This window comes from Bacillus sp. FSL K6-0972 (assembly GCF_037976035.1).
Lineage (GTDB): Bacteria > Bacillota > Bacilli > Bacillales > Bacillaceae > Bacillus > Bacillus haynesii.
Window position 1 is genome coordinate 822,031 of record NZ_CP150260.1, and the last position, 230,686, is coordinate 1,052,716.

The 230,686-nt window shown below is 46.8% G+C and carries 215 protein-coding genes, 17 tRNA genes, 3 rRNA genes, 8 pseudogenes and 2 riboswitches (2 of these 245 running past the window's edge); of the genes and pseudogenes, 180 read left to right on the forward strand and 63 right to left on the reverse strand.

Translation table 11 applies throughout. The features are described 5' to 3' along the window. Positions 1–780: the 5' portion of an ABC-F family ATP-binding cassette domain-containing protein gene (locus tag MKX80_RS04095; protein WP_020450520.1), read on the reverse strand. The gene continues 777 nt to the left of window position 1, outside the view; 780 of the gene's 1,557 nt are visible here — the first part of the coding sequence; it begins with the start codon at positions 778–780; its stop codon lies beyond the left edge, outside the window. A 135-nt stretch (positions 781–915) separates the two neighbouring features. On the opposite strand from MKX80_RS04095, the gene MKX80_RS04100 reads away from it, so the two are divergent. Further along, positions 916–2,046 carry a DEAD/DEAH box helicase gene (locus tag MKX80_RS04100; protein WP_268310971.1) on the forward strand — a complete coding sequence of 377 codons (1,131 nt, stop codon included), beginning with the start codon at positions 916–918 and terminating at the stop codon, positions 2,044–2,046. 43 nt (positions 2,047–2,089) lie between these two features. On the opposite strand, the gene MKX80_RS04105 is transcribed toward MKX80_RS04100, so the two are convergent. Next, positions 2,090–3,118, reverse strand: coding sequence for an NADP-dependent oxidoreductase (locus MKX80_RS04105; protein WP_268293248.1), 1,029 nt, complete (start codon positions 3,116–3,118; stop codon positions 2,090–2,092). 50 nt (positions 3,119–3,168) lie between these two features. Beyond that, the gene (locus MKX80_RS04110) at positions 3,169–3,552 is read right to left on the reverse strand and encodes a DUF3212 family protein (RefSeq protein ID WP_154994184.1); all 384 of its coding nucleotides are present in this window, start codon (positions 3,550–3,552) and stop codon (positions 3,169–3,171) included. Positions 3,553–3,748: 196 nt separating this feature from the next. Here MKX80_RS04110 and MKX80_RS04115 point away from each other — a divergent pair, with 196 nt between their 5' ends. From MKX80_RS04115 to MKX80_RS04140, 6 genes are all read left to right on the forward strand, one after another. After that, entirely contained in the window at positions 3,749–4,096 is a 348-nt protein-coding gene (locus MKX80_RS04115; RefSeq protein ID WP_003179714.1) for a general stress protein, read from the forward strand. A gap of 111 nt (positions 4,097–4,207) precedes the next feature. Further along, positions 4,208–5,644, forward strand: coding sequence for an anion permease (locus MKX80_RS04120; RefSeq protein WP_268310970.1), 1,437 nt, complete (start codon positions 4,208–4,210; stop codon positions 5,642–5,644). Between the two features lie 292 nt (positions 5,645–5,936). Beyond that, complete coding sequence (locus MKX80_RS04125) at positions 5,937–6,356, forward strand: hypothetical protein (protein ID WP_154994188.1); 420 nt, start codon at positions 5,937–5,939, stop codon at positions 6,354–6,356. Positions 6,357–6,363: 7 nt separating this feature from the next. Then, the gene (locus MKX80_RS04130) at positions 6,364–7,047 is read left to right on the forward strand and encodes an ABC transporter ATP-binding protein (RefSeq protein WP_216931129.1); all 684 of its coding nucleotides are present in this window, start codon (positions 6,364–6,366) and stop codon (positions 7,045–7,047) included. Positions 7,048–7,059: 12 nt separating this feature from the next. Next, the gene (locus MKX80_RS04135) at positions 7,060–9,618 is read left to right on the forward strand and encodes an ABC transporter permease (protein ID WP_182069033.1); all 2,559 of its coding nucleotides are present in this window, start codon (positions 7,060–7,062) and stop codon (positions 9,616–9,618) included. 83 nt (positions 9,619–9,701) lie between these two features. Continuing rightward, the gene (locus MKX80_RS04140; protein WP_154994192.1) at positions 9,702–10,280 is read left to right on the forward strand and encodes a VanZ family protein; all 579 of its coding nucleotides are present in this window, start codon (positions 9,702–9,704) and stop codon (positions 10,278–10,280) included. 46 nt (positions 10,281–10,326) lie between these two features. Here the strand turns inward: MKX80_RS04140 and MKX80_RS04145 are convergent, their stop codons facing one another. Continuing rightward, on the reverse strand, positions 10,327–11,109 hold the full coding sequence (locus MKX80_RS04145) for an MBL fold metallo-hydrolase (protein WP_268299646.1): 783 nt from the start codon (positions 11,107–11,109) through the stop codon (positions 10,327–10,329). Between the two features lie 104 nt (positions 11,110–11,213). Between MKX80_RS04145 and MKX80_RS04150 the strand changes: the two genes are divergently transcribed. The 4 genes and pseudogenes from MKX80_RS04150 to MKX80_RS04165 all read left to right on the forward strand — a co-directional run. After that, positions 11,214–12,008: an MBL fold metallo-hydrolase gene (locus tag MKX80_RS04150; protein ID WP_182069027.1), complete on the forward strand. Its 795-nt coding sequence runs from the start codon at positions 11,214–11,216 to the stop codon at positions 12,006–12,008. Positions 12,009–12,215: 207 nt separating this feature from the next. Next, positions 12,216–13,859, forward strand: a complete 1,644-nt coding sequence (locus tag MKX80_RS04155; protein WP_268343377.1) for a M14 family metallocarboxypeptidase — start codon at positions 12,216–12,218, stop codon at positions 13,857–13,859. Between the two features lie 128 nt (positions 13,860–13,987). Beyond that, complete coding sequence (locus tag MKX80_RS04160; protein ID WP_234112729.1) at positions 13,988–15,085, forward strand: nitric oxide synthase oxygenase; 1,098 nt, start codon at positions 13,988–13,990, stop codon at positions 15,083–15,085. Between the two features lie 9 nt (positions 15,086–15,094). After that, a pseudogene (locus tag MKX80_RS04165) lies at positions 15,095–15,496 on the forward strand (glycosyl hydrolase family 18 protein); the annotation flags it as partial. Positions 15,497–15,539: 43 nt separating this feature from the next. On the opposite strand, the gene MKX80_RS04170 reads toward MKX80_RS04165, so the two are convergent. From MKX80_RS04170 to MKX80_RS04180, 3 genes are all read right to left on the reverse strand, one after another. After that, entirely contained in the window at positions 15,540–16,178 is a 639-nt protein-coding gene (locus tag MKX80_RS04170) for an SdpI family protein (RefSeq protein WP_154994200.1), read from the reverse strand. Continuing rightward, a complete protein-coding gene (locus MKX80_RS04175) occupies positions 16,175–16,459 on the reverse strand; it encodes an autorepressor SdpR family transcription factor (protein ID WP_009329070.1) in 285 nt (94 codons plus the stop codon). Before MKX80_RS04175 ends, MKX80_RS04170 begins: the two co-directional genes overlap by 4 nt. A 107-nt stretch (positions 16,460–16,566) precedes the next feature. Beyond that, positions 16,567–16,839, reverse strand: a complete 273-nt coding sequence (locus MKX80_RS04180; protein ID WP_154994202.1) for an acylphosphatase — start codon at positions 16,837–16,839, stop codon at positions 16,567–16,569. A gap of 111 nt (positions 16,840–16,950) precedes the next feature. Here MKX80_RS04180 and MKX80_RS04185 point away from each other — a divergent pair, with 111 nt between their 5' ends. Then, the gene (locus MKX80_RS04185; RefSeq protein WP_268328251.1) at positions 16,951–17,601 is read left to right on the forward strand and encodes an MOSC domain-containing protein; all 651 of its coding nucleotides are present in this window, start codon (positions 16,951–16,953) and stop codon (positions 17,599–17,601) included. Between the two features lie 40 nt (positions 17,602–17,641). Here the strand turns inward: MKX80_RS04185 and MKX80_RS04190 are convergent, their stop codons facing one another. From MKX80_RS04190 to MKX80_RS04205, 4 genes are all read right to left on the reverse strand, one after another. Next, positions 17,642–17,773, reverse strand: coding sequence for a DUF2639 domain-containing protein (locus tag MKX80_RS04190; protein ID WP_003179731.1), 132 nt, complete (start codon positions 17,771–17,773; stop codon positions 17,642–17,644). Between the two features lie 130 nt (positions 17,774–17,903). Then, entirely contained in the window at positions 17,904–18,059 is a 156-nt protein-coding gene (locus tag MKX80_RS04195; RefSeq protein ID WP_003179733.1) for a hypothetical protein, read from the reverse strand. An 83-nt stretch (positions 18,060–18,142) separates the two neighbouring features. After that, complete coding sequence (map, locus tag MKX80_RS04200) at positions 18,143–18,895, reverse strand: type I methionyl aminopeptidase (RefSeq protein ID WP_268315875.1); 753 nt, start codon at positions 18,893–18,895, stop codon at positions 18,143–18,145. 124 nt (positions 18,896–19,019) lie between these two features. Then, positions 19,020–20,981, reverse strand: a complete 1,962-nt coding sequence (locus MKX80_RS04205; protein WP_234112732.1) for an LTA synthase family protein — start codon at positions 20,979–20,981, stop codon at positions 19,020–19,022. 262 nt (positions 20,982–21,243) lie between these two features. Here MKX80_RS04205 and MKX80_RS04210 point away from each other — a divergent pair, with 262 nt between their 5' ends. The 14 genes and pseudogenes from MKX80_RS04210 (at position 21,244) to MKX80_RS04275 (ending at position 40,739) form a co-directional block, all read left to right on the forward strand. After that, positions 21,244–21,621: a DUF1992 domain-containing protein gene (locus tag MKX80_RS04210; RefSeq protein WP_154998112.1), complete on the forward strand. Its 378-nt coding sequence runs from the start codon at positions 21,244–21,246 to the stop codon at positions 21,619–21,621. Between the two features lie 71 nt (positions 21,622–21,692). Then, positions 21,693–23,105 carry a sodium:alanine symporter family protein gene (locus tag MKX80_RS04215; RefSeq protein ID WP_182069017.1) on the forward strand — a complete coding sequence of 471 codons (1,413 nt, stop codon included), beginning with the start codon at positions 21,693–21,695 and terminating at the stop codon, positions 23,103–23,105. 188 nt (positions 23,106–23,293) lie between these two features. After that, entirely contained in the window at positions 23,294–24,706 is a 1,413-nt protein-coding gene (gene treP, locus MKX80_RS04220; protein WP_154998116.1) for a PTS system trehalose-specific EIIBC component, read from the forward strand. Positions 24,707–24,780: 74 nt separating this feature from the next. Beyond that, the gene (gene treC / locus MKX80_RS04225) at positions 24,781–26,469 is read left to right on the forward strand and encodes an alpha,alpha-phosphotrehalase (RefSeq protein WP_182069013.1); all 1,689 of its coding nucleotides are present in this window, start codon (positions 24,781–24,783) and stop codon (positions 26,467–26,469) included. Positions 26,470–26,490: 21 nt separating this feature from the next. Further along, complete coding sequence (treR, locus tag MKX80_RS04230; protein ID WP_154998121.1) at positions 26,491–27,207, forward strand: trehalose operon repressor; 717 nt, start codon at positions 26,491–26,493, stop codon at positions 27,205–27,207. Positions 27,208–27,313: 106 nt separating this feature from the next. Next, positions 27,314–28,006 carry an N-acetyltransferase gene (locus tag MKX80_RS04235; RefSeq protein WP_234112733.1) on the forward strand — a complete coding sequence of 231 codons (693 nt, stop codon included), beginning with the start codon at positions 27,314–27,316 and terminating at the stop codon, positions 28,004–28,006. A 126-nt stretch (positions 28,007–28,132) separates the two neighbouring features. Then, the gene (locus MKX80_RS04240) at positions 28,133–30,439 is read left to right on the forward strand and encodes an NTTRR-F1 domain (protein ID WP_339228006.1); all 2,307 of its coding nucleotides are present in this window, start codon (positions 28,133–28,135) and stop codon (positions 30,437–30,439) included. A gap of 251 nt (positions 30,440–30,690) precedes the next feature. Further along, positions 30,691–34,617: an NTTRR-F1 domain gene (locus MKX80_RS04245; protein ID WP_339228008.1), complete on the forward strand. Its 3,927-nt coding sequence runs from the start codon at positions 30,691–30,693 to the stop codon at positions 34,615–34,617. A 110-nt stretch (positions 34,618–34,727) separates the two neighbouring features. Beyond that, a pseudogene (locus MKX80_RS04250) lies at positions 34,728–35,072 on the forward strand (hypothetical protein); the annotation flags it as partial. A gap of 218 nt (positions 35,073–35,290) precedes the next feature. Continuing rightward, positions 35,291–35,625, forward strand: a pseudogene (locus MKX80_RS04255) (collagen-like protein); the annotation flags it as partial. A gap of 193 nt (positions 35,626–35,818) precedes the next feature. Further along, positions 35,819–36,134 (forward strand): annotated as a pseudogene (locus tag MKX80_RS04260) (hypothetical protein); the annotation flags it as partial. A 670-nt stretch (positions 36,135–36,804) separates the two neighbouring features. Continuing rightward, positions 36,805–37,525, forward strand: a pseudogene (locus MKX80_RS04265) (collagen-like protein); the annotation flags it as partial. 156 nt (positions 37,526–37,681) lie between these two features. Continuing rightward, positions 37,682–37,951 (forward strand): hypothetical protein, encoded by a 270-nt coding sequence (locus tag MKX80_RS04270; protein ID WP_268315143.1) that lies wholly within the window; start codon positions 37,682–37,684, stop codon positions 37,949–37,951. A 232-nt stretch (positions 37,952–38,183) separates the two neighbouring features. Then, positions 38,184–40,739 (forward strand): NTTRR-F1 domain, encoded by a 2,556-nt coding sequence (locus tag MKX80_RS04275; protein ID WP_339228011.1) that lies wholly within the window; start codon positions 38,184–38,186, stop codon positions 40,737–40,739. A 185-nt stretch (positions 40,740–40,924) separates the two neighbouring features. Here MKX80_RS04275 and MKX80_RS04280 read toward each other — a convergent pair whose 3' ends face one another. From MKX80_RS04280 to MKX80_RS04300, 5 genes are all read right to left on the reverse strand, one after another. Then, positions 40,925–42,016, reverse strand: a complete 1,092-nt coding sequence (locus MKX80_RS04280; protein ID WP_154998599.1) for a DegT/DnrJ/EryC1/StrS family aminotransferase — start codon at positions 42,014–42,016, stop codon at positions 40,925–40,927. Beyond that, a complete protein-coding gene (locus MKX80_RS04285; protein WP_154998601.1) occupies positions 42,013–42,555 on the reverse strand; it encodes a DapH/DapD/GlmU-related protein in 543 nt (180 codons plus the stop codon). The genes MKX80_RS04280 and MKX80_RS04285 overlap by 4 nt, the downstream gene beginning before the upstream one ends. A 17-nt stretch (positions 42,556–42,572) precedes the next feature. Continuing rightward, positions 42,573–43,547, reverse strand: a complete 975-nt coding sequence (locus MKX80_RS04290; protein WP_268333136.1) for an NAD-dependent epimerase/dehydratase family protein — start codon at positions 43,545–43,547, stop codon at positions 42,573–42,575. A gap of 67 nt (positions 43,548–43,614) precedes the next feature. Beyond that, positions 43,615–44,988, reverse strand: a complete 1,374-nt coding sequence (locus tag MKX80_RS04295; protein WP_154998605.1) for a glycosyltransferase — start codon at positions 44,986–44,988, stop codon at positions 43,615–43,617. A 140-nt stretch (positions 44,989–45,128) separates the two neighbouring features. After that, positions 45,129–47,372 carry a glycosyltransferase gene (locus MKX80_RS04300; RefSeq protein WP_234112735.1) on the reverse strand — a complete coding sequence of 748 codons (2,244 nt, stop codon included), beginning with the start codon at positions 47,370–47,372 and terminating at the stop codon, positions 45,129–45,131. Positions 47,373–47,575: 203 nt separating this feature from the next. On the opposite strand from MKX80_RS04300, the gene MKX80_RS04305 reads away from it, so the two are divergent. The 5 genes from MKX80_RS04305 to MKX80_RS04325 all read left to right on the forward strand — a co-directional run bounded on the left by MKX80_RS04305 (position 47,576) and on the right by MKX80_RS04325 (position 53,323). Further along, entirely contained in the window at positions 47,576–48,658 is a 1,083-nt protein-coding gene (locus tag MKX80_RS04305; RefSeq protein WP_154998609.1) for a glycosyltransferase, read from the forward strand. 120 nt (positions 48,659–48,778) lie between these two features. Then, a complete protein-coding gene (locus MKX80_RS04310; RefSeq protein WP_154998611.1) occupies positions 48,779–49,888 on the forward strand; it encodes a DegT/DnrJ/EryC1/StrS family aminotransferase in 1,110 nt (369 codons plus the stop codon). Continuing rightward, positions 49,885–50,949, forward strand: coding sequence for a Gfo/Idh/MocA family oxidoreductase (locus MKX80_RS04315; protein WP_234112737.1), 1,065 nt, complete (start codon positions 49,885–49,887; stop codon positions 50,947–50,949). The genes MKX80_RS04310 and MKX80_RS04315 overlap by 4 nt, the downstream gene beginning before the upstream one ends. Before the next feature lie 85 nt (positions 50,950–51,034). Then, on the forward strand, positions 51,035–52,330 hold the full coding sequence (locus MKX80_RS04320) for a nucleotide sugar dehydrogenase (RefSeq protein ID WP_268333135.1): 1,296 nt from the start codon (positions 51,035–51,037) through the stop codon (positions 52,328–52,330). A gap of 81 nt (positions 52,331–52,411) precedes the next feature. Next, positions 52,412–53,323 (forward strand): alpha/beta hydrolase, encoded by a 912-nt coding sequence (locus MKX80_RS04325; protein ID WP_154998616.1) that lies wholly within the window; start codon positions 52,412–52,414, stop codon positions 53,321–53,323. On the opposite strand, the gene MKX80_RS04330 is transcribed toward MKX80_RS04325, so the two are convergent. Continuing rightward, a complete protein-coding gene (locus MKX80_RS04330; protein WP_268336498.1) occupies positions 53,320–53,712 on the reverse strand; it encodes a helix-turn-helix domain-containing protein in 393 nt (130 codons plus the stop codon). The genes MKX80_RS04325 and MKX80_RS04330 overlap by 4 nt on opposite strands. A 130-nt stretch (positions 53,713–53,842) precedes the next feature. On the opposite strand from MKX80_RS04330, the gene MKX80_RS04335 reads away from it, so the two are divergent. Then, on the forward strand, positions 53,843–54,526 hold the full coding sequence (locus MKX80_RS04335) for an NAD(P)H-dependent oxidoreductase (protein WP_216930966.1): 684 nt from the start codon (positions 53,843–53,845) through the stop codon (positions 54,524–54,526). 43 nt (positions 54,527–54,569) lie between these two features. On the opposite strand, the gene MKX80_RS04340 is transcribed toward MKX80_RS04335, so the two are convergent. After that, positions 54,570–58,904 carry a multifunctional 2',3'-cyclic-nucleotide 2'-phosphodiesterase/3'-nucleotidase/5'-nucleotidase gene (locus MKX80_RS04340; protein ID WP_268334496.1) on the reverse strand — a complete coding sequence of 1,445 codons (4,335 nt, stop codon included), beginning with the start codon at positions 58,902–58,904 and terminating at the stop codon, positions 54,570–54,572. 229 nt (positions 58,905–59,133) lie between these two features. Here MKX80_RS04340 and MKX80_RS04345 point away from each other — a divergent pair, with 229 nt between their 5' ends. Beyond that, on the forward strand, positions 59,134–59,649 hold the full coding sequence (locus MKX80_RS04345) for a type 1 glutamine amidotransferase domain-containing protein (protein WP_268336496.1): 516 nt from the start codon (positions 59,134–59,136) through the stop codon (positions 59,647–59,649). 307 nt (positions 59,650–59,956) lie between these two features. On the opposite strand, the gene MKX80_RS04350 is transcribed toward MKX80_RS04345, so the two are convergent. Both MKX80_RS04350 and MKX80_RS04355 read right to left on the reverse strand, forming a co-directional pair. Beyond that, the gene (locus tag MKX80_RS04350; protein WP_043925906.1) at positions 59,957–60,172 is read right to left on the reverse strand and encodes a DUF1128 domain-containing protein; all 216 of its coding nucleotides are present in this window, start codon (positions 60,170–60,172) and stop codon (positions 59,957–59,959) included. Between the two features lie 91 nt (positions 60,173–60,263). Continuing rightward, positions 60,264–61,622: a sodium:alanine symporter family protein gene (locus MKX80_RS04355; RefSeq protein WP_154998627.1), complete on the reverse strand. Its 1,359-nt coding sequence runs from the start codon at positions 61,620–61,622 to the stop codon at positions 60,264–60,266. Positions 61,623–61,805: 183 nt separating this feature from the next. Between MKX80_RS04355 and MKX80_RS04360 the strand changes: the two genes are divergently transcribed. From MKX80_RS04360 to MKX80_RS04370, 3 genes are read left to right on the forward strand one after another with little or no spacing between them, the layout of a single operon-like run. Beyond that, positions 61,806–62,276 carry a low molecular weight protein-tyrosine-phosphatase gene (locus tag MKX80_RS04360; RefSeq protein WP_268336495.1) on the forward strand — a complete coding sequence of 157 codons (471 nt, stop codon included), beginning with the start codon at positions 61,806–61,808 and terminating at the stop codon, positions 62,274–62,276. Between the two features lie 21 nt (positions 62,277–62,297). Next, on the forward strand, positions 62,298–62,648 hold the full coding sequence (locus MKX80_RS04365) for a hypothetical protein (protein WP_154998631.1): 351 nt from the start codon (positions 62,298–62,300) through the stop codon (positions 62,646–62,648). Beyond that, positions 62,645–63,460: a YhjD/YihY/BrkB family envelope integrity protein gene (locus tag MKX80_RS04370; RefSeq protein WP_154998633.1), complete on the forward strand. Its 816-nt coding sequence runs from the start codon at positions 62,645–62,647 to the stop codon at positions 63,458–63,460. Before MKX80_RS04365 ends, MKX80_RS04370 begins: the two co-directional genes overlap by 4 nt. 210 nt (positions 63,461–63,670) lie before the next feature. Here the strand turns inward: MKX80_RS04370 and MKX80_RS04375 are convergent, their stop codons facing one another. Continuing rightward, a complete protein-coding gene (locus MKX80_RS04375) occupies positions 63,671–64,849 on the reverse strand; it encodes an MFS transporter (protein ID WP_154998635.1) in 1,179 nt (392 codons plus the stop codon). Between the two features lie 100 nt (positions 64,850–64,949). On the opposite strand from MKX80_RS04375, the gene MKX80_RS04380 reads away from it, so the two are divergent. From MKX80_RS04380 to MKX80_RS04390, 3 genes are all read left to right on the forward strand, one after another. Beyond that, the gene (locus MKX80_RS04380) at positions 64,950–65,330 is read left to right on the forward strand and encodes an OsmC family protein (RefSeq protein WP_154998637.1); all 381 of its coding nucleotides are present in this window, start codon (positions 64,950–64,952) and stop codon (positions 65,328–65,330) included. Positions 65,331–65,434: 104 nt separating this feature from the next. Beyond that, positions 65,435–66,490 carry a calcium/proton exchanger gene (gene cax, locus MKX80_RS04385; RefSeq protein ID WP_182068997.1) on the forward strand — a complete coding sequence of 352 codons (1,056 nt, stop codon included), beginning with the start codon at positions 65,435–65,437 and terminating at the stop codon, positions 66,488–66,490. 66 nt (positions 66,491–66,556) lie between these two features. Further along, the gene (locus MKX80_RS04390; protein WP_268298446.1) at positions 66,557–67,348 is read left to right on the forward strand and encodes a YfkD famly protein; all 792 of its coding nucleotides are present in this window, start codon (positions 66,557–66,559) and stop codon (positions 67,346–67,348) included. Positions 67,349–67,376: 28 nt separating this feature from the next. Here the strand turns inward: MKX80_RS04390 and yfkAB are convergent, their stop codons facing one another. Then, a complete protein-coding gene (gene yfkAB, locus MKX80_RS04395) occupies positions 67,377–68,498 on the reverse strand; it encodes a radical SAM/CxCxxxxC motif protein YfkAB (protein ID WP_268336493.1) in 1,122 nt (373 codons plus the stop codon). A 143-nt stretch (positions 68,499–68,641) separates the two neighbouring features. On the opposite strand from yfkAB, the gene MKX80_RS04400 reads away from it, so the two are divergent. The 3 genes from MKX80_RS04400 (at position 68,642) to MKX80_RS04410 (ending at position 71,006) form a co-directional block, all read left to right on the forward strand. After that, positions 68,642–68,827, forward strand: a complete 186-nt coding sequence (locus tag MKX80_RS04400; RefSeq protein ID WP_003179806.1) for an SE1561 family protein — start codon at positions 68,642–68,644, stop codon at positions 68,825–68,827. Between the two features lie 108 nt (positions 68,828–68,935). Next, positions 68,936–69,727 (forward strand): delta-lactam-biosynthetic de-N-acetylase, encoded by a 792-nt coding sequence (gene pdaA / locus MKX80_RS04405; RefSeq protein WP_268311192.1) that lies wholly within the window; start codon positions 68,936–68,938, stop codon positions 69,725–69,727. Positions 69,728–69,902: 175 nt separating this feature from the next. Next, entirely contained in the window at positions 69,903–71,006 is a 1,104-nt protein-coding gene (locus MKX80_RS04410) for a glycerol dehydrogenase (RefSeq protein WP_154996821.1), read from the forward strand. 164 nt (positions 71,007–71,170) lie between these two features. Here MKX80_RS04410 and MKX80_RS04415 read toward each other — a convergent pair whose 3' ends face one another. Then, complete coding sequence (locus tag MKX80_RS04415) at positions 71,171–71,758, reverse strand: hypothetical protein (protein ID WP_268336491.1); 588 nt, start codon at positions 71,756–71,758, stop codon at positions 71,171–71,173. Positions 71,759–71,815: 57 nt separating this feature from the next. Then, complete coding sequence (gene corA, locus MKX80_RS04420; protein ID WP_268336490.1) at positions 71,816–72,775, reverse strand: magnesium/cobalt transporter CorA; 960 nt, start codon at positions 72,773–72,775, stop codon at positions 71,816–71,818. A 133-nt stretch (positions 72,776–72,908) separates the two neighbouring features. On the opposite strand from corA, the gene MKX80_RS04425 reads away from it, so the two are divergent. The 6 genes from MKX80_RS04425 to MKX80_RS04450 all read left to right on the forward strand — a co-directional run bounded on the left by MKX80_RS04425 (position 72,909) and on the right by MKX80_RS04450 (position 77,702). Continuing rightward, entirely contained in the window at positions 72,909–73,772 is an 864-nt protein-coding gene (locus MKX80_RS04425) for a DNA-3-methyladenine glycosylase (RefSeq protein WP_268336488.1), read from the forward strand. 17 nt (positions 73,773–73,789) lie between these two features. After that, positions 73,790–75,181, forward strand: a complete 1,392-nt coding sequence (gene rlmD, locus MKX80_RS04430) for a 23S rRNA (uracil(1939)-C(5))-methyltransferase RlmD (RefSeq protein WP_268314969.1) — start codon at positions 73,790–73,792, stop codon at positions 75,179–75,181. A gap of 49 nt (positions 75,182–75,230) precedes the next feature. After that, positions 75,231–75,701: a DUF6884 domain-containing protein gene (locus MKX80_RS04435; RefSeq protein WP_254115796.1), complete on the forward strand. Its 471-nt coding sequence runs from the start codon at positions 75,231–75,233 to the stop codon at positions 75,699–75,701. A 226-nt stretch (positions 75,702–75,927) separates the two neighbouring features. After that, on the forward strand, positions 75,928–76,422 hold the full coding sequence (locus tag MKX80_RS04440) for a sigma-70 family RNA polymerase sigma factor (RefSeq protein WP_154996833.1): 495 nt from the start codon (positions 75,928–75,930) through the stop codon (positions 76,420–76,422). After that, entirely contained in the window at positions 76,412–76,975 is a 564-nt protein-coding gene (locus tag MKX80_RS04445; protein WP_268342522.1) for a hypothetical protein, read from the forward strand. Before MKX80_RS04440 ends, MKX80_RS04445 begins: the two co-directional genes overlap by 11 nt. A 1-nt stretch (position 76,976) precedes the next feature. Further along, entirely contained in the window at positions 76,977–77,702 is a 726-nt protein-coding gene (locus MKX80_RS04450; RefSeq protein WP_154996835.1) for a hypothetical protein, read from the forward strand. A gap of 29 nt (positions 77,703–77,731) precedes the next feature. Here the strand turns inward: MKX80_RS04450 and MKX80_RS04455 are convergent, their stop codons facing one another. Continuing rightward, positions 77,732–78,307: a TetR/AcrR family transcriptional regulator gene (locus tag MKX80_RS04455; RefSeq protein ID WP_154996837.1), complete on the reverse strand. Its 576-nt coding sequence runs from the start codon at positions 78,305–78,307 to the stop codon at positions 77,732–77,734. 107 nt (positions 78,308–78,414) lie between these two features. Between MKX80_RS04455 and MKX80_RS04460 the strand changes: the two genes are divergently transcribed. The 6 genes from MKX80_RS04460 (at position 78,415) to MKX80_RS04485 (ending at position 84,609) form a co-directional block, all read left to right on the forward strand. Then, positions 78,415–79,611, forward strand: a complete 1,197-nt coding sequence (locus MKX80_RS04460; RefSeq protein ID WP_268342523.1) for a macrolide family glycosyltransferase — start codon at positions 78,415–78,417, stop codon at positions 79,609–79,611. Between the two features lie 95 nt (positions 79,612–79,706). Continuing rightward, the gene (locus MKX80_RS04465; protein WP_234112743.1) at positions 79,707–80,030 is read left to right on the forward strand and encodes a YckD family protein; all 324 of its coding nucleotides are present in this window, start codon (positions 79,707–79,709) and stop codon (positions 80,028–80,030) included. 103 nt (positions 80,031–80,133) lie between these two features. Continuing rightward, positions 80,134–81,339, forward strand: a complete 1,206-nt coding sequence (locus MKX80_RS04470) for an MFS transporter (protein WP_154996841.1) — start codon at positions 80,134–80,136, stop codon at positions 81,337–81,339. Between the two features lie 179 nt (positions 81,340–81,518). Continuing rightward, positions 81,519–82,034 carry a hypothetical protein gene (locus MKX80_RS04475; RefSeq protein WP_268342524.1) on the forward strand — a complete coding sequence of 172 codons (516 nt, stop codon included), beginning with the start codon at positions 81,519–81,521 and terminating at the stop codon, positions 82,032–82,034. 313 nt (positions 82,035–82,347) lie between these two features. Beyond that, positions 82,348–83,724: a sucrose-specific PTS transporter subunit IIBC gene (locus tag MKX80_RS04480; RefSeq protein ID WP_154996845.1), complete on the forward strand. Its 1,377-nt coding sequence runs from the start codon at positions 82,348–82,350 to the stop codon at positions 83,722–83,724. A 42-nt stretch (positions 83,725–83,766) separates the two neighbouring features. Further along, positions 83,767–84,609 carry a PRD domain-containing protein gene (locus MKX80_RS04485; protein ID WP_154996847.1) on the forward strand — a complete coding sequence of 281 codons (843 nt, stop codon included), beginning with the start codon at positions 83,767–83,769 and terminating at the stop codon, positions 84,607–84,609. 34 nt (positions 84,610–84,643) lie between these two features. On the opposite strand, the gene MKX80_RS04490 is transcribed toward MKX80_RS04485, so the two are convergent. The 5 genes from MKX80_RS04490 to MKX80_RS04510 all read right to left on the reverse strand — a co-directional run bounded on the left by MKX80_RS04490 (position 84,644) and on the right by MKX80_RS04510 (position 90,685). Further along, entirely contained in the window at positions 84,644–85,150 is a 507-nt protein-coding gene (locus tag MKX80_RS04490; protein ID WP_154996849.1) for a carbonic anhydrase, read from the reverse strand. Between the two features lie 11 nt (positions 85,151–85,161). Continuing rightward, the gene (locus tag MKX80_RS04495) at positions 85,162–87,783 is read right to left on the reverse strand and encodes a putative inorganic carbon transporter subunit DabA (protein ID WP_268342525.1); all 2,622 of its coding nucleotides are present in this window, start codon (positions 87,781–87,783) and stop codon (positions 85,162–85,164) included. After that, on the reverse strand, positions 87,780–89,312 hold the full coding sequence (locus MKX80_RS04500) for an NADH dehydrogenase subunit 5 (RefSeq protein ID WP_182068980.1): 1,533 nt from the start codon (positions 89,310–89,312) through the stop codon (positions 87,780–87,782). Before MKX80_RS04500 ends, MKX80_RS04495 begins: the two co-directional genes overlap by 4 nt. 176 nt (positions 89,313–89,488) lie before the next feature. After that, positions 89,489–89,863, reverse strand: a complete 375-nt coding sequence (locus MKX80_RS04505; protein WP_182068979.1) for a DUF2294 domain-containing protein — start codon at positions 89,861–89,863, stop codon at positions 89,489–89,491. 270 nt (positions 89,864–90,133) lie between these two features. Beyond that, on the reverse strand, positions 90,134–90,685 hold the full coding sequence (locus MKX80_RS04510; protein ID WP_182068978.1) for a DJ-1 family glyoxalase III: 552 nt from the start codon (positions 90,683–90,685) through the stop codon (positions 90,134–90,136). 211 nt (positions 90,686–90,896) lie between these two features. On the opposite strand from MKX80_RS04510, the gene MKX80_RS04515 reads away from it, so the two are divergent. The 5 genes from MKX80_RS04515 to MKX80_RS04535 all read left to right on the forward strand — a co-directional run bounded on the left by MKX80_RS04515 (position 90,897) and on the right by MKX80_RS04535 (position 97,410). Next, positions 90,897–91,871 carry a thiamine pyrophosphate-dependent dehydrogenase E1 component subunit alpha gene (locus tag MKX80_RS04515; RefSeq protein WP_182068977.1) on the forward strand — a complete coding sequence of 325 codons (975 nt, stop codon included), beginning with the start codon at positions 90,897–90,899 and terminating at the stop codon, positions 91,869–91,871. A 21-nt stretch (positions 91,872–91,892) separates the two neighbouring features. Then, entirely contained in the window at positions 91,893–92,927 is a 1,035-nt protein-coding gene (locus MKX80_RS04520) for an alpha-ketoacid dehydrogenase subunit beta (RefSeq protein WP_154996861.1), read from the forward strand. After that, positions 92,917–94,077: a dihydrolipoamide acetyltransferase family protein gene (locus MKX80_RS04525; RefSeq protein ID WP_261763464.1), complete on the forward strand. Its 1,161-nt coding sequence runs from the start codon at positions 92,917–92,919 to the stop codon at positions 94,075–94,077. The genes MKX80_RS04520 and MKX80_RS04525 overlap by 11 nt, the downstream gene beginning before the upstream one ends. 18 nt (positions 94,078–94,095) lie before the next feature. Beyond that, entirely contained in the window at positions 94,096–95,472 is a 1,377-nt protein-coding gene (gene lpdA, locus MKX80_RS04530) for a dihydrolipoyl dehydrogenase (RefSeq protein WP_154996865.1), read from the forward strand. Positions 95,473–95,574: 102 nt separating this feature from the next. Continuing rightward, positions 95,575–97,410, forward strand: coding sequence for a sigma-54-dependent Fis family transcriptional regulator (locus tag MKX80_RS04535; RefSeq protein WP_268342526.1), 1,836 nt, complete (start codon positions 95,575–95,577; stop codon positions 97,408–97,410). Here MKX80_RS04535 and MKX80_RS04540 read toward each other — a convergent pair. Then, on the reverse strand, positions 97,407–97,736 hold the full coding sequence (locus MKX80_RS04540) for a YnfA family protein (protein ID WP_186807203.1): 330 nt from the start codon (positions 97,734–97,736) through the stop codon (positions 97,407–97,409). The two genes, MKX80_RS04535 and MKX80_RS04540, sit on opposite strands and share 4 nt — an antisense overlap. A gap of 183 nt (positions 97,737–97,919) precedes the next feature. On the opposite strand from MKX80_RS04540, the gene glvA reads away from it, so the two are divergent. The 3 genes from glvA (at position 97,920) to MKX80_RS04555 (ending at position 101,755) form a co-directional block, all read left to right on the forward strand. Continuing rightward, positions 97,920–99,269 carry a maltose-6'-phosphate glucosidase gene (gene glvA, locus MKX80_RS04545; RefSeq protein ID WP_154996872.1) on the forward strand — a complete coding sequence of 450 codons (1,350 nt, stop codon included), beginning with the start codon at positions 97,920–97,922 and terminating at the stop codon, positions 99,267–99,269. Positions 99,270–99,376: 107 nt separating this feature from the next. Further along, positions 99,377–100,147, forward strand: a complete 771-nt coding sequence (locus MKX80_RS04550; protein WP_043925869.1) for a MurR/RpiR family transcriptional regulator — start codon at positions 99,377–99,379, stop codon at positions 100,145–100,147. Positions 100,148–100,162: 15 nt separating this feature from the next. Further along, a complete protein-coding gene (locus tag MKX80_RS04555) occupies positions 100,163–101,755 on the forward strand; it encodes an alpha-glucoside-specific PTS transporter subunit IIBC (protein WP_154996874.1) in 1,593 nt (530 codons plus the stop codon). A 142-nt stretch (positions 101,756–101,897) separates the two neighbouring features. Here MKX80_RS04555 and MKX80_RS04560 read toward each other — a convergent pair whose 3' ends face one another. From MKX80_RS04560 to MKX80_RS04570, 3 genes are all read right to left on the reverse strand, one after another. After that, positions 101,898–102,476 (reverse strand): methyltransferase domain-containing protein, encoded by a 579-nt coding sequence (locus MKX80_RS04560; protein WP_154996876.1) that lies wholly within the window; start codon positions 102,474–102,476, stop codon positions 101,898–101,900. A gap of 106 nt (positions 102,477–102,582) precedes the next feature. After that, positions 102,583–103,560, reverse strand: coding sequence for a glycosyltransferase (locus MKX80_RS04565; protein WP_268318161.1), 978 nt, complete (start codon positions 103,558–103,560; stop codon positions 102,583–102,585). A gap of 176 nt (positions 103,561–103,736) precedes the next feature. Continuing rightward, positions 103,737–104,075: a winged helix-turn-helix transcriptional regulator gene (locus tag MKX80_RS04570; RefSeq protein WP_154996880.1), complete on the reverse strand. Its 339-nt coding sequence runs from the start codon at positions 104,073–104,075 to the stop codon at positions 103,737–103,739. A gap of 230 nt (positions 104,076–104,305) precedes the next feature. Here MKX80_RS04570 and MKX80_RS04575 point away from each other — a divergent pair, with 230 nt between their 5' ends. The 4 genes from MKX80_RS04575 to MKX80_RS04590 all read left to right on the forward strand — a co-directional run bounded on the left by MKX80_RS04575 (position 104,306) and on the right by MKX80_RS04590 (position 108,876). Continuing rightward, the gene (locus MKX80_RS04575) at positions 104,306–104,749 is read left to right on the forward strand and encodes a DoxX family protein (RefSeq protein ID WP_154996882.1); all 444 of its coding nucleotides are present in this window, start codon (positions 104,306–104,308) and stop codon (positions 104,747–104,749) included. Next, on the forward strand, positions 104,721–105,581 hold the full coding sequence (locus MKX80_RS04580) for a VOC family protein (protein ID WP_154996884.1): 861 nt from the start codon (positions 104,721–104,723) through the stop codon (positions 105,579–105,581). Before MKX80_RS04575 ends, MKX80_RS04580 begins: the two co-directional genes overlap by 29 nt. 159 nt (positions 105,582–105,740) lie before the next feature. Continuing rightward, a complete protein-coding gene (locus tag MKX80_RS04585) occupies positions 105,741–107,339 on the forward strand; it encodes a glycoside hydrolase 43 family protein (RefSeq protein WP_268342527.1) in 1,599 nt (532 codons plus the stop codon). Then, on the forward strand, positions 107,329–108,876 hold the full coding sequence (locus tag MKX80_RS04590) for a glycoside hydrolase family 43 protein (protein WP_268342528.1): 1,548 nt from the start codon (positions 107,329–107,331) through the stop codon (positions 108,874–108,876). The genes MKX80_RS04585 and MKX80_RS04590 overlap by 11 nt, the downstream gene beginning before the upstream one ends. On the opposite strand, the gene MKX80_RS04595 is transcribed toward MKX80_RS04590, so the two are convergent. After that, on the reverse strand, positions 108,873–109,718 hold the full coding sequence (locus tag MKX80_RS04595; protein WP_154996890.1) for an AraC family transcriptional regulator: 846 nt from the start codon (positions 109,716–109,718) through the stop codon (positions 108,873–108,875). The genes MKX80_RS04590 and MKX80_RS04595 overlap by 4 nt on opposite strands. Before the next feature lie 50 nt (positions 109,719–109,768). Between MKX80_RS04595 and MKX80_RS04600 the strand changes: the two genes are divergently transcribed. The 7 genes from MKX80_RS04600 to MKX80_RS04630 all read left to right on the forward strand — a co-directional run bounded on the left by MKX80_RS04600 (position 109,769) and on the right by MKX80_RS04630 (position 117,539). Continuing rightward, complete coding sequence (locus MKX80_RS04600) at positions 109,769–111,241, forward strand: extracellular solute-binding protein (protein ID WP_154996892.1); 1,473 nt, start codon at positions 109,769–109,771, stop codon at positions 111,239–111,241. 129 nt (positions 111,242–111,370) lie between these two features. Beyond that, entirely contained in the window at positions 111,371–111,964 is a 594-nt protein-coding gene (locus tag MKX80_RS04605; RefSeq protein ID WP_268294234.1) for an NAD(P)H-dependent oxidoreductase, read from the forward strand. Beyond that, positions 111,961–112,572: an NUDIX hydrolase gene (locus MKX80_RS04610; protein ID WP_154996894.1), complete on the forward strand. Its 612-nt coding sequence runs from the start codon at positions 111,961–111,963 to the stop codon at positions 112,570–112,572. The genes MKX80_RS04605 and MKX80_RS04610 overlap by 4 nt, the downstream gene beginning before the upstream one ends. A gap of 14 nt (positions 112,573–112,586) precedes the next feature. Then, on the forward strand, positions 112,587–113,117 hold the full coding sequence (locus tag MKX80_RS04615; RefSeq protein WP_268294233.1) for a YfiT family bacillithiol transferase: 531 nt from the start codon (positions 112,587–112,589) through the stop codon (positions 113,115–113,117). 181 nt (positions 113,118–113,298) lie between these two features. Next, on the forward strand, positions 113,299–115,851 hold the full coding sequence (mprF, locus tag MKX80_RS04620) for a bifunctional lysylphosphatidylglycerol flippase/synthetase MprF (protein ID WP_268342529.1): 2,553 nt from the start codon (positions 113,299–113,301) through the stop codon (positions 115,849–115,851). Positions 115,852–115,962: 111 nt separating this feature from the next. Further along, positions 115,963–116,859, forward strand: coding sequence for a PhzF family phenazine biosynthesis isomerase (locus MKX80_RS04625; protein WP_268294232.1), 897 nt, complete (start codon positions 115,963–115,965; stop codon positions 116,857–116,859). Between the two features lie 101 nt (positions 116,860–116,960). After that, a complete protein-coding gene (locus MKX80_RS04630) occupies positions 116,961–117,539 on the forward strand; it encodes a nitroreductase (RefSeq protein ID WP_154996902.1) in 579 nt (192 codons plus the stop codon). 33 nt (positions 117,540–117,572) lie between these two features. On the opposite strand, the gene MKX80_RS04635 is transcribed toward MKX80_RS04630, so the two are convergent. The 4 genes from MKX80_RS04635 to MKX80_RS04650 form a co-directional block, all read right to left on the reverse strand. Continuing rightward, positions 117,573–117,767, reverse strand: a complete 195-nt coding sequence (locus MKX80_RS04635) for a YfhD family protein (protein WP_020450618.1) — start codon at positions 117,765–117,767, stop codon at positions 117,573–117,575. Positions 117,768–117,835: 68 nt separating this feature from the next. After that, positions 117,836–117,949 (reverse strand): YfhE family protein, encoded by a 114-nt coding sequence (locus tag MKX80_RS04640; RefSeq protein WP_154996904.1) that lies wholly within the window; start codon positions 117,947–117,949, stop codon positions 117,836–117,838. A 67-nt stretch (positions 117,950–118,016) separates the two neighbouring features. After that, on the reverse strand, positions 118,017–118,547 hold the full coding sequence (locus MKX80_RS04645) for a GNAT family N-acetyltransferase (RefSeq protein ID WP_182068951.1): 531 nt from the start codon (positions 118,545–118,547) through the stop codon (positions 118,017–118,019). Positions 118,548–118,813: 266 nt separating this feature from the next. Continuing rightward, positions 118,814–119,713, reverse strand: coding sequence for a TIGR01777 family oxidoreductase (locus MKX80_RS04650; protein WP_268335246.1), 900 nt, complete (start codon positions 119,711–119,713; stop codon positions 118,814–118,816). Positions 119,714–119,781: 68 nt separating this feature from the next. Between MKX80_RS04650 and recX the strand changes: the two genes are divergently transcribed. Together recX and MKX80_RS04660 are read left to right on the forward strand one after the other, a co-directional pair. Further along, complete coding sequence (gene recX / locus MKX80_RS04655) at positions 119,782–120,573, forward strand: recombination regulator RecX (RefSeq protein WP_154996906.1); 792 nt, start codon at positions 119,782–119,784, stop codon at positions 120,571–120,573. 4 nt (positions 120,574–120,577) lie between these two features. After that, positions 120,578–120,892, forward strand: coding sequence for a YfhH family protein (locus tag MKX80_RS04660; protein ID WP_003179919.1), 315 nt, complete (start codon positions 120,578–120,580; stop codon positions 120,890–120,892). Between the two features lie 29 nt (positions 120,893–120,921). Here MKX80_RS04660 and MKX80_RS04665 read toward each other — a convergent pair whose 3' ends face one another. Further along, the gene (locus MKX80_RS04665; RefSeq protein ID WP_003179922.1) at positions 120,922–121,092 is read right to left on the reverse strand and encodes a YpzG family protein; all 171 of its coding nucleotides are present in this window, start codon (positions 121,090–121,092) and stop codon (positions 120,922–120,924) included. 26 nt (positions 121,093–121,118) lie between these two features. Beyond that, a complete protein-coding gene (locus MKX80_RS04670; protein ID WP_003179924.1) occupies positions 121,119–121,268 on the reverse strand; it encodes a small, acid-soluble spore protein K in 150 nt (49 codons plus the stop codon). A gap of 131 nt (positions 121,269–121,399) precedes the next feature. On the opposite strand from MKX80_RS04670, the gene MKX80_RS04675 reads away from it, so the two are divergent. The 5 genes and pseudogenes from MKX80_RS04675 (at position 121,400) to MKX80_RS04695 (ending at position 126,932) form a co-directional block, all read left to right on the forward strand. Next, entirely contained in the window at positions 121,400–121,669 is a 270-nt protein-coding gene (locus tag MKX80_RS04675) for a YfhJ family protein (protein ID WP_154996907.1), read from the forward strand. A 26-nt stretch (positions 121,670–121,695) separates the two neighbouring features. After that, positions 121,696–122,798: pseudogene (locus MKX80_RS04680) on the forward strand (FAD-dependent oxidoreductase). A 222-nt stretch (positions 122,799–123,020) separates the two neighbouring features. Further along, positions 123,021–123,980: a glycosyltransferase family 2 protein gene (locus tag MKX80_RS04685; RefSeq protein WP_154996911.1), complete on the forward strand. Its 960-nt coding sequence runs from the start codon at positions 123,021–123,023 to the stop codon at positions 123,978–123,980. After that, the gene (locus MKX80_RS04690; RefSeq protein WP_154996913.1) at positions 123,949–124,350 is read left to right on the forward strand and encodes a GtrA family protein; all 402 of its coding nucleotides are present in this window, start codon (positions 123,949–123,951) and stop codon (positions 124,348–124,350) included. The genes MKX80_RS04685 and MKX80_RS04690 overlap by 32 nt, the downstream gene beginning before the upstream one ends. Continuing rightward, entirely contained in the window at positions 124,347–126,932 is a 2,586-nt protein-coding gene (locus MKX80_RS04695; RefSeq protein ID WP_339228050.1) for a YfhO family protein, read from the forward strand. The genes MKX80_RS04690 and MKX80_RS04695 overlap by 4 nt, the downstream gene beginning before the upstream one ends. Here MKX80_RS04695 and MKX80_RS04700 read toward each other — a convergent pair. After that, complete coding sequence (locus MKX80_RS04700) at positions 126,929–127,912, reverse strand: metal-dependent hydrolase (RefSeq protein WP_154996917.1); 984 nt, start codon at positions 127,910–127,912, stop codon at positions 126,929–126,931. The genes MKX80_RS04695 and MKX80_RS04700 overlap by 4 nt on opposite strands. Positions 127,913–128,119: 207 nt before the next feature. On the opposite strand from MKX80_RS04700, the gene mutY reads away from it, so the two are divergent. Beyond that, the gene (gene mutY / locus MKX80_RS04705) at positions 128,120–129,205 is read left to right on the forward strand and encodes an A/G-specific adenine glycosylase (RefSeq protein ID WP_154996919.1); all 1,086 of its coding nucleotides are present in this window, start codon (positions 128,120–128,122) and stop codon (positions 129,203–129,205) included. Positions 129,206–129,230: 25 nt separating this feature from the next. Here the strand turns inward: mutY and MKX80_RS04710 are convergent, their stop codons facing one another. Then, the gene (locus tag MKX80_RS04710) at positions 129,231–129,455 is read right to left on the reverse strand and encodes a hypothetical protein (protein WP_154996920.1); all 225 of its coding nucleotides are present in this window, start codon (positions 129,453–129,455) and stop codon (positions 129,231–129,233) included. Between the two features lie 82 nt (positions 129,456–129,537). On the opposite strand from MKX80_RS04710, the gene fabL reads away from it, so the two are divergent. The 10 genes from fabL to nikC all read left to right on the forward strand — a co-directional run bounded on the left by fabL (position 129,538) and on the right by nikC (position 139,031). Beyond that, on the forward strand, positions 129,538–130,290 hold the full coding sequence (fabL, locus tag MKX80_RS04715; protein WP_154996922.1) for an enoyl-[acyl-carrier-protein] reductase FabL: 753 nt from the start codon (positions 129,538–129,540) through the stop codon (positions 130,288–130,290). A 68-nt stretch (positions 130,291–130,358) separates the two neighbouring features. Continuing rightward, positions 130,359–130,523 (forward strand): gamma-type small acid-soluble spore protein, encoded by a 165-nt coding sequence (locus MKX80_RS04720; RefSeq protein WP_003179939.1) that lies wholly within the window; start codon positions 130,359–130,361, stop codon positions 130,521–130,523. Between the two features lie 173 nt (positions 130,524–130,696). After that, positions 130,697–130,942: a YgaB family protein gene (locus tag MKX80_RS04725; RefSeq protein WP_003179940.1), complete on the forward strand. Its 246-nt coding sequence runs from the start codon at positions 130,697–130,699 to the stop codon at positions 130,940–130,942. A gap of 163 nt (positions 130,943–131,105) precedes the next feature. Then, positions 131,106–131,636, forward strand: coding sequence for a DUF402 domain-containing protein (locus MKX80_RS04730; protein WP_003179942.1), 531 nt, complete (start codon positions 131,106–131,108; stop codon positions 131,634–131,636). Positions 131,637–131,711: 75 nt separating this feature from the next. Then, the gene (locus MKX80_RS04735) at positions 131,712–133,454 is read left to right on the forward strand and encodes an ABC transporter ATP-binding protein (protein WP_268294225.1); all 1,743 of its coding nucleotides are present in this window, start codon (positions 131,712–131,714) and stop codon (positions 133,452–133,454) included. A gap of 130 nt (positions 133,455–133,584) precedes the next feature. Next, complete coding sequence (locus MKX80_RS04740) at positions 133,585–134,565, forward strand: ABC transporter ATP-binding protein (RefSeq protein WP_154996926.1); 981 nt, start codon at positions 133,585–133,587, stop codon at positions 134,563–134,565. Beyond that, positions 134,562–135,518, forward strand: a complete 957-nt coding sequence (locus tag MKX80_RS04745; protein ID WP_268342530.1) for an oligopeptide/dipeptide ABC transporter ATP-binding protein — start codon at positions 134,562–134,564, stop codon at positions 135,516–135,518. The genes MKX80_RS04740 and MKX80_RS04745 overlap by 4 nt, the downstream gene beginning before the upstream one ends. Beyond that, a complete protein-coding gene (locus MKX80_RS04750) occupies positions 135,515–137,113 on the forward strand; it encodes an ABC transporter substrate-binding protein (protein WP_154996929.1) in 1,599 nt (532 codons plus the stop codon). Before MKX80_RS04745 ends, MKX80_RS04750 begins: the two co-directional genes overlap by 4 nt. Before the next feature lie 13 nt (positions 137,114–137,126). Next, positions 137,127–138,128, forward strand: coding sequence for an ABC transporter permease (locus tag MKX80_RS04755; RefSeq protein ID WP_154996931.1), 1,002 nt, complete (start codon positions 137,127–137,129; stop codon positions 138,126–138,128). Between the two features lie 12 nt (positions 138,129–138,140). Beyond that, positions 138,141–139,031 carry a nickel transporter permease gene (gene nikC / locus MKX80_RS04760; protein ID WP_154996933.1) on the forward strand — a complete coding sequence of 297 codons (891 nt, stop codon included), beginning with the start codon at positions 138,141–138,143 and terminating at the stop codon, positions 139,029–139,031. Between the two features lie 29 nt (positions 139,032–139,060). Here nikC and MKX80_RS04765 read toward each other — a convergent pair whose 3' ends face one another. Then, positions 139,061–140,131 (reverse strand): aromatic acid exporter family protein, encoded by a 1,071-nt coding sequence (locus tag MKX80_RS04765; RefSeq protein ID WP_154996935.1) that lies wholly within the window; start codon positions 140,129–140,131, stop codon positions 139,061–139,063. 253 nt (positions 140,132–140,384) lie between these two features. Then, complete coding sequence (locus MKX80_RS04770) at positions 140,385–141,683, reverse strand: glutamate-1-semialdehyde 2,1-aminomutase (protein WP_154996937.1); 1,299 nt, start codon at positions 141,681–141,683, stop codon at positions 140,385–140,387. A gap of 155 nt (positions 141,684–141,838) precedes the next feature. On the opposite strand from MKX80_RS04770, the gene bcp reads away from it, so the two are divergent. Beyond that, on the forward strand, positions 141,839–142,312 hold the full coding sequence (gene bcp / locus MKX80_RS04775) for a thioredoxin-dependent thiol peroxidase (protein ID WP_268342531.1): 474 nt from the start codon (positions 141,839–141,841) through the stop codon (positions 142,310–142,312). A gap of 212 nt (positions 142,313–142,524) precedes the next feature. Next, positions 142,525–142,962: a peroxide-responsive transcriptional repressor PerR gene (gene perR / locus MKX80_RS04780; protein ID WP_003179961.1), complete on the forward strand. Its 438-nt coding sequence runs from the start codon at positions 142,525–142,527 to the stop codon at positions 142,960–142,962. 48 nt (positions 142,963–143,010) lie between these two features. On the opposite strand, the gene MKX80_RS04785 is transcribed toward perR, so the two are convergent. After that, positions 143,011–143,358, reverse strand: coding sequence for a YgzB family protein (locus MKX80_RS04785; protein ID WP_076789318.1), 348 nt, complete (start codon positions 143,356–143,358; stop codon positions 143,011–143,013). A gap of 217 nt (positions 143,359–143,575) precedes the next feature. Here MKX80_RS04785 and MKX80_RS04790 point away from each other — a divergent pair, with 217 nt between their 5' ends. The 23 genes from MKX80_RS04790 (at position 143,576) to MKX80_RS04900 (ending at position 152,241) form a co-directional block, all read left to right on the forward strand. Then, a complete protein-coding gene (locus tag MKX80_RS04790; protein WP_145653007.1) occupies positions 143,576–144,460 on the forward strand; it encodes a nucleotidyltransferase-like protein in 885 nt (294 codons plus the stop codon). Between the two features lie 225 nt (positions 144,461–144,685). Continuing rightward, positions 144,686–146,235: ribosomal RNA gene (locus MKX80_RS04795) — 16S ribosomal RNA — on the forward strand. 236 nt (positions 146,236–146,471) lie between these two features. Then, positions 146,472–149,401 (forward strand): 23S ribosomal RNA (locus MKX80_RS04800). A gap of 109 nt (positions 149,402–149,510) precedes the next feature. Further along, a 5S ribosomal RNA gene (gene rrf / locus MKX80_RS04805) occupies positions 149,511–149,626 on the forward strand. Together the 16S, 23S and 5S rRNA genes with 16 tRNA genes alongside form the textbook arrangement of a ribosomal RNA operon. 9 nt (positions 149,627–149,635) lie before the next feature. After that, positions 149,636–149,710: transfer RNA gene (locus MKX80_RS04810), tRNA-Asn, on the forward strand. A 6-nt stretch (positions 149,711–149,716) separates the two neighbouring features. Further along, positions 149,717–149,808: transfer RNA gene (locus MKX80_RS04815), tRNA-Ser, on the forward strand. Positions 149,809–149,822: 14 nt separating this feature from the next. Further along, positions 149,823–149,897: transfer RNA gene (locus MKX80_RS04820), tRNA-Glu, on the forward strand. A 117-nt stretch (positions 149,898–150,014) separates the two neighbouring features. After that, a tRNA-Val gene (locus tag MKX80_RS04825) sits at positions 150,015–150,090 on the forward strand. A gap of 21 nt (positions 150,091–150,111) precedes the next feature. Further along, positions 150,112–150,188: transfer RNA gene (locus MKX80_RS04830), tRNA-Met, on the forward strand. A 44-nt stretch (positions 150,189–150,232) separates the two neighbouring features. After that, positions 150,233–150,309 (forward strand) — tRNA-Asp (locus tag MKX80_RS04835). A gap of 10 nt (positions 150,310–150,319) precedes the next feature. Next, positions 150,320–150,395, forward strand: a tRNA-Phe gene (locus MKX80_RS04840). Positions 150,396–150,398: 3 nt separating this feature from the next. Beyond that, positions 150,399–150,471: transfer RNA gene (locus tag MKX80_RS04845), tRNA-Thr, on the forward strand. A gap of 7 nt (positions 150,472–150,478) precedes the next feature. Continuing rightward, positions 150,479–150,563: transfer RNA gene (locus tag MKX80_RS04850), tRNA-Tyr, on the forward strand. Between the two features lie 7 nt (positions 150,564–150,570). Further along, a tRNA-Trp gene (locus MKX80_RS04855) sits at positions 150,571–150,644 on the forward strand. Positions 150,645–150,664: 20 nt separating this feature from the next. Continuing rightward, positions 150,665–150,737, forward strand: a tRNA-His gene (locus tag MKX80_RS04860). An 8-nt stretch (positions 150,738–150,745) separates the two neighbouring features. Then, a tRNA-Gln gene (locus MKX80_RS04865) sits at positions 150,746–150,815 on the forward strand. 53 nt (positions 150,816–150,868) lie between these two features. Further along, a tRNA-Gly gene (locus MKX80_RS04870) sits at positions 150,869–150,943 on the forward strand. Between the two features lie 14 nt (positions 150,944–150,957). Further along, a tRNA-Cys gene (locus MKX80_RS04875) sits at positions 150,958–151,028 on the forward strand. 12 nt (positions 151,029–151,040) lie between these two features. Beyond that, positions 151,041–151,129 (forward strand) — tRNA-Leu (locus tag MKX80_RS04880). Between the two features lie 14 nt (positions 151,130–151,143). Continuing rightward, positions 151,144–151,225: transfer RNA gene (locus MKX80_RS04885), tRNA-Leu, on the forward strand. 159 nt (positions 151,226–151,384) lie between these two features. After that, positions 151,385–151,519: a hypothetical protein gene (locus MKX80_RS04890; protein ID WP_268304886.1), complete on the forward strand. Its 135-nt coding sequence runs from the start codon at positions 151,385–151,387 to the stop codon at positions 151,517–151,519. 174 nt (positions 151,520–151,693) lie between these two features. After that, positions 151,694–151,843 (forward strand): tyrosine-type recombinase/integrase, encoded by a 150-nt coding sequence (locus tag MKX80_RS04895; protein ID WP_326849705.1) that lies wholly within the window; start codon positions 151,694–151,696, stop codon positions 151,841–151,843. A gap of 269 nt (positions 151,844–152,112) precedes the next feature. Beyond that, positions 152,113–152,241 carry a hypothetical protein gene (locus tag MKX80_RS04900; protein ID WP_268304885.1) on the forward strand — a complete coding sequence of 43 codons (129 nt, stop codon included), beginning with the start codon at positions 152,113–152,115 and terminating at the stop codon, positions 152,239–152,241. Positions 152,242–152,577: 336 nt separating this feature from the next. Here MKX80_RS04900 and MKX80_RS04905 read toward each other — a convergent pair whose 3' ends face one another. Together MKX80_RS04905 and MKX80_RS04910 are read right to left on the reverse strand one after the other, a co-directional pair. After that, entirely contained in the window at positions 152,578–153,240 is a 663-nt protein-coding gene (locus MKX80_RS04905) for a hypothetical protein (RefSeq protein ID WP_268304884.1), read from the reverse strand. Positions 153,241–153,956: 716 nt separating this feature from the next. Then, positions 153,957–154,139: a DNA/RNA non-specific endonuclease gene (locus tag MKX80_RS04910; protein WP_239693115.1), complete on the reverse strand. Its 183-nt coding sequence runs from the start codon at positions 154,137–154,139 to the stop codon at positions 153,957–153,959. On the opposite strand from MKX80_RS04910, the gene MKX80_RS04915 reads away from it, so the two are divergent. From MKX80_RS04915 to MKX80_RS04925, 3 genes are all read left to right on the forward strand, one after another. Then, positions 154,089–154,352: a tyrosine-type recombinase/integrase gene (locus tag MKX80_RS04915; protein ID WP_339228058.1), complete on the forward strand. Its 264-nt coding sequence runs from the start codon at positions 154,089–154,091 to the stop codon at positions 154,350–154,352. The genes MKX80_RS04910 and MKX80_RS04915 overlap by 51 nt on opposite strands. 285 nt (positions 154,353–154,637) lie before the next feature. Continuing rightward, on the forward strand, positions 154,638–155,732 hold the full coding sequence (locus tag MKX80_RS04920; RefSeq protein WP_076788589.1) for a Rap family tetratricopeptide repeat protein: 1,095 nt from the start codon (positions 154,638–154,640) through the stop codon (positions 155,730–155,732). Beyond that, complete coding sequence (locus tag MKX80_RS04925) at positions 155,733–155,870, forward strand: hypothetical protein (RefSeq protein WP_268304883.1); 138 nt, start codon at positions 155,733–155,735, stop codon at positions 155,868–155,870. A 295-nt stretch (positions 155,871–156,165) separates the two neighbouring features. Here the strand turns inward: MKX80_RS04925 and MKX80_RS04930 are convergent, their stop codons facing one another. After that, a complete protein-coding gene (locus tag MKX80_RS04930) occupies positions 156,166–156,360 on the reverse strand; it encodes a hypothetical protein (protein ID WP_326849704.1) in 195 nt (64 codons plus the stop codon). A 670-nt stretch (positions 156,361–157,030) separates the two neighbouring features. Here MKX80_RS04930 and MKX80_RS04935 point away from each other — a divergent pair. From MKX80_RS04935 to MKX80_RS04950, 4 genes and pseudogenes are all read left to right on the forward strand, one after another. Continuing rightward, positions 157,031–157,159: a hypothetical protein gene (locus MKX80_RS04935; RefSeq protein ID WP_087654055.1), complete on the forward strand. Its 129-nt coding sequence runs from the start codon at positions 157,031–157,033 to the stop codon at positions 157,157–157,159. Positions 157,160–157,174: 15 nt separating this feature from the next. Then, positions 157,175–157,615: an ArpU family phage packaging/lysis transcriptional regulator gene (locus tag MKX80_RS04940; protein WP_265625730.1), complete on the forward strand. Its 441-nt coding sequence runs from the start codon at positions 157,175–157,177 to the stop codon at positions 157,613–157,615. Next, a pseudogene (locus MKX80_RS04945) lies at positions 157,615–158,156 on the forward strand (site-specific integrase). Before MKX80_RS04940 ends, MKX80_RS04945 begins: the two are co-directional and overlap by 1 nt. A gap of 229 nt (positions 158,157–158,385) precedes the next feature. After that, positions 158,386–159,213, forward strand: a complete 828-nt coding sequence (locus tag MKX80_RS04950) for a hypothetical protein (RefSeq protein WP_268304879.1) — start codon at positions 158,386–158,388, stop codon at positions 159,211–159,213. 273 nt (positions 159,214–159,486) lie between these two features. Here MKX80_RS04950 and MKX80_RS04955 read toward each other — a convergent pair whose 3' ends face one another. Further along, positions 159,487–160,263 carry a DUF4393 domain-containing protein gene (locus MKX80_RS04955; protein ID WP_268403542.1) on the reverse strand — a complete coding sequence of 259 codons (777 nt, stop codon included), beginning with the start codon at positions 160,261–160,263 and terminating at the stop codon, positions 159,487–159,489. A 370-nt stretch (positions 160,264–160,633) separates the two neighbouring features. On the opposite strand from MKX80_RS04955, the gene MKX80_RS04960 reads away from it, so the two are divergent. Further along, a complete protein-coding gene (locus tag MKX80_RS04960; protein WP_268304877.1) occupies positions 160,634–161,023 on the forward strand; it encodes a hypothetical protein in 390 nt (129 codons plus the stop codon). Between the two features lie 90 nt (positions 161,024–161,113). Next, positions 161,114–161,383, forward strand: a complete 270-nt coding sequence (locus MKX80_RS04965; protein ID WP_268304876.1) for a hypothetical protein — start codon at positions 161,114–161,116, stop codon at positions 161,381–161,383. Positions 161,384–161,406: 23 nt separating this feature from the next. On the opposite strand, the gene MKX80_RS04970 is transcribed toward MKX80_RS04965, so the two are convergent. Then, positions 161,407–161,697: a contact-dependent growth inhibition system immunity protein gene (locus tag MKX80_RS04970; RefSeq protein WP_268304875.1), complete on the reverse strand. Its 291-nt coding sequence runs from the start codon at positions 161,695–161,697 to the stop codon at positions 161,407–161,409. A gap of 12 nt (positions 161,698–161,709) precedes the next feature. After that, positions 161,710–163,299 carry a T7SS effector LXG polymorphic toxin gene (locus MKX80_RS04975; protein ID WP_268343158.1) on the reverse strand — a complete coding sequence of 530 codons (1,590 nt, stop codon included), beginning with the start codon at positions 163,297–163,299 and terminating at the stop codon, positions 161,710–161,712. Positions 163,300–163,622: 323 nt separating this feature from the next. On the opposite strand from MKX80_RS04975, the gene MKX80_RS04980 reads away from it, so the two are divergent. Then, entirely contained in the window at positions 163,623–164,042 is a 420-nt protein-coding gene (locus MKX80_RS04980; RefSeq protein ID WP_095289825.1) for a hypothetical protein, read from the forward strand. A 12-nt stretch (positions 164,043–164,054) separates the two neighbouring features. Further along, positions 164,055–164,660 (forward strand): hypothetical protein, encoded by a 606-nt coding sequence (locus MKX80_RS04985; RefSeq protein WP_095289828.1) that lies wholly within the window; start codon positions 164,055–164,057, stop codon positions 164,658–164,660. A gap of 126 nt (positions 164,661–164,786) precedes the next feature. Here the strand turns inward: MKX80_RS04985 and MKX80_RS04990 are convergent, their stop codons facing one another. Together MKX80_RS04990 and MKX80_RS04995 are read right to left on the reverse strand one after the other, a co-directional pair. Continuing rightward, positions 164,787–165,152: a YolD-like family protein gene (locus tag MKX80_RS04990; RefSeq protein WP_339228066.1), complete on the reverse strand. Its 366-nt coding sequence runs from the start codon at positions 165,150–165,152 to the stop codon at positions 164,787–164,789. Positions 165,153–165,246: 94 nt separating this feature from the next. Further along, positions 165,247–165,858 (reverse strand): hypothetical protein, encoded by a 612-nt coding sequence (locus MKX80_RS04995; RefSeq protein WP_268337551.1) that lies wholly within the window; start codon positions 165,856–165,858, stop codon positions 165,247–165,249. A gap of 762 nt (positions 165,859–166,620) precedes the next feature. Between MKX80_RS04995 and MKX80_RS05000 the strand changes: the two genes are divergently transcribed. The 8 genes from MKX80_RS05000 (at position 166,621) to ssuD (ending at position 178,321) form a co-directional block, all read left to right on the forward strand. Then, positions 166,621–167,946 (forward strand): TGS domain-containing protein, encoded by a 1,326-nt coding sequence (locus MKX80_RS05000; protein ID WP_268342974.1) that lies wholly within the window; start codon positions 166,621–166,623, stop codon positions 167,944–167,946. A gap of 266 nt (positions 167,947–168,212) precedes the next feature. Next, complete coding sequence (locus tag MKX80_RS05005) at positions 168,213–171,020, forward strand: M14 family metallopeptidase (RefSeq protein ID WP_268342973.1); 2,808 nt, start codon at positions 168,213–168,215, stop codon at positions 171,018–171,020. Positions 171,021–171,419: 399 nt separating this feature from the next. Next, on the forward strand, positions 171,420–172,184 hold the full coding sequence (gene aroD, locus MKX80_RS05010) for a type I 3-dehydroquinate dehydratase (protein ID WP_182070985.1): 765 nt from the start codon (positions 171,420–171,422) through the stop codon (positions 172,182–172,184). A gap of 149 nt (positions 172,185–172,333) precedes the next feature. Further along, positions 172,334–172,442, forward strand: a riboswitch (TPP riboswitch). Between the two features lie 147 nt (positions 172,443–172,589). Beyond that, positions 172,590–174,365 (forward strand): phosphomethylpyrimidine synthase ThiC, encoded by a 1,776-nt coding sequence (thiC, locus tag MKX80_RS05015; RefSeq protein ID WP_268342971.1) that lies wholly within the window; start codon positions 172,590–172,592, stop codon positions 174,363–174,365. Positions 174,366–174,566: 201 nt separating this feature from the next. Further along, positions 174,567–175,334, forward strand: a complete 768-nt coding sequence (locus tag MKX80_RS05020) for an ABC transporter ATP-binding protein (RefSeq protein WP_176276201.1) — start codon at positions 174,567–174,569, stop codon at positions 175,332–175,334. Between the two features lie 20 nt (positions 175,335–175,354). Then, the gene (locus MKX80_RS05025) at positions 175,355–176,344 is read left to right on the forward strand and encodes an aliphatic sulfonate ABC transporter substrate-binding protein (RefSeq protein ID WP_244958309.1); all 990 of its coding nucleotides are present in this window, start codon (positions 175,355–175,357) and stop codon (positions 176,342–176,344) included. Beyond that, a complete protein-coding gene (locus tag MKX80_RS05030; protein ID WP_182070983.1) occupies positions 176,341–177,177 on the forward strand; it encodes an ABC transporter permease in 837 nt (278 codons plus the stop codon). The genes MKX80_RS05025 and MKX80_RS05030 overlap by 4 nt, the downstream gene beginning before the upstream one ends. Before the next feature lie 13 nt (positions 177,178–177,190). After that, positions 177,191–178,321: an FMNH2-dependent alkanesulfonate monooxygenase gene (gene ssuD / locus MKX80_RS05035; protein WP_154995365.1), complete on the forward strand. Its 1,131-nt coding sequence runs from the start codon at positions 177,191–177,193 to the stop codon at positions 178,319–178,321. Positions 178,322–178,350: 29 nt separating this feature from the next. Here ssuD and MKX80_RS05040 read toward each other — a convergent pair whose 3' ends face one another. Both MKX80_RS05040 and MKX80_RS05045 read right to left on the reverse strand, forming a co-directional pair. Next, entirely contained in the window at positions 178,351–178,809 is a 459-nt protein-coding gene (locus MKX80_RS05040) for a hypothetical protein (RefSeq protein WP_065643538.1), read from the reverse strand. Then, positions 178,806–179,012 carry a helix-turn-helix transcriptional regulator gene (locus MKX80_RS05045; RefSeq protein ID WP_020450660.1) on the reverse strand — a complete coding sequence of 69 codons (207 nt, stop codon included), beginning with the start codon at positions 179,010–179,012 and terminating at the stop codon, positions 178,806–178,808. Before MKX80_RS05045 ends, MKX80_RS05040 begins: the two co-directional genes overlap by 4 nt. Positions 179,013–179,561: 549 nt before the next feature. Between MKX80_RS05045 and MKX80_RS05050 the strand changes: the two genes are divergently transcribed. The 7 genes from MKX80_RS05050 (at position 179,562) to MKX80_RS05080 (ending at position 183,835) form a co-directional block, all read left to right on the forward strand. Further along, positions 179,562–179,774, forward strand: coding sequence for a hypothetical protein (locus MKX80_RS05050; protein WP_020450662.1), 213 nt, complete (start codon positions 179,562–179,564; stop codon positions 179,772–179,774). Between the two features lie 107 nt (positions 179,775–179,881). Next, a complete protein-coding gene (locus tag MKX80_RS05055) occupies positions 179,882–180,628 on the forward strand; it encodes an ABC transporter ATP-binding protein (RefSeq protein ID WP_268334979.1) in 747 nt (248 codons plus the stop codon). Then, the gene (locus tag MKX80_RS05060) at positions 180,594–182,063 is read left to right on the forward strand and encodes a hypothetical protein (protein ID WP_268342671.1); all 1,470 of its coding nucleotides are present in this window, start codon (positions 180,594–180,596) and stop codon (positions 182,061–182,063) included. Before MKX80_RS05055 ends, MKX80_RS05060 begins: the two co-directional genes overlap by 35 nt. Further along, on the forward strand, positions 182,053–182,961 hold the full coding sequence (locus MKX80_RS05065; RefSeq protein ID WP_154995357.1) for a PqqD family protein: 909 nt from the start codon (positions 182,053–182,055) through the stop codon (positions 182,959–182,961). The genes MKX80_RS05060 and MKX80_RS05065 overlap by 11 nt, the downstream gene beginning before the upstream one ends. Next, positions 182,958–183,242 (forward strand): hypothetical protein, encoded by a 285-nt coding sequence (locus MKX80_RS05070; RefSeq protein WP_154995355.1) that lies wholly within the window; start codon positions 182,958–182,960, stop codon positions 183,240–183,242. Before MKX80_RS05065 ends, MKX80_RS05070 begins: the two co-directional genes overlap by 4 nt. A gap of 107 nt (positions 183,243–183,349) precedes the next feature. After that, positions 183,350–183,619, forward strand: coding sequence for a 30S ribosomal protein S14 (gene rpsN / locus MKX80_RS05075; RefSeq protein ID WP_023856470.1), 270 nt, complete (start codon positions 183,350–183,352; stop codon positions 183,617–183,619). 142 nt (positions 183,620–183,761) lie between these two features. Beyond that, positions 183,762–183,835, forward strand: a tRNA-Gly gene (locus MKX80_RS05080). A 107-nt stretch (positions 183,836–183,942) separates the two neighbouring features. On the opposite strand, the gene MKX80_RS05085 is transcribed toward MKX80_RS05080, so the two are convergent. After that, on the reverse strand, positions 183,943–184,572 hold the full coding sequence (locus MKX80_RS05085) for a hypothetical protein (RefSeq protein ID WP_154995353.1): 630 nt from the start codon (positions 184,570–184,572) through the stop codon (positions 183,943–183,945). Positions 184,573–184,652: 80 nt separating this feature from the next. Between MKX80_RS05085 and queG the strand changes: the two genes are divergently transcribed. The 17 genes from queG to MKX80_RS05170 all read left to right on the forward strand — a co-directional run bounded on the left by queG (position 184,653) and on the right by MKX80_RS05170 (position 200,393). Then, positions 184,653–185,801, forward strand: coding sequence for a tRNA epoxyqueuosine(34) reductase QueG (gene queG, locus MKX80_RS05090; protein WP_234112778.1), 1,149 nt, complete (start codon positions 184,653–184,655; stop codon positions 185,799–185,801). A 63-nt stretch (positions 185,802–185,864) separates the two neighbouring features. After that, positions 185,865–186,767, forward strand: coding sequence for an amidase domain-containing protein (locus MKX80_RS05095; protein ID WP_154995349.1), 903 nt, complete (start codon positions 185,865–185,867; stop codon positions 186,765–186,767). A gap of 37 nt (positions 186,768–186,804) precedes the next feature. Then, complete coding sequence (trmL, locus tag MKX80_RS05100) at positions 186,805–187,287, forward strand: tRNA (uridine(34)/cytosine(34)/5-carboxymethylaminomethyluridine(34)-2'-O)-methyltransferase TrmL (protein WP_154995347.1); 483 nt, start codon at positions 186,805–186,807, stop codon at positions 187,285–187,287. A gap of 98 nt (positions 187,288–187,385) precedes the next feature. Next, positions 187,386–188,000 carry a YhbD family protein gene (locus MKX80_RS05105; RefSeq protein WP_216929394.1) on the forward strand — a complete coding sequence of 205 codons (615 nt, stop codon included), beginning with the start codon at positions 187,386–187,388 and terminating at the stop codon, positions 187,998–188,000. Between the two features lie 14 nt (positions 188,001–188,014). After that, complete coding sequence (locus tag MKX80_RS05110) at positions 188,015–188,725, forward strand: polymer-forming cytoskeletal protein (protein ID WP_154995342.1); 711 nt, start codon at positions 188,015–188,017, stop codon at positions 188,723–188,725. Positions 188,726–188,739: 14 nt separating this feature from the next. Then, positions 188,740–189,441 carry a hypothetical protein gene (locus MKX80_RS05115; protein WP_154995340.1) on the forward strand — a complete coding sequence of 234 codons (702 nt, stop codon included), beginning with the start codon at positions 188,740–188,742 and terminating at the stop codon, positions 189,439–189,441. Positions 189,442–189,839: 398 nt separating this feature from the next. Further along, entirely contained in the window at positions 189,840–191,735 is a 1,896-nt protein-coding gene (gene prkA / locus MKX80_RS05120; protein ID WP_154995338.1) for a serine/threonine protein kinase PrkA, read from the forward strand. A 174-nt stretch (positions 191,736–191,909) separates the two neighbouring features. After that, the gene (yhbH, locus tag MKX80_RS05125; protein WP_154995336.1) at positions 191,910–193,076 is read left to right on the forward strand and encodes a sporulation protein YhbH; all 1,167 of its coding nucleotides are present in this window, start codon (positions 191,910–191,912) and stop codon (positions 193,074–193,076) included. Between the two features lie 307 nt (positions 193,077–193,383). Further along, positions 193,384–194,016, forward strand: a complete 633-nt coding sequence (locus MKX80_RS05130; RefSeq protein ID WP_043927260.1) for an HlyD family efflux transporter periplasmic adaptor subunit — start codon at positions 193,384–193,386, stop codon at positions 194,014–194,016. 39 nt (positions 194,017–194,055) lie between these two features. Further along, positions 194,056–195,645, forward strand: coding sequence for a DHA2 family efflux MFS transporter permease subunit (locus MKX80_RS05135; RefSeq protein WP_339228078.1), 1,590 nt, complete (start codon positions 194,056–194,058; stop codon positions 195,643–195,645). A gap of 17 nt (positions 195,646–195,662) precedes the next feature. Then, positions 195,663–196,193, forward strand: a complete 531-nt coding sequence (locus MKX80_RS05140) for an NAD(P)H-dependent oxidoreductase (RefSeq protein WP_212110342.1) — start codon at positions 195,663–195,665, stop codon at positions 196,191–196,193. Positions 196,194–196,206: 13 nt separating this feature from the next. Beyond that, a complete protein-coding gene (locus MKX80_RS05145) occupies positions 196,207–196,539 on the forward strand; it encodes a hypothetical protein (protein WP_268346498.1) in 333 nt (110 codons plus the stop codon). A 132-nt stretch (positions 196,540–196,671) separates the two neighbouring features. After that, positions 196,672–197,439 carry a hypothetical protein gene (locus MKX80_RS05150; RefSeq protein WP_182070977.1) on the forward strand — a complete coding sequence of 256 codons (768 nt, stop codon included), beginning with the start codon at positions 196,672–196,674 and terminating at the stop codon, positions 197,437–197,439. 4 nt (positions 197,440–197,443) lie between these two features. Continuing rightward, positions 197,444–197,818, forward strand: a complete 375-nt coding sequence (locus tag MKX80_RS05155) for a GntR family transcriptional regulator (protein ID WP_182070976.1) — start codon at positions 197,444–197,446, stop codon at positions 197,816–197,818. Next, positions 197,815–198,516: an ABC transporter ATP-binding protein gene (locus MKX80_RS05160; RefSeq protein WP_216929384.1), complete on the forward strand. Its 702-nt coding sequence runs from the start codon at positions 197,815–197,817 to the stop codon at positions 198,514–198,516. The genes MKX80_RS05155 and MKX80_RS05160 overlap by 4 nt, the downstream gene beginning before the upstream one ends. Before the next feature lie 19 nt (positions 198,517–198,535). Then, positions 198,536–199,459: an ABC transporter ATP-binding protein gene (locus tag MKX80_RS05165; protein ID WP_154999412.1), complete on the forward strand. Its 924-nt coding sequence runs from the start codon at positions 198,536–198,538 to the stop codon at positions 199,457–199,459. Then, the gene (locus tag MKX80_RS05170) at positions 199,452–200,393 is read left to right on the forward strand and encodes an ABC transporter permease (RefSeq protein WP_154999411.1); all 942 of its coding nucleotides are present in this window, start codon (positions 199,452–199,454) and stop codon (positions 200,391–200,393) included. The genes MKX80_RS05165 and MKX80_RS05170 overlap by 8 nt, the downstream gene beginning before the upstream one ends. A gap of 115 nt (positions 200,394–200,508) precedes the next feature. On the opposite strand, the gene cspB is transcribed toward MKX80_RS05170, so the two are convergent. Then, complete coding sequence (cspB, locus tag MKX80_RS05175; RefSeq protein WP_003155376.1) at positions 200,509–200,709, reverse strand: cold shock-like protein CspB; 201 nt, start codon at positions 200,707–200,709, stop codon at positions 200,509–200,511. Positions 200,710–201,012: 303 nt separating this feature from the next. Continuing rightward, positions 201,013–201,126: riboswitch (SAM riboswitch) on the forward strand. A gap of 99 nt (positions 201,127–201,225) precedes the next feature. Between cspB and MKX80_RS05180 the strand changes: the two genes are divergently transcribed. The 4 genes from MKX80_RS05180 to MKX80_RS05195 all read left to right on the forward strand — a co-directional run bounded on the left by MKX80_RS05180 (position 201,226) and on the right by MKX80_RS05195 (position 205,232). Then, a complete protein-coding gene (locus MKX80_RS05180; RefSeq protein WP_154999410.1) occupies positions 201,226–202,227 on the forward strand; it encodes a methionine ABC transporter ATP-binding protein in 1,002 nt (333 codons plus the stop codon). A gap of 2 nt (positions 202,228–202,229) precedes the next feature. Beyond that, the gene (locus tag MKX80_RS05185; protein ID WP_059231821.1) at positions 202,230–202,880 is read left to right on the forward strand and encodes a methionine ABC transporter permease; all 651 of its coding nucleotides are present in this window, start codon (positions 202,230–202,232) and stop codon (positions 202,878–202,880) included. A gap of 21 nt (positions 202,881–202,901) precedes the next feature. Next, positions 202,902–203,720, forward strand: a complete 819-nt coding sequence (locus tag MKX80_RS05190) for a MetQ/NlpA family ABC transporter substrate-binding protein (protein ID WP_182071055.1) — start codon at positions 202,902–202,904, stop codon at positions 203,718–203,720. Between the two features lie 126 nt (positions 203,721–203,846). Continuing rightward, on the forward strand, positions 203,847–205,232 hold the full coding sequence (locus tag MKX80_RS05195) for an L-cystine transporter (RefSeq protein WP_154999409.1): 1,386 nt from the start codon (positions 203,847–203,849) through the stop codon (positions 205,230–205,232). Between the two features lie 45 nt (positions 205,233–205,277). Here MKX80_RS05195 and MKX80_RS05200 read toward each other — a convergent pair whose 3' ends face one another. Both MKX80_RS05200 and MKX80_RS05205 read right to left on the reverse strand, forming a co-directional pair. Beyond that, complete coding sequence (locus tag MKX80_RS05200; RefSeq protein ID WP_268328698.1) at positions 205,278–205,619, reverse strand: hypothetical protein; 342 nt, start codon at positions 205,617–205,619, stop codon at positions 205,278–205,280. A gap of 47 nt (positions 205,620–205,666) precedes the next feature. After that, positions 205,667–207,463 carry a S9 family peptidase gene (locus tag MKX80_RS05205; protein ID WP_268343317.1) on the reverse strand — a complete coding sequence of 599 codons (1,797 nt, stop codon included), beginning with the start codon at positions 207,461–207,463 and terminating at the stop codon, positions 205,667–205,669. A gap of 145 nt (positions 207,464–207,608) precedes the next feature. Between MKX80_RS05205 and MKX80_RS05210 the strand changes: the two genes are divergently transcribed. Together MKX80_RS05210 and MKX80_RS05215 are read left to right on the forward strand one after the other, a co-directional pair. Further along, entirely contained in the window at positions 207,609–208,169 is a 561-nt protein-coding gene (locus MKX80_RS05210; protein ID WP_182070969.1) for a YhcN/YlaJ family sporulation lipoprotein, read from the forward strand. 119 nt (positions 208,170–208,288) lie between these two features. After that, complete coding sequence (locus MKX80_RS05215; protein ID WP_339228087.1) at positions 208,289–209,188, forward strand: hypothetical protein; 900 nt, start codon at positions 208,289–208,291, stop codon at positions 209,186–209,188. Here MKX80_RS05215 and MKX80_RS05220 read toward each other — a convergent pair. Further along, positions 209,178–209,825 carry a spore coat protein gene (locus MKX80_RS05220; RefSeq protein WP_154996484.1) on the reverse strand — a complete coding sequence of 216 codons (648 nt, stop codon included), beginning with the start codon at positions 209,823–209,825 and terminating at the stop codon, positions 209,178–209,180. The two genes, MKX80_RS05215 and MKX80_RS05220, sit on opposite strands and share 11 nt — an antisense overlap. Before the next feature lie 690 nt (positions 209,826–210,515). Between MKX80_RS05220 and MKX80_RS05225 the strand changes: the two genes are divergently transcribed. The 3 genes from MKX80_RS05225 to MKX80_RS05235 all read left to right on the forward strand — a co-directional run bounded on the left by MKX80_RS05225 (position 210,516) and on the right by MKX80_RS05235 (position 216,890). Continuing rightward, a complete protein-coding gene (locus MKX80_RS05225) occupies positions 210,516–212,540 on the forward strand; it encodes a PAS domain-containing protein (protein ID WP_268343029.1) in 2,025 nt (674 codons plus the stop codon). A 112-nt stretch (positions 212,541–212,652) separates the two neighbouring features. Next, complete coding sequence (locus MKX80_RS05230) at positions 212,653–216,309, forward strand: 5'-nucleotidase C-terminal domain-containing protein (protein WP_326849693.1); 3,657 nt, start codon at positions 212,653–212,655, stop codon at positions 216,307–216,309. Beyond that, entirely contained in the window at positions 216,306–216,890 is a 585-nt protein-coding gene (locus tag MKX80_RS05235) for a class D sortase (RefSeq protein WP_182070966.1), read from the forward strand. Before MKX80_RS05230 ends, MKX80_RS05235 begins: the two co-directional genes overlap by 4 nt. A gap of 32 nt (positions 216,891–216,922) precedes the next feature. Here MKX80_RS05235 and MKX80_RS05240 read toward each other — a convergent pair whose 3' ends face one another. Beyond that, the gene (locus MKX80_RS05240) at positions 216,923–217,840 is read right to left on the reverse strand and encodes an RluA family pseudouridine synthase (protein ID WP_182070965.1); all 918 of its coding nucleotides are present in this window, start codon (positions 217,838–217,840) and stop codon (positions 216,923–216,925) included. A 112-nt stretch (positions 217,841–217,952) separates the two neighbouring features. On the opposite strand from MKX80_RS05240, the gene MKX80_RS05245 reads away from it, so the two are divergent. The 8 genes and pseudogenes from MKX80_RS05245 (at position 217,953) to MKX80_RS05280 (ending at position 226,034) form a co-directional block, all read left to right on the forward strand. Then, positions 217,953–218,321: a YhcU family protein gene (locus tag MKX80_RS05245; protein ID WP_154996497.1), complete on the forward strand. Its 369-nt coding sequence runs from the start codon at positions 217,953–217,955 to the stop codon at positions 218,319–218,321. Between the two features lie 168 nt (positions 218,322–218,489). Then, positions 218,490–218,915 carry a CBS domain-containing protein gene (locus tag MKX80_RS05250; RefSeq protein ID WP_154996499.1) on the forward strand — a complete coding sequence of 142 codons (426 nt, stop codon included), beginning with the start codon at positions 218,490–218,492 and terminating at the stop codon, positions 218,913–218,915. Between the two features lie 138 nt (positions 218,916–219,053). Further along, a complete protein-coding gene (locus tag MKX80_RS05255) occupies positions 219,054–219,716 on the forward strand; it encodes an HAD family hydrolase (protein WP_059230677.1) in 663 nt (220 codons plus the stop codon). Between the two features lie 23 nt (positions 219,717–219,739). After that, positions 219,740–221,278, forward strand: coding sequence for a bifunctional GNAT family N-acetyltransferase/carbon-nitrogen hydrolase family protein (locus MKX80_RS05260; RefSeq protein WP_003180073.1), 1,539 nt, complete (start codon positions 219,740–219,742; stop codon positions 221,276–221,278). A 334-nt stretch (positions 221,279–221,612) separates the two neighbouring features. Continuing rightward, on the forward strand, positions 221,613–223,244 hold the full coding sequence (gene abc-f / locus MKX80_RS05265) for an ABC-F type ribosomal protection protein (protein ID WP_182070964.1): 1,632 nt from the start codon (positions 221,613–221,615) through the stop codon (positions 223,242–223,244). A 246-nt stretch (positions 223,245–223,490) separates the two neighbouring features. Then, positions 223,491–224,291, forward strand: a complete 801-nt coding sequence (locus tag MKX80_RS05270) for a formate/nitrite transporter family protein (RefSeq protein WP_268343030.1) — start codon at positions 223,491–223,493, stop codon at positions 224,289–224,291. Positions 224,292–224,586: 295 nt separating this feature from the next. Continuing rightward, positions 224,587–225,007, forward strand: a pseudogene (locus tag MKX80_RS05275) (transposase); the annotation flags it as partial. A 115-nt stretch (positions 225,008–225,122) separates the two neighbouring features. After that, on the forward strand, positions 225,123–226,034 hold the full coding sequence (locus MKX80_RS05280; RefSeq protein WP_154996505.1) for an AEC family transporter: 912 nt from the start codon (positions 225,123–225,125) through the stop codon (positions 226,032–226,034). 96 nt (positions 226,035–226,130) lie between these two features. Here MKX80_RS05280 and MKX80_RS05285 read toward each other — a convergent pair whose 3' ends face one another. After that, a complete protein-coding gene (locus MKX80_RS05285) occupies positions 226,131–227,120 on the reverse strand; it encodes a zinc-binding dehydrogenase (protein WP_268343032.1) in 990 nt (329 codons plus the stop codon). A 175-nt stretch (positions 227,121–227,295) separates the two neighbouring features. Between MKX80_RS05285 and MKX80_RS05290 the strand changes: the two genes are divergently transcribed. The 4 genes from MKX80_RS05290 to glpD form a co-directional block, all read left to right on the forward strand. Next, positions 227,296–227,853: a glycerol-3-phosphate responsive antiterminator gene (locus MKX80_RS05290; protein WP_154996509.1), complete on the forward strand. Its 558-nt coding sequence runs from the start codon at positions 227,296–227,298 to the stop codon at positions 227,851–227,853. Positions 227,854–228,080: 227 nt separating this feature from the next. Continuing rightward, positions 228,081–228,896, forward strand: coding sequence for an MIP/aquaporin family protein (locus MKX80_RS05295; protein WP_154996511.1), 816 nt, complete (start codon positions 228,081–228,083; stop codon positions 228,894–228,896). Positions 228,897–228,938: 42 nt separating this feature from the next. Continuing rightward, positions 228,939–230,429, forward strand: a complete 1,491-nt coding sequence (gene glpK / locus MKX80_RS05300; protein WP_154996513.1) for a glycerol kinase GlpK — start codon at positions 228,939–228,941, stop codon at positions 230,427–230,429. A gap of 144 nt (positions 230,430–230,573) precedes the next feature. Next, positions 230,574–230,686: the 5' end (the start) of a glycerol-3-phosphate dehydrogenase gene (glpD, locus tag MKX80_RS05305; protein WP_268293966.1), read on the forward strand. It continues 1,555 nt past the right edge of the window; 113 of the gene's 1,668 nt are visible here — the first part of the coding sequence; its start codon is at positions 230,574–230,576; the stop codon falls past the right edge of the window.

A 230,686-nucleotide genomic window follows, 5' to 3' on the forward strand; every position in this document is an offset into this window, starting at 1 on the left:
TGCTTCAAGCTGCTGTTTTTTCACTTCGTATACTTCGCGGAATTGGTTGTAGTCGCCGACATAGCGAGTCAGCTCCTGGTTTTCCACATGGTAGATCAGATTGATGACGCTGTTTAAAAACGGAATGTCGTGAGAAATCAAAATAAAGGCGTTCTCGTACTCCTGCAAATAGCGTTTCAGCCATTCGATATGCTGTTCGTCCAGATAGTTTGTCGGCTCATCGAGCAGCAGGATGTCGGGCTTTTCCAAGAGCAGTTTGGCAAGCAGCACCTTTGTCCGCTGGCCGCCGCTCAAATCCGCGACATCCCTGTCAAGGCCGAGATCGTTGAGCCCGAGGCCGCGGGCGATTTCTTCAACTTTTGCGTCAATCGCGTAAAAATCGTTGTTGGTCAGGGCATCCTGGATCGTTCCGACTTCTTCGAGAAGCTTTTCAAGCTCATCGGGGTCGGCCTCGCCCATTTTTGTGTAGATGGCATTCATTTCTTCTTCCATCGCAAATAAATAATGGAAAGCGTTTCTCAGCACGTCGCGGATCGTTTGTCCGCGCTCAAGTGATGTATGCTGGTCAAGATAGCCGACCCGAACCTTTTTGGACCATTCCACTTTTCCTTCGTCAGGCTCAAGTTTGCCTGTAATGATATTCATGAAGGTCGATTTTCCTTCGCCGTTTGCTCCGATGAGACCGACATGTTCGCCTTTCAGCAAGCGAAAGGATATATCATGAAAGATCGCCCGGTCGCCAAAACCGTGGCTCAGCTTTGTGACTGTAAGTAAACTCATGTTTTGCACCTCAAAATATAATCTGTATTCTATAAGATTATATCGAACTCAGAGGGAACAATAAAAGAAAAATTGCGCAGCCGCTTTTGTTTTGAGATACTAGGAGCAGAATCAACCTGATAAAAGGAGAAAAACATGACAGAAAGATGGCCATTTTTAAATAAAGCAAAACCGTTTATTCAAGAAAACTGGAAGGCATCGGGCTTTCAAGAGCCGACGAATGTCCAAAAAAACGCAGTCGAACTGATTTTGGACGGGCGTGACGTGATCGCCGAGTCGCCGACTGGAACGGGCAAAACGCTCGCTTACGTCCTGCCGATTCTGGAAAAGCTGAAGGCGGATCAAAAGAACGTGCAAGCTGTGATTCTGGCTCCGTCCCGCGAGCTTGTCATGCAGATTTTTGATGTGATCGTCGAATGGAAAAAAGGCTCTGATATCAGGGCCGCTTCCCTGATCGGCGGCGCCAATGTCAAAAAACAGCAGGAAAAGCTGAAAAAACACCCGCACATCATTGCGGGCACACCTGGACGCGTATTTGAGCTGATTAAAATGAAAAAGCTGAAAATGCATGAAGTGAAAATGATCGTCCTTGACGAAACCGATCACCTGCTTACACCGGAGCATCGCGGGACGATACAAAGCATCATCAAATCGACGCTCCGCGACAGGCAGCTTCTCTGTTTTTCGGCGACTTTAAAAGACGATGCCGAACGCGAGCTCCGCGGCATGACGACAGAAGCGGAAGTTCTCAGGATCAAGAGGTCGAAAGAAGAATCGGCAAAAGTCAAACATCAATTTCTCGTATGCGACCAGCGGGATAAGGTGAAAATCCTGCAGAAATTCTCGCGGCTTCCAGGCATGCAGGCGCTCGTCTTTGTCAAAGACATCGGCAATTTAAACGTATATGCCGAAAAGCTCAAATTTCATCATGTGGACATCGGCGTTCTTCACAGCGAGGCGAAAAAAATCGAGCGTGCAAAAACATTGCAGGCATTTGAGGCAGGCGAGTTCACACTGCTTCTTGCGACCGATATCGCAGCGCGCGGGATCGACATCGAAGATCTCCCTTATGTCATCCACGCCGATTTGCCAAACGTTGAAGGCTATATCCACAGGTCGGGAAGGACGGGAAGAGCGGGGAATGAAGGAACCGTGATCAGCCTTGTCAACCGCATTGAAGAGGAAAGGCTGAAAAAGCTGGCGAAGAAGCTTGAAATCCCGCTTCAGCGGATCGTGTATGAAAGAGGACGGATTATTGAAAAATAAAGAAATTGGCCTGCCGCCGGCAGGCCAATTTTTGTATGAATGCTCAGGCATTGTCGGAATCGGCAACTTTGATCAGCTGTTTGCCGAGGTTTTTTCCTTCAAACAAGCCTAAAAATGCCTCAGGTATCCGCTCGAAACCTTCTGTTATCGTTTCCTCATATTGAAGCTGCCCGTTTTTTACCCATTCGGCGAGCTGTTTGGTTCCTTCAGGAAAGCGGTCCCGGTAATCGTTGACGACAAATCCCTTCATCAGGGCGCTTGATTTAATCAAAGCCGTTTGTACGCGCGGTCCCATATCATCTTCTGTGCTTTTGACGTTATAAGAAGAAATCGCCCCGCAGACCGGAATTCGTGCAAACTTATTGATCAGGGTAAAGACGGCATCTGAAATCGTGCCTCCGACGTTGTCAAAGTAAACATCGACACCGTCCGGACAAGCCTGTTCAAGCGCTGAAGCTATATTTTCCGTTGTTTTATAATTGATTGCTTCATCAAAACCGAGCTTTTCTTTTAAGTATGCTGTTTTTTCGTCAGAGCCCGCAATACCGACGACTCTCGCCCCTTTGATTTTGGCAATTTGTCCGACGGCGGAGCCGACAGCTCCGGCGGCTCCGGAGACAACAACCGTTTCACCGGCTTTTGGCTGTCCGATGTCCAAAAGCCCGAAATAAGCCGTCAAACCGGTCATGCCGAGAATCCCAAGAAAAGCGGTAACAGGCGCGAGGGACTGATCGATTTTCTGGAGATCGTCTTCGCGAACCGCTGAATACTCCTGCCAGCCCAAGCGGCCCAAAACAATATCCCCTTTTTTGAGCTTGTCTCCTTTTGCAGATATCACTTCGCCGATCACGCCCCCGGTGATCACTTCATCAAGTGGAAATGGCTCGACATAGGATTTCGTATCCTGCATTCTTCCCCTCATATAAGGGTCCACTGAGACATAGAGCGTTTTTACAAGCACTTCTCCGTTTTTTGCTTCCGGAATTTCCGTTTCTTTTATGCGAAAATCGTCCATAACAGGTATGCCCTGCGGACGTCTTGCGAGTTCAATTTGTTTTTGCGTCATGATGATTCCTCCTTTTACTTATAACTTATCACGTAAAAAAGAGGTTTAGCAAAAGATCAGCGAATTGCACGAAAGGTTTTCTTCGGCACAGAATCGGGCAGAAAAAGATGAAAAACATCAGCATTTCTTTCATTTAAAAGATATTGATTCGCATTTTCCCTTGAAAATTGAAACATGTCTTTTGTGATAAAAGGAAGCAATGACAGTAGATACGAAGAGAGGAGGTCTTCGGTGCTGCTTGCCGTTCGCCTTTCTTCCGGATCGCCGATGTTCATGATGATTGAAAAGACGTAATCGATATTAATGCCGAATCGTCTGGCAGCAAATGATTCAAATCGATGAGTGTCAGCTTCTTGATGACCTTCTCTTGAAAAAATCTGCTTGACCAAATCACTAATAATCCATGCGTTATATTGCTGTTCCGGTGAAAAATAATACACGCTTCAATCACCCCATCTAAAAGCCTTGTCTATTTATTAATGTACCTGAAATGTCAATCCTTTCAAACGTTTTATCTGAAAATTTATAACAATTGTAACATTGAAATGAAAATGTCATGACAGAGCATTCATTCGTTTAGGTGCGTGAACAAAGGGTAAGTCTTAAATACAACATGAAAAAAGGGAGGAGATTCATATGAAACCGGTAGTAAGACAATATACCAATGATGAAAAACTGATGAAGGATGTTGAGGAACTTAGGGAAATCGGAGTTGCTAGAGAAGATATTTACGTTCTATCACATGATGACGACCGTACTGAGAGACTTGCGGACAACGCGGATGCCAATACGATCGGAGCCGAAGAGACAGGCATTAAAAATGCCGTCGGCAATATCTTCAACAAAAAAGGGGACGAACTCCGCAATAAAATTCATGAGATCGGCTTTTCAAAACAGGAAGCAGAACAATTCGAGAAGCAGCTTGATGAAGGAAAAGTCCTCCTCTTCGTCACGGATCATGAAAAAGTGAAATCCTGGGTATAAATTGCAGACTGCCGACATGGTCGGCAGTTTTTTTAATAAAATAAAATTTGAATGATGGCTGGAAAGGAGTAGAATAATAACCGAAAACGATATGAATAGGAGGAAAAGGTTGTGGCTAAAGAAAAAGATGCAGAACAAAAATCAGCACTGAACATCATTCCTCTTGCGGTCACGATTTTAGTCGGAGCGGTTATTTGGTTTATTCCGTCGCCCGCCGGATTGGACCCGAAAGCATGGCACTTATTTGCAATCTTTGTGGCAACGATTATCGGCTTTATTTCAAAACCGCTGCCGATGGGGGCAATCGCCGTATTCGCATTGGCGATCACGGCGCTCACCGGAACGCTGTCGATTGAAGATACGCTCAGCGGGTTTGGAAACAAGACGATTTGGCTGATCGTCATTGCCTTTTTTATTTCACGGGGATTCATTAAAACCGGTTTAGGCGCGCGAATCGCTTATTTGTTTGTACGGATGTTCGGCAAAAAAACACTCGGACTCTCGTATTCACTCCTTGTCAGCGATTTGATTTTGTCGCCGGCAATCCCGAGTAATACCGCTAGGGCCGGGGGAATTATCTTTCCGATTATCCGTTCGTTATCCGAAACTTTTCAGTCGACGCCCAAGGACGGCACGGAACGGCGCATCGGCGCTTTCTTGCTGAAGGTGGGCTTTCAGGGGAACTTGATCACTTCAGCAATGTTCTTAACGGCTATGGCGGCAAACCCGCTGATTGCCAAACTTGCCCATGATGTGGCAGGTGTGAATCTGACCTGGACAAGCTGGGCTGTGGCGGCCATCGTCCCGGGACTTGTCAGCTTGATCATCACCCCGCTTGTCATTTATAAACTGTATCCGCCTGAGGTGAAAGAAACGCCTGATGCGGCGAAAATCGCAACAGAGAAGCTGAAAGAAATGGGCCCGTTCAAAAAATCGGAACTCTCGATGGTCGCGGTCTTTTTGCTCGTCCTTTTTTTATGGATTTTCGGCGGCAACCTGAATATTGACGCGACAACAACGGCATTGATCGGTTTAGCCGTCCTGCTTTTGACACAGGTCCTGACGTGGGACGATATTAAGAAAGAGCAAGGCGCATGGGATACGCTGACATGGTTTGCCGCGCTCGTCATGCTGGCGAGCTTCTTGAATGAACTCGGCATGGTCGGCTGGTTCAGCGATGCAATGAAATCGTATGTTTCAGGATTCTCCTGGGTCAGCGCATTTCTCATTTTAATTGTGGTTTACTATTATTCGCATTATTTCTTTGCGAGTGCAACCGCTCATATCAGCGCGATGTATTCGGCCTTTCTCGCCGTGATCATCGCTGCAGGCGCTCCGCCGCTCCTCGCAGCATTAAGCCTTGCGTTTTTCAGCAACCTTTTTGCTTCGACGACGCACTACGGAGCTGGAGCGGCTCCCGTCTTTTTCGGGGCCGGCTATATTCCGCAAAGCAAATGGTGGTCAATCGGCTTCATCTTGTCGATTGTTCATATTGTGACATGGCTTGTTGTCGGAGGTTTATGGTGGAAATTGTTGGGTATATGGTAAAATGAAGGGCAGGAGAGATCCTGTCCTTTTTTTATGTACATTTTGAAGCTGTTGATTTGAAATTCCACACTTTGCGGGTTGAAAGTCGTATTTAAATTAAAAGCTCTGGAATTAGCCTCTCTATCATAATATATCCGTTTTATATTAATCATTTCTTTTGAAACAAATGATGGATATAAAAATCCAATTTATGTATTGACTTATATTATTTTGAATATTAACCTAATATATGACAGATCTGTTTTTGATTGGACAATCAAAAAAGAAGATAAAAAGGAAGAGGGGATTATTTATGAAAAGGTTATTAAAGAGAAAGAAAATATTAGTTACTTTCTCTGTTGTAGCTTTGGTCTCTATTTTCGGCTTTAGCACGGTGAGTTTAGCTTATAATGAGCCATATTCTTTCAATATTCGATCAGCAGTAACTGGAGAAGCTAAGCATAAACTAAGCAATAAATCTACCACTATAACTGCTAATGCAAGAACTATTAAGGCTGAAACTGGTGAAACTCTGTCACAAACTCATAAATATACTGTCACAATTAGCAAAGGAGTATTTACTAGCTACAGTACTGGTAGACTAACCACTGGAAAAAGTTATAGCAAAAATGTAGGAAAAGTGGCTAAAGGAACTTACAGAGTTAATGTTACGAAGCACACATATTCAGATTACGGAATTAATATAAAAGGTGGAGGAAGGATTAAACAATAGGAATATTATGAGACAAGATAATAGAATTATAATATCGACAAATCAAGTAACAAAATCATATGGAGAGGGTGCTTCATTATTTAATGCGTTGCACCCTACTACTCTTTCTATAAGCAAGGGTTCAATTAATGTAATCTTAGGGAAAAGTGGATCAGGTAAAACAACTTTGCTGAGTCTTCTTGGTGGCATGGAGGAACCTACCAACGGCCATGTGTGGTTTAAACAGAAAAATTTTTACAAATTAAAGGATTTTGAACAAGCTAATATTAGAGGTAATAATTTCGGTTTTATTTTTCAAAATTATCATTTGATTCCTGAAATTTCAGTGTTTGATAATATTATCCTGCCACTAATGATTAATAAAAAGAAAAAAGACATTTCGGACATTAAAAAAATGACAAATATTCTAGGGATTGGGCACAAGTTGAAATCCTTTCCTTTCCAACTGTCAGGTGGTCAGCAACAAAGAGTTGCTATTGCAAGAGCAATGGCAAATGATCCAGAAATCATTTTTGCGGACGAGCCTACTGGTAATCTAGACCAAAAAAACGCAAAAAAAGTTATTGAACTTTTAGTTTCTTTATGCAAAGAATTTGATAAAACATTAGTGATTGTTACACACGAAGAGAACTTGATAGAGAGGCCAGATCAGCTTTTTTTAATTGAAGATGGACGAGTCAAAACTTTATAAAGGTGTTGAAATATGTTTTGGGTTAAATTAGCTTTTAAGTCGTTGTTCCAAAGAAGAAAAATATCTTATTTAATGGTTTTAATAATCTCTATATCAATGGTCTTTCTTATTATGGTGAACAGCGCTACAGAAGAAATTCTGAAATACACAAAAGAAAAGGCCTATGAAAAATATGGTGAGCATCATGCTATAATTAACAATCTCAATGAAAAGGAGTTCAAAGAGTTAAAAGGAATACATAGTGTAAAAAAAGGAGGAGGAATTTTTTTAGTTGGTTACACTGAAGATTTTAATGAATCTTCAGTCGGAGCATCTATTGGATGGTTTGACAAAAGTGCTTTAGAATTAGGGCATATACATATTTTACATGGGAGGATGCCTGTACACAAAAATGAGATTGCCATTGAATCATTTTTAACTGACTCTTTTAAAACGAATGACGTTATTGGAGCGGATGTTAAATTAAAAATAGGTGCTGTTGAGGAAGTTTATCAAATAGTAGGTATTGTGAATAACTATTCCTCAAATTGGTCTACTCCAATAAATATAGAAAAAGGAAAGAATACATATCCAAATATTTTTATAAGTCCGACAAAATTTAATGCAGATAAGCACATTGATATACAAAATAGCTTTATTTTTTCACTTCAAAATGAAAATGTAGAAAAGATCGAACAAGAAATAAATGAAAATTTCGAGCAACATTTGTCTAGCCCTGAACAATTATATGAAAATGAGCATCTTTTTAATGAAGGATATAAAAACTATAATAGGATTTTCTATATATGTTTATTTTTTTCAATCATTCTAATATTTGGTTCGTTGTGTTGCTGTTTTCGAATATTTGAGGTGTTCTATCAGAATTACCGACAAAAAATTGCGATACTGAGATCCCATGGAGCAAAAAAAAATCATATAAGGCTTCTTGTTTTTTTTCAGAGTACCATTATTGTTTTAGTGAGTTTCTTAATATCTTTTCCTGTTGGGGTGTACTTGAAAAAGATATTAAATTATCAAACATATCGTACTGAAAACTACAGTTCTTCACCTCTGTTGGAATCTACTCTTTTCGTCACGATTTGGCTCACCTTATTATTTTTTTCATTATGTATAACAGCACTAATTGTAACGGAAAAAATAAACAAAGAAACAATTCATACGAATTTAAAAGGGAATCCGTTTATAGCAAAAGGATACCGTGTTTATCAATTTATAGAAAAGTTTCCTTTTAAAATGAAGTCTTTGGTGATTCAACTTACGTTTCGATGGAAATCTTCTATATTATTTATTGTTATACTGTCTTTCTCGATCATGATTTTTTTCTTTACACAGTTAATAGCCGATGAAACAATTGAAAAATCCGAAGAAACAACACCGGATTTTATACTTTCATCTAAGCAACTGACTGCTGAGGAACATGTAAATGGCTATATTATCGAAACCAATCAATCTGTTTCTTTTGATTATAAAAGTGTAGAAGATCTTCAACGCTTGCCAGGAGTTGTTTATATTGATAAAGTTCCAAACTCACTAGGGAGCACCTTGCTCCTAACCAAACAACAACTTTCACCCAAAATTAAATCTTGGATAAGTACCTATAAGCCGGAAAATATAAATGTTGAAATATCTGAGGACACAATTGATAATTTAGTACCAAATAATCTTATACCTATTCCTAACGTGAATTTTGTATTAGTGAATGACAGTGAACTTAAACATCTCCAACGCATGTATAGTTTTGATGAAAGTTCCGTGAGGAAAGTGAAAAAATCAAGATCAGCCTTTATTTTCTTTCCTGAAATAAATCAAAAAGAAATGAATAATAAAATTATAAATGGAGACGAAGTGAAAATCGGCAGGATTGAATATTCTGATGAAAAAAAACCAAAATTTGAAAATTGGGATTTGAAAGTAGAACGAATTATCTTGTCTCCTTACTTGATGAAAAAAAATCAGATTTCCCAAGAACGTGAGGGAATTACAGTTTTAATTTATGAAGAAATGGCTAAAAAAATTGGGGTTTTTGATGGCTATAAAGAGTTGACAATATATACTGACCATTCAATTTCTAAACAAAAAAAGAAGGGGATTATTAATAAGACGAAACAAATGGTTTCCTCAATTCCTGGAAGTCTGTATTATTCAGAAACAGAAGATAATAAGAGACTTGAGTCAATTTCTAATTATCTTTCCATACTTGGGTCTGTGTTATTTGCGGTTACTGCATTTTACTCTGTTTTAACATTGGCTGCAACAATGTATTCTAGAATCATTCAAAGAAAAGCTGAAATTGCAATTAATCGGGCCTTTGGAAAAAGTGTCACAGCAGTCTTGAAAGACCTAATAATTGAAATGACTATCTATTTAATATTAGCTTTTCTTTTAAGCGGAACAATAATTCTTTTTCTTACATTATCAATGCCTGAAAACCATAATATTTATGATTATTTCAAATATTATTTTTATTCAGTTACTTTCACAAGTACTTTATCTTTGGTTTCACTATCTTTCTTATTTTTTGTCTTGAAAAAAATAAGTATTTCTGACGCTTTAAAAACTAAGGAAGAATAGTTTGGTAATTAGTGTTTATGAGCTATGGTGAAAATCAACAAAACTTGTTAGTATAGTGACTAAAAATAAAGGTGTGAATTTTAATGTTTTGGTCAGTTGATTTCATGCTGCTCGGTTTCATGTATGCAATCGTCTACTTTTTGTACGACATTGTGAAAAACCGAAAAAAGACAAGTTTGTTTAGAAAAATGGTGTTTGCCAGTTTTATTGTTTATTTGAGCGTTGTTTATCACTATACGATAGGCGGAATCAACATTCCGCCGCAGCCGGCATACGCTCAAATGAACATTCAGCTCATTCCGTTTTATTTTGTCGCTGAATGGGTGCAAATGTATCAGCAGAGCGGATTTGATTGGTTTTTCTGGAATTCCGTCAAGCTTACATTTTTTAATGTTTTATTGCTCATTCCTTTAGGTGTGTATCTTTCCGTTCTATGGAGAAAAACTTCGCTTAAAAAAGCTGCAGTTTTTGTTTTTTTGACGAGCTTTTTGATTGAGAGTCTCCAGCTTGTGCTATCTGTGACTGGATTAATAATGGCGAGAACCTTTAATGTGGACGATTTAATTTTAAATACGGCCGGCGGTGTAATTGGTTTTTGCCTGATGTCTTTCATGTTTGGAGCTAAAGGATCAGGTTCCCGCAGGAAAGGTCTGCATTTTTGAGGAAAGCGAGAAAGATGATTCCCGGCCGGGCAATCATCTTTTTTAGTTAAAACTGAAAGCTCAGGCTCTTAAATCGGTGCATGCCTGTGCCATGCTTTGCCAGACCATGCTTCTTCAAATGCTGGGCCGCATGCCCGGCTTCCTGCAAAATGTCGGGATCAAGGCCAAGCTGATGATGCCCGCCGAAAACCTTTTTTACGCGCTCGATAGCCGAAACTTTTTCAAGCGACTGAACCAGTTGAGCCGGATCAGTCGTCGGATAGAATGCATAGATGGGAGCTCCGGTATACAGCAGATCGCCGGTAAACAAGTAGCCTGACGCTGGATCAAAGATGCAAATATGCCCCGGGGAGTGTCCAGGCGTATGATAAATAATAAGCGGCCTTGAATCGCAGCCGACCGTATCGCCGTCTTGCAACGTTCCCGACGGTTTGCCTCTGAACGGGGTGTATGTCTCAGGGGAAAAGCCGGCCGGAACAGGCTTGGTGATATCTCGCGAGACATCACGGCGAATTTGCTCAATCGAAAGCCCTTTGATTCCGTCAGTCAGCCATTCTTTCTCAGCTTCATGAACGTAAATGCGCTGATATTCACCGTGGCTTCCGATGTGATCCCAATGGACATGGGTTGTGATGACGCTCACCGGCAGATCGGTCAGACCGTCCGTTACCGTCTTCATGCTGCCGATGCCAAGACCTGTATCAATTAAAACGGCTTCCTTCACCCCAATAAGCAAATAAGAGTGTACATTTTCCCAATGCCCGTATTCGCTGATCGCATATGTGCATTCATCAAGCTTTGTCACAGTAAACCACTGATCATCTGCCATTGGTTTGTCCCTCCTTCATTTTTTCAAAGGTGCTCATCGATGCATATCCTCCAGTCAAATGTGCAAAGTAATAAAATATATGATAAGTGAGTGTGGTGAATATAATGAGTGATCCTTACATGCCTTTGACGTCCATCAACAGCGGGGTCTTGGAGGAGTATGCCGAAGGTGTATTCGGTTTGACGGTGCAAATCGTCAATGTGTATTTTGTTTTCGATCCTAATTCGCGGGAAGCCGTTTTAATCGATGCCGGAATGCCCAAGTCCGCTCCATTTATTTTAAGAGAGGCGAAGGAGCGTTTCGGCGATTTTCGGCTAAAAGCAATCGTTTTGACGCATGGACATTTCGACCATGTCGGCGCTTTGGAAGATCTTCTCGAAACATGGCAGGTTCCAGTTTACGCCCATGAGAAAGAAATGCCTTATTTAACGGGAAAAGCCGATTATCCGCCTGCCAAACCGCAAGTAAAAAGCGGGCTGGTTGCAAAGATGTCTCCGTTATTTCCGAGGCACTCCATCAACATTTCGTCCCATGTAAAGCAGCTAAATGAAGATGGTTCGCTTCCATTTCTGGAAGGATGGAAATGGGTTGAGACGCCGGGCCATACACCGGGGCATGTTTCGCTTTTCCGGCAGTCGGACAGAACTTTGATCGCAGGAGACGCCGTTACAACTGTTGAGCAGGAGTCTCTATTTGAAGTGGCGATTCAAAAGCAGGAGCTGAACGGACCGCCGGCTTATTTCACAATGGACTGGACAAAAGCGGCAGAATCGGTTCGGAAGCTGGCAGGATTAAAACCGGCTGCATTGTTGACAGGACACGGTGTACCGATGAAAGGAAGCGATTTTTCTGAAGAGCTCCTTGATCTGTCAGACCGCTTGCCCGCTTCTGATTCGTAAAATGCCATATGCTGCCCTTAAAACATTCAGCCAGGCTGAATGTTTTTTTATAGGGAAAAACTAACTATTTACATGTGATGATGGCCATCCATCGTTCTATATTCCGGATGTTGATGTGTACCAAAGGAATCATTTTCTGAAATTTTAGACAAAAAAGGCTGATATTTCATTTATAATGCAGGTATGCCTGAAAGGAGCTGAGAAAAGATGAAAATTCAAAAAAGGGTCCAAGCTTTGCTGGCAGCTTCAGCAATGTTTGCAGGACTGATGCTGTCCGATGCGGTACACGCTGCGGAAACCCCTTACTATGGAAAGAACTATACTCAGCCAGAGCAAGTGTCATCATTATATCCGGAGCCGGAAGAAACATTCTCAACCCCTGCTTTTGTGAAAGAAGGAGAAGCCTTTACGACACAAGAAGAAATGATGAAGTTTATAACCAGTCTGACAAAGAAAAGCCCGAATGTCAAAATCGGGAATATCGGTTTTTCAATTGAAAAAAGAAATATTCCCGTGCTCTACTTCACAAAGGACAAGCAGATACGTTCCATATCAAAAAAACCGACCGTCTGGCTGCAAGGACAGATACACGGAAATGAGCCGGCAGCGGGAGAATCGGCCCTGGCGATTGCTGAAAAACTGGCTGGACCGTATGGCGACAAAGTGTTGGACAAGATCAATGTTATCGTCGTTCCGCGGGTCAATCCTGACGGCTCGTATCAGTTTAACAGACGGCTGGCGAGCGGAATCGACGGAAACAGGGATCATGTCAAGCTCGAATCTCCAGAAGTCCGCGCCATTCATCAAGAATTCAACAAGTATTCGCCTGAAGTCGTTATCGATGCCCATGAATACGGTGTCGGCCAAAACGAATTTCAAAGCATAGGCGAAAAAGGGTCATTAAAATACCATGATATTTTAATTTTATCAGGAAAAAATTTAAACATTCCCGAATCGATCAGGCATGCGTCTGACAGCCTTTATGTGAACGGTGTCAGAGCTAAACTTGATGAAAAAGGATTTTCTAATGATGCGTATTATACGACAGGAAAAAGCAAGGACGGAAAAATCGAAATCTATGAAGGCGGTACAGAAGCGAGAATCGGGCGTAATGCATTCGCCCTCCAGCCTGCCCTTTCTTTCCTGGTGGAAAGCAGGGGGATAGACATCGGACGCGAAAATTTTGCAAGAAGAGTCGCGGCTCAGGTTGCTACGCATGAGACGATCATCGACACGACAGTAAAGCATGCAACCGAGATCAAGCGCCTTGTTGCCAAAGAAAAATTAAAGCTGATTCAAAACGGTGCAAAAGTGAGCGATAAAGATCAAGTAGTGATCAACAGTGAGTTCGCAGGCCCGTTTAAAGACACGCTGAAAGTCGCTGATATCGCTTCTGGACAAGCAGTTGACGTTCCTGTCCAGTTTTACAGCGTCTCAGAGGCCGTTCCTGTGCTGTCAAGAACTCGGCCGAGCGCTTACCTTGTCCTTCCGGGCCATCAAGATATCGAACAGAAGCTGAAAGATCAAGGTTTAAAAAGCGTGACACTGCCTTTCAAGCAAAAGCTCACCGCTGAAGCTTATGAGGTTTTATCGAAAGAAACAGCGGGAGAATCTGAGGGCCGGCCTGTGATCAAGGTGGAAACGAAGCTCAAAAAACAGAAAAAAGAGTTTCCAAAAGGAACAAAAATCTATTTTACAGCACAGCCGCAAAGCAATCTGCTGTCGATCGCACTTGAGCCGGAATCGGTTGACAGTTATGTGAGCACGGGTTACATCCCTTCTCAAATAGGCAAAGAGCTGCCGGTTTACCGCTTTATGCTGAACACAAAAACGCTTAACATTAAGGAATAATCATCAGGCATCCGTCTTTGACGGATGCTTTTTAGCGGTTTTTTGTCTTTTCATACATAATGGTTTTAAACTGAGATCGAAACCTATACAATAAATATCAGTCTGAAATCTGGAAGGAGAGAATCCGGTTGGAATCACATGAAGAATTATGGAGGGAAGCCAAGTCCTTCATTGAGCTCTGCTACGGGGAACTGTCGAAGTCCGAAGAAGAAACAAGGATGCGCTTACATAAAATAGACGAAGAAATCAGAGAAACCGGAAGCTATACACATACATTAGAAGAAATCGAACATGGCGCCAGAATGGCGTGGAGAAACAGCAGCCGCTGCATCGGCAGGCTGTTTTGGCACTCTCTTACTGTCATCGATCAAAGAGGCGTTCAAACCGAGGCAGAGGTGCGGGATGCGCTTTTTCGCCATATTCAGCTTGCGACAAACGAAGGGAAAATCAGGCCGTTCATTACGGTTTTCCCCCCGGAACAAAACGGACAAAAAAAAGTGTCCATTTGGAACCATCAGCTCATCAGGTATGCAGGGTATGAAACTGAGCAAGGTGTCATCGGCGATCCGGCGTCATTGGAACTGACAAAAGCGTGTGAAGCGCTCGGCTGGAAAGGCGAAGGTACGCCTTTTGACGTTTTGCCGCTTGTTTTTCAAATAGATGGCTGTCCCCCTGTGTGGTATGAGCTGCCTCGTGAAATCGTCAAAGAGGTCCGGATTGAACATCCGGAGATCGAGGGCTTCAAAAGTTTGAGGCTGAAGTGGTACGGTGTGCCGATTATAGCCGATATGAAGCTCGAGGTCGGAGGGATTCATTATAATGCCGCCCCGTTTAACGGCTGGTATATGGGAACAGAAATCGGAGCGCGCAACCTCGCGGATACAGACCGCTATAATGTCCTCGGAAAAGTGGCAACCATTATGGGACTTGACACGGAGCGGAATACTTCGCTGTGGAAAGACAAGGCGCTTGTTGAATTAAATACTGCGGTGCTTCACTCCTATAAAAAAGCCGGCGTCAGCATCGTTGACCACCATACTGCCGCAAGCCAATTCAAGCGGTTCGAGGAGCAGGAGGCTGAAGCGGGAAGGGAGCTTTCAGCAAGCTGGACGTGGCTGATTCCGCCGTTATCGCCAGCAGCGACACATATCTTCCACAGCTACTATGAAAATAAAACGCTTAAACCGAATTATTTTTATCAGGAAAAGCCTTATTTGAACGATTGAGAGGATCAATGGAGCGAGCCGGGATCTGTTGCCGGAATGAACTGGATCAAAAGCTCATTATCATATGAGGTGAAAACGATCAAAGCCGATAAAGTTATCATGGGCATCCCCTCATACGGGGATGATTGGGACTTAACATCCCGAAAGAACAGCAAATTGAAGCAGTGGAACGACATTCAGGCGCTTAAGAAAAAAGTGAAAGCTAAGCCTGTATACGATAAAAGATCGGGTTCGATGAGATTTTCTTATACAGATCAACACCAGCACTGCCATGTCGTTTGGTATGAAGATGAAAAAACGATTGCAGCGAAGAGCCGCCTGGCCATGCGATATAAAATCGCAGGCGTTTCCGTTTACTCGATGGGACATGAATCGGCCGCTTTTTGGCAGGCGGTGCGGAAGGGAATATAATAAAGGCTCCAAATCGGAGCCTTCTTTTTCATTTATTCTCATGTCAGCTTTTCATATTGATTTCTTTCCGGTACAAAACATAAGAATAAATATAGGGTGCGAAAACCGCTGCCAAAATAACCGGAAGCATGATTTCTGGACTGATTGTTAACAACCCGTCCGCAGCTATTAAAAGTCCTGCCAAAGTAAATACTTTTGCCGCAAATCTGTGGGTTTTTTTCCAGATTGAATCGCTGCTCAATGTCCAAGGGTTTTTGATCCCGAAAAAAAAGTTGGAGCGGATTCTCGGGAGGTAATTGCCTATGACGATGAATAGAGCGCCTACAAGAACCGGCACGATGCTGCCCGCCGGCAGGTCATACCCGAGCCCGGTCATGATAACAAGCACGTTGATCAGAGAAAATATAAGCAGCATGGCATTGATGAGAATGTAATAAGTCTTCGAAAAAAGCTGATAGTTTTTTCTGCGCGGATCGATTTTTGGCGTTAAGAACATCAACACATACACAAAAACGAGCAGCCCGGTCATGATAAGCATTGCTTCCATTTTTGAAGCATAACTGTCGACTTCTCCCGAAAATGACCAATGAATTGGAACTTGATCGGAAATGTGCGGATAAGCGATGGCCCACATGATTAGATTCATGGCGATTATAGCGAGCGAAAAGATGTGTTTTCTCATTTTGCATCCCCTTTATCTTTGCCGGCTTGTTCAGTAAAACTGAAAGCCCAGCCGATGATTTCTTGAAACATTGTAGTGTTTAGCGAGTAGATGATGTATTGGCCTTTTTTTTCATCTTGAATTAATTCGGCCTGTTTTAAAATTTTTAAATGCTGAGAAATACTTGGTTTAGACATTTGAAACTGGTCAGAAATTTCACCGGCGGTCATATCCCGGTCCTTCAGCAGGTTCAAAATCTTTCTTCTCGTCGGATCAGCTAGAGCTTTAAAGGTTTGATTCATATTCAGCATCCTTAGAATTCAGTATTTAGTTATTTAACTAAATACTAAAATAAAAGAGACATTTAGTCAAGATCCATTAAAAAAATCCGCCATTTCTGGCGGATTTCTCAATAGCTGATATTAAACTTTTGGAATCCGTTAATCTCTTTGGATTCTTCCACATTCACGTCCGTTACTTTTGAGAAGGGACTTCCTTTTTGAATTGCTTTTAAAAATTGCTTCAGGCTTTCCTCAGGTCCCTCGGCGCGAATTTCAACTGTGCCGTTGTCGCGGTTCCGGACCCAGCCGGTCAATTTGTGTTTATCTGCTTCCATTTGAACAAAATAGCGAAATCCCACGCCCTGAACGCGTCCGTCTACAATGATTCTGTATTGAAGCATCGAGAACACCCCTTTTCTTTTATGCTACCATATTTCCCATTTTGAGATCATGGGATAGACATGCTTCGAATGAATCGTTAAAATATGAAAATAAAGGAAGGGCGTGAGGTTTTGGAAAATCAGGAGTATGAAATTTTATCTATTCATGTAGGCCGTCCGCGTACATACGAATTCGACGGGAAACAGGTGGAAACGGCAATCGTAAAGGAGCCTGTCGGCGGACCTGTATATTTGAGCCGTACGAATTTTGAAGGGGACGGGCAGGCAGATCTGATTCACCACGGGGGAGAGGATAAAGCGGTTTGCGTCTATCCGGCGGATCACTATATGTATTGGGAAAGCGTCTTGAAGCGGAAGCTGCCAGAGGCCGCTTTTGGAGAAAACGTGACGGTTAAAGGGCTGACCGAAAAGGATGTGTGCATCGGCGATATCTTCAAGCTGGGGGAGGCTCTTGTTCAAGTCAGCCAGCCGCGCCAGCCTTGTTTCAAGCTTGCCAAACGGCTGAATCAAAAAGATATGGTGCTAAAAGTGAGGGACACTGGGTACAGCGGATTCTATTTCAGGGTTCTCGAAGAAGGAATTGTTGCGCCCGATTCCCGGCTGCAGCTCGTTTCAAGAGATGCGCATGAAGCCACGGTATCGTACGCCAATCATTTGATGTATCATGACAGAGGCAATCACGCCGCCATTCGGAAGATCCTTGAGGTTGAAGCGCTTTCGGAAAGCTGGAGAAGCTCATTTTTAAAGCAGCTGAGCGCATAAAAACAAGCCGTGTCCGAAGAGGAACACGGCTTTAACATGTTTATTTTTTGACGCTTTCAAGCAGGTTGGCCAAAAAGTGTTTTTTATAGCTTTGAAGCTTTCTTCCTTCATACTTCGTCATTCCCAGCTTTTTCAGTTCTTCTACATACCAGCCTTTGCTTCCGTAATGCATGGCAGAAAACTCCCTTCTATATTTCGATGCAATTGGCATTCTAACATCTATAGAAAAACGCTGAAAAGGGATAGGCGGCAATTTTTAAAAACTGAGTCTTTCGTCGTAGTTTGGAAGTTTGAGACAGGCGTCAGCCGTGTGTCAAACTGGTGACGATCATCACAATGATCGCGATGCTGAGAACGATTCCGATATATTTTAAGAAGCCGTTCTTTTTTTTATGAGCATATACGATTAACAGGATGCTCTCGATGAAAAAGATCAGCCCGATGATGGCAAACAGCATGCGGTAAAGCTCCTTTCGGCACAGTTTGTCTTTTATTTTAGCATAAAAGCCCGCGCTTCTATGAGCCGGGCTTTTTCACGTAATCAGTCAAGCTGTGTTAAAATGATCGGTTCGTTTTTCGTGATGACGATCGTATGCTCGATCTGCGCCACAAAGCTGCCGTCAGGCGTTTTAAATGTCCAGCCGTCTCCGGCTTCGATGGTATGCTCGGCTTTTGTGGAAACAAACGGCTCAAAGGCGATGACGGTTCCGTTTTTAAAGAGCGCATTATCAAACGGGTCATAGTAATTTAAGATATGGTTGGGCGCTTCATGGAGGTTCTTTCCAATTCCGTGTCCCGTCAGGTTTTTAATAACGGTGAATCCGTTTGCTTTTGCTTCATTGTATACGGCTCTGCCGATTTGGTTTTGTTTCTTGCCGGCGCGCGCCTGCAATAGCCCCTTTTGAAAAGCGTTTTCCGCAGTTTGGCAAAGCTTGTGGAGCGTTTCATCGCCTTTTCCGAGTACAAAAGAAATCCCCGTATCAGAATAGTAGCCGCCAAATTCAGCGGAGATGTCGATGTTGATCAAATCCCCTTCTTTTAAAATCGAGGATTCGCTTGGGATGCCGTGAGCGACTTCATCGTTCACACTGATGCACGTCGTTCCTGGGAAATCGTATTCTTTTTCCGGAGCCGATGCGGCGCCATGGGCTTCAAGCACTTCTTTTCCGATGAGATCCAGCTCTTTTGTGCTCATGCCGGGTGCTGCTTTTGCCTTCATTTCCTCCCTGGCTAAAGCGACGATTCTGCCGATTTTCTTGAGCCCTTCCAGCTCTTGGTCATTCGTTACAATCACAATTCATTCCCGCTTTCTTTTTTTATATTCCATTTCAAGCTTACCATATCTGCTTGCGAAAAAGGAACAGAGCGGCTTCAAGACCAAAAAAGCACCCGCTTTTAAATAAGCGGGTGCTGTCTGTTTATTGTCCGGAATCTGATTTCGTTGTTTGCGCCGCATCAGATTCTGATGTTTTCGGATTGTGGTTCGTATAGTCGTAGTCGCTCGGATTGATCGCTTTGAAGCCTTTCGGTTTATAGAAGCGCAGCAAATCTCCGTCGACGATTTTATCCGACATTTCGAGTTCTTTTTTCACGGACTCTTCGATGTTCGGATCGATGTCTTTTTCGTTCAGAAGCTCTCCTGTTTTCGTGTCATAATAGTTTCCGTTCGTTTTCGTATATTCCGGAGAAACGAAATCGCCGTTGCGGAACGGAATAATTTCACGGTGTTCCGGTGACAGAAGGTCTGAACCGCTCATCAGGTAATCTTTCGTATTCACGCCCATCAAATGAAGCAGAGTAGGGGCTACATCGACTTCGCCGCCGTATTTATTGGATTTGATTCCCTTGACCCCAGGCGCATGGATGAACAGCGGTACCTTTTGCAATTGGGCGTTTTCATATGGTGTGATGTCTTTGCCCAATACTTTGGCCATCGCTTTGTTGTGATTTTCTGAAATTCCGTAGTGGTCCCCGTACATGACGACAATCGTATTATCATACAGTCCGGCTTTTTTCAGGTCGTTGAAGAATTGTTCAATCGCCTGATCCATGTAGTTGGCCGACTGGAAATAATGGTCAACGACGCTGTCGCCGGTATCGCCGGCAGGGAAGTCTGTATCGCCTTCATCCATCTCGAACGGAAAATGGTTCGAAAGGGTGATAAACTTCGTATAGAACGGCTGTTTCAGGCTTTTCAACAGCGGCATTGATTCTTCAAAGAACGGTTTATCTTTCAACCCGTAGTTTTTCGTTTTATCTTCGCTCATATCGTAATACGTAGCGTCAAAGAATTTGTCATAACCGATGGCTTTATACATTTCATTGCGGTTCCAGAACGTTTTGTAGTTGCCGTGGAATGCCGCTGATGTATAGCCTTGAGACTTCAAAATGGCCGGAGCCGACTGCAGCGTGTTTTGCGCTTTATTAATGAACACTGACCCTTGTGATAAAGGATACAGCGAGTTGTCCATCATAAATTCCGCGTCAGACGTTTTACCTTGTCCTGTTTGGTGGAAAAAGTTATCGAAATAAAATGTTTCATTGTCGTGTGCCAGTGAATTTAAGAACGGCGTGACTTCCTTGCCGTCGATCTTGTAGTCGATCGCGAACGTCTGAAGTGATTCCAGTGAAATGTAAACCACGTTCATGCCTTTCGCTTTTCCGAAGTATTCGGCATTCGGCTTATCATGATTGGCTTTAATATAGTTCTCTACTTCCGTCACGTCGCTGGAGCTTGCCAGTGCGCGCTGGCTGTTTGACTTGATATTCTGCACCGCATCATAGATTGTGAAGTTGTAGGTTCCCAAATATTTCACAAGGTAATTGCGGTCAAAAGAACGGGTCAGAAGCTCCGGACGATCAATCTCGGCAACGGCCAGGTTGACGAGGAAGACGAGGATGCTTGTTCCCATCACAATTTTAAACGGACGCTTCGTTGTTGTTTCAGAAGGTCTGTTATAGAAAACGGCCAGCCCGATTAAAATAAAGGTGTCGATGAAATACAGAACATCAAGCGGGTGCATGAGCGAGAAGATGCTGTCCCCGAGCTGCCCCCCGTTTGTTTTTGCCTGCATGATCGTAGGCAGCGTAATAAAGTCGCTGAAAAATCTGTAGTATACGACGTTCGCATACAGCAAAAAAGACATTAAAAAATGAATCACTATAATCGCTGTCTGCTGTATTTTTTTCTTGAACAAGAGTCCCAATCCAAGAAAGAACAAGCTTGAGCTAATCGGATTCACAAAAAGCAAGATCTGTTGTACTGTGTTGGTTATTCCTAAATTAAATTCAATTACATACGCAGCATAAGTTTTAAGCCATAGCAATATGGCGGCTATCAGGAAGAAGGCAAGACCTCTTTCCTTAATAAATCTTTTCAATTGTTACACTCCTTTTTTCCGGATCAGTATAAAACCATCGGAACGAAAGAAAAAAACGAATGTATAAAATATACCATGAAATACCGATTTAGAAAAGCGGAAACCGGCCTTGTGAAAAAAATCGCAAAACCCCCGGTAAATCAGGGTTTTACAGCTTTAAAAAAGATATTTGGGAATATTTTACGCTTGTCTTGCATTGGCGGGAACGCATCTTTATGGCAGACTGTTGTTAGTATATGAACGAAAAGGGAGGATGTAGACCATGGATTTTTCGAGCATCGTTTCTGAAGACAAGATTAAGCGGGCCATTAAGGACGGCGAATTCGAAGGGCTTCCGGGAATGGGAAAACCTTTGAAAAAAGACGAAGCCGCCCATGTTCCAGAGCATCTCCGCATGGCTTACCGGGTGATGAAAAACGCCGGAATGGCAGAGGATGAAGGCGCTTTAAAGAAAGAGCTGATGACGATTGACGACTTAATCGCAAAGTGCGCGGACGAAGGCGAGCGCGAGCGTTTAATTGAGAGAAAAACAGAAACCCGGCTCAGGCTCGACAGGCTTGCCGACAAAAAAGGCATGTTTTCCAAGCCTGCCTCAGCGTTTTATAAAGAAAAAGTGTACCGGAGGCTAGAGCGGAAATAAAAAGCGCTAAAAGGAGGTTTATTTCTCCCCTGTAGTGGTATTGACCCATAAACGAACAAAAGGGTGATAGGATGGAACGATTATTGAATTGGGTTGAATACATATCAGATTGGCTGTGGGGGCCTCCGCTCATCATACTGCTGACAGGGACAGGAATCTACTTAACGATCCTGCTGAAATTTTTTCAATTTCGCTATCCTCTCTATATCTTTAAGCAGACGATCGGAAGCGTCGGCAAAAAGCCGAAAGGAGAAGGGACGGTTACACCGCTGCAGGCTTTGACATCGGCTCTCAGTTCAACAGTCGGCGCCGCCAATATCGTCGGTGTGCCTGCGGCCATCATGTTCGGCGGTCCGGGAGCCGTTTTTTGGATGTGGCTGGTCGCGCTGTTTGCCATGGCGATCAAGTTTTCGGAAAGCGTCCTCGCCGTCCACTACAGAGAAAAAAATGAAGAAGGCGAATATGTCGGGGGACCGATGTACTACATTACAAAAGGGCTCTCCATGAAATGGCTCGGCGTCTTTTTTTCGGTAGCGCTGATGATCGAGCTCGTTCCGAGCATTATGGTGCAGGGAAATTCGGTTTCCGCATCATTGGCTGAGACGTTCTCGTTCAATCGTTTATACACCGGAATCGGGATTGCTTTTTTGATCGGTTTAGTGGTGATCGGAGGGATTAAACGGATTGGAAAAGTGACAGAGCTGGCGGTTCCGCTAATGGCAGGGGCGTACATCGGGGCCGGTTTCCTGATTGTCGTCATGAACCTTTCTTCTGTACCCGCATTTTTCTCTCTCATCTTTTCGAATGCGTTTACATCTTCTTCGGCATTCGGCGGCTTTGCAGGTGCGGCAGTTGCCGAAACCGTCCGCTGGGGGTTTGCCCGAGGCCTTTATTCCAACGAAGCCGGGATGGGGACGGCGCCGATCGCCCACGCGGCGGCGATGACCGACCACCCTGTGAGACAGGGATTCTGGGCGGTGATCGGCATCGTGGTCGATACGCTGCTGATATGCACGACAACCGCCTTCGTCGTGCTCGCATCAGGCGTCTGGACCGCTGAAAACGCGGCGAGCGATCCGGGAGCACTGGCTGCAGCCGCATTCCGCAGCTATTTCGGCCCTGTGGGCGGATACTTCGTCTCTGTCTCGCTCGTTTTCTTTGTCTTATCAACGATCACAGTGGTCATTTTTTACGGGGTAAAACAAGCTGAATTTCTGTTCGGACGGCTCGCGGGGCATATGATTAAATTCGTCTATCTGGGCGCCGTCATCATCGGGGCTGCCGGAGGAGCAAAGGCGATATGGGGATTCCTTGATCTTGCGCTCGTTTTCATTCTTCTTCCGAATATTTTGGCGGTGCTGCTCTTGAGCAGAAAAGTAAGGTCTTTATATGATGAGTTTTTTACATCAGAAAAGTATTATTTGAAAGACATCGGTCAGCAGGACGACGCTTATGAACGTGATGAAAAAGTGAACAATTTATGATCACAGCCGGTTGTTCCCGGCGAATAAATCGGAGGAAGCCTTGCTGTCCTTCGTTTTATGAAGGGAACGGCCGGGCTTTTTTTATTTTTGAAAGCGCTATAAAAATATGTTGACTACTTGTATATACAGGAATACAATATATGTATAACATGTATATACAAGTTATAAGAGGAGAAGGAGGGATTGGAATGACTGATTTAAATCAATCAGCGCGACGGATTGTCGATGCTGTCGGCGGTGCAGACAACATAGCAGCGGTAACCCATTGTGTGACGCGTCTGCGATTTGCATTGCTCGATGAAAGCAAAGTCAATCAAGAGGTGCTGGAGCAAATAGATGTTGTCAAAGGATCGTTTTCAACTAACGGCCAATTTCAAGTGGTGATCGGCCAAGGAACGGTCAACAATGTATACGCGGAGCTGGTGAAGGCCACAGGAATCGGCGAATCATCAAAAGATGATGTCAAGAAAGCCTCAGAGAAAAATATGAATCCTTTACAGCGTGCTGTGAAAACGCTTGCAGATATTTTTATTCCAATATTGCCGGCGATTGTCACTGCCGGACTGCTGATGGGAATCAACAATATCCTGACGGCGCAAGACATTTTCTTCAGCGGAAAGTCGATCGTTGAAGTCTATCCGCAATGGGCGGATCTCGCCAATATGATTAACTTGATCGCGGGCACGGCTTTCGCATTTCTTCCCGCATTAATCGGCTGGTCGGCCGTCAAGCGGTTCGGCGGAAATCCGCTGCTCGGCATCGTGCTGGGCGTCATGCTTGTGCACCCTGATTTGTTAAACGCTTGGGGATACGGGGCTGCGGAGCAAAGCGGAGACATTCCTGTCTGGAATTTATTCGGTCTGGAAGTGCAGAAGGTCGGCTACCAGGGTCAGGTGCTTCCCATTTTGCTCGCATCTTATTTGCTGGCAAAAATAGAGCGCTTTTTGACAAAGCGGACGCCTGAGAGCATTCAGCTCCTTGTCGTGGCACCGATTACGCTGCTTGTCACAGGTTTTGCTTCATTTATTGTCATCGGACCGATTACGTTTGCAATCGGAAATGTCTTAACATCAGGCCTTATTGCTGTCTTTGAACAATTCGCCTTGCTTGGCGGACTGTTATACGGCGGACTGTACGCCGCTCTCGTCATTACCGGAATGCATCATACATTCCTTGCCGTTGACCTTCAGCTGATCGGCTCAAAGCTCGGCGGAACATTTTTATGGCCGATGCTCGCGCTGTCTAATATTGCACAAGGTTCAGCCGCGCTTGCGATGATGTTTATTGTCAAAGATGAGAAGCAGAAAGGTCTGTCTCTGACATCCGGAATTTCAGCTTATCTCGGTATTACCGAACCGGCATTGTTCGGGGTGAATCTCAGGTACAGATTTCCGTTCGTGATCGCGATGATCAGCTCAGGGGTTGCCGGGATGTTCATTTCCTCGCAAGGGGTTTTGGCAAGCTCAGTCGGCGTCGGCGGTGTACCCGGAATTTTCTCTATCATGAGCCAATACTGGGGAGCGTTTGCGATCGGGATGGCGATCGTGCTGATCGCGCCGTTCGCCGGAACATATCTCTATGCAAAATTAAAAATGAAATAAGAGAAGGGAGAGGGGCGTGCATATTTGCCAGCCCTTTTCCCATTTCATAAAGAAGAAAACGGTGGTGTTGAAAAGTGGAAATAAAAGAAAATCCATGGTGGAAAAAAGCAGTCGTCTATCAAATTTATCCGAAAAGCTTTAAAGATACAACAGGAAACGGTGTCGGCGACATTCGCGGCATCATCGAAAAGCTCGACTACATCAAGGAGCTCGCCTGTGACGTCATTTGGCTGACGCCGATTTATCAATCGCCGCAAAACGATAACGGCTATGACATCAGCGACTATTACAACATTCATGAAGAATATGGAACAATGGCCGACTTTGAAGAGCTTCTTGAAGAGGCTCACAAGCGCGGCATAAAGGTGATCATGGATCTTGTCGTCAACCATACATCAACAGAGCACAAATGGTTTAAAGAAGCAGCGTCCGGAAAAGAAAATCCGTACCGCGACTTTTATATTTGGAAGGACATGAAGCCGGACGGTGCTCCGCCGACAAACTGGGAATCGAAGTTCGGCGGCTCGGCGTGGGAGTTTCATGAAGAGACCGGACAGTATTATCTCCATCTCTATGATGTCACACAGGCGGATTTGAATTGGGAGAACGATGAAGTCAGAAAAAAAGTGTACGAGATGATGCATTTCTGGTTTGAAAAAGGAATCGACGGCTTCAGACTTGATGTCATCAATGTCATCTCAAAAGACCAGCGTTTCCCTGATGATGATCAAGGGGACGGGCGCAGATTTTATACGGACGGGCCGAGGGTTCACGAGTTTTTGAATGAAATGAACAGGGAGGTCTTTTCAAAATATGACAGCATGACGGTCGGGGAAATGTCATCGACCACAATCGCAGATTGCATCCGGTATACAAACCCTGAAAGCCGGGAGCTCGATATGGTGTTTAACTTTCACCATTTAAAAGCCGACTATCCAAACGGGGAAAAATGGGCGCTTGCGGATTTTGATTTTCTAAAGCTGAAGAAGATTCTTTCTGAATGGCAGACTGAAATGAATAAAGGAGGCGGGTGGAACGCATTGTTCTGGTGCAACCACGACCAGCCGCGGATCGTCTCACGCTACGGCGACGACGGAAAATACCGCAAAAAGTCTGCGAAAATGCTGGCAACCGCGATTCATATGCTTCAGGGAACGCCATATATTTACCAGGGAGAAGAGCTCGGAATGACCAACCCGAAATTCGATGACATCTCTCTTTACCGGGATGTCGAGTCTCTCAATATGTACCGTCTGCTGAAAGAAGCAGGAAAGCCGGAAGCTGAAATCATCGAAATCCTGAAAGCGAAGTCTCGCGATAATTCGCGGACGCCGGTGCAGTGGAACGGTGAGGAAAATGCCGGGTTTACGACGGGGACGCCGTGGATTCCGGTGCCTGACAACTACAAAGAAATCAACGCAGAAGAAGCGCTCAGCGATCCTGATTCGATTTTCTACCATTATAAAAAGCTGAATGAGCTCCGCAAGGAATTCGATATCATCACAACCGGCGATTATCAGCTGATTCTGGAAGACAATCAAGAGCTTTATGCGTATTTGAGAAACGGAGCGGATGAAAAACTGCTGGTGATCAATAATTTTTACGGGAAAGAGACCGAGTTTCAGCTGCCGGATGATATTGATATTGAAGGCTATGATGCCAAGGTTCTCATTTCCAATGACACTGATCTTCCCGAGTCATTTAAACGCTTCAAAGTGAAACCATATCAATCGATTGTTTATCATCTTGCCAAACCATGCTAAACTAAGCGTGGTGGTAAAAAAATGAAGATCAACAAGTATATGATGATTTACAAACAAATCGCAGAACAAATCGATCAAAGCATACTGAATGCCGGAGATATCCTGCCGTCTGAAAACGATCTTGCCGAACAGCACGACACCTCGAGGGAAACCGTTCGGAAAGCGCTGAATGTGCTTGCTCAGAATGGATATATTCAAAAGATTAAAGGAAAGGGATCAGTCGTGCTGCACAGGGAGAAAATGCAGTTCCCGGTTTCCGGTTTGGTCAGCTTTAAGGAGCTTTCAGAAACGCTTGGCAAAGAGACAAGCACGACGGTCCACGAGTTCGGCTTGACGCATCCGGATGCATATATTCAAAAGCAGCTTCGTACTTCCGGAGATGAAGAGGTATGGCGGGTCGTCAGATCGCGGAATATCAACGGAGAGCGCATCATCCTGGATAAAGACTATTTTATCCGCAAGCATGTGCCGCTCTTAACGAAAGAAATATGCGAGGACTCGATCTACCAATACCTTGAAGATGAATGCGGGCTCGCCATCAGCTATGCCCATAAGGAAATTGTTGTCGAGCCATGTACGGCAGAGGATCAAGAATATTTGGATTTGAACGGATACGAGCACATTGTGGTTGTGAAAAATTTTGTTTTCCTTGATGATACGACCTTGTTTCAATATACGGAAAGCAGACACCGCCTTGATAAATTCCGGTTTGTCGATTTTGCAAGAAGAGAAAAGTAGCACGGTGCGCCTGACGGCGGCCGTGTTTTTTTATGAAGCCGTTTCTCATTACGTCCGCATTGAATATGCTACAGCAGGTGTAAATGAGAAATGGAGGATGTAAGCAATGATTCATGAAACCGTAAAGATCGGAAAGAACGTAGTATTGGGAGAGCACGCTGTTATTGAAGAAAATGTGGTCATTGGGGACAACGTAACAATCGGTCATCATGCCATTATTAAAAAGGATACTCAGATCGGCAGCGGGGTCAAAATCGGCGATTTGGCTGTCCTTGGCAAAGCGGCTTCTTCAAATAAAAAAATGGCCCGCCAGCCGAAGCAGACAGGAGCGCCTTTGCGGATAGAAGATGATGCCGTAGTCGGAGCGAGCGCTGTTATTTACCGGGACGTGCTGTTGGAACAAGGCGTCTTCGTCGGGGACATGGCGAGCATTCGCGAAAATGTCGCGATCGGCAGAGAAAGCATTATAGGACGCAACGCAATGGTTGAAAACAATACTAGAATTGGAAAGAGAGTGACGATTCAAACAGGCTGCTATATCACTGCCGATATGACGATCGAAGATGAAGTGTTTATCGGTCCCTGTTGTTCCACATCAAATGATAAATATATGGGAATGGGAAACTATCCATATCAAGGTCCAACCATTAAAAAAGGAGCGAAAATCGGGAACAACGCAACATTGCTGCCGGCGGTCGTCATCGGGGAGCATGCGGTCATCGGAGCGGGCGCTGTCATTACAAAAGATGTTCCCGCAGGCAAAACGGCTGTGGGCAATCCAGGCCGGTTGCTGAAATGACGGTTTTTCAAACTTAGCCGTGTTATTTAACGTGACTGCATAAAATGAATGATCATAGGATATAGAGCTTCGATATCAATTAAAGATCTTGCAGCCAAAAGATGAAAAGGAATTGGAGGTGGAAAAATGTCCATTCAAAACGCGGTGATGAACGGGGGGTTTGAGACAGGTACCTTCTCGCCTTGGGTAGGCGTAAACGCATCTGTTACAAGCCAGTTTTCGCATTCAGGTTTTTTCTCTGCGAGATTTCTTGGCGGAACAGTCACATCATATATTGCTCAATTTGTTCCGGCCAGGGTTGGGGAAGGAAGCGAATTTCTTGTTTCTCTGGCAAGAGAGGGATTTCTCCCGGCCCCTTCTGTAACGATACAGGTTACTTATTTTGACAGCCAGTTTAATTTTCTCGAATACGGGTTATTTGCCATTGTGCCGTCAAGCAGAATACCTGCAGCCGAAAATGGGACATGGCTTGAAGTCTATCAAACAACCTCACCTGCTCCCCCTGGCACCACCCAGGCATTCATTTTGATCAACAACATTCCGCAGGCGGGAACTGCAAGCGTGCTTGTAGATGATGTTGCTCTATTGAGTGTTGAGGGTGGAGGAGGTCCGACGGGAGCGACAGGAGCGACGGGTCCAACGGGAGCGACGGGTCCAACGGGAGCAACAGGAGCGACGGGTCCAACGGGAGCAACAGGTCCGACGGGAGCAACGGGCCCAACAGGAGTCACCGGAGCGACGGGTCCGACCGGGGCAACAGGAGCAACGGGAGTCACCGGAGCGACAGGTCCGACGGGAGCAACAGGAGTGACGGGTCCAACCGGAGCCACAGGTGCAACAGGAGTCACCGGAGCGACGGGTCCAACCGGAGCCACCGGTCCGACGGGAGCAACGGGCCCAACGGGAGTCACTGGAGCGACAGGTCCAACCGGAGCAACAGGAGCAACGGGAGTCACCGGAGCGACAGGTGCGACGGGTCCAACCGGAGCCATAGGTGCAACAGGAGTCACCGGAGCGACGGGTCCGACGGGAGCCACCGGTCCGACAGGAGCAACGGGCCCAACAGGAGTCACCGGAGCGACAGGTCCAACCGGAGCAACAGGAGCGACGGGTCCAACCGGAGCCACAGGTGCAACAGGAGTCACCGGAGCGACAGGTCCAACCGGAGCAACAGGAGCAACGGGCCCAACAGGAGTCACCGGAGCGACGGGTCCAACCGGAGCCACAGGTGCAACAGGAGTCACCGGAGCGACAGGTCCAACCGGAGCAACAGGAGCAACGGGCCCAACAGGAGTCACCGGAGCGACAGGTCCGACGGGAGCAACAGGAGCGACGGGTCCAACCGGAGCCACAGGTGCAACAGGAGTCACCGGAGCGACAGGTCCGACGGGAGCAACAGGAGCGACGGGTCCAACCGGAGCCACAGGTCCGACGGGAGCAACGGGCCCAACAGGAGTCACCGGAGCGACAGGTCCGACGGGAGCCACCGGTCCGACAGGAGCAACGGGCCCAACAGGAGTCACCGGAGCGACGGGTCCGACGGGAGCCACCGGTCCGACAGGAGCAACGGGCCCAACAGGAGTCACCGGAGCGACGGGAGCAACAGGAGCAACAGGAGCGACGGGAGCAACAGGAGCAACAGGAGCGACAGGAGCGACGGGAGCAACAGGAGCGACAGGTCCGACAGGAGCGACAGGTCCGACAGGAGCGACAGGTCCGACGGGAGCAACCGGAGCCACAGGTGCAACCGGAGCCACAGGTGCAACCGGAGCAACAGGAGCGACAGGAGCAACAGGAGCGACAGGAGCGACAGGAGCAACGGGCCCAACAGGTGTCACCGGAGCGACAGGTCCAACCGGAGCAACAGGAGCAACGGGAGTCACCGGAGCGACAGGTCCGACGGGAGCAACAGGAGCGACGGGTCCAACCGGAGCAACAGGTGCAACAGGAGTCACCGGAGCGACAGGTCCAACCGGAGCAACAGGAGCAACGGGCCCAACGGGAGTCACTGGAGCAACCGGTCCAGGAAGTCTGTTGGGAACACCGGCGCAGTCAACTGACACTGTATCACTCACAGTTGGAACAGAAACACCAATTCTAACGACAACTGTTACCTCTTCAGCCGGACAGAATATAAAGCTCGATTCTATGGCTGAAGTAGATATTATCATAGGGCCAGCTACTACTTTTGAATATAGTATAATTTTTACTTTATATAGAAATAACGGCGCTATCGCGCAAGTGTCTGTTGATTCTCAGGATGAAAAATCGGCAGGTTCAGTTCGTGTATATGGTGATGTTCCTAACCTTACATGGATTGATACACCAGGTGCAGGCACACAAACTTATGAGGTTAGAATTAATGTAACAGGGACTAACCTTTTGGCAGCCAACGTTAATACGAGAGCGCTAAATGCTGTAATATTTGACTGATTGTAAAATGAAGAGTCCCCTTTAAGTTTTCATAAAGCTTAAAGGGGGTTTTTTGTTTTATTGATAGAAAAGATTCTAAGGATATTATGGATTTTATCGATTAGATAATTATAAAATTTATCTTTTATAGCGATTGGCGTTATAAAAATTCAAAGAAATAGAGTTTTATCCAAACGGTATACATAGATATTTCATATTTTGTTTGAGGGATATTATTATCTCAATTTTTGAGAAAGGGTGGTGAAACTTGATTGCCCATTGAGAATCGAATAATAAATGGAGGGTTCGAAACCGGTTCTCTGCCACCGTGGACAGGATTTAATGCCGTAGTTACTTCTAATTTCAGCCATTCAGGGATTTATAGCGTTAACTTAGTAACTTCATCGATTGGTATCTTAGCTCAGAGCTTTCTGGTTAACCCGGGAGAGAATTTTGAATTTGTTATATCTATTTCAAAAGCTAGCAGCGCTCCTAATCCTGCGATTGTAATAACCGTAGATTATTACAACTCCTCTTTTAACTTTTTGTCGCAGGGATTAAGTTTAACAATTCCAGTAAACCGTCTATCTGCAGTAAATGTTTGGAATGAAATATATGCTACAACGAATATTGCTCCTCCTGATACCGCTATAGGGGTGTTAACTATTCAAAAACTTCCTCTTAGTGGGGGGGCACCAATACTAATTGATGATGTTGCAATGATAACAATTGATCAACCAGGAGCGACGGGTCCAACAGGAGCGACGGGTCCAACGGGATCAACAGGAGCGACAGGTCCGACGGGAGCTACTGGAGCCACCGGTGCAACGGGACCAACCGGAGCGACAGGAGCCACAGGAGCGACCGGAGCCACCGGTGCAACGGGACCAACCGGAGCGACAGGTCCGACCGGAGCCACTGGAGTAACTGGACCAACAGGTCCGACGGGAGCCACGGGATCAACAGGTGCAACCGGAGCGACGGGTGCAACGGGAGCCACCGGAGCGACAGGCGCAACGGGAGCGACAGGTCCGACGGGAGCCACGGGATCAACAGGTGCAACCGGAGCGACGGGTGCAACGGGAGCCACCGGAGCGACAGGTCCGACGGGAGCCACGGGATCAACAGGTGCAACCGGAGCAACAGGAGCCACCGGAGCAACAGGAGCCACCGGAGCCACCGGAGCGACAGGAGCAACAGGAGCAACAGGTCCAACAGGATCAACCGGAGCGACAGGTCCGACGGGAGCAACAGGAGTAACTGGACCAACAGGAGCCACCGGAGCGACAGGTCCGACGGGATCAACAGGTGCCATCGGAGCCACGGGAGCCACCGGAGCAACAGGAGCGACGGGACCAACCGGAGCGACGGGTCCAACGGGAGCCACCGGAGCGACAGGAGCAACAGGTCCAACAGGATCAACCGGAGCGACAGGTCCGACGGGAGCCACTGGAGTAACTGGACCAACAGGTCCGACCGGAGCCACGGGATCAACAGGTGCAACCGGAGCGACGGGTCCAACGGGAGCCACCGGAGCGACAGGAGCCACAGGTCCGACGGGAGCCACCGGAGCGACAGGAGCCACAGGTCCGACGGGAGCCACTGGAGCCACAGGTGCAACGGGAGCGACAGGAGCCACCGGAGCGACAGGCGCAACAGGAGCAACAGGAGCAACAGGTCCAACAGGATCAACCGGAGCGACAGGTCCGACGGGAGCAACAGGAGTAACTGGACCAACAGGAGCCACCGGAGCGACGGGTCCAACGGGAGCCACCGGAGCGACAGGTCCGACGGGAGCAACGGGTCCAACGGGAGCCACCGGAGCGACAGGCGCAACAGGAGCCACAGGTCCAACAGGAGCCACCGGAGCGACGGGTCCAACGGGAGCCACCGGAGCGACAGGCGCAACTGGAGCCACAGGTCCGACAGGAGTCACGGGATCAACAGGTGCAACGGGAGCCACCGGAGCGACGGGTCCGACCGGAGCAACAGGAGCCACTGGAGTAACTGGACCAACAGGTCCGACCGGAGCCACGGGATCAACAGGTGCAACCGGAGCGACAGGTCCAACGGGAGCCACTGGAGTAACTGGGCCAACAGGTCCGACAGGAGCCACGGGAGCGACTGGCCCAACAGGTCCGACGGGAGCCACCGGAGCGACAGGTCCAACCGGAGCAACGGGAGCGACAGGTCCGACGGGAGCCACTGGAGTAACTGGACCAACAGGTTCAACAGGAGCAACAGGAGCGACGGGTCCAACGGGAGCCACCGGAGCGACAGGAGCAACAGGTCCAACGGGAGCCACAGGTGCAACGGGACCAACCGGAGCGACAGGTCCGACAGGAGCTACTGGAGCCACAGGTCCAACCGGAGCCACGGGCCCAACGGGAGCCACGGGTCCAACGGGAGCAACAGGTGCAACGGGAGCAACAGGAGCGACAGGTCCAACCGGAGCCACAGGTCCAACGGGAGCCACTGGAGTAACCGGAGCAACGGGAGCGACCGGAGCCACAGGTCCGACGGGAGCCACGGGAGCGACAGGAGCCACAGGTCCGACGGGAGCCACTGGAGCCACAGGTGCAACGGGAGCGACCGGAGCCACCGGAGCGACAGGCGCAACAGGAGCAACAGGTCCAACAGGATCAACCGGAGCGACAGGTCCGACGGGAGCCACTGGAGTAACTGGACCAACAGGTTCAACAGGAGCAACAGGACCAACCGGAGCCACAGGTCCGACAGGAGCTACTGGAGCCACAGGTCCAACCGGAGCCACTGGAGTAACTGGACCAACAGGTCCGACAGGAGCCACGGGATCAACAGGTGCAACGGGAGCAACCGGAGCGACGGGTCCGACCGGAGCGACAGGTCCGACAGGAGCTACTGGAGCCACAGGTCCAACCGGAGCCACTGGAGTAACTGGACCAACAGGTTCAACAGGAGCAACAGGACCAACCGGAGCCACAGGTGCAACGGGACCAACAGGAGCCACTGGAGCAACAGGAGTAACCGGAGCCACAGGAGCGACAGGAGCCACGGGATCAACAGGTGCAACGGGACCAACCGGAGCGACGGGTCCGACCGGAGCAACAGGAGCCACTGGAGTAACTGGACCAACAGGTCCGACAGGAGCCACGGGAGCAACAGGAGCGACCGGAGCCACAGGTGCAACAGGTCCGACGGGCGCAACCGGAGCAACTGGACCAACAGGTCCGACGGGAGCCACGGGAGCAACAGGTCCAACAGGTCCGACAGGAGCCACGGGATCAACCGGAGCGACAGGAGCCACCGGAGCAACGGGAGCGACGGGACCAACAGGAGCGACAGGTCCAACCGGAGCAACGGGACCAACAGGAGCGACAGGTCCAACCGGAGCAACGGGAGCCACTGGAGTAACCGGCCCAACAGGTCCGACGGGAGCCACTGGAGTAACCGGCCCAACAGGTCCGACGGGAGCCACCGGAGCAACGGGAGCGACAGGTCCAACAGGTCCAACCGGAGCAACCGGAGCAACAGGTCCGACCGGAGCAACTGGAGTAACTGGAGCAACAGGTCCGACCGGAGCGACCGGCCCAACCGGAGCAACGGGAGCAACCGGAGCCACTGGAGTAACCGGAGCCACGGGTCCAACCGGAGCAACGGGACCGACAGGAGCAACAGGGGCAACCGGAGCGACAGGTCCGACCGGGGCAACGGGACCAACAGGAGCAACCGGAGCGACAGGTCCGACGGGAGCAACGGGTCCAACGGGAGCCACCGGAGCGACAGGCGCAACGGGAGCAACAGGTCCGACAGGAGCCACGGGATCAACAGGTGCAACGGGACCAACCGGAGCGACGGGTCCGACCGGAGCAACAGGAGCCACTGGAGTAACTGGACCAACAGGTCCGACCGGAGCCACGGGAGCAACAGGAGCGACCGGAGCGGGCGCACCGGAGCCACAGGTCCGACGGGAGCAACGGGAGCCACAGGAGCAACTGGACCAACAGGTCCGACAGGAGCCACCGGAGCAACGGGATCAACCGGAGCGACAGGAGCAACAGGTCCAACGGGAGCCACAGGTGCAACGGGACCAACCGGAGCGACAGGTCCAACAGGTGCAACGGGACCAACTGGAGCGACAGGTCCGACGGGAGCTACTGGAGCGACAGGTCCAACGGGAGCCACCGGAGCCACAGGTCCGACGGGAGCCACTGGAGTAACTGGACCAACAGGTCCGACCGGAGCCACGGGAGCAACAGGAGCAACCGGAGCGACGGGTCCAACGGGAGCCACCGGAGCGACAGGTCCGACGGGAGCCACTGGAGTAACTGGACCAACAGGTTCAACAGGAGCAACAGGACCAACCGGAGCCACAGGTGCAACGGGACCAACAGGAGCCACTGGAGCCACAGGAGCAACAGGAGCGACAGGAGCCACGGGATCAACAGGTGCAACGGGACCAACCGGAGCGACGGGTCCGACCGGAGCAACAGGAGCCACTGGAGTAACTGGCCCAACAGGTCCGACGGGCGCAACGGGAGCAACAGGAGCGACCGGAGCCACAGGTCCGACGGGAGCCACAGGAGCAACTGGACCAACAGGTCCGACGGGAGCCACGGGAGCCACAGGTCCAACAGGTCCGACAGGAGCCACGGGATCAACCGGAGCGACAGGAGCCACCGGTGCAACGGGAGCCACCAACCGGAGCAACACCAACAGGAGGAGGTCCGAGCCACGGGATCAACCGGGGAGCCAACAGGTCCAACCGAGCAACGGAGCCACCGGACGACAGGAACCGCGAGCAACAGGTCCAACCGGAGCAACGGGAGGGAGTAACCGGCCCAACAGGTCCGACCACCGGGAGCCACCGGAGGAGCGACAGGTCAACAACCAACCGGAGCAACGGGAGCCACTGGAGTAACCGGAGCCAGCGGGTCCAACCGGAGCAACAGGGGCAACCGGAGCAACCGGCCCAACGGGAGCCACTGGAGTAACCGGCCCAACAGGTCCGACAGGAGCCACGGGAGCAACAGGACGCGACCGGAGCCACAGGTCCGACGGGAGCCACGGGAGCCACAGGAGCAACTGGACCAACAGGTCCGACAGGAGCCACCGGTGCAACGGGTCCAACGGGAGCCACCGGGTCGGAGCAACAGGAGCCGACAGGCGGGGAGCCACTGGAGCAACAGGAGCCAACAGGTCCGACAGGAGCCACGGGAGCGACAGGTCCGACAGGAGCCACGGGAGCAACAGGAGCAACCGGAGCGAACCGGAGCGACGGGTCCAACGGGAGCCACCGGAGCGACAGGTCCGACGGGAGCAACCGGAGCAACAACGGGATCAACAGGAGCAACGGGACCAACCGGAGCAACGGGACCGCCACCGGAGCGACAGGCGCCGACGGGAGCCACAGGTCCGACAGGAGCCACGGGATCAACAGGTGCAACGGGACCAACCGGAGCGACGGGTCCGACCGGAGCAACAGGAGCCACTGGAGTAACTGGACCAACAGGTCCGACAGGAGCCACTGGAGCAACCGGAGCCACACGGAGAGCGACGACCGGAGGAGCCACAGGAGCAACCGGAGCGACAGGAGCCACTGGAGCAACCGGAGCGACAGGAGCCACTGGAGCAACCGGAGCCGACAGGAGCCACGGGACCAACAGGAGCGACGGGAGCCACGGGATCAACAGGTGCAACGGGACCAACAGGAGCGACGGGTCCGACCGGAGCAACAGGGAGCCACCCACTGGAGCAACGGGAGCGACCGGAGCCACCGGAGCGACAGGCGCAACAGGAGCAACAGGTCCAACAGGAGCCACCGGAGCGACAGGTCCGACAGGTCGGGAGCCACTGGAGTAACTGGACCAACAGGTTCAACAGGAGCAACAGGACCAACCGGAGCCACAGGTCCAACGGGAGCGACAGGGGCCACCGGAGCAACAGGAACGGCCAACGGAGCACCGGAGCCAACGGGAACGGGAGCCACTGGAGTAACCGGAGCAACGGGACCAACCGGAGCCACCGGAGCGACAGGAGCGACAGGAGCCAACAGGTGCAACGGGACCAACCGGAGCCACGGGAGCAACAGGAGCCACAGGTGCAACGGGACCAACCGGAGCGACAGGTCCAACCGGAGCAACGGGAGCCACTGGAGTAACCGGCCCAACAGGAGCCGACAGGGAGCCACAGGAGCGACTGGCCCAACAGGTCCGACGGGAGGGAGCCACGGGAGCGACCGGAGCCAACGGGTCCGACGGGAGCCACCGGAGCGACAGGTCCAACCGGAGCAACGGGAGCCACTGGAGTAACCGGAGCCACCGACAGGAGCCAACCGGAGCCAGGTCAACGGGAGCAACAGGAGCAACCGGACCCAACCGGAGCCACCGGAGGACCAACAGGTCCGAACCGGAGCAACAGGTGCAACGGGACCAACAGGAGCAACAGGTGCAACAGGAGCGACAGGATCAACAGGTGCAACCGGAGCAACGGGAGCCAACCGGAGCGACGGGTCCAACCGGAGCAAGGTCCGACGGACCACTGGAGTAACCGGAGCAACGGGCGCAACCGGAGCAACAGGGACAGGTCAACGGGAGGAGCCAGGAGCAACAGGAGCCAACGACAGGAGCAACAACGGGACCAACCGGAGCAACAGGAGCAACGGGATCAACAGGAGCAACGGGACCAACCGGAGCGACGGTCCGACCGGAGCAACAGGGAGCCACTGGAGTAACCGGGACCAACAGGTCAACCGGAACGCCAACCGGAGCGACAGGTCCAACCGGAGCAACAGGTCCGACCGGAGCAACGGGACCAACCGGAGCGACGGGTCCGACCGGAGCAACAGGAGCCACTGGAGTAACTGGACCAACAGGTCCGACCGGAGCAACGGGAGCAACCGGAGCAACCGGAGCAACCGGAGCAACAGGTCCGACCGGAGCAACGGGAGCCACTGGAGTAACTGGACCAACAGGTCCGACAGGAGCAACGGGAGCAACAGGTCCAACCGGAGCAACAGGTGCAACGGGATCAACCGGCCCGACAGGCCCAACCGGTCCACCTGGTCCAACTGGCCCGCCGGGTGAAGCAGGAATAATGGGAACGGCCGGCCCGACAGGCCCAACAGGACCTGCCAGCCCACAAACTGCTATATTCTTTAGCAACCTATTTGGTTCTACTTCTGTTTACAATCCGCCAACGATTCCTTTAAATACAGAAGTAACTGTTGTGTCGGTTCCTAATGTATCGGTCACTAGTGGCCAAAATATTAAGGTGGATTATGCATTGGCGATAGAAGCCGTAAATACTGAAAACAGTAATATAATTGTTGAAATAAGGCTATATAGAGGCGGAACTTTAGTTCAAACTAGAATATTTAATAGAAGTCTTGCGGCTGCTGGTACTCAAAGATTTCCATTAGCCAGCACAATTGTTGATACAGTTCCTGCTACCGCAACAGTTGAATATTCAGTTAGGGTAGTGGTAACAACGGCTTCGAATGTTACTTCCGCTGCAGCATTTAATAGAGATTTAAATCTCATTCGGTTCCCTTAAAGGGAGGGGGGAAGCTAAATGGAGCTTTCCCCTTTTGAAGTTTCATATTAAGTAAAAGGACATTGGTGTTAAATTAATATATTTTGATTCTCTCGGATTTAGCTTCTATAAATGTGTGTTAATCATATGGAAAATAACGTGACCGAGCTTAGCAAGGAGACATAGTATATGTTAGCTTCGTTCTTGAAAAGGGAATTGAAGCTAATCTAATGAAAGGGAGGTAAAATCCTAGATGTCGATCCAAAATTTGGTTGTAAACGGCAGCTTTGAAAACGGGGCACTTCCACCCTGGGTAGGCCAAAATGCAACCGTCACAACTCAATTTTCTCATTCAGGTTTTTGGTCGGCAAGATTACTGGGCGGGGCTGTTACTTCGTTTATAGCACAATTTGTTCCAGTAGATGCAGGAGAAGGTTTAGAATTTTTAGTTTCTCTTGCTAAAGAAGGTTTTCCTGCTCCATCGCCTCAGGTTCAAATTCAAGTGTCTTATTTTGACAGTTCATTTAATTTTCTAGGCCAAGGTCTCTTTTTAAATATCCCGTTCAACAGACTACCAATTGTTGAAAATAATACATGGCTTGAAGTCTATCAAACGACGACCCCAGCTCCAGCTGGCTCTACTATGGCTTTCATTTTGATTAATACTTTGCCGCAGGCAGGTACAGCGAATGTCATTGTAGATGATGTAGCACTGTTAGATGTAGAAGGTGGAGGAACAGGTCCGACAGGTCCGACAGGTCCAACAGGCCCGACCGGCCCGACAGGTCCAACAGGTCCGACAGGAGCAACAGGTCCGACGGGAGCAACCGGAGCGACAGGAGCAACAGGTCCAACGGGAGCAACCGGTCCAACGGGAGCAACCGGAGCGACAGGAGCAACAGGTCCGACGGGAGCAACCGGAGCGACAGGAGCAACCGGTCCAACGGGAGCAACCGGTCCAACGGGAGCAACCGGAGCGACAGGAGCAACCGGAGCAACCGGTCCGACGGGAGCAACCGGAGCGACAGGAGCAACCGGTCCAACGGGAGCAACCGGAGCGACAGGAGCAACCGGTCCAACGGGAGCAACCGGAGCGACAGGCCCAACAGGTCCGACAGGAGCAACCGGAGCGACAGGCCCAACAGGTCCGACAGGAGCAACCGGAGCGACAGGCGCAACAGGAGCAACCGGAGCGACAGGAGCAACCGGTCCAACGGGAGCGACAGGCGCAACAGGAGCAACCGGAGCGACAGGAGCAACCGGTCCAACGGGAGCGACAGGCGCAACAGGAGCAACCGGAGCGACAGGAGCAACCGGTCCAACGGGAGCAACCGGAGCGACAGGAGCAACCGGTCCAACGGGAGCAACCGGTCCGACGGGAGCAACCGGAGCGACAGGAGCAACCGGTCCGACGGGAGCAACCGGAGCGACAGGAGCAACAGGAGCAACCGGTCCGACGGGAGCAACCGGAGCGACAGGCGCAACCGGTCCGACGGGAGCAACCGGAGCGACAGGCGCAACAGGTCCGACGGGAGCAACAGGTCCGACGGGAGCAACCGGAGCGACAGGAGCAACAGGTCCAACGGGAGCAACCGGAGCGACAGGCCCAACAGGTCCGACGGGAGCAACCGGTCCGACGGGAGCAACCGGAGCGACAGGAGCAACCGGAGCGACAGGAGCAACAGGTCCAACGGGAGCAACCGGAGCGACAGGAGCAACCGGAGCGACAGGAGCAACAGGTCCAACGGGAGCGACAGGAGCAACAGGAGCAACCGGAGCGACAGGAGCAACAGGTCCAACGGGAGCGACAGGAGCAACAGGAGCAACGGGAGCGACAGGAGCAACAGGTCCAACGGGAGCGACAGGAGCAACAGGTCCGACGGGAGCAACCGGAGCGACAGGCGCAACAGGAGCAACCGGAGCGACAGGCGCAACCGGAGCGACAGGAGCAACAGGTCCGACGGGAGCAACGGGAGCGACAGGAGCAACCGGTCCGACGGGAGCAACGGGAGCGACAGGAGCAACAGGAGCAACCGGAGCGACAGGTCCGACAGGAGCAACCGGAGCAACAGGAGCAACAGGAGCAACCGGAGCGACAGGAGCAACAGGTCCAACGGGAGCGACAGGAGCGACAGGAGCAACAGGTCCGACGGGAGCAACCGGAGCGACAGGCGCAACAGGTCCGACGGGAGCGACAGGTCCAACGGGAGCAACAGGTCCGACGGGAGCAACCGGAGCGACAGGAGCAACAGGTCCGACGGGAGCGACAGGAGCGACAGGAGCAACAGGTCCGACGGGAGCGACAGGAGCGACAGGAGCAACAGGTCCGACGGGAGCGACAGGAGCAACCGGAGCGACAGGTCCGACAGGAGCAACCGGAGCGACAGGCGCAACAGGAGCAACCGGAGCGACAGGCGCAACAGGTCCAACGGGAGCGACAGGAGCGACAGGAGCGACAGGAGCAACAGGTCCGACGGGAGCAACCGGAGCGACAGGAGCAACAGGTCCGACGGGAGCGACAGGAGCAACAGGTCCGACGGGAGCAACCGGAGCGACAGGTCCGACGGGAGCAACCGGAGCGACAGGAGCAACAGGTCCAACGGGAGCAACCGGCCCGACAGGAGCAACCGGCCCGACAGGTCCAACCGGTCCAACGGGAGCAACCGGCCCGACAGGTCCAACCGGAGCGACAGGTCCAACAGGTCCAACAGGTCCAACAGGAGCAACCGGCCCAACCGGTCCAACAGGAGCAACCGGCCCAACTGGTCCGACCGGCCCAACCGGCCCGACAGGTCCAACTGGCGCTTAATATTTATTGGCTATTAGCAAATATTTTCCGTTTGTTTTTCCGGAACTTCGCTGCAATGCTATGCGAATGATTCAGGGGGGCAGTAAACCTATGGTTTACTGCCTTTTTTTATTTTTGCTCTTGCTTATTTCTAAGAATAAAAAACATCCCTGTCACTATTTTGTGATAGGGATGTTTTTGATTGATTAACCTTTACGTTGGCTAAATGATTGAATGGCTGAGACTACCTGATCCACATTGACTTGGTCATGGCAGGGGAGGGTGATCGTATTTTGTTCAAGAAAAATGGAATTGGGTTTAATCTGCCTGTATTTGCGGCGGTAATAAGTAGTGCCGCTTAAGCAATAGGTGCCGAAAGTCGACTCTATATGGCAGTCGCTCAAATATTGAATCAATTCGTCGCGAACGATGTTTTTTGGAACTTTGAAAACGGCGGATTGTATATTGTGTACAACTTCAGGACCGATTTTTTGACTTTGGAATCCGAGGGGTTCAAGCTGTTCACTATATGCTTTCTGCTGAAGATTTCTCCGATGAATGATGTCCTCAAGTTTTTGGAGCTGTTTGATTCCAAGAGCTGCTTGGATATCAGATAATCTGTAGTTGTAGCCGAAATCTATAAAATCCAATTGGCCGTCAGAGATAGCTGCGCCATGGTTTAACTTGACCGAAAGCCAATCTTTCCACTCTTCCCGGTCGGTTGTAATTGCTCCGCCTTCGCCTGTCGTAAGCAGCTTTCTTGGGTGAAAGCTGAAACAGGTGAGATCGGCAATTTTACCAGATTTACAGCCGTATTCACTGCTGCCGATCGCACACGCGGCATCATCCACGAGTGGTAAGCTATACTCTTCACATATGTGTTTAATGTTGGTAATGCCTGTCGGGTTTCCCAGAGCATCTACAAAAAGAACGGCTTTTGTACGGGGCGTGATTTGACTTTCCAGCTCTTCTGGAAGCATGTTAAATGTTTCAAGATCAACATCAGCAAAAACCGGCTTGGCACCTAAATCTTCTATTACATTGACAGTGGCGGGAAACGAAAAGTCTGAGACGATCACTTCGTCTCCGGGTTGGACGTTCAGGATTTTAAGGCACATCGATAAAGCCGTTGTAGCCGATGTTGTTAAAAAAGCATGCTTTGCACTTACATACTGACTAATATGATCAGTAAATGTTCTGACGAAAGGGCCTTTTGTCAGCATGCCGGAAGAAAATATTTCTTTTAATTCTGCTTCCACTTCTTCAAACGTAATATACGGCTCGATCAACCTGATCATGAGAGATCCTCATCTTTCATCCTTCGGTTTTTGATGACCTTTGCCGGCACGCCTACCGCTATGCTGTACGGGGGGATATGACGATTGACGACGGCATTTGCTCCGATTTTGGAGTGGGCGCCTATCGTAACGCCTGCTAAGATAGACGCACCGATCCCGATGTTGCAGTTTTCTTCAATATGAATAGGAGCGAATGTAAGCGGCGAAAACAAAATGGTGCTATCGGGTTTATCAGGATCGGTATGGTAGGCGGCATGTATCCGGACATTCGGACCAATTCCCGCAAATTCACCGATTGTAACTCCTCCGGCACCGTGTATGAAACATTGCTGTCCGATCCAGCTGTTTGAGCCGATGATCAGGTCATGCTTATAATAGCCTTTTAAAATCGTGTCATGGCCGATATAAACATTATCTCCGATATAGATATTTTCCGGATGAAAAATGCGGACCCCGTCTTCAATAACGACATTTTCGCCGCATCCTCCAAGCTGGGAAAGGGTGAATTCACCTTTTCCTTCGCTTTTCCATTGTTTCAACAAAAGCGCCTCCCTTCTTATTGATCCAAATTTTTTTTAATGCTTTCAGCTGTTCTTCTGATGCCTTCTTCCAGATCCACTATTGCGCTGAAACCGAGCATTTCTTTCGCTTTATTGACCTGAGGGATGCGAAGTTCAATATCGGCTTCTTTTTTCTCTCCAAAGAAGATTTGTGATTTTGATCCGAGAACTCTGATAATCGTGCTTGCCAATCCGTATACGGTGATCACAGTGCGTTCGTTGCCGATGTTGAAAGACTCTCCAATAGCTTCTTTCATCGTCAAACAGCGCAGTATTCCGTCGATCATATCATCTACGTAACACCAGGCCCGGATTTGCGTTCCATCGCCGTGAATATAGATCGGCTCATCTAACAGGGCTCTGTGAACCATCGTTTTGATGGCGCCTTCCCCGACTTGTTCCGGTCCATAAACATTAAAAGGGCGGACGGTGACGGTCGGCAGCCCATGTTCTTTAAAATAGGCATATGCCATATGTTCTTCGGCGAGTTTGCTGACAGCATATGTCCAGCGTGCTTCTCCCACCGCTCCTAAAACAGTATGACTGGTCTCGCGTGCTCTGAAAGCGATTTGGCCGAACACTTCACTTGTACTGAAACAGACGACCCTTTTGCATTCGGTTAAACTGGCAGCCGCTTCAAGCAGATTGGCTGAACCGATCATGTTGACCTGCATCGTTTTAACCGGATTTTGAATGACTGTGTCAATCCCTGCGATGCCGGCGGCGTGGACAATGTGACTGGCCCCTTGGATCGCCTTTTTAAGCGCGTTCAAATCCAAAATGTCTCCCTGCACCACTTTTAAGTGAGGATGGTCCCGGTAAGGTTTATACCGGAGGGAGTCTCTTGAAAAATTGTCGTATACGGTGACGCTGTTGCGCTCTATCAGCTTTCCTATTAAAGTGGATCCGATAAAGCCTGCTCCGCCAGTAATGAAAATATGCTGGCCGGATAACTCTGTCATATCGCTCATCAATTGTTCACCTGCTTGTTTTGTTTTTTAAAAAATACAAATCCCGCTACGCGAAAGTCGATCAACATCATCCCGAAAGAAGCGACTGATAAACGGCCAGCGTTTTTTTGCTGTTTTTCACCATATCATGATGAACTTCTGCATATTTTCTTCCTTTCTGGCCGATTTCCGGCAGCATATCCCGGTTTTTCAGCACATTTTCAATCACTTCTGTAATGTTGTCGGGATTTGCTCTTATGAGAGGCAGTTCGGAAGGATAGTGATCCTTCATAAAATCACTGATCCAGCAGATAACGGGTTTCCCCATTGCCATCGATTCGACGGCAAATAATCCGTAGCTGCCGATATGAAGCTGATCAATGATCAAATCCGCCTTTTGATAGATTTTCTTTGCCTGTTCATGAGAAACCCCACGTACTAGGTGAAAATGAAAATCGTATTTTTCTTTTAAAGATTCAACCGCCTTAAGGATATGGCGGGTTCCTTTTATTCCGGGAGAGGTGGGGGCATGAACGATGAGCGGCTTTTCATTTGACCGGTAGTCGGGGATATAGCGGTCAAGCTGGATCATAGTTGGAATCATGTGGACATGCTCATAATAGTTTTTTACATACTCGTATAGTTCCATATCGGCAACGATGCAGTGTTGGACATATTGTGAAATTCGTTTGAGATGGTACCGAATCCGAGCTTCGTTTTTCGTTTTTACAACGGCGTATGGATTTGTTTTAGCCAATATTGAATAAAGCCTCACATCGCTGCCCCAATGATGCATGATCATTGGTTTACCCGCCTGTTTTAAAATGGGATAATCCGACATGTCCAGTGTAAAGCTTGTGCCAAAATGAAAATGGAACAAATCATAGGATGGCAAGAGATCACTGGCAAGCCTTCTCAGCCTCGCATTCATGACGGGCGTATTGCGTTCTTTCAGCAATGACCAGGTGTAGTCGGCAGCGTACTTTAAATAATAAGGATAGTAATTTAAAGTGTGGGCAAGCGCGCCCTGCTGTGTGAGCCCTTTAGCCAAAGTATTCATTTGATTGGCGATTTCCATTGTGCCTTGCAAAACGCGGATTTGCCCAGCCGGAGGATCGGTTTTTTCATCAGCAGGAAGATCAAGATTCAGCGCGCTTTCGGTTTCTGCTCCATCTCCTTTTTGAAGATAGGCCGCGCTCTCTTTTTCCCTTCCGGTGCGCAGGCACACTTTTCCCATCAGTAGATTTAAAGATCTGTTATTAGGAAAAAGGTCAAGCCCTCTCCAGAGCCACAGCCAAGCGTTATGGTCATGGCCGAGATAAACAGAAAGAGATGCTTGAAGAAAATAAAAATCAGGCTCGTTATGCGAGCCGTCAGCTTCCCACTCTTTTAGGCGTTTCATGGCTTTGTTCCAATCTTTTTGTTCCAGACAATGAATGATGTCTGACTTGAAATCTTTCATGATGACCTCCCTTCGATCATGCTGCTTTCAATTGGCAGATAAAAACACTTTGTGCGCTCTATCATACGTATAAATGAATCTATATGACTGTGTATTTGTGCGAAAGTATATGAGAAAAACCTTCCACAGAGCGGAAGGCTTTATATCAGCTGTATTTTTTTTATATTTTTCATATATCGTTCATACTGATTGTCAGATGCGAGGCTTAATTGGAAGTATTCATCCATTTTGTTCAGGAGCGGCTGGATGCATTCTTTTTTGGCGTCTTGATCTAGATGCCGGGTATATCCGTTTTGTGCGTATCTCCGGGCCATTCTCCAAAAGGTTTTCCCGATGCTGAAATACTTCAAAGACTGTCTTTGATTTTCCTCAAGCTCTTTCCATTTGATATGAGGAAAGTAGACGCTTTCGTCAAATTCTTTCACAATATAGTCCATGACGTACACAAGCGATTGAATTCTTTTATGCAATTGGTAGGAAATATTGTGTTGGTGGCGGCGGTAGCATAATACAGGTTTTTTTAAATAGCGCCGCTTCCAGCCGCGTTTCGTGTTGGCTAAACAATTCAGCACATCGCCTGCAAGCGGCTTTTGCGGATCAACCAGCCAAGTGAAGCCTTTTTGCTGATAATAAGATGTTTTAAACATGCCCACCATCGGGACAATGCCTGAGCCGCCTCTTTGAAAAATAGTCCTCACCAGCTCCTCATCGCCATACTCTTGATACGTCCACAGACCCGCATTTTTCCCGTGTTGATCAACGAGCAAAAGGTCGCCGTAAACATAATCCAATCCCTCTTCTTCAAAAAAGCACAGCATAAAGTCATGGATCACCAAATTGTGCGGGAGGAAATCATCTGCGCTTAAAAGCAAAACATATTCGCCTTTTGCCTCTTGGAAGATTTCCTTAAAAGCGAGATCAGGAAGTTTTGTATTTTCACTGTGGCATATTGTTCGAATGTGCGGATGCGTTTTTTGATAGCTGCTGATTTTTTGCATCGAGTCGTCAGTTGAATGGTCGTCAACGATCAGAATGTCGATATTGGGATAGAGTTGATTTAAAACGGATTGAAGGCATTCATCAATGAAATTGCTGTAATTATAGTTGATGATGCCCACCGTAATCAGCGGCGGATTTGGCATAACCGTCAACTCGGACTGCTTTGCAAAGCCTGAAATCATTTCTTCAATTTTCCGCATGCTGAGGTCATATGAATAATGCTCTTCAATAAATGACCGATAATGGAGAGATGTATAATCACCGCTTGTCATCATGGCCACGAATTCATCTATCGTATTCCAAACAACTGATTCATCGTATATCGTCTTTGCTCCGTAAAAATTGTGAATCAGCGGTTTTATGCCTTTAGCCATCGCTTCCATTGCCGACATATGCTGACTTTCAAGAAGGCTCGTGCAAATCAGGTAATGCTTATCCTCCAAGTATTGATTCATGTCATCTTGCCATCCGTCAAATTGGACGCTGTCAGTCAGACGGAGCTCATCAATCATTTGCCTGAAATACAACTGATAGCGGGCGTCCTGAAACGTCCCGGCGATAAACAATTTGTATCTTGGGTCTTTGTCAATCAGTGCCTTGAAAGCTTGCAGCAAAAGCATCGGACCTTTTTTATAGTTGATATAGCCGACATATGCGATATGAAAGCCTTTTTGCCTTTGCTGAAAGGTGTATTGATCTAACTTGATTCCATTTGGAACGACGGCCGTTTTCTCTTTTTTCAACGTTTTAACTTGATCTAATACGTATTCCCGCATATGTTCCCCGTCAAAAATCACTTGATCCACCGCTTGCCAATATACCTTTTTAATATAAAAAGTAAATGCCTCATAGCTGTGGAGCCTGCATATTAATGTTTTGACAGCTGCAGAAGGGACTTTGCTCCCGTGGATCAATAAATCATCGCACCATTCAAACCAGCAAATGTCCGCCCATTGCATGCCAGTGTCGATTTGATTCAGATCATGAACCACGATTTTTTTGGTCCGGTAAGTTCCGGAAAGGTGCTCAACGACAGAATTCAAAAACCGGTCCAAATCCGGTTTGACAAAAAAAATGATCTTTGGACGCCTGACCATTTTTTTTAAAAGGTCCTCTTTCTCCTTCATGAGGCGATGTTGATGTTCGCGCCTGACAAACAGGAGGGCATCATCATATAATTCAGACGCTCTCTGAACCTGCTGCTTTTTTTCATAGACAAAAGCAGCGCTTATCAGCAAGCCGGGATCAAAGGGAGCGGCTTCCAGCCTCTCTTCCAGCTTTTGCGCAGCATCGTGCCATTTGTGTTGAAAAATCAGTTGGGATATTTCAGTTTCTCTCCAGCTAAGCCCAACAGAGTCTAGCAGATATTCCAATTCATTATCCATCTGAAACCTCCTGGTTAAACACATTTTCGCTAGTAGTATCTATATTCAAGCGAGAAAAGAAAGTTCTATGAAAAATACTTTAGAAATGGCGCAGCCTTGAAAATATAAAACAGTGACAGTGGCACAAACGCGATCAGCTGTTGGTTCATATTTTATGGGTAGATTTTAAAAATAGAGTCTTGAAAAAACAGGGAGTGAAGGCTTTGGTTACAATCAGTCTATGTATGATTGTCAAAAATGAAGAAGAAGTATTAGCGAGATGCCTTGATACAGTGAAAGACATTGTAGATGAAATTAACATTGTTGATACGGGATCGACAGATAAAACCGTAGAGATTGCGAAGCGATACACAGACCGCGTCTTTTTCTTTGAATGGATCGGCGATTTTGCGGCTGCCCGCAATGAATCGTTCAAGCATGCCACGAAAGATTATATTCTCTATCTGGATGCGGATGATGTTTTGCTTGAGAAAGATCAGAAAAAATTAAAAGAGTTGAAGGAAACGCTTGATCCTTCCGTTGATTCCGTGTCTATGTACTATGATGCAGGAACTGACGAATTCGGAAATGTGACATTAAGGTACCGCCGCAACCGCCTGGTGAAAAGGGAGAAAAACTTTAAATGGAAAGGCGACTGCCATCAATATTTAGAGGTATTCGGGAACATCATCAATGCCGATATCTCTGTGACGCATAAAAAAATCCGCCACTCTGTCGGACGAAACCTCAATATTTACCAAAAGAAGATCGACCGCGGCGACACGTTTACCCCGCGCGACTATTTTTACTACGGAAATGAATTAAGGGAAAACAGGCACTACGAAAAAGCGATTGAAAGCTACAATAAAAACATTGAAATGAAAGAAGGATGGATTGAAGACAAAGTATACGCCTGCATTAACAAAGCCGACTGCCACCGCTTTCTCGGCGACTTGGACAATGAGCTGAGATCGCTGTTCCAGTCATTTGAATTTTCCAAAACGCCTCGTGCCGAAACATGCTCAAGAATCGGCTATAACTTTCAGCGGAGGCGGGAATATAAGGCCGCTATCTACTGGTATGAGCTGGCGACAACACTGGTGCCTGAATCAAACAAATGGAGCTTCACCTATCCGGCATACTACACTTGGTACCCTCATTTGCAAATGTGTGTATGCTATTACAATTTAGGAGACTTTGAAAAGTCGTATCAGCACAATGAAGAGGCGAGAAAATACCGGCCCGAAGACAAATCCGTCCTTCATAACAAACAGTTGCTGGAAGGAAAATTAGGCATTAACAAATAGCATTGTAAAGACTTACTGATCAAGTAGGTCTTTTTTTATGTTTAAAATCAAGCCGTGCCAAATTACCGGCAGGCATCATAACTTATTTTGGAACTTTTTGATTTTAGAGGAGGAACAGAGATGATCCCGTTAATCAATTTAAAACGTCAATTTCAAACGGTAAAACAGGATATTTTACAAGAGTTTGAGCATGTGTTGGACAGCGGCCAATATATATTGGGGCCAAAGGTTGAAGAATTAGAGAAAAGAATAGCCGAAAAGCTTGGTGTAAAAGAAGCGGTCGCGGTCGCCAACGGAACGGATGCATTGGTGTTGACGCTCGAAGCTTTCGGCATCGGCAAAGGGGATGAAGTGATTACGACGCCGTTCACTTTTTTCGCCACCGCCGAAGCTGTCTCAAGAGTGGGGGCTAAGCCGGTGTTTGCTGATGTCGATCCTGAAACCTACAATCTTGATCCGAAAAAAATAGAAGAAAAAATCACCCCTGCTACTAAAGCGATCATTCCCGTCCACATCTTCGGCCAGCCGGCGGATATGGACGAGATCATGGTGATTGCCAAAAAACACGGACTGCTTGTGATTGAGGATGCCTGCCAAGCGTTCGGCGCATCGTATAAAGGGCGGCCTGTCGGCAGCATCGGGGATGCCGCCTGTTTTTCATTTTTCCCGACAAAAAACTTGGGAACGTTGGGTGACGGCGGAATGGTGACGATTTCAGATCCGGATGCGGCCCGGCAATTAAGAACACTCCGAACCCACGGCACAAGCAAAAAATACTTCCATGACAAAATCGGTTTCAACAGCCGTCTTGATGAATTACATGCCGCCGCTTTGCTCATTCTTCTTGAGAAAATCGACGGCTGGAATGAACAAAGAAGAAGAGTGGCCAGCCGCTACAGGGAAGGTTTGAAAACGGCGCGGCATCTCATACTGCCGGCTGAGAAAGAGGACCGAACACATATCTATCATCTCTATTGTATCGGCGCGAAAAACCGTGACGACATCATTCAATCGCTGAAAGAGCAGCACATTCATTCAGGCGTGTATTATCCTTGCTGTCTTCATTTGCAAGCGGTCTATTCTTCACTGCAGTACAAAAAAGGCGATTTTCCTATAGCCGAGTCCTTGTCCGAAACCCTTTTGGCCATTCCGATGGATCCTTTTCTAGCCGCTGAGGAACAAGATCAGATTATTTCCGCGCTGCTGAAAAAAGGAGGAGGGGAAAAGTGACGGTTCACTTTGGTTTAATCGGCTGCGGCTATATGTCAAGAAAACATCTTCAAGCACTGGCCGGGTGCGATGATGCAAAGTTGTCTGCCGTCAGTGATTTGCAGGAAGAACGGATGAAGGAAGCGGCACAATACTATGCTTCCCTCTCCGGGAATGAAAGCCGAATGACCCGTTATCCGCAGTATCAAACGTTGCTTTCAGATCCTAAAATAAAAGCGGTCATTATTGCGGCGGTTTCGGGACTGCACGCCGAAATGGCCAAACATGCGCTGCTGGCAGGCAAGCACGTCATCGTCGAAAAACCGATGACCTTGTCATTACAGGATGCCGATGAGCTTATTGAGCTGGCGGAACAGAACGGGCTGAAGCTCATGGTCTGCCACCAGATGCGTCACCGGCCGATCATGAAAAAACTGAAGGAAACGATTGAGGAAGGAAAACTGGGAAGGATTTACTTAGGCACAGTATCGCTCCGCTTAAACAGGTCTCCCGCTTATTATGAAGCGGCATCCTGGCGAGGAAGCTGGGAAAAAGACGGCGGGATGCTGGTCAATCAAGGGATACACCTGATCGATCTGCTGCAATGGTTTTTAGGTGATGTAAAAGGCGTTTACGGAGATATACTGGGCGGCTCCGGAGCTAAAGAAACGGAAGATGTTGCTGTCGGTGTTCTGACGTTTGCCAGTCAGGCGAAAGGAGTAGTAGAAGCGAATATCGTCACACAGCCAAACAATATAGGAAGCTCTCTCTCGATTTTTGGAGAAAATGGAACGATTTCATTGGAAGGCCCGGCATTAAACCGGATCAGCCGCTGGTATATCCACGGGGAGAAGGCGGATGCTGAAGAAGCGGCGCAGCTGATTGATCTCGGCGGCGAACAAACCGCAATGTATCAAAACTTTATAAGCGCCGTCAAGCATCAAGACACATTATTGGTTGATGGATATGAAGGAAAAAAGGCGATTGAAACGATTTTTGGAATCTACCAGTCTGTGCTGCAGAAGCAGCCGGTGCAGCTGCCTCTTTCTTCATTTCAAACATCTGATATGAAAAATAAATAGGTTTTGATTTGGTAGATCGTCCCTTTCAAAAAAAGATTTGAAACATAGTTTATTAAAGGAATGTAGAGAAGGGGCGATTTGATAAATGAGCAAACAGGAAATGCATAACGAATCGATAGCGGTCATCGGCTTGGGGTTTGTCGGTCTGCCCTTAGCCATGTTGTTGATATCAAAAGGAATTCGAGTTATCGGTGTTGATTTGGACAAAAAGAAAGTCGAGGCATTACGGAAAGGAAACAGCTATATTTCAGATATAAACGATCAAGCGGTGCAGGACGGAATAGGCACCGGTTTCTTTCGTCCTGTTTCGGACTATGGTTTAATCGGTGAAGCGGATGCCGTCATCATCTGCGTACCGACGCCGCTGAATGATGATGCGGGTCCTGATTTGAATTATGTGAAAGGAGCGGCACAATCGATTGGAGCGCATTTGAAAAAAGGGCAGCTCGTCGTGTTGGAAAGCTCGACATATCCGGGTACGACAAGGGACATCGTCAAACCGATCTTGGAAAAAAGCGGCCTTGTATGCGGAAAGGATTTTTATTTGGCTTATTCTCCAGAACGCGTTGATCCGGGCAATCAGTTCCCGATTGAAGTCGTGCCGAAGGTAGTGGGAGGAGCGACGGAGGCATGCCTTGAAAAGGTGCATCAGTTATACAGCGGCATTTATGAAGAGGTTGTGCCTGTTACATCGCCTGAAACAGCGGAGCTGACAAAGCTGCTCGAAAATACGTACCGGTTTATTAATATTTCATTTATTAATGAATTCGCGATGATGTGCGATAGGCTCGGGGTGAATGTGTGGGAAGTCATCGAAGCGGCAAGCACAAAGCCGTACGGGTTTGCAGCGTTTTATCCAGGCCCCGGCATCGGCGGCCATTGCATCCCTGTCGACCCGCTGTATTTGCAGTTTGTCATGAAACAAAGCGGTTTATCGAGCGACTTTATCGAGCTGTCGGAAGCGACAAATGAAAGAATCGTCCGCTATATCGCAGAGCGTTCCTTGCAACTGGCAGGTAAAGACAAGGCGACAGACGCCCGCATTTTAATCTACGGCGTCACCTATAAACGAAATATAGCGGATGTCCGCGAATCAAAATCGCTTGACATTATAGAGAAGCTGATCGGCATGGGAGCTGATGTTTCCTACCATGATCCGCACGTTCCTGATCTCGACCTCAGCGGCAAAAAACTAGCAAGCATGCCGATAGATTCAAAGATGCTGAAAGAGTACGACTGTGTTGTCGTTTTGACCGATCATGATGCACTCCCGAAAGAGCTGTTGTTAAACTATGCAAACGTGATATTTGATACGAGAGGGGTGCTGAGGGAAGCAGCCGGAAAAGCGAAAGTCATCCAGCTCGGAAACGGGCGCTCTTGACGTCAATTTTTCTGCCGCGACTCACGCCCAGACACGTTCGGAATACAATAAGTTTAAACAAGAACGTAAAGGGTGAGGGCCGTGTGGATCGGAATTTTGTTGATGGTCTTTGGAATTGGGATCAGTATTTTTGCCGTCAGTCTGATTGTCAGCTATTTGTTTGTTTTGCCGAATCGGAGCGCATATGAAGAAACCTTTTTCAGCGGACTCAAACACGGCGAAATCATCGATGACGTGTTTGAATCACACGACAAAGAAGAGCTGTTTTTGACGGCGGGGGATGGATGCCGGCTGCATGCGCTGCTTTTTCCCGTTCAAAAGAGCAGGAAAGCCGTCATCATCTCCCACGGCATCAAGTGGTCGCTGTTTGGAGGGTATAAATACGTCGAACTGTTCCAGTCCATCGGCTACAATGTCCTGCTTTGCGACAGCAGGTGCCACGGGTTGAGCGGCGGTTCACACGTTTCCTACGGGTTTTACGAAAAGAACGATTTAGCGAGGTGGGCTGACGAGCTTGAGAACAGGTTCGGCAAAGATCTTTGGATCGGGGTGCTTGGCGAATCGCTCGGAGCAGCGGCTGCCATCGAGCTGATGAAACAGGACCGGAGAATCAAGTTTTGTATTGCCGATTCTTGCTTCAGCGATTTAACAGAGCTATGCCGCTTTCAGCTGAAAGCCGCCGTCAAATTGTCCGTGCCGTTTCTCATCCCGTTGGCAAGCGGGCTGATCAAACGGCGCCACGGCTGGAGCCTTGCCGACATATCGCCGGTCAGCAATCTTGAGCAGTCAGACACGCCGCTGTTTATCATCCACGGCACAAATGATCAGCTTGTTCCCCCGGAAATGGCTAAAAGCTTGTATGAGCGGAAAAAAGGGTTCAAAAAACTGTATTTGATTGAAGGCGCGGGACATGTCGGCGGATTTCGCCACAATCCTGAAGAATACTTAAGCAAGATCAAAGACTTTCTTTTGAAAATCGAGCCGGCCAATTAGCCTTGCGATTCCAGCTTTTCAGCCGCAGCCGATCTTTGACGCGCTTCCTTGATTTTGCCGGCATAGGACGTTCCCCAATTCATCATTTGACTGATGATCGGGATCAGCGTCTTGCCGAACTCGGTTAAACTGTACTCGACTTTCGGAGGAACCTGCTTATAAATCGTGCGGCAGACGATGCCGTCGCGCTCAAGTTCGCGGAGCTGGAGGGTCAACATCCGCTGTGTCACGCCGGGAATTAAGCGCCGCAGCTCATTAAAGCGTTTTTTATCATCGATCAAGTGATACAAAATGACGCTTTTCCATTTACCGCCGATGATATCGATCGTTGCTTCCACCGGGCATGAATAACCGTTCGGTGCTTCGCATGCTGCCGGATACTTTTTCATTTTCCTCTCTCCTTAGTATAAAAAATGATACTATGCCACAAAAATGTGCGTACTTTATTATTGTTATTATAATAATTAGAATGAAATTAAGAAAGGAATATAAACTATAGACAAAAGGAGAGAACAGAACATGACAGAGCAATCCAAGAAGCAGGAGATTCTTGACGCATTCCAATTTAGACACGCGACAAAAGAATTTGATCCGGACAGAAAGATATCAGATGAGGATTTTCAGTTCATTTTAGAAGCGGGCAGACTGTCGCCAAGCTCGGTCGGCCTCGAACCGTGGAAATTTGTCGTCGTCCAAAATAAAGAGCTGCGTGAAAAACTGCGCCAAGTCTCATGGGGCGCACAAGGACAGCTTCCGACAGCCAGCCATTTCGTTTTGCTGCTCGGGCGCACAGCTAAAGAAATGCGACGTGATTCCGGCTATGTTGCAGATCAATTAAAGCATGTGAAAAAAATGCCGGAGGAGATCATTGAAAATATGCTGAAAGAAGACGGAGTCCTGGAAAGTTTCCAAGACGGCGATTTTCATTTGTACGAAAGCGACAGAGCGATGTTTGACTGGGTATCAAAGCAAACGTACATCGCGCTTGCCAACATGATGACGGCGGCTGCCTTGATCGGTATTGACTCCTGCCCGATTGAAGGCTTTAACTACGACAAAGTCCACGACATCCTTGAAAAAGAAGGATTGTTGGAGGACGGCCGCTTTGACATCTCAGTCATGGCCGCTTTCGGATACCGCGTGAAAGAGCCGCGTCCTAAGACGAGACGGGCGCTTGATCAAATCGTGAAATGGGTTGAATAAGAAAAGTGCGGTTCTGCATGAGCAGACCGCACTTTTTTTATATTTAGATTTGAAGTTTGCGCCGCTTCCTTTGGTAAAGGTACAGGCCGCTTCCGAATATAAGCAGCAGCAGGCCGAGCATCAGCCAATGATAGGCGTTTGAAGCGGTGTCAGGCAAAAATCCGCCGTTTGAACCATCGGATGGTTCATTTCCGTCATCCGACCCGCCGCTGTCATGACCGCCTGATCCGTCTCCGCCGCTTCCGGCGCCGGGCGAAGCAGGGGGTTCACCGCCGCTGCCGCCATCCGGACCGTCATCATCGCCGGAACCCGGCGGAAGTGAAGGAGACCCGGCATTGTCATTCATCACGGTATACTCGCTGAAATGGTCGACATAGCCTGCAACGGTACGGCCTTTCGTATAGCCGTTTGTCACTTTTGTGAAGCTGTTGTTTTTGCGGTCGACATAATAGACGCTCAAATGTTTGTCAGGAGCATCAACTTGGAAAAACAGTCCGACAGGCTCTTTAAATGTGCTGACCGCTTTTCCATTCTGCTGAATGTTGAAATCATATACCTTTGTGACCGCCTGTTTGATATCCTTGGCGATTTTAATGCTGATTTTTGTCTTTTCGCTTGCCAGATTAACGGCTGGAAGCTGCATCGCAATGCGATCGTTTTTCAAGGTGATACTTGGATCATCAGTTCTTTCTTTCACAAGGTCAGTCTGTGCTTTTGTCATATTCAGCTTGATGTGTTCCTTTTCTGTGTCAGGGAAATAAGCAATCACCTGATTTGCGTTTTTCGCGTATGTTTCGAACGGCTTTTCCGCAAGCGTCCAAGTGCCGTCTGCCTGACGGTCAGGAAGGAAAACTTCTGTGATTCTGTTTTCGATGTTCGGTGAAACAGAATCGTATAAGGCAAGCTGTTCTGTAAAAATGTCGTAATCGGTAAAGCCGAGATCGACACCGTTTTTCGCTTCTTTAAAAACGGAATAGCCGTCTCCGCCGCCGCCCATGAAGTTATTTGTAGCGACACGGTAGGTTTTGTCCAAATCGAGCGGAACAGCGTCTCCTTTGTCATTGACGAGGTTCACATCGAGGATGCGCTCACCTTTTGGCTTGCTCAGTGTAAAGGTGAAGGATAAACCCGCGACATGCGGAAACGCGCCTCCGCCTTCTTCGACTTGGCTAACCCCGTGCTCAAGCGCTTCTTTAATTTGCGCCCCCGTCAAATCAGCGGTATAGAGGGTATTGCCGAACGGCATGACTGTCAGCACATCGCCAAGTGTGATTTCGCCTTTGGCAATACCGCTTCTGATTCCGCCGCCATTTGTGATTGCGATGTCAGCGCCGCCGGCTTGTTTTGCTTTCTTCAGCATGCCGTCCGCGATAAAATTGCCGAGGTTCGTTTCTTTTGAGCGGACATGCTCGCGTTTTCCGTCAAGCGGGACATCGGCATAGCCTACTTTTTTCTTTTTCAGTTCGTCAATATCTTCTTTAAACCCGTCAAGCACTTCTTTCGCAGGAGGGTCTTCGTCCACCTTGTCGTCGATTGCGATCAAATTGAACTTTGATTGGTCCGTTTGAACGACGCCGTTCTCATCAAACACAACATCGACCCTTCCCAAAAACTGCCCGTAGTCTTTCACCTGGGCGACGATTGTCGGTTCTTCGCTCTCCACTACTTTCAAGTGATCGACGAGTGTATGCGTATGCCCGCCGATAATCAAATCGATGCCCTTCACTTTTTTGGCAAGCTCCAGATCCCGATTGTAGCCGAGGTGGGTGAGGGCGATAATTTTGTTGACCTTTTCTTTTTCTTTCAGTTCCTTGACCGTTTTCTCCGCTGACTGATAAGCGTCATGAAACGCAATGTTCGGACCAGGGCTTGACGTATATGACGTATCTTCCGTCGTCAGGCCGAATACGCCGACTTGTTCGCCGTTTACATCAAGCAGAATATAAGGATAGATGCCGCTTTCTTTCTTTTTCCCCGCTGTTAAGACTGCAGGCTCTTTTTGAAAGCTTCGCAGCTGAGGCTCTTTTGATACATCGACATTGGAGCTGACGATCGGAAAATCGGGCTTTTCCAGCTGATGTCTGTTTAACGGATCGACGGCTGCATCGTTTCCGTTGAGAAAGTCTGCGAGCACCTTAGGCCCCTTATCAAATTCATGGTTGCCGAAGGTCATGGCGTCATAGCCCATCATGTTCATCAGTTTCAAATCGGCGAGTCCGTTCCATTTCGTAAAATACAGATCACCGGAAAAGACATCGCCGGCATCGAGCAGCACATTGTTTTCTGTTTCACTGCGGATTTCTTTCACTTTGGCAGCGCGCCTTGCCGCCTCATCAAGGTGGGCGTGAGTGTCGTTCGTGTGCATGACTGTTAACGTCCAGTTTCCATCATCAACTGGAGGCTCTGAACCGTCAAAGTTCAGCTTATAGACGCCATATCCGTTGTTTTCGGATTCCCTGACAAAATCGATGTCCTTCGCTTTTTCAGCAAACGGTTTGGCGAGGAGGGAAGATTCGAATGTTACATCGGCTCCTTTAATCGGAGCGATCGACCAGTTGTTGTCGGCGGCAGGATTGACCGTTTTCTTTTCCATGATGTAGTTCATGAGCACCTGCCTGTTTTCATCAGCTGCCGCATAAACGACTTTGTCCTGAGTCAGATGCGGGAATCCGCCGCCCCCGGACGCACGGTAATTATTTGTGACCACAAGAAATTCCTGGTCGTCGCGGACCGGTTTTCCGTTGTAAGACAACTGTTTGACGCGGTTCGCCTGCGGATTTTTCACCCCGCCTGACGCATTGTATTTTGCCGGTTGTGTGACATCGATCTGGTAGGTCACACCATCAATGACATCGAAATTATACGACCTGAAATCGGGGTTGAGGAGCGCCTGTTCGCCCGATTTTGAAGGATCGATCTGGTTGAACTGCCCGGCCGACATTTCGATCCAGTCCTTCACTTCGCTTCCCGTCAGCTTGACGATATAGAGCGTATTGTCGTACAAATACAAATCGCCGATGTTTTTGATCGCAAGATTTCCTGCTTTAATGTTTGTATAATAATCAGCACCGTTGCGTCCTCCTGCTTTAAACGGCGCGCCCGCTGATAAAATCGGCAGGTTTTCGTACTCCGTTCCCTTTATGACATCTTCCGCATACCATTTTTGTGCGTCTGTGACGATCTGGATCGAAGGGTCGTCTTTTACCTGTGCGAAAAAGCTGTTAATATCGGCTTCCGTTTGGCCAACCGGCGCGCGGACGTATTCGAGCGTTTTTTCGTGCGTGTCTTTAATCGCAGAAACGACGGTTCCGTTTCGCGACGTCACATTTCCGGCAATCGCTTCCGTTTTTGCGCTGGCATCTTTCACTGTCCATTTGCCGCCGTTCTGTTCAAGCTGCATATCGATGATTCCTAAATGGCTGCCCCAGTTTTTCGGCATGACGACAGGGATGCCGTTGATCGTTCCTTTTTGATTGTCGATCACGCCATTTCCGGGATAGTCGGTGCCGGGGAACAGACCGTGCTGGTGTCCGGAGATGATCGCATCTATTCCTTCCGTCTTGAGTGCCAGATCATATACGGCGTTTTCTGCTCCCGCCGCCTGTTCGCCATTTTCAATTCCGGAGTGGGCGATCGCGATGATCACGTCGGCGCCTTCCTGCTTCATTTTCGGAATCGTTTCTTTTGCTGATTCGGTAATGTCCTGCACCGTGATTTTGCCGTCCAGGTGCTTTTTATCCCATGTTAAAATCTGCGGCGGAACGAAGCCGATGTAGCCGACTTTAAGCTGGTGCTTTTGGCCGCTTTCATCCGTCAGCGTCCGGTCTTCAATATGATATGGCGTATATTTGTTCTTTCCGTCCGGTGTTTTAATATTGGCATTGACGATGGGAAATTCGGCGCCTTTTATCGTACCGTCAAGGAATTCAAGGCCGTAGTTGAATTCATGGTTTCCGAGCGTGCCGGCGTCATAGTGCAGTTTGTTCATGACATCAATGATCGGGTGTGTTTTCGTTCCGGAGATCATCGATTCACGTTCATGTTTGAAGATGTATTCCCCTAGAGGGTTTCCTTGAATTAAGTCGCCGTTGTCGACAAGAATCGTGTTCGGATTCCGGCTCCGGTACTTTTCGATCAGCTGAGCCGTGCGGGCCAGTCCGAATTCAGCCGTTTCTTTGTCGGCATAGTAGTCATAATCCATGATATGGGCGTGGATATCTGTCGTGCCCAAAATGCTGAGGTTGATCAGCGGGTGTTCATTTTGTTCTTCTGCATATGTCTGGGTGTTTGGAATGAGTAAACTGAATATCATCACTGAGGTTAGCAGAATACGGAGAATGTTTTTCCCTGAAAACCGACTTTTCTGTATTCCCACCATTTCTCCACCTTTCAGATTAGAGTAACAATTTCTATTGTAAGAACTTTTTGTAAAGTTTTGTAGAACTTTCGTTGCGAATATTGTAAACACTCAGAAAATGATTCCAAAGTCTGTCTATGTCTGCCGGGTGATTTAGGTAATTTGTTGTGAGGAACGTGCGGATGTTTTATTTAGTGTGGCAGGGGTAAATGGATTTATGTAGACAGAAGCTTCTGGGAGGGTGATCAATATGAGTAAAAAAATTGCAGTTGTTCTGACAGATTACTTTGAGGATTCGGAGTATACCGAGCCTGCGAAAGCGTTCAAAGACGCCGGACACCAGCTTACGGTTATTGAAAAAGAGAAAGGCAAAACGCTAAAAGGCAAGCAAGGCGAGGCGCAAGTGGAAACAGATGCGTCCATTGATGAAGTCAGCCATGCTGATTTTGACGCATTGTTGATTCCGGGCGGATTTTCGCCGGATATCCTCAGAGCCGACCAGCGTTTCGTATCGTTTGCGAAATCCTTTATGGATGACAAAAAACCGGTGTTTGCGATCTGCCACGGACCGCAGCTTTTAATCACCGCCAAGGCTCTGGACGGACGCAGTGCAACAGGTTACACATCGATTCAAGTCGATTTGGAAAACGCCGGTGTTCAATTTAAAGACGAGGAAGTTGTCGTCTGCCAGAACCAGCTTGTCACAAGCCGGACGCCTGACGACATCCCTGCATTTACACGCGAATCTTTGAAGCTGCTTGGCTGATGAAAAAAGACCGGAATAGATTTCCGGTCTTTCAGCGTGTCGCCAAACCCTCGCATTCGTTGTCAGGCCTGCGCGTCGGTGCTCACGAATAGGAAAAGGACCGGCGGCTAACCGCCCAGGCGTCCTGCCTGAACGCCGCCGTCATCACATCCTGTGAAAGTCAGCTTCCGATGCTCGGCCTTCCTAGACTGCAAGGGTTTTCAATCACGCTGAGCTTAAAGGATGACAAAAAACCAAAACAAAAAGCCGTTTTGGGTTTTTGTCAACAATCTGAAAGACCGGAATGGATTTCCGGTCTTTTTTATGTTTATTTTCGGAGTGCAGCCAGTTCCTCTGCGATTGCCTGCATTTCGCTCGGACTGAAAGATTTCTTTTTCATCACCATTTGATGCAGGTATTCAAGATCTTCAAGCTTTTCATTGCTGAAGTGTTCAGCTTTAATGACGCCGATGTTCAGCATGTTTAGTTTTTGCGAGATCTCTTCGATCATTTTGTTCAGCTCGGCTGTTTTCTGCTCTGACAAGAAGGCACATCCTTTCTCACTGATTTCGTAGTCTTTATTGTAACAGAATGAAGCGAGAAGAAAAGGACGCCTGTCAAAAATCTTCTCCGGCTTAAACAGATACGCTGTTTTGCTTTTCCTCTTTTTCGGCTTTGATTTTGGCGAGGATCTGTTTGGACTCATAGATGACAATGCCTGTCAAACCGAGCAAGCCGATCAGGTTCGGAATTGCCATCAGACCGTTCAGCATATCAGCAAGCGCCCAGACGAAGTCATTTTTAAAGACCGCTCCGAAAAAGACGGCGATTACAAAGATGACACGGTAGACGATCGCATATTTTTCATTCAACAGGTAGGTAAAGCATTTTTCTCCGTAGTACGACCAGCCCAAAATCGTCGAATAGGCGAACAGCAGCAGTCCAATCGCGACGATTGTCGATCCCGCAGGGCCAAGAAAATGTGCGAATGTCATCGATGTCAGCGCATCGTTTTTTTCTGTCAAATACATGTTTCCCATGACAATCGATATCCCCGTAATCGAGCAGACAATCAATGTGTCGATGAAAACCTGAGTCATAGAGACAAGCGCCTGGCGGGCTGGCATATCGGTTTTTGCCGCGGCCGCAGCGATCGGCGCTGAGCCGAGGCCTGCTTCATTTGAAAATACGCCCCGTGCCACGCCCCAGCGGATCACGGTTCCGATTGCGCCTCCTGCCACGGCTTGACCGGTAAACGCATCAGAGAAAATTAAACCGACCGCGCCAGGGACAAGTTCAAAGTTTGAGACAAGAATGATCAATCCGGCGATGACATAAAATAAAGCCATGATCGGCACGAACAGCGAGGTGACTCTGCCGATGCTTTTAATTCCCCCGAGAATGACAAGGGCGGTAAAAAACGTGACAATGATGCCGGTTACCCAGGCAGGCACGGAAAATGTGGAGCTCATGACTCCGGATACAGAATTTGACTGAACCATATTACCTATTCCGAAAGCGGCAAGCGCCCCGAATATGGCAAATAACACACCAAGCCACTTTTGCTTGAGGCCGTGTTCCAAATAATACATCGGGCCGCCTGACATTTCGCCGTTTTTGTCTTTCACGCGGAATCTGACGGCAAGCACAGCTTCAGCATATTTCGTCGCCATTCCGAAGAAGGCGGCGAGCCACATCCAAAACACGGCGCCCGGCCCCCCGGCAATGACAGCTGAGGCGACACCGACGATATTCCCTGTACCGACCGTAGCGGCAAGGGCGGTCATCAGCGCCTGAAAGTGGGAAATATCGCCTTCGGAGGATTTATCCTGATGTCTTGAAAAGGCAAGCTTTAACGAGTAAGGCAAAAGTCTGATCTGCAAAAAAGCCAGCCTGAAAGTCAAATAAATACCCGTTCCAACGATGAGGATCAAAAGCGGAGGTCCCCATAAAAAACCGTTCATTGTATCTACAATATGTGAAATAAAATCCATAGGCGAAATATCCCCCTTTAATTTTGTGTCTAACTAGAATATTCTGAAAGTTTGTTAGATTTGTCAATAGTATTGTCATCTTTTCTTCCCAAAGTTGAAAAAAACAAAAAAATCTTTAGTATAAAAGCAAAAGTGTTTTTTCTTTCTGAAATGTGGGGAAAGAATAGAGGAGGCTCTTGGTTGATGATCAAAGTGCTATTTGTCTGCCTCGGTAATATTTGCCGATCTCCGATGGCAGAAGCTGTATTTAACGACATGCTCAAAAAAAGCGGACTGGAGGAGCGAATCGAAGCCGATTCGGCGGGGACAGGGAGCTGGCATGTTGGCAAACCGCCTCATGAAGGCACACAGTCGCTGCTGTCTGAAAAAAAGATAAGCTGCGAAGGCCTTTACGCGAGGCAGATTTCCGACAAGGACCCGGAAGCGTTCGATTATATCATCGCAATGGATGCCGAAAACGCAGGCCATGTGAGAAGCCTTGCCGGCTACGGGAGCAAAGCCGTCATCCGGAGGCTGCTCGACTATGTCGAGGACTGTGAGACGGCAGATGTTCCTGATCCATACTACACCGGGAACTTTGAAGAGGTATACGAACTCGTCGCGAAAGGGTGCAGCGAATTGCTGAAGGACATTCGAAAAGAACACAATCTATAAAAACGAAGGGAGAGATTTTTTATGAAAAACGACCGCGTTTTCATCAGAAATATCCTCCTCGGCGCTTCGGTCGGGGCGGTTATGTCACTGCTGCACAAACCGACTAGAGAAGCGTGCGGTGCAAAGCTTACCGCGTGCAAAAACAAAGTCCGCCTTTACCGCGCAAATCCTGGCATGCTCACCGAATGCGTGAAAGAAAAAATGGACGAAGCCAAAAAGCTGACAGCTTCCATATCGGATGATTTGAACTTCTTAAATCAACAGGTGAAAGAGCTGAAGGAGACGACGCCAAAAGTGATCGGCTTGATCGAGGAAACGAGGGATCACTTCACAGCCAGATCCAAAGGACATACGGAGCCGGAAAAAGAATGAGTTTTTTGAAAGAGCTGGCTTGGCGTTTTTTCCTTCATGAAGGGCCGAGCAAATCGGCGGAACTTGCCTACTTTTTCCTACTGTCCCTGTTTCCGTTTATGATTTTCCTATTGACCTTGATCGGCTACCTGCCTGTCAAAACGGGCGATGTCATCGGACTGATCGAACAGTATGCCCCAGAAGACACGATGTCCGTCATTGAAGAGACGCTCAATACAGGAAACAGGGGCTTGCTTTCTTTCGGGATCATCGCGGCGCTCTGGTCTGCATCAAACGGATTGAACGCGATTGTCAGGGCTTTTAACCATGCTTATGAAGTCGAGGAAAACCGCTCTTTCATTATGGTTCGGCTGACATCGCTCCTCCTGACCGCCGCGATGGTTTTCACAATATTGGTCGCACTTCTTCTGCCCGTATTCGGGAGGGCCATCGGCCATTTCATCGCCAATCTGGACGGTACGCCGGAGATGTTTCTGACGGCATGGTCAGCGCTCCGCTGGGGAATCAGCCCGATTGTGCTGCTTATCGTCTTTACGGCTTTATACTTTTTTGCCCCGAATAAGCGGCTGTCATTTAAATTCGTGCTTCCGGGAGCCGTTGCAGCGACCGCCGGCTGGATCCTCGTCAGCGTGCTGTTTTCATACTATGTCAGCGAATTTGCAAACTACAGCGCGACATACGGAAGCCTCGGCGGCATCATCGTCTTGATGATCTGGTTTTATTTAAGCGGAATGATGATTATTCTGGGGGGGGAAATCAATGCCCTTTTACATAAACGTAAAATCATTCCTGAAGAAAATCCGCGGAAATGAGCAATCTATAATAGAACAATTCATGAGTTCAAAAGCGGAGGGATCATCATGACAAAACACACGAAAAAAGGCGGCAGCCATAATAAACAAAATTCAAAGCAAAGTCCGAAAAACAAAACGAGCGGAAGCGCCAACGGACAAAACGGATATCATTAAAACTGCCTGACGTTTCTAAAAGGCCGGCTGCCTATTGTAAGCAGTCGGCTTTTTTTACATTGGCGCCGCCTCAGATTGTTCGAGAGCGCTTTTTTTCTTCGTTTTGCCAAAGAGCACCCCGATCCAGATCAACACCATCACGCATGTAATCAAATAAAACAGGTTGCTGTTGTGAAATGTCTGCATATACCAGCCGCCGGCAACCGGGCCGAAAATGCTTCCGAAGCTGAAGGTAATTCCGCACATCAAGTTTCCGGCCGGGAGAAGGCGTTTTGGAAGAAGGTCGGCCATAAAGCTGATGCCGAGTGAAAAAGTTGATCCCACAGCCATTCCAGCTATGAAAAAACATGCCGCAAGCAGGGGAACGGAATCGGAAAAGCCCGCCGCAAAGAAGCAGCCTGCCCCGACAGCCAATATGACAAGAAGCACATTTCGCCTTCCGTACTTGTCGCTCAACACGCCGAGCGGATACTGAAAGACGATGCTGCCGATCGCAAAAGCCGGAAGAATGATCGATACGCCTTCGACGGAAATACCCGACCGGAGCGCATAGACGGGAAAATTGCCGTTCAGAGCGGTTTCCAAAAAGCCGTAGCCGAACGTCGGCAAAAACGCGACCCATCCAAGCAGAAAGGCTTGAACGAAGCGCTTTAAGCTGTTATCGCTGTGGCTTTCAGAGCCGCTTTGCTCAGGAAAATCGTTTTGAAGGCAAAAAATAAACAGCCACGCCAGCAGGCTGAACGCACCTGAGACGATAAACGGCAATGACGGGGCGATGTTGACAAGCGGCGTTAAAAAAGGCCCGGCTGCAAATCCCAAACCAAATGAAAGGCCGTACAAAGAGATATTGCGGCCGCGGTTTTTTTTAGACGATAATGTGGTCACCCAAGTTTGCGTTGAAAAGTGCAGCATATGATCCCCGATGCCGATCAAGAGCCGCAAAAAGAACCACACGATAAACGACTGAATAAAAACAAAGGCGAACAAACTCGCGCACACCATCACCCCGCCGATGACAATCAGCGGTTTAAAACCGAGCCTGCGAAGCGGCGCTTCCATGAACGGCGAAGCGATCAAGACGCCGATGTAGAGGCCTGTCGCATGAAGCCCGTTCAGTGCGGCCGAATGGCCTTCCTGTTCGAAAATAACAGAGATGACCGGAAGGAGCATCCCTTGCGAAAAACCTGATATACTGACAATCAAAACGAGAATGAAAAAGTGAAATCTAGTCATCGGCCGATTCTCCTTATCCGTAATCCTTCTTTGATCGTACAACTTTCAGAAGTTTTTAGGCAAGGCGATTTTTCTTTTTCTTTCATAAGAGGTGTGATTCATGGAAATCGTGTGGAATCAGAACGGCTTTGAGGCTGATCTGGAATATGGAAAGCTTAAGATATCAGGCAATGAAGAAGCGGGATTCAGGCCTTATCAATTGCTGGCCGCTTCGATTGCGGCATGCAGCGGAACCGTTCTTCATAAAATATTGGAAAAGAAAAGGATACAGCTGAAAGATATGACCATCGAGACAAAAGAAGAACGTATTTCCGAAGAGGCGGGCCGCATCAAAAGTATCCATCTCCACTTCATATTGAAGGGAGAAAACCTCGGTACAGAACAAATCAAAAAGGCGCTGAAAATAGCGCTGAAAAACTGCGCCATGGTGAGGTCTGTTGAAAACAGCATAGACATCATCGAAACATTTGAGATTCGCTGATGTTTAAAAACCTGCGCCAATGCGGAATAGATCAGTATGCCGTATATAAACTGAAAAGTTCGCACAAAAATAACCTACACCAAAAAAGAAAAGAGGAATGAAAAATGAGCCGTTTTTTCTTTTGGATGATGGCTGCAGGTGTTCCCCTTTCTGTCGCAGGGAGCCTTCTGCATTGGCCGCAGGTTTTATTGTTCATCATATACTGCCTGACCATCATCGCGCTTGCAAGCTATATGGGAAGAGCCACCGAAAGCCTTGCGATCATTGCGGGACCGAGGATCGGAGGCCTTTTAAATGCAACGTTCGGAAACGCCGTTGAGCTGATCATTTCGATTTTCGCGTTGCGGGAAGGACTGATCGGCATTGTGCTCGCATCGCTGACAGGCTCTGTCCTCGGCAACCTTCTCCTAGTCGCCGGATTGTCATTTTTCATCGGGGGCCTGAAATATAAGCGCCAGGAATTCAACGTGTATGATGCGAGACACAATTCAGGTCTGCTCATGTTCGCAGTGATTGTCGCTTTCGTCATCCCTGAAGTATTTTCAGCCGAAATGACAGAGCCGAGGAAGCTGTCGATGAGCGTCGGTATCAGCATCATCATGATTTTGCTTTACCTGGCTGCGCTTTATTTCAAGCTTGTCAGCCACCGCGGGGTTTACCAGACGAATCAAAATGAGCGGGAAGAATCGCATGAAGAGCCGGAATGGTCGGGAAAGAGGGCAACATTGGTTTTATTTTTGGCAACCGTTGCCGTCGCCTACATTTCCGAGCACCTCGTTCATACGTTTGATACGGTGGCCGAACAATTCGGCTGGTCGGAGCTTTTCATCGGAGTCATCATTGTCGCGATCGTCGGAAACGCGGCAGAGCATGCTTCCGCCGTCATTATGGCCTATAAGGACAAAATGGATGTCGCGGTTGAAATTGCGATCGGATCAACGCTTCAGATCGCGATGTTTGTCGCCCCTGTTCTTGTCATCAGCTCTTTGTTTTTTCCAACGAGCATGCCGCTCGTCTTTACCTTGCCGGAGCTGGTTGCCATGGCTTCCGCCGTCCTTTTGATGATCATCATTTCCAACGACGGGGACACGAACTGGTTTGAAGGCGCGACATTGCTGGCCGCTTATATCATCATGGGAATCGGTTTTTTCCTTCTTTAAAAAAATTGGGATAAACAAAGTGCATCCGGAAAACAATAAGGGAAAAGAAACAGAAAGAGTGATAGTATGAAAAAGCTTTTGTGTTTTACGCTGACTGCGTTTTTATCCTTTAGTTTTTTCGCTGTACAGGAAGCTGATGCAGCCAAGCCGATCAAGATTCCAAGCTCTGTCACGAATATTTCCAAAGAGAACACATACCCTAACGCCTCTCAAGATCAGCCGAGGCTGCAGCCGAGCGAACTAGCCAAAGAGCTGCTGAAAACAACCGATATCGCGATTGAAAATCCGCATCTGATCAAAATGCTGAATGAGTCAAGCATTTCCGGCACACCGCTGGCAATCGGCTATCGGGCGACGATTTATTTGGGCAGATGGGCGCTTGGGTATACCTCGAATGAAACCGTTGCGAACTGGGAATACCGCAAAATCAACACAAACCGCTTTGACAACCGGGGCGGGAAAGCACCTGCCGAACTCACGTATTCCCAAGAACAGACGAGCAAAATCAAAGGCGGCTTAACGGCTAAAGTCCCGAAAGCGGAAGATGTCAAAAACATGATGATGCTTAAAGCCATGGAAAAAACAAAGCTGCCGCTCGCCTTTGAAACAGTGGTCGGCTCCGGTACAAAACGCGATCAGATTTATAAAGTGCAGCCGAAAAAACTGGGAAATTTACACGCCTATGCACCTGCCGTCAATGAAAAAGGAAAAGTCACCTACGGCGAAGTGTACATCGTATTAAAAGGCAACAAAAGAAAGCTTGTCGTCAAAAACATCACCTCACAAGGAATCGGCGCCTGGATTCCTGTACAGGATCACCTCACATTCGGCTTTCAGCTCAGCCATCAGCCGAAATAAAAAAGCAAGCCTTTGCGGCTTGCTTTTTTCATACTCTTGCTGTTCTGGAAGTAAAATCAACATCTTGATAATAGCTGTTTTTGACGAGCACATTCGGCCCGAGGCATCGGACGTGCGGGCAGTGGCAATTAAGCTCTTTGGCAAGCTCTGTTTTTCTCCACTTCGCATAGGCGCTTGGGAGGCTGTCTGTTTGAATGTTGCCAAGCGGCGGAGTGTCTCCGAAATCGGTCACGATGATATTGCCGTCAAAAATATTGACGTTCAAGCGCGATCTGCCGTCAGGATCGTTTCTGACGGTGACATTTTTCGCTTCGCGCAGCCGCTGTAAAAGAGCGTGATCTTCAGGATCAGGGCTGCACGCGTAAAACGGCAGGGTGCCGAACAGCATCCACGTATTTTCGTCGCGAATGTCAAGAAGGCGATGGATCGCTTTCCTCATGTCTTGTAAGCTTAAAGATTCAAGCGCGCTTGCAAAGTCGCTCGGATACATCGGATGGACCTCATGGCGCTGGCATTTCATGTCTTCGACAATTTGCCGGTGAATATGCTCGATATGAGGGAGCGTCCGTTTGTTGAGCATCGTCTCGGCGGATACCATGACTCCTTCATCAACTAGCGTCCGGCTGTTTTCGATCATTTTTTCGAAATAGCGCGCCCGTTGGGCAAAGGTCGGCTTTTTATCCATCATGGCGAAGCCGATTTCTGCAAAGTCTTCGACCGTTCCCCAGTTGTGGGAAATATGAAGCACATCCAGGTAGGGAATGATCAGTTCGTAGCGGCCGATGTCGAGCGTCAAATTTGAGTTGATCTGCGTCCGCACGCCGCGTTCATAAGCGTATTTTAATAAAGGAACGACATATTCCTTTACAGATTTTAATGAGAGCATCGGCTCGCCGCCCGTAATGCTTAAAGAACGAAGGCGGGGAATCTCATCAAGTCGTTTCAACAGAAGGCTGACGGGCAGCGCGTCCGGGTCCTTCGTCTGGAGCGTATACCCGACGGCGCAGTGCTCGCAGCGCATATTGCAAAGAGTCGTCGTCGTAAATTCAACGTTCGTCAGCTGTATATCTCCAAATTGGTCAACGTCCATGTAGGCTTCCCACGGATCATATTCCGGGGTGATCGGACGAACCTGCGTTTTTTCTGTCATGACATATCTAACTCCTTTATGATAGGACATACTAATATAGCCCAACTATTCATTTTAGACCTGATCCTTGAGGCATGCAAGTCATGGATGATTGAAAAAAGGCCGTTTATAGGCTACGATAAAGGAACAAAAGGAGGAGAATCATGGGTAACGCAGTACATGACAAAGAACAGCAAGTCAATTATTTGAAAAACAGATTGGATATGTTTATGTCAGTCATCGATTCTTTAGACCCGGAATCGACCGACCTTGAAGATATTGACAGACTGATCAGCATGCTCGACGATTTGGAAGCCAAATACGAACGCTTTAAAAAAGACTGGAAATAAAACCGCGCATTCTCTGCCGCGGTTTTTTTGTTTTCCAAGTGTTGCTTAGTATGAAATGCTCAGTCCTTCTGCACAATAAGAAAAAATAAAACTGGGAGCGAGAAGATAATGAAACGAATCTGTGTCATATGCTGCGGATTCCTGCTAATGCTGGCCTTCAGCGGCAATGCTGAAGCGATTTCCAACAAGGCGATCCATTGGGGTTTTTCAAAAAGCAAAAACCATCAGCCGGCAGATGCTGGACAAGAGCTGAACAACCTTTTACAGCAGTACGACGCCTTTTATTTAGGCAACACAAAGGAAAAAACGATCTATCTGACCTTTGATAACGGCTATGAAAACGGCTACACCCCTCACGTGCTCGATGTTCTGAAAAAACAAAACGTCAAAGCGGCCTTTTTTGTGACGGGCCATTTTGTCAAAGATCAGCCGGAGCTGATCAAGCGAATGGCCAAGGAGGGGCATATCATCGGGAATCATTCATATCACCATCCGGATCTCACGACGAAAACAAGCCGAGTGATTCAAGAGGAATTGGAATCGGTCGATGAGGAGGTTTACAAAATCACAGGCGAAAAAGACAATCTCTACCTGAGGCCGCCTCGGGGCGTTTTCAGCGAGCGGGTGCTCGAAGAAGCGAAAAAGCTCGGTTACCAAACGGTATTCTGGTCTGTTGCTTTTGTCGATTGGAAAATCAATGCCCAAAAAGGGTGGCGCTATGCGTACGACAATATGATGAAACAGGCCCATCCCGGCGCCATCTATCTGCTTCACACCGTCTCGAAAGACAATGCAGAAGCGCTTGATCAGGCGATCACTGACTTGAAAAAAGAAGGATATACATTTAAAAGCCTTGATGACCTGATGTTTGAAAAATCTATGATGCTAAAGACCCTATGAAAGACAATGCCCCGGTCGCTGTGCCGGGGTTTTTGCTTTGGGCTAAAAAATTGATGCTGCAGGCTCTTTTATTTTCCCTAGTCAATTCCATAGAATAAAAATCCATTTTATATACATATATTACTAGATTTAAAAAGAAAATAGGTATATCATTGATAGTGAAGGGGGAATTACCATGTCAAAATCAGTAAAATCAGTCACATCACCTAAAAAATTTATTACAGGAAAACGACTGCTGGAGAACTTGAACGACTACATTGAAGATTTTGGCGATAACGCATATATCATTTGCGATGAATTCATTTTGGAACGCGCTCAAAAAGAAGCGGGGAATTCGATTCAGAAAGCCGGCAATCAAGCCGTTTTTGAAAAATTCAATTACGAATGCACACAGGAAGAAATCGATCGCAACCGGGAGCTTGCACGCAATGCAGGCGCTAATATCATCGTTGGGATCGGAGGCGGAAAAACGCTTGATACCGCAAAAGCTACCGCTTATTACGAGAAGCTGCCGGTTGTGATTTTCCCGACAATTGCTTCCACAGATGCTCCATGTACGGCCCTTGCCGTCATTTATAAACACGACGGATCGTTTGACCGCTATCTGTTTTTGCCGACGAACCCCGATGTTGTTCTCGCGGACTCTGACATTTTAGCATCCGCGCCGCCGCGCTTTTTCGCAGCCGGTATCGGAGACGCCTTGGCGACGTATTTTGAAGCGCGCGCCTGCTTTAAAGCAAACGGCGATAACCTCGTGCTGATGAAGCCTTCAACAACTGGATTGGGACTTGCCCGGCTTTGCTATGATACGCTATTGGAAAACGGCGTAAAAGCGATGCAGGCGGTCAAGCACGGCGTTTCCACACGAGCCGTCGAAGATACAATCGAAGCGACCATCTATTTAAGCGGAGTCGGCGCCGAATCAGGCGGTCTTGCAGCCGCACATGCGATCCACAACGGAATGACAGCCGTTCCTTCTCTGCACAGAGCTCAGCACGGCGAAAAAGTTACGTTCGGCCTTTTGGCTCAGCTTGTTCTCGAAAACGCGCCGGTCGAAGAGCTGGAGACCGTTATTGACTTTATCAAAGGCGTCGGTCTTCCGTTGACATTAAAAGACCTCGGAGTCGACGAATTTGTCGAAGATGAATGGCGCCAAGTGGCTCAAAGCGCTTGCGCGGAAGGCGACACAATGGGCAACATGCCGTTCCCAGTCACCCCTGACGACGTCTACAATGCGATCGTCGCCGCCAACGCGATTGCAGAATCTTATCACGATTAATAGACGAAAAGCCGTTTCCGTGAAGGAGCGGCTTTTTTCTTTGAGATTTGTAGTTTGTGAATCGGCTGTTTGAATAGGGCTTGTTGTCAGTTCGTTTTTTCTGTGTAATAAATGAGTAGTAAGCTGTTTCCCGAAAACGATTTGTTTGACTCGAGTGAAAGTTATCATTTCACCACTTCAATCTGCAACTTCGGCTCTTCTTCAATTCCGGATGCAAATGCATCCTCATTTCCCGGAGCCTTAAAGGTGACGCTGTACGTTTCCTGTGAATGCGGAGACAGTTCCAGCTCTTCCGGCTGAAAGTCGAATTCATTTACCATATCAGGGGTGAGCTGGACGCGTTCGGTATTTTTCCCGTAGTTGTTCACTTTGACCTCACAGTCCATGCTCCCTTCCTCCATATTGCCCTGATAGCTGCAAGTGCTTCCCCTTGTCATATATTCCACGGCATCATCGCCTTGTGCATTCCATTTTTGAAAGAGCATCAGCTGTTCTGTGACCAGCGGGTAAAATACTGAAATGCCGATGATAAACAAAAAAAGCTTAAAGCGGATCCAAGGTACTCCATAATAATGGCGCCACGCCATAATGAAGCCGGCGATGAGCATCAACATGCAGATCAGAACCACAATGCTTCTGGCAGACTGACTTAAAAGCGCGTCTGCCACAGACACGCTTTGATGATTCTCGGCGCTAACCAACAAACCGAGAACGATCAGGATGATGCCGACAAGCCCTGTATGTAGCTTCATTTCTTTCCCTCCCCAGTTATAGAAATAGTCGAACAGAGAGGAAAAAGGTTTCCGGTTTTACTTGAAAATGTCAAACCATCCTTTATGCCGGAACCAGAAGATCATGCCGGCGACAACGGCTGCCATTATTCCGAGGATGAAAAAATAGCCGTAGCGCCAATGCAGTTCAGGCATGTTGTCAAAGTTCATGCCGTACACTCCGGCAATGAAGGTGAGCGGAATAAAAATCGTTGAGACGATCGTCAGCGTCATCATAATGGCGTTCATCCGGTTGGAGTTGAGCGTCTGGTAGCTGTCCCTCAAATCGGCTGTCATGTCACGGTTGTTTTCGACGATTTCGGCCAGCTTCAAGAGATGGTCGTAAATGTCGCTGTAATACGCTTTTCGTTCGCGGTTTTCTTTTGAAATTTCAATGTTTAAAATCCGGTAAAGCAAATCCCGCATCGGAATGATTGTTTTCCTCAGCTTTAAAAGTTCGCTCCGGATATCAAACACCTCGTTCATCAGCGTTCCATACGTTTTCCTGCTGTCGCTTTCGGCAATTTCATTGAGGCGGTCTTCTATTTTGTAAAGAATCGGGAAATATTCGTCCACAAGCGTATCCATGACCATATAGGCGATGTGGCCAGGTCCGTTTTTCCACAACTCGCTGTTTTCCGAAAGCTGTCTTCTTACTTTTTCAATGCCGTCTGAATGATGAAAATGAAATGTGACGATGAAATTTTTTCCAACGAATAAATCAACTTCTTCAGACGCCAAAGTCTTATGATTCAACGCATGTATGACGAAAAAAAGATAATCTTCATATTGATCGAGCTTGGGACGCTGCAAGCGATGTACGCAGTCTTCGACCGATAAAGGGTGAAAGTGAAAATGGCTTTTGAGTAATGAGACTTCTTCATCCGAAGGCTGATCGAAATCGGTCCAAAACCACTCAATATCTTGATCTGTCAGCCTTTCCGCTTTGTTGTCGGATAAAATCCGTCCGTCCTTTGTCATCGCAAAATGTTTAATCATCGGCACCCCTCCGCTTCCATAGGATGCTGCGCTGTACTGTGATTCATTCGATGAAAAATAAAATGTTGTTCTTTTTTAAGAGAATTTGAAACATGGTATACTGTGGACAAAGAAGAAAAAGGGATGGGAAGCGATGTGGAAGGAAACTGTAAGCGTATCACCGCCTTATCATTTTGACCGCGTGTTGGACAGGCTTTCGCTTGATCCGCTCAATGCGGTCAACCTCGACAAAAGGGAGGTCAAGCTGCCGCTCCGCAATCAAAACAAAGAGCCTCGGATTGTCGCTGTGCAGGCGACGGGAACTGTCGAAGCCCCGGCGTTTGCCGTCACCGGTACAGACGATCGAGACGCCATGATGAAAGAAGTGAAACGGATCTTCAGATGGGAGGAAAGTCTTCAGCCTGTACTGGATCACTTTTCACAATCAAGCTTGTCATCAATTTTTGAAGAGCATGCCGGAACGCCGCTGGTGCTCGATTTTCATTTGTATCATTGCCTGATGAAATGCATTATCCACCAGCAGCTCAATCTGTCTTTTGCTTATACGCTCACGGAGCGGTTCGTTCACACTTTTGGAGAGCGAAAGGACGGGGTCTGGTTTTATCCGCTTCCCGAAACGATTGCACAGCTCGATTACAACGACCTGCGCGAACTTCAATTCAGCATGCGGAAAGCCGAATATGTCATCGATACATCGAGGATGATCGCAGACGGCCGTTTACATCTTGATGAGCTTTACCAATTATCAGATGAAGACATTATGGAAAAGCTGGTGAAAATCAGAGGCATCGGCCCGTGGACCGTCCAAAACGTTCTGCTGTTCGGGCTCGGCCGCCCCAATCTGTTTCCGGCCGCCGATATCGGCATCCAAAATGCCATCAAACGCCATTTTGGCTTAAACGATAAACCGACAAAAGAACAAATGCTTGAAATGAGCAAAGAATGGCACCCTTATTTAAGCTATGCTTCCTTGTATTTATGGAGGAGCATTGAGTAGAAATGGAGAGAACATCAGTGAAACGTGACAAAAAAGGATCATCAGCAGAATTAAAAGTCGGACAGCAATTTCCGCTGACGATCAAGCGCCTCGGCATCAATGGCGAAGGCGTCGGCTACTTCAAGAAAAAAGTCGTCTTCGTCCCCGGCGCACTGCCGGGTGAAGAAGTCGTCGTCGAGGCGACAAAGGTTCATCCGAAATTTTCCGAAGGGCGCGTCAAAAAGGTGCGCAAACGTTCAGAGCACCGCGTCAAGCCGCCTTGCATCATCTATGAGCAATGCGGGGGCTGCCAGCTTCAGCATCTGGCTTATGAAGAGCAGCTGAAAGGAAAACGGGACATCGTCATTCAATCGCTCGAACGGCACACCCGTTTTGACATCGGCAAAATGGACATCAGGCCGACGATCGGCATGGACAACCCGTGGCACTACCGGAATAAAAGCCAGTTTCAACTCGGGCTTTCGAAAAACGGAAAGATGGTAGCCGGGCTGTACGGCCTTGACTCGCACCGGCTTGTCCCGATTAGCGAATGCATCGTTCAGCATCCGGCGACGAACAAAACGACGCAAACCGTCAAGCAGATTCTTGAAGACTTCGGCATTTCCGTCTACAACGAACGGAAGCGCACGGGTGACGTCCGCACGATCGTGACGAGGGTCGGCTTTGAGACGGGGGAAGTGCAGGTTGTCATTGTCACGTCAAAAGAAGACCTGCCGCGCAAGGAGCTCATTGCTGAGGAAATCAAAAAGCGTCTGCCTGAAGTGACATCCGTGATTCAAAACGTCAACAAATCCAAGACATCGGTTGTTTTTGGCGATGATACAAGGCTCTTAGCCGGCAATATGGTCATTCAGGAATTTCTCGGAGAGGTTTCATTTGAGCTGAGCGCCCGCGCTTTTTTTCAGCTAAATCCGATCCAGACGGTCAAGCTGTATGACGAAGTGAAAAAAGCGGCAAAACTGACCGGGCGCGAAAAAGTCGTCGACGCCTATTGCGGCGTCGGCACGATCGGAATGTGGATCGCCGACGGTGCAAAAGAAATCCGCGGCATGGACGTCATCAAAGAATCGATCGATGACGCCAACCAAAACGCCAAAAAGCACGGAATCGAAAATGCGCACTATGTCACAGGAACGGCCGAGCACTGGCTGCCGAAATGGACAAAAGAAGGCTTCAGGCCGGACGTCGTCATCGTCGATCCGCCAAGAACAGGCTGTGACCGCACCTTCCTTGATACGATCAGGCAGGTTAAACCGAAGCGGTTCGTTTATGTCTCATGCAATCCGTCAACACTTGCGAAAGATTTGCAATACTTGGCCAAGGATTACCATGTCGAATACATTCAGCCTGTCGATATGTTTCCGCAGACTGCGCACGTCGAATCGGTCGTATCGCTGAAGCTGAAATAAAACGCCTTTTCAAAGGCGTTTTTTAGCGGAACCAAAAGGGGGATAAATGATGAAAAGACTCTGCATCATCCCGTGCGGGGCGAAGAAAATCTGGGATGTCGATCCGGGCATCGGCCCGTCCGCCGCAAAGGATGTCTATCTGAGCCCGTTTCACCGGGCGTGCCGCGCATATGCCCAGACGTTTTTTTCGGATTGGGTGATTCTTTCGGCAAAACACGGCTTTTTAAAACCTGAAGATATCGTTCCTGAAAACTATGACATCACATTCGGGATGCGCCACCCGGAGATTATGCCGGATGTCGAGATGAAGACCCAAGGTGAACGGAAAAACCTGATGGATTATGACGAAATCGTCATGCTCGGCGGAAAAAAATACAGGCCTGTTCTGAGGAACGTGTTTGGCAGCGGACAGCAGATCACTTACCCGTTGGCGGGATATCGAGGGATCGGCTACATGCTGCAGGCACTGAAGCGGGCTGTCGATGAAGGTCGGGAACTTAGTGAACGTGAAAACAGTTGAAGAAGAAAGTGATTTTTTTTAAATCGCTGGCGGGCTCGTCCAAATAAGGACAGGGTATCATCCGAGAGACTGGAAGACATTTGTTTGGCGATTGGGATATCAAGAGGCAAAATGAAATATTCATTTTTGCCTCTTTTTTTATGTGATTTTTTGTAACAAAAAGAAGTTCAGCGGTACTAATAAGTGAATGGAAAAATAGCGGCATGCCCAGCCGGGGAGGGGCTTTATGAAGCTTGAGGAAGTCTACAAGAGTATTCAGCCTTCCGTTTATGCCTTTTTCTACATCAAGACACTCCATAAAGAAACGGCGGAAGATTTAACACAGGAAGTATTTTATCAGGCTGTGAAAGGCCATCATACATTTTCGGGAAAGTCGACAATCAAAACATGGGTGTTTGCGATTGCTAAAAACGTGTTGAAAAAACACTTTCGTTCTGGATCGTCGAAAGCCGGGGCAAACATGATCATTCAGCACGATGAAGCTGCTTGCTTATCTCCTGAAGAACACCTCCTGAAAACCGAGAAAGAGCGGCGGCTTCTCGAGGAAATCAACCGGCTTGATGAGACTTCAAAGGAAATTGTCACCCTCCGCATCTACGGAGAATTGTCATTTAAAGAAATCGGCATGCTCACAGGCAAAACAGAAAACTATGCCAGGGTCGGGTTTCACAGAGCGAAGCTCAAGCTACAGCAAGAAATGGAGGGGTATGATGAAGGATAAGGAACGCAGTATATTCAAAGATTTGCTTCCTTTGTACCATGAGGGGCTGTTAAGCAAAGAGACGGCTGAATGGATTGAGGAAGCGGCCGAAAACGATGAAGAGCTTCATAGGCTTTTGAAGATGACGGAAGCCGAGCTTCCGAAGGAACATATTGAATCGTCTATTCATGAAAGTCAAATGTTTAAAAAAATCAATCGGAAGCTTTCCTTGTACCAATTGATGTTTACAGCCATTTCGTTTTTTCTCGCGATTCACACATCCCTGTTAAATGAGAGCTTCGGCTTTATTTTGTGGTACGCCGTGCTTGGGCTTGCGGTGTACTTGTTTTACCGGGATATCAAACTCGTGATACTCCTCTCCTTTGCGCCGATTTTCATTTGGGGGATGGGGGATATTCTGGCCGGATGGGACACAGCTGACGGTACAGGGGTTGTGGAGCACCTGCTGTATGCCGTCTTTGGCGCTTTCGTGCTCGCTGTTATTCACTGTTTTTTCGCCGCGGCCGGAATGATGATCGGCTGGCTGTCCTTAAAGCTGAAAGAAAGTAGCTGATATGATGAAAAAGAAAATCTTGTATAGCGTATTGATTGTGCTGCTCGTTTCCTTTGTGCTTGCCGCATACAACGCCTTCAACGGAAATCCCGTAAGCAAGAGGCTGTCTCAAACGAAGCTTGAGCATTATTTGAATGACCGCTATCCTGAAAAAGACTTGCGGATCGACAGCGCTATCTATAATTTCAAGTTCGCCGAATATGTATTTGAAGTCACTGATACCGGCGATCAAAAGCGCAAAGATCCCTATCTGTTTTCTTTGAGAGGATTTATTCAACCTGAAGTGCACACGGACGGGATCTATGAAGAGAACCTCAACGAACCGCTGATGGAGCGGCTTGGAGAAGAAGCCGGAAAAGAAATCAAAACGTTTTTATCGAAAAGCATAAACGATCTGAAAGACGTTCATGTGTATGTGGAGGTATTAAAAGGAAAGCTGAAAAATGACGCAAAATGGGAGAAAAGCCTCCGCTTAGACAAGCCGATGGAGATTCATATTTTACTTGATGCCGCAAATGCCGACAGAAAAGACGTATACAAAACGGCGCAAAAGATTCAGCGCCTGTTGAATGAGGAAGGATATGACTACGAAGGCGTGACGATTAATGCGAACATTTTTGATGGGGAAGATATTAAAGACGAGGAGATCGGCTATCTTAAATACAGCACCTCCTTTGAAAAAAATACGGAAATCAAGCTGAAGGATGTTGAAGAGCTAAATGATTAACGATCCATCCTTCAGTTTGAAGGATGATATCATACATGCAAGCCGCCGCAGAAAGCGGCGGTTATCTGTTTAATATAAGTGTCTTTAGCGGTTTTTTGAAACCGGCCGCCAGCCAATGCGCCAGACGAGAAGTATCCGTATAAAGATGACAGAAAGGTGAAGGCCTGTGAACCTGGATCTCCCTTTTTCATCAGGCTTTTGTCCTGCATTGTCTGAAAGTAGTCTGTTAAATAACTGAGGAGCTCTTCCATATGCTTTAACAGAGAACCGAAAAGATCAGTCATCCTTCCGCCGTCTTGAACAGCGATGAGGTAGAGCGGTTTGTTATTTTCCATATGGAGCAAATACGATTCTGCAATCAATGTTAAATCTTTTTCCAGGTTCCAAGTGATATCGTTTTCAAATACGCGCTGAAAGGCTGGTATATAAGAAAATTGTTGAACGGCCGCTTCCAAAAGTCCGAGCTTTGTTTTGAAGTGGCGGTAGACCGTCATCTCGCTGACGCCTGAATGAAGCGCGATATCCTTTATTGTAACCGACTTGAATCCGTATTTTTGCATTAAGTCTAAAGCAGCAGTTATGATCCGTTCGTTCGTCTCTTGCAAAGGTGCTTACCCCCATTTTATGATAGTTAGTAGTAACTAACATCAGTCTAATCAGGCGCTCAATTGATGTCAACCCGTTTCAAAAAGGATAAAAAGGAGTTTTGATCATGAAAAATATTTTAATCGTCAATTTTCCGGCGGAAGGGCATGTCAATCCTACATTAGGGATCACCAAAGCATTTGCTGACAGAGGCGACAATGTGCACTATCTTTCAACAGAAAAGTATAAAGACAGGCTGGAGGGCGTCGGGGCTACCGTCCATTTATACAAAGATCTGGTGAGAAACGCGCATATTGATCCGAATTCACCGTCCGGCCTTCTTGAGTTTTTAAAAATTCATCTCAAAACCTCGCTGTATATTCTAGACATTGTAAAAGAGCTGTCCAAAAGCATTTCGTTCGATGTCGTGTATTATGACACATTCGGTGCGGGTGAATTGGTCAGGGATTATTTGAACATTCCGGGAATCGCTTCGTCGGCTTCATTTCTCTTCGGACAAGAACATATGAAGATTCTGCCGTTGCATCCGGATTCAGGTTCGGAGCTGCACTTGGACAAAGAATGCGAAGACCTGCTTGGGGAACTGAAAGAAAAGTACGGCGTCTCACCGCGGCATACAGGACAGTTTATGAGCAATCAGGCGGAGTTAACCGTTGTGTATACAAGCCGGTATTTTCAGCCTGACAGCGGCCGTTTTGGGGATGATGTGCTGTTTATCGGCCCTCGTTTTCCGAAGCGCCTGGACAAGACCGATTTTCCGGTAGAATCGTTGAAGAATGAGAAAGTCATTTATATTTCAATGGGAACCGTCCTTGGTAAAACTGCTGACTTTTTCAATATGTGCATCAATGCTTTCCGTGATTTCGACGGCAAGGTTGTCATCGCTGCCGGCGAAAAATCGGACTACGCGGATGTAAAAGAAGTGCCGGAGCATTTTATCATTGCACCGTATGTGCCGCAATTAGAAGTGCTTAAAGAAGCCGATGTGTTCATCACACACGGCGGCATGAACAGCGTCAATGAAGGCATCCATTACCGTGTCCCGATGGTCGTGCTCCCGCATGATAAAGATCAGCCGATGATCGCCCAGCGCCTCAAAGAGCTGAATGCGGGATATCCGCTGTTTGCAGAAGAGGTCAATGCTGAAAGATTAAGAGATGCAGCAGAACAAGTACTCACTGACGAAAAATATCAGGAAGGTATTCAAAAAATTGATGAAAGCTTTAGCAACTGCATAGACATGAAAGGTGCATTGGCGCGCATTGATGAATATATAGTGCAGAAAAAGTCGCTGCAGCCATAACAGAAAGCCGCTTTTTACTAAGCGGCTTTTTTTTATGCATAAACACCGCAAAAAAGAAAAAAATAGAATGAATCATAGATCAGAAAGGATGTTGCATGATGCGCAAACTGTGCGTTTGCCTGCTTCTTGTCATTCCGCTGTCATGTACGGCTCTCATGTCTTCTGCCTACGGAGAAACACGCGTTTATCAAGAGTTGACGGACAAGCAAAAAAATGAACTGGCTTCTTTGCAAAAGGACATTATGGAAAAGAAAAAACAGCTGATCAATAAGTATGTGGAGTACGGAATACTTGATCAGGAAAGGGGAAAAGAAATCAAGTCTCATATTGAAAAGCGCTATGAAAAAGAGCGGGAAAACGGGTTTTTGCCAAAGTGGAAGCACCATAAAGAAAAACTTCACCAGCATCATATCCATTAAACTGAAAAAGACGGCGTCTCATTTTCTTCGTGACAAATGTGTAAAGACAGGTGTAAACTAATACTCATGTAAACTGCTAAGAGAGTAAAGAGGAGTTGTGAGTATGAAGAAGAACCGTCCTGTTTCAGAGCGCAGACTGCTTGGCATCGCCGGCCTCGGCTGGCTTTTTGATGCCATGGACGTTGGCATATTATCGTTTATTATCGCCGCTTTGCACGCGGAATGGAAGTTGACGCCGCAGGAAATGAGCTGGATCGGCAGCGTCAACTCAATCGGCATGGCTGTCGGGGCATTTGTCTTTGGCCTTTTGGCTGACCGTGTCGGAAGAAAATACGTTTTTATTATTACGCTGCTGTTTTTCTCGATCGGCAGCGGGTTGTCCGCTTTGACGACGACATTGTGGGCATTTTTAGTCTTGCGCTTTTTCGTCGGAATGGGGCTCGGGGGAGAGCTTCCAGTTGCATCTACGCTTGTATCCGAAACGGTTGCGCCTGAGCGGAGGGGAAGAATCGTCGTCCTGCTCGAAAGTTTCTGGGCATTCGGCTGGCTGGCTGCGGCGCTCATTTCGTATTTTATTATTCCGGCCTACGGCTGGCAGATTGCTTTATTGATAACTGCGATACCGGCTTTTTACGCCTTATATTTGCGGATTGCCCTGCCGGATTCTCCGAAATATGAGAAACTTGCACAGGAAAGGAAGCCGACCATCATGGAAAATGTGAAAAGCGTCTGGTCCCGCAAGTATGCCCGGCCTACGGCTATGCTGTGGATCGTTTGGTTTTGCGTCGTCTTTTCCTACTACGGCATGTTTCTTTGGCTGCCGAGCGTCATGGTGATGAAAGGATTCAGCATGATCAAGAGCTTTGAATACGTCTTGATCATGACGCTGGCTCAGCTGCCAGGCTATTTCTCCGCGGCATGGCTGATTGAAAAAGCCGGTCGGAAAATGGTGCTTACCGTCTACTTGTTAGGGACGGCTGTCAGCGCTTATTTCTTCGGATCGGCTGAATCGCTGGCGCTTCTGCTTGCGTCAGGCATGTTTTTATCGTTTTTCAACCTTGGTGCCTGGGGCGCGCTTTATGCTTATACGCCGGAACAATACCCGACATCAATCAGGGGGACCGGCGCAGGAATGGCAGCCGGCTTTGGCCGAATCGGCGGCATCCTGGGCCCGCTTCTTGTCGGCTATCTCGTCGCCCGGGGAACAGAGATTTCAATGATCTTTTTCATCTTCTGCGTCGCTGTTGTTGCGGCCGTCGCGGCCATCTTCTTTTTGGGAACGGAGACGAAGCAGAAAGAGCTTGTCTAATGTCCGAATTCTGTTTCATAATAGACGGGATGCGAGAATTTGGAAAGAGTTGATTGAATTGAAAAAGAAAGCCATCATTACAGGTCTCTCATTGTTGATTCTTGTGACAGGCTGTTATGTGTATAACGCCTTTTACGGAAATCCGGTCAGCCGAAGCCCACGCCGGTGAAACCTTAAATATGAAAGGAAGCTCCTATAATTTCAAGTTCGCTGAATACCTTTTTCGCATGTCAGATGAGCGGAATGATGAGTACATTTTCAGCGTAAAAGGTGGATTGCACCCGGCTGTCACAAACGATGGCATCAAAGAAGCCAGACAGGAAAAGACGAGAACCAGACTAAGCAAAGAAGCCTCAGATGAGATCAAGGCAGAGCTTGAAAAAGAGCTGAAAAACGTGATCGACGTCCAAGTTTCTCTATCTGGAAGCTATGATGTCAATACAGATTGGAAAAAACTGAAGCAAACAGAACCGATCGCTGTTACAGTTACCTTGAATTCAGGCCGGGACGGCCAGAGGCAGGTCTATGACCAGGCAAAAGCGGTGAAAAAAATATTGAGCGGCTACCATTATGAAAACATTGAGATTGACAGTATGGGCTTAGACGGGGAAGACCGGCCCGGCTATGTGAAGTACAATGTGCATGTTTCAAAGGACCGCGCGATAGTCATTGAAGATGTAGAGAAGGCGCTGTAACGCCTTCTCTTTTTTTATATGCAGGATATATAGGCGGTTTGCACTATTGATGTCCATGGCCGAAGAGAATAGAATCATATTAAGAACAAATATCGCCGGGATTGTTACTGGTAAGGCAGGCAAGACCTAAAATGTGCTAAAGGAACCGCAGACCTTAGTGTGCTTTTTTGCGCCTATCGGCTGATGCTTTCGCATGTTTTAGGTCTTTTTTTATTCCTTTCGCCGGGGGTCTTTAGATGTAATGGCACATTTTTCATTTTGATCGTCTTCTGTTGATTTGATAGGATAGAAAAATTGGAGGAGGTAGATCCGGGTGCTGCAAAAAGAGATTGCAAGAGTTCTCTTGCCCCTCATTGGAGGCGTGGAGAATATCATCAGCATCAGCCATTGTACGACAAGGCTGCGCTTCAATGTCAGAGATGAAGAAAAAATCGATATAGCTGCTATTGAAAAGATGGAGTCTGTGCAGGGGACTTTTTTCAGATACGGTTTGTTCCAGATCATTTTCGGTACAGGTGTAGTCAATAAGATTTATAAGGAAATGATCCAATACAGCGATCAGGCTCCTCTTGAAGAAGCCCGCCGGGAGGCGCGGCCAAACATGAACGTATTGACGCGATTTGCCAAAACGCTGTCAGACATCTTTGTGCCGATCATTCCTGCAATCGTTGCGAGTGGATTGCTCATGGGCCTCATCAGTGTGCTTAAAGAATTCAGCCTCGGCGCTTATGGCGGCCCGCTGATGAAAATGCTCGACATTTTTTCAAGCTCAGCGTTTGTCATTTTGCCTGTGCTAATCGGGTTCAGTGCGGCTAAACAGTTTGGGGCGAATCCGTTTTTAGGCGCTGTCATCGGCGGAATTCTGACCCATCCCGATTTGCTCGATCCTTCATTGCTCGGCAGCCAAAAGCCGGAATCCGTCGAAGTATTCGGCCTTGAAGTCCCTTTGATCGGATACCAGGGGACCGTCATTCCGATTCTCTTATCTGTCTACATAATGAGCAAAATCGAAAAATTCTTAAAAAGAATCGTCCCCCGTTCTTTAGATTTGCTTGTCGCACCGTTTATTACAGTCATGGCTTCCGGATTTGCCGCGCTGTTTATCATGGGGCCGCTCTCACTGATCATCGCCCATTTCGTAAGCGACTGTCTCGGGTTTGTTTATCATTTTGCGGGGGCTTTCGCCGGATTTTTATTTGGCGGGCTTTACTCCTTACTCGTTTTGAGCGGCCTGCACCACAGTTTTTATGTGATTGAAGCGTCGCTGCTCGCAGATCCCGAATATGGGGTCAATTTTCTGCTTCCAATATGGTCGATGGCCAATGTCGCACAGGGAGGAGCGGGACTCGCCGTGTTTTTGAAAACAAAGAATGCCGGCATCAGAAAGATTGCGATTCCGGCTTCTCTCACCGCCTTTTTGGGAATCGTCGAACCTGTCATGTTTGGCGTCAACCTGAAACTCGTCAGGCCGTTTATCGGCGCATCGATCGGAGGCGCCCTCGGAGGTGCATACGCCGTCTTCACACACGTGGCGGCAAATTCTTACGGATTGTCCGGCATCCCGATGATTTCAATCATTCTCCCTCTTGGCACCGCCAATCTCATTCATTATTTAATCGCTTTTGCGATTGCGGTGATTTCAGCATTCATTGCGACTTTGTGTCTTGGCTTTAAAGATGAAAAAGAATAATTCCGTTTTCATTCATTAAAACAGGATGAAAGGAAGGCAGCTATGAAAGTAAAAAAAATCTTAAATAACAATGCGCTCGTCGTAAAGGATCGCGACGAGGAAAAGATCGTATTAGGGTCCGGAATCGCATTTCAAAAAAAGAAGAATGATATTGTCGACAGATCTAAAATTGAAAAAATATTCGTGATGAAAGATTCATCAGAATACCGCCAATTCGAGGAGATCTTAAAAACGTTGCCGGAAGATCATATTCAGGTGGCGGAGGATATTATTTCTCATGCGGAAAAAGAACTCGGGATCAAAATCAATGAGCGAATCCATGTCGCCTTTTCAGATCATTTATCATTCGCGATAGAACGGTTAAGCAAGGGAATGGTCATTAAAAATCCGCTGCTTCAAGAAGTCAAAGTCCTCTATACGAAAGAATTTCAAATCGGCCGCTGGGCAAAGGCCCTCATTAAAGAAAAGCTGAAGATCGATATTCCGGAGGATGAAGTCGCCAATATTGCGCTGCATATCCACACAGCCAAAACAAACGCGGGAGATATGACAAAAACGCTCGATCTCACAACGATGATCAAGGATATTATCGAGATCATCGAAAATAAACTCAACATTAAAATAAAGGATGAGACGATTTCGTATGAGCGGCTTATCAACCATCTTCGTTTCGCCATTCAGCATATCGAGTCGGGAGAGACATTTTACGAAATGGACAGTGAGATGATCAGCCTCATTAAAAAGAAGTTTGGACAAGCGTTTATGTGCGCAGAAGAAATCGGGGCATTTGTGAAGCGGGAGTATGGCTTTGAATTTCCGGAAAAAGAGCTGTGCTACATTACCATGCATATTCAGAGATTTTATCAGCGGTCTGCTGTCGTGTAAAGAATGCCTGTGTTTAAGACAAAACGGAGCCCTGTTATCGGGCTCCGTTTTTGTTTAAGGTTTCAATTTCCGTTAAAATCGAATTTTCGATTAGAAATCCTTTCACTTTGACGTGCAAAGGGATTAACGGGTGCCGGCGGATGGCGGCGACGCTTTTTTGTACGCCTTCGGCCACGTTTTCGCTCGGTGACAGCCATTCATCAATGCTGCTCTGCGTAAATTCCGGACTGCAGTTTTGGAAAAGGTACTCTAAAGTTTGCATTCTATCGTTTAAATCTTTGTCTCTATTTAAAAGGTCAGAAATATCTTCATCTGCCATTTGTTCGTATTTATCGCGGACAATCCAGATTTCTTCCGCTCTGTTCCGGTGGACAAGGGTGATGATATCCCTCATCAAATCACCGTAGGGCTGTGAAATATCAGGGAAGACGCTTTTTAAAACGAGGGCGTTCTCAGGCTGAATATTTGCTGCCCGGCAGATGGTCTGTTCAAGCTGTTTCTCCATTCCGATAATCATCAGTATTTTTTTGTTTTCTTCCATGACATTTCACCTCATTCATTTATCGTGTTTGTCCAGTTCTTCCATTTTCCCTCCGGGTTAATAGATGCCAGATGAATCCATCCGTTCTCTGCCTTTTGTCTGAAGCTGTGATCGCGGTCAAGGAGCCGTTCGATCTCATCATCCGGCGCTTCAATCACGATCAGCAGCCTGAGAGGCGCATGATATATTTCGTCATCTGACCGCATGACAGACTGCCACGGGAGACCGGCCAAAAGGTCGCTTGCATTTCCTTGCATGACGCCGAGGCCGGAAGTGACGGTTTGAGTTGCTTTATTTCCGCTTCCATAATAATGCGGTGCAACGGTTGAGGCGTAATACTGAAGATTGATCCATTGGGCTACTGTCCCAGGCCCTGAAATGATGCCGCTAAGGATGGAGCCGTCTTCATCATTCCGCCAGTCATAGCTGTGCAGAAAAGCCCTTCCTTCAAGATCGGCTCCCCGTGTAAGCCGGCGTGTGCCGATAATGAATGAAGCATTTCGGGCCAGCCCCCATTCGGGACGGATTTCGCTCCAATCTTCGGCGAAGCGCTCAACTTCATTCCGCGGATTTTGATAGCCGAGCTGCGGCAGTTCTTCTAAGCGCTCGGCTCCGACAGTTTGGCTGACATCGGGAAGCACCGAGTTGATGCGGTCAAACGCTTGTTGAGCTTTAGCCGGAAGCTCAGGTACATAGAGCCACTGCAGTTCATCCAATGTTGTAATATGCTCTGCGGCAGCGAATACCGTATCATCCGGAATGAAAATGCCGTCGGAGCGGAGCCTCTCTCTGACGCTTGGAAGGTTGCATAAAGCTGCTAGGACGCGTGCGTTGAAAGCGCCAGATGCGCCTCCGCAGGCGCCGCAGTCCAGTGCCGATGCATAAGGGTTATTCGTGCTTCTGCTGCCGTGCCCGCAAATGACAACCAGCGGAGCGAACCGGTCTGTGATCCCCATCATCTTTAATGCCTGTCTGGCATAGGCGGCTTTTTCTTCTTCCGTAAATCCGACCGGAATGCCGGCTTCAGATGTTTCCATGCGATCTAGCGAGAGTTTTGCCTGAGGCTTCTTCAGCCATGTTTTCCGCGCATTCCGGAAAGCTTGCCCGGCTGCGCGGGGGACTAGGCTGCGCGCGGCCATTTGCAGGCTCAGCCAAGGCCCGCTCACTTCGGGAAGCAGCATACCCGCCAATAGATTCTGTTTCATCGTTTTAAAGGCGGAGCTCAGTGAAGCTGCCGCTTTTTTATGTTCTTGATACGATTTAAAACTTGATTCTTCGGCCGTTTCTTTTACGCGATGCTGCGGTTTAAGGATGACCGGCAGAGAGCTGTGGCTGTGCTTAGTGCCAAGTTCGCACGTTTCGATTGCCAGATTGAAAAAGCCCGCTGTTCCATACGTTTCAAAAGGGCCTGACTTTTCCAATGCCCGGCGGAACGGCTCTGAACGGACATCAATACAAAATGCGAGCTGAGCCAGCACCGGTTCACTTTTGGCGGGAGTGGCAGGTCTGTTTGCCGCGATGAGCTTCCTTACCTCAGCGGCGTATGTTTGTTCCCACGCTTCCAGCCAGATACGCCTGCGCGTTATATCATCAAAGCGGCGGGCGAGTGTTAATCTCGCTTTTTGCTCTGCTGCTGAAAGTTCGAGCCATTCGTCAGGCGTAAGGCGGCCCCAATGCAGCCAGGCCGCAATCAAAGGAACGAGAAGCATCTCTTTTTCAGGCTTTGGCTTAGACAGCGGCAAATAAGGTTCAATAAGCATCCATTCCATTGAAAGCCGGACAGCCAAATACTCAAGCAACAGCCGTTCTTCATCCTGCGATTGCTGGGAACGCCAAAGCATCATTCCGGCCCATCCCGGCAGAGAAAGCAAATGAGCTTCAAGGTACGCCTGAACGTCTCCATCAGAAATATCAAGCGCTCGGAGTGCTCTTTTCATAGCGTCTCGCGGCTCTTCCGGCCACCCATTCATTCGTTGGCGTTCCGCGCGCGACAGGGCGGGATCATGTTCAACAAGCTGCCGCCATGCGCTGTAAAACCCTTTCTCACGATGCGGAAGCCGCCATGCCGATTGTGATTCATCAAGGAACAGCTTGCACCATTTAATCACATGATGATCAAGGAGGTGAGCGGTTTGTTGTCCGGCAAAAACGCTAAGCGGTTTGATCAAGCGTGTTTTCCGGTCATCGATTGTCCCGCGGGCCGCTTGTTTGGCAAGCTTTTTAACTTGTCGGGAGCTCAAGAGCTGTTCAGGTATTTCGTCCAGCTTGAGCGCGGCTTTGCAAAATGCTTCCGCTGTTTCCCTCTGCATGCCGGGCTGATGTGAATCGAGCCAATTCATCAGCTTTTTTTCAAGAATCGACTCATCGATTTCTCCCCGTTGTTTTGCGGAGCGGAACATGGAGGACTTTGGGTAGATATCAACATGAAGCTGCTGTTTAAGCTGCCGGGCCGTCTGTTCAAATGTTTGTTCTTCAAGACCCATCCACGGATGGCGCGCGGCAAAGGTTTCAATCGGCCAAAGCGGCGCAATGACCCGTGCTGCTGATTGAACCAATTCGTCAATATTAAAGTCCGCGTTCTGATGTTCATATTTGAAGATCAATTGTTTAGACAATGTGGGTGCTGCTTTCATGATTGACGACCTCCTTGAGTAAGATATTGGTCAAGATAATTCGGCCTTTCTTCGACCGATTCGGAATGAGGCTCACCCGCTTTTACAAGACGCAGATAAAGTGCGCCGGACCATGCAAAGCGCTGCCGAACGATCAAGGCGCCGGCCGCACTGCCGGCTAACAAAACGACTGCCGTTAAAACGGCCGCCATTGCAGGCGGCTGCGCCCCCTGTACAACAGCTTCCTTCAGGAGCCCGTGTAAAACGGAATGAATGATGGCAAACGCGAGTGAAGCCCCCGTTAAAATGAAAAGTCCGGCAATTCGTGTGACGCGTCCGTAATTGGCTGTGACAAGCTGTCTCCAAGCAATGAACAGTGCCCAGCCTAAAACAAGGGCGCTGATCAATTGATAGCCATCGTCTGCAGCGGAGAGCCAGATTCCGATGACGAGAGTAAGAGCAAAGACGCCGCCTATCATGTCCCAAAAAAGAGCCGGTTTGCCTCGTTTAGATGCAGATGATTCATAACGGCGTACCGCTGATCCGGCTTGCAGGAAAAGGGCGGCTTTGAACAGGCCGTGCAAAATGAGATGAATAACAGCCGCAATATAGGCCCCTAATGCGCATTGGACGAGCATAAAACCCATCTGCGCGACAGTTGAAGCTGCGAGTTGCCGCTTGTAGTCCGTTTGGACGATCATCATGCCTGTTCCGAGCAAGACGGAAAGGACGGCGGGAACAAGCAGAATAAGCTGCAGCCCATCACCGCTGAACATCGGTGCGAAACGGGTCAGCATGACGCCGCCTACATTTACGAGTCCGGCGTGCATGACCGCGGAAACGGGAGTCGGGGCGATTGCAGAATCGAGCAGCCAGCGATGAAACGGCCACTGTGCTGCAGGAATCATCACCGTTAAAATGATGAGGAGACCGATCCCGGTTTTCTCCCATGAGCTGAGCTGTACAAGGCTTTCTTCCGCTAAGGCAGATGATAATTGCCAGTGTCCCGTCGCGAGAGACAGCCAAAGAGCGGCTGCTGCTATCGCCAGCCAGCTGAGCGCAAAGATCCGGCCCGCATACAAAGCGGCATTTTTCGCCGCCTGCCACGCGCTGTTTAAGCCGATTAGCGCAGTCAAGCCGAACAGCGTGATACCCCAGCATAAGAGGAGCCAGCGAAGATCATCGTTCAGCCAGGCGCATGAAGCTCCTCCTGTCGTAAGCGTCAGCAGCACAAAAAATTTACGGTAGGAGCGGTCGCCAAACAAATACCGGACAGAGTAGCGCTGGACGATGAAGCCGATGGTCAAGACAAACAAGGCGATCAGCCAAGCCAGCGAATCCAACCGCCAAGGAGCTCCAGCCTGCCCGGGATTTGCCGTTATCAATGCTGCCAGCGCGGCAAGCGGCGGCAGGGCGATGATCTTGGCGTGAATCCGTACATATGTCAATGGAACCTTTCGATTCAGGACGAGCAGTGCACTGAACAAACAAAGCGCAAGCGACGCGAAAAATATTTTCAGCCAAAATAAAGAATCCAGCAGATCAAACACCCGACATCACTCCGTCGGGATAATGGAAAAGAATATATTGTTTCATGTCTTGCCTTCCTTTCTGAAAACGTAAAAAAAGCCGGTATATTCAGGATTGGCCCATTTCAGCCAATCTTTCTGAATGATACCGGCTTATCTTTAACTCATGTTCATGCTTTAAAGATCTTCCGTTTTTTCTATGACAATTTTTTTTGCAGGTCGTTAGCCAATTTAAACACCATGATCCGCTCGCCTGTACGCGTGCTAATATCGGTGTGAAAGCTGATCGTCTCTTCACCGGTCAACTCCTTCATTATGCGGCTCAGTTGTTCTATACCCGATTCCACCAAACCGGAGCGGGTTCTTTTAATTGACAGCAGGCCTTCTTTTGTACTGCAAAGTTCGTATTCGGCGGGCGTCAAAATACCGTTCAGGGAAATGATGACCATATTTCTGAGAATATCTGTTTTAACAGACACGGACCCGCGGCCTAAATAGTCTTTTTCCCACTGGGTTAAGGCTTTGCTTATCTCCGCCTCCAAAGACCCCTTCGTCACTTTCTGTTTTTCCAATGTTATATCCTCCTGAAAAACGGTATATTTCTTTTCCTTATACACGAAGATAGGGAAAATGAAATATACCGTCCTATCAAAATGTTAATGTCATGCATGGTAAAGATTGCTTTTTCACGCGACCATAATGGGATTATAGCCGAATGCTAAAGCTCTTTTACATGAGATTACGATTATTGATTTTACGGAATTACTTTTTTAATATCATATCTTTTCAGATTTATGATGTCAATACCGTTCTTTTATTGGATAAAAAAGAGGAAGGCCGTCTTAGCAGACGAGCATTCCCTTTGCAACTGCATCGGCTTTATCTTTGCCGTTCAGCAATTCGGCAAGCTTGAGGGCAAATGGGATCGTGGTCGCCGGCCCTCTGGAAGTAATGATGTTTCCATCCACGACGACATTTTCATTTGCAGTGACATCCGCGCCTGTCAAATGTTCTTCAACTCCCGGATAGCAGGTCGCTTTTTTTCCGCTGACAAGCCCCGTTTTTCCGAGCGTCATCGTTGCGGCGCATATGGCGGCAACATATTTTCCTGCATCCGCCGCTTCTGTCAGCGTCTTATGCAAAGCTTGATGTTCCAGCATTTTTTTGCTGCCTACATTTCCGCCCGGAAGAATCAGCATATCCGCTTCCTGAACATCCGCATCCTCAAACATGACGTCTGCCTCGACGACAATGTCATGCCCGCCTTTCACGCTGCGGGATGGATCAAGCGAGACGGTGACGGTATCAACTTCAGCCCTCCGTAAAATATCAATCGTTGCTATTGCTTCAATTTCTTCAAATCCGTCGATTAAAAAAACATACGCTTTCTTCATGAAAAAAACCTCCTTCGTCTCTACCGTTCATTCTAACTGCGGCAAGGACATTTCCGCAACTGACGAAGTAGACAAATTGAGACACCTGTCTCGTTTTGTCTCTTGTTCTGGAAGGATGTCCGACTGAAAAGAGCTTTATGTTCGCGTCGGAGAGCTGGCACGATTCTTGCATCATAACGTGTGAGTAAAAAAAGACAGGAGGTTTTTTCATATGGAAGAGGCACTGACAAAGGAAAAAGCGGTGTGGATGTATCAAAAAATGCTGGAAATCCGCCATTTCGAAGATCGGGTTCATCAGCTGTTTGCTCAAGGGATACTGCCGGGTTTTGTCCATCTTTACGCCGGAGAAGAAGCGGTCGCTGCGGGCGTTTGCGCCCATCTGAATGACGAAGACACCATCACGAGCACACACCGCGGTCATGGGCACTGCATTGCAAAAGGGTGCGATTTGAAGGGGATGATGGCCGAGATATACGGAAAATCTGCAGGACTTTGCAAAGGAAAAGGCGGATCGATGCATATCGCAGACTTTGACAAAGGGATGCTTGGCGCAAACGGAATCGTCGGCGGGGGATTTCCCTTGGCCTGCGGAGCTGCCCTCACTGCAAAGTATAAAAAGACTAAAAATGTAAGCGTTTGCTTTTTTGGTGACGGCGCCAACAACCAGGGGACGTTCCACGAAGGGATCAACCTTGCCGCCATCTGGAAGCTGCCTGTCATATTTGTCGCCGAAAACAACGGATATGGCGAAGCGACGCCGTTTTCCTATGCGTCAAGCTGCGAGTCGATCGCAGATCGTGCGGCCGCCTATGGGATTCCGGGCATTCGCGTGGATGGAAAAGATGCGGTCGCGGTTTTCCAGGCTGCGGGCCGGGCGATAGAGCGTGCCAAAAACGGAGAAGGACCGACGCTCATTGAGTGTATGACATACCGGAACTACGGCCATTTTGAAGGAGATGCCCAGCGCTACAAAACAAATGAAGAAAAGGCGGTTCATCAGGAAGAAAAAGATGCCATTGCCGTGTTCAAAAGCGAACTGCTGGCAAAAGGGCTGATGAGCGAAGAAGAGCAGTCGCGGATTGAAAAAGAAGTTGAAGAAGCGGTGAAGGAAGCGGTCGCATTCAGCGAAAAAAGCGCTTATCCGGAGGAAACCGAACTGCTGACGGATGTATATGTATCCTATTAATTCATGAAGGGGGAAGGAAACATGACGAGGGAAATCAGCATGTCAGCCGCATTGAATGAAGCGATCAAGCTTGCGATGAGAAAGGACGATCACGTTATTTTGATGGGGGAAGATGTCGCAGGAGGAGCGAATGTCGATCATCTGCAGGATGATGAAGCATGGGGCGGTGTGCTCGGTGTCACGAAAGGGATTGTTCAGGAATTTGGACGGGAGCGCGTCCTTGATACGCCGATCAGTGAAGCGGGGTACATCGGCGCAGCCATGGCAGCGGCTTCAACAGGTTTAAGGCCGATCGCAGAATTGATGTTTAACGATTTTATCGGAACATGTTTGGACCAGGTGCTGAACCAGGGAGCGAAATTCCGCTACATGTTTGGCGGCAAAGCGGAAGTTCCGATTACGATCCGGACGACCCACGGCGCCGGCTTTAGGGCAGCCGCCCAGCATTCGCAAAGCTTGTATGCCCTATTTACAAGCATTCCCGGACTGAAAGTGATCGTGCCGTCGACCCCGTATGATGCGAAAGGATTATTGCTCGCTGCGATTGAGGATCAGGACCCGGTTATCTTTTTTGAAGACAAAACGCTGTACAACATGACAGGCGATGTACCGGAAGAATATTACACGCTTCCGATCGGAAAAGCCGATATCAAGCGGAAAGGCGCTGATGTAACAATTGTTGCAGTCGGCAAACAGGTTCATACGGCGCTTCAAGCGGCGGAACAGCTCTCAACGCGGGGAATCGAAGCCGAAGTCCTTGATCCGAGGAGTCTTTCGCCGCTTGATGAAGAGGCCGTCCTTGCATCTGTAGAAAAAACAAACAGGCTTGTGATCGTCGATGAAGCCAATCCGAGATGCAGCATCGCCGCGGATATCGCATCATTGGCAGCAGATAAAGGATTTGATTCGCTTGACGCACCGGTTAAAAAGGTGACGGCTCCGCATACGCCGGTGCCATTTTCACCGCCTCTTGAAGACTTGTATTTACCGACACCGGAAAAAGTTGTGAACACCGTGCTTGAGATGCTCGGAGAAACCTCAACACATACGCTATAAAGATTGGAAAGGAGAGGAGAACATGGCTGTCGAGGTTGTCATGCCGAAATTGGGGATGTCGATGAAAGAAGGTACGGTTTCCGTCTGGAATAAAAAAGTCGGTGAAGCCGTTGAAAAAGGAGAAAGCATTGCCAGCATCAATTCAGAAAAAATTGAAATGGAAATCGAATCTCCGGCAAACGGAACCGTGTTGGACATCAAAGTGTCCGAAGGAGAGGGAGTGCCGCCGGGGACGGTCATCTGCCAGATCGGGAATGAAAACGAACAAACGCCGGAGAGCCAAACAAAACAGCCGGATCCCCCGAAAGAACGGATTAAAATTTCTCCGGCTGCACGCAAAATCGCACAAAGCGCAAATATAGACATCAAAACGCTGAAAGGCACAGGGCCCGGGGGCAGAATTACGAAAACGGATGTGTTGCAGGCGCTTCCCGACCGGCCGAACAAGCAGGCGGATAAGGCTGAAGATCGTCCGCCGGCAAGCCCGATGAGAAAAACGATTGCCGCAAGAATGACGGAAAGCCTGCAAAACAGCGCCCAGCTGACGATTACGATGAAAGCGGACATCACGAAATTAACAGTCCTGCAAAAGCAGCTCAATGAAACAGCTCAATCCAGATATGATACGAAGCTGACGATCACTGATTTTGCCGCCAGGGCAGTTGTTTTTTCGCTTTTGGAGCATCCGGCCATGAACAGTGTTTATCAAGACGGAAGGCTTGCGACCTTTGAGTATGTTCATTTAGGAGTGGCCGCTGCTTTGGACGAAGGACTGGCCGTTCCTGTCATCCGCCATGCCGAGCGGCTCCCGCTAATCGAATTGGCCAAGAAAATCAAATGGTACGCCAAAAAAGCGCGGGAAGGCCGGCTTCTACACGATGAAATAGAAGGATCGACATTTACGATTACAAACCTCGGCGCATATGGTGTCGAGCACTTTACCCCGATCTTGAATCCGCCGGAAACCGGGATACTCGGAGTCGGCCAAATGTATTCGGCACCCGTTTATCATGACGGAGAACTGACAAAGGGCGCCATTCTGCCGCTCAGTCTGACTTTTGATCACCGCGCGCTTGATGGTGCGCCTGCTGCAGCATTCCTTTCAGATGTGAAAAACTATTTGGAAGATCCGGCATCAATTCTTTTATAGAGAGAAGGTGGATAGACTGTGACACTTGCAATTATAGGAGGGGGACCGGCGGGTTACGTGGCGGCGATTACAGCCGCCAAGAATAGCAGAGAAGTCATCCTGATTGAAGATGGCCCCCTCGGAGGGACGTGTTTAAATGAAGGATGCATACCGACAAAAGCGCTTCTTGAAAGCGCCGATATGTTCGAGAAAGTAAAGTCCGCCGGTGCATTCGGCATCGGACTGTCAGGTGAAAGCCCGACGGTTCAGTGGCAGGCCGTCCAAAACCGTAAAAGAGAGATCATTCGGCGGCTTGCCGGGGGTATTGAATATTTGATGAATAAAAACAAAATCAAGGTGCTGCAAGGAAAAGCATCGTTCTTGTCCGAACACGACATACTTGTTGAAAAGGACGGAAAACAGGATGTGGTCAATGCCGGGCATGTGATTATAGCGGCAGGGGCGGCACCTGCCGCACTGCCTTTTGCGTCTTTTGACGGGAGCTGGATTATCCACAGCGGAGATGCCATGTCATTGCCGTCCATCCCTGAAACGATTTTTATCATTGGCGGAGGAATCATCGGCTGTGAATTTGCCAGTATATACAGCAGGCTTGGAGCAAACGTAATCATAGCCGAGCAGGCGGAACAGATTTTACCTGAGGAAGATGCGGATATTGCCGCCTTTCTTCGCACAAGTCTCGAAGAGTCCGGCGTCCGTGTTTTCACATCTGTACAAGTGGATCGTCTTGATCCTGCCCGGCAGCGCATCTTTCTGAAAAATGGCGATGACAGCTTTAATATTCAAGCGGACCGATGTCTTGTCGCTGTCGGCCGAAAGCCGAGGACTGCTGATCTGAAGCTTGAGCATATCGGAGTCAAATATGACAGGAAAGGGATTCATGTCAACCAGCATATGCAGACAAACATCCCGCATATTTATGCGTGCGGGGATATCACAGGCGGGGCTCAGCTGGCGCATGCCGCTTTTCACGAAGGAACCGTCGCCGCATCCCATGCTTCAGGCCGAGACATGAAGGTCAACAGTGAAATCATACCGCGCTGCATCTATACTTCGCCTGAGATTGCAAGCGTCGGCTTAAATGAAAAAAAGGCGAGGGAGCGCTACGGGGATGTTCGCATCGGAGAGTTTCCGTTTTCTTCAAACGGAAAAGCACTTATTTTAAATGAGACTGCCGGCAAGGTCAAGATCATCATAGAGCCGGAGTATCAGGAAATTGTCGGGGTTTCGATCGTGGGTCCGGGAGCAACCGAACTGATCGGCCAGGCAGCCGTGATAATGCATGCTGAGCTGACGGCAGACGCAATGGAGCACTTCATCGCGGCCCATCCGACTCTTTCAGAAACGATTCACGAAGCTTTGCTGCAAGCCGCAGGTCAGGCCATTCACTGCTGAATAAGGGAAAACTTCGCACAGCGGAAAAGTGCGGAGTTTTTTTTATCGATATTGAAAGCGCTTTTATAATATAATGAGGAAAAAGCATTAGGAGAGGATGGAATGAATCCGACGCCCTGCTATTTAAATACGTGGAAACGCTTTGTTCAGGAAGGGCTCCTTGACCAGGCCCGCTTGAACAAAAGAGTCATGGAATCATGGTACCGCTGCAAAAGCCGAAATGTAAATCCGTATTTAGATAAAGGACAGTCAATTTTAAAAAAGGATTTATTCAACGCTCAAAAAAAGAAACACTCGTTATTTCTCGATATCGCCCTGCCTTATTTACACAATATCAGCCGTGAATTAAAAGAGTCGGAAATGATGGCGCTCCTGATCGATGCCGACGGGTACGTATTAAGCATGGCCGGATGCCGGAGGACGCTTGAAGAGGCGAAAAAAATCAATTTTGTTGAAGGGGTCCGCTGGACGGAAACAGAAGTCGGCACGAACGCCATCGGAACCGCACTTGAAATCGGCGAAGCTGTCACCATTCACGGGACCGAGCATTTTTCGGTCGCCTCTCACCATTGGAGCTGTTCTGCTGCACCGATTCGCGATGAAGACGGCACCGTTATGGGTTTGATCGATATTTCCTGTCTCACGGATAGAAGGCATCCCTTTATGCTTGGGATGGCTGCTACTGCCGCACACGCCATCGAACGCGAGGTCAGCGTGTACACGAAAAAAAACGAAGCGGAGCTCATCAGCCATTGTCTTGAAAAAATCGATTCGGATCAGTTGTTTATCGTTTGCAATGAAAAAGAAAAAATCGTAGCCGCAAGCAGACCGGTGCGGGAACGTTTTTCCGACTGGAGGAGAATGAATGTCAATGATCTGTATGAGCGGGGGGTTGCCGGGGTGCACAAGCAGACGATTTTCTCCGCCAAAGACGGGAGGCCCCTCGGAAAGTCGATTGCACTCGCTGAAGTGTCCCGCAATAAAACAGCCCCATCGCTCGTATCCCGTTTCATCTATCCGGGAGAAACCGGAACAAGCCGGGCGTTTCAGCAGGCGCTTAACGACATGAGGCTTGCGGCTAAGACGGATGCGAATGTATACATATGGGGGGAAACAGGCTCCGGAAAGGAACTTGCCGCAAGGGCCATTCATCAGGCAAGCGCACGGAGAAACGGCCCATTTATCGCCGTCAATTGCGGCGCCATTCCTGAAAGCTTGATGGAGAGCGAATTGTTCGGCTATGCCGAAGGCGCATTTACAGGAGCAAAGCGCCGCGGTTCAAAAGGAAAGTTTGAACAGGCTCACCGCGGTACGATTTTTCTCGATGAAATCGGCGAGATCCCTTATCAGATGCAAGTGGCGCTCTTAAGGATCATCGAAGAGCGGAAGGTCACTCCGATCGGCGGAACCCGTGAAGTTCCGCTTGACATCAGAATCATCACAGCAACACACCGTGATCTGAAAGACCTTCTCCAAAAAGGAAAGATACGTGAAGATCTGTATTACCGCCTTCATGTTTACCCCGTAAAAATACCGCCGCTCAGAAAGCGCATAGAGGACATACCTGATTTGTTCCGCCACTATCAACAACAACACGAGTGGAAGGCCGAGTTTCCGCCGGTTTTTTTCAAGCGGCTTCAAGAATATCATTGGCCGGGAAACGTCCGTGAGCTCTTTAATACGTTTGAAAGGCTCAGGGTTTTATTTCCGGACGGCGGGCTGATCGACCCGTCCCAATACAGCGCGGTGCTGGACGGACTCGATTGGAAAAGCGGCGCACCTTCTGAAGAAGACCGTCTCACATTCAGAGAACGTGTTCAAAAACAAACGATGATGGAAGCTTTGCAAAAAACGAATGGAAATGTGTCCGAAGCGGCCAAGCTGGCCGGAATTCCAAGAAGCACATTTTACAAGCGGCTTCGAAAATATAACCTTTAGCCTCTCGGCGCCCAAAGCATAACGCTGACACCGGCTAAGCAGATCACAGCCCCGGCCCAATCATAGAGGTCGGGGGTTTTTTTGTCCACCAGCCAACCCCAAAGCACAGCCAGAACAATAAATACGCCTCCGTACGCGGCATAGACGCGCCCGAACGATGGAAACGCCTGAAAAGCCGGGATTATGCCGTAAATGATTAAAGTCAGCCCTCCGGCTAACCCGTACCACAGCGGTTTGGATTCCCTCAGCCACAGCCATACGAGATAGCCGCCGCCGATTTCAGCCAAGCCCGCCAGTAAAAATAAACCGATTGCGATCAGCATCAACAACACACTCCAATTTAGGTGGATTGCCTTTATTCTACACGACATAAAACGGCTGGGAAAGTTCCCGTTTTTCGGGAAAATAAACAGAACGCGAGTATAGGAACTGTCTCCCCCGAACCTGTTGGAACGGCTCCTTCAGCATGATATAAGTAAATTGTAAACGCTTATAAGGGGGCTTTAAAAATGGATAAAACGTATTCGATTGTCATTGCAGGCGGAGGAAGCACATTTACCCCGGGGATTGTATTGATGCTCTTGGACAATCTGGATGATTTCCCGATCCGTCAGCTGAAATTGTATGACAATGATGGAGAGCGGCAAGACAAGATAGCCGGCGCCTGTGAAGTGTTGGTTAAAGAAAGGGCTCCGCACATTCAATTTTTAGCGACAACCGATCCGGAAGAGGCGTTTTCCGATGTTGATTTTGTCATGGCTCATATCAGAGTCGGCAAATATGCAATGCGTGAGCTCGATGAAAAAATCCCTCTGAAATACGGAGTCGTCGGCCAGGAGACGTGCGGACCCGGAGGAATTGCGTACGGGATGAGGTCGATTGGCGGCGTGCTTGAGCTCATTGATTATATGGAAACTTATTCACCTGATGCGTGGATGCTGAACTATTCAAACCCGGCTGCAATTGTTGCCGAAGCGACGAGAAGGCTGCGGCCGACATCAAAAGTGCTGAACATTTGCGATATGCCGATCGGTATCGAAGACAGGATGGCTCAAATTCTCGGACTGTCTTCGCGGAAAGAGATGGTCGTCCGTTATTACGGTCTTAATCATTTTGGCTGGTGGACGTCAATCTGTGACAAAGACGGCAACGATCTGATGCCGGCGATCAAGGAGCATGTCAGGAAGTTCGGCTATATTCCGGAACATGAACATGAAAAGGCTGAGGCCAGCTGGAACGACACGTTCAAAAAAGCGCGGGAAGTATATGAACTCGACCCTGAGACGCTTCCAAATACGTATTTGCAATATTATTTTTATCCCGATGACATGGTGAAAAAATCAAACCCTGAATTTACGCGGGCGAACGAAGTAATGGAAGGGCGCGAGACATTCATTTTCGGCGAGTGTGAAAAAATCGCAAAAGCCCAATCCAGCGCCGGCAGCAAAATCAAAATTGATGACCATGCTTCATATATTGTCGACCTTGCGCGCGCCCTTGCGTTTAATACCGGTGAACGGATGCTTTTAATCGTTGAAAATAACGGAGCGATCCAAAACTTCGATTCATCGGCGATGGTTGAGGTACCTTGCATTGTCGGCAAAAACGGTCCGGAGCCGATCACAATCGGCAAGATACCGCAGTTCCAAAAAGGGCTGATGGAACAGCAGGTGTCTGTTGAAAAGCTTGTCGTTGAAGCCTGGATTGAAAAATCGTATCAAAAACTTTGGCAGGCCCTGATTTTGTCGCGGACCGTGCCGAATGCAAGAACAGCCAAACTGATTCTCGATGATCTGATTGAAGCGAACAAAGCATATTGGCCGGAGCTTTCCGCGGAAAATCTTCAGCCGTCGCTTTAAGGATGACAACGCCTGGGCTCCTGAGCCATACCGGTCAGCCCAGGCATATCTCCCATTTATTCTCGTATTTTATATAATAGAGACAGAGAATAAATGGGGTGAAAATGATGCAGTTGGAAGAATTAATGAACAAGCATTATAAAAAATTGAATGAAAACGATTTTCATGTATTGAAATATATTTTGAACCATCAAGACACTTGCTACAAGCTGGGCATCAACGAATTAGCAAAGAAGTGCAATGTATCCCGCACATCGATTTTAAGACTTTCACAAAAACTGGATTTCAGCGGATACAGCGAGTTCAGGGTGTTTCTGAAATGGGAGGCCGAGAAACGGGAAGAAGAGCGGGAAGATTGCCGTTCCTTTGAAAGCCTCATGAGGGATATGGAAGCGAGCATGAAGTATTTGAAAAATACGGATTTGCGAAAGATGTGTCAGCTCATTGACGAAGCAGACCGCATTTTTGTCTATGGTTCAGGTACGGCTCAGACCACGTGCGCTTATGAGCTGCAGCGAATGTTTGTTTCTCAGCACCGTTATTTGACGGTGATCAAAGATCAAATCGATTTCGACCTTATGTTTCCTGATTTTAGCCCGGCCGATCTGATCATCATCATTTCGCTGTCAGGAGAAACCCCGTCGCTGATTCCGCAGGCACAGTCTCTCTCGGCAAAGGGAATTCCTTTTATCTCTTTAACCAATTTGAAAAATAATCTGCTCGCCCAGCTCACTCCTTACAATCTCTATGCGCCGAGCCAGACGGTGACGGTTTGTCCAAAAACAGAACTGACTGCTTTTGCGCCCTTTTTTCTCGTTGGGGAAGCGCTGTTTCGCAGTTATGTCGACTATGCTGAAGAAAAGAAAAATCAGGAATAACAGGGGGGATTCACATTGATGCAAAAAGTACAGCGGTTCGGAAGCGCCATGTTTGTGCCGGTTTTGCTATTTGCTTTTGCCGGGATCGTCGTGGGCCTCAGCACATTATTTAAAAATGAGCAGCTGATGGGATCGCTTGCCCGTCAGGACACCTTTTGGTATCAATTCTGGTATATCCTTGAGGAAGGCGGCTGGACCGTCTTCAGGCAAATGCCGCTGCTGTTTGCGGTCGGAATTCCGATCGCACTGGCGAAAAAAGCGCAGGCGCGGGCATGTTTGGAAGCGCTTACTACTTATCTGACCTTCAATTATTTTGTCAGCGCCATTTTGACTGTATGGGGCGATTTTTTCGGTGTTGATATGACTCAGGAAGCCGGAGGAACAAGCGGGCTTGCGGAAATTGCCGGCATCAAAACCCTTGATACGAACATTATCGGGGCGATTCTGATTTCATCGATTGTCGTTTATATCCACAACCGCTACTTTGATAAGAAGCTGCCCGATTTTTTAGGGATTTTTCAAGGCTCTTCATTCGTCGTTATCATTTCATTCGCGATTATGCTTCCGGTAGCACTAGCGACCGCGTGGATTTGGCCGATGGTGCAGGGTGGCATTGCGTCGCTGCAAAGCTTCCTTATCGCCTCAGGAGCCTTCGGCGTATGGGTTTACACATTTTTGGAAAGAATTTTGATCCCTACGGGCCTGCATCACTTCATCTACACGCCATTTGTATTCGGCCCGGCTGTAGTTGAAGGCGGAATTGTCACCTATTGGGCGCAGCATCTCAGCGAGTTCTCAGCAAGCTCTGTGCCGTTGAAAGAACTCTTTCCTCAAGGCGGATTCGCGCTCCACGGAAACTCTAAAATCTTCGGAATTCTGGGAATCGCGCTCGCGATCTATGTAACAGCCAAAAAAGAGAAGAAGAAAATCGTTGCCGGTCTGCTGATTCCGATCACGCTGACAGCGGTGATTGCGGGGATCACGGAGCCGATTGAATTTACGTTTTTGTTCATTTCGCCGCTGCTGTTTTTCGTGCACAGTCTCTTGGCCGCGACGATGGCGACCTTGATGTATGCTGCAGGGGTGGTCGGAAATATGGGCGGCGGTTTAATCGAGATTTTAACGCTCAACTGGATACCTCTGTTTCATCAGCATGGCAGCACTTATGTTTTTCAAATTTTGATCGGCTTGTCTTTCACCGCCATTTACTTCTTCGTATTCAGGTTCTTGATTTTAAAATTGGATATTGCCACACCGGGGCGTGAAAAAGACCAGCAGCAGGAGACAAAATTTTATTCAAAAAAAGATTACAAGGCGAAAAAAGAATCCGAAAAAGAGGTTTCTGCGTCGCAGGAAATTGCTGAGACCGATCAGGCAGTTCTTTGCATTAAAGCGCTCGGCGGAAAGGAAAACATTGCTGAAGTGACGAATTGTGCGACAAGACTGAGAGTCAGCGTGTATGACGAGTCAAAAGTGGAGCCGGACAGTACATTTAAGTCCTTTGGCGTTCACGGTGTCGTCAGAAACGGAAAAGCCTTGCAAATTATCATCGGTCTCTCGGTTCCGCAAGTCCGTGAAAGGGTTGAGAAACTGCTGAATCAATCATAATTGTGCCGGGGCAAATAGCATCTCCTGAAATGACAAATGCAAGCTGCAGAGACTTGCATGTGCGACTGGGGGATGCTCTTTTGATGCAGAGACAAGCTAACGCTTCACAGGTTATCCGCATTAGCTCGCTGCATGCCAATTATTATCTTTTTTTACAGTTCAGCAGGTAAATTTCATTCTTCAGCCGTTCAGATGTTTTAATGACGACTTTTTCACTGTTCTGAAAATCCAATATGCCGTCGTATCTTTCGATGACTTCGTCAATATGTTTGAAGTGGCGGACGTGGGCGCGCGAATCGTAGTTAGGCACAGAAATCACCATATCGCTCCCTTGAGGAAGACTTGATAAAAACGCTTTGTCTTTCTCTATATGCTCTAACACTTCCAGCAAAACAAAAACATGATATTTTTGCAGCATCCGGACGATCGCCTCATCATATACATTCCCTTCGATGAAAGTAAACGAGGGATTATACCTTTTGGCTTCTTCAAGCATTCCTTTGGAAAAATCGATGCCTAAATACTTTCTGTATCCTTTGTCAAATAAAAGCTTTGCGAATCTCCCTGTGCCGCAGCCGATATCAACAATCGTTTCATCTTTGGACTCCGGCAATAAACGTGCAGCTTCTTCATACACCTTTCTCCAAGGGCTTTTTTCAAGTGGAATCAGATGTCGGTCAATAAATTGATCATAAAATTCAGCGGGCATTTCCGTTCCCATGTTTTTCACCTCGAAATCTTTTAAATCATCAGTAATAGAAATATATGTCTGGAAAGAAAATGCGTGCGGGAAGAATCCCGCCGGATAAGAAAAATGGATCAATTCATCACCGTTCCTGCTGCTCTAAAAAATCTATTATCGCGTCTACTATTTCTTGTGCACGCGCATGATAGGTATGCTGTGAATGAACGAGACGGTAGCCGTTGTCTGTGATACGCTGCCTTTCTTTTTCGTTTTGAAGATAGTATTTTGCTTTGTCATAAAAGTCTTTAACTTCACAAGCAATGAAATGGGTGCCGTCTTTAAAGCCAAGATCGAAAATATCTTGATTTGGCTCCGCCAGCAACAGCGTTCTGCAGGCAGGGGCCTCAAAAAATTTTAACAGCGGGTAGCGGAGGGCGCTACCGCACGTGAAAAATATCTTTGCCCTATTCAATTCCTGGGCATACTTTTCATTCAAAAAAGCCTGCTTGATTTCTTTTTCGTCAGTTATGACATTGCCGGGATGAGGGTGGTGAACAAACCCTTCTTCATGCTTCATCGCCTGAAGTACAGCCTCCCTAAAAAGGTATTTTCCTTTTGGGGGGTATCTTTTGTTTCCTTCATGTACAAGTCCCATGAGCAAATAGTCTATCGTTTTCTTCAACTTCCAGTCCTTGAATATTTCTGGATCAACTGCCCATGGGACCCATCTGAATTTTTCTTTGTACTGGGGGAATTCATTTAAAAAATGCTCTTTTGTCACTGAAAAAATTAAATCAATTTGGTTTTCTTCGAAATAGCTGCTTCTGATCTGTTTATTAAAATGAGAATCGATTACAAACGCGCCGGTGGGGATGTTTGTATCCTTGAGCCCCCTAATGTTAGGGGACAATGAGAAGCCGTAGGCAATGTCGTAATGGAAAATGAAATCAGGACGAAATTGAATTTTGTCCAATATATCCGGAAGATAGCCGTCTGTATGCCAATACATGACTTCGGCAAACTCCTCCAGAGATTTCATCATTTTATACTTTACTTCATGTTTGGGCATGGTCTTCCAAAACGTTTTAATCAAAACTAATATTTTCAAGCATCTCCGCATTTCTTTCTCCTCTCAGGATATCTTCGTCATCTTTCCCTATTTAATATATGAGGATTAAAAATTGATGTTCAGGCAAGCGTTAAAAAGGCGGGGAATGGGGATTCAGCTGAAAAATATGCGGAATAAAATGAAAGCGGCAAAACAAAAAGGCGATGCACCCGAGATGCACGCCTTTTCTAATGATTTTCCCGTTCATGGGCATTGTCCAGATCGATCCATTCCTGCGACCATTTTTCCATTCCTTTAAGGACCGGTTCAAGCGCCTGTCCTTTTTCAGTCAGGGAGTATTCGATCCGCACCGGTGTTTCTGGATACACGTGCCGGTGGATGATGCCCTCGTGTTCGAGTTCTTTTAATCTTTCGGATAACAGCCTTCCGCTGATGGGAAGGGAAGATTCTATATGGCAAAACCGCTGCGGGCCGTTAAGAAGCTGGTGAATGATGAATCCGTTCCAGCGCTGACTTATCATTTTCATTCCTTTTTCAAATTTCGGACATAAAGATGATAGGCTCATATTCCTCACCTCTCTAGGTCTATTATAACGGTATATCAATGAATGAGCAAAGCTCATAAAATGTCTTGACGTAAGTTTGTTATTTATATATACTAACTTACACAAAGTAAGTAACGAACGAAAAAAGGAGGAAAATGCTGGCTTCTCATACGGATGATATGTTGATAGATGGATAAAGTTGGCGTTCGTCATTGGTCTTTAAAATAAAAATTGAAAAAGAGGAGAAAATAATGAACAACAAATACGAATTAGGTGCATTTATTTTACGTTTGGTTACCGGTCTTACATTTTTGCTTCACGGGCTTTCAAAATTTCAAGGCGGGATTGAAAATACTGTAGGATTTTTCAGCAGTGTCGGAATTCCGGGCTTTCTCGCCTATATCGTAGCGATTATCGAATTGGCCGGAGGGGCTTTAATGATTCTCGGGCTCGGTACACGTGTGATTGGCCTTTTATTTGCGATTGTCATGCTGGGAGCCATTTTCACTGTTAAGCTATCCGCTGGTTTCATGGGAACGGATGGAGGCGCAGGCTATGAATTAGATGTAACGCTTCTTGCAATGTCTGTATACCTGGGCTTGAGCGGAAGCCGCATGCTGTCCCTTGGGGAAATCATCCTGAAATCAAGGAAAGAAGGAAAAACAGATGTCACAGCAAATCCACCCGGGCACTAAGCTCGGCTATGTCAAGCTGAAGGTGAGCCGTCTTGAAAGATCGGTTTCTTTTTATAGGGATGTGATCGGTTTTCAAGTATTAAAACGGGACGGCAAAACGGCGGAGTTCACAGTTGACGGGAAAAATCCGCTTTTGATCATTGAGGAGATTCCAAATGCTGTTGTGCTCCCTGAAAGATCGGCAGCAGGCCTTTATCATTTTGCTATTTTGCTTCCAAACCGAAGGCAGCTCGGCATGGCTGTGAAGCATTTGATCCGCGCCGGTATCGAACTCGGCCAGGGAGATCACCTTGTCAGCGAGGCGCTTTACTTGTCAGATCCTGATCAAAACGGAATCGAAATCTACCGGGACCGTCCGCGCGAGGGATGGAAGCGTGATGACCAGGGGAACTACGTGATGGGCACCGAACCAGTTGATGTCCAAGGTCTTCTTGAAGAAGCCGATGGTCACGAATGGCAAGGTCTTCCCCCTGAAACAAAAATCGGACATGTCCATTTTCACGTCAGAGATTTGAAGCAGGCGAAAGAATTTTACCACTCTGTACTGGGATTTGATATCACGGGAGATTATCAACACATGTCAGCGCTTTTCGTCTCTGCCGGAGGCTACCATCATCATATCGGATTAAACATCTGGGCCGGACAACATGCGCCTTTTGCTCCACTTGATGCGGCAGGCATGGCGTATTACACGGTTCTTCTCCCGAGTCAAACGGAACTTGACCGCATCGTACAAAAACTGAAAAGCTCAGGTTATGCCGTTGACCATCAAGAAAACGCTTGGTTTGTTCAAGACCCGGCTTCAGGCATTGATATCAGATTGACCGTTTGAAAAGGTGAAACTTTAGTTTCGCCTTTTTTTTATGCCATTCAATCAAAGGACAACAAAAGCAAAGAATGAGAAAAAACAGACATCAATAACAAAGATTCAGGGGCAGCAGCTATGCTAACATGAAATTGAAAATCTGGAAATGAACAGGGGTGAGAATTGATGGCAAAAAGCCTGACTGGCAAGGCGAAACATCCGCCTGTCTGGAATCCGAACATTGACGGCGGACGGTTTTGCAATCCCGTTCTGTTCATGGACTACTCAGATCCGGATGTCGTTCGGAAAGACAGCGACTTTTTTATGGCGGCCTCAAGTTTTTCCTGTTTTCCCGGAATTCCTATTTTGCACTCGACAGATTTGGTGAATTGGTCTTTGATCAGCCATGTGTTTGACGAGCTCCCCTTCGGCGAATACGAGGCCCCTGCTCACGGAAAAGGAGCATGGGCGCCGAGCATTCGGTACCATAACGGGGAATTCTGGGTGTATTTCGCAACGCCTGATGAAGGAATCTTCATGAGCAAAACATCAGATCCGTTTAAAGGATGGGAGCCTCTCATACACGTCAAAAAGACGAAGGGCTGGATCGATCCTTGTCCATTTTGGGATGACGACGGAAATGCCTATTTGATTCATGCCTACGCAAACAGCAGAATCGGAATCAAGAGCAAGCTGAATCTTTGCCGGATGAAAAAAGACGGAACGGCTTTGGAAGACGATGGAGAGATCGTCTTTGACGGCACGATGAATCACCCTACGATTGAAGGGCCGAAACTGTATAAAAAAGACGGCTATTATTATATCTTTGCCCCGGCCGGAGGGGTGAAGACAGGCTGGCAGACGGTTTTGCGGAGCAAGCAGATTTACGGTCCCTATGAAGACAAGGTTGTCCTCCACCAAGGAAATACGGTCATTAACGGTCCGCACCAGGGAGGCTGGGTTGAACTAGATTCCGAAGAATCATGGTTTATCCACTTTCAAGATTGCGGAGCATTCGGCAGAGTTGTGCACCTTCAACCTGTCCGCTGGATCGACGGCTGGCCGCTGATGGGAGAGGACATAAACGGCGACGGAATCGGTGAACCGGTTTTGCAATGGGAAAAGCCGAAGACGAACGCCAAAGAAAGAAAACAGCCCTTTGACCATGCCAATGATGATTTTTCTTCAGATCGCCTTGCGCTTCATTGGCAATGGGAAGCAAATCCGAAGCAAGAATGGTACTCTCTCAGCGCCAGTCCCGGCAGGCTTCGCTTGTACAGCCGCGGCATCCTGCATCCGTTCAAACTGAGCCGCCTGCCAAACCTTCTGATGCAGAAATTTTCGGGGCCAGGCTTTACAGCAACGGTCAAATTGTCGCTAAACGCCTTATCGGACACTATGCTGGCCGGCTTGACTGTTATGGGAAGGGAATATTCCTATCTCGGCTTTTCGAAATTTGAAAACAGTTATCGGCTTTCTGTATACAAAGGCCGTATGGAAGGTGAACAGGAAGATGTCAAAACAGAAGAGCGCGGCGTACATGCGGAAACGGTCTATTTGCGCGTGACTGTTGATGAACAGGCGCTCTGCCGTTTCAGCTACAGCATGGATCAGCGTCATTTCACACAAATTGGTGATTCGTTTCAGGCTGTTCCCGGGCTGTGGACAGGTGCCAAAACAGGTGTATATTGCACCGATACCGGGGGAGCAGACGGACAGGACGGCTGGTGCGATATCGATTGGTTCAGTGTCGAACCGGCAGGGGGGGAATGCCATGAACAGTGAACACACATATACGAACGCGGTGTTGACCGGTTTTCATCCAGATCCTTCAATCATCAGAGTCGGGGAAGATTATTACATGGTGAACTCAACGTTTCAGTATTTCCCGGCAATCGTTATTTCCCACTCTAAAGATTTAGTCCATTGGAGGATCATCGGCCACGGAATCACGGAAAATGACGGATTGGACCTGTCTGATATCAACGATTCGCACGGCATTTGGGCGCCCGATATCTCGTATCATGACGGAACCTTCTACATTTTCGCGACACACAGGCTGAACGGACCAACCGTCATCAACGGCCGAAAGCTGATCCGCAGGCAGATCATGATCAAGTCGAGCCGCCCTGAAGGCCCTTATTCAAAGCCTGTTTTCATTGATGAAGGCAGCGGCATCGATCCTTCTCACTTCGTTGACGGCGACGGGAAGCACTATATGCTGCTTAGTCCTGCCTGCACGCTCTTTCCTTTAAATGACGAATGCACAGAAGTCTCCGGCGAGCCGGTTCAGATTTGGGAAGGGACCGGCAGAAGAGCGCCAGAAGGGCCGCATTTGCTGAAAAAAGACGGTTATTATTACGCGATATTGGCAGAAGGGGGCACCGGATATTCCCACTCGATCACGACAGCACGCTCAACGCATTTGTACGGTCCTTATGAGCCCTGCCCATATAATCCGATTTTAACGCAGACAGACCCGGATGCTCCGATTCAAAGAGCAGGGCACGGCAAGCTCGTTGAAACCCAGAATGGAGAATGGTGGGCGGTGTATCTATGCGGACGGCCCAATGAGGGAAACTATACAACGGTTGGCAGGGAGACCGCTTTGGATCCCGTCGAATGGAAGGATGACGGCTGGTTTGTCATCAACAGCTTGAACGGCCCGAGCCTGGTTCAGCGCGCTCCAAACCTTCTTCCGGTCAAATGGGAGGAAAAGAATTTCGACGATTTTGACGATGATACGCTCGGTCTTGACTGGCAGTTTGTCAGGAATCCCGATCATTCCGGCTGGTCTTTGACCGAGAGACCGGGATATCTCAGGCTGTGGACAGGTGATTGGGATTTACATGACATCCGTGCAAAAAATACGGTCGTCAGAAGGGAAAAGCACCACCAATACAGCGCCGGCGTGAAACTCGACTTTTCACCTTCGGCGTCCGGAGAGCAAGCGGGGATCGTCTGTTACTATAGCACGAATAATTATTTGAAATGCTGCCTGACCTATGAAGAAGGATTAAAGATCAAGGTCGTGGAAAATCGCTCCGGCTTCCAAAAAACGCTGGGGGAAAAACATGCCGAGGCCGGCCCGCTGTTTTTAAAAGCTGTCATCAATAAGCAAAAGAGGGATTTCTACTACAGTTATGAAGGGAAGCATTGGCATCACGCAGGCGGTACCGATGACGCCCGTTTCTTAAGCGATGAGGGGTCGCGTGATGCAAAGGGACATACGGGAACGATGGTCGGGGTATTCGCCAATAACGGCGGAAGCGGCAGAAAGGCCGCCGCTGATTTTGACTGGTTCCGTTATACGGCATATTAAATGTCTCTGCTTTTTTTCCTGTATTGAAGCGGCGGGATGCCGACGATTTCTTTAAACACTTTATTAAAATGGCTGATATGTTTAAAACCGGTATCTGCGGCGATGTCCAATATTTTCTCGTCTGTATCACGAAGCCGTTTTTTCGCTTCGCGGATTCTGATGTGCCGGATATACTCCTGAAGATGAAAGCCGGTCACTTTTTTAAACACTCTGCTTAAATAGGATGGGCTGATATAAAATTGTCCGGCCAGCCCGTTTAACGTCATCGTTTCTTGAAAGCTGCCATTGATATATGCGGCGATTTCCGAGATTTTTTCATCCATTGGGTGAAGCGGTCGTGTTTGATTGCGTCCGCCGCCCGCAAGGCTCCGGTAAATGGAAAAAAGCAGCTGAAACAGCAGCGCCCTGACGACATCTTCATGTCCTTCTTTTTTCAGCTTGCACTCCTTCTTCATCTCCATCAGCAGATGTTCGACTGCCGCCTGTTCGCGGAGGGAAAATGCGATGAAATTTTGGTTTTCCGGAAACGGAAGCAGCCGATAATGGCTGCACTCAAGCAAAGGTTCAATGAACTCGTGGGAGAAATTAATCAGGATGCGTTCGAACTCTTGAACTTCCGTGCTTGACGTTCGGTGGAGGTCATGGGGGTTGATGATGATCATCGAGCCTTTTTCCGCGGTATAGACGCTTTGGTTAATAAAATACGTGCGTTCTCCGCTGAGCAGATAATACAGTTCATAGCCTTCATGAACATGCGGCGCGTTCATCTCGGTAAATCCTTTTCTCTGCATATATTGAATCGAAAAAGAATGCTCGGCTATGAAATATTTAGGATGGAGCATGTCGGGCATTCCTCCTTGAAAGCGTTTTCTTATCAAGCGGGAGGGATCATATGAAAAAGTTATGTTGCCTGATCTTGATTTTGGTTTTTTCAGCGGGCTGTACTCAGCAAAAGGCGTCAACAGAAGAGGACGGGGCGCTTGAAATCGATTGGCTCGTACCGCTCCATACGCCGCAGCCTCCGAAGGAGAAGGCGCTCGATATCATTGAAGATAAAACGAATACAAAGCTGAAGCTCATCTGGGTTCCGGATTCAACAAAAGAAGAGCGAATCAATACAACGCTTGCAAGCGGAAGCATGCCTAAAGTGATGACATTGCCTGATCTTGAAGATTCAGCGGTTGTCAGCGCGCTGCGGTCGGGAATGTTCTGGGAAATCGGTCCGTATTTAAAAGACTATCCGAATTTAAAAAAACTTGATAAAACCATTTTAAAAAATATCTCGGTTGATGGCAAAGTTTACGGGATTTATAGAGAAAGGCCGATGGCCAGGCAGGGAGTCGTGATTCGGAAAGACTGGCTCGACAATCTCGGATTGGAAATGCCGGAAACCGTTGATGACCTTTACAAAATAGCAAAAGCATTCACAGAACAGGACCCCGATCAAAACGGAAAAGACGACACGATCGGTCTTGCTGACCGCAATGATCTCACCTTCGGAGCGTTTAAAACCCTGGCTTCGTACTTTGGCGCACCGAATGAATGGGGAACGGATGAAGACGGAAATCTGTTCCCTTATTTTAAACATGAGGCCTATAAAGACACAATGGCATATATGAAAAAGCTTTATGAAGAAGGCCTGATGAACCGCGACTTTGCGGTGACAAGCAAAACGCAGCAGCAGGATTTAGTGATTCAGGGAAAAGCGGGAATCTATATCGGCGCGCTGAGCGATGCCATGAACTTGCGTGATCAGGGACTCGCTTTGAACCCCGGCTTTCAGCTTGATATCGCAAACCGGATCAAGGGCCCCGACGGCAAGGAGCGAACATGGGCGATCGGCGGGCATGGCGGGATGTTCGCCATTTCGAAATCAAGCGTCAAGACTGAAGAAGAGGTCAAAAAAATCCTCGCGTTTTTTGACAGAATCGCAGAAGAAGACCTCAACAATTTAATGTTGTATGGAATAGAAGGCGTACACTATGAAAAGAAAGGCGAAAGCGGCTATTTTCGAAAACAGGAAAACTACCATCTGTGGGAAGCGGAAATTCAGCCGTTAAACCAGCTGATCGGTATCAATAAACAAGCTTTAAAAAGCGCTGAAGATCCGCTCCGCGCCAAAAATGAAAAGCTTGAGGAGGACAACCGGGCAATCGCAGTCCAGAATCCGGCCGAACCGCTGTATTCTGCCGCACAGATGGACAGGGGAACAGAATTGAAGAAAATCATGGATGATGCCACATTCAAATTTATTCTCGGGGAAATCAATGAAACAAGCTTTGATCAAGCAGTCGTGAAATGGGAGAAGCATGGCGGCGGAACGATCATGAAAGAACTGAATGAAGATCTGAAAAAGGCAAACTAAACAGAAAACCCTTTCCGGCTTTTCAAAAGGAAAGGGTTTTTCATATCATGTTCGATCCAAGTTCATTTTCTTTAAATTCTGCAAAATAAACAATATAATTCCATCAAAGGACGAAAAGGAGGGAGCGATATGCAGACTGCCGTTATATATGCACACCCAAATCCAAACAGTTTCAACGGAGCCATTTTAAATCAAGTCATAAAGGCGCTTGAGGACGGTAAGCATTCTTATGATGTCATTGATTTGTACAAAGACCGGTTTGATCCCATTCTTTTATTTGATGAAAAGAAAAGGCGTTCTGATATGAAGCACGACCCGGAAACCGCCGAATACCGAAGAATTGTCAAAAACGCCGACCATCTGATTTTCATTTATCCGCTTTGGTGGGGCGGAATGCCGGCGATCATGAAAGGATTTATTGACCGCGTTTTTGCCGCCGGAGAAGCCTATACATATCAAGGAAAGCTGCCAAAAGGCCTGCTGAAGGCGCGAACAGCATCGGTTTACTATACGGCTGATGCTCCGTCATGGTATTTGCGGTTTTGGCGGCGGGATGCCGACTGGGTCACGGTTAAAGATGTGATGTTGAAGTTTTGCGGCGTACGGCGGGTAAGGCGACTGCTGTTTGCCGGCGTGAAAGACAGCTCTGAAGAAAAACGCACGCAATGGCTTGACCGTGTCTACCGGTCTATAGCTCCTGCAGATCGGGGGATCAGCGAATGACAAAGGATGTGAAATGGCTGGATTGGGCAAAGGAAATTCAAGCCATCGCCCAGGCGGGGCTTGCCTATACAAAAGATGACTTTGATCGTGAACGTTTTGAGCGGCTTCGCGAGCTGAGCTGCGAAATCATTGCCGATTATGCGGAAACCGATTTCTCAAAAGTGAAAGAGCTTTTTGCCGGAGAATCCGGCTATCAAACGCCTAAAGTCGATGTGAGAGCCGTGATTTTTAAAGATCATAAGCTCCTCCTTGTCCAGGAAAAAGCTGACGGTAAATGGGCGCTGCCAGGCGGATGGGCAGACATCGGCTTTACACCGAAAGAAATCGCGGTTAAAGAAACGCTTGAAGAGACAGGTTTGAAGGTCAAGGCGCAAAAACTTTTGGCGGTCATGGATAAAAAGCGCCACAACCATCCTCCTTCCGCCTTCCACATCTATAAACTGTTTATTGCCTGTCAAATTGTCGGAGGCAAGGCGGAAGCGGGGACAGAAACGCAAAACCTTGGTTTTTTCTCATTGGAGAATCTGCCTGAATTATCGGAAGCAAGGAATACCTATGAACAGATCGAATACCTTTTTGGAAAGCATGATGAAGTGTATTGCGACTAGGGGAGGAACAGACAATGGATCAGTTGAAATATCCGATCGGTACCTTTTCCAAACCGCTTGAAGCGGACGAAAGTGAACAGGAAAAATGGATCGGGGACCTGAAGCAAGCGCCGCATCTCCTGAGAAGCGCGGTGGCGGGACTAAATGAAGAACAGCTTGATACGGCGTACCGGACCGGAGGCTGGACTGTCCGGCAAGTCGTTCACCATCTCGCCGACAGCCATATGAACGGCTATATTCGAAGCAAGTTGGCGCTGACAGAGGAGGCGCCTTTGATTCGCACGTTTGACGAACAGAATTGGGCCGGACTTGCCGATGCCAGAACGCTCGATCCGGATTTGTCGCTGGCGCTTTTGAACACGCTGCATCTGCGCTGGGCCGCTCTTTTTGAATCTTTGACAGAAACGGATTTTGAAAAAGCGTACGTTTATCCTGACACAGGAGATGAAATGAAGCTGTATCAAGCGCTCGCTCTCTATGTGTGGCACTCACACCACCATATTGCCCATATTACTGCACTTCGAAAAAGAATGGGTTGGAACTGAAAAAAACGCGCCTCGGCGCGTTTTTTGTTTACCGTTTGTTTTCAGAGGGGATTGTTAACACTAACATAACAGCGGAATCGTTGGTTTTTGCTTTTTCTAGCCGGTAAATTAAGGTAAGATATATGAGTTATCACCCAAAACGTGATGGATGTATCCTGTGATTAGAGAGAAGTGGTTTTTCATGAAAAAAAATGCGCTGGGGATTTTAAGGATCGTGTTTCCGGCGGCTGTTCTTTTGTTCGTCTTTTTTCAAGCGAAAAAAGAACTGGCCGGGCTGTCTTTTAAAGAAACATTTTTGATTATCGATCAAATTAATCGGGTTGACTTGTTTATCCTAGTTTTTCTCGGACTTGCCGCCATTTTGGCGATGACATTATACGATTTTGTTCTGGTCCGCTCCCTCGGAATGAAGGTTTCGAAATGGAAAACGATCAAGGTGTCATGGATCGCCAACTCACTTAACAATGTTCTCGGGTTCGGTGGATTGTCAGGTGCAGGATTGAGAACGATCCTTTACAAAGAGCATGTTGATGATGTGAAGAAGCTGATCAGGGGGATCGCTTGGCTTGCGTCTTCGATTCTTCTCGGGCTGTCTGTCCTCAGCCTTCTCGTCCTTGCCGGGTTTCTGCCTGCCGGGGATCTGTTTACAGAAAAAACGTGGGTGCTGCTGGCTGTTACCGGTATGGCAATGATCGCTCCAGGTGCGGCCGTCATTTTAATGATCAAAAAGAAGAGAAGCGCAGGAGCCGAAAACGGCATGCGGCTTTCGGTCTTCTTTTCTTATTTGGGGGCATCGGTGATCGAGTGGTTTGCCGCTGCAGCGGTTATGTATTATTCCCTTGTGACGATGGGCGTTGAATTGGACACAAAAACCGTCATCGGCGTTTTTACGATTGCATCTGTAGCCGGAATGATCAGTCTCGTTCCAGGCGGATTCGGTTCGTTCGACCTGCTTTTTTTGGTCGGGATGAGCCAGCTAGGTGTTGATCAGGAAATCACTCTGACGGCGGTTGTGCTCTACCGGATCGCCTATTCGTTTATCCCTTTTGTGTTCGGTCTTATTTTTGCAGCAGCCGATTTGACTGGGAATACGATGAAGAAGCTCGAAGAAAAGCCGATTATTGCCCCGGCAATAGAAACGACCAATATTCTGTTGATTTTACACAGAGCGCTGCTATTCAGACTGTTGAACGGCTCGCTTTCAGTCATCGCGTTTTGCAGCGGAGCGATTGTGATCGCATCTGTGGCACTGCCGATTGACAGGATTACATTGATACCGAATATTCCGAAGTATATGCTCGTGTTTTTTAACGGCGTGTCCCTCAGTTTCGGCTTGATTTTGCTGATCCTGCCGCTGGAGCTTTATCGGAGGACAAAGAGATCTTATTATATGACGCTGACCGCTTTAGCGTTTGCCTTTCTGTTCACGCTTTTTAAAGGCTTTAATATTAGCGCGGTTTTCATGATTCCTGTGGTGTTTGCCCTGTTTGTCTTGCTGAGGGGGCAGTTTACAAGAGAGCGGGCTGTCTACACATTCGGGCAAATCGCATGGGGAACTTTTATCTTTCTCTTTACTTTGTTGAATTACAATATTATCGCTTCAAACATTTGGGAGGCGCTCGGCCATATTCTCGTAAAAGATTATTTCATTCACAGTGAACGCCATGTCGACTTCGCGACGTTTTTTGCTTTATTTTTCGTTCCGCTGTATTTCGCTGTTTTCATCTGGGCGTTTAACAGGAAAACGAAAGAGATCGGTGAAGAGCCTGATCCGGAGAAACTGGAGGTATTCCTAGAAGAAAAAGGCGGCAACGCTTTGAGCCATTTAGGCTTTTTGGGGGACAAGCGGTTTTTTTATTCAAGCGACGGGAATGCGCTGATTCAATTCGCCAAAGTCGGCCAGCGCCTCGTTGTGCTCGGCGACCCGTCCGGCCGGGAAGACTCGTTTCCACTCGTGATCAAAGAATTCCTCCATGCGGCTGACCAAAAAGGGTATCTTGTCATTTTCTATCAGATCGAACGAGAAGACATGGCGCTCTATCATGATTTCGGATACCGCTTTTTCAAGCTTGGAGAAGAGGCGATTGTCGACCTTGACACCTTTACAATCAGCGGAAAAAAGCGGGCCGGATTAAGGGCGATTTACAACCGTTTTGAACGGGAAGGGTATACATTCCATGTCGAACAGCCGCCGTTTTCGAGAGAATTCCTCAATGAGTTGAGGCAGGTATCTGATGAATGGCTTGGCCGCAAAAAAGAAAAAGGCTTTTCGCTCGGGTTTTTTCAAGAAGATTATTTGCAAAAAGCGCCGATTGCCGTTTTAAAAAGCGAAGAAGGCGAGATTGTCGCGTTTATGAATATCATGCCGATGTACCGCGAAGGGGAAATATCCATCGATCTGATGCGCTATTCGAAGAAAGCGCCAAAAGGAATCATGGATGCACTATTCATCTATTTATTTCAATGGGGAAAAGAACAGGGCTACACGGCCTTCAATATGGGAATGGCCCCTTTATCGAATGTAGGGACATCGTTTCAGTCGTTCTGGACGGAGCGATTAGCCGCCGTGATTTTCAACAATGTCAGCTACATGTACAGTTTCAGCGGACTGCGGTCTTTTAAAGAAAAATATAAACCGGTTTGGCGGGGAAAATATTTAGCCTATCGGAAAAACCGATCTCTCCCAGTAACGATGATCCTTGTGACAAGGCTGATCGGAAGGAGAACAAAGTGAGACCGTTTTTTAAAACGGTCTTTTTTAGATTGCCATTGTAAGAAGCACTGAAAGGCGGTATACTGCAAATGATTGGAAGGGAAGGACCGAATCGACAAATGGGGGATCAAAATGAAGCAAATTGAAGTATTAAGATATGACGCATTCTCAAAGACGGCGGGTCAGGGAAATCCGGCGGGCATCGTGCTTCAAGCAGACGGATTGACCGATCGCGAGATGCAGAAGATCGCTGAACGGGCAGGCTATAACGAAACGGCTTTTCTCCTGCCGAGTGAGTCGGCCGACATAAGGATCCGCTACTTTACGCCGGGCCATGAAATGAATCTATGCGGACATGCGACTGTTGCTTCTCTTTATGCGCTTCTGGAAAAAGGCGAGATCGAAGCCGGGGCGGAGTTGAAGGTCGAAACAAAAGCGGGCGTTCTTTCCGTGTATACCGCCTCTGATGACAATCGGCGGTTTTTGGTGACGTTGGAGCAGGCGCCGCCGTGTTTTCAGCCTTTCACTGGAAGCAGAAGCCAACTGGCGGAAGCGCTAGGGATCAGCGAAGCGGACTTTCATGAAGCATTGCCCATTGTTTACGGAAGCACAGGGATATGGACATTGCTTGTGCCGGTGAGAGACTTGGCCGCGATCCGCAGGATGAAGCCCGTTCAAGCTGAATTCCCCAACGTTTTAACCGAGATGCCGCGGGCGTCTGTCCATCCGTTTTGCCTGGAGACGATCCATCGGGATTGTCAGCTTCACGGCAGGCATTTTTCATCGCCTTATTCCGGAACGAGTGAAGATCCTGTCACAGGAACGGCATCAGGAGTGATGGGCGCTTATATGAAAACGTACGGAAAGGAATTCTGTGAAGAGGACCGGACTGATTTTCTGATTGAACAGGGCCAGGAAATCGGAAAAGACGGGAAAGTGAAAATCGAAGTTGCGGAACAAAACGGCATCATGAAAGTGCGTATGACAGGAACCGCTGTGTTTGCTGAAAAGCAAAGCTTTGAGGTGTAAAACAGGTACCGCCTTTTTTAACGAGTGATGATCATTGCAAACACAAGCGGTAAACATTATAATCAACAATGATAATCATTTTCATTTAAGGGGGCGGCCACATGAACGACACGCTGGAAATTCAAAGTATCCGAGATTGCGTCAGAAATAGAAGAACGATTCGAAAGTTTAAACAGGATCCGGTGCCGAAAGAAGTGGTGCTGGAACTCTTGGAAGATGCGGTTTATGCTCCGAACCACAAGCTGACAGAACCGTGGCGGTTCATTTATATCGGGACGGAAAGCGGGAAAAAGAAGCATGCCGACAATTTAAAAGCGGCGTTTAAAGAGCTCAAGCCGAATATGCAGGAAGAACAAATCAATAAGTTCAGGGAGCATATTCTCAGCGTTCCGGCTTTTCTCTTCGTTATTATGAAAGAAGACGAAAACGAACGGGTCAGACGAGATGATTTTGCAGCCGTCAGCTGTTTGATCCAGAATCTGCAGCTGCTTGCTTGGGAAAAAGGCATCGGCATGGTATGGAAGAGCGGGGAAGTTCTCTCTCATGAAACATTGCACAGGTTAATGGGACTGAAGCGCGATGAGCGGGTAGCAGCTCTCTTGCAGATCGGATATCCTGCGGAAATTCCTGAAGCGAAGCACAGGACCCCGGCCGCACAGCTTTTTACTGAATTAACTTAAAGAATGAGGCCCAGGAAACCTGGGCCTCGATTATTATTTTGACTGCCGCTTTTCCGCGCGCTTATCAGCTGCCTGCATGCGGGCTTGTGCTTCGCGGTCATCCTGATCGGCGAGTTCTGCAGAATATTCTTCGTACACTCCGTCAGCTTCTCTTTTATACTGATCAGGAACTTGAGGGAGTTTTTGCTTGTTTTTGTCACGGTTTTTGTGGATTGCATTTCTGCCCATATGATCACTCCTCATCAATAATCGGCCTGTCAAGCCTTATTGTTCGCTGATCAGGCTCCCGCTATGCATTACGATTTTTCCCTTGCGGCGCGCTCAGCCCTTTTAAATTCGCGCGAATATCTGACTTCCTGCGTCTTGTTCAGAGAGGATTTAAAACGCTCCCGTTTTTTCTTGTCAGCCATCTTTTCAAGCCTCCTAAAAACCTCAGTTATTCACAGGCTGTCCGTTTCAGCGGCATTTATACAAGTATTAAGCTTCTTTTAACCGGTGGTTTTCCTCCTCGAATGTTCTCATGCTGTACAGCGTGTACAAATCTTTCGGGATTTCATACAGGTGAAATGTGTCGCTGCCGATCCAGTCAAGATCAGACTTGACGGCATATGGGAGCTTTTCAGCTGCTTTGAGGGAGCGCATATTTGTTTTTCTGATTTTCATAAAAACGGCTTCGATTTGTTTTTCATAAAAAAGCTCGCAAAAAAACGCGTCTTTCGCCCGCTGGTTAAAGCCTTTTCCATGGTAAGGTTTGCCGAGCCACGTGCCAAGGAAGCCTTTTTGATCTTCGATTTCATACAAGCTGATGCAGCCGATCGGGTTTTCCCATTCATCAAGTATTGTTCGCGATATCAGCTTTCCCTGTTCTTCCTCTTCGATCATGTTTTTGACATGAAACATATACTCTTCAATCGTCTCCGCTTTATTTCTGACAAAAGGGAAGACATCCGGATGAATCATCAGTTCAAAAAGTGCATAGCAGTCGGTCAGTTCCCGTTTCTTCAGCATGGCAGCCCCTCCTTAGTTTGAGGGCGGCTTTTACAGCAGAACGGGACGCGTGAATCCACCCTCGGAATTTTTTAATTAGCGGAAACAGTTGTCCGCGTATCTTGCACATCCATTAAAAAATTCGGGGTGGGAATCGAACCCACTAAAACCAGAGATCTGGTGGCGCACCATTTGCCTTCCCTGTACGTGTATGCTGCTAAAAAGATACTTACATTTTACGCGGCTGGGAAAGGAAAAGCTACAAGGCTTTCGCTGGAAAACGCCTTCTATGTCAAAAGGTTATGCAGGGCATCTTCCAGATCGGGATATAAGAAATGATAGCCGTTCTGAAGCGCTTTTTTCGGGAGGACGCGCTGTCCTTTCAGCACGAGCATGCTCATTTCTCCGAGGACGCCTTTTATCACAAATTCGGGCACCGGGAGCCAGTGGGGGCGTTTTTCTACTTTCGCGACGGTTTGTCCGAATGTGTCCATCTGAACGGGATTCGGTGCCGTGACATTAACGGGGCCGGACATCCGCGACTGCTCAATCGCTGATAAAATCATGCCGACGGCGTCTTCGATATGAACCCACGGCACCCATTGCTGCCCTGAGCCAATGCGTCCACCTGCAAATAATTGATAAGGGAGCGCCATTTTCGGGAGCGCGCCTCCGTCCTTTCCGAGCACCATGCCAAAACGCATCCAGACGGTGCGGGTGCCCAGCGCTTCGATTGGTTCGGCTGCTTTTTCCCACGAAGCTGTCGTTCTGCTTAAAAAATCCTCAGCTGAGGCGGGGGATTCCTCTGTGAATGTCTGTTCAAGACTGGTTCCGTAAATTCCGACTGCGCTCGCCTGAATGAGGGTGTTCGGCTTCTTTTGAAGACTTTGTATGATGCGGGCGGACTCCTGCACGGAGCGGAGGCGGCTTGTCGCGATCCCCTCCTTAGTTTTTTCATTCCAACGGCCGAAAAGCGATTTTCCGGCCAAATTGATCCAAACATCGATATCGGTCAGCTCTGTTTCAGGGCGGGCGCCGTTTTTTTGCCAGAGAACGTAAGAAATGTTTTTTTGTTCGGTTTCAGCCGGTTTTCTTGTTAAAATATAGACGTGATGTCCCCGGGCGGTTAAGGCGTTTGTCAAATGCCTGCCGATAAAACCTGTCCCGCCGGCAATCGCAATCTTCATCATGATTCCTCCCTTTCATGATCATTAACCTTATTGTAAAAGAAGAAAACAAAAGAAGGGAGTTATTTATGCCATATATTACAAAGATTTCTGCCCAGAAAAACAATGAAGAGCGGGTCAATATTTTTCTGGATGAAAAATATGCGTTCAGCGTCGACCTGGACGTGCTCGTCAAGTTTGACCTGCGAAAAGGCAAAGAGCTTGATGAGCTTGATATCATCGAGATTCAGTACGGAGACGATGTTAAAAAAGGGTTCAAAAAAGCGCTCGATTATTTGTCATACCGGATGCGCTCGACAAAGGAAGTCAAAGACCATCTCAAGAAAAAAGGCGTCGCAGACTCCGCAATTACAGAAATTCTGCATATGCTTAACAGTTATAAATATTTGGACGACCGCGAATTTGCGGCTGCATATGTCAGCACCCATAGAAAAACGAGCGGTAAAGGCCCCGATGTCCTATTCAGAGAGCTCAAATTGAAAGGGATCGATGATGAACTGATTCAGGAAGCGCTCAGTTCGTTTTCGTTTTCCGATCAGGTCGAGGCCGCGGTCAAGCATGCGGAAAAAGTGCTGAAAAAAGAAAAAAAGCTGTCCTCTAAAGAGACGAAGCAGGCCATCGAACAGCACCTTGTCAGAAAGGGATTCTCCTTCGATGTCATCTCGGTCGCGCTTCAGGAAACGGATTACGAAAACGACGACAGCGCTGAAAGAGAAGCGCTTGAGAAGCATGGGGAAAAAGCGATGAAGAGGTACGGTTATGACGGATCATACGAAACGAAAATGAAGGTCAAACAGTATCTGTTCAGAAAAGGATTTTCAATCGACTTGATTGACCAATTTTTAGATGAAAAGGGATGAGAATATGGAGAAAAGATACAGTGAAATGACTGCACACGAATTGCACCAGGAAATCGCGGGTCTGACTGAAAAGGCAAGAAAAGCAGAACAAATGGGGATTGTGAATGAGCTGGCCGTCCACGAACGGAAAATCGCGATGGCGAAGGCATACCTTCTTGATCCGGCCGATTTTAAAGCAGGCAATGTATACGAAATTGAAGATGGGGGCGACGATTTCCATATCCGCTATTTAAACGGCGTCTTCGCCTGGGGATACCGTCTTTCGTCACCGGATCATGAAGAGGCTCTGCCGATTTCTTTATTAAAAGAAAAGGGCTAAGACAAAAGCTTAAACCCTTTTCATAAATGTTATCTTGTCCGGATGCGCGTGTTGCGCTGGAGAATGATGAGGTCCTGAGTCTGCTGCGTTTCTCCGTTCACCTGTGCGCGCGCATGCTTTGTGTTTGCCCATGGCTGCGGATAGTTTTGCGTTTTCATCTGGTTAAAATCGTTTGTATACGGTTTGCGATTTGCACACAAAAGAAATCACTCCATCCCAGAAAAGTTTAGCGTTTGCCGGAAGCCCTCATTCTTTCTTGCGGATGAGTATTCGTGCTTCCGTCAGGGCGCTTTGAAGCAAAATCATCTTTGGCCCGGGGCTCGCCTTCAAATTTATTGTTGTTCATGTTCGGAAAGCCTCTTGATTTATTTCGCATCTCTTTTTAGGCTCCTCCAATCAAGTCCATAATGTTTGCGTCTTCGGTTCGGAAGACGTAAGGTTAGTATATGAAAAGGACGACGTTTTCAAAAAGAAAGTTTTTTCCTTAGGGAAAGGGGGAAAAGCCAAGTGGAAGAGTACTTTGAAAAGCTGACAAATGCGCTTCTTGAAAAAAATCATATGCTGAGTTACGCACAAGCCAGAACATGGGTTGAACTGCTGTGGGGGGATTTCGAGGCGACATTTGCAAAGGCCGGCCACCCGTACAGAGGAAAAGAGCTGACAGAGCGTGTCGTCAAAGAGTGGATTGAGCACTATGGCAGCAGGTTGCATTTATTTCAAAATGATAAGCCTTCTTACCAGGATCTGTTCTCAGGAGACCGCGGGCTGCTTCATTAAGCATTTCTTTAGAAAGGAATGATGGCATGAAAGCGATTGTCATTGGTTCTGGGATTGCCGGTGCTAGCGCCGCATATCATCTTGCGAAAAAAGGAGCCCGGGTTCTGGTGGCAGATGAAGGGCGTGAAGGCCAGGCGACAAAGGCCGGAGCGGGAATCGTCTGCCCGTGGTTTTCTTCCAGAAGCGAAGACTGGTACCGCCTGGCATTGGCGGGCGCCTCGTATTATCCTTCGCTTGTTTCTCAACTGGAAGAGGACGGGGAGGCCGATCTGGGATACGCTAAAATAGGCGCGCTCCGCGTCAGCACCAATCGTGAAGCACTCGATCAAATAGAAAGAAAATTAAGAGACCTTACGCGCCGCGAGGCAGAAGCCGGTCAAATCGCCCGGTTAACGAACGCTGAGGCAAGAAAGCTTTTTCCTCCGCTTGCAGAAGGGCTGGAAGCCGTCTATGCAGAGAGCGGAGCCAGAGTCGACGGCCATTTGCTTCGAAACGCTCTCCTCCGGGCTGCAGAAAAACATGGAGCCGTTATGAGGAATGGGAAAGCGAAGCTGTCATGCGAAAACGGCCGGTTGACAGGTGTTCATGTGGACGACAGTTTTTTTCCGGCCGACAAGGTGATATTGGCAGCCGGCGCCTGGGCCAATGAATTGCTAGGGCCGTTGGGGTAAAGCTGCCTTTGGAACCACAGCGCGGTCAGATCGCGCATTTAAAGCTGCCCGGTGAAAATACGGACAGCTGGCCGGTCATACTGCCTGATACTGACCATTACATTGTGTCATTTGCCGATTCTCGGGTCGTCGCAGGAGCGACAAGGGAAACGGGCTCAGGATTCGACTGCAGAATAACGGCGGGAGGTTTGCATGAAGTCCTGCAGGAAGCACTGTCTGCAGCGCCTGGTCTGCATCATGCAACAGTCGGAGAAGTCAGAGTCGGTTTTCGCCCGATGACAAAGGACTTGCTCCCTTTGCTCGGACATATCAAGGGAACAGATTTGATTGCGGCTGCGGGCTTTGGTCCCTCCGGTTTAACAATCGGTCCTTATGCAGGTTCTCTTGCGGCTTCTTTGGCTTTTGGAGAAGAGCCGGGCTTGAATTTGGAAAAATATGATCCAACGCGAAAAATGTAGTAATATGGAAAAACCATTATGATATCCTGTTTGATCCTAAAGCAATATCATTTTTTTACCACTTGTTCATAGATGTCTGATATAATGACAAAATAATCTTGTAGAAAATAGTACAGCATGCCCACAGTTTTCCTTTTGTTGTGTGGGAAGCGGCTAGATGCAAGTATCCTGCCAAACGGATGCCGGATGCAATTTTATTATGTCCAAAAGAGGTGCCTTTAAGTGAAGAAAGGATTCGTTTCAATCATTATTCCTTCATACAATGAAGCAAGCAATATTAAATTGATTTATGAATCGTTGAGGAACGAATTTCAATCCATTGATTATGATTACGAAATTTATTACATAAATGATGGAAGCACTGATCAAACATTGGAGGAAATTAAAAAACTAGCCGAAAAAAGCGAGCGTGTGAAATATATTTCGTTTTCACGGAATTTCGGCAAGGAGGCAGCCATCCTTGCCGGTTTTCAGCATGCCCGCGGCGATGCCGTGGTGGTGATGGATGCGGATTTGCAGCACCCGACATACCTCCTGCACGATTTTATTAAAGGGTATGAGGAAGGCTATGATCAAGTGGTCGCCCAGCGCAACAGAAAGGGAGACAACCCTGTGCGCTCCTACTTGTCGTCCCTTTATTACCGCTTTATCAACAATGCGGTAGAAGTTGATTTAAGGGACGGCGTCGGCGATTTTCGTCTTTTAAGCAGAAAAGCCGTCAGTGCGATGTTGAAACTGAGCGAAGGTAACAGGTTCTCAAAAGGGTTGTTTTGCTGGATCGGTTTTGACCAAAAGATTGTTTATTACGAGAATGTCGAAAGGAAAAACGGAAAGTCCAAGTGGTCGTTCCGCCACTTGTTGAACTATGGAATCGACGGGATTGTCTCCTTCAACAACAGACCGCTGAGAATTTGTTTTTACGCGGGTATTTTTATCCTTTTTCTATCGCTTATTTATATCGCGGCGACATTCATCAGAATCCTGAAATACGGTGTGATCGTTCCCGGCTATTTTACGATTATTTCCGCCGTCCTGTTTCTCGGCGGTGTCCAGCTTCTCAGCCTAGGAATCATCGGCGAATACATCGGGCGAATTTATTATGAGACGAAAAAGCGGCCTCATTACTTAATACAGGAGGCAAACATCGGTCATGGAGAAACTCATGAAAATCGTGAATCCTGAATTTATTCGCTTTGCCGTAGTCGGCGTAGTGAATACTTTGAATTATTATGCGGTTTATTTGCTGCTGCATGTTTTGCTTCAGTTGAATTATATGGTTTCGCATATTGCCGCTTTTTTCGTCAGCCTTGTGATTTCCTTTTTCTTGAACTGCTATTTTACATTTAAAATCAAGCCGACGCTGGCAAAGTTTTTGCAATTTCCGCTGACACAGCTGTTTAATTTGACGGTGTCTTCTTTGTTCGTCTACACGTTTGTGAATTTTTTTAAGATGAACAGTGAGGCAGCTCCGCTTGTCTCCATGTTTTTAACCGTTCCTCTGACATTTTTAGTGACAGGGAAGATTTTGAAAAAAGACAGGGGAAGAGTATGAAGAAAACAGTTTTTCTATTTGTGATCGCAAGCGTTGCAGTTTCCTTGGCCGCTCATTCCTTTTTTCTGTATGAATGGGCGCATGGCCGCTATATGACTGGGAACGGTGACGGACTTGCACAAATGATCATTTTTAAGTCGTTTCTTTTTGAACAATACAAACAAGGGAACTTCTTTTATTCGTATTCTTTCGGTCTTGGAGGTGGCATCTACAGCCAGCTCGGCTATTATTTCACGACGTCTTTTGTCTTCATCGCTTCATTCGCGGCCGTTTTTCTGATGCAGCTATTGCATTTAGCCGGGGATGCGGACCCTTTGTTTTGGGCGCAGGCCGCCGTATTCATCAGTGTCATCAAGCTCAGCCTGATCATTTTAGCGGCAGCGTATGCGTTAAACGGTATGGTGAAAGACAAGCTTGCCGCCTTTACGGGTGCGGTCTTGTACGGCACGTCGGTCATCTATTTCAGGCACACGGTGTTCTGGGAATTTTTCAGCGACGCCATGCTGTGGCTGCCGCTGCTTGTCGCCGGAGCCGAGAAAGTCATCAGGGAAAAGCGGACAGGGCTGTTTATTACGGCTTGTTCTTTGACGCTGATCAATAACTTTTATTTTGCCTATATCAACTTGATATTCATTGCAATCTACATCATCTTCCGCTGGCTGATCAGGCTTGACCCGGAAAAGGAGGCGCCGAGGTGGAAACAATTCAAGATGTTCGCCGTTTCATGCCTGATTTCTTTCGGAATCAGCGCAGTTTCCTTTGTGCCTGCGGTTTACGGATTTTTAAACAATTTACGGCCGCCATATGATCAATCTGTCGCTGTATACGATCTGACGGACAACATTCTGTTTTCCAGCCGCATTGTCTTGCTGCCGGCTGTCTTTATGCTGTTCTTGTTCGCATTTTCTTTCTATAAAAATAAAACGTTCAGGCTGTTTGCCTCAATCAGTGTGCTGCTTGTGCTTCTGCATTACAGCCCGCTTGCGGCAAGCGCGTTCAACGGTTTCTCCGCTCCACAGAACCGCTTTGAATACCTGCTCGCTTTCACGATCGGGGGAGCGGCGGCCGCAGGATTGACCGAACTGAAAAAGATCAGGCGGAAAGAAATGATATGGTCTATCCTGCTTGTCCTTCTGATTTATATTGCGGTCATTTGGCGGAAAGACTTGGATTTATCACTTATGCAAAATTGGAGCATTGTTGTGCTTCTGTTCCTGACAATCGCTATATTTACAGCGGCGGGATTTCAATATAAGAAATCGCAGCTTTTTTTGCACGTCTGCATTTTATTATCGTCCGTTCTTGTGGCGAACACGTATCAAAAGTATGTTCTGTCTGAGTCAAGCGGCATTAAAAACGTCACAAAAAGCTATTTGACCAGCAATGAGTACAATGGCGAAGAACAGCGCCGCCTCTTGAATAACATTCGAAAAGACGATGCCGGTGACCCGTATACAAGGATCGACTGGATGAACGGCGTGCGCAACAATACTCCGCTGATGCAGGATTTTAACGGCTTCAGCGCCTACTCAAGCATTCTCAATCGCGATCTTCTTCTGTTTTATTGGGAAGATCTTCAAATCGATATGGGAAGAGAAAGCGTCAGCCGCTACGCATCGATGGGCGACCGGGCCAACTTGTACAGTCTGCTGTACGGCAAGTATTACATGACGGAAAAAGACAATGCCGCCAATGTTCCGTACGGGTTTATCAAAACGGATCAATCAGAGAACTACACAGTTTATAAAAATAAATACACCTTGCCGTTTATCCGGACGGCGCGAACGGTATTTACGGAAAAAGATTTAGCAGATGCGCCTGTTTTGGCGCGGGAGCATGCGATGCTTGAAGGAATCGTGCTTGAGAATGGCGATGATGGAAAAGAGCAGCCGCCGAGCGTTCCTGATTTGATGAAGCAGACGAAGCTGAAAACCGAAGGGGCGAGCTATCATAACGGCGTCCTCGACGTCACGGCCGAAAACGGCGGCATCGATCTCATTCCTGAAGGCGGGCTTCCGAAAGAAGGCGACTATTATGTCGGATTTTATTTAAAAAGCCTTGCAAAAGACCAGTTCTTCAACTTACGGGTCAATGATTATGTAACATCAAGAAAGTCAAACCAGTCGATTTACAAAACAGGTGTTTACGATTTAACGATCAGGGTGTCGAAAACAGATAAAATTTCAATCAGGCTGCCAAAAGGGAAATATCAATTGGACCATTTGAGACTGCACCAGGAAGACTATCAATTGCTGAAAAAAGCGGCCGCCCAAAAAGCGCCGGCCGCCGACTTGGACTGGCGGAACAATCAAGTGTCCATCAGCTTTGACAATCAAAACGGAGACCGCTACATGGTGCTGCCGGTTCCGTACGAAAAAGGCTGGGAAGTCACTGTAAACGGAAAAACGCAAACCGTTCAAAAGGCAAATTACGCGTTTATCGGATTTTCCATAGAAAAAGGGAAAAACGACATCAGGCTCGTTTATTACCCGCCTTACTTCAAAGCTACCTTGGCCGTTACAGTCATCAGCCTCATCATCGGAATCTGGTACGGCAGAAGGAGAAAAAAGCTTGGCTCTTAAACAGAGCCAAGCTTTAATTTTTTCTGAAGTTTTTCCTCGCTGAAAATCCATCCCGTATAGGAGGTGATTAATTCGAGAGTGTCCCTGTCGATGTGTGCGATCGCCACGAAAGGGTAGTGTCCTTTGCTGCGGTATCGCAGATCGATAAAGCGGACTTCGTAATGATCCTTATACGTATCGATCTCCCATTTGTAAACCGGTGAGAACGAAAGAAACGCCGAAATGTTTTTATCCTGTTTCGCTGCTTTCATCACGTCTGTATCCGGCACAGGGACCCTGTTGAATGTGTCGACGATCACGACATTTCCGTCCATGCTTCGTCCGACGTAAAAAGCCGATTTTGCTTTGACGGCGATTCGCCATTGTCTGAATTTCATCGTAGGCGAAATAATGATTTCTTCAATATCATCGATTTTTTCACAGAGCTCATGCTTGATTTTCCTCTGCATGAAATACCTCACCAAATAATAACCGGCCAAGACGATGTAAAGAGCTAAAAATGTATAGCCTTGATGCGCGCCTGCCAGCCAAAAGGCGATGGCTATGAGATGGCTGACGAAAATAAACGGATCAAATGTATTAATCAAGCCGAGCGCTACCCATTTCCTTGAAAAAGGTCTGATCGCCTGTGTTCCGTATGCATTAAAAATATCCACGAACACATGAAGCGCGACCGCGGCAAGGGTCCAAAGCCACAGGTGAAGCAGATTGGCTTCGGGATAAAACAGCATGAGAATGCCCGGAATCATCAGCGACCAGGCGAGAACAGCGGGGATGGAATGGGTGAATCCCCTATGGTGTCTAATATAAACAGCGTTGTTTTTTAATTTCAAAACGGTATCGATATCCGGAGCCTGAGATCCGGCGATTGTCGCAATCATCACGGCCTGAGCCATTGATGGGTCCATTCCGACAACTGGATCAAGCGTCGCGATGCCTCCGAGTGCAACGCCCATGACAACATGTGTGCCAGTATCCATTGGTGACCTCCCCTAATGGTGCTAGAAAATCATTTATATTTTCCAAAAACAGAACGAACGACGGACCTTGCCTGAAATATTTAACGCTTTTGCTTTCTTCACTTTTAATGTAACATGTTATCGTATATGCATATAGTTTACAACAAAAAGCCGAAGGAACAAAAGATCGGTATGCAAATGTGACGTGCACAGGCAAGGAGAAGTTTCATGATGGATCTGCAAAAGAAATTAGAGCAAAAAAACATCAAACAATTTCAAGAAGATTTAATATCTTGGTATGAGCAAGAAAAACGGGATCTGCCTTGGCGCTCAGACAGCGACCCTTATAAGGTATGGGTGTCAGAAGTGATGCTTCAGCAGACGAGAGTCGACACGGTGATTCCTTACTTCAACAACTTTATCGAAAAGTTCCCGACCGTTGAAGCGCTCGCTGAAGCCGACGAAGAAAAAGTGCTTAAAGCTTGGGAAGGACTGGGATACTATTCAAGAGTTCGGAACTTGCAGAGCGCTGTCAGGGAAGTTCACGAACGATACGGGGGAGTGGTTCCTCCTTCAAAAGAGGAATTCGGCAGCTTAAAAGGTGTCGGCCCTTATACAAGAGGAGCGGTGCTGAGCATCGCCTACAATCAGCCGGTCCCCGCGGTGGACGGAAATGTCATGCGGGTCATGTCACGGATTCTTTCCGTATGGGATGATATCGCAAAGCCTAAAACCAAAACCCTGTTTGAAAAAATTGTCGAAGCGTTTATTTCTGAAGAAAAACCGTCCGAGTTTAACCAGGGGCTGATGGAACTGGGCGCTGTCATCTGTACGCCGAAATCGCCATCATGCCTTCTCTGTCCCGTCCGAGAGCACTGTTCTGCTTTTGCAGAAGGCTGTGAAAAAGAGCTTCCGGTGAAAAGCAAAAAGAAAAAACCCTCGGTCAAAACCCTTGCAGCCGTTGTCCTGACTGATGAAGAAGGATACATCTATATCCATAAAAGACCGGCAACAGGCCTTTTAGCAAACCTTTGGGAATTCCCGAACACAGAAACGCAGAAAGGCCTGAAGCACGAGCGCGAGCAGCTTGCGGTCTTCTTGAAAGAAGAGGCCGGAATAGAAGCCGAAATCGGTCCGCTTGAAGGGGTAGTAGAACACGTGTTTACACACCTTGTCTGGAACATTTCTGTTTTTTTCGGGAAAACGCTCAATCAACCGGATGATTCATACTTTAAAAAGGTCACGAAAGAAGAGCTTGCTGAATATGCCTTCCCGGTTTCACATCAGAAAATATGGAATATGTATATGAAATAGGCAGCTTGACTGTGCATGCTGCCCGTTAGTCGTACTGGATGGTGGTGCCGTGCGTATAATCGGCTTCCTGGCGGTGCAGTCCGCCTCTTGCTTGGATTTCTTTCACAACCTCCAGGTACTCGGCATGCCCTTCTTCATTGAGGAATGGCATGATTTGCTGGAAGGCGTGGTGAAAATAAAGTAGCTCCGCATCTTTCCACTCGTTTTTCGGCGTGTGGTCGAGCTCGCTCATATCGCGTCCTACGTACATAAGGCGAATGCCTCCTTTTTGATCGTGTTATGAGCTATTTTTTATCAGATTTTCAATCACTATACTAGGAGATGAATGACAGATGGAACAAAGAAAATGTGCCCTTATTACAGGTAGCAGCCGCGGTGTCGGCAAAGCAGCCGCCCTGAGGCTTGCCGAAAACGGCTACAATATCGTCATCAACTATGCGAGAAGCAAAAAAGCGGCCCTTGAGACGGCTGAAGAAATCGAAAAGCTCGGTGTCAAAGCATTGGTCGTCAAGGCGAATGTCGGACAGCCGGCGAAAATAAAAGATATGTTTCAGCAAATTGAGGAAGCGTTCGGCAGACTGGACGTGTTCGTTAACAATGCTGCATCCGGCGTATTGCGCCCCGTCATGGAGCTTGAGGAAAGCCATTGGGACTGGACGATGAACATCAATGCGAAAGCTCTGCTATTCTGCGCACAGGAAGCGGCAAAGCTGATGGAGAAAACGGGAGGCGGCCATATTGTCAGCATCAGTTCGCTCGGTTCGATCCGTTATTTGGAAAACTACACGACTGTCGGCGTTTCAAAAGCTGCGCTTGAATCATTGACGAGATATCTTGCCGTTGAGCTTGCACAGAGAAACATCATCGTCAATGCGGTATCGGGAGGCGCGATCGATACAGACGCCCTGAAGCATTTTCCGAACCGCGAAGAACTGCTGGAAGATGCCCGGCAAAATACGCCTGCCGGCCGCATGGTTGAGATTAGCGACATGGTCGATGCGGTGGAGTTTTTAACGTCAGGGAAAGCGGACATGATCCGCGGACAGACGATCATTATTGATGGCGGCCGCTCACTGCTCGTATAAATTTTTCGCGTTCAATGAATAGGATATCATCCTCCTGCACAATCTAATGGTCGTGGAGGTGATATACAATGGCTAACCAACAATCCAAAACAAACGCACAAAAAGTAAGACAACAAAACCAAGCTTCTGCACAAGGTGGTCAGTTCGGCACTGAATTTGCCAGCGAAACTGACGCGCAGCAAGTAAGACAAAATAACCAACAAGCTGAGCAAAAAAAACAGCAAAACAGCTAATCACTGAAACAGGAAAAAGCACTTCACCATCGGATGAGGTGCTTTTTTCTTTTCTTATTTGATCCGACAAAACTTCCGAATCTTAGCCAGAATCAGTCAAAGGACATCCGGCATGTATAGAGAAATGTTACTTAGGCAATAAATGGAGTAGAGCATAGAATGGAGGATCCCGAATGCCGGAATTTGAAAACTTGGTTCAAGGGCAGATGGAGATTATGGATAAGCTGTTGTATCTGCAAGCGGAGATTGAAAGATGCCAGAAAATTGAGAAAGAACTGGCTGCCCTTGAAAAGAAAGCCCAGCTTTTATCGATCCGGGAAGATATATCCCAGAAGCGGAAAGATCTTGCTCAAATTCAGGATTTGTTCCAAAAGCAGACAGAGCAGGTGATTCAGGCTTATCAAAGAATCGAAGCATGAGCCTCTCTTTATCGTTTTTTAGAAAAGAGCCATTCCTGTTCAGGAGTGGCTGTTTTATTTTCATTTTTTATTTTCAAACGTTATAATAAATAAAAGAACTGTCGGACAGGCGATGTGACACACTGACTTGTAAGGCTTTTGCAAAGAAAGTAGGGGAGAAAACATGGGCTTTCCCAAGGAAGGAGAAACCATTCAAATTCATAGCTACAAGCACAATGGGCAGATTCATCGGATTTGGAACGAAACAACGATTTTAAAAGCAACGGAATTGTGCATCATCGGCGCCAATGATCGGACAATGGTCACAGAATCTGACGGCCGGACATGGGTGACGCGAGAGCCCGCAATTTGTTATTTCCATGCAAAGCAGTGGTTTAACGTCATCGGCATGCTTCGCGAAGACGGGATTTATTACTATTGCAACATCAGCTCGCCGTTTGCTTTGGACGATGAAGCCATCAAATACATCGACTATGATTTAGACGTAAAAGTCTTCCCGGATATGACGTATCATATTCTTGATGAAGATGAGTACGCGGATCATAAAAAGGCGATGAATTATCCGAAGGAAATCGACGGCATATTAAGGTACCACTTAAATACGTTGCTGCACTGGATTCACCAAAGAAAAGGCCCGTTTGCATCTGAATTTATTGATATTTGGTATGAACGGTATTTGCATTATACAAAATAATCCTGAAAAACCTGTTGAGAACAACAGGTTTTTTGCGGTGTACTCACACATCAAGATATAGAGGGGGGAAGACGTGTGGGGGTAATCAGAAGGTACATGGAATTTGTGAAGCCGTATAAATGGAAAATCGTTTTGACGGTTTTAATCGGTATTATTAAATTTTCTATTCCGCTGGTCATCCCGCTTCTGCTGAAATACGTCGTGGACGACATCATCCAGGGGAGCGGGACCGCTGAAGAAAAAACATCCACATTATTCATGGTAATGGCGGTTATGTTCGCCATTTTTTTGGTGCTTCGGCCGCCTGTCGAATACTATCGGCAGTATTTCGCGCAGTGGACGGCAAGCAAGGTGCTTTATGATATCAGGGACAAGCTGTTTGCACACATTCAAAAGCTGAGCCTCAGGTATTATGCGAACACCCGCGCAGGAGAAATCATTTCAAGGGTCATCAACGATGTCGAGCAGACGAAAGAATTTGTCATCATCGGGTTGATGAATGTATGGCTTGACGTGATGACGATTTTTATCGCCATCGCCATCATGCTGACGATGGATGTGAAGCTGACGCTTATTTCGATCGTGCTGTTTCCGCTTTACGGACTGTCTGTTAAATTCTTCTACGGCAGGCTCAGAAAGCTGACGAGAGAACGTTCCCAGGCGCTGGCCGAAGTACAGGGCCACCTTCATGAAAGGGTTCAGGGGATGCCTGTTATCAGGAGCTTTGCAATCGAGGATTATGAACAGAAGCAATTTGATCACGAGAACGGGAATTTTCTTGGCAAAGCAATCCGCCATACGGCCTGGAATGCCAAAACGTTTGCCGTCGTCAATACGGTTACAGACCTCGCTCCGCTGATCATCATTACGGTTGCGGGTTATCATGTGATTCACGGGTCCCTTACTGTAGGAACGATGGTGGCGTTTTTCGGATATATCGAACGCCTCTACAACCCGCTGCGCCGCCTGATCAATTCATCGACAACATTGACGCAGTCGATCGCATCGATGGACAGGCTGTTTGAATTTATTGATGAACCGTATGAATTAAAAGATAAGCCAAATGCTGTAAAAGCAGAGCGGTTAAAAGGAATTGTAGAATTTAAAAACGTCTCCTTCCAATACGAAAAATCGGAAGAAATGATTCTGAAGAATCTTTCTTTGAAAGCCGAACGGGGCGAAACGGTCGCGCTTGTCGGGATGAGCGGAGGCGGGAAATCGACGCTTGTCAGCCTCATTCCGAGATTCTACGATGTCTCAGCCGGAAGCCTGGAGATCGACGGCATCGATGTGCGCGATTATCAGGCGCAGAGCCTTAGAAACCAAATCGGCATGGTGCTTCAGGATACGTTTTTATTCAGCGAATCGGTACGCGAAAACATATCGATCGGAAATCCCGAAGCTTCGATGGAAGACATCATTGAAGCGGCAAAAGCTGCGAATGCCCATGACTTTATTATGGAACTGCCGCAAGGCTATGATACAAAGGTCGGAGAAAGGGGCGTCAAGCTGTCCGGAGGCCAAAAACAGCGGATATCAATCGCCAGGGTGTTCCTGAAGAACCCGCCACTCTTAATTTTGGATGAAGCGACGTCAGCGCTTGACCTTGAAAGCGAGCACTATATCCAGGAAGCGATGGAAAAGCTCGCAAAAGACCGGACGACCTTTATCGTTGCCCACAGACTGTCGACGATTACCCACGCTGACAAAATCGTTGTCATCGAAAACGGACGTGTCGCGGAAATCGGCACACATGACGAACTAATGAGCCGCGACGGCCACTATAAGCATTTATTCACCATTCAAAAATTAAACTAAAACCGCAAAAAGCCTGACTTTCGTTTGAAGCCGAACGGATGTCAGGCTTTTTCTTTCCCTGTAAATTTCGTACATATTTCCTATCTCGTTTAAATACAATTTAAAAAATACAAGCTCCGGAGGTGTATAAGTGACAAAAGAAAAATTGCTTGAAGTATCGGATTTATCGATTTCGTTTCAAAAGAAAAAGTCCGAAACCCCGATTGTGCAAGGCGTTTCTTTCGATCTCCATCCCGGAGAAATCTTGGGAGTCGTCGGAGAGTCCGGCTGCGGCAAGAGCGTCACCTCTTTGGCTTTAATGGGGCTGAACGCAAACACCCGGACGACGGGCCGGATCAAGTTTCAAAACAAAGACCTTCTCATGCAGTCTGAAAAAGAATGGAGACAGATGCGCGGCAATGACATCGCGATGGTTTTTCAAGAGCCGATGACCTCCCTCAATCCCCTTTTTACAATTGGCGATCAACTAATAGAAGCACTCTCCAGCCATATCAATATTCATAAAAAAGAAGCAAGAAGAAAAGCCGTTCAAATGCTGGATACCGTCGGCCTGCCGAGGGCGGACCAGCTGATGAAGCAGCATCCCCACGAACTGTCGGGAGGCATGAGGCAGCGGGTCATGATCGCAATGGCATTAATATGCAAACCGAAACTGCTGATCGCCGATGAACCGACAACAGCTCTCGACGTCACCATCCAAGCCCAGATTCTGTCCCTGCTGAAAAAACTGAATGCCGAATTTAACACAGCCATTCTCCTCATTACCCATGACCTTGGCGTCGTTCACAATACATGTGAACGCGTGATGATCATGTATGCCGGCCGGATCGTTGAAGAGGGCGGTGTCACCGCTGTTTTTGACAGCCCGAAACACCCTTATACAAAAGGCTTGTTCGCCTCTATCCCCGCATTCACAGGCAAATCTGAGCGGCTGTCTTCGATTGAGGGGCAGGTGCCGAAGCCGGGATCGATTAAAAAAGGCTGTATGTTTGCGCCGAGGTGCCCTCATAAACACGAACGCTGCATTGAGGAGGAGCCCGGATTGAACAGGCTGAAGGATGATCATGCTGTAAGCTGCTTTCTCTACGAAGAGGAAGGTGCTTTAACATGAATCACGAACTGCTGAGTGTCCAAGAGCTGAAAACGTATTACCGCGTGTCCCGCAAGAAAATCGTGAAAGCGGTGGATGGTGTTACACTGTCAGTCAAAAAAGGCGAAATCGTAGGGATCGTCGGGGAATCCGGCTGCGGAAAATCAACCTTGGGAAAATCGATATTGCGGCTGACCGAACCGACTTCTGGAACGGTGACATTTCTCGGGCGGGAGATGACCGGCCTTGATGCAAAAGAGCTTCGCAACATGAGAAGACATATACAAATGATTTTTCAAGATCCGTACGCTTCGTTAAATCCGCGCATGAAAATAAAGGATATTTTGGAGGAACCGCTGATCGTTCATAAACTCGGAACGAAGGCGGAAAGGAGAGAAGTCGTTCGCTCAATGCTTGAAATTGTCGGCCTTGATGCTTCATATGGCGACCGATATGCACACCAATTCAGCGGCGGTCAGAGGCAAAGGATCGGTATTGCAAAAGCGCTGATCACAAAGCCCAAATTAATCATAGCTGATGAGCCTGTTTCCGCGCTTGATGTCTCCGTTCAGGCGCAGATCTTAAATCTGCTGTCTGATCTGCAGGAGGCATTCAATTTAACGTTTCTGTTTATTTCTCATGATCTCGCAGTCGTTCGCTATATCAGCGACAGGGTGGCCGTAATGTATTTCGGAAAGATCGTCGAGATGGCGGACGCCGACGCGTTATTTAGAGAACCGAAACACCCGTATACAGAAACGCTGTTAGCGGCAGTGCCGGTCATCGGCAAAGGAGAAGCGGTTCATACGGCACCGGATATTGCCGCGCCCCGCATGAGTGAAAAGGGCTGTCCTTTTTACAGCAGATGCATGAAGCGGGCAGCCGTCTGCCTGGAAGCGGAGCCGCCTCTTGAAGAGACTGCGGACGGGCATTATGCCGCATGCCATTTTACCAATAAGGAGGCTGTACGATGAAAAAGAAAAGCTGGCTGATCTGTTTGGGAATGATTCTGTCTGTTTCCGCTTTTTTAATGGGATGCTCCGGTAACGAAAGCGGAAAGAACGACGGAGGGACGAACGGCGGAAAAGATACGCTGATCATTGGCAGAGGCGGTGATTCAACATCGCTTGATCCGATCACCACGACAGAAGGCGAAGCGTTTAAAGTGACGATCAATATGTTTGAAACCTTGCTGAATTACGGAGAACAAGACACAACGCTGAAGGAAGGCCTCGCGGTGAAATGGGACGCTTCAGATGACGGTTTGACCTACACACTGGAGCTGAGAAAAGGCGTGAAATTCCATGACGGAACGGATTTTAATGCAGAAGCCGTCAAATACAATTTTGAGCGGTGGATGAACGGGGATGAAGAAAAATTTCCTTACTACGGCATGTTCGGAGGCTATAAGAAAGATGAGGGGCATGTCATCAAAGATATAAAAGTTCTCGACGACCATAAGATTCAGTTCATTTTAAAACGCCCGCAAGCGCCGTTTTTAAAGAACCTTGCCATGACTTCATTCGGGATTGCAAGTCCTGCCGCCATCGAAAAATACGGCGAAAAATTCAGGGAGCACCCTGTCGGCACGGGCCCTTACAAATTTGTCGAATGGAAGCCGAACGACCGGATCGTCCTTGAAAAAAATGAAGACTATTGGGATCAAGGCAAACCGAAATTGCAGAAGATCATTTTCAGAGCCATTCCTGAAAACTCAGCCCGCTTAAATGCATTGAAGACGGGCGAAATCGACCTAATGGATGGCGTCAATCCGTCTGATATCGAAAGCATCAAAGCAGACGCCAATCTGAAAATATTTGAAAGGCCTTCAATGAACGTCGGGTATCTCGGAATGACGACAACAAGAAAGCCTTTTGACAATAAGCTGATCCGCCAGGCGCTGAACCATGCTGTTGATAAACAGGCGATTATCGATTCCTTCTACGGAGGTCTCGCCGAATCTGCCAAAAACCCTCTCCCTCCATCGCTTGAAGGGTACAACGATCAGATTAAGGAATATCCGTATGATTTAAAAAAGGCAAAAGAACTCTTAAAAGAAGCCGGCTACCCGGACGGGTTTAAAATGAAGCTTTGGGCAATGCCTGTTCCACGGCCGTATATGCCGGACGGTATGAAAATAGCTGAAGTGATTCAATCAAGCTTTGAAAAAATCGGCGTCAAAGCGGAAATCGTCACTTACGACTGGGCGACGTATTTGGATAAGGTGAGCAAAGGGGAAGCTGATGCGTTTTTAATGGGCTGGACCGGCGACAACGGAGATCCGGACAACTTTATTTATACGCTGCTTGATAAAGATAATATCGGCGGTAACAACTATACGTACTTCAGCAATGACGAGCTTCATGACATCTTAATCGAGGCGCAGTCAGACCCTGACCAAAAGAAGAGAAACAAACTGTATCAAGATGCGCAGGAGCTCCTCCATGAAGAATCGCCTTGGGTTCCGCTTGTCCATTCCACACCGATTTTGGCCGGTTCAAAAGATATCGACGGATATGTTCCGCACCCGACAGGGAGTGAAGTATTGTCCGGCGTAGAGTTTAAATAGGTGGTGACAGCCATTGCTTGCGTACTGTTTAAAACGGACGGCCATGCTGATCCCCGTTCTCATCGGCATGACACTGGTCGTTTTTTCGATCATCCGCTTTATTCCCGGCAACCCCGCCCAGGTTATTCTCGGTCAGAGGGCGACAAAGGAAGCGGTGCAGCAGCTGACCGTCCAGCTCGGACTTGATCAGCCGTGGTATGTGCAATACGCCAGATATATCGGGGATTTGCTGAAGGGGGATCTCGGGACATCAATCCGCACGGGAGCGGCGATTACGCAAGAAATAAAGCCATATTTGTTCGCCACTCTCGAGCTCGCTTTTTTCGCTATGCTGATCGCAGTGTTTGTAGGCGTGAACGCCGGAATCATCAGCGCGTGGTTTAAGAACTCGGTATTCGACTATATCGCGATGCTGGTTGCTTTAATCGGCGTGTCGATGCCGATTTTTTGGCTCGGTTTGATGGGCCAGTGGTTTTTTTCGATCGAGCTCGGCTGGCTGCCGACAACGGGAAGGGAGAATGTCAGAAATCCGGTCGAAGCCATTACCTACATTCATACACTGGACACCCTTATGCACGGAAGATTTGATCAGTTTGGAGAGGTCATCCGCCACTTGATTCTGCCGGGAACCGCTCTTGCCACCATTCCCGCCGCGATCATTGCGAGAATTACAAGAGCCAGCATGATAGAGGTGCTGCAGTCCGATTATATCCGCACGGCAAAAGCAAAAGGCGTGCATATGTTTTTCGTCATCTATAAGCACGGTTTAAAAAATGCGTTCATTCCGGTGTTGACTGTCATCGGCCTGCAAACCGGACTGTTACTGGGCGGCGCAATTTTAACGGAGACGATTTTTGCCTGGCCCGGTATCGGCCGGTACATTTATGATGCGATCAGCTACCGCGACTACCCGGTTATCCAATCGGGCATCCTCGTGATCGCCTTCATCTTCGTCATGATTAACTTCATCGTTGATCTGCTGTACGCCGTCATCGATCCGAGAATTAAATATTAGGAGGCGGGAAATGTGGTTGTGCTTCAAAATGAACAGCAGAGGGAGGACGTGAAGGTGCGTTCGCCTTTGGCTGAACATATTCGGCGGTTCTTTGAGCATAAACTGGCGGCCGCCGGCACGATTTTAGTCGCGCTGTTTATCCTGCTGGCCATCTTCGCGCCGCTTATCGCACCCTACGGAATAAACGACCAGTCACTGTCAGACAGGCTTGCCGCTCCGTCTGCGGAACACCTTTTTGGAACAGATGACTTTGGCAGGGATATTTTTTCAAGGGTGCTGTACGGTGCGAGGCTGTCTTTATGGGTCGGCTTTTTCTCCTGTCTGGCATCGGCCTTGGTGGGGACGCTGTTAGGGCTGATCGCCGGTTTTTACGGCAGATGGGCTGATGCATTGATTTCACGGCTGTTTGATATCATGCTCGCGTTTCCCAGCATTCTGCTGGCGATCGCCATTGTTGCGATTCTCGGGCCTTCCCTTGAAAATGCCCTGATTGCCATCGCCATCATCAACGTTCCGACGTTTGGCAGGCTCGTTCGTTCAAAAGTGCTCAGCATCAGGCAGGAGGAGTATATCTTATCAGCGCGAGCTGTCGGGATGTCCAATATGAGGATGATGTTTAAACACATTCTTCCCAATAGCATGGCACCGGTAATCGTTCAAGCGACACTGAATATTGGAACGGCGATTATAGAAGCGGCGGCGCTCGGATTTTTAGGGTTGGGGGCTCAGGCGCCGAACCCCGAGTGGGGAAAAATGCTTGCAGATGCCAGGCCTTATTTGGCGCAGGCCCCATGGACATTATTTTTTCCGGGATTTGCGATCATGCTGACTGTCCTCGGCTTTAATCTGATGGGAGACGGCCTGCGCGACACCCTTGATCCGAAAATGAAGGAAGGAAAATAAAAAACCGGTTAACATATTCGTTAACCGGTTTACTCTTCCTCAACCTCAAGTTCGCTGTCTTCTTTGTGGTACGTCTGAAAGCTTGAGAGCAAGGTTTCCAAATGCTCAAGCTGTTCTCGGTATTCTACAGTGCTCGCCATAATGGTCAGCATATTGTAGTCCAACAGTTCTTCTTTTAATTTGTCCTGGTTTTTCAGGAATGATTCGGTCAAGTGCTGTTTGTAAACGTCTCCTTCTTCGTGAAGATCGACGTGATCCTGCGTTTTGATCCTGCCGACGAATCTCATTAAAATTCGCTCATGCCAATGGAGAAGATAATCAAGCTCTTCGACCAGCGTTTCTTGAAATTCTTCAGGCATGTGATAAAACTCGTTTTCAAGCCGGTGCAGCTTTTTCAGAGCATCAAGCGCACGGTTGGATGCAATGATCGCCTGTCTGAACAGTACGAGCTTTCGCTGTTTTACATATGTGGACCGTTTTAAATAGCTTCTTTCTTCTTTGTAAAGCAAGTAAAGGTGGTCGACCTTCATCATTTTTTCTTTTAGTTTTTCAATGTCTTCTTTCAGCATGGAATGTTCCGTTGTCTTTCGCGTCAACAATCTGATCCATTTAATGACTTCATCTGTGTTTTCAACAATATGGCTGACGAGCTTCGTTTCATATTTAGGCGGCAGAAAAACCAGGTTGACCAAGAACGCAGACAATACGCCTAAAATAACCGTTCCGGTTCTCACCAAGGCAAACCATAAAAAGTTGTCGCCGGAGCTCTCCAATATCGCAATAACGGTGACAAGAGCGATCGAAATTGTATTCTCGATCTTCAGCTTCAAGTTGATCGTAATGACGATTACCGCTGTCAATCCGATGATGATCGGACTGGGTTCAAAAATAAGTCCAAAAATAATGGCTGTGGCAGCTCCGATAATGTTCGCCTGCACTTGATCGACAATCGTCAAAAATGAACGATAGATCGAAGGCTGTATCGCGAAGATAGCTGCGATTCCCGCGAAGACAGGAGTCGGAAGGCCGAGCCAAGACGCTAGGTAAAGCGCAAGCGTAATGGCAATGCCTGTTTTGAAAATACGGGCACCAAGTTTCATTAGGCTGTACTTGCATCCCTTTCTATAATAAAATTCGTTCCTTACAGAAAATGAATTGTATTGAACATTCCCTCTCTGTTAATTTGCCAAACAATAAAGTAATATACAGCGATCTTCCGAAATATTCAACCCATTTTTAAGAAAAAACAAATCATTGACAAAAAAGAAAAACAAGCCGGCGGAAAGTGCCTGTTCCCCGTGTTTCCAAAGTGCTCCGCATTTGATAAAAAAGAGAGCGGGACCCGCTCTCTTTTTACATGCGCTGTTTCAATTGTTTAAATGAGTCATCCACGGCATTAAGCGTGGCTTTAATGTCCTCTTCTGTGTGCGCGGTGGTGATAAACCATGCTTCATATTTTGAAGGCGCAAGATTGATTCCGCGCTCAAGCATCAGTTTGAAAAAGGCCGCGAACATTTCTCCGTCCGTATTTTCGGCTTGCTCATAGTTTTCGACTTTTTCGTTCGTGAAGTATACGGTGAGCGCGCCTTTAAGACGGTTGACAGTGATATTGATGCCATGGGTTTCGGCATGCCCCAGGATGCCTTCTTCAAGCATGGCGCCGAGGCGGTCAAGTTTTTCGTATGTGCCTTTTTCTTTCAGCACTTCAAGGCAGGCGATGCCTGAGAGGATGGAAGCCGGATTCCCCGCCATCGTACCCGCTTGATAAGCAGGTCCGAGCGGTGCGACTTGTTCCATAATCTCTTTTTTGCCTCCGTAGGCGCCGATCGGCAGGCCGCCGCCGATGATTTTGCCGAGCGCCGTCAAATCAGGTTTGACGCCAAGAAGATCCTGGGCGCCGCCGTACATAAAGCGGAAAGCGGTAATGACTTCATCGTAGATGACAAGCGCTCCTGCGTTATGTGTCAGTTCATTGACCTGTTCGAGAAATCCGCTTTTCGGTTCAACGATCCCGAAGTTTCCGACAATCGGTTCAACGAGAACTGCCGCAATATCGTCCCCCCATTTATCGAGCGCTTCTTTGTAGCTGTCGATATCATTGAAAGGAACGGTAATCACCTCGTTTGCGATGCTTTTTGGAACACCGGCGGAATCAGGTGTGCCGAGCGTTGACGGTCCTGAACCAGCCGCCACCAGCACAAGATCGGAATGGCCGTGGTAGCAGCCAGCGAACTTGATGATTTTCGTTCTGCCTGTATAGGCCCGGGCGACGCGAATCGTCGTCATCACGGCTTCCGTTCCCGAATTGACGAATCTGACTTTATCCAGGGCAGGAATCGCTTCCTTAAGCATCTTGGCAAATGTCACTTCATGCTTTGTCGGCGTACCGTAAAGCACCCCGTTCTCAGCAGCTGTTTGAATGGCTTTCGTGATATGCGGGTGGGCGTGACCCGTAATAATAGGTCCGTATGCGGCAAGGTAGTCTATGTATTTGTTGCCGTCCACATCCCAAAAATAAGCGCCGCTTCCCCTTTCCATCGCGACTGGAGAACCTCCTCCAACAGCTTTGTAAGACCTTGAGGGGCTGTTGACGCCTCCGACTATATGTTGAAGAGCTTCTTCATGAAGCTTTTCAGATTGAGTATGCTGCATAATATCCTCCTCATTTCTGCACCTTTTATCTATTTCTATATTGTAACACGAGGCGGACAGAGCGCAAAAAAGAAGCCGCCGAACATTTGAACAAGAGGGCGCTGTTTTTTATAATGGGGGAAAGCAAGCGATTAAACATAACAGGAGGCAAAACAATGACTGTTGAAATTGGACAAAAGGTGCCTGATATTGAACTGCTGGGCGATCACGGAGAAAAAGTAAAGCTGTCGGATTTTGAAGGAAAGTGTGTCGTGCTCTATTTTTACCCGAAAGATATGACGCCGGGGTGCACAACGGAAGCGTGCGATTTCAGAGATCGCCATGAAAGCTTTGCTGAACTTGATGCCGTCATCATCGGAGTCAGCCCTGACGATCAGGCAAGACATGAAAAATTCAAGCAAAAACACGATCTGCCGTTTCTGCTGCTCGTCGATGATGAACACAAGCTCGCTGAAAGCTTTGACGTATGGAAGCTGAAGAAGAATTTCGGCAAGGAATACATGGGTGTCGAACGGTCGACATTCCTGATTGATAAAGAAGGCCGTCTTGTGAAAGAGTGGCGGAAAGTAAAGGTAAAAGACCATGTCGCAGAAGCGCTTCAAGCAGTAAAAGAAATCGCGGAAGCATAAAGCTCTGGGGGGAGGCCGGACTGTATTTTAGTTTGGTCTCTTTTTACGCCCATATTCGTCTGTCTGATCGGCCATGCTGATCATAGCGGCCTTTTTCGCCTTGAAAATAGCTTTTTCACAGGGATTGGAATTGACAAAGATTCTGATCAGGAGTTACACTAATTATAAACGTTATAATGTAAGAATTTTTTTTAGAAGAGAGGTGCATGACGATGGCAGAACATAACCTGAAAGAAGCGTTGGAAGCGTTGAAGGAAACCGGGGTGCGAATTACTCCTCAACGTCATGCCATTCTGGAATTTCTCGTGAATTCTATGTCTCATCCAACTGCAGATGATATATATAAAGCTCTGGAAGGGAAATTTCCAAACATGAGCGTAGCAACGGTCTACAACAATTTGCGGGTTTTTAAGGAATCAGGGCTCGTTAAGGAATTAACGTACGGAGATTCCTCCAGCCGGTTTGACTTCGTGACTTCCGAGCATTATCACGCAATTTGCGAACGCTGTGGGAAAATCGTCGACTTTCATTATCCCGGCCTCGACGAAGTGGAGCAGCTGGCTTCACATGTGACAGGATTCAAAGTCAGTCACCATAGACTGGAGATATACGGTTTATGTCAGGAATGCGACAAAAAAGAAAGCCATTAAAAAGAGCTGGCCGCTTTTTTAACGGTCAGCTTATTTTTGTTGCAGCATTTACTGAGACTTTCTATTATACGATTCGTTAAACTCTTTTCCTTCGAGGTTTTTGTCCAGTGTCAGAGGCTCCCTGCAATGCATGCACATATCAACCCGGCCTAAAATCTTGGTCGGTTTTTCACAGTTTGGACAGATAACTTGAACCGCTTTCGTTGAAAGCATGCCGATCCAAAAATAAACCGCTGTACTCAACAAGATAGACAATACCCCCAAGATCATAAACACCGACATCAAGAGGATCGAGGACCTAAAAAAGATCCCGACATACATAATAATGAAGCCTATAAATACAAGGCTCAACGCAAACGTTCTGATTTTGTTGATTTTACTAGAGTATTTGGCCATATCCATCCCCCTGTCTCTAATATAGCATATCAAAGATGTGTTATTCTTTAATTAAAACGAATCAATTGGAAAATTTCTATAGAGAGTTTTGGGGAAATTGATTATAATAATTCAATGTGTTTTCAAAATAAAGGAGTTTTTATTGGCTCGTAGAAATAGGTAGAAACAAGAGAGAAGCTTTTAAGCAACGTATTTACATCGTATTGGAGGAATGGTGATGGAAAATCTTCTCCGTCCGATTTACCAAGAAAGAGCAAGCCGCCCTGACACACTCGCTGTCATGCTGATTGAGAGGAGAAATCAAACCTCATCTGCCACAGATAATTTTGATGCGGCATTGTTGATAATTGTTAATAAGGCTGAAGACCCTGTATTTGTGAAGCATTATGAGTTCGACGGAAAAACGGCTTCTCTTCATATTATTTCTGTTGAACAGCTTCAGGAATGGATTTTGCTCGGAACAAATAGAAGAATCATAGACTGGGTCCTCAACGGAAAGGTGCTTTTCGACCGAAACGAATTTATCGCCAAACTGATTGAGCAGCTCAATACGTTTCCGTTTTCAGAAAGAAAACTAAAAATTGGACTTGAATACGGGAAATTAATCAGAAGATATATAGAAGGAAAATCGTTTTTTGAAGATGGTCAATTTTTGGACGCCTACAATTCCATCGTACACGCCCTCCATCATTTGGCCAGAATCGAAGTGATCGATAAAGGTTTTCACCCTGAAGTTACGGTATGGAACCAAGTCCGCCACATGGAACCTCAGGTATATAAATTGTATAAGGAATTAATTGAGAGCAATGAAAGCTTGCAAAAACGACTGGAGTTATTATTCCTCGCAAGTGATTTTCTCATTCATTCAAAAGCCGAAATCGGGGCCGCCCATATTCTCAATGTCATGGATGAAAAAGCGGTTTGGCAATTTGCCGATCTTCTCAAGCATCCGGATCTCAAGTATTTCACGGCAGATCTGGGAGTCATACTGGAGTTCTTGGCTGAAAAGGATTTAGTCGGAGTAAAGCCGATTGAGACAAAGGGCCAAAAGATTTTTCATCGAGGATATTTTATTAAAAAAAGTGTTGACACTAATTTATAACGGTGATATATTATTAAGCGTCGCTGTTAGCGGAACGTTTTTTGAACTGAAAGCAGCAGCGACGAAAAAACAAAAAACATTTGACAATCCTTTTTGAAAATGTTATACTAATAAAGTCGCTTCGGACAGGAGCGGAAATGATCTTTGAAAACTAAACAAGACAAAACGCACCTGTTAATTCATTAAATAAATCGCACATTTGAGTGTGCGTAGTCATTATCAAACTTCATGGAGAGTTTGATCCTGGCTCAGGACGAACGCTGGCGGCGTGCCTAATACATGCAAGTCGAGCGGACAGATGGGAGCTTGCTCCCTGATGTTAGCGGCGGACGGGTGAGTAACACGTGGGTAACCTGCCTGTAAGACTGGGATAACTCCGGGAAACCGGGGCTAATACCGGATGCTTGATTGAACCGCATGGTTCAATTATAAAAGGTGGCTTTTAGCTACCACTTACAGATGGACCCGCGGCGCATTAGCTAGTTGGTGAGGTAACGGCTCACCAAGGCAACGATGCGTAGCCGACCTGAGAGGGTGATCGGCCACACTGGGACTGAGACACGGCCCAGACTCCTACGGGAGGCAGCAGTAGGGAATCTTCCGCAATGGACGAAAGTCTGACGGAGCAACGCCGCGTGAGTGATGAAGGTTTTCGGATCGTAAAACTCTGTTGTTAGGGAAGAACAAGTACCGTTCGAATAGGGCGGTACCTTGACGGTACCTAACCAGAAAGCCACGGCTAACTACGTGCCAGCAGCCGCGGTAATACGTAGGTGGCAAGCGTTGTCCGGAATTATTGGGCGTAAAGCGCGCGCAGGCGGTTTCTTAAGTCTGATGTGAAAGCCCCCGGCTCAACCGGGGAGGGTCATTGGAAACTGGGGAACTTGAGTGCAGAAGAGGAGAGTGGAATTCCACGTGTAGCGGTGAAATGCGTAGAGATGTGGAGGAACACCAGTGGCGAAGGCGACTCTCTGGTCTGTAACTGACGCTGAGGCGCGAAAGCGTGGGGAGCGAACAGGATTAGATACCCTGGTAGTCCACGCCGTAAACGATGAGTGCTAAGTGTTAGAGGGTTTCCGCCCTTTAGTGCTGCAGCAAACGCATTAAGCACTCCGCCTGGGGAGTACGGTCGCAAGACTGAAACTCAAAGGAATTGACGGGGGCCCGCACAAGCGGTGGAGCATGTGGTTTAATTCGAAGCAACGCGAAGAACCTTACCAGGTCTTGACATCCTCTGACAACCCTAGAGATAGGGCTTCCCCTTCGGGGGCAGAGTGACAGGTGGTGCATGGTTGTCGTCAGCTCGTGTCGTGAGATGTTGGGTTAAGTCCCGCAACGAGCGCAACCCTTGATCTTAGTTGCCAGCATTCAGTTGGGCACTCTAAGGTGACTGCCGGTGACAAACCGGAGGAAGGTGGGGATGACGTCAAATCATCATGCCCCTTATGACCTGGGCTACACACGTGCTACAATGGGCAGAACAAAGGGCAGCGAAGCCGCGAGGCTAAGCCAATCCCACAAATCTGTTCTCAGTTCGGATCGCAGTCTGCAACTCGACTGCGTGAAGCTGGAATCGCTAGTAATCGCGGATCAGCATGCCGCGGTGAATACGTTCCCGGGCCTTGTACACACCGCCCGTCACACCACGAGAGTTTGTAACACCCGAAGTCGGTGAGGTAACCTTTTGGAGCCAGCCGCCGAAGGTGGGACAGATGATTGGGGTGAAGTCGTAACAAGGTAGCCGTATCGGAAGGTGCGGCTGGATCACCTCCTTTCTAAGGATATTATACGGAATATAAGACCTTGCGGTCTTATAGACAGGTGCGTTTAGATCTTGTTTAGTTTTGAAGGATCATTCCTTCAGACATAGGAGCACCTGCTAAATGCGCCACATCCTGTGGCAACGCAAGTGTTAGCATGTCCTATGCGTTGTTCTTTGAAAACTAGATAACGAAAGTAGACATTCACATTCAATTGTAATGCAAGATATCACGTAGTGATTCTTTTTAACGGTTAAGTTAGAAAGGGCGCACGGTGGATGCCTTGGCACTAGGAGCCGATGAAGGACGGGACGAACACCGATATGCTTCGGGGAGCTGTAAGCAAGCTTTGATCCGGAGATTTCCGAATGGGGAAACCCACTGCTCGTAATGGAGCAGTATCCATATCTGAATTCATAGGATATGAGAAGGCAGACCCGGGGAACTGAAACATCTAAGTACCCGGAGGAAGAGAAAGCAAATGCGATTCCCTGAGTAGCGGCGAGCGAAACGGGATTAGCCCAAACCAAGAGGCTTGCCTCTTGGGGTTGTAGGACACTCTGTACGGAGTTACAAAAGAACGAGGTAGATGAAGAGGTCTGGAAAGGCCCGCCATAGGAGGTAACAGCCCTGTAGTCAAAACTTCGTTCTCTCCTGAGTGGATCCTGAGTACGGCGGAACACGTGAAATTCCGTCGGAATCCGGGAGGACCATCTCCCAAGGCTAAATACTCCCTAGTGACCGATAGTGAACCAGTACCGTGAGGGAAAGGTGAAAAGCACCCCGGAAGGGGAGTGAAAGAGATCCTGAAACCGTGTGCCTACAAGTAGTCAGAGCCCGTTAACGGGTGATGGCGTGCCTTTTGTAGAATGAACCGGCGAGTTACGATCCCGTGCAAGGTTAAGTTTGAAAAGACGGAGCCGCAGCGAAAGCGAGTCTGAATAGGGCGCATGAGTACGTGGTCGTAGACCCGAAACCAGGTGATCTACCCATGTCCAGGGTGAAGTTCAGGTAACACTGAATGGAGGCCCGAACCCACGCACGTTGAAAAGTGCGGGGATGAGGTGTGGGTAGGGGTGAAATGCCAATCGAACCTGGAGATAGCTGGTTCTCTCCGAAATAGCTTTAGGGCTAGCCTCAAGGTAAGAGTCTTGGAGGTAGAGCACTGATTGGACTAGGGGCCCCTACCGGGTTACCGAATTCAGTCAAACTCCGAATGCCAAAGACTTATCCTTGGGAGTCAGACTGCGAGTGATAAGATCCGTAGTCGAAAGGGAAACAGCCCAGACCGCCAGCTAAGGTCCCAAAGTATACGTTAAGTGGAAAAGGATGTGGAGTTGCTTAGACAACCAGGATGTTGGCTTAGAAGCAGCCACCATTTAAAGAGTGCGTAATAGCTCACTGGTCGAGTGACTCTGCGCCGAAAATGTACCGGGGCTAAACGTATCACCGAAGCTGCGGACTGTTCTTACGAACAGTGGTAGGAGAGCGTTCTAAGGGCTGTGAAGCGAGACCGGAAGGACTCGTGGAGCGCTTAGAAGTGAGAATGCCGGTATGAGTAGCGAAAGAGGGGTGAGAATCCCCTCCACCGAATGCCTAAGGTTTCCTGAGGAAGGCTCGTCCGCTCAGGGTTAGTCGGGACCTAAGCCGAGGCCGAAAGGCGTAGGCGATGGACAACAGGTTGATATTCCTGTACCACCTCCTCACCATTTGAGCAATGGGGGGACGCAGGAGGATAGGGTAAGCGCGGTATTGGATATCCGCGTCCAAGCAGTTAGGCTGGGAAATAGGTAAATCCGTTTCCCATAAGGCTGAGCTGTGATGGCGAGCGAAATATAGTAGCGAAGTTCCTGATTCCACACTGCCAAGAAAAGCCTCTAGCGAGGTGAGAGGTGCCCGTACCGCAAACCGACACAGGTAGGCGAGGAGAGAATCCTAAGGTGATCGAGAGAACTCTCGTTAAGGAACTCGGCAAAATGACCCCGTAACTTCGGGAGAAGGGGTGCTCTGTTAGGGTGCAAGCCCGAGAGAGCCGCAGTGAATAGGCCCAGGCGACTGTTTAGCAAAAACACAGGTCTCTGCGAAGCCGTAAGGCGAAGTATAGGGGCTGACGCCTGCCCGGTGCTGGAAGGTTAAGAGGAGCGCTTAGCGTATGCGAAGGTGCGAATTGAAGCCCCAGTAAACGGCGGCCGTAACTATAACGGTCCTAAGGTAGCGAAATTCCTTGTCGGGTAAGTTCCGACCCGCACGAAAGGCGCAACGATCTGGGCACTGTCTCAACGAGAGACTCGGTGAAATTATAGTACCTGTGAAGATGCAGGTTACCCGCGACAGGACGGAAAGACCCCGTGGAGCTTTACTGCAGCCTGATATTGAATGTTGGTACAGCTTGTACAGGATAGGTAGGAGCCTTGGAAACCGGAGCGCCAGCTTCGGTGGAGGCATCGGTGGGATACTACCCTGGCTGTATTGACCTTCTAACCCGCTGCCCTTATCGGGCAGGGAGACAGTGTCAGGTGGGCAGTTTGACTGGGGCGGTCGCCTCCTAAAAGGTAACGGAGGCGCCCAAAGGTTCCCTCAGAATGGTTGGAAATCATTCGCAGAGTGTAAAGGCACAAGGGAGCTTGACTGCGAGACCTACAAGTCGAGCAGGGACGAAAGTCGGGCTTAGTGATCCGGTGGTTCCGCATGGAAGGGCCATCGCTCAACGGATAAAAGCTACCCCGGGGATAACAGGCTTATCTCCCCCAAGAGTCCACATCGACGGGGAGGTTTGGCACCTCGATGTCGGCTCATCGCATCCTGGGGCTGTAGTCGGTCCCAAGGGTTGGGCTGTTCGCCCATTAAAGCGGTACGCGAGCTGGGTTCAGAACGTCGTGAGACAGTTCGGTCCCTATCCGTCGCGGGCGCAGGAAATTTGAGAGGAGCTGTCCTTAGTACGAGAGGACCGGGATGGACGCACCGCTGGTGTACCAGTTGTTCTGCCAAGGGCATCGCTGGGTAGCTATGTGCGGACGGGATAAGTGCTGAAAGCATCTAAGCATGAAGCCCCCCTCAAGATGAGATTTCCCATTCCGCAAGGAAGTAAGATCCCTGAAAGATGATCAGGTTGATAGGTCTGAGGTGGAAGTGTGGCGACACATGGAGCTGACAGATACTAATCGATCGAGGACTTAACCTAAATGTTTGTGAATCGTCTGACCGTTATCTAGTTTTGAGAGAATAATTTCTCGAAAAATGCACTTGCATTTTTTCAAATACATAGTATAATGATCTTTGTCACTAAATTGTCTGGTGATGATGGCGAAGAGGTCACACCCGTTCCCATGCCGAACACGGAAGTTAAGCTCTTCAGCGCCGATGGTAGTTGGGGGCTTCCCCCTGCGAGAGTAGGACATCGCCAGGCAGGCATTATTCCGCAGTAGCTCAGTGGTAGAGCTATCGGCTGTTAACCGATCGGTCGCAGGTTCGAATCCTGCCTGCGGAGCCATTTATTGGAGAGCTGTCCGAGTGGTCGAAGGAGCACGATTGGAAATCGTGTAGGCGGCCAACGCCGTCTCAAGGGTTCGAATCCCTTGCTCTCCGCCACTTTAAATACATCTGGCCCGTTGGTCAAGTGGTTAAGACACCGCCCTTTCACGGCGGTAACACGGGTTCGAATCCCGTACGGGTCACCATTCTTTTTTGGACAGCACGCTAAAAAGCATCAGGTTTACACCGAAGCTTTTTAAAGGAAGGCATGCTAAGATCGCAACGTCCTGTTGCAACGCATGCACTTGTACGTCCTGTACTGCGGAGGATTAGCTCAGCTGGGAGAGCATCTGCCTTACAAGCAGAGGGTCGGCGGTTCGATCCCGTCATCCTCCACCATTTCTATGAAAATCATATTATCGCGGGGTGGAGCAGTTCGGTAGCTCGTCGGGCTCATAACCCGAAGGTCGCAGGTTCAAATCCTGCCCCCGCAACCAATTTACTTATTAAATGAGGAGTGCACGAAGGGTGCAGCCATAATGGTCCGGTAGTTCAGTTGGTTAGAATGCCTGCCTGTCACGCAGGAGGTCGCGGGTTCGAGTCCCGTCCGGACCGCCATTTAAATAAAGGCTCGGTAGCTCAGTTGGTAGAGCAACGGACTGAAAATCCGTGTGTCGGCGGTTCGATTCCGTCCCGAGCCACCATTTGCCGGTCTAGCTCAATTGGTAGAGCAACTGACTTGTAATCAGTAGGTTGGGGGTTCAAGTCCTCTGGCCGGCACTGTTTTGGAGGGGTAGCGAAGTGGCTAAACGCGGCGGACTGTAAATCCGCTCCCTCAGGGTTCGGCGGTTCGAATCCGTCCCCCTCCACCATGTTTTTAGGGGCATAGTTTAACGGTAGAACAGAGGTCTCCAAAACCTCCGGTGTGGGTTCGATTCCTACTGCCCCTGCCAATTTTAATTCACAATTTATGGCGGTTGTGGCGAAGTGGTTAACGCACCAGATTGTGGCTCTGGCACTCGTGGGTTCGATTCCCATCAATCGCCCTTCATATTGGGCTATAGCCAAGCGGTAAGGCAACGGACTTTGACTCTCATGCGCTGGTTCGAATCCAGCTAGCCCAGTTTTCATCTTTCTTTATCATCCTGCATATGATAAGATGAATATTAGTTAAAATGCGGAAGTAGTTCAGTGGTAGAACACCACCTTGCCAAGGTGGGGGTCGCGGGTTCGAATCCCGTCTTCCGCTCCAATTCTTAAAATGATGGCGGCATAGCCAAGTGGTAAGGCAGAGGTCTGCAAAACCTTTATCCCCGGTTCGAATCCGGGTGTCGCCTTATTTGCCTCGTGCCGGGGTGGTGGAATTGGCAGACACACAGGACTTAAAATCCTGCGGTAGGTGACTACCGTGCCGGTTCAAGTCCGGCCCTCGGCACCATTGATCACACACATGCCGGTGTGGCGGAATTGGCAGACGCGCACGACTCAAAATCGTGTTCCTTCGGGAGTGTCGGTTCGACCCCGACCACCGGTATCAATGAATGCAAAAGCGACGGTATTTCGGCGTATTAATCGCTGTTTTATCGTCGCTTTTTTGCGTTAAACGTCACGGCAAATGGTCCTGTGCCTATCGCTTTCCTTTAAACAGAAGGGAGGCGATTTTTTATGTCTAAACGAAGAAGTAATCGTTTAAATGCTCGCGAGGTTGGATATCGCGGTTGAGACGATCGAATATAACACTTTAACAATCGACGGTGCGATTAAGCTTGTCTTGGCTGACGCAAGGCGAAAGAGTTTGCGAAAGGATGCGATCACATATCGGCCATAAAGATTTACGTATGGTATTACGATATACTCATCTGTCGTTAGAATCTCTCGCAAGACAACAATATTCGCTAATAAATCAGTAGTAGACGCGTTTAAATAGGCCAAGGAAGACAAAAAGAAAATACTCAAAACAAAAAAATTTCTCGGTAGAAGGGCGACGGATCAGGAAATAAAAATCTTACTTTCGTTATTAGATTTAACCGACTTTGTACAGCTACGTGATGCAACAGCATTGCTTCTTATGTATAAAACAGGTATGCGTGTAGGGATGCTCGCAAACTTAAAAGAAGAACATATCGATTTTAATGGAGAATTGCTTCGGTGAACTGGTGAAATCGTTAAAAATCGCGAACCTTTACTATTGCCCTTTGATGAGACTCTTGCTCAACTTCTCTCTGTACTGGTGAATAAAAACGACGAAATCCGCCGAACATATAAAAAGGATAATAAATTTGTTTTTTTAACAAAGTACGGCAATCAAATAGCAACAGGGCCGTCGAATAACAATATTCAAAAACGGTTGAATAGGTATGCGCGTGAGTACGGATTAAGAATATAAATCCGCACGCATTAAGAAGGGGCTTTGCGAAATCCTTGCTTGAAAAAGGCGCAAATTTAACTGACATTTCAAGAGCGCTGGGACATAGTGATCTTTCGGTAACGACTAAATATTTATATTTAGATAAGAATGAAGGGGCGGAGAATTTGCGGAGGTTTTTGTGAAGGAAGGTTGGAACTGAGACGGAAAGGTTTACGCTTAATCCTAACGTGTTTTATCGGCAGTCCAAGACGCCTGATAAGACGTTGCTTGCGATGTTTAACGTGAAGAAGCCTTAGATGAACGAAAAAGCGCCCCGCATTGGGGCGCTTTTTAATTTTATTGTTGTTTTCGGTCTAAAAGATTCATAATGACTATACACATCAAAATGAGGCCAATAAATGTTCCGCTACTATCTGGTTCTATGTTAAAAAAAGTTGGAAAAGCGAAATAGTTTATGACGAAAATTAGGATCGCCATTTTTAATAAAACTCTATATAACACTTAATTTTCCTCCCGCTCTATTGTCGCCAAGGCACACCGATGCCCTCGATAACCTCTCCGGTGAATGGATTCCTCGCGAAGTGGAAACCTATTCCATATTTTCCGTCCCCGGAAATCGCCCTAAAACCAGCTCCTACTGCCCAAAGCGCTCCGGAAATCGCGCTTACGTAAGGTACAAATTTAGCGACTTTGATCAGGACTGCTCCAATTCCTGCTATAGCGGATGTTGCATCTTTAGTTTCGTTTATTACATTAACTATTTTCTTGGTTATACAAGAGCTGAGATAAAGGCTGTACCTAGTGCCAGCCCAACTCACTTTAGACCCCGTTACACCATGGCAGCCAGCCAGCGCATACGCACTGCTCTCTTTGTGAGCAGAAGCAGTTGAGCTTTCTAAAAGTGTTTTCTTTCCGTTCTTAGATACAGAATATTTCTTTGCTCGGACCTTCATATCCTTAGTATTTGCATTTAACGTTTCTACTACGTATTCGTATGTTTTACCGCCTTCTTCTATTCTGAATGATGATGCGTTTTCGGATATTTTGGTGAATTTAATCCCTTCTAAAGGATTCGGATCTTCAAATGTTTCTTTAGCGAAAACATTTGATGGAAAAGTGGAGACTAGTAAGATAATCGAACAAAGAGCCATAGTGAATGAAAATAATTTTCTTTTTAGCATGCTTATTCCTCCCTTGGTTCACAATTCTACCAGAGGGGGGATATTCCGTTAATGACTAGTTATAATTTGGTGAATTTATCCTAGAGAGGGGGTTAAAAAACGCCCGGTCTCCGACTATTAGAATACGCTATTTCCGGCTGTTTCAACGGAAGAAAAAAGACGCCGTGGCTGGCGGTATTTAAACAGTTTGTACAGGCTTTTCCGGTCTGCTTTCCGACCGTTCCTTTCTTGACCGTGTTCACATCGCCAAGCAGTCGAGATAGTCTGTAGAGAAAGCTGCGTGTTTTATTGATCGATATTTCAACGATTTTACTACGAAATTAAATCGTAGGAGCCGCCGTGATTTCGTATGTTATTCGATAACCTTAACGCCTTAAATCCACTGCCATTTTTGTATTGATCCTTCGTAAAAGTCACGCTAATCCGATCGCCCGGCTTTGCGTCTGTGGCTTGCGGATCTCGACATCTTCGTTCAGTTTGGCGGCGTAAAGGCTGAGAGCCGCATTTCCTACGATTTGAAGCCACTTTTTACGACTTCTGTTTTCACCACACTAAAAAGACGCCGACCTATTCGTGACGTCTTCGATCTTCACCTCGAATAACTCTTCGACATTCACGCCGAGTATTCGCGCAAGGACAAACACTTGCCAATCGAGATGCCTTTCATTTTTATCGAAATTTCGGTTGACCTACACAAAAAAAGACGCAAAGGCGTCTTAATCAGATATCGCTTTAGCCCATTTGTTTTCTAATCTCTTGTATTTACTCTGGTTAACATTACTGGACTGCGAAACGAGATTGTCTAATTCAGGAGAGCCACCAAATCTATCGGCAGCTAAGTGTCCGGCATGATCCTTAAAGACCGGAAGCAGATCATCGCTACGTTCAGGCGGAAGCAACTTTTAAGCCAGCCAAATCTTAGGACATTCACAGGTATTCGAGACTATACGATGATGTTGCTTTTATTGGAGACGGGTATTCGGACGAATGAGTTCGTAAGCATAAATTTAAAAGATGTAAAAATCGAAGAATCAGTCATACACGAAAGAAATGCAAAAGGGAATCAAGAAAGAATTGTACCGATTACATCCGCAAATGATGAAGCAGCTTAAAAAGTACATTTCTATCCGAGGGTATGTTGAGACAGACGCGCTGTTTATTACTCTCGATAGAAAGCCTGTCATTGAAATAAGAAACATTCGAGAAGAGGGCGGATAAGTTTGGCCGTAACTTCTATCGGGCGGTATTCGCACAGTTAATTAGCATGGCCTTACTTTTTATTAGCCATTTATAGGGCGAAAAGTAAATTATTGATACAAATTTCTTTGCAAAGATTGGTAACTTTCTGTAAAATGTTCTCATAGCGATAGAGGCAGTAAAGTGTGGGAGGTTTGACAATGAAAACAGTAGCCTCGGTGAACGTAGCCAATCTCATCAATCAGTGGTATGTTCACATAAAAAAGAGAGATGTCTCAAATGCCGTAGAACTTAGGGACAGAATAAAAGGCCTTTTAAACGTAATGGAAGAAGATCAGGACGTTTTGCTTTACTTTAATCTACTTGATTACAGGTTCAGAGTATTAATGGAAGATGTCGCGGGGGAGCCGCAGCTTCCGCCTTTTACTGAGGATAAGGCGAAGACAGACGGTTTGTTAAGATACTATTACTTTCTCTTTAAAGGAATGTATGAAAGTGCGAGGAGCAACTACTCTAAAGCGCTTAATTGTTTTAGAGTTGCCGAGCGGCAGCTCGATAATGTCGAAGATGAAATCGAAAAGGCCGAGTTTCATTATAAACTTGGAAACCTCTATTATTTTACGAAAACAACTCTACTTTCTTTTCATCATCTTTCAATCGCGAAGAGCATCTATAGGGCTTATGAAGAATATAAGACACAGTCGATAAACTGTACGGTGCTGCTCGCACTCAATTATATAGACGACGGACGTTTAACAAGAGCTGAAAATATGCTTAAGAGTTGCGCAGAAAGACTGATCAAGATGGGCGATAATCATCTGCTGGCGGCTGTCTACTATGATCTCGGCTTTTTAAAAATTCAAGAGGACAAACACGAAGAAGCACTCGAGTATTTCGACCTCTCATTTAAAACGGATGACATCGAAAAAAATGCGCCTATTATGTACATGCAGTGCATATACGAGTCAGCTAGGTCAACTTATAAGATAGGTGAGGTTGATAAGGCGCTTAAGTGGGTTCATCTTGGTTTTGAGTTTGCTCAGAAAACAAATAATATCAACTTTTCGCTCAAATTCTCGATTCTAAATATATGCTATAGCGCTCCCCTCGAAGGTGTACCGCAAGTAAAAGAGTTTATCGAAATGCTCGAGGAGAGGGAGGCATACGTAGACATTGAGGCGCTTGCTGAGGATGTGGCCAACGTCTACAGTTCATTAAATAATTACAAATATTCCACATACTTCTTGGAAAAAGCAATAAAATCAAGTAAACTAACAGGAAAGGAGGTTCTTTAAATGAAAAAACTTATTGTAACTGCTTTCCTTACTGCATCGCTTGGGCTCGTTTTAACCAGCGCAGCAGACTTCCTCGCAGAAAGTGTCCAAACAGCAGACTCAGTAACATTACTTGCCTCAAGAGGAGCGGGCTCATAAAACAAAAAATACAACAGTAAGAAGGCGGCTATTACAGCCGTCTTTTTTATGATTTCAGTCGTCTTGGTAACTTGAATGCTGTACTATGCTATATCTAAAATGTGAATTTAACGTTATGCTAGACCGTAATGGCTTATTATATCGAATATACCGCGGGCTAGGGCTTTCCGATAGAATCAGCACGACTCAAAATCGTGTTCCTTCGGGAGTGTCGGTTCGACCCCGACCACCGGTATCCTTAGCTCTTTTAAATTGGATAGAAAATGTTATGATTTGAAATGGTTTTGCACATTCTTTACACATACTCAACTTCTTCAGGCTTTTCAACTTCCTCAACAGCCATATCTTCAAAAATGTTTACTGTCTCAGTTTCATCTCTTTCCCGAAGCTCTTTAATTAAGTGAACATATGTATTTGACGTGGTTTCTATATCAGCATGTCCTAACCTTTCACTTACATAATAAATTGACACCTTTCTATAAAGCAGCACGCTTGCATGAGTGTGCCTTAATCCATGAATTGTAGTCGGTTGAAATACTCAATTTCGCTAGTACGTCATTCTATATCCGGGATTCAAACGGTGAAATTGGTATCGCGCGCCGGCAATGTACAAGTGAATATAAAATACAGCCTGTAAACAGGGAAATTCGCTTGTTGCTTGGGTACAAGCTAAGGCAAATCATAAAAGAAGTAGTACTTCTTTGTAAAGGGATCAGCACTGACGAGACTCAAAGAGTTAAGCCGAGTCGGGAATGCTGGCAGATAGCTGAGCATCCACTGGTTGATATGGCTTTCATAGATCGATCGCGCTGCATCACTTATGTTGAACGCGAGGGGTTTAGAACACCGGCCTGCTGTTCCAACTATGGGTGCAGCAAGGGGCATTGAGAATGTATTCATAGAGGATGAAAATAATCAAGTTTGGTATATATTGCATCCAATCAATAAGGAAGTCATTTTAGTGGGAAACGAATCTGAGCCTACGCTGTGTATTGAAACAATTATAATGAAATTAGAGGACCTATATAAAGTACCCATTAAAATTGAGAAAAGTCCAAGACGGAATGCCTGCGGACACTGAACTTACAGCTTTTACGCTGTTTGTTTGGTGTCCGTTTTTTATTTGTCCCGGCTGTGGTCTAGCGAAAGGAGAAATAGACATGAAACCCACCAAAAGAAAACGCCCTGAAAAAACGCAGGAGCACTCTGAGCGCTTTTGGCGAGAGATTATGGGGCAAAACAAGCAGATTCTTAAACGAGGCAAAGGCGGCGCTTATAAGCGCAAATAAAAGGAGGAATAAACTATGCTATTTCAATTACCCGAAATCGATAGAGAAGCGACGAAAAAGAAAATTGAAGCCATACTGGATAATTACAGGGTGGTTCTCTTGCAAGTGCCAGATGATCTGCTGCCAAAAGTCACGGCGGGATTTACCATTGTGCCGCCTTCAAAAACAAACGCATTTCATTCATCTACTGAAGATACGGCTATTAAAAGAATTGAAATGGAACAGAAACGAAATGCCTTTCTTGCAAAAGTGCAAAAGGCTGTGAACCGTTTGCCTGTCAATGAACGGCAAATCATCATCATGCGATATATGTCCCAAGATAACCGTTTTGATTATGAGGTTTACAACGAAATTGGGTTAAGCCCGCGCACATACTTCAGAATTAAGTCGCGCGCTTTTTACAACCTGGCTTTTGCATTGAAAGAAGAAGTGTATGTGAAGGGAAGTGCTTCATAATGAATTTTGTGCAGCCTATCCGGGATATGGACCAGATTTATTATATAAAGAAATTCCTGAGAGAACGGAGTGAAAGAAACTATCTGCTTTTCGTTACCGGCATAAACTCAGGCTTGCGTATATCCGATTTACTTCGTTTAAGAGTCCGCGACGCCAAACGAATGTACATCGATTTACGCGAGAAGAAAACCGGCAAGCAGAAACGAATCAAATAAATAAGGCCCTAAAAAAGGCCCTGGCTAATTACATTAAAGACAAGGATGACCAGGAATTTTTGTTTAAGAGCCGAGAAGGGCTTAACAAACCAATCAGCAGAAGCACGGCATACAATATATTGAAAGAGGCGGCGGAATACGTCGGGCTTGATGGCATCGGTACCCACACCATGAGGAAAACGTTTGGTTACTGGCACTATAAAAAATTCAAGGACGTTGCTCTGCTGCAAGAGATATTTAACCATTCCAGCCCGGACGTCACGCTTCGATATATTGGGATCACTCAAGATACAATGGATCAAACGATGGATTCATTCAGCTTATAGGCTCATCTGTCTTCAAAACGGATGAGTTTTTTTCTGCCTATTTTAACGAACTAACCATAATGAGAAAGTGTCCGACTCATTTTGAAGAAATGGCTTAAAACATTGCAGAGCAAAGGGTTCAGCGTTTCTGTGAATTGGACACAATATAAGATATGGTTAATTCGTGGATATTGTGGATAAGTAAAATGGAATTTTGAGTTATAATAAGTAAAGAATAGGAGTGATGCAGGTGGAATTTGAGACATTTTCAGCAGTAGCGACAATAATTTCTGCCATAGCAACTGTAATTGCTGCCATAGCAACAGCAATTGCTGCAAGGGGATCGCGTGCAGCTGCAGATGAAGCCAGAAAAAGTAACGAAATTTCTCAGAAAGAAATAACCAAAAGAGAAAGACCGGTTTTAGATTTACAAACAAAAAAATTCAGTGCAAAACTAGGATATGATTTTTTTACACAATGGGATAATGGTGATTCTAATCATTTAATAAATCGAGCTTCTGACTTCTTTGTAGAGTTATTTAATATTTCTGATACAACTGCTCGTAATGTTAGTGTAACTTTTGACACGACACACACTAAAGAGATGCTTGCAAATTTATTTCCTCAAAGTATATGGGTAAACAAAGAAAATAATCTCAGAATTGATGTAATAAAGTATAGCGATGGCTTACATTTAGACTTTTGTATAAAAGATGGAGAGAGATTCAGAAGTATATTAATTACACCTATGATGGAAAGGATAGGGAGTGTTTACCCTATGAAATATAACAACAATGAACCTACAAAAATACATTTACCTCTCTATTTTTTGTATCTACTAAATTTTATCTGTACAGATTTTGCTACATACACGAAAAAACATATTAGTTTGAAAGTAACTCTAAAATATAGTGATTCTTCTAACAAAGAGTATGTTCAAAATATACTTTTAACACCTATTTTTACAAAAGTGACTGAAGCCAATGGTATAAAACGTAATGGAGATGTTGGGTTTTCTTTAAATGGGCGATTAATAAGTCAAGAACTTTCCAATGAAGAATTGAGAATGGCAGAATAATGGCACAATGATGGCACTTTGTTTTGTTTTAAAACTGTTAATATGGTATTAGGTCAATATTGAAAAATCGACTTCCATTTATCATTTGGAGGTCTTTTTTTACTTGATCCAGGATAATTAAGGCGATAAAGAATGAAGCCGAACGAGAGGAACATCTGAGCCTGGATAGCGCTAGTCTTGCGGCAGCCGCATCGGGGAATAGTAAGGTTGTTATTCTGCTACCTTACATCTTGGCGTCCTCTCGGAGATGTAAGGTAGCTTTTTACGAAATAATTAAATACAGATATCAATAAAATTAGAACCAAAAGGGGTTAATTCAATAATGCCTTTCTTCAGTTGTACTTTGTCAAATATCGAAAGGTTTTGGAATTTTCTGTGTTCACCCTTTTCATAAGTATATTTTAGATCTTTAAAAATTGGTTCATTGTCAAACTGTGCATATGCATTTATATCAGTCAAACTTGTATCATATGTGATTTGAACTAATCCTAATCGACTTAGATTAGTTAAAGAAGCAGAATTTAAATCGATATTTTGCACTTCCTCATTTGATAAAAAAACATTATCTTGAACAGTGACACCAGAACCATCTTCTTTTAATAATTTGTATTTTGCTATTGGGAGAATGCTACTTTTGTTTTTGAAAAGTCTTAAATTTTTTGCATCTAAAGGTGATAGTTGTTTAATACAATCAACAAAAGCCGGATGAGTTTTATTTATAGTTTCGGAATCAATAGAAGCAGCAATTAAATTGGAAAACATAGATCTTAATTCATCACTCTCAAAATAAAACTTTGAAGCTTCAATCGTCGGTCCTATTATATGTAAAGGAGGTTCTACTAAATTTTCTTCCGGTATGGAAGAAACCTTTTTCTCTAATTCTTCTTTAAATAGTTGAAGAGAATGGGTTCTTTTAGTATTAACTTTTTCAACATAAAAATCAAACCCTCCAAAAACCAAAGACCACAAGGAATCTAAGGTTTTGCCAACAGATTTTGCTAGGGGAGTGGCTGCTTCATCAATAAACTTTGGAGTTATATCAATTTTCATAGTCTCACCTCCTTTTAAGAGAATTATATAACAATTTGAAGGGGAGTTGTTGAAAAATGTCAATTATTTATAATCATCCATTTTTAACAACATGGTTTATTGGTTGGTTTTTTTTCTGTTTATCTAGTGTTTTATACATATTTAAATCAGACAAACCAATTAATTGATTTTATATTCTCGGAAAACCAGGTCCAGTGAAATCTCAGAATAGACGATTGGCGGCCAATGAGGGCCTCTGAGTGTGGGCCCGGTTTAGAAAGAATATATCCAAGCGCTTTACCAATTCGAATGAAAAAATCTTTCGGCATATTTCGTAGACTGTACATTCTTCTATTTTTCGTCCGATAATAAATTTAGGGTGATTTATTCTATGGATGAAAATCAGGAAATAATTGAAGCATTAGGCTTTAATATTGCATGTCTAGGATTCTTTTGCCTAGTTGGGATAATTAAGCCTGGAAGTAACTTTCTATTTGGAATTACAGTTTGTGCTTGTTTTTTTACATTTACTGATTTTTTGGGTAAAGAGAAAAAAAGAACAAGGGTTATCTTATACTTACTTGCAATTTTTGCGCTGATTGTGGCACCACAGTTGCCATTTGATAAAACCTTTGATAATTTGGATCAGTTTACGAATTTCTTTACCTTAACAGCGTTGGGGGTCATGATTATGTTTTCTCCACAAAAAAAGAAGCTCGATAGACAAAAGGATAAAAAGATTAAAGAGCTAGAAGATACAATTAAGAAAATGAAAAATTGAAATAATCATATTAAAAAAAGATATCTATTTTATATCATTTTGCGCCTTTCTCATACGGGAGGGCGCTTTTATTTTAGGGAGATGATCTGGATGGAATCGAAATGCGAGTATTGCGGTGAGGTTCATGGGGTTTTATTGCGGGAGGAGAAAAGGGAGAATGGCGTTGAAATTGGGTATATTCAATGCCCCGCCTGCCAGCATAGGGCCGTGTTTTCTGTGACTACCCCACAAATTAGAGTCCTCCAAAAGCGTATTAGAGGTGTAAAGAACCAATATGCGAAAGCCGACAACATTTACGGGCCGAAGACAAAGGCAAAACTTGAATCCTTACTTGAAGTAATAAAAAAGGCCCTCTCGTAAAAAAAGTGGGCCTTTCAAGTCTTTTAAATAGCTTCGTTTATTTGCTCTATTACACTTTTTAACCATTGTATTGGAGTTAATCCGATAGCAGGAAAATAAATTTCGCAGTGCGATTTTATAAAGTCTTCTTTCTCTTGATCAGATATGTCATTATTTAAAAACTCTTGACAAAATTGTATTGTGAATGCCAAGCATTCTTTGCTGGATTCACTAATAAACTCATTCAGTGCTTGTTCTGGGGATCCCATATCCTGATGAAATGTGCCATCCAAAAAATCACTTAACTCTTCAAAAATATCATAATTATCTTCCATATAGAAACTCCTTTATTTTATTGGATATCCTGTTAAAATATACTCTCCATCTTTCCCCTTTTTCAAGACTATTTTTGCATTCGTAACATCTTCTGCGGTATTTGAGCCTCTTTCTATACTTCTTCCAAGAACATCTCCATTACCTTTGTATCTTAATGCAAGAGTAGGCCTGCTTTTAGGGTCTGATAACCACTTTTCTACTTTTTTTATGTTTTTGGGATCTTTCAATACTTCACTAGCGACTTTTTCTGCTGTAGCTCTATCTTTAAAAGTAGATGATCCAGTGATTTTAAGATCTTTTTTTAAACGTTGGGATAACTCCTCGTCAGTTTTCCCAACATGCCTTTTGATTAAGTGGCCTCTTTTGGATTCATGAGCTGCTAATCCACCACCTGGTGCCAGGGGACTACTGTCCCCTGGTTTAACTGTATCTTTACTCTTCTGGGCTTTATCTACCTTAGAAACGTTCTTTACCGCCTCTTCACCTTTAAATAACTTGAAGCCGCGCTTTCCGTACTTAAATGCCTTTCCGATAGGGGTAACACTCAATCCGGCCATCAAACGATCACCGTTATCTTTAACGATTTCGCCTGTCGCAAGGTCGTATCCAAACGCTGCTCTTACTGCATCATACACACCTGTAAATTCCATCGCCGTATCGAAATATTTAGCAAAGTCGCTTTTTTCCACATTCTCGGGAAGGGTGTAGGCGGGTTCTATCTTGACGATTGTATCACCATCTATGTATGCCCGGTAAAGCGTATCGTTAAATACTCTATAATCTTTTTTCAGTTCATTCAATTCCTCTTGGGTGTACTCTTTCTTGGAAACCTTTTGTGTCGCCAATTTTTTTAATCGATCTGGATCGGCGAGAGTGTTAATGTCCGCATCTTCTTTGTCTCCGACTTTTTTCAGCATGGCACCCATCGCTGTTTCTTGATTTCCACTTAAGGTATCCATCTCATCCGGCTTTAAAATCGCGCCTTTTTGATAGCCAGTTATTTCAATTTTCGGCCCGGTATACATCTTTTCGAGCCGCGCGATGTATTTTTGCATCGTCTCAAGATCGTTTTCAGCCGTTTTGAGGGCGTTGGTTTGCTCACGGTCAAACGCATGCAGCTTTTCAAGAGTCGTGCTGATTTCCTTTAACGCTTTCTGATTTTGTTCATGAAAACCGCTGTCATTCAAATCCGGTAAATCAACGATATGACTGACTTTTGCGATTGTCGCGTTGGCCTTAGAAACCAAATGTTTTGTTGTGCGGTCGGCCGCATTTAAGCCATTCTCCAGCTCGTGTTCAAGAAAGGACTGTGAAATAAATCCGTTATGGTTGGGTTCCAAGGAATTCAGTGCGCTTTTCATTTTCTTCAGCGTAGAACTGTATTCCTCTATGAAAGTATCATAGAACTGTAGAAAAGGGGTGTGGCATTCCTTATAAAACGCGCGGATCGCGTTGCCGCCTTTTCCTTTTAAAGCATCATCAAGTGATGTGATCCCCTCAACGGCTTTTTTGACTTTGGCGAATTCTTCTGATTGGTGTTTTAATTGTTCGAGCGTTTGATCAATTGCATTGTGCAACGCTGGAACATCCAGAGTCTTCATGGCATTCTCCTCTAATACTAAAGTGACATATCAGTATAGAGTTTACCACTTTACGGAAAGGTATTGGTGAATAAATCCTTATCATCCATGAAAATGAATCATTTGGTTTGGGGGATTATTCCTAATTTGATGGCATGAAAATGATCTCGAATGGCAGAGCAGGGGAATAATCGAGAGAAGCATGATGACTATTCCCGAGTCGCAAACTAGAATCATTATTGAAAGTGATGATTATTCTCTTTGTTTTTTGGCTGAAAAAAGAGACATTTCTAGATTTTTCAACTATAATATAAGCAAGAGATGCAGATAAGGAGATTTAAGTGATGTTTAAAATAGGTTATGTGGTTATATGTGAGAATGTCTATAATGATGGAAATCAATTTATAATTAAAAATCCTTATAGTATTATCTCACCAGTCAATATACCAGGTAATTTTTCTTTCAACTTAGCCTTCTCTATGATGAAAATTTTAGAAACTGAACGATCAGAAGAAGTTGCTCAGTTGCAAATTATTATGAAGGATCCAGACAATGAGGTTTGCATTAATACTGGTGTGCTCAAAGCGAGTCCTACACCTCGTAATGAAAGAGAGGCAGAGCATAAAATTCTCATCGGCGATGCAAGCATTAATTTCTCGAATATTGTTTTTAAAAAAGAAGGTTTTTACACTTTGGAAATTATTGTAGATGGAGAAAAGCAAAAATCAATTGAAATTCCAGTTTATATTGACAAAACAGTTTAAAGGAGCAGTTTAATGGGAAGAAATAACCTATTAGTACTGGACGATCAAGGTCAGTCTAAGCTGAATAGTCAAACAAATATACCAGAGGAAGTACAAGAAGCATTTTTAAGCCAACAACGGGTTGATGGTTATATTGACGGGAATTTCGCCATAAAATTTAGAAATATGATACCATCTGAAGATGACCAACATAAAATAAAAATTGATCCTGTCAAAAATCTTCCTTCGGGCAAAGGAGTTGGATCTTCCATGGGCGATTCTAATATTGAACTTTTCCTCAATGAAATAAAAGAAGACCTTAGAGAACGGGAAGCAAGAAACAGAGAAGATAATAAAGAGCGTGAAGAGCGTTACGAAAAAAGAACATCGGAAATTGAAAATCGAATAACAGATCTATACAGTAAATCATTAAAATCTATAGAAGAAAAATTAGAGCAAAACCAAAAGCTATTAGATATGAAGTTAACCAACTTAGACACTAAAATAGGGCATATTGAAAAACAGGTTGAAGAAGTGCACAACCGCACAAGGTTTTGGATTAATTTAATTGTTCCATGTTTAGTGGCAATTGCGATTGGTATAATAAGTACTCTAGTTTCGCTCGGTGTTTTTAAATAGACCTCTTTTTTAAAGGAAAGCTTTGAGTATTATTCCGACCAAAGCTTATTTAGAACGTGTATAAACGACATCAAAATTAGAATTAAAGTGACAAACACCCTCTCTTTTTTAAAAGGAGGGCTTATTTTATTTCACACTAACAACATCCTCAAATTTGATAAAAAAATTTGTGTCTCCTTTTGAATCCACAACATGGAACAGCTTGCGCAGCTGGTTTATGTAATGGATATGGCCCTCTATTTGAACAATCTTCCCGGTTTCCGGTCCGTTAAGCATTGGTAGCGGCTTAAATACAGAAAACTGAACTGGATTATTAAACTCCGTTGCTTCACTTATGATCATTTCCATATCCTCGATCTGAGACATGTCAAGAACCGGCCTTTTTACTTTGTCCTGGTTGCTTTCTAACTCGTGAAGCAGGCCGACATGCTCGAGCAGCATCATAGCCGTCCATTTGATTGATCCCCGATCTTTCAAGTTGTCATCCTTCATGGTGTTCATCTCCTTGAGATGATTATAAGGGGACGTTTGTTCTGTTTCCGACAAGAAAAATAATCCTTTAAAAACCCTTCATTAAAAGAAGGGTTTATTTCGGTTCGATTTTTATTATTACTGCTGTATCTGGAAGTTTGGCCAGATGGACAGAGTAATCCCCATCTTCTATATCCAACATATCTTGATCGCTTTTTAAAAGGTCATTTAGATGTCCAATATCAATTCCTAAAATTTGAAAAACTACGAGTGTATTAAAGAGACCCATATCGGATGCCATATTATCTGAGCCAAAAGTGGATAAATTTAAACCGTTGAAATTTTGATCGTTATCATACCATGCATTCAAAGTAAAACTGCCACCAGAGTCATCACTTTCACTTATTAGCTCTCTTGTATAGATATTTTTATTTTCGTCATATTCAAAATCCCCAATATCATCAAAAATAATTCGATTGAGAATAGGAGAATTCATTTCTTCATCGTTTTCAATTTCCTCAGCTTTTTCATTATATGCCTGTGCAAACTCTTCAAGGCTGAAATTAAATGCTATTTGGCTACTCTCAACGTTATTTGTTTGGATGTTATTGTCTTCACTCTCAGCGTTCTTTGTCTCTTTTTCTTCAGAAGACGTATTTTCACTGCTGCACGCGGATAAAGTGAAGGATAAAAGAAAAATGGATAATAAAAAAATAAAGTTCTTCATAAAAAAATCCCCCTCTTGTTTTAAAACGAACATTTACATTTTAAAACAAATGAGGGGGGTTTTAATATAGACTCGTTTGAACAGCTTGTTAAATAGTTGGTTTACAGCAGCTCTTCTCACTACGCTTTTTCCTAATTATACGAAAGTAAGTTCTTATTATCTGATTTTGTTGATGCTCATTTTCTTCTTCCCTTTTATGTTGGTGATTTTATTATAACATAATTCGATATACGGCTATCCGTAATGCAGAAAAACCTTCCTGAAATTTTTTTGCGCAAATTTTGCACAAAGGTAAACAAAAACCTTGATAAATCAATGGTCTAAAGGGTATGTTCGACCCCGACCACCGGTATCACTAAACATCGTATTGCCAAACGATGAAAGAGCGTTCCTTACAAAGGGGACGCTCTTTTTGTTTATTCCTCAACAAAGCGGAAAGCCGCCAACATAAACACAATGATCAATTGTTGTCCGCACTCTCACTCTTCATTCAGCGCACAGTGTGAAATGATTCATACCGTTCAAACAGCTATCCCTTCATTGACATTCATCCAATCAAATGATCATATTTAGTGAGAATGAAGCACCTTATGCATCAGCAAGGTGCTTTTCTTTATGCAATGATATGTACCAATCCTCCGATCCACCTTTTTACGTTTTGTTTACAAGTTGATCAAACTTTAGCGACATCCGCCAGCTATATTGAATACAGCAAGATCTCATCCAAATATAGACAAAGGAACATTTTGAGGAGGAATACAGTTGTCAATTCGCATTAAATTGCCTGACGGGTCCGTCAGAGAATTTGAGGAGGAAGCAAGCATTGAAGATGTCGCTGCTTCTATTAGCTGTGGCCTGGAAAATGTGGTTGCAGGTAAATTAAACGGAAAGCTTGTAGATTTATCAACTCCGCTTCAGGACGGTGCGCTCGTTGAAATTGTCACCCGGGACTCGGCTGAAGGTCAGAAGTTCAAGCGTGAAAAAGCGCGGGGGACAGGGCGTATTGTGGCACTTGATGCAGCTCGGGGGCTGGCGGTCATCGGGATGTATTTGCAGCACTTCGCTTTGAACGAAACGAACGGTTCAATCGTTTCCGGGAATACGACGCTTCTATTTGTGCTTTGCGGCGGCATCTCCTATTCGATCATGGCCGGGCGTATGATGGATCGAGGAATGGAGCCGGCTGCATTTCGGACACGGATGCTTGCCCGCGCAGTATTTATCGATATGATAGGATATCTGCTCATTATGCTGAATACTCCGTTCGGGGTGATTTTGCCCGCTTATGCTGCACTGTTTGTGCTGGCGTTGGTGCTGATTCGTCGTTCGACGCGTGTGCTCGTTACAACAGCAGCTGTTTTGCTTGCAGTGAGCCCGCCGCTGATGATTCTCGGAGGCAGTGTCCTGTCGGGAGCAAACTTGCTTGGTGATATTGCAGGCGGCCCGATGTCCGCGCTCGCACTTGCACCCGCTTTCGTCGCAGGTATGGCAATCGGGCGCTTCGATCTGACCAAGATGCGTACCGCACTTTCGCTAGTAAGCAGCGGCGCAGTCATGCTTACCGTCTCTAAATTATTGGGCACTTTCGTTCTTCCAGGGCTGAGCCGTTCCTTCGAAGAGTGGCTCGTAAGTGTTCAAGGCACCGCCGGCGCCGAACCGGATCAGTATGCAATCTGGCCGCACAACGTGGCACCGCCGCTTTGGCACAATCTTCTTTCGATCGCTCCGCACAGTGCGTCAACTTTCCAGACGATGCTGGGGCTTGGGGTTGCCTTTCTGGTTCTAGGATTGGTATGTCTCGTGCCGCAGAAGATTTCTACCGTGTTAAAGCCGTTCGCGGGAGTCGGACGTGTAGCGTTGACGATGTATGCAGCTCAGTTTGTTGTCATATGGGCTCTTGAAATCTCGGGGGCCAAGTATGATATCGGGGCAATTCCAATCGGTGATCTGTTCGTCGCGGCCGTGGCGACGGTGACAGGGTGGCTGATTGCACGGCTTCCTAACGGTCCGCTCGAGACAGCGATGCGACGCTATGACAGGGCATTCAGCACCTTGGGACCCGTCACAGGACCGAGGACACCGAGGTAGGCGGTCTCAACATTTTGCCTGAAGGAACCGTCTGAGCAGGCAGCTCCTTCAGGCTTTTAGCCTATCGGGAATTCCGCAATATATCCGAATATGCGGTGGATGAGTTCATGCTGAATCAGAGTGCAAGGAAGTTGTAGAACCCAAAGTTCTGCATGCTTTTGTTATCCATCAATGAAATGCAGCTAGGACCCCTCACCCTTGTATTGGCTTTTCTCTTATCAAGTTTGCAATTTGAAAATATTACGAAATGGGGATGGCATTTTTCTATGTTTAAGAAATCGTTCACAAAGTGTTACCTGATATTGGTTTTATCGTTTATGATGCTGCTTGGAGCGATAGTCCCCGGCGTTGCTATGGCGCAGACTGCCAAGGGGACGGCGTCCGGTCAGCAGACAAAAGTAAAGACTAAAAAATCTCTGAAGTTAAAACTGGACAACAATGTTGCTTCGATGACAGAGAAACGAACGCTTCATGCTACGTTTAAGCTTCCGCAAGGTGTTGATGTGAAGAGCTTAAGCTGGACGTATGACGGCAAACCGCTGTCTCAATGGAAAAAATATAAGGACCGTGATTACACCGGTGCACCTTTCATTACGGTTAGCCATGTAAAAGTGACCAACGGCAAGGTTCATGCTAACATCAACTTCGATCTTCCATACGGTACAGACAACCTGTCAGAGCCGCGATTGCAGCGTCCGCTATACGCATCTCTGATGGGCACATATGATTTGGCGGCAACAGCGAACGGACGAGTGGTTGCCCATGCACCCGTAAAATTGACGCCATATGACAGCTTCCGCACTTACGATGAGCTGAAACCGGAGATCGATGCCGTCACAGCAAAAGCTGCGCAAAAAAACAACAGATATATCAAAACGACTTCCATTGGAAAATCGGTCGAAGGCCGTGATATCTATTTGACGGTACTTGCCAAGGATAAAGCCTCTGTCGATAAGTATCAGAAGGTGACCCACCCTGCCATGCTGAATGACCCGAAGAAATTGCAGGCAGACATTAAATCCGGTGCATTTGGCGACTATAAGGTGCCGATTTGGTTGAACAATATTCATCCGAATGAAGCGCCTGGAGTCGACGCGATCATGAATTACTTTAAGTCAATGGCATTGGATAAGAGCATTACGTATGATACAGTCCTGCCGAATGGCAAGAAAAGCAAGACAACTTTGAATATAGACGATGCATTGAAAAATGTTTTCTTCCTGTTCGTTTATACTGACAATCCGGATGGCCGGGTTCATACAACACGTTCTAATGCTGAGGATTTTGATTTGAACCGGGATAATTCATATCAAACCCAGCCTGAAACGCGCAGCGTAACGGAACAAATCGCGAAGTGGTCGCCGCTGTCTTTTCTGGATATGCACGGATTCGATTCCAATTTCCTGATTGAGCCCTCTACTCCGCCTCATAACCCGAACGTTGAGTATGATCTTTTGATTGATCACATGGTGGAACAGGCAAAGGCTATGGGTGAGGCAGGGATTGCAAATACAAAGTACAACTACTATCACATCCCTTATGAAGAACATCGGAAAACTGCAGAAGATCCGAATTATGTGTCAAAAGGCACGGCTTCGGGATGGGATGATGCATCTGCAGCATATACCGCTGCATTCGCCATGTATCACGGTGCGATGGGGCACACGCTGGAAACGCCCGAGTCGAATGAAGAGTCTACCAAAGCTCTGTATTACAGTTCTGCGGCAGCTGCAAAATATGTAGCTGGAAAGAAGAAAGAACTGTTCCTAAACCAATTAAAAATATTCGAGCGCGGGGTAGACAATATCGATGATCGTGCTGTCGATCATTACTTTGTCAACGCCAAAAACGAAGAGATCGGCCGTCCGCGGCAGGGCAATCAAAACTTCTTCCCAGAATACTACGTACTGCCGGTCGATAAAAACATTCAAAAGAATGTGTTGGAAACCTATAAGATGGTTGAGTACTTCCTTCGCAACGGCGTAAAGGTTGAACGATCAATAAAAGCGGTAACCGTTAACGGAAAAACATATCCGGCAGGATCATTTATTGTAAACATGCACCAGGCAAACCGCGGCCTCGCGAACTTGGTCTTGTCAGATGGAATCGATGTATCTGATTATGAAATAATAGCCGGTGAAATCATTCAAAATTTCCATGATATGCGAGGATTTGACCGTTATGTGATTCGCGATTTCGGGGTGTTCAAAGGCAAGACTTCTCCAGTCACATCCGTATCGTTTCCGGGGACTAAAATGCCAAAACGCTCAGCTTATGTTCTGATCCAGAACACAAACAATGATGCGATAAAGGCAGTCAACGAGTTACTGGCAGCCGGCAAGACCGTTACAATGCTCAACAAGAGCGGATCAGGCTATCAAGCGGGCGACTTCGTGGTTGCCTACAAGGACCTGTCCCCATTGGCTTCCAAGTACTATCTTGACGTGAGCGGATTCAGCCATAAGAAACCAAGCGGCAAAGTTCTCAAGGCTTCTACTGTAGGAGCGCTAGGTGAAGCGGCATATGTACTGAAAAATCTTGGCTTTAACGTCACATCAGAACAGTTGGGCGCAGATGTGCTTGTCAATACGTTCGACTCTTCTAAATATGTTAATAAAGGAAAGCCTTACATTGCGTTTGGAAATATGGGTATGACGAATGTTCAGAAGTGGATACCTGGATTTTCTTTTAAAGGACCTGAATGGGAGAGATACGAAGGCGTCTTCTTGGCAAATGTCATGCAAGATCAGGCCATTACAGCCCCTTACAATAAACAGGAATACTTCTACACAGTCACTGGTTCTTATATTACCGCTATTCCTAAAACGGCAAAAGTGCTCGCAGTGATTTCTGATGAAGATCACTTCTTCAAGGCAGGCTGGTGGCCGGGACATGATGCTGCCAAAGGAAAGATTATGGCCTTCACGTATAAAGATAACAACAAGAACTTAACTGTTTTCGCTAACGATTTAACAAATAACGATCATCCGCAGCATCAATACCGGTTGCTGGCCAATTCGATTTTCAATGCCGGCCCCGGAAAAACTGAAAATGCTTCATCATCAAAACGATGAGAGGCTGGAAAGCTGAAGTTCAAGCGGCTGCCGCAGTGAGGCGTCTCGTCCAAGGCGTCGGAAGCAGAACTGAAGTATGTTATCGCTCGTAAAGAAATGTTCAGACGCCTCACGCATTAAAATAGCAAGGCTCTAAAAACTGCCCTCGATCCGAAGGGCAGTTTTTTCTTGGTCCATGGCAGCATCGTCATTCTTTCGAGTTGCCTCTATCAGAAAGCTTCCGATTGGCGGGCCTCTAGGTATAGCTATTGAAGGTCAGCATACTTGTGCAATAAAATGAAGAGCGGAGAATATGCAGTGGTTCGCATAAAAAATTTTACCTGCGCGAACTGTTGACATTCGGTAGTCACAGTGATTTGATAAAGGAAATTCGAATAAAGAAAGACGGGAGCTGAAACATTGAAGAAACTGGTGAAGGTCAGAGGAATTACATTGGGTGAAGGACGGCCAAAAATCTGTGTGCCGCTTGTCGGAAAAAACCTTGCCCAATTAAAAGAAGAAGCGGCTTATTTTCAAACGCTTGATGCCGATATTGCGGAGTGGCGTGCTGATTTTTATGAAGATGTAGATGACGTTGATCAAGTCTGCGCGGCATTGGCGGAAATCCGCCGCCTTTTAGAGGACACTCCGATCATTTTCACTTTCCGCAGCGCCGCCGAAGGCGGAGAAAAAGAGATCAGCACAGCCCGCTATTTTTCTTTAAATGAAGCGGTTGTTAAAACAGGGCTTGCTGATGTGATTGATATCGAGCTGTTCAATGACGAAGAGCAAGTGAAAGCGCTGGTGGAAGCTGCACATGGTCATGAAGTGTCCGTTATTATATCTAATCATGATTTTGAAAAGACACCAGCTGCAGAAGAAATTGTTTCCCGTTTGCGAAAAGCACAGGAATTAGGGGCTGATCTGCCTAAAATCGCGGTGATGCCGGAAACCCCGGCTGATGTCTTGCGTCTGCTTGAAGCCACTTGTACGATGAATGAGAAGTATGCAGATCGGCCGATTATTACGATGTCAATGGCCGGCAAAGGTATCATCAGCCGCCTGGCGGGCGAGGTATTCGGTTCAGCAATGACGTTCGGTGCCGCAAAGAAAGCTTCAGCACCGGGGCAGATTGCAGCTGGTGAGCTCAAGGAAATCCTTCATATATTGCATCGCAATTTATAACTTGATGATTGAGAGGAGCCTGGCTGACAGCCGGCTCCTTTGTCAGTTTTTTCGTAGTCCTAACGACTCATTTATCTTTCTTTTCGGAATCGTTTTAACTTTCCCTTTTCATTCATAATGGGTTGTGATACGATAATCACGAAATTTAATAGCATTACTAGGGGTGCCCGAATGCGGGCTGAGAGAGAGACATGCGTTTCTTAACCCTTTGGACCTGATCTGGTTCGTACCAGCGTGGGGAAGTAAAAAGGATTCGAGAGAAGATGGGGAATAGGTATGGTCCGTCTGTCTTCTAGCGATTTTACTGACTGTAAAACCAGGTTCATCATATGAGCCTGGTTTTTTGTGCTGGTGCTGTTCCGGAGTTTCGTCCTGATCAATTTTTTAGAGGGGAAGGATTTTTACATGAAACAGGAGTCAGTACAGCAAAAAAACATCTCGATAATGTCAAGTTTTTCAGGGAGCCGCAAAGTGTATGTCGAAGGGTCGCGTCCTGACATTCAAGTGCCGATGAGAGAAATTTCGTTAAGTCCGACGACTGGTACGTTTGGCGAAGAAGAAAATCAGCCTGTCCGCGTCTACGACACGAGCGGTCCCTATACGGACGCCAATGCGGACGTTGATATTCTTAAGGGGCTGAAACCTTTGCGGGCGACCTGGATCAGGGAGCGCGGCGATACCGAAGAATATGAAGGCAGAGAAATAAGACCGGAGGATAACGGTTATAAAAGCAAAGAGAAAGCGAGCCACAGCTATACAGGGTTGAAACGAAAACCGCTGCGCGCGAAAAAAGGACAAAATGTCACTCAGCTGCATTATGCAAGAAAGGGGATCATTACGCCCGAGATGGAATTTATTGCGATCAGAGAGCACGTATCTCCCGAATTTGTTCGTGATGAAGTGGCAAGCGGACGGGCGATTATTCCGTCAAACATCAACCATCCGGAAAGCGAACCGATGATTATCGGCCGCAACTTCCATGTCAAAATTAATGCCAACATCGGCAATTCCGCTGTCACCTCTTCGATTGAAGAAGAAGTGGAAAAAATGACATGGGCGATCCGCTGGGGTGCCGATACGATGATGGACTTGTCCACAGGTAAAGATATTCATACAACGAGGGAGTGGATCATCCGCAATTGTCCCGTTCCTGTAGGAACCGTGCCGATTTATCAGGCGCTTGAAAAAGTAAACGGCGTCGCGGAAGATCTCACTTGGGACATTTACCGCGATACATTGATCGAACAGGCTGAGCAAGGCGTCGATTATTTCACGATTCACGCCGGCGTCCTTCTCCGGTATGTGCCGTTAACGGCAAAGCGCGTCACCGGAATCGTATCCCGCGGCGGGGCGATCATGGCGCAATGGTGTTTGGCTCATCATGAGGAAAGCTTTCTCTACACCCATTTCGAAGAGATTTGCGAGATTATGAAAACATACGATATCGCATTTTCGCTCGGAGACGGTCTTCGTCCCGGCTCGATTGCCGATGCGAATGATGAGGCCCAATTTGCCGAATTGGAAACGCTCGGCGAGCTGACGGAAATCGCTTGGAAGCATGATGTTCAAGTGATGATCGAAGGCCCGGGACACGTGCCGATGCATAAAATCAAAGAGAATGTCGACAAGCAGATGGAGATTTGCAAAGAGGCGCCGTTTTACACGCTCGGTCCGCTGACGACCGATATTGCACCGGGCTACGACCATATTACATCAGCGATCGGAGCGGCGATGATCGGCTGGTACGGAACGGCCATGCTTTGCTATGTGACGCCGAAGGAGCATTTGGGACTGCCGAACAAAGACGATGTCCGCGAAGGCGTCATAACATACAAAATCGCGGCCCATGCAGCTGACCTTGCAAAAGGGCACCCCGGCGCGCAAATCCGCGATGACGCGCTTTCAAAGGCGCGCTTTGAATTCCGCTGGCGGGATCAGTTCAACTTGTCGCTCGATCCGGAAAGAGCGCTTGAATACCATGATGAAACCCTTCCGGCGGAAGGCGCCAAAACGGCACACTTTTGTTCAATGTGCGGGCCTAAATTTTGCAGCATGAGGATTTCCCAGGATATTCGCGACTACGCCAAGGAAAACAACCTTGATGAAGAAAAGGCTATCCAAAAAGGATTGGAAGAGAAGGCGAAGGAATTTAAAAAAGCAGGCGGCAACATTTACAGTTAAAGACGGGCAATACAGCAGATGAAAGGGGAACCTTTCATCTGTTTTTTTATAATATAGGGTTGACAGGTCGGAATAATATGAATTAGTATGTTATTTAATATTTCGGAAAATTCCATCAGCGCTGATCGGTCAACCGAAGGCTCTTATCTCAATTGGGATAAGAGCTTTTTATTTTCAGTTTAGAAAAGAAAGGGGAACAAGATGTCTTTATCAATCCGTGTAAATGAAAAAGCATTTGGAAACGGCAGCCTTAAAAAAAGCGTGCTTCAAGACGTGAAGCTTACGGTCGAAAACGGCGAATTTCTGACTGTCATCGGTCCAAGCGGGTGCGGGAAAAGTACGCTCTTAAAAATCGCTGCCGGTCTTGATGGGGATTATGAAGGGCGAATCAGCATGAACGGAAGAGAAATCAAGGGCCCGGGGATTCAGCAAGGCTTCATCTTTCAGGAGCATCGGCTTTTTCCATGGATGACGGTTGAGCAAAATATCGCCGCAGATTTAAGCCTGAAAGAACCAGCGGTGCGAAAAAAAGTCGATGAATTGATTGAAACGGTACGGCTGAAAGGTGCGGAGAAACAGTACCCGCGCGAGCTGTCCGGCGGAATGTCGCAGCGGGTCGCGATTGCCAGGGCTTTGCTCAGGGAGCCTGAGATTTTGCTGCTTGATGAACCCTTCGGCGCCTTGGACGCCTTTACGAGAAAGCATCTGCAGGATGTACTGACAGACATTTGGAAAGAAAAGAAGATGACGATGATCCTCGTGACGCACGATATTGACGAATCGGTGTATTTAGCCAACCGGATCGCGATTCTTACGGCAAAACCGGGGAGAATCCACAAGCTGATTCCGGTCGATCTGCCATTTCCGCGCAGCAGAACATCGCCCGTTTTTCAATCAATCAGACAAAAAGTACTGAAAGAATTCGAGACAACGGAAACATTCAGCTTTCAGGAAGGCTCAGGGATTTGAGCAGAAAGGAGCGAAAAAACGTGAAAAAATGGCCGTTGTATGTGCTGTGCTGCCTGATGCTTCTTGCGGGCTGTTCAGCAGCCCAATCAAGCAAAGGGGGCGGAGATTTAAAAGAGATCAACATCGGAGTGCAGCAAAGCTTAAGCCCGTTGCTCCTTGCGAAAGAAAAAGGCTGGTTTGAAAAAGAGTTCGCAAAAGAAGGGATTAAAGTGAAATGGACAGAGTTTCAAAGCGGTCCGCCGCAGTTTGAAGGTCTTGCCGCAGACAAACTCGATTTTTCCCAGGTGGGAAATTCACCGGTGATCGCAGGGCAGGCGGCTGGCATTGATTTTAAAGAAATCGGCCTTTCGCAAGACGGTTTAAAGGCGAACGGTATTCTTGTGAAAAAAGGGAGCGGCATCGATGACATAAAAGATTTGAAAGGAAAGAAGGTGGCGGTGGCTAAGGGCAGCAGCGGGTTCGATTTTCTGTATAAAGTGATCGACAAAGCGGGTCTGAAGCCAACAGACGTCAACATCATTCAGCTTCAGCCTGACGAAGCCATGCCGGCATTTGACAGCGGCGCGATTGATGCATGGTCGATTTGGGAGCCGTTTTTGTCCCTTAAAACGATCAAAGGTGACGCGGCAATATTGGTTGACGGGGAACAAATCGACAAGTATTCCCCGGGCTTTACGCTTGTACGAAGCAAATTCGCTGAACAGTATCCGGATGAGGTGATCCGTTTTCTAAAGGTGTATGACAAGGCCGTGAAATGGCAGAAAACCCATAAGAAAGAAGCGGTTGAAGCGTATGCCCAAATTAAAAACCTCGACAAAGAGGTCGTTGAAAACGTGCTGAATAACACCGAACCGTTAAATGAGCCGATCACAGACCGCATCATTCGAACACAGCAGGAGACCGCCGATTTTCAATACAAATTAAAAGCGATTAATAAAGAGATTGATGTAAAAGAAGTGGTCGACAATTCATTTATAAAAAAAGCGCTGAAAGGGGGAGATGACAAATGAGGGCTGTTTCATCAAGCACCCCCTCGATCCAGCCGAAAACAGGCGCAAAACTGAGACCGGCCGCTTTTCGATTGGCATGGGGGAAGGGAGTTGTATTACCTGTCATATTGATTTTATTATGGCAGCTTGTCGGATCATTTGAGCTCATATCAAAAACCGTGCTTCCGGCTCCTTTAGATATATTGCTTACATTTCGGGATCTTATCGTATCAGGAGAGCTTTTCACTCATTTAGGCATCAGCATTCAGCGCGCCGCGCTCGGCTTTTTCCTGGGGGCTGGACTCGGACTCCTGCTGGGGCTTGTGATCGGGTTTTCAAAAATCGCCGAGGATTATCTCGATCCTTCTCTGCAAATGCTGAGAACCGTTCCGCATCTCGCCGTCACGCCGCTGTTTATCTTATGGTTCGGTTTTGATGAGCTGTCAAAGGTGCTCTTGATCGCTCTTGGCGCCTTCTTCCCGGTATATATCAACACATTTTCAGGGATCAGGGGCGTCGATTCGAAACTGTTCGATGTGGCGAGAGTATTGGAGTTCCATTGGCTGAAGCAGGTGACAAAGCTCATTCTTCCTGCATCGCTCCCGAACATCCTCTTAGGAATCCGCCTGTCGCTCGGCGTATCGTGGCTGGGCCTTGTTGTTGCTGAGCTGATGGGATCAAGCGCTGGAGTCGGCTATATGATTATGGATGCCAGACAGTTTTCGCAAACCGATAAGGTGTTTGTCGGAATTTTGATTTTTGCAGCCGTCGGCAAGCTGACGGATTCATTCGTCAGAATTCTGGAAAAAAAGTGCCTTGGCTGGAGAAACAGCTATCAAGGAAACAAAAAGTAAAGGGGAGATCTTTTTGGACATTTTATGGTTTATTCCTACTCATGGCGACGGACGTTATCTCGGTACAAACACGGGAGGGAGAGCTGCAGATCACACCTATTTTCAGCAGGTAGCGCAAGCGGCTGACAGGCTTGGGTATACAGGGGTTCTTCTGCCGACGGGAAGATCGTGCGAAGACCCGTGGATTACCGCCGCCGCTCTGGCGTCAGTCACGAAAAATCTGAAGTTTTTAGTCGCTGTAAGACCCGGTTTGATGCAGCCGTCGGTTGCGGCGCGGATGGCTTCCACATTCGACCGGCTTGCAGAGGGCAGGCTCCTCATCAATGTGGTCGCCGGCGGGGATCCTTATGAATTAGCTGGAGACGGACTGTTTGTCAGCCATGATGAACGGTATGAAGCGACAAATGAGTTTCTCGACATATGGAGGTCACTTTTAAAAGGCGAGACTGTCAGCTATTCAGGGAAACACTTGAAGACCGAAAACGGCCGCTTGCTTTTCCCGCCCGCCCAACAGCCTCATCCGCCAATTTATTTTGGCGGCTCGTCAAAGGCCGGGCAGGAGACTGCCGCCAAACACGCAGATGTCTATTTGACATGGGGAGAGCCGCCCCATCTCGTCAAAGAAAAAATCCAATCTGTCAAAAGGCAGGCTGAAAAAGAAGGGAGAACCGTCCGTTTTGGAATCAGGCTGCACGTGATCGTCAGGGAAACGGAAAAAGAGGCGTGGCTGGCGGCAGATAGACTGATTAGCCACTTGGATGATGAAACGATTGCCGCAGCCCAAAACGCCATGAAACGGACGGATTCATCAGGGCAAAGGAGGATGGTTCAGCTTCATCAGGGAAACAGAAGCAATCTTGAGATCAGCCCGAATCTTTGGGCTGGCATCGGACTAGTCAGAGGCGGAGCGGGAACAGCGCTCGTCGGTGATCCGGAAACGGTGGCCGGCCGGATAAAAGAATACGCCGACCTCGGCATCGAATCCTTTATCTTCTCAGGTTATCCTCATCTTGAAGAAGCGTACCATTTTGCCGAAAAGGTCTTTCCGCTCCTTCCGTTTCGTACAAAACTTCAAAGAAAAGCGTCAGGCGAAGTCATCGGAAATGATCATTTTCCGTCGAGGCAAAAGGAAAGAACGATTTAAATAAAAAACTCCAGACACTCTGGAGTTTTTTATCTGTTTTTATAAAATGAAAACATATACGAAAGATGCTGAATAATGATCAGCACAAAGATGACGATGATCGGAAAATACGGGATCCTGACTTGGAAAAACGGATAAAAGATCAATAGAAGCGCTGCGACTGGCATCGCCACATACAGTACGATATAAGATGTTCTGCATGCTTTTGCGGTAATCATCTGTTCTCTTTCATCCTGTTCTTTAAATTCGTCAGGGACGAGCATAAAGCGCTGCTTGCGTGAACCGCTTTTTTTCTCCAAGTATGTGTAAATCGAAAGGACGAGCCCAAAGAGAAGGATGGGAATCAGATTAAAAACAAAATGGAGCTCTGAAGCGTTTGTTTTCAGGCTTTTGGCGATTTGTTCCGATGTGTGAAAAAAGGTTATAAACGTCCAGCATGCGAGTCCGAACAGAAGGATGTGAAAGAAAGTTCGTGTTATCATATTCATTCGTGTTTGCCTCCTTCTAACCAAAATACGTCTTCCATTTTTAATTGAAATTCCTCGCAAATTTTCAAAGCCAAAAGAAGCGAGGGGATGTAATTGCCTTTTTCAATGGCCGCAACTGTCTGCCTTGTAACCCCGATCGCATTTGCAAGGGCTTCCTGTGAATACCCGTACCTTGCTCTCAATTCTCTAACCCTGTTGTTCATCCTACCACCTGCAATTCTTCGTTTATATAGTATATTTGACATATTGTTAAATGGGTTTGACATAATGTTAACTTGATTTTACAATGTAATCAACATCTTTTGATCTAGGATCGGCAGGTTATTAACTGTAACATTTAAATTTATACATAAAATTAACAAAAATGGAATAGATAAAATAGAACCATCTCAATTTTTTAAAAAAGGGACTTTGAGGGTATTTTGGGGTTTGGATTTCAGGAGAAGAAGGGTCTTATTATCTAGTTCTTTTTTCTTAGCATCCTTGAAAGACGAGAGATTTATAAAAAGAAAAAATAAGAGAAAAAGAAGGAGGAGAAATAAGACAAAAAGATTATAAAGACATCGTAAAATGGAAACGGGGCTTTCATCTTCTCTTCCAAGCCGAAAAGCGTAGGTCATTAGGTTGAAAAACCGAGAGATCCTTAAATAAATAGTTGGAACGTAGTGTTTATGAAATAGGAAATTTCATAGATTTCAGTATGATTTTGGATATGTTACTCTTTGGTTACTTGATAGAAAGGAGGGGGAAAAATGACATACGCAGCACCTCAGGTTGACTATTCTGTCAATCCGTCGATCGAAGATCAGGCTTGGTTCTTGGTGTTTGTTGCAGTGCTTTTGGCACTTGGCGCAACTGTTGTTCTTGGCGCCGCTGTATGGTGTGTAGTTAACGGAAACGGCAGCTTCACAGGATCCGTCCAATGGGTCAGCGGTTTGAAAGTCAACATTGAATGTAGGAAATAGCCATACTTAAAGTATCTGTTCACAACAAGAGACATATTTGATGAGGCTTAACCGTCTGTGGGGGGCGGTTAAGCTTTTCCTGACATTAATCATACCCTGGAGGCATTATGTTTATTATAGATAACCTATCTAAAACATATAAAAACAATGTGACTGCCGTTAGCGGGTTTCAAATAAAGATTGAAAAAAACCAGATTGTCGCGATAGCGGGTCCGAACGGTTCAGGAAAGACGTCGATCATTAATTCCATTTTAGGAATCATCACGCCTACCGAAGGAACCATTCTTTTGGATGACCTGCCGAACACGACGGCGGAATTCAAGCAAAAGCTGGCGTATGTTCCCGATGAACTGCTTTTGCCGGATGCCCTTTCAGCTGCCGAATATTTGGATTTTGTTTCTTCTATGTATCATTGTACATCAAATGAAAAGCGGAGACAATTAATTGAGCTTTTCGATATGAAAGAGGCTTTGCAGGAGCCGATAGAAACGTACTCACACGGAATGAAAAAAAAGACGCAGCTGATCGCTGCTTTTATGCTGGAGAGCGAATTTGTCATTATGGATGAGCCGTTTCGCGGGCTCGATATAGAAGCGGTTATCAATACGAAAAAGCTGATGAAGCGCTATGCAGCCTCACAAGGGTCGATACTGCTAGCGACTCATGACATGCTTTCTGCGGAAGAATTGTGCGATAAAATTGCGATTATTTCCAAAGGCGTCAAAATGGATGAAGGAAAAGTCAAAGAATTAAAGGTTAAATACAACAGTAATTCGCTTGAAGAAGTGTTCTTGAAAGCTTCGATGCTGAGTGATAGGGGTGCGCATTTTGATCAAATCATTCGAAATTTCTAAAATGATGCTGAAAATGTGGCAGAAGGAAATGGGCAAGCTCTTAAATACCGGCACCAAAAAAATGATCGCCGCCCTTTTTTTAATTTTGGCGGTAGCGATGGGGAGCATCATTGGCTACAGCTTTACGGGAATGTTTTTAAGCGCTTTTCTGAATGGAGAAATTCGCTCACTCGGGCTGTTCGTGATTTCAATGTTCATGAACGTCTCGATTTTTACGTTTGTTTTCTTCATTTTATTTAAAGTAAGGACGCCGGAACAGAACAGCTTCTCCATGCAGCTAAGCTGGTTCCCGCTGACGGCTTTCGAGAGGAGTCTCGGATATTTTATTCCGTTTGCCGGTGCGGTTTCATTCCTTGTCCTGTTTATCATGTCTATTCTGCTGATTCCGAATTTTGTCGCCAGCGGTGTAGGCTTTTGGTTTGCTTTTACGTTTTTTGCCCTGCTTTTTGTACAGATTATTTTTTTCTTTTCGCTTCTCAACCTTGTTTATAACTTGGTGTATATGGTGATCTTGAAATTCGGTTTTCCGCTGCAAAAATTTTTTTCAATGTTTGTTCTTGTCGTATTAGCTGTTATTTACGGATTCACCTCTTTTGATCTGGGGAAGATTCAGAACGCTTATTCAACCTTTGATTATAACCTGACGTATTTTGCAGCGCCGCTGTTTCTCGTGCTGAACGGTCAGTCGGCAGGTGCCGGAATCATACTGGTGGTGCTGATCTTGGCAGCCGCAGTAACTGCTTCGTTTATGTCGCTGAATGTTGTGCCGATCCTCACTGAAAAAAAATCATCCAAACTGTTTTCATTTATTAAAATCCCGTCAGCAAAACCGCTGTCTTTGGCGGTGAAAGAAATAAAATCACAGGCCAGAAATGAAGAAAATATTTTAAACTTCATTTTTTTGCTTTTGGCTCTATGCTTTCTAAAATACAAATTTCAGTTCGGATTTACCGGGGAGAGCTATTTGGTGCTTGGAGGCTTGACGGGCATCATCGCCTTCAATTCATATGGGAATGATCTGCGGATGATGCAGATGTACAAGGCGATGCACTTGAAAATAACAACGGTTTTGTGGTCAAAGTATCTCGGGCTCTGTGTGCTCGGCCTCATTCAGCTCCTTTTGTTTTCCGTGCTGACGTGGACTTTCCCGGAGAGCTTTCCGGTCTTTTTAAAGACGGTTGCCGTGCTCTTAAACTCGATTGCGATGTTCTATTTAGCGGGCATTATTTTTCCGCTTGACCGCAACAACCCTTATATGGGGATCTTCTCTTTCGGAATGCTCCTCATCTTTATGGTCCCGCTGTTTTTCATCTTGAATTATGCGGTCGATAAAGTCACGGGCGAAGCGCTGCTGTTTTTCATGCCGTGTCTCGAATTACTGCTGATCCTGCTGTTATACGGAGGGTTTAAATGGAGGTACCATTATGATCATTAGGATGTTGAAAGCACTGGTCGGAATCAAAAAAATTCCCTATTTTCCAGAGCATGTGAAGCTGGATCGGAAGCATATTTCAGATCGCGATCTCGATGCGGATTTCCCCATCAATCCGACAGCGTATCAAATGCTGAAAGAAGTCGACGGAAAAAAAGACGAACTGGAGATAGCCGGGGATCTGGCCGGCGTCTTTCGCGTCAGTGAAGAGGTGTTGCTAAAGGATTTGCACCAATTGCTGACAGGGCTCAACCGCAACTATTTAATCAATTGGAAGTACGGCGAACGCCCGTCTTTCCTCGGTTTTCTCTATCAGTTTTTCGGCCAGTACCATATTCGCTACAAGGAAAGGTTTTCAAGCGATTCTGATTCATTTCTGTTTTTGTACATGAAATTTCTTCATGTGATTTCTAAGAAAATTATTGTTTTCTGGCTCGTCTTTTTGATGCTGTCGCTTACGGCTTACATTTTCGTTCCGGACGGTTCAATCATCAGCATCGCCGCTTATTTTTCCGTCATCTATTTCGGGTTGATCACCGGCACAGCCCTTCATGAAGTGGTGCACGGCATCGCGCACCGGAAATTTGTCGGAAAAAATGGGCCTCAAGGGTTTTTAGCGGCTGATATGATGTCCGTCAAATTTATCAGGCCTGTCATATCGCCGTATGATAAAAAGTCGATTTGGATTACGGCGTTGGGGCCGCTTATACCAGGTGTGCTCGGTATAGCCGGCGTGCTGTTTACGATCTTTTTTCTTCAGGAAAACGCGGTTTCCGTCGGGGTGCTTCTGTTCTTTTCGACCTATGCTTTGCATATGATGTATCTGCTTCCGTTTATGGGTGACGGAAAGTCGATTATGAAACAGCTGATGATCAGAGGAATTGGAGGTAAATCATCATGAATACAAACTCTTTCAAGCAGGGACTAATCTTTGCCAGTTTCTCAAGCTTTCTCGCATTTCCGATGCTTGCGGCTGCGCTTTTGTTTTATCACCTTTTTTCAAATCAAACGAGCAACGATATCTTGTTTAACAGTTTGTCGTTTGTCATGGAGAGCGAATCGGCTTTTTCATTCCAGGTGAAGCCAAACTTTTTCTTCATTATGATCGGGCTGTTTATCGGCATTTTTATTATAACGGCTGCGATTTCATCAATTTATCAGAAAAAAAAGGGTGAATCTTAAAAGAGCTTGCTTCCCTGAGGCAGGCTTTTTTTATTTGCATCGGCAGTCAGGTTATGATAAATTTAAATCGTAATCATTACGCTTTGTAAAGAAGGAGGATACTCAGAGTGGCCAAGAAATCAAAAATTGCTAAAGAAAAAAAGCGCCAAAAGCTTGTTGAACAATATGCAGAACTCCGAAAAGAACTAAAAGAAAAAGGCGATTACAGAGCTTTGAGCAAGCTTCCCCGCGACTCGGCACCATCAAGGCTGCATAACCGCTGCGAAGTGACCGGAAGGCCGAGAGGATATATGAGAAAGTTTAAAATGTCGCGGATCGCGTTCAGAGAGTTAGCATATAAAGGCCAGGTTCCAGGTGTGAAGAAATCCAGCTGGTAATCTGTCAATGTCAGGAAAAAAGCTGCCGATGTTCATATCGGCGTTTTTTTTCGACAAATTTTTAATATACCCTTGACGAAATTTTAATAAACGTGTAACATAATAAAAGTCAAAACGATGATGTTGTTTTTAGTGATCATATGCGGGTGTAGTTTAGTGGTAAAACCTCAGCCTTCCAAGCTGATGTCGTGGGTTCGATTCCCATCACCCGCTCCATACATACTGTTTATAACGCAGTGTTTCGTTTCTCAGATTAAACGAAGCATTGCGTTTTTTCATGTATGAAATCATCATAAAAACCCGCTCTCTTCAAGAACAGGTTTTTACGGAAAGACGGCTGAGATGTGTTCGCCGCCGTGAATTTGTTCAAACATTTTTGTCAAAGACTCGAGCAGCCGGCGGGCTTCTTCTTTAGATAATGACGGCCTGAAAAAGACGAGCTGCAAGGCATCTTTTGTTTCCGTTCCTGCATGATGAAGGCTGAGGTTTTCGGTGATCGTGCCGAATGCTCCCGAATCATCGGAGAACGTGATGATCTCGCCCGGGCCTCCGGGTTCGATTTTGATCGGACCCTTCAAATTCCGGGCATCATATATATGAACCGGAATCAAATATTTGAGAGAGAAAAAACGGCTCAGATCAACCGCTGAATTTTTCGGTTCGACAAAGCGCTGCTCTTTGATGTCTTCCAACATCCGTTCGAGTCCGCTTTCCCGGCCAGAAAAAGACGGGTTCAGCTCCCTGAAGGCATCATGCCATTCTTTTACGGCCGATTCATCTTCGAGACTGTGATCAGCATAGTCAAAAAACAGCGATTCCTGAAAAAGGCGGAGCCGGCCTTTGAGCATTTGCGGGGAGCCGGTGATCTCAATATCTTGATATAATACAGCGCCAACCTTAAATGAAGGAATGCGATTTAAAATAGCAGGCGCAATTTGCAAACGAAGTTCCAATTTAAACTCAACTCCCGTGTCATGGTACACTCTATTATACAGAGAGCGAAAACGAAAACAAAGAAAGGAGGCTCTGCACGATGGATGTGAAAAAACTGAAACAGGATGTTATCGAATTCGCACAACAAATCGGCATTGATAAAATCCGGTTCGCCAGTGCAGATACATTTGAAACATTAAAAGAACGATTGATTGAGAACCGGGCCCTTGGCTATGAATCAGGCTTTGAAGAACCCGATCTTGAAAAACGGACGAACCCGGATCTGCTTTTGCCGAAGGCGAAGTCGATTATCGCCATCGCCCTTGCATACCCTTCAAAAATGAAAGACGCGCCGAGAAGCAAGAAAGGCGAACGAAGGGGCATCTTTTGCAGAGCTTCCTGGGGAAAGGATTATCATCATGTCCTGCGTGAAAAGCTTGATCAGCTTGAGGAATTTTTGAAAGCACAGCGCAGCGATGTCAGAACGAAATCGATGGTTGACACCGGTGAGCTTTCAGACAGAGCTGTCGCAGAACGCGCGGGCATCGGCTGGAGCGGAAAGAACTGCATGATCATTACCCCTGAATTCGGGTCTTACGTTTACTTGGCGGAAATGATTACGAATATTCCATTCGAGCCTGATGAGAGAATCGAAGACCAATGCGGCTCATGCAACAAGTGCATCGAGGCATGCCCGACCGGCGCGCTCGTCAACCCCGGGCAGCTTAACTCCCAGCGCTGCATCGCTTTTCAGACGCAGACAAAAGGTTTTCTGCCCGACGAGTTCCGTACGAAAATCGGGAACAGGATCTACGGCTGTGATACGTGTCAGATGGTATGCCCGAAAAATAAAGGGGTCGATTTTCACCTGCATCCTGAAATGGAGCCGGACCCTGAGATTGCCAAGCCGCTTTTAAAACCGCTTCTGACGATGTCGAATCGCGAATTTAAAGAAAAATTCGGCCACGTGGCCGGCTCATGGAGAGGCAAAAAGCCGATTCAGAGAAATGCGATTATAGCACTTGCCCATTTTAAAGAAACGGACGCTCTCCCTGAACTGATTGAGCTGATGCACAAAGATCCGCGGCCGGTCATCAGGGGGACCGCCGCATGGGCGGTCGGAAAAATCGGCGGAGTTGAAGTGATGGGTGAATTGGAGCGCGCGCTCGCGCATGAGCAGGATGAAGAAGCGAAAGCTGAAATCCAAAAAGGCATCGGTCTTTTAAGAGAAACGAGTGCGACTAATTGAGGGCTGTCCTGACATATGTTTAATGATGAGAAATGAATTAACAAACATATGGTGGTGTAGCCCTTGAAACAGATCATCGAACAGCTCCTGAAAGCCAGACTTCATTACTTAATCAACGGCAATGATGAAACAAACTGGCGGGATGCCGGAGGTTTTGAAGTCATTGAACGGAAGCGGAGGCTTTTTCAAAAACGCGGCGTGCAGATCGTGAAGGCCAATATAAAAGCAGCTGTAAAAGAGCTTTGGCTTGATGAAGACGGCGCGTCACATGTGAACTATCAAACCCATACCGCATACTTGTGCAAAGACGGGGATGATATGTATATGGAAGAACATATGGAAGACAGAAACGCCCTTTTGTATGATCAGATGGTCATCAAAGACTCCGAGACCCCGCGTCCGGCCGCACAGTCTTATCCTAAGCCTGAAAGCGGCGATGATGAGATGCGCGAATTGCTGGGAAGGGCGTTCCGCTATGACCGGCTGGCCGCGGTGCGCTATGCGGAAACGTACTGGAATAAACGAAATCCTGCTTACAAAAACTTTGAAGACAATTGCACAAACTTTATTTCCCAGTGCATAAGGGCCGGAGATGCGCCGATGCGCGGCTATCCGAACAGAGGCAAGGGCTGGTGGATGCAAAACCATTCCTGGAGCTACAGCTGGACTGTCGCTCATTCGCTTAGAACCTTTTTGAAGCAATCAAAAGCCGGTCTCCGAGCGGTTCAAAAGCCGGCTGCCAGAGAGCTGATCGAAGGCGATGTCATCTGCTATGATTTTAACGGAGACGGCAGATTTGACCACGTGGCCCTTGTGACGGCGAAGGATAAAAGCAATATGCCGCTGGTGAACGCGCAAACGCACGATTGCCGGATGAGGTACTGGTCTTACGAGGATTCGCCAGCTTATACTTCATCGATTCGATATGCATTTTTTCATATATCAGATGATACGACAAAATCGTAATGAGTGGTATAATAAACAGCGGATCAGAAAAACAGAGGTGAATACTTTGGCATTGCATGTCGTACTATATCAACCAGAAATTCCTGCAAACACAGGAAATATCGCACGGACTTGTGCAGCAACAGATACAACGCTTCATTTAATCAGACCGCTCGGCTTTTCAACCGACGATAAAATGCTCAAGCGGGCAGGTCTTGATTATTGGGAATTTGTCAATGTCGTCTACCATGACTCATTGGATGAATTGTTTAGTGCTCATCCTGACGGCCGTTTTTTCTTCATTACAAAATTTGGTCAAAAACCGCACACTTCCTTTGATTATTCAGATCAAAACGAAGATTACTTCTTTGTCTTCGGCAGAGAGACGAACGGCTTGCCGAAAGAGCTGATCGAACAAAACATGGATCGCTGTCTGCGCCTGCCGATGACAGAGCATGTCAGATCACTGAACTTATCAAACACTGCAGCAATCCTCGTGTATGAGGCGCTTCGCCAGCAGAATTACAGAGATTTGACTTAAGCTTCGCCAGGTAAAGAGCCCCTTTTAATAAGGGGCTTTTTTTTCACTTTCTAATGTAACAGTGTTATGTTACAATGTGTGTAAAGGAGCTGAAACAGATGGTTCAGGATGATTTAATTTCAAAAAAAGAGCTGCTGGATTTGACTTCGATCTCGTACGGGCAGCTATACAGGTGGAAACGGAAAAATTTAATACCTGAAGAGTGGTTTATCCGGAAGTCGACGTTCACCGGACAAGAAACGTTTTTTCCGAGGGAAGACATTTTAAAAAGAATTGAAACCATCCAAAGCATGAAAGAAAACCTGTCCCTTGATGAGATGGCGGAAATGTTCTCACCGGGTCTGACCGAACTAAACGCGAGCCGCGAGGAGCTGCTTGAAAAAGGCATCGTTTCACAAGCGGTCATGACGTTTTTTGAAGAATGCACCGGAAAACGCGATGATCCATTTGATCTGACAGAAGCGCTTGCGGCTTATGTGCTGGAAGGCCTGCTCCAATCCGGCGACATCAGCCTGGATGAAGGAAAAATGGTGCTGGATGTCATCATGTCGAATGAGGCGGAAAACAAGGGGAGACTGATTGTGCTTCGGAAGCTCGGCGTTGCAACATGTCTGATCACCGAGGGCAGCATTGTGTTGGAAAAGGGAGTCAAGGTAGCCGCTGACATCAATCTGGCGGCGAGCAGCGAAGAATTGAAGACAAAATTTATGTAAATGGAGGATCAAAGATGGAGAATTTATTGATAAACGGATTTGGCAGTTCAGGCGGAGGCACGTATCAAACGGTTGAATTAAACGGCAAAGGAACGATTAACGGTGATATTGATTGTGAAAAGTTCAGCTGCAGCGGCACCGGGACTGTAAACGGAGACGTAAAAGCGGATGAGCTGAGAATCAGCGGCCATGCAAAACTAAACGGCGCAATCGCAGCTTCCAAGGTCAGAATCGACGGTTCTGCAAAGGTGGATGGCGATGTCGAAGCAGAAAAGCTTAAAATCTTAGGCTATGCCGGGATTAGCGGACATGTGAAAGGCGACGAGGCGATCGTTCGCGGAAAAACGTCGATCGGCAAAGACTGTGAAGTGGAACATTTTTCTGCGGAAGGCTATTTTACAATCGACGGGCTTTTAAACGCGGAGCATATTGAAATTAAGGTTCACGGCGGCGAAAGTAAAGTGAAAGAAATCGGCTGCCGGCGGATCGTCTGCACAGCACATCAATCGAAGCTGTTCTCGTTTTTAACGCCGCTTATTTCTCCTCCAAGGCTGTCTGCCGAGCTGATTGAAGGGGATCAAATCGAACTCGCCAATACAACTGCAAAAGTTGTCCGCGGCAATTCGGTTATCATCGGTGAACATTGCGACATCGGCCTGATTGAGTATAAGGAAGATATCCGGGTGGCGGAAACGGCAAAAGTCGGAGAGAAAAGGAAAATATAGCGGAGGGATAGGACATGAAGAAACACGACTTGAAAATACACGGATCCGGAAATGCCGGAGGCGGATCATTCCATCATGTTCTTATCAGAGGTGAAGGAACGATAACGGGAAATATTGAGTGTGAAAAATTCAGTACACACGGTACAAGCGAACTTTCAGGCGATGCGAAAATCAAAAGCTTTAGTGTACACGGGGAAACAGAGATCCTGGGGAGGCTGAAAGCTGACAAAGCCAGAGTATACGGCACGGCGGATGTTTCTGAGGACGCCGACATCAGCGATGCAGCCGTAAAAGGCATCATCAATGTCGGGGGTAATATGGCAGCTGAAACGTGCGATGTCAAAGGCGCGCTGAACGTAAGAGGCGATTGCGAGGCAGAGGATTTTACACTGACAGGCAGCCTCGATGTAAAGGGTCTGCTGAACGCCGGCATGATTGACATCGGCTTAAAGTACGGAAACAGTTCGATTGGCGATATCGGCGGTACGGATATTAAGATCGTCAAAAAACGCGGGCTCTTGTTTAATAGAAACGGAGGCTTTCTCTCGGCAGGGACAATTGAAGGAGACGATATTTACTTGGAAAACACGGAGGCCCAGATGGTCAGGGGAAACCGCGTGCATATCGGACCCGGATGCAAGATTGAGAAAGTTGAATACAAAAGCAGCTATCGGGTATCTCCAAAGTCTGAAGTAAATGAAGATCGACAAGAATAAAACAGTGTTATGTTACGAAAAAAGGGATGGCTTCAAAGGTGAGCCGTCCCTTTTTCTTTTTCATTTTATTTCCCGGGTTTGCTTTCATATCCGGCAGTAAAAATGGATACGAGAAACGCGAGGATGACCCCCATCATGATCAACGTTCTCATTGAAATCCCCCTCTCATCCTTGATCCCTTGTTGTCATCTGCACCGATGCGATCAGCCGTACCGCAGGAGCACATGCGGACGGAACTTTTCTGCTTTTATTATGAATGGTTTGCTCCATCCTTGTCAATTCGAGGAAAGTACATTTCATTTTTCTTAGAAAAGCATCTAAAGGGACATCTCCGCATAGAGTGAATGTAACAGTGATTCACTTGGCACCTTGCATTTATCATCATATAGGAGGTTCTTATGGATATATTGAAAAAGATTGAACAGTATAGAGAGGGAGAGCAGCGTCTGCAATGGGAAGGAACCTTCGCTGAATATTTGGAAATCGTAAAAGAAAATCCGACTGTCGCGCAATCTGCTCATTCCCGCGTTTACAATATGATTAAAGACAGCGGCATTGAAGAGAAAGACGGCAAAAAAGTATACAGCTTCTTTGACAAAGAGCTGTTTGGTCTTGAAGAGCCTTTGGAACGCCTTGTTGAAGAATACTTCCATCCGGCCGCGAAGCGCCTTGATGTCAGAAAAAGAATCCTGCTTTTGATGGGACCTGTCAGTGGGGGAAAGTCGACTTTGGTCACCATGCTGAAAAGGGGGCTTGAAGCATACTCACTTACAGATGAAGGGGCTGTCTACGCGATTAAGGGCTGTCCAATGCACGAAGATCCGCTTCATTTAATCCCTCAGCATCTGCGGGACGATTTTTACAATGAATACGGCATCCGCATTCAAGGCAACCTGTCCCCGTTGAACATGATGAGGCTTGAACAGGAATACGGCGGAAGAATAGAAGACGTGAAGGTTGAAAGAATCTTTTTTTCAGAGGATAAACGGACGGGGATCGGCACGTTCAGTCCGTCAGACCCTAAATCGCAGGATATCGCTGATCTGACGGGAAGCATTGATTTTTCGACGATTGCCGAATACGGATCGGAATCCGATCCGCGCGCATACCGGTTCGACGGAGAATTAAACAAAGCGAACAGAGGAATGATGGAATTTCAGGAAATGCTGAAATGCGATGAAAAATTCCTCTGGCACCTTTTATCGCTTACACAGGAAGGGAATTTCAAAGCGGGCCGGTTCGCGCTCATCTCAGCGGATGAATTGATCGTAGCCCACACGAATGAAACCGAATACCGTTCATTTATATCCAATAAGAAAAACGAAGCGCTCCATTCGCGGATTATTGTCATGCCGATACCATATAATTTAAAAGTATCGGAAGAGGAAAGAATTTATGAGAAAATGATCGCTGAAAGCGATGTGTCTGATGTTCATATTGCGCCGCACACGCTAAAAGTGGCCGCGATGTTTTCAATTTTGACAAGGCTGAAAGAGCCGAAGCGGTCAGACATTGATCTCGTCAAAAAAATGAGGCTGTATGACGGAGAGAGTGTTGAAGGCTACAATTCAGTCGATGTCGAGGATTTGAAAAAAGAATACACTGATGAAGGAATGAGCGGAATCGATCCGCGTTATGTCATCAACCGGATCTCGTCGACGATCATCCGCAAAAATATGGAGTCGATCAATGCGCTTGATGTCCTCCGTTCTTTAAAAGAAGGACTCGGCCAGCATCCATCGATTTCGACAGAAGACCGCGAGCGCTATTTGAACTTTATTTCAGCTGCCAGAAAAGAGTACGACGAAATGGCGAAGAAAGAAGTCCAAAAAGCGTTTGTGTACTCTTATGAGGAATCGGCGAAAACGCTGATGGACAATTATCTTGATAATGTCGAAGCGTACTGCAATAAAATTAAGCTCCGCGATCCGCTGACTGGAGAAGAAATGAATCCAGATGAAAAGCTGATGAGGTCAATAGAAGAACAAATCGGCATTTCTGAAAATGCGAAAAAGGCATTCCGTGAAGAAATTCTCATTCGCATTTCTGCCTATGCAAGAAAAGGGAAGCGGTTTGATTATAATTCGCATGAGCGGCTCAGGGAAGCCATTCAGAAAAAGTTGTTTGCAGACTTGAAAGATGTTGTCAAAATCACGACGTCGACAAAAACGCCGGACGAACAGCAGCTCAAGAAAATCAACGAGGTCGTCGCACGTCTCATTGATGAGCACGGCTACAACTCGACAAGCGCAAACGAGCTCTTAAAATATGTAGGAAGCTTATTAAACCGGTAACTTGAAGACCCGTCCGGAGAAGGGCGGGTCCTTTTGTCCCATTTTCAAAATTGTTTGTCAAAAGTTATTTATATCTGCATAAGATAACAATAACCATTTTTAGACTTGCATTTGCATGGTTTTGATCTGTAAAACGAAAGCCATTTAAGGGATTATCAATAAGGAGGGGAATTCATGTCCCATAAAGACAATGGCCAATTTATTATTTCTCAGGAAGACTGGTCCCTCCACCGAAAAGGGTATGATGACCAACAGCGTCACCAGAAAAAGGTGCAGGACGCGATCAAAAACAATCTGCCTGACCTGATTACAGAAGAAAGCATCATTATGTCCAACGGCAAAGATGTTGTCAAAATTCCGATTCGGTCGTTAGATGAGTATAAAATCCGCTATAACTATGATAAAAATAAACATGCCGGCCAGGGAGACGGCGACAGCCAGGTAGGAGATATCGTCGCAAGGGACGGTTCTGATAAACGGGGCGCTGGCAAAGGCCAGGGAGCGGGCGATCAGGCCGGTGAAGATTATTATGAAGCGGAAGTTTCGTTAATCGATTTGGAAGAGGCGCTCTTCAGCGAAATGGAGCTGCCGAATTTAGAGCAGAAAGAACGCGATGATATCGTTGTGGAAGATATTGAGTTCAACGATATCCGCAAAACGGGTTTGACCGGCAATATCGATAAGAAAAGAACGATGCTCAGCGCATTTAAACGAAACGCAATGACGGGAAAACCTTCATTTTATCCGATCTATCCCGAAGATTTAAAATTTAAAACGTGGAATGACTCTGTAAAGCCTGAATCAAAAGCCGTTGTGCTCGCAATGATGGATACGAGCGGATCGATGGGCGTTTGGGAAAAATATATGGCGCGAAGTTTTTTCTTTTGGATGACACGTTTTTTACGGACAAAGTATGAAACGGTCGATATCGAGTTTATCGCCCATCATACAGAAGCCAAAGTGGTATCAGAAGAAGATTTCTTTTCGAAAGGGGAAAGCGGGGGAACAATTTGTTCATCTGTATACCGCAAATCCCTCGAACTGATCGAAGACAAATATCATCCGACACGCTATAACATTTATCCGTTTCATTTTTCGGACGGCGATAATCTGACATCCGACAATGCGCGGTGCGTCAAGCTTGTCGGAGAGATTATGGAGAAAGCGAATATATTTTGCTATGGTGAAGTCAACCAGTACAACAGACATTCAACTTTAATGTCTGCCTATAAAAATATTAAAAATGAAAAATTCAAGTATTATGTGCTGAAACAAAAAGCTGATGTTTTTCAGGCTCTGAAGAGCTTCTTCAGCAATGAAGAACGGCACCAATATACATGAAAAAACGTGAATGAAACCTCCGCTGCCGGAGGTTTTTTGTTTGGAAAATATTTAAATCAAAATTTTAAGTGCAAGGTTATTGACATTCTTTATTACTTTAACTAATATTTAATCTTGTTAACTATTTATTTTGTTGTGCAGAGGTAAAAACAAATTTACCGCTTCCGATCTTTCTTGCTCAGTTTTGAACAACTTATTCAGTACACGTCCCGCAAGTTGCTGGGCAGGAAATAGGAAAAGCAAAACCGAGGGAGCCGATCAAACCGGCTTCATCCAAAATATAAGGATATGAAAGGAGAAATAAAACATGAGCAAAGGACGTTTAATTGCGACGAACATTATCGGACTCATCATCGTGCTTGCCATCTTAGCAGGAGGTGCGTATTTCTATTATGACAGCATCAGCTATGTGAAAACCGACGAAGCGCACGTGGCAGGTGAGATGGCCGACATTACGGCGCCTGCATCAGGGAAGCTCGCAGATTGGGATTTAAAAGAAGGATCAAAAGTTTCAAAGGACGAAAAAGCAGCGAAAATCAAAGGAGAACAAACGGTTGACGTGAAGTCGATCATGGACGGAACGATTGTCAAAAACGAAGCGAAAGAAGGCCAGATCGTACAAGCCGGTCAAACGCTTGCGAAAACAATCGACATGGATCATCTGTACATTACAGCTAACATTGAAGAAAACGACCTGAAAGATATCGAAAAAGGGGACAAAGTCGATATCGTCGTTGACGGTGATTCAGGCACTACATTTGAAGGAAATGTCGAAGAAATCGGCTATGCGACAAACTCAACATTTGACTTGCTTTCTCAAAGCAACTCAAGCGGAAACTACACGAAAGTGACGCAGAAAGTACCTGTGAAAATTTCAATCAAAAACCCGTCTGACAAAGTGCTGCCGGGAATGAACGCATCCGTGAAAATTTCAAAATAACCGGGGGAAATAAAAACGAGCGAAAGGAGGATGTCATAAGTGGCTTCTCAGAAAAAAGGAAATATGTCACTGCTCATCATATTAATGGCCGGCTTGTTTCTGGCCATTTTAAACCAAACGCTGCTGAATGTGGCGATGCCTCATCTCATGACAGAATTCAATGTGAGCGCCACAACGATTCAATGGCTGACAACCGGATATATGCTTGTCAACGGCGTTTTGATTCCTTTATCAGCCTTCCTGATTATGCGGTTCGGCGGACGGAGCCTGTTTTTAACAGCAATGCTGCTGTTTACGGCCGGAACGCTGATATGCGGAATTTCGCCTAATTTCTCGACGATGTTAACCGGACGCCTCATTCAGGCAGTCGGCGGGGGCATACTTCAGCCTTTGGTCATGACGACGATTCTCTTTATCTTTCCTCCGGAAAGCCGCGGGAAAGGAATGGGAATCTTTGGCCTTGCGATGATGTTTGCTCCTGCTGTCGGTCCGACTCTATCCGGCTGGGTCATTGAAAACTACAGCTGGCGGATCATGTTTTACGGCCTTGTGCCGGTTGGTGTCATCGTCATCATTTTAGGGTTCTTCCTATTTAAAAATATGACGGAGCCTAAAAAAATCAAATTGGATACAGCAGGCGCGATTCTTTCAGTCGTCGGATTTGCGGCGTTGCTGTATGGCGTGAGTGAAGCCGGCTCAGACGGCTGGGATGATCCGATCGTACTTTCCACAGTTGTGATCGGTGTGATCGGCATTGCCGCTTTTATCATCCAGCAGTTGAAATCGAAAGAGCCGATGCTTGACTTCAGGGTGTTCAAATACGATATGTTTTCACTGTCAAGCGTAATCAACGCCATCATTACAGTTGCTTTGTATGCCGGAATGTTTCTGATTCCGATTTATTTGCAAAACCTGGTCGGTTTTACTGCGCTTCAGTCGGGGCTTCTTATGCTGCCGGGCGCACTCGTCATGCTTGTGATGTCGCCGATCTCAGGAATTTTATTTGATAAAGTCGGCCCAAGGCCGCTGGCGATTGTCGGTTTATTGATCACCGTTGTGACGACCTACGAATTTACGACGCTTACGATCGATACACCGTATATGTACATCGTGTTGATCTATGCGATTCGTGCGTTTGGGATGTCCATGCTGATGATGCCGATTATGACTGCCGGTATGAACCAGCTTCCGCAGTATCTAAACAGCCACGGAACGGCGATGTCGAATACGCTTCGCCAAATCAGCGGTTCGATCGGAACGAGCTTGATCACGACGATTTATACAAATCGCACGACATTCCACTATGCATCAATGGCTGATCAGACAAATACGGCTGATCCGTCATTCATGAGCACATTGCAGTCAACGATTCAGTCAACAGCGCAATCGATGCATATATCTCTCGAACAAGCACAACAATATGTCGTGAAATATTTGACCGGACAGGCCCAGCTCAACTCGAATGTCATGGGGATTAATGACGCATTTATGTGGGCGGCCGGGTTCTGTGTCATCGGTCTCGTTCTCAGCCTGTTTTTGAGGGATGTCAGAAAAGACAAGCTGCACAGGAAGAACAAAGCGGAGGAGCTGACATTGCTTCCGGCTCCTAAAGAAGCAAAAGAATCTTAAAATGAGGAGGTTCTGACATGAAAATTTATGTTGTTTACGACAGTGAAGGCGAGCATACGAAAAAGCTGGCCGAAGCCATTGCAGAAGGCGCAGGGGAACATGAGGCTGCAGACGTGCTGATCGATCATGTCAGCCAGGCGGATATCAGAAAGCTCGAAGAAATGGACGCCATCATCTGGGGCTGCCCGGGCCATTTCGGTACAATCAGTTCCGGTTTAAAAACTTGGATCGACAGGCTCGGCTACCTTTGGGCGGAAGGAAAGCTGATCAATAAGATCGGCGCAGTCTTCTGCACAACGGCGACGACCCACGGCGGTCTTGAAGCGACAATGCTCAATTTAATAACACCGATGCTTCATCAAGGAATGATGATCGTCGGCTTGCCTGGAAATGTACCTGAAAATGCCCTATACGGGTCTTATTACGGTGCAGGCATTACGTGTCCTGTCGACAGTGACGAATTGATCGGCGAAGAGGGCCTGGAGCTGGGCCGGGCTTTAGGCAGACGCGTCGCCCAAGTGACGGACCGCTTTACAGCAGGACAGTGAGGAGCGATTTGACATGACCATTATATTGACCATCATCGCTGCTGTCCTCGTCATTATCGGTCTGGTGGTATTTAATGTGCGGTCGGCGTCTTCTCACGATAAACCCGAACATGAGGATAACGCTGCAGCTGCAGCTGACATTCCTCAGGTTCAGGAAGAAGAAGAGCCTCAGCAAGTCGAAGCCGCTCAGCAAGATCCGTTCGAGATGAATGATCAAACTTATCGAGAGATCCTGCAAAAACTTCAACACCCAAAAGAGGAAAAAAAACAACCCGAGAAGACGGAAATGGACGATATGGATTACCGAAAAGCACTAAAATCCATGAAAAAACGGGAACAGGATTAAAGGCAAATTCGCTGGGAGCCAGCGGGTTTGCTTTTTTATTTGCATTTTTTTTGAAATATTGATTGCGATTTTCTCTGTATCAGTGTACTATTGTCGTAGTACACCGATACAGAGAGTAGAGGAGGATATGATTTGCAATCTTTCAGCGGCCTATTTAAAAAAGATTTTCTCATGGCCAGATTTTGGTCTTTAGTTTGGATGCTGTGCATGATTTGTGCGATTATTGCAAGCTTTGGGTTTGCTCATTATACAGGCGAATCAATGGCTCTCTTTGGGGCGCTTGTGACCATTTTAGTATTTCATAGCCTGTTTTGTCCTTTGATGATGCTTGCTCAGCTCCGGCTGGAAGGGAAAACGCAGCTTTGGTTATATAATCCGAACAACAGTGCGCTTTTGCTGCTGTCAAAGCTTGTTTCAGCTGCCGTATACCAATTGATTTCCCACGCTGTTTTATTCATTTTCGGGCTGATTGTCAGAAGCGTTCTGCTCTCCAGCAGCGACAACATGTTTTCCGTGTTGGATTTGCTTCTCGTCAATATCGCTGTCTTTTTAGGCTCCGTTATTTTTTCCACATGGGTGATGTTTCTGTGGACGATATATGAAGCGCTCAGAAAATATCCGGCTATCAAAAAAATCCGCTGGATCATTCCCTTGTTGATCTACAATGTTTACGGATTAATCGAGGCGCTGTTCATCAAGAGCGGCTTGTTCCAGAAACTGCAGAAATTCTGGGGCATTTCTTTAACAGCTGAATTCAAATTCCATTACGAACATTCAGGATGGACTGTTACATTTTCTCAAGTTGATTTGCCGGGTATTCTCCTGGTGTATTACGCAGTCTTAGGCGTCTGTCTCTTCTATCTCTCCTGCAAATTACTGACCAGAAGAGTTGAGGTGTGAAAGAATGGAAAAAGAATTTTCTGCTTCAAAGCCGATCTATAGACAAATAGCCGAACAGCTCTTCAAAAAAATGATCCGCGGAGAGATCAAGCCGGGAGAAAAATTGCCTTCGGTCCGTGAGCTGGCTGTTCAGACGCAAGTAAATCCGAATACGATTCAAAGAACTTACAATGAGATGGAAAGGATGGGCGTGGTGGAAACCAGAAGGGGACAGGGAACCTTTGTTGTTGAACATACGGAAGTCATCGATGATTTAAAGCGGGAGATGAGATCGGAAGTTATCGGGCAATTTGTCCAAAGCATGGAAGAGCTTGGCTTGTCTAAACAAGACATGCTGTCAGAACTTGACCGCTATCTTCAGAAAGGAGATCCCAAATGAAGATTGAGCTGAAAAATGTCACGAAGAAGTTTGGCAAAGAGTATGCGCTCAAAGAGGCCGATCTGTCTCTTTCTCCCGGGAAAATTTACGGGTTGACCGGACCGAACGGCAGCGGCAAATCTACGATCTTGAAGCTGATCACAGGGCTCTCGTTTCCGGATTCGGGCACGGTGCTAATCGGAGGACGGCCGGCAGCCAGAAAAGAGATGAAGAACATCGCCTATTTAACAGAGCTTGATATGTTCTACGATCAATTTCGGGTCAAGGATATGATTCACTTTTATGAAACCCAGTTCTCCGATTTCCGTATAAATAAAGCGTGGGACCTTTTAAAGGACATGAAAATCGACGGGGATAAAAAAATCGGCAAGCTTTCCAAAGGCAACCGGGGCAGGCTGAAGCTCGCGCTCACATTGGCGCGCGATGCAGCGGTCGTGCTGCTTGATGAGCCATTTTCCGGACTTGATCCGATGGTGAGGGAGTCGATAGTCAAAAGCCTTCTTACATATCTGGAGCTTGATAAGCAGACAATCGTCATCGCCACCCATGAAATTCATGAGATTGAACAAATTTTGGATGAGGTCATCGTCGTCTTAAATGGCCGAATTGAAGAAAAAAAGGATGTCGAACAGCTGCGCGAGGAATCGGGAATGTCGCTTTTGGAATGGCTGAAACGGTTTATTGAAGAAAAAAATTGAAAAAGCGGGAGGAGAAACAGTGGAAACACTTTTGGAATTAAAAAATGTATCAAAAACGATCAGGGGGAAAAAGATCATCGACGGCTTGAGCTTTGACGTGCGGGCAGGCGAGATATTCGGCTTCCTGGGTCCTAACGGCGCCGGAAAAACGACGACGATTCGGATGATTGTCGGGCATATGAACATCACCGCCGGTGAAATCGCCGTGTGCGGCGTCAGCGTAAAAGAAAATTTTGAAAAGGCTGCACGGCATATCGGAGCGATCGTTGAAAACCCGGAACTGTATAAATTTTTAACGGGCTATCAAAACCTTCAGCAATACGCGCGCATGACGAAAGGCGTGACGAAAAAGAAAATTGACGAAATCGTCGAGCTTGTCGGATTGAAAAACAGGATCAACGACAAGGTCAAAACGTATTCTTTAGGAATGAGACAAAGGCTCGGCCTTGCCCAAAGCCTTTTGCACGATCCGAAGCTGTTGATTCTCGATGAGCCGACGAACGGGCTTGATCCGGCCGGTATCCGGGAAATCCGCGATCATTTAAGAAAGCTGACGAGAGAAAGAGGTATGGCGGTCATCGTTTCAAGCCACCTGCTTTCAGAAATGGAACTGATGTGCGACAGAATCGCCATTATCCAGAACGGAAAGCTCCGGGATATTCAGCATGTGCACGGACCCGCTCAGGATGAAAAGAAGCGCTATTATATTCAAGCGGATGACAATCAGGCTCTGTTGCGGGAAGCGGCTGCTTTCAGAAAGGTGAAGGTTGACGAAGCGGAAGGCGGGATAGAGCTCAGCCTTCAAAAGGATGAAGTGCCTGATTTGATCAAACACTTGACAGACAGCGGTGTCCGCCTATATGAAGTGAAGGCCGTGAACAAATCGCTGGAAGACCGGTTCCTGGAAATCACCGCTGATAAGGAGGAAGCTCAGCATGTTTAATCTCATCGTAAATGAATGGATCAAAATTTTTAATCGAAAAGGCACATACTTCATGATCGGGATTTTGCTGTTATCTGCCATCGGGCTGGGCGTTCTCGCAAAGACGATCGGAGAGACAGACCAAAACCCGGACTGGAAAAAAGAATTGATGCAAGAAAATAAAGATATGAAAGAACAACTTAAAGGGGTCAATAATCCGGCACTTGAAAAAAGCTATGAACGGTCGACCGCCATTAATGAGTATCGAATCAAGCACGATTTGCCGGAAGACGGGGACTATTCGGCCCTGTCGTTCATCAGCGACGCGAGCAGCATCATTCCCCTCGCCGGTCTGTTTGTGATCACGGTGGCGGCGGGAATCGTTGCGAATGAATTCAGCTGGGGAACGGTGAAGCTGCTTGTCATCAGGCCGATCAGCCGCTTTAAAATTCTGCTGGCAAAGTATTTTACAGTCCTGCTTTTTGCATTGGCTTTGCTTTTCATTCTGTTCGCATGCGCGGGTATCACAGGCCTTGCTTTATTCGGGACAGGCGACGGCAGCCAGGTTCACTTGGCGTACACCGATGGAACAGTTGAAGAAAAAAGCCTGCTGCTGCACTTGGCCGGCAGCTATTTGCTGAATTCAATTTCGCTTCTGATGATGGCGACTATGGCCTTTATGATTTCAACGGTTTTCAGAAACAGCTCGCTTGCCGTAGGTATTTCAATTTTTCTTTTGGCAATGGGCGGAACGGTGACAAACTTGCTTGCGACGAAATTTGAATGGGTGAAATACATCTTATTTGCCAACACTGATCTCACTCAATACTTTGACGGATCTCCGCTTGTTTCAGATATGACGCTGGGATTCTCGATTGTGGTGCTGGCAGTCTATTTTCTCGTTTTTCATGTGCTCGCTTTTGGTGTATTCACAAAAAGAGACATTGCTTCATAAGCGGTATTCTCAAAAAAAGCCTCACGCCGGTTTCCGGGCGTGAGGCTTTTTTAAAATATAAAAAGACTGCTGACATTCGGTCAGCAGTCCTGTATGAAGATCAGCGGTTCACAGCTTACGCTTTTGTTACGTTAGCAGCTTGTGGTCCGCGGTTTCCTTCAACGATTTCGAAAGATACAGATTGGCCTTCTTCCAAAGTTTTGAAGCCTTCGCCTTGAATAGCAGAGAAATGAACGAATACATCGTCTTGTCCTTCAACTTCGATGAATCCGAAACCTTTTTCAGAGTTAAACCATTTTACTTTACCTTCTAGCATGAAATTTCCTCCTAAAGCGATAACGCTTAAATTCACTATTCTTGCTCTAAAACAAACTTCCAAGACGAAAACTCTTACAAAACTTTCTTCTTAAAGATAGTTCGAACAAAAATAATTACCTTTACTTTACCAGTGTTTAAGCGAAATTACAACTGCTAAACACAATTTTTTTAAAAAAAGTGAAATTTAATGATCAGGGTGAGAAATAAAGCATTGAAAAGAGAGTTTTTGAAATTTTCACGAATCTGATTGACAACATTTCAAAGAAGCTGTAAAGTTAGGTAAAACTTCATGCAACAACACTTCTTATTCAGAGAGGCGGAGGGAATTGGCCCTGAGAAACCTCGGCAGCGGGTTCTGCAAACAGCAGGATACTGTGCCACATCCAACAAGCCGTACGGGCTTGGAAGATAAGAAGAGAGCGGACCCACTCTATTTACTTTGTGTCGTCAAAGGCTTCTTCTTATTTTTAAGAAGAAGCCTTTTTTGTTAGCCAAAAAGAGGAGGAAGATCATCATGATTACATTTGAAGGCGTTGAAAAGGTCTATGAAAGCGGCGGACAGAAGGTCCATGCGCTCAATGGAGTCGACCTTCATGTGGATAAAGGGGAAATATACGGCGTCATCGGATTCAGCGGTGCAGGGAAAAGCACGCTGATCCGCTGTGTGAACTTCCTTGAAAAACCGACGGCCGGAAAGGTTTTCGTCGGCGGAAGAGACTTAATGTCCTTGTCGAAAGCAGAGATTCGCACTGTAAAGAGGAAGATCGGCATGGTATTTCAGCATTTTAACCTGCTAAATTCAAAAACGATTTTTGCTAATGTCGCAGAGCCGCTCGCGCTTGTCAAAACGCCGAAAGCCGAAATAAAGCAAAAAGTGACGGAGCTGCTCCGTTTTGTCGGGCTTGAGGATAAAGCCCGCGATTATCCGGATCAGCTTTCGGGCGGCCAAAAGCAGCGCGTCGGCATTGCCCGGGCGCTGGCGACAAATCCGGAGGTTCTGCTCTGCGATGAAGCGACATCCGCGCTTGATCCGCAGACGACCGGCGATATTTTGAAGCTGCTGAAGCGCGTCAACGAACAATATAACATCACGATACTGTTAATCACCCATGAAATGAATGTGGCAAAAGAAATCTGCGACAAAGTCGCGGTCATTGAAAAAGGAAGAATTATTGAATCAGGTAGTGTGTTTGACGTATTTTCCGCGCCGGAAACCGAAACGGCGAAAAGCTTTGTCAAATCAGCCATCGACCACGAGATACCTGAATCGATTCAAAAATTAAATGTGAAGCACCTTTACCAGCTTCAATTTGTCGGTGAATCTTCTGGGAAGCCTTTTCTTTCTCAAGTGGCAAAGCGATTTGACGTAGAAGTCAACATTCTGCACGGAACGATTACAGAGCTTCAGGGAATTCCGTTTGGCAGCATGACGGTCGAACTGCAGGGGGAAGATGGTGAGATCGGGCGCGCGCTCGAATATATACGCAGAGAAAACATTCGCATCAGGGAGGTATAAGCATGCTTGTTACATATGACCAAATCATTGACGCACTGGTTCAAACGATTCAAATGACAGTTTTTTCGCTTTTATTTTCAAGCGTGATCGGCATTCCGCTCGGCATTTTGCTGGTTGTCACAAGGAAGGGGCATCTGCTTGAAAATCCGGCAGTTTTTACGGTTGTCAATATGATCATTAACATTTTCCGGTCCGTCCCGTTTATCATTTTGATGGTTGCTTTAATTCCGGTGACAAGGCTGATTGTGGGAACGTCCATCGGCACAGCGGCAGCGATTGTTCCCCTGACTTTTTATGCTGGGCCTTACATCGCCAGGCTCGTTGAGAACTCTCTGCTTGAAGTCGATCCGGGAGTCATTGAAGCTGCTGAAGCAATGGGAGCGACTCCGAGGCAGATCATCTTCAGGTTTTTGATTCCGGAAGCGCTCGGTTCGCTGGTGCTGAGTTTTACGGTAGCAACGGTCGGATTGGTCGGAGCGTCGGCGATGGCTGGTGCGATAGGTGCCGGCGGTCTTGGGGATTTGGCGATCACATACGGCTATCAAAGATTTGACACGATGACGATGATCATCACGGTTGCAATTCTCGTCATCGTTGTGCAGGGATTGCAGACATCCGGAAACGTGCTGTCAAAAAAATTGAGAAGAAGATAAACAGAGAGGGAGACGGCTATGATGAAAAAATTTGCATTTGTAGTGATCTTATTGCTGCTTGCGGGAGTGATCGCAGGGTGCGCGGCAGACTCTGATGCGAAAACCATTAAAATCGGCATCAGCGGAACGGATACGAGGATCTGGGACTTTGTGAAGAAAAAAGCCGAGAAAGAAGGCTTAAAGCTTGAAATCGTCAAATACTCTGACTATGTTCAGCCAAACCAGGCTTTGGCGGGCGGTGACATTGACGCCAACGCTTTTCAGACGATATCTTACTTTAATGCATTCAAAAAGGAACGCAATCTTGAACTATCGCCAATCGGCACAACGATCATCGCTCCGATGGGCATTTATTCCGAGAAGTATGATTCGCCTGACGATATACCAAACGGCGCGGAAATCGCCGTTCCGAGCGAAGCGACGAACATGGGCAGAGCCTTGCTTCTGTTGGAGTCCGCCGGCCTGCTTCAATTAAAGGACGGATTTGACGGAAACGGAACGCTTGATGCGATTAAAGAAAATCCGAAAAAACTCAAAATCACAACGGTGGCCGCAGAGCAAACGCCACGCGTGCTTCCCGATGTCGCTGCATCCGTCATCAACAACGGCATAGCGGTTGACGCCGGCTTCCATCCTGTCAAAGATTCGATCAAACTGGAAGACGAAACAGCGACACCATATATCAACATTATTGCGGCCAGAACAGAAGACCGGAATCGCGAAGATTTGAAAAAGATCGTCGAGCTGTACCAATCAGACGATACCGCTGAATTGATCAAAAAAGAGTTTGACGGTGCACAGCTGCCGACATTTGTTCCACTGAAAGACATCGGCGAATAAAATGTCAGTCGCGCAATTGATTCCCGGGTCATATATTGAAATGCATCGATAATTCCTACTTGACCAATCAGGTTTGTTGTACTATAGTTTTTAAATGTATAAAATTCTGGGGGTGCTTTTGTTACCATGACATTATTTGTTGTTATTAATATTATCGTCATGCTCGGCCTGATGGCGCTCCTTTATATGATGCAAAAAAAGCATGTTTCTTTTTCTAAGCGGGTATTTACCGCTCTGGGAATCGGAATTGTTTTTGGATTCGCTTTGCATTTTATATATGGTTCGTCTTCAGAAACGATTACGCAGACTTCTGATTGGTTTAATATTGCAGGCGGCGGCTATGTCAAGCTTTTGCAGATGATCGTCATGCCGCTTGTATTCATCTCGATTTTGGGTGCTTTTACAAAGCTTAAACTGACGCACAATATCGGAAAAATCAGCGGACTGATCATCGGGCTCTTGATCGCGACGACAGCCGTCGCTGCTGCGGTGGGTATCGCGTCCGCGCTTGCTTTTGACCTGCAGGCCGTCCATGTGGATCAAGGCCAGGCGGAGTCCATGAGAGGGGCGGAACTCGAACAGAAATCGCAGGACATGGAAGCCAAAACGCTTCCGCAGCAAATTGTCGAGCTTCTTCCGGGGAATCCGTTTTTAGACTTTACGGGAGCAAGACCGACATCAACGATCGCAGTTGTTATTTTTGCGGCTTTCCTTGGGATCGCTTATCTTGGGGTCAATCGAAAACAGCCTGAACAAGCTGAACTTTTCAAAAAGATGGTTGATGCCGTGTATGCGATCATTATGCGTGTAGTGACCTTGATTCTGAGGCTGACGCCTTACGGTGTACTGGCGATCATGACAAAAACGATTGCAACGAGCGACCTCGACAGCATTGCCAAGCTCGGCAAATTTGTCATCGCTTCGTATGCGGCGCTGATCGTCATGTTCATCATTCACCTGCTGCTCATTACATTCAGCGGTTTAAATCCTGTCACATACTTGAAAAAGGCGTTTCCGGTCCTTGTATTCGCGTTTACATCAAGATCAAGCGCAGGCGCTTTGCCGCTGAACATTAAAACGCAACGAAGCCTTGGTGTTCCTGAAGGCATTGCAAACTTTGCCGGATCCTTCGGGCTGTCCATCGGACAAAACGGATGTGCCGGAATTTACCCTGCAATGCTCGCGATCATGATTGCGCCGACTGTCGGACAAAATCCGCTTGAGCCGTCATTTTTGTTCACGGTTATCGCTGTTGTTGCGATCAGCTCTTTCGGAGTGGCAGGCGTCGGCGGAGGTGCGACATTTGCAGCGCTTCTCGTCCTTTCGGCATTAAACATGCCTGTAGCGCTTGCCGGGCTGCTGATTTCGGTTGAGCCGCTGATCGACATGGGGCGTACGGCTCTCAATGTCAGCGGCAGCATGACGTCAGGACTTGTGACGAGCAAAGTAACAAATGAACTTGAAAAAGACACGTACCAAGACCGTACAAATATCATTGAAGCAGAAGTGTAAAAGAAGAACGGCCCGCACAGCTTGATAGCGCGTGCGGGCCGTTTTTTATGAATAGCTTTGATCGTCATCGAACATCGTCTGATTTGCAGCCTGATCGTTCATGACATTCACCGGGGCAGTCATATGGCCTGATTGATGCTGGTCGTTTGCCGGATGGCCTGACTGGCGGTGTTCATGTGATTGTCCTCCGGTATTGAAAGCCTGTTTGATCATGTCAGCCGGATTCATCATCGTCTGATTGCTACCGTTTCCTTGCTGCCGCGCTCCCATGCTCTTCGCGAACATGCCGGTTAATCTTTTGCGGATTTCGGGAGAAAAAGCTGCGGTTAATGCAGCTGATCCTAAAACTAATACAGCGGGATGGATGCCTGATCTTCTTCTAAACAAAGGGTCAACCTCCTTTTTACGTATACCATCCCCTGTCCTGATCGGTTTTATTCTTCAAGCTGTGCCGTGAGATATAAGCGATGCTTTTCGAAAAATTCGAAAATTTCGCGGTAGGCTTTCATTTTATTTTCTTTTATAGAAAAACCGTGCCCTTCATTTTCCAAAACGAGATACTCAATATTCCGCCCCATGTCTTTCAACCGATCAACAACCTGATCGGACTCTTCCTTTACGACGCGCGGATCGTTTGCGCCTTGGATGATCAGCATCGGCTGAGTCATATTCTCCAGGTATGTAACAGGAGAATCGGCTTTCATTTTTTCATAATCCCGCTCCGGATTGCCGACCCATTTTTCCATCATCGGCTGCCAGAAATCAGGTACGGATTTGACAAACGAAAACAGATTGCTGACTCCGCATATATCGACGACGGCGCGGAAATACTCGGGATGCCTACCGTGAAGCAAAAGCGACATATACCCGCCGTAACTGCCTCCCATCAAAAAGAGTTTTTCGCGGTCCGCAAGCTTTTGATCGATAAGCCAGTCGATGCCCGCGGTCATATCGAGGCGCGGTCCGTCTCCCCAATCTTGTTCGACCATTTTAAAAAATGAATAACCGTAATTTGCTGACCCCCTGAAATTAGGGGCGAATAACTGGTAGCCCATTTTCGCAGCGAGTTGAAAGATGTCGTAGAACATAAAGGTTTCTGCATCTTGCGGTCCGCCGTGCGGCCAAATAATCGTCCAGCCGTTCGCTTCTTCCGGGGCGGGCTTAAACAGCAGTCCTTCTATTGCCAGGCCGTCAAAAGAAGGGTATGTCACAACTTCCGGATATGACAGCTCCTGTTCGGAGAAGCCTGGAACCGAATGTTTCGTTAATTGCCGCCATTTTGCCTGTCCTTTCATTAATACGTAGAGGTTAGCCGGCCTGGTCGGCGTCGAGCCGAGCATGTACAGCGCACCCGAAGAGGCGCAATGTATTTTCGAAATGGATGTGCAAGGACAGTCCACCTGCCGGCTTTCTCCCGTTGCTGTGTTGTACTCATACATCACCTCTTTGACACCTTTTTTTCCAATAAGATAAAGGAAAGTTCCATTTGGGTCAGCGTGGATGGATGTTAAATCAGTTTTGTCAATCGAAAGCACCGGCGTAAAAATACCGGATGAAACAGTGTACAAGGCAAGGTATGAGAACTCGGCTTCGTAGTTTGTCGTGACGAATAACCGATCATCAGATGCAAAATGAGAAGAATAAACCATATGATGCAGCGTTTCATCGGGGACGATTCCTGTCGTCACACCTTCAGCTGTATGGATCATACAGACATTGTGGCTGTTGACATAGTAGACATGAATGCTGACGGCTTTCTCGCCCGGGCTTACATCAGCCAGTATTGAAGTTCCATCTTTTCCTTCAAAAATAAGTTCTTCTTTTTCAGTGAGACAATCGTATCTGTATGTATTTAAAAATGTCGGATTGTCCTTTGTAGAAGAGTAGTAAACTGCGTTTTGCACAGGGATGGGCTCGAAGTGACGATCTGTTTGATTTCCGTTTAATGAATGGAGCGACCCGTTTTTTGAAGAAAGCTTGTACAGCCCGCTTTGTTCGTTTCCGTCATTGTCAAAACCGGCAAAAAGGATAGAGCCTTCGGGATTGTAGGCGATTCCTTTTGAATCCTGATTCAAAAATGACAGCTGATATGGATACGTATCGGGGAGATCCATCGCCCACAGGTTTGAAGTTCCGTTGAGGTTTGTATCAAAAACAAGCTGCGTCTCATCGGGATGGACCGCAAAGTCTTTAATGCGCAGCACATGCAAAATGCTTTCCGCTTTTTCCATTTCGTATACACCTCCGGATTAATTTGGGTATTTTTTCATTCAATAAGATCATAACAAAAGTCGCGTATAAAAAATATCCTTTAGACAAATAAATAACACGAAAAAGAAAAAACCTATACGTCAATCATTAAAGGAGGCAATTTTAATGTTCAATATGAAAAAAAGCGCGATTGCTGCTTTGCTCCTTCCGTTGTTGTTCACAGCCGGATGCGGCATGGCAAATCAGGGGGCGGATAACAACCGACGCAACCAGGACAATGCGCTTCAAAATGTAACAAACAGAGACAACGACCGCACGAATGTCAATGACGGCAGAAATGTTAATGACCAAATGAATGTGACAGACAACCGCGATGCCAATCGGGAAGACAATAATATGGAAGTGGCGGATAAAGCCGCAGACAAAGTGACGGAACTGAAAGAAGTCAGAAACGCAAACGTCATTGTGACAAACCGCAACGCTTATGTGGCGGTCGTTTTGCAAGGCAATCCGAAAGGCGACGTGACGAATGAGCTGAAAGGGAAAATCTCGAAAAAGGTTAAAGAAACAGACAATAACATCAACAATGTTTTCGTTTCGGCAAATCCTGATTTTGTTGACCGGATGAGAAATTATGGCGACAGAATCCAAAATGGCGAACCGATCGAGGGCATGTTTGAAGAATTTGGTGAAACGATCAACAGAGTCTTCCCGAATCAAAGATAATGATAAAAAAGCCGCAAACGCGGCTTTTTTTATTGGCCGCTTTTCAGACAGGCCACTTCCTGAACGATCCCGCATAGTGTGTAGTACAGAGAAGCATAACGCGGATGGAGGGATAGTCGGTGACGGGAGAGGTGAAAGCGGCCTTTGTTTTAATGATGGCGGGCACTCTATCCGCTCTGTTATTGGCTGTTTTTGTCGTGTTCAGCCAAGAGAGCCCAGAGGCGGCTGTTCTTTCGGGGAAAAAAGAAAAACTGAAAGAATCGCTGGAAATGTTTAAATATGAAAGTGTCAGTATTTATTACGCTGAAGAAGATAGACCGATCCTGGAGCTGACAAAGGAGACGCTTCGGGATGCCGCTGGCATGAATCGGGAACTGTTTGCCAGTCCTCTTCAAGACAGCGTTGATTTGATCTTTTTTTCAAACCGCGATGATATGGAGTCATTTTCAAAATTAAAGGATATAACCGGATTTTACTCAAATGATATGCGGATGATCGGGCTTTTGCCCGAGGAGAGAAGGCATCTGAATAACGGCGAGGGATTCGCCGTCTTCCTGTACAAACGGGTGCTGGTACATGAGTATACCCATTATGCTTTTCACGTCAAGCTGAGAGAGCTGAATGCCGACCCGGCAGCTTATCCGCTCTGGTTTCACGAAGGAGTGGCGGAATGGGCTTCTGCTCATGACACTATAGAGATCCGGACTTTGCCGTCAGTCGTTCCCTTGAGTAAGCTGAAGACCGACCGGCAGTGGCAAAAAGCCCGTACTGGATATGAAACCGATATTTATTTACAAAGTTATTATTTGATTGAAGAGCTCGCGGAGAAAAAAGGAAGGGGTGTCATCCTCGACATTATCGAAGAAACGGCTGAGCGGGGAAGTTTTGAAGACGGATTTAAGGCCGCCGTCGGTCAGTCGTTAACAGGTTTTGAAAAAGAATTCAAACGGAAATACGAAGCAAAAAAAACGGCATGGAAGGTTTTATCCTTCCGTGCCGTTTTCATCATCAATGAATAGGTCTCTGCTGCCCGTTCGGAGGCATTTGCGGCTGACCTTGCACCGGAGCGAATGCTGAAGTCATCTTCTGCATGTCTTGCGGTGCAAGCTGAGGAACTTGATAGTATCCGTGTTTGTTCTGATAAAGGAAAATTTCATAAGCCATTTCGATATAGTGAGGAATCTGGTCTGCCAGAACCCTTCTGCAGACGGGGTTTGTCACTTCGGGAGCCGCCATGGCCAATGACGAACAACAAGTTTTCATCAAGCCGAGCATAAAGCTGCTGATGCATGCGTCATCAATGGCCTGCACGGATTGCTTCGGCTGTTTCGGCTGGGCATCTTTTAACCCGTAGACAAATTGGCGATCCTCTTTCATCATATACGTTGCCGTTTCCTGACTCGGCTTTTGCCCCGTTCTGAAACATTCTGTCGTGATGTTGTACTGAGAAGAAATAAACCGATGCTGCCTCTCCAAAATATCGAGCAGCTCAGGATCTTTGACATGCTCTCTGAACATCATATATTGCTCGAGAACGCCGATCATTCCGGACAACACTTCATGCATGTCAAACACTTCGTGGCCCCCGTGATTCATATGCTGCATTCCTTCATTGCCTTGATTGATTTGCATTTGCGGCTGGTTTTGCTGTTCCACTCTAACGTATCCTCCTTAAATGTAATTCAACTATTATATTTCGTTTTTGCCGGCATGTTTATTCAAAAAAGGAATAATCGATAAACTGGATTTAAAGGGATTTTATTCTAACCGTCGAATAGTTTAGTTCAGAAGAAAATATTATGGGGGTCTTGTGTTCAAGACAGTTTATCATCTCATTGGTCGAAAATGGGAGTAACAGTCATTTTGGCGTCAAACTGAAAAAACTGAGTATCAGGAGAGGAAATTCAGACCGGTTTTGAGATCCCTCGTACCTATGTAAAACGGAGCACATATCTGCCGGGCGATGATGAAATGTTCACGCATGTTTCCGGCAGTAAAGGAATTCGGTGAGTAGATGGATGTCTGATATCCGAAAAAACAAATGAACCGAAACAGGTCGGATTCAAATAAAGGCTGCCGGAAGAAGAATAAAGCCGATGTTGGTCTTGTGTTCATGCACTATTGTTCATATAAGGACCGAAAAACAATCGAATAGCAATGCCTGGCTGGATATCGGCATGAATAACTTTGGCATTTAAAGAAGATGCCTGCAAATTTTATATTGCCCCTGCGCGATCTGTAAAGGATTCTCCCTCCGTAAATGATTTCAGCTGCCAATCATCAAGAAAATGCAAAAAAAGGTGTTTTCCTTTTTGATTTTGCACTTAGAAAAGGAGGAGTTTTGTAATGCTGGGCTCAAGTGAGACGGTTGGAAAAATGTCAGGTTTATTTGGTAATGATTCTGTGTATCCGAAGGTGCAAACAGAAGTTTATAAGAAAATCAATGAACTGAGTGGTTTTCATAAGCTGGATGATATTTATCTTTCCTTGATTGACCAGTATATGTTTCCTTGTCTGATCCTGAATGACCGGGGAGAAATTGTCGCATCCTCTGAAAGTGCTGATCAATATTTGAAAAGCTCAAAAGGCAACATTCATCAAGTTTTTCCCGCGAGCTTATCCGTACAGGTCAATGCCGCTTTACAGAGGGCAAAGAAAGAGAAAAAAGAAGTGTCGTTTAAAAACGTCCCGATTTATCTAAGCGGTGAACTATCCTTTGTTCATTTGACATTAAAAAGTTTCTTCCGTCAGTATCACAAGCTTTATGTGCTGTTTATCGAAAAATCAAAAGAAGGGGCAGCCCCCACGCCGGTATCCGGCGGAGAGGACGGTCAGCTTCATCTGCAACATCTGTACCGGTCGGTAAAAGAGCTCGAAGCGTCCAACGATGCTTTGGTGTCTGCCAATCAAAAGCTGCGGGAGGAAAACAGAAAATTGACGGCGCTCAACAGGGCGTTTGAAAAGAAAGTGAATGAGCTGAACACCCTGAAGAATGATATGAACAATCTGCTGACCAGCACGAACATCGCCGCCGTTTTTTTGGATCAGGAACTGAAATTGAAATTATTTACGCCAGAAGCCGCCAATCTGTTCGACCTGAAAGAGGAGGACCTTTCAAGACCTGCAGATAAGCTGACAGAGAGGTTTAAGTATGAGGAGTATGCCGATGACTTAAGGCGCACGCTTTATGAAAACAAGACGGTCATCAAAGAGTTCGAAATGCCAAACGGCGGTTGGTATGCCGTGAAAATGATCCCTTATTATGCTTCGGGAAACAAGGTTGAAGGCATTGTTGTCACGTTCACGAATGTCACTGAACTGAAAATGACAAACGAGGCGCTGCATATCAGCTCACAGGCTATTGATCAAAGTCCAGCCAACATATTGATCACTTCTGTCGACGGTTCGGTCACTTATGCAAACAAACGCTTTTGCCGGATGCTTGGAAAACATCAGGATGACATCATCGGCTGCAATGTATTTGACATTTACCGCAAGCATTTTCACTGTGAGGAACTCAATCGCTTCTGGAAACGCGTCATTGAAAAGAAACCATGGTCAGGGGAACTTAATTACCAGGATGAGGAGCAAGAGGACAGGTGGGAGCAAATCTCCCTTGTTCCTGTGGAGGACAGCGCGGGGAACGTTCAGCAGGTAATGCTGATATCCGAGGACATTACAAACCAAAAGCGATCTGAAAAAATGCTCATGAAATCGGAAATGCTGTCAGCGGTCGGGCAGCTCGCTGCCGGAATCGCTCATGAAATCCGGAACCCCCTCACTTCCCTGAAAGGGTTTCTCCAGCTGATGATCCAGTCTAAAAAATATCAAAAAGACTATGCGGAAGTGATGATGTCTGAATTCATCAGGCTTGAAGCGATTATCAACGAATTTCTCGTATTGGCCAAAACAAAGTCGACTACATTTGATCCGGTTCAGGTCAACTCGATTGTTGAAGATGTCTGCATGGTATTGGAGTCGCAGGCCGTGCTGAACAATGTGCGGATCGAGAAACAGCTGAGCGGAGATCTCCCTGAGATACTTGCTGTTTCAAATGAGCTGAAACAGGTTTTCCTCAACATATTAAAAAACGCAATCGAGGCGATGGAGGATGCTGAAGGCTTTATTACGATACGTTCCTATTTTGAAAAAGACAGCGTATTCATCACCTTTGAAGATCAGGGAAAGGGCATCTCAAAAGATGTGCTTGAAAAGCTCGGGGAACCATTTTATACAACGAAGGAAAAAGGAACCGGGCTCGGATTAATGGTTACATTTAAAATTATTGAAAATCACGGCGGAAGCATTCACTTTGAAAGCGAAGAAGGAAAAGGAACGATCGTAAAATTGAAGCTTCCGATTAAAGAATGAGAATGCGGCCATCCCTGTTCTCATTCTTTTTTAAAATTTTTACAAAAAAATCATATGGCCTTTATAATCATCAGATAAATTTGACAGGAAGCAAAAAACGGGAGGCGAATATATGGTCAATGTTCTAAAGAGTCGTTTTATGGCTGGTTTGACGATCACGCTTATGATGATTGCGTCTTTTTTGACGCCGTTTGCACACGTATCGCGCGCTTCAGAAACGATTACCGTAGAAGAAGCCATTAAGCATAACGAAGGGCATGCAGCCGTTGAAGGCTATGTCGTCGGGCACACTGTATCGAGCGGCCATTATCATTTCAGCGGAAATTTCGCGAACGATTATAACTTCGCAATCGCTGATAAAAAAGAGGAAACATCACCGGAGAATATACTCCCCGTGCAGATACCCGCATCCTTCAGAGACCAGTTCGGTTTAAAGACAAACCCTCAACTCATCGGAAAAAAACTCATCATCGAAGGCGAACGCTCTACATATTTTAATTCCCCGGGTTTGAAATCTGTTCAATCCATCACATTTTCCGGAGGCGATGTACCGCCTGCCAAGCCTGAGATCAAAACGATAGCCGAAGCGCGCAAGCTTTTAAATGAAACGGTCAAAATCAAAGGAATTGTCACTGCGGATCAGGCGGCTGTCGGAGGAGGAAAGCTGTCCACATTTATTCAGGACGGAACGGCGGGAATCAATATCTATTCCGCTGCACAAGGCGATTTTCCGGAGCTGAAAGAGGGAATGTCCGTTTCGGTCACGGGGAAGATCACGACATACAAAGGTTTGACAGAAATCGTTCCCGCACCGTCAGGCATTGAAGTAACCGGAGAAGGAGCGGTACTGCCCGACCCTGTTCCGCTGACCATTAAAGATGTGCTCGATCAGGGAACGGCAGCTGAATACGAAGGCCGGCTAGTAAAGGTGAAAGGCTTTATTGAAACAAAGCCGGATGCGCCGGCAGGCGGCGGCTATAATATCACGATGATCGATGAAAATTATCATCCGCTCACGCTAAGGGTGATGGAACAAACGAATGCCGCCGATTCGATAGAACAAGGACAATGGTACGAAATAACCGGCGTATTAAGCCGCTATGATACGGTACAGCTTCTGCCGAGAAAACAGGAAGATCTTCGGAAATTAGACGGTATCGCGCATCCGCCCCCCGCTGCTGAAGGGGAATACGAAAGCGTTGTGGAACGAGTTGTCGACGGTGATACGATCCACTTAAAAGAGCCGGTTCTCGGATCTACAAAAGTCCGCTATGTCAACATTGATACAGCCGAAACTTACCATAAGCCGAAAAATGAATTAGATGAAAACCAGCTGAAGCACGGCAACAAAGCGAAGGAATATTTGCAGTCTATATTGGCTCCGGGAGACAAAGTCACCGTGAAAGTGGGCAAGGAAGCAAAAGACAGCTACGGCCGCCTGCTTGCCCAAGTCATCACTGAAGACGGCGTCAATACGAATTTGCAGCTTGTCCAAAAAGGGATGGCCGTTACCTATTTCATTTGGCCGGTTGGAAGTAATGAAGACTATCAATTGTTTCAAAACGCCGTCAAAAAGGCGAAAGACGAGAAAATCGGCATTTGGAATCCCGCTGATCCGCTCCTCGAAATGCCGTTTGAATTTCGTGCCAGGGAGCAAGGCAAAGGGCTCACGCGGCATGTCGGAGACTCTGCGGAAAAAACGTATGTCGCGCCTGAAAAGTGGCGAGAGATTCCGGTGGACAGACGAATTTTCTTTGCGTCGGCTGAAGAAGCGGAAGCTGCAGGTTATTCGAAAAAAGAGCAAAGCGGCAATATTCCGCTGCGCCTGTTAAGCATGAATGATCTGCACGGAAAGATCGATCAGCAATATCAGCTCGATCTAAACGGGGATGGCCGGACGGATGGAACATTCGGCAGGATGGATTATGCGGCAGCATTGATCAAAGAGAAAAAAGCCGAGCGGGAAAATACGCTGATCGTCCACGCAGGCGATATGATCGGCGGAAGCTCGCCGGTTTCTTCCCTGCTCCAGGACGAACCGACAGTTGAAATCATGGAGGAAATCGGATTTGATGTAGGAACCGTCGGGAACCACGAGTTTGATGAAGGAACCGAAGAGCTGCTGCGCATTTTGAACGGCGGCGAACACCCTGAAGGGAAAGGGACAAAAGGTTATGACGGACAGGATTTCCCGCTTGTCTGCGCCAATTGCAAGTTGAAAACAAACGGGGAAAGCTTTCTTCCTCCATATGAAATCATTGAAGTTGAAGGAGTGCCTGTCGCTTTTATCGGTGTTGTGACACAGGCGGCCGCCAATATGGTCATGCCCGAAGGTATTCGCTCAATTGAATTTACAGATGAAGCAAAGGCCGTCAACCAGGCTGCAAAAGAACTGAAAGCGAAAGGGGTCCGGGCAATAGCGGTGCTCGCCCATATGACAGCTTCCCAGGACGGCGGAGTTGTGACCGGTGAATCAGCCGAACTTGCTAAAAAAGCAGATCCTGAGATTGATGTCATCTTTGCCGGTCATAATCATGAAGTGGTCAACGGCCAAGTGAATGATATTTTAATCGTCCAAGCATACGAATACGGGAAGGCAATCGGTGTCGTCGATCTTGAAATCGACCGGGAAACGAAAGACATCGTTCACAAGAAAGCGGAAATCGAATATGTGAATCAGGAAAAGCTCAAGCCGGATCCGGCGGTCGGTCAGATATTGGATAAATATGAGCGGATGGTTGCGCCGATCATCAGCGAGAAAGTCGGTGAAGCCGCACACGATATGGCCGGCGGCTATTCAAATGACGGAGACAACCCTCTCGGGAATCTGATTGCTGACGGCATGCGGCACGCGATGAATTCTGATTTCGCATTAATGAACGGGGGCGGCATCCGTCAAGATTTAAAAAAAGGAACGATTACATGGGGAGACTTATTCAATATCCAGCCTTTCGGCAATGTACTCGTCCGGCTTGAAATTAAAGGCAGGGATTTATACGATATTATAGACGCACAAATATCCCCATCTTACGGCCCGGATTACTCAATCAGCGGCTTTAATTATACGTGGGACCCGAAAACAAACAAAACCGCGGATATTTTTCTTGAGGACGGAAAACCGATTGATTTAGACCGGACGTATACGCTGACCGTAAACAACTTTATGGCATCTGCTTCAGGAAGCAAGTATTTGCCGATTTCCCGGCTTGGAAAAAATCCGGTCACAGGCCCGGAAGATATTGAAGCCACAGTAGAATTTGTCAAAAGCTTTAAAGAACCGATCGCTTATACTGCGGAAGGGCGAATCAAAAAATTAGCAGAAGATGATTCGCGTCCGGGAGAAGAGCCCGGAAGCGGGGCTGATCCTGATGATGAAGAAAAACCCGGAAGCGGGGCTGATCCTGATGATGAAGAAAAACCCGGAAGCGGAGGCGCTGATCCGAATGACGAAGAAAAACCGGCTGGAGATAAGGGCGATGGGGAAAAGCCCGGCAATGACAGCGGAGAAAAGCCGGTTCATGACGGTACCGGCGATGCTTCAAAGAGCGGCGCTATTCCTGTTGCGGGCGTGATGCTCGGTAAAGGATCAGATGCGCCGGAGGAGAAGACGGCCGGTCTGTCAAATGATGCGTTTCTGCCAGACGCGCGTGAAGAGCACAAGCTACCCGATACGGCGGCAGCTTACGGCAGCTTCCTTTTGTACGGCTTCCTGACGTTTATGTTCGGAGCGATTCTTTATATACGGAAAAGGGGTATTGCAAGACTATGAAAGTCAAAATGTTATCGTTTCTGCTGATGACAGCAGGGCTTGCCATTTTTGCATACGGCGGCTGGAAGATATTCGATATGAACAGACAGACCGATATTTCTTTAACTGAAGCAAAAGAAGTCATTGCATCGAGTCAATCTGTCCGTTCGGTAAAGCGCCCCTCAGCGCCCGCTTCATTTAAGCCTGCCAACGGCGAAGCGGCAGGCATACTCCATATTCCCAGACTGCGCGCGGAGCTTCCCATCGTTGAAGGGACAAGTCCCGATGATTTGGAGAAAGGCGTCGGACATTATAAAGGCAGCTATTATCCAAAACAAAACGGGCAAATTGTTCTTTCGGGGCACAGGGATACGGTTTTTCGCAGAACAGGGGAGCTGGAAATCGGCGATAAGCTGAAAATTGAGCTTCCATACGGAAGCTTCGAATATGAAATCACACACACGAAAATTGTTGACCAAAGTGACACGTCCATCATCACGCTGCAGCGTGAAAAAGAAGAGCTGCTGTTAACGACATGCTATCCGTTTTCTTATATCGGAAATGCGCCTGAGCGCTATATTATTTATGCAAAGCCGCTTTAAGGCTGTCCATCGAGGACAGCCTTTTTTACTGTTTAATCAACCGTACCAAACAGTCGTCCGATTTCGTCTTTCAAGTCATCCGGAAGCGGTGCTGTGACAGTGACGCGTTCTTTTGTGATCGGATGGGTGACATTGATTTCGATCGCGTGAAGAGCCTGCCTCGGAAAAAGCCCCTCTGAACCGCCGTATAAAGTGTCGCCTGACAAAGGATGACCGATGCTTGCAAGGTGAACACGTATTTGGTGGGTTCGGCCTGTCTCCAGCTGCAGTCTGCATAGTGTAACATCGTGATGGCTGTCATACCTTTTCGATTCAAAATGGGTAACGGCGGGCTGTCCGGAATTGGACACTCTTCTTCTGACGGGGTGGTACCTGTCTCTGCCGATCGGTGCTGAAATGGTACCTGTTTGTTTTTTGAATTTCCCTTCCGCTACGGCTACATATGTCCGTGACAGTTCTTTTCTTTGCAGCTGTTCGTCTAAAAGGGCGTGGGCGAGGCGGTGCTTTGCAAAAACGACGGCGCCGCTCGTATCCTTGTCCAGACGGTGGACGTGCCGGACTTTTCGCTCCTCCCCGTTCATTTGAAAATAAAACGCCACAAGGTTGCTCAGCGTGCCGGTCTGGCCAGCTTCATTCGGATGTGTCGCCATTCCCGCCGGCTTATTGACAATGAGCATGTGATCATCTTCAAACAGGACGGGAAGTTCCCCGTATTCAGGGGCGATTCCGCTTTCTTCTTCCTCTCTGAGATCGATCATCACGCTGTCTCCGCTCTCAAGCTGAACGTTATGATCTACGGGTTTATGATTCACTTTAACTTTCTCGTTTGCGATCCAGTATTGAATGACAGGCTTCGATGCTTTCGCTTCTCTTTTTAAATATGCAAATAAATGTTCGCCGTGATGACGGCTGCCTGCACTGAAGAATAAGCTGTGATTTTTTTGGTTCATTTTTACTGCTCCTTTCTGTAAAAAGCGTTCAGCCATTAGGAAACACTTACCTTCACAGCCCATTGTTTATGTATGCTATCCTGTTTGAAGAGATTTGAACAAGGGATGAAGGGTGATCAATTTGCGAATTGTAAAGGCAGCAACTGAAGAACAAGAAATTTATATAGAAGAGCTTGTATCAGAGCTGTATCAAATATTTCCATTGTACTTGAATAAACAAAAAATAAAAGAACTCAAAAAGCAGGGCGTGCTTGAATTGAAAGAGGATGTATACAAAGGTACGCTCGATGAAGCGTTTCAGATTATGACAAGCCTGCAATTGATCCATGCCTTATTAACTAAGGCGAAACGCCGGTGGGTGCTGAAAGACCGTGATTTGTTCGATAAAAACTGCCGCAAGCTGAATGACTGCGGTCTGTACTTCCCTCTAACATCTGCCGACTTTCATATCGTGAATACCGACAATAAAATGCTGATGTAAAGCCGGGTTTGTCTGAATTGAAAGAGCTTGTTCCGTTTTCGGAAAAGCTCTTCTTTTTATGAAAAGATGATATAAGAAAAAAGCGGAAAACACAATGAAATGGTGCCAACTTCCTTTTTAGCATGTGCATGACCTGTACATACTAACAATCGAAAGGGGTGCAGTCTATTGACGACAATCAGCAATGCGATGTCTAGACAAGTAGCGACAATTTCTTCCAATCAAACGGTTCAAGAAGCGGCTGAATTGATGAGCCGCCATAATATAGGGGCGATCCCGGTTGTAGATCAAGGCGTGTTAAAAGGAATGATCACAGACCGTGATATCACGCTCAGAACGACAGCGGAAGGCCAGGATGGACAGACACCTGTTTCAAACGTCATGACAACAAATGTTGTTTCAGGGAATCCGAACATGAGCCTTGAAGAAGCATCACAGCTGATGGCTCAAAGCCAAATCCGCCGTCTGCCGATCGTCGATAACAACCATTTAGTCGGCATTTTGGCACTCGGGGATCTGGCGGTAAACGAAATGTCCAATGAATCTGCCGGACAGGCGCTTACAAACATTTCCACTCCGGCACGGACTCAGTAAGAACGGAAGAGCTTGCCTCTTACAGCAGGCTCTTCTTCATTTATACATACCGGTTTTTAGTGTCTTCTCTTTTCAAGGGGCGGCAAGAAGGATACAATGAATGGTGCAAACAGTCAAAAGGAGTTGGGCTAAAGCGCGATGATTAAAGCAGTGATTTTTGATTTTGACGGTCTTATTTTAGATACAGAAACGCACGAATATGAAGTGCTCCAGGAAATTTTTGAAGAGCACGGCTCAGAGCTGCCAATGTCGGTTTGGGGAAATGTCATCGGCACGGCCGCCGGATTCCAGCCGTTTTCTTATCTGGAGGAACAGCTGCAAAAAAAGCTGGACCATGAACAATTGACGAAATTGAGGCAAGAGCGTTTTACGAAAAGAATGGAAAGCGAAAAAGCGCGTCCCGGTGTGGAAGCTTATTTGTCCGCGGCGAAAGAGCTCGGTTTAAAAATCGGCCTGGCGTCAAGCTCGGATTATAAATGGGTGTCCCAGCATTTGAAACAAATCGGTCTGTACGATGATTTCGAGTGCATCAGAACGGCCGATGATGTTGAGGAAGTCAAACCGAACCCTGAACTCTATTTGAAGGCGGCGGAATGCCTCGGTGTGAAGCCTGAGGAGTGCATTGCATTCGAAGACTCTGTCAACGGATCAATCGCCGCGAAAAGGGCCGGAATGAAATGTGTCATTGTACCGAACAAAGTAACGAAAAGCCTGCTGTTCGAACATTATGACCACCGGCTTGAATCAATGGCAGAAATGGAACTGGAACAGCTGATCGAAAAAATTTCCGATCCATCATAAAGAAGGCAGAGGAGGAATGGGACGTGTCTGAAAAACTGGATCTTTCCCGCTTTGAAAAAAAGATCGTCATCCGCAACATTGAAGAAAAAGATATCGACAGCATCATCGGGCTGCAAGAGCTCTGTTTTCCGGGAATGATCCCATGGAAACGGGAGCATTTGGAAAGCCATTTGGAACACTTCCCGGAAGGCCAGTTTTGCGCAGAGCTTGACGGAGAAGTGATCGGTTCCTGTTCAAGCCTGTTGATCAACTTTGATGAATATGATGACAGACATACATGGCAGGATATTACAGATGACGGATATATTACGAATCACAATCCCGACGGCTTAAACATGTACGGAATCGAGGTCATGGTTCATCCTGAATACAGACGGATGAAGATCGGCCACCGTCTCTATGAAGCGCGAAAAGATCTGGCAAGGCGCTTGAATTTAAAGAGCATTATCATCGGCGGCAGGATCCCGAACTATCATAAGTACGCTTCCGAGATGACGCCGAGGGAGTATGTCGAACAAGTCATCCACCACCAGATCTATGATCCGGTCCTTTCGTTTCAGTTGCTGAACGGATTTACGATGATGAGGATCAACCCGAACTATCTCCCGGATGACAGAGCATCAAGCAAATATGCGACATTGATGGAGTGGAATAATGTCGACTACTTGCCGCAGACGAAGCGCTATTACAAATCAGCTTTTCCGGTGAGAATTTGTGTGATTCAATATGAGATGAAGCAGATTCATTCCTTCGAAGAGTTTGCCAACCAAGTCGAATACTATGCAGATGTAGCTTCAGACGCGGGAGCGGATTTTGCCGTCTATCCCGAAATCTTTACGACGCAGCTGATGTCGTTTCTTGAAGAGCGCTCACCGAGCCTGGCCGTTCAGCGGATTACCGAATATACAGAAGACTATATCAGCTTGTTCACAGACCTTGCCGTTAAATACAATGTCAACATTATCGGCGGTTCCCACTTCGTTGAAGAAGAAGGGAAGATCTACAATATCGCTTACTTGTTCAGAAGGGACGGAACCATCGAAAAGCAATATAAGCTTCATATTACCCCGAATGAACGAAAATGGTGGGGCATCAGCAGGGGGGACGAAGTACGCGTCTTTGACACAGACTGCGGCAAAATCGCGATCCAGATCTGCTATGACATCGAGTTTCCGGAGCTCGGCAGAATCGCAACCGAAAAAGGGGCCAAGATTATTTTTACCCCTTTCTGCACGGAAGACCGCCAAGGCTATTTGCGAGTCAGATACTGTGCTCAAGCAAGAGCGGTTGAAAATCAGGTATACACGGTTATTTCCGGCACGGTCGGCAATCTGCCGCAAACCGAAAATATGGATATCCAATATGCGCAATCCGCGATCTTCGCTCCTTCAGATTTTGAATTTGCAAGGGATGGAATCGTCGGCGAATGCAATCCGAACATTGAGATGGTGGTCATCGGCGATGTCGACCTGGAAATTCTCAGAAGACAGCGGCAGGACGGAACGGTCCGGCAGCTCAAGGACAGACGCCATGACATCTACAGGATACATTATAAAAAATAGCAGAATCGTGTGCCGGCCGCTTGAGGCCGGCTTTTTCATATTGACTTTTCTCTTTATTTTTCATATATTGTAACTATTAAAAGGAGGTGGAAAAGATGAATCAAACTGGTAAGCGTATGACAGATATGCAAGCCCATCTGTATATTTGTCGCGCGATTTTTTCCGGGGAATGTGTGTTACGGGATCAGTCTGCCCTTTTTTACACATTCAATTGGAAAAAATACCAGTGAGAGACATCTGCCACAATCGGATTTTCTGATGCAGACGGCGGGGTGTAAGCTCTGCCGTCTTTTTTATGCTCAGTGTCTCTTCACGGGATGCGGAGGAAAGATAGATGATGATATGCAGTTTGCAACATGTCGGGCAAACATACGGAGGACATACGATTTTCAACGGGCTGTCATGGGACCTGCACCAAGGGGAGCGAATCGGTCTGATCGGACGAAATGGGGAAGGGAAAACGACGTTGTTGAAGCTGATCAGCGGCCAAATGAAACCTGATGAAGGCCTTGTGACTTGGAAAAAGGGATTATCAATGGGGCTCTTGGAGCAGAATCCTTCATGGGACGGCAGCAAAACGGTAAAAGAGCTGCTGTATGACGTTTTTTCATCATTATGGAACACACAGCAGAAGCTTTCCCGGATTGAACGTCAGTTGTCGGTTGAAAAGGACGCGGAAAAACTCAGTCTCCTTTTGGAGAAGTACGGATCTTTGCAGGATGAATTTCAGCGAAAAGGCGGCTACGGCATCAGCGCGCAAATCGAACGGGTGGCGCACGGCTTGAATATCGAGCGGCTATTCGATGCCGAGTGGCGGGAGTTAAGCGGAGGAGAACGGACGAAAGCGGGTCTTGCCAGGCTTCTTCTGTCGGCTCCGGATCTGCTTTTGCTGGATGAACCGACAAACCATTTGGATTTGACATCGATCGAATGGCTGACATCTTTTTTAAAGCAGTACAAAGGTACTGCGGTCATCGTATCGCATGATCGCTATTTCCTGGATGAATCGGTTACTTCAATTCTCGAAATCGACCAGGGAGAGCTTCACTTTTACAAAGGCGGCTATACACACTATGTTGATGAACGGGAAGAGCGCCTTATGAAAGAATTTCATGACTATCAGGATCAGCAGAAGAAAATCAAAAAAATGAAGGAAACGATCAAGCGGCTGAAGGAATGGGCGAATCGCGCCAATCCTCCGAATGACGGCCTGCACCGGAGAGCGAAAAGCATGGAAAAAGCTTTGGAACGCATGGAGAAGGTGAAAAAACCCGTACTGGAACGCAAAAAGATCGATTTAGCTTTCAGCATGGATGAACGAAGCGGAAAAGATGTCGTCAGGCTTGAGGATGTCTGCAAAAGCTTCGGTGAGCGGGCGCTTTTTGACAAGCTCAGTATGCATGTCCGTTTTCAGGAGCGCGCCGCCATCGTCGGGGAGAACGGCAGCGGCAAAACGACGCTGCTCAACATCATCAGCGGAAAGGAAACGCCAGACAGCGGTGACGTGCAGCTTGGCAGCAATTTATCGGCTGCATATCTGACTCAGCATGTCGGTGAAATGGAGGAAGAGCGCACTGTTTTAGCCGAATTCCGTGAACATGTTTCCGCATCAGAAGGCGAAGCCAGAATGATGCTTGCAAAGTTTTTGTTTTTCGGCCAATCCGTCTTTCAAAAAGTGAAAGATTTAAGCGGAGGCGAACGGATGCGGCTTCGCTTGGCACAGCTCGTTCACCAAAACCATAACGTGCTTATCCTTGATGAGCCGACTAACCATTTGGATATCGAATCAAAGGAGATGCTTGAAGAAGCATTAAGCCAATTTCAAGGGACGATTATTGCTGTTTCGCATGACAGGTATTTTCTTGACCGGCTTTTCAATGTCACCTGGTGGCTTGACGGCAGGAAACTCGTCAAGTATGAAGGGAACTATACATTCGCAAGGGAGAAGCGGCGGCAGCAGGGTTGACACATTTTTATCACATTTGATAGGATATTGCTACAGTTATAAAAGACAAAAGCAATGGAATGTATGCACGAACTGTATATATTCTCTTTCAATATCTTAATTCTGCTTGATTTTGTTGTATGGGTATGCATACAAGTTAGGCAGCATTCGAACGCCTGGTTGACACAGGTTATTTGAGTGCTGCCTTTTTTTATTGTCTTTCTGCCATAACTGTGAGGAAAAGAAGAAATAATGGAGGGTGTTAGTATGGCTTTTCGAAAACCGGATGAAATAGCGGATGCAGCAATTGAAGCAGGGATGAAAAAAGTACAGCTCCCGCTGCCTTCTCTGCTTGTATTGGGGTTTTTAGGCGGCGCATTTATCGCGCTTGGGTACTTGCTTGATATCAGGGTAATCGGCGACCTGCCGAAAGAATGGGGAAGCCTGTCCAGCCTGATCGGAGCTGCCGTATTTCCTGTCGGTCTGATACTTGTGGTGCTCGCTGGCGCTGAATTGATCACAGGGAATATGATGTCCGTTGCGATGGCTTTATTTTCAAGAAAAATATCACTAAAACAATTGGCGGTAAACTGGGGAATCGTCACGATTATGAACTTAATCGGCGCACTGTTTGTTGCTTACTTTTTCGGACATTTGGTTGGATTGACTGAAACAGGTCCTTATTTAGAAAAAACGATCGCCGTTGCACAAGGAAAACTCGATATGAGCTTCGGCAAGGTTCTCATTTCCGGCATCGGCTGTAACTGGCTTGTATGTCTTGCGGTATGGCTTTCTTTCGGCGCACAAGACGGAGCAGGAAAAATCCTTGGCATCTGGTTCCCAATTATGGCTTTTGTGGCAATCGGATTTCAGCACGTTGTCGCCAACATGTTTGTGATTCCCGCAGCCATTTTTGCAGGCTCATTCTCATGGGGGCAGTTTATCGGAAACATCATTCTGGCTTTTATCGGCAATGTCATTGGCGGAGCCGTGTTTGTCGGTCTCATTTATTTTATTGGATACTACAAGAAAGACCGCTCCAGAAAAGAATTGAAGCAGGTATCATAAACAAAAGGCAAATCCACTCGATGGAACATACAAGAAAAAAGCAAAGGAGGCTGAACAAAATGACAATGAGACAGCAACGTCAACCTGGCCGTGATACACAAGGAAAAGTTCATGGTTCATTCAGCCTGTGGAAGAGTTTGTGTCCTTCCTTAACCGATGCTTATCGCACGCATTAAAATCGGAATAGACGGACATACGCAACTCCCCGCAGGCAGTAGAGGTATTGGTGTCTTCTTTTGTCTGCGGTTTTTATTTGCCCGCGGCAGAAGAAATGATGCCGGGGGTGAGCGATATATGGAAGTTTCATTATGACAGTGAAAAAGACAGTTCCATTTTTGCCCGAACCGGCAAACACTTACATACTCAACAACTGACCGAAAAGGCTGCCGGTCATATCATTCAAATCCTGAAAACTGTTCCGCATGCCCATTGTTTGAGCACTGTACAAGATCAAAGAACCGCCAGAAAGTCATCACCCGGCATGTATGGGAGGATCACAAAGAAAAGGTCAGACAACATCGTTTGTCTGTTTCAGGGAAAACCCTCTATAAAAAAAGAAAAAATAGAGCGAAGCTTTGCAGATTCAAAACAGCTGCATGGCATGGGCTTCGCTATTGCAGGTTGAGGGGAAAACGGAAAGTGAGTGAACAAGTTCTCCTCACAGCCGCATGCCAGAACAGAAGAAGATTGCCGCATATCTAGCCAAGCAGGGCTAGGATGCGGGAGCTCTTTTTCTGCAACCGGGCCGGAAACACCGTTGAAAACAAACGGAATTTTCTATATGATGGATAGTATTAATGAGAACGGTTATACATAAAAAGAAGGTGCATCATGGAGTTTCTGTTTGTTTTACTGCCGGTTTTCGGGATATTTGCGATCGGGTTCATCGGACAAAAGCTGCTTCATTTTGATATTCAGAACCTATCTAAAATGTCCCTGTATTTAATGTCTCCGTTTTTAGCGTTTGATACGTTTTATGAGAACAAGCTGACGATGGATTATATCTATATGTCTGTCTATTGTCTCGGCCTCTGTTTAACTTTGATTCTATTTGTTTATCTTATTTCATATGTTCACGGGTATTCCAATCAGGAGCGATGCGCTCTCGTTTTATCGTCCGCTTTCATGAATAACGGAAACTACGGGACTCCCGTCGTCCTGCTTGTCTACGGCACGGCCGGGCTTGATATCGCCGTTGTGCTGATGGTGCTTCAGCAGCTTGTTATGAGCACGATCGGAATGTATTACGCAGCGAAAGGAAGCCCTGAAGCGGGCGGATTTAAAATCGTGATGACAAGGGTTATCCGGATGCCGGTTGCATACGGTGCGTTGCTCGGCATATGTTTTCAGCTGGGGCATATTTCGATTCCCGAACAGTTAATGACGGGAATTAAATTGGTGGGAGATGCCGCGATTCCGACGATTATGATTATTCTCGGCATGCAGCTTGCGGTGATTTCCTTTCAACATATCGAATACCGGAAAATCTCTTACTCTCTTTTGCTGAAATTATTCGTGTCTCCGCTCATTGCCTTGGCGTTTGCACTGATTCTTCCCGTCGACGGCCTTGTCAAACAAATCATGGTGCTGGCGGCGGCCATGCCGACGGCGGCGAATACGACTTTGATGGCGGTGCAGTTTAAAACAAAGCCGGAAATCGTCTCAAGTGCAACTTTTATCAGTACAATGCTCAGCATCGCCACTCTTCCGGTGGTGCTGTGGCTGCTTTCATTATGGGGCTGACCTGAATCTTTCAGGCGGCCTTTTTTCCGGCGAAAACAAAAAGGCAACTTGAAACGGCGGCTGATGACATGGCAAGCCGCCGTTCCCCTAAGTTTATCAGCCTATTTGCAAAGCGATATTTCCAAACTGCTCCGCGTCTTTCATCCGTTTAAAGGCCGAAACCGCTTCTGATAAAGGAAACACTTGATCGATCACAGGCTTAAGTGAATGGCGTTCGATAAAATCAATCATTTGCCGAAATTCCTCGAGGCTGCCCATCGAAGTGCCGATGATGCTGATTTGCGGGAAAAAGAGCGAACGCAGCGGAAACTGGATGCTGTCTCCCGAGCTGGCGCCGAAATTGACGATCCTTCCGTTCGGCTTGATGACATCGAAATAATTCCCAAAAGTGGCCGGACCGATGCTGTCGAGAATCAAATCAACCCGTTCCCCGTCCAAGCTGTCTTTCCACAGGCCGCGGCTGTCCATTGCGAAGTCGGCTCCATAGCGGAGCGCTTCTTTTCTTTTTTCTTCGCTTCGGGAGGTTGCAGTCACCCGCGCGCCCGCGGCCTTTGCCATGAGCAGCGCATTTGTGGCGACGCCTCCGCCGACTCCCGGTATTAAGACGTGTTCGCCTTTTTTTAAAAGTCCTTTCGTAAATAAAGCCCTGTAAGCGGTCAAAGCGGATAACGGCAGGACGCCTGCTTCTTCCCAGGAAAGGTGGGCCGGCTTTTTCAACACGTGATTCGCCGGGACGATGACATGCTCTGCAAAAGTCCCGTCAGATGGGCCGCCGAGAATGTCTGGTACTTGCGGAACATAATCCGTATATTCCCAGCCGATGCTCGGATTGATGATCACCTCTGCGTGAACGGCGAGGTCCCGAACGCCTTCACCTGTCTCTTCAATAATGCCTGCTCCGTCGGAGCCGGGTATAAACGGGACATCGCCTGCCTGCCTGGACTGAAAGAGGAACAAGTCGCGGTGGTTCAGCCCGGCCGCTTTCAGTCTGATTTTGACCTCACCCGGGCCGGGCGTTTTGTCGGAAACGTCTGTATATTTCAGCCCTGAAAGGCCCTTGATTCCTTCATGGATGATCGCTTTCATAAAAAAATTCCCCCCATTCGAGTTGGTTGTGTTAAATTATGGACATGAATGAAGGTAAATGTAAAATGATTTGCCCGGGGGCCGTGAGAGGCTTCTGTTTTATAAAGGATTGCAATGAGACGGAAATTCCATTAGTGTAGTACAGAAGCTAGATAGCAAGTGAAGGAGATGGAACATGAGTTTTCACGATCAAAATATTTTACCTGCGGTGCGCAATATGAAGCAGTTTGATACATTCCTGGACAGCCCTTTTTTATACGGGGTGCTGCTTGACATCCACCTTGGTCAGCTGGGAGGCGTCATCAGCGCGGCCAGATCCCATGGGAAAAAAATGTTTGTTCACGTCGATCTGATCCAAGGAATTAAGCATGATGAATACGGTGCGGAATTCATTTGCCAGGAAATGAAGCCTGCGGGCATTCTTTCAACAAGATCAAGCGTTATCGCCAAAGCAAAGCAGAAGAAAGTGTATGCGATCCAGCGCATGTTTTTAATAGACACAAGCGCCATGAAGAAGAGTATTGAATTGGTGAAAAAGCACAGACCTGACTATATAGAAGTGCTTCCCGGAGTGGTACCAGAATTGATCAGGGAAGTCAAAGAAAAAACCGGCATTCCGATCTTTGCGGGCGGGTTTATCCGTACCGAAAAAGACGTCGAGCAGGCGCTTGCAGCAGGGGCGTCCGCAGTCACCACCTCAGATACTGATTTATGGAAAAATTACTGGAACTAAAAATTTAAAATGTGAAAAATTATTGACAACGCTTTCACTATACGATACGATCTTACTAAGTTAATACATTGTGACGGAGACCCGGAGACCACAGCAGTTCTTTACTCAGTATGATGTAAAGAAAGTTTGCTGTGTTTTTTTATGGTCTTTTAGACACAGTGAAGAAGGTGAACCCATGGTGTTCATCTTAGAATAACACTTCATAATAGATTTTAGGAGGGATAGCCTTGACAGCATTTTGGGGGGAAGTTATCGGAACGATGCTGCTCATCGTCTTTGGAGCTGGAGTTTGTGCAGGAGTTAATTTGAAAAAATCGCTGTCCCATCAATCCGGATGGATTGTGATCGTCTTCGGCTGGGGGCTTGGCGTGGCCATGGCTGTATATGCCGTCGGCGGCATCAGCGGAGCGCATTTAAATCCCGCCGTTACATTGGGGCTGGCATTTGTCGGAGATTTTCCTTGGAAAGAAGTGCCTTCCTATATTTTGGGGCAGATGATCGGCGCATTTTTAGGGGCGGTGCTCGTTTTTATTCACTACTTGCCGCACTGGAAAGAAACCGAAGATCAAGGCGCGAAGCTGGGAGTATTTTCGACAGGTCCGGCGATTCCAAATACATTTGCAAACCTGTTCAGTGAAACATTGGGGACTTTTATTCTCGTTCTCGGACTTTTAACGATCGGTGCAAACAAGTTTACTGACGGACTGAATCCGCTTGTTGTCGGATTTCTGATCGTGGCGATCGGGATCTCGCTCGGCGGAACAACAGGCTATGCGATTAACCCTGCCCGCGATTTGGGGCCGAGAATTGCCCACTTTGTCCTTCCGATTGCAGGCAAAGGGAGTTCAAATTGGAAGTACGCGTGGATTCCTGTTTTAGGACCGGCGCTCGGCGGTTCATTTGCAGGCGTTTTTTACAATGCCGCATTCAAAGGGCACATCACCAACACATTTTGGATTGTAAGCGTTATACTAGTTGTGATATTGTTAGGTTTCTATATTCATATGAAAAAACAATCGGTTGATCAATCGGTCAACATTTAAAAAAACGCAATCTTAACAGACATATAAGGGGGAGTTTCAAAAATGGAAAAGTACATTTTGTCTCTTGATCAAGGCACCACGAGCACAAGAGCGATTGTTTTCAACAAAGCAGGCGAAATCGTCCATATTGCACAAAAGGAATTTCAGCAATATTTTCCAAACCCCGGCTGGGTTGAACACAATGCAAATGAAATCTGGGGCTCTGTTCTGTCGGTGATCGCTTCTGCGCTTTCAGAATCGGGGATCGAAGCCGGACAAATTGCCGGAATCGGGATCACAAACCAGCGGGAAACGACCGTGGTTTGGGATAAACATACCGGCAAACCGGTCTACAATGCGATTGTGTGGCAGTCCCGCCAATCGGCGGAAATATGCCAGGAATTGAGAGAGAAGGGCTATGAAGAGACGATCAGAGAAAAAACAGGCCTTTTAATCGATCCTTATTTTTCAGGCACGAAGGTGAAATGGATTTTGGATCATGTGGAAGGTGCACGGGAGAAAGCTGAAAACGGCGACCTTCTCTTCGGTACGATCGATTCTTGGCTGATCTGGAAAATGTCCGGCGGAAAAGCGCATGTGACAGATTATTCAAACGCCTCAAGAACATTGATGTTCAACATCTATGACCTAAAATGGGATGATGAACTTCTCGATATTCTCGGCGTGCCGAAATCGATGCTCCCGGAGGTCAAGCCTTCATCGCATGTATACGCTGAAACGGTCGATTATCATTTCTTCGGCAAAAACATTCCGATAGCAGGTGCAGCCGGTGACCAGCAGGCAGCATTGTTCGGGCAGGCTTGCTTTGAAGAAGGAATGGTTAAGAACACGTATGGAACAGGCTGCTTTATGCTGATGAATACCGGCGAGAAAGCGATCAAGTCAGAGCGCGGCCTGCTGACGACAATCGCTTGGGGGATCGACGGAAAGGTGGAATATGCGCTGGAAGGCAGCGTCTTCGTCGCAGGTTCCGCCATTCAATGGCTGCGAGATGGACTGAGAATGTTTAAAGACGCCAAAGAAAGTGAAAAATACGCTGTAAGAGCAGAATCTGCCGATGGTGTTTATGTGGTTCCTGCATTTGTAGGTTTAGGCACGCCTTATTGGGACAGCGATGTCCGCGGCGCTGTATTCGGATTGACCCGGGGTACGACGAAAGAGCATTTTGTTAGAGCAACGCTTGAATCGCTTGCCTATCAAACGAAAGACGTGCTTGACGCGATGAAGGAAGACTCCGGGATCTCGGTGAAAACGCTGAGAGTCGACGGCGGAGCTGTCAAAAACAACTTCCTGATGGATTTTCAGGGCGACATTTTGGATGTCCCTGTAGAACGTCCTGAAATCAATGAAACAACAGCGCTCGGTTCAGCCTATTTAGCGGGCCTTGCTGTCGGCTTCTGGAACGATCGTTCCGAGATCAAAGACCAGTGGCAGCTTGACAAACGCTTTGAACCGAAAATGGAAGAAAAAGAGCGTGAGAGCCTGTACAGCGGGTGGAAGAAAGCTGTAAATGCAGCTAGGGCTTTTAAATAAGCTGCATGTATGTTACAATCTAATTAAGTTAATAGAAACGGTTGGAGAAGAGGAGAGACCACAACACCAAAGCAGTATCAGCGCTTTGGATGTTTGTGGTCTCTTTTTCTATTTTTTACCGTGACAACAAGGGAGGACATGAACATGGAATCATTATTTTCAAGCCGTAAACGGGACGACATGTTACAGAATATGACGAAGCAGAAATATGATGTGTTTATTATCGGAGGAGGGATTACGGGTGCAGGGACGGCATT

Bases quoted from the DNA above. Each gene is read 5' to 3' on its own strand.
- MKX80_RS04100 (WP_268310971.1), top strand. From the start codon at position 916: ATGACAGAAAGATGGCCATTTTTAAATAAAGCAAAACCGTTTATTCAA.
- MKX80_RS04115 (WP_003179714.1), top strand. From the start codon at position 3,749: ATGAAACCGGTAGTAAGACAATATACCAATGATGAAAAACTGATGAAG.
- MKX80_RS04125 (WP_154994188.1), top strand. From the start codon at position 5,937: ATGAAAAGGTTATTAAAGAGAAAGAAAATATTAGTTACTTTCTCTGTT.
- MKX80_RS04130 (WP_216931129.1), top strand. From the start codon at position 6,364: ATGAGACAAGATAATAGAATTATAATATCGACAAATCAAGTAACAAAA.
- MKX80_RS04135 (WP_182069033.1), top strand. From the start codon at position 7,060: ATGTTTTGGGTTAAATTAGCTTTTAAGTCGTTGTTCCAAAGAAGAAAA.
- MKX80_RS04140 (WP_154994192.1), top strand. From the start codon at position 9,702: ATGTTTTGGTCAGTTGATTTCATGCTGCTCGGTTTCATGTATGCAATC.
- MKX80_RS04145 (WP_268299646.1), bottom strand. From the start codon at position 11,109: ATGGCAGATGATCAGTGGTTTACTGTGACAAAGCTTGATGAATGCACA.
- MKX80_RS04150 (WP_182069027.1), top strand. From the start codon at position 11,214: ATGAGTGATCCTTACATGCCTTTGACGTCCATCAACAGCGGGGTCTTG.
- MKX80_RS04155 (WP_268343377.1), top strand. From the start codon at position 12,216: ATGAAAATTCAAAAAAGGGTCCAAGCTTTGCTGGCAGCTTCAGCAATG.
- MKX80_RS04170 (WP_154994200.1), bottom strand. From the start codon at position 16,178: ATGAGAAAACACATCTTTTCGCTCGCTATAATCGCCATGAATCTAATC.
- MKX80_RS04175 (WP_009329070.1), bottom strand. From the start codon at position 16,459: ATGAATCAAACCTTTAAAGCTCTAGCTGATCCGACGAGAAGAAAGATT.
- MKX80_RS04180 (WP_154994202.1), bottom strand. From the start codon at position 16,839: ATGCTTCAATACAGAATCATTGTAGACGGACGCGTTCAGGGCGTGGGA.
- MKX80_RS04190 (WP_003179731.1), bottom strand. From the start codon at position 17,773: ATGCATTACGGAAGCAAAGGCTGGTATGTAGAAGAACTGAAAAAGCTG.
- MKX80_RS04195 (WP_003179733.1), bottom strand. From the start codon at position 18,059: ATGCTGTTTGCCATCATCGGGCTGATCTTTTTCATCGAGAGCATCCTG.
- MKX80_RS04210 (WP_154998112.1), top strand. From the start codon at position 21,244: ATGGATTTTTCGAGCATCGTTTCTGAAGACAAGATTAAGCGGGCCATT.
- MKX80_RS04215 (WP_182069017.1), top strand. From the start codon at position 21,693: ATGGAACGATTATTGAATTGGGTTGAATACATATCAGATTGGCTGTGG.
- treP (WP_154998116.1), top strand. From the start codon at position 23,294: ATGACTGATTTAAATCAATCAGCGCGACGGATTGTCGATGCTGTCGGC.
- treR (WP_154998121.1), top strand. From the start codon at position 26,491: ATGAAGATCAACAAGTATATGATGATTTACAAACAAATCGCAGAACAA.
- MKX80_RS04235 (WP_234112733.1), top strand. From the start codon at position 27,314: ATGATTCATGAAACCGTAAAGATCGGAAAGAACGTAGTATTGGGAGAG.
- MKX80_RS04240 (WP_339228006.1), top strand. From the start codon at position 28,133: ATGTCCATTCAAAACGCGGTGATGAACGGGGGGTTTGAGACAGGTACC.
- MKX80_RS04275 (WP_339228011.1), top strand. From the start codon at position 38,184: ATGTCGATCCAAAATTTGGTTGTAAACGGCAGCTTTGAAAACGGGGCA.
- MKX80_RS04280 (WP_154998599.1), bottom strand. From the start codon at position 42,016: ATGATCAGGTTGATCGAGCCGTATATTACGTTTGAAGAAGTGGAAGCA.
- MKX80_RS04290 (WP_268333136.1), bottom strand. From the start codon at position 43,547: ATGAGCGATATGACAGAGTTATCCGGCCAGCATATTTTCATTACTGGC.
- MKX80_RS04295 (WP_154998605.1), bottom strand. From the start codon at position 44,988: ATGAAAGATTTCAAGTCAGACATCATTCATTGTCTGGAACAAAAAGAT.
- MKX80_RS04300 (WP_234112735.1), bottom strand. From the start codon at position 47,372: ATGGATAATGAATTGGAATATCTGCTAGACTCTGTTGGGCTTAGCTGG.
- MKX80_RS04310 (WP_154998611.1), top strand. From the start codon at position 48,779: ATGATCCCGTTAATCAATTTAAAACGTCAATTTCAAACGGTAAAACAG.
- MKX80_RS04320 (WP_268333135.1), top strand. From the start codon at position 51,035: ATGAGCAAACAGGAAATGCATAACGAATCGATAGCGGTCATCGGCTTG.
- MKX80_RS04330 (WP_268336498.1), bottom strand. From the start codon at position 53,712: ATGAAAAAGTATCCGGCAGCATGCGAAGCACCGAACGGTTATTCATGC.
- MKX80_RS04335 (WP_216930966.1), top strand. From the start codon at position 53,843: ATGACAGAGCAATCCAAGAAGCAGGAGATTCTTGACGCATTCCAATTT.
- MKX80_RS04340 (WP_268334496.1), bottom strand. From the start codon at position 58,904: ATGGTGGGAATACAGAAAAGTCGGTTTTCAGGGAAAAACATTCTCCGT.
- MKX80_RS04345 (WP_268336496.1), top strand. From the start codon at position 59,134: ATGAGTAAAAAAATTGCAGTTGTTCTGACAGATTACTTTGAGGATTCG.
- MKX80_RS04355 (WP_154998627.1), bottom strand. From the start codon at position 61,622: ATGGATTTTATTTCACATATTGTAGATACAATGAACGGTTTTTTATGG.
- MKX80_RS04360 (WP_268336495.1), top strand. From the start codon at position 61,806: ATGATCAAAGTGCTATTTGTCTGCCTCGGTAATATTTGCCGATCTCCG.
- MKX80_RS04365 (WP_154998631.1), top strand. From the start codon at position 62,298: ATGAAAAACGACCGCGTTTTCATCAGAAATATCCTCCTCGGCGCTTCG.
- MKX80_RS04370 (WP_154998633.1), top strand. From the start codon at position 62,645: ATGAGTTTTTTGAAAGAGCTGGCTTGGCGTTTTTTCCTTCATGAAGGG.
- MKX80_RS04375 (WP_154998635.1), bottom strand. From the start codon at position 64,849: ATGACTAGATTTCACTTTTTCATTCTCGTTTTGATTGTCAGTATATCA.
- MKX80_RS04380 (WP_154998637.1), top strand. From the start codon at position 64,950: ATGGAAATCGTGTGGAATCAGAACGGCTTTGAGGCTGATCTGGAATAT.
- cax (WP_182068997.1), top strand. From the start codon at position 65,435: ATGAGCCGTTTTTTCTTTTGGATGATGGCTGCAGGTGTTCCCCTTTCT.
- MKX80_RS04390 (WP_268298446.1), top strand. From the start codon at position 66,557: ATGAAAAAGCTTTTGTGTTTTACGCTGACTGCGTTTTTATCCTTTAGT.
- yfkAB (WP_268336493.1), bottom strand. From the start codon at position 68,498: ATGACAGAAAAAACGCAGGTTCGTCCGATCACCCCGGAATATGATCCG.
- MKX80_RS04400 (WP_003179806.1), top strand. From the start codon at position 68,642: ATGGGTAACGCAGTACATGACAAAGAACAGCAAGTCAATTATTTGAAA.
- pdaA (WP_268311192.1), top strand. From the start codon at position 68,936: ATGAAACGAATCTGTGTCATATGCTGCGGATTCCTGCTAATGCTGGCC.
- MKX80_RS04410 (WP_154996821.1), top strand. From the start codon at position 69,903: ATGTCAAAATCAGTAAAATCAGTCACATCACCTAAAAAATTTATTACA.
- MKX80_RS04415 (WP_268336491.1), bottom strand. From the start codon at position 71,758: ATGAAGCTACATACAGGGCTTGTCGGCATCATCCTGATCGTTCTCGGT.
- corA (WP_268336490.1), bottom strand. From the start codon at position 72,775: ATGATTAAACATTTTGCGATGACAAAGGACGGACGGATTTTATCCGAC.
- MKX80_RS04425 (WP_268336488.1), top strand. From the start codon at position 72,909: ATGTGGAAGGAAACTGTAAGCGTATCACCGCCTTATCATTTTGACCGC.
- MKX80_RS04435 (WP_254115796.1), top strand. From the start codon at position 75,231: ATGAAAAGACTCTGCATCATCCCGTGCGGGGCGAAGAAAATCTGGGAT.
- MKX80_RS04440 (WP_154996833.1), top strand. From the start codon at position 75,928: ATGAAGCTTGAGGAAGTCTACAAGAGTATTCAGCCTTCCGTTTATGCC.
- MKX80_RS04445 (WP_268342522.1), top strand. From the start codon at position 76,412: ATGAAGGATAAGGAACGCAGTATATTCAAAGATTTGCTTCCTTTGTAC.
- MKX80_RS04450 (WP_154996835.1), top strand. From the start codon at position 76,977: ATGATGAAAAAGAAAATCTTGTATAGCGTATTGATTGTGCTGCTCGTT.
- MKX80_RS04460 (WP_268342523.1), top strand. From the start codon at position 78,415: ATGAAAAATATTTTAATCGTCAATTTTCCGGCGGAAGGGCATGTCAAT.
- MKX80_RS04465 (WP_234112743.1), top strand. From the start codon at position 79,707: ATGATGCGCAAACTGTGCGTTTGCCTGCTTCTTGTCATTCCGCTGTCA.
- MKX80_RS04470 (WP_154996841.1), top strand. From the start codon at position 80,134: ATGAAGAAGAACCGTCCTGTTTCAGAGCGCAGACTGCTTGGCATCGCC.
- MKX80_RS04475 (WP_268342524.1), top strand. From the start codon at position 81,519: ATGAAAGGAAGCTCCTATAATTTCAAGTTCGCTGAATACCTTTTTCGC.
- MKX80_RS04485 (WP_154996847.1), top strand. From the start codon at position 83,767: ATGAAAGTAAAAAAAATCTTAAATAACAATGCGCTCGTCGTAAAGGAT.
- MKX80_RS04490 (WP_154996849.1), bottom strand. From the start codon at position 85,150: ATGGAAGAAAACAAAAAAATACTGATGATTATCGGAATGGAGAAACAG.
- MKX80_RS04495 (WP_268342525.1), bottom strand. From the start codon at position 87,783: ATGAAAGCAGCACCCACATTGTCTAAACAATTGATCTTCAAATATGAA.
- MKX80_RS04510 (WP_182068978.1), bottom strand. From the start codon at position 90,685: ATGAAGAAAGCGTATGTTTTTTTAATCGACGGATTTGAAGAAATTGAA.
- MKX80_RS04515 (WP_182068977.1), top strand. From the start codon at position 90,897: ATGGAAGAGGCACTGACAAAGGAAAAAGCGGTGTGGATGTATCAAAAA.
- MKX80_RS04520 (WP_154996861.1), top strand. From the start codon at position 91,893: ATGACGAGGGAAATCAGCATGTCAGCCGCATTGAATGAAGCGATCAAG.
- MKX80_RS04535 (WP_268342526.1), top strand. From the start codon at position 95,575: ATGAATCCGACGCCCTGCTATTTAAATACGTGGAAACGCTTTGTTCAG.
- glvA (WP_154996872.1), top strand. From the start codon at position 97,920: ATGGATAAAACGTATTCGATTGTCATTGCAGGCGGAGGAAGCACATTT.
- MKX80_RS04550 (WP_043925869.1), top strand. From the start codon at position 99,377: ATGCAGTTGGAAGAATTAATGAACAAGCATTATAAAAAATTGAATGAA.
- MKX80_RS04560 (WP_154996876.1), bottom strand. From the start codon at position 102,476: ATGGGAACGGAAATGCCCGCTGAATTTTATGATCAATTTATTGACCGA.
- MKX80_RS04565 (WP_268318161.1), bottom strand. From the start codon at position 103,560: ATGCGGAGATGCTTGAAAATATTAGTTTTGATTAAAACGTTTTGGAAG.
- MKX80_RS04570 (WP_154996880.1), bottom strand. From the start codon at position 104,075: ATGAGCCTATCATCTTTATGTCCGAAATTTGAAAAAGGAATGAAAATG.
- MKX80_RS04575 (WP_154996882.1), top strand. From the start codon at position 104,306: ATGAACAACAAATACGAATTAGGTGCATTTATTTTACGTTTGGTTACC.
- MKX80_RS04580 (WP_154996884.1), top strand. From the start codon at position 104,721: ATGTCACAGCAAATCCACCCGGGCACTAAGCTCGGCTATGTCAAGCTG.
- MKX80_RS04585 (WP_268342527.1), top strand. From the start codon at position 105,741: ATGGCAAAAAGCCTGACTGGCAAGGCGAAACATCCGCCTGTCTGGAAT.
- MKX80_RS04590 (WP_268342528.1), top strand. From the start codon at position 107,329: ATGAACAGTGAACACACATATACGAACGCGGTGTTGACCGGTTTTCAT.
- MKX80_RS04595 (WP_154996890.1), bottom strand. From the start codon at position 109,718: ATGCTCCATCCTAAATATTTCATAGCCGAGCATTCTTTTTCGATTCAA.
- MKX80_RS04600 (WP_154996892.1), top strand. From the start codon at position 109,769: ATGAAAAAGTTATGTTGCCTGATCTTGATTTTGGTTTTTTCAGCGGGC.
- MKX80_RS04605 (WP_268294234.1), top strand. From the start codon at position 111,371: ATGCAGACTGCCGTTATATATGCACACCCAAATCCAAACAGTTTCAAC.
- MKX80_RS04610 (WP_154996894.1), top strand. From the start codon at position 111,961: ATGACAAAGGATGTGAAATGGCTGGATTGGGCAAAGGAAATTCAAGCC.
- MKX80_RS04615 (WP_268294233.1), top strand. From the start codon at position 112,587: ATGGATCAGTTGAAATATCCGATCGGTACCTTTTCCAAACCGCTTGAA.
- mprF (WP_268342529.1), top strand. From the start codon at position 113,299: ATGAAAAAAAATGCGCTGGGGATTTTAAGGATCGTGTTTCCGGCGGCT.
- MKX80_RS04625 (WP_268294232.1), top strand. From the start codon at position 115,963: ATGAAGCAAATTGAAGTATTAAGATATGACGCATTCTCAAAGACGGCG.
- MKX80_RS04630 (WP_154996902.1), top strand. From the start codon at position 116,961: ATGAACGACACGCTGGAAATTCAAAGTATCCGAGATTGCGTCAGAAAT.
- MKX80_RS04635 (WP_020450618.1), bottom strand. From the start codon at position 117,767: ATGGGCAGAAATGCAATCCACAAAAACCGTGACAAAAACAAGCAAAAA.
- MKX80_RS04640 (WP_154996904.1), bottom strand. From the start codon at position 117,949: ATGGCTGACAAGAAAAAACGGGAGCGTTTTAAATCCTCTCTGAACAAG.
- MKX80_RS04645 (WP_182068951.1), bottom strand. From the start codon at position 118,547: ATGCTGAAGAAACGGGAACTGACCGACTGCTATGCACTTTTTGAACTG.
- MKX80_RS04650 (WP_268335246.1), bottom strand. From the start codon at position 119,713: ATGAAGATTGCGATTGCCGGCGGGACAGGTTTTATCGGCAGGCATTTG.
- recX (WP_154996906.1), top strand. From the start codon at position 119,782: ATGCCATATATTACAAAGATTTCTGCCCAGAAAAACAATGAAGAGCGG.
- MKX80_RS04660 (WP_003179919.1), top strand. From the start codon at position 120,578: ATGGAGAAAAGATACAGTGAAATGACTGCACACGAATTGCACCAGGAA.
- MKX80_RS04670 (WP_003179924.1), bottom strand. From the start codon at position 121,268: ATGCGAAATAAATCAAGAGGCTTTCCGAACATGAACAACAATAAATTT.
- MKX80_RS04690 (WP_154996913.1), top strand. From the start codon at position 123,949: ATGGAGAAACTCATGAAAATCGTGAATCCTGAATTTATTCGCTTTGCC.
- MKX80_RS04695 (WP_339228050.1), top strand. From the start codon at position 124,347: ATGAAGAAAACAGTTTTTCTATTTGTGATCGCAAGCGTTGCAGTTTCC.
- MKX80_RS04700 (WP_154996917.1), bottom strand. From the start codon at position 127,912: ATGGATACTGGCACACATGTTGTCATGGGCGTTGCACTCGGAGGCATC.
- mutY (WP_154996919.1), top strand. From the start codon at position 128,120: ATGATGGATCTGCAAAAGAAATTAGAGCAAAAAAACATCAAACAATTT.
- MKX80_RS04710 (WP_154996920.1), bottom strand. From the start codon at position 129,455: ATGTACGTAGGACGCGATATGAGCGAGCTCGACCACACGCCGAAAAAC.
- fabL (WP_154996922.1), top strand. From the start codon at position 129,538: ATGGAACAAAGAAAATGTGCCCTTATTACAGGTAGCAGCCGCGGTGTC.
- MKX80_RS04720 (WP_003179939.1), top strand. From the start codon at position 130,359: ATGGCTAACCAACAATCCAAAACAAACGCACAAAAAGTAAGACAACAA.
- MKX80_RS04725 (WP_003179940.1), top strand. From the start codon at position 130,697: ATGCCGGAATTTGAAAACTTGGTTCAAGGGCAGATGGAGATTATGGAT.
- MKX80_RS04730 (WP_003179942.1), top strand. From the start codon at position 131,106: ATGGGCTTTCCCAAGGAAGGAGAAACCATTCAAATTCATAGCTACAAG.
- MKX80_RS04745 (WP_268342530.1), top strand. From the start codon at position 134,562: ATGAATCACGAACTGCTGAGTGTCCAAGAGCTGAAAACGTATTACCGC.
- MKX80_RS04750 (WP_154996929.1), top strand. From the start codon at position 135,515: ATGAAAAAGAAAAGCTGGCTGATCTGTTTGGGAATGATTCTGTCTGTT.
- MKX80_RS04765 (WP_154996935.1), bottom strand. From the start codon at position 140,131: ATGAAACTTGGTGCCCGTATTTTCAAAACAGGCATTGCCATTACGCTT.
- MKX80_RS04770 (WP_154996937.1), bottom strand. From the start codon at position 141,683: ATGCAGCATACTCAATCTGAAAAGCTTCATGAAGAAGCTCTTCAACAT.
- bcp (WP_268342531.1), top strand. From the start codon at position 141,839: ATGACTGTTGAAATTGGACAAAAGGTGCCTGATATTGAACTGCTGGGC.
- perR (WP_003179961.1), top strand. From the start codon at position 142,525: ATGGCAGAACATAACCTGAAAGAAGCGTTGGAAGCGTTGAAGGAAACC.
- MKX80_RS04785 (WP_076789318.1), bottom strand. From the start codon at position 143,358: ATGGCCAAATACTCTAGTAAAATCAACAAAATCAGAACGTTTGCGTTG.
- MKX80_RS04790 (WP_145653007.1), top strand. From the start codon at position 143,576: ATGGAAAATCTTCTCCGTCCGATTTACCAAGAAAGAGCAAGCCGCCCT.
- MKX80_RS04890 (WP_268304886.1), top strand. From the start codon at position 151,385: ATGCTCGCGAGGTTGGATATCGCGGTTGAGACGATCGAATATAACACT.
- MKX80_RS04905 (WP_268304884.1), bottom strand. From the start codon at position 153,240: ATGCTAAAAAGAAAATTATTTTCATTCACTATGGCTCTTTGTTCGATT.
- MKX80_RS04915 (WP_339228058.1), top strand. From the start codon at position 154,089: ATGATCCTTAAAGACCGGAAGCAGATCATCGCTACGTTCAGGCGGAAG.
- MKX80_RS04920 (WP_076788589.1), top strand. From the start codon at position 154,638: ATGAAAACAGTAGCCTCGGTGAACGTAGCCAATCTCATCAATCAGTGG.
- MKX80_RS04925 (WP_268304883.1), top strand. From the start codon at position 155,733: ATGAAAAAACTTATTGTAACTGCTTTCCTTACTGCATCGCTTGGGCTC.
- MKX80_RS04935 (WP_087654055.1), top strand. From the start codon at position 157,031: ATGAAACCCACCAAAAGAAAACGCCCTGAAAAAACGCAGGAGCACTCT.
- MKX80_RS04940 (WP_265625730.1), top strand. From the start codon at position 157,175: ATGCTATTTCAATTACCCGAAATCGATAGAGAAGCGACGAAAAAGAAA.
- MKX80_RS04955 (WP_268403542.1), bottom strand. From the start codon at position 160,263: ATGAAAATTGATATAACTCCAAAGTTTATTGATGAAGCAGCCACTCCC.
- MKX80_RS04960 (WP_268304877.1), top strand. From the start codon at position 160,634: ATGGATGAAAATCAGGAAATAATTGAAGCATTAGGCTTTAATATTGCA.
- MKX80_RS04965 (WP_268304876.1), top strand. From the start codon at position 161,114: ATGGAATCGAAATGCGAGTATTGCGGTGAGGTTCATGGGGTTTTATTG.
- MKX80_RS04970 (WP_268304875.1), bottom strand. From the start codon at position 161,697: ATGGAAGATAATTATGATATTTTTGAAGAGTTAAGTGATTTTTTGGAT.
- MKX80_RS04975 (WP_268343158.1), bottom strand. From the start codon at position 163,299: ATGAAGACTCTGGATGTTCCAGCGTTGCACAATGCAATTGATCAAACG.
- MKX80_RS04980 (WP_095289825.1), top strand. From the start codon at position 163,623: ATGTTTAAAATAGGTTATGTGGTTATATGTGAGAATGTCTATAATGAT.
- MKX80_RS04985 (WP_095289828.1), top strand. From the start codon at position 164,055: ATGGGAAGAAATAACCTATTAGTACTGGACGATCAAGGTCAGTCTAAG.
- MKX80_RS04990 (WP_339228066.1), bottom strand. From the start codon at position 165,152: ATGAAGGATGACAACTTGAAAGATCGGGGATCAATCAAATGGACGGCT.
- MKX80_RS04995 (WP_268337551.1), bottom strand. From the start codon at position 165,858: ATGAAGAACTTTATTTTTTTATTATCCATTTTTCTTTTATCCTTCACT.
- MKX80_RS05005 (WP_268342973.1), top strand. From the start codon at position 168,213: ATGTTTAAGAAATCGTTCACAAAGTGTTACCTGATATTGGTTTTATCG.
- thiC (WP_268342971.1), top strand. From the start codon at position 172,590: ATGAAACAGGAGTCAGTACAGCAAAAAAACATCTCGATAATGTCAAGT.
- MKX80_RS05020 (WP_176276201.1), top strand. From the start codon at position 174,567: ATGTCTTTATCAATCCGTGTAAATGAAAAAGCATTTGGAAACGGCAGC.
- MKX80_RS05030 (WP_182070983.1), top strand. From the start codon at position 176,341: ATGAGGGCTGTTTCATCAAGCACCCCCTCGATCCAGCCGAAAACAGGC.
- MKX80_RS05040 (WP_065643538.1), bottom strand. From the start codon at position 178,809: ATGAATATGATAACACGAACTTTCTTTCACATCCTTCTGTTCGGACTC.
- MKX80_RS05045 (WP_020450660.1), bottom strand. From the start codon at position 179,012: ATGAACAACAGGGTTAGAGAATTGAGAGCAAGGTACGGGTATTCACAG.
- MKX80_RS05050 (WP_020450662.1), top strand. From the start codon at position 179,562: ATGACATACGCAGCACCTCAGGTTGACTATTCTGTCAATCCGTCGATC.
- MKX80_RS05055 (WP_268334979.1), top strand. From the start codon at position 179,882: ATGTTTATTATAGATAACCTATCTAAAACATATAAAAACAATGTGACT.
- MKX80_RS05065 (WP_154995357.1), top strand. From the start codon at position 182,053: ATGATCATTAGGATGTTGAAAGCACTGGTCGGAATCAAAAAAATTCCC.
- MKX80_RS05070 (WP_154995355.1), top strand. From the start codon at position 182,958: ATGAATACAAACTCTTTCAAGCAGGGACTAATCTTTGCCAGTTTCTCA.
- queG (WP_234112778.1), top strand. From the start codon at position 184,653: ATGGATGTGAAAAAACTGAAACAGGATGTTATCGAATTCGCACAACAA.
- MKX80_RS05105 (WP_216929394.1), top strand. From the start codon at position 187,386: ATGGTTCAGGATGATTTAATTTCAAAAAAAGAGCTGCTGGATTTGACT.
- MKX80_RS05110 (WP_154995342.1), top strand. From the start codon at position 188,015: ATGGAGAATTTATTGATAAACGGATTTGGCAGTTCAGGCGGAGGCACG.
- MKX80_RS05115 (WP_154995340.1), top strand. From the start codon at position 188,740: ATGAAGAAACACGACTTGAAAATACACGGATCCGGAAATGCCGGAGGC.
- prkA (WP_154995338.1), top strand. From the start codon at position 189,840: ATGGATATATTGAAAAAGATTGAACAGTATAGAGAGGGAGAGCAGCGT.
- yhbH (WP_154995336.1), top strand. From the start codon at position 191,910: ATGTCCCATAAAGACAATGGCCAATTTATTATTTCTCAGGAAGACTGG.
- MKX80_RS05130 (WP_043927260.1), top strand. From the start codon at position 193,384: ATGAGCAAAGGACGTTTAATTGCGACGAACATTATCGGACTCATCATC.
- MKX80_RS05140 (WP_212110342.1), top strand. From the start codon at position 195,663: ATGAAAATTTATGTTGTTTACGACAGTGAAGGCGAGCATACGAAAAAG.
- MKX80_RS05145 (WP_268346498.1), top strand. From the start codon at position 196,207: ATGACCATTATATTGACCATCATCGCTGCTGTCCTCGTCATTATCGGT.
- MKX80_RS05155 (WP_182070976.1), top strand. From the start codon at position 197,444: ATGGAAAAAGAATTTTCTGCTTCAAAGCCGATCTATAGACAAATAGCC.
- MKX80_RS05160 (WP_216929384.1), top strand. From the start codon at position 197,815: ATGAAGATTGAGCTGAAAAATGTCACGAAGAAGTTTGGCAAAGAGTAT.
- MKX80_RS05170 (WP_154999411.1), top strand. From the start codon at position 199,452: ATGTTTAATCTCATCGTAAATGAATGGATCAAAATTTTTAATCGAAAA.
- cspB (WP_003155376.1), bottom strand. From the start codon at position 200,709: ATGCTAGAAGGTAAAGTAAAATGGTTTAACTCTGAAAAAGGTTTCGGA.
- MKX80_RS05180 (WP_154999410.1), top strand. From the start codon at position 201,226: ATGATTACATTTGAAGGCGTTGAAAAGGTCTATGAAAGCGGCGGACAG.
- MKX80_RS05185 (WP_059231821.1), top strand. From the start codon at position 202,230: ATGCTTGTTACATATGACCAAATCATTGACGCACTGGTTCAAACGATT.
- MKX80_RS05190 (WP_182071055.1), top strand. From the start codon at position 202,902: ATGAAAAAATTTGCATTTGTAGTGATCTTATTGCTGCTTGCGGGAGTG.
- MKX80_RS05195 (WP_154999409.1), top strand. From the start codon at position 203,847: ATGACATTATTTGTTGTTATTAATATTATCGTCATGCTCGGCCTGATG.
- MKX80_RS05205 (WP_268343317.1), bottom strand. From the start codon at position 207,463: ATGGAAAAAGCGGAAAGCATTTTGCATGTGCTGCGCATTAAAGACTTT.
- MKX80_RS05210 (WP_182070969.1), top strand. From the start codon at position 207,609: ATGTTCAATATGAAAAAAAGCGCGATTGCTGCTTTGCTCCTTCCGTTG.
- MKX80_RS05225 (WP_268343029.1), top strand. From the start codon at position 210,516: ATGCTGGGCTCAAGTGAGACGGTTGGAAAAATGTCAGGTTTATTTGGT.
- MKX80_RS05230 (WP_326849693.1), top strand. From the start codon at position 212,653: ATGGTCAATGTTCTAAAGAGTCGTTTTATGGCTGGTTTGACGATCACG.
- MKX80_RS05235 (WP_182070966.1), top strand. From the start codon at position 216,306: ATGAAAGTCAAAATGTTATCGTTTCTGCTGATGACAGCAGGGCTTGCC.
- MKX80_RS05240 (WP_182070965.1), bottom strand. From the start codon at position 217,840: ATGAACCAAAAAAATCACAGCTTATTCTTCAGTGCAGGCAGCCGTCAT.
- MKX80_RS05255 (WP_059230677.1), top strand. From the start codon at position 219,054: ATGATTAAAGCAGTGATTTTTGATTTTGACGGTCTTATTTTAGATACA.
- abc-f (WP_182070964.1), top strand. From the start codon at position 221,613: ATGATGATATGCAGTTTGCAACATGTCGGGCAAACATACGGAGGACAT.
- MKX80_RS05270 (WP_268343030.1), top strand. From the start codon at position 223,491: ATGGCTTTTCGAAAACCGGATGAAATAGCGGATGCAGCAATTGAAGCA.
- MKX80_RS05280 (WP_154996505.1), top strand. From the start codon at position 225,123: ATGGAGTTTCTGTTTGTTTTACTGCCGGTTTTCGGGATATTTGCGATC.
- MKX80_RS05285 (WP_268343032.1), bottom strand. From the start codon at position 227,120: ATGAAAGCGATCATCCATGAAGGAATCAAGGGCCTTTCAGGGCTGAAA.
- MKX80_RS05290 (WP_154996509.1), top strand. From the start codon at position 227,296: ATGAGTTTTCACGATCAAAATATTTTACCTGCGGTGCGCAATATGAAG.
- glpK (WP_154996513.1), top strand. From the start codon at position 228,939: ATGGAAAAGTACATTTTGTCTCTTGATCAAGGCACCACGAGCACAAGA.